The sequence below is a fragment of the Thalassolituus sp. UBA3500 genome (assembly GCF_002377545.1).
GTDB lineage: Bacteria > Pseudomonadota > Gammaproteobacteria > Pseudomonadales > Oceanobacteraceae > Thalassolituus.
The window spans coordinates 1-216,037 of record NZ_DFQB01000059.1 but is presented as its reverse complement, the minus strand read 5'-3'; the positions used below and the strand labels follow the sequence as shown (position 1 = coordinate 216,037).

Below are 216,037 nucleotides of genomic sequence, written 5' to 3'. Positions count from 1 at the left end.
TCTCACGCTGTACAGTAATCCCGGTTACGACCCTAACTCGTTTGTTACGGGTATTTCGTTTGATGACTACGAAGCGCTTACAGCTAGCCTGGATAAACCCCTGTTCGATCGTGCGACACGCGGTATCTATCCGCCTGCATCCACATTGAAGCCCTTTGTCGGTCTTGCCGCACTCGAAGCCGGCAGCACCAGCTGGAATTACAAAGTCCGCGACCCGGGTTGGTTCCAGCTCGACAATGACGAGCGCTTTTATCGAGACTGGAAGCGCGAAGGCCATGGTGTTGTGGATCTTGAAATGGCTGTTGTTGAATCCTGCGATACCTATTTTTACGACGTCGCTGTTAAAACAGGGATTGATGACCTGACGCCCTTCCTTGGCCAGTTTGGCTTTGGTCGGGATATGTCGATTGATGTTATCTCAGCGGTATCGGGCATTCTCCCCGACCGGGAATGGAAACGCTCCACCGGGCGTGGCCCCTGGTATCCGGGTGATACCGTCAACCTTGGCATCGGTCAGGGCTTCATGGCAGTCACACCGCTGCAGTTAGCCACTGCAACCGCGGTACTGGCCAATAAGGGTAAATGGGAAGTCCCGAGGCTGCTTGCCGCCGAAGACAATATCCCGACCGAGTTCCCTCATGGCGATATCCCTGACATCAAGCTCAAAGACCCTTCCGACTGGGACCGTATGTTCACCGCCATGGATCATGTGATTACTGGTCGTCATGGTACTGCACGCGCGCTGCGCGCCAACCTGGATTTCCCGATCGCAGGAAAAACCGGCACTGCACAGGTGGTTGGTATTGAACAGGATGCCGAATACGATTCTGAAGCACTTCAGGAGCGCCTGCGCGATCATGCCTGGTTCATGGCCTTCTCCCCGATAGAGAAACCACAGATTGCGATTGCGGTTATCGTTGAAAACGGCGAGTCATCCGGTCGTACAGCAGCACCCATCGCTCAAGCAATCATTAATGAATACCTGGGAGGCGCAGAAGGCTGATGGCCAGTACAGATTTCAGTCGCACGGTCTCCACGCCGTCACAGCATCATACGTTCGACCGCAGCGGCGCCTTTTTCGCACGACTGCACATCGACCTGATTCTGCTTCTACTCCTGATCGCGTTAGGCGCTACAGGGCTTGCTGTACTCTATAGCGGCAGCGGTCAGGAAATCGGCATGGTGAAACGTCAGGCCGTTCACTTTGGTATTGGCATGATTCTGTTGTTTTTTACTGCGCAGATTCCGCCACGACTCTATCAGCTGATAGCCCCCTGGGCATTGGCGGCGGGGACACTGCTCCTCGTCGGCGTGCTAGTCGCGGGCGTTGGCGCCAAAGGGGCTCAGCGTTGGCTTGATTTACCGGGGCCACTGCCCCGCTTCCAGCCGTCTGAATTAGTGAAACTGGCCTTACCACTGGCAGTCGCCTGGTTCATGGCCAAACGGCCAGTGCCACCGCGCTTTCGTGATCTGCTTCAGGCGCTGGTCATTATTTTCATTCCTACGATTCTGATCCTTAAGCAACCCGACCTGGGTACGTCGATACTCATCAGCACCTCGGGATTGTTAGTCCTGTTTTTTGCGGGCATGTCATGGCTGCTGATTTTTTCCATGATCGGCATAGTGGCGGCCATGGCGCCGATGATGTGGTTTTTCGTGATGCACGCGTATCAGAAGCAGCGCGTTCTTACGTTTCTGAATCCAGAATCAGACCCCCTCGGCTCAGGTTGGAATATCATTCAATCGAAAACAGCCATCGGCTCAGGCGGCATTCACGGCAAGGGCTATCTGCAAGGAACGCAATCGCAACTCGAGTTTCTCCCCGAAAGCCATACAGACTTCATTATTGCCGTTCTCGCGGAAGAGCATGGCTTAATTGGCGTCTGCCTCTTACTGACTCTGTACGCTCTGATTATTCTTCGCTGCCTTTACATTTCCAGCCGTTGCGAAACTCTTTTTGGTCGTCTGCTGTCTGGTAGCATGTCAGTTACGTTTTTTATCTATGTCTTCGTGAATATAGGCATGGTCAGCGGCATTCTCCCGGTCGTAGGTGTCCCCCTGCCCCTGGTGAGTTACGGCGGCACGTCCGTTGTCAGTCTGCTTCTGGGTTTTGGGCTTATTATGTCGATGTACACTCATCGGCAAAGGAAATAACAGGGTTCTTACTATGTTGAAACATGTGTTAGCAGCAATCACCTTGGCAGTTTCTGCACCTTTTGCAGCCGCAGCCTACGACCAACACGAGCGCACGGACGAATTCGTCGCCGAAGTTGAAAAAGAGTACGGCATTCCTGCCGAGGAAGTGCGCAACTGGCTTAAACAAGCAGAGAAAATGGACTCAGTACTCGAAGCTATCCAGCGCCCCGCCGAGCGCACCATGAACTGGGCTCGCTATCAGGATATTTTTCTGACGAAAAAGCGCATCAGCGCCGGTAAGAATTTTCTCGAAAGCCAGGCAGATATTCTGGCTGAGGCCGAAAAAAAATACGGTGTCCCCCCTGAAATCATCGCAGCCATCATTGGTGTCGAAACCTTTTACGGCACCCGTCAGGGTGGCTACCGGGTTCTCGACTCACTCTCGACACTCGCCTTTGACTACCCGAAGCGCCCCCTGTTCTGGCGCGAGCTGAAAGCCATGTTCGCTCTCGCGCGTGAAGAAGGTGTCGACCCGGGCACAATCAAAGGGTCTTATGCTGGCGCGATGGGTTACGGCCAATTCATCCCCTCCAGCTACCTGCACTATGCGGTTGACGGCGACGGTGATGGCAAGCGCGATCTGTGGGGCAACCCTGTCGACGCCATCCACAGTGTCGCTAACTACTTCTCAGAACACGGCTGGAAAACCGGAGAACCCGTGACTCACCGGGTGACCGTCAGTGGCGACCAATACGAACCACTAGTTAACGTCAGCCGCAAGCCACAACATACCGTTGCTGATCTGACAGCGGCGGGCGTAAAACTGCCAGTAGAGATCAAAGGCGACAAGCCTGCCAACCTGATGCGCCTTGAAGGCAAGCAGGGCGATGAATACTGGCTCGGTGAATATAACTTCTACGTTATCACTCAATACAACCACAGTAAGCTGTACGCGATGGCCGTATATCAGCTCAGCCAGGCGTTGAGTGAGGACAAACAATGATGCGCGGACTGGCCGTACTGGTCAGTCTTGCTCTGCTTCACGGTTGCGCAACATCCCGTTATCAACACGAGAGTGATTTCACGCCAGCGCCGATCGCTGATATCAAAGCGATCGCCGAGCCCGTGCCTGTCTCCGAGCCGCGCAGCAGCTTAGGTAACCCTGCCCGCTACCGTGTTCTGGGCAAGGACTATGAAGTCATGACAGACGCCGAAGGCTTTACTCAGGAAGGGATTGCGTCTTGGTATGGCATGAAATTTCACGGCCACGACACCTCAAACGGGGAAACCTTCGACGTCTACAAAATGACCGCAGCCCACAAAACGCTTCCGCTGCCGTCTTACGTTCGAGTCACACGCAAGGATACCAATCAATCAGTCATCGTCAGAGTCAATGACCGCGGCCCTTTCCATGAAGACAGAATCATAGACCTGTCATACGCGGCCGCAGTTAAGCTGGATATTCATAACGATGGCACCGCCCCCGTAACGATAGAAGTACTAAAAGCGCCACTCTCTGAGGCCGTCCTGTGGATACAGGCGGGCGCACTCAGCAACTCTGATTCGGCAGAACGCTTGCGTCAGAGATTGGCTGATATCAGTGCTAAGGTGGGTGCAGGAGACTGGACTGTAGGTATCTACCCGAAAGATAAAGGCGACATCACCTTACACCGGGTTCGGATAGGCCCCGTGCCAGAGTCCGAAGTCCCGCTTTTGATTGAAGCGCTGAACAATGAAGGCATCACCCAGCTGGTTCTGCTCTCTCAGCATCAATTGCAACGCTGAGAGACCAGACTATTACTCGCCGGTGCCGTGCTTTTTAATGTCTTTCTTTACCGCGATATAAACGCCAACAAAGAACGCACAAGTGAGCCCGACAATCGCAAGACCAGAGAATACAACCTCATCCATAAACATAATAAATACCTCGCATTGAGAAGAGACATCAGTCGTTGTTTCAATCTCAATATAGCGAGGTTGGCATAACTGGAATTGACTTGAATCAAATATGCTTACAGAGGAATAGAGCACTCACCCACAGTTTGACTCAGGTCAGTATTCTCGAAAGAAAACGGCCGTGCGACCGTTAGACAATTGACGAAAAACCGGCAGCAATTGCACTTTTTTATGTCACAAAGGCTGCCATTGCACCATCACAGATCGAAACTAAGCCTCAACGAGACGACCACGATACATTTTCTGTTTCGCTTGCCGAACCCGCGAGGAGTCGTCCATCAGAATTTCACTGCCACGATATACCTTTCGGCTTTCCTGCATCTGCGGTTCAACCGGTGGCGCCTGGCTCGGCAGGAAATCCTCAACCAGCCCGAGAAGTTCAGCGCTGACGCCGCTTCGCACCAGCACTCGTAAATCGTTTTCGAGAGTATTTGAATCGAAATGGATCTCGCAACCCACTTCGTCTTTAGCGATTTTTTTTATTTTTCGGAGTAACGCAATACTACGGCGGTTGAATTCCACCATAACTTCTTCCCCCCTACAGATATACTTATCAAGAAGTCGTCTGCAAGGGGTGTACCATTCCGCGTGATTCGCAATGACTTGCTAACAAAGCTTCAACCCGGCGTTCAAACTGACGCGCAACCATGTCCCATGAAAGCTGTTCAGCCTGACTACGGGCATCCAATCCCATCAGGGTGGCGTCAAAGCGCAATGCCACTCGCAGAGCATCAATAAAGGCCTCCTCACTGTCATCGGATGCCAGAGAACCATCAACGCCAGTACGGACAAACTCTCTGGCCGCAGCCATGTCATAAGCGACGACAGGAAGACCACTGGCCATCGCTTCAAGCGTCACAAGACCAAAGGTCTCCGTCTGGCTTGGCATCAAAAAGAGATCCGCTGATGCAAAACACTCAGACAGCGCCTGGCCGGTTTTTACGCCCGTAAATACAGCCTCAGGAAACTCTTCAGACAAGGCTTCACGCATTGGGCCATCACCAACGATCACAGGTCGTATCTGGCGACCTTCGATGCGCATTTGCCGCACAGCCTTGAGAGCGACCACCAGATTCTTTTCCGCGGCGACACGGCCTACGCACAGGGCGACCTGCTCACCCGACTCAATGCCCCACTCTTCTCTTAAGGTCGCTGAACGGTGCGCAGGATTAAAACGGCGGCAATCCACACCATGAGGTAACCACTCGACGCGTTCCATGCGCTCATCCGTTAATTCACTCACCATAGATCGAGAAGGCACCAGAGTGACGTGAGTCCGATTATGAAAACGACGCATCCAGGCCATAATCATGCGACGCATAACCCCCAGGCCGTAATAACCACTGTAGCGATGAAAATTGGTATGAAATGCACTGATCATTGGCAGGTTATATTCCCGGGCCAAGGAAACAGCAGACGCACCAAGCAACCCTTCTGTGGCCACATAAACCAGATCCGGTGGAGTGGCTTTCCAGTGCGACCTGAGAGCCGTCTTTGATGGTAAACCTAATTGCAGATCCGGGTATTGCGGAATGCTGATACCTTTTACCCAGACTTCATTGTCAGGGACGTCCATATCGACCCTGGGTGCAGGCCGCACAATAGAGACCTGATAAAGATCAGAGTTAAGATGAGTGAACAGGTGCTGCAAGGAGTTCGCAACACCATTCACTTCAGGAAGATACGTTTCTGTAACGACACATATGTGACGAATGCTCATGTCATACCCAGCAATAACTACTCATACAAGCTAGTTTGCCGGGCAATCAATGACAGTTTAATTACGCCTCAGCAGCTTCTTCGCTGAGTTTTGACAGGCGATAGCGCAGCTGGCGCGGTGTCAGCCCAAGAACCTTGGCTGCCATCGTTTTATTGCCGTTACACTTATCAATCGCAGCGTGAATATCATCCAGCTCGTTTTCCTGAACTCGCTGATATGGACGCGCATAAAGAGTCTTAAAGTTCGGTACAACCTGAGTCGCCAGAATAGTCGCGATCTGCGCACCAATGAAGCGGATTTCCGCAAGGTCAAGAGTGCCTGCATCATGACCACGCAGGTCAACCACCATCACGGCCATCACCGATTGACGGATAGTCAGTGGCACCAACAGACAACGCATTGAACCCGACAGCGATTCCAGCTGTGGATCAAAGTGCTCCGGGCGCTCGCTGTTGTCACCAATCGTCAGCCATTCGCGGCTTTCGAACTGACGACACAGTGCATGTTGTACTGCAAAGCTATATACGCCGTTACTGATCCCTGTTGAACAGAACTGGGCTTTAAAACGGCTCGGTGAGTCGGGGACGGCAATTGAAATATTGCTCAGGCCAGTCACCTGCGTGGCAAGCATCAGCAACTGCTGAATAGCTTCGTCATCGTGGTAGCGACTTTCCAATACATTGGCGACTTCATTTACCCATGCGGATGGGGATGATTTGATGCCATTGTCTTTACGGTATTCCTGGATATCTGCGATTTTGTACATAGGCTGCTCCTCCTGAATGCTTATGCTGTCGCAAAACCCGTACCAGCTTAATCGGGCCGAATAAAATTTGGTAAAAGGCGCGAAAATACACCCTCATAACCACGAGCTGCAGCATTGCGATAGCCGGTGCTGCAGCCTAACTTGTTGATGATGAAAGAATTTTTTCAGTAATGTGACAATAAGAAAAAAAACACGACAACCACCTATTCCATCAAGCGCTTGTGGCACCCGGACGATTACTGCTTCATCCAGATGCAGAGCAAGCGCTTAACGCCCTTTTTTAATGCAGAAAATTTTTTTATTCAGCCGGACACCTGTCAGGCGCACCCCGGGTCATCGGTAGGTAAATAAGTTTTCTTTAACCAGGCCGAAAAGCCTTTCGCAGCATCTTCCAGACTGAATATCCCTGCAAGACGGTCACCCTTCATGATAAGTACCGCATCAAAATCATCAGCGACCATCTGATCAAGAACGACATCGAGGCGAGTATGGAGATCGATGGCTGGGATTTCCCGGCGGCACATATCCACGGCCGTCAGTTCGCTGATATCACTGGCAGGGTGCCCAGGGCTTCGTGCGAGTTCAATATCAGCCCACGTAAGAAGCCCCGTGACTTCATGGTGATTCATGACAGGGACGTGATGACAATGATGAACTTCCATCACGCGGGCCGCTTCCGCAAGACTCGTGTTTTCATCAACATGGGCAGGAAACGCCGTCATGAGTTCGGTAATGGTCGGCATATGACGCATCAGGAGTGCTCCTCAGACGCCAATGCGTCCCAGAGTGTCGGTAAGTTGCCGAAGTATAGCCGAGATCGCAGGATGTTCATGCTCAAAGCGGATGACCTGCTCCTGCACCGCATCGCTCAATTCAGGTGAGCCTGCTTCATTGCCCTCCAGCTTTGCGATGTCATCAGCGATTTTGAGCAGCAGATCGTGGGTTTCAGAGTCAAGTTCGGGGCTTTCCTTGAGGGTACGATGAAGGGATTCGAGTTGCTCGTTGAGAACCTGTTTAACCATAACCTTCTCCTTTAACTGGAAGTGACAATGCTTTGATAATTTCCGCATGTCTCAGTTCCAGTCTACTCCGTGAAAATAGTTTTCACACTATGTAAGAAGTAAGGTATGGCTTGGTGGACGGACGCAGATCAATAAAACGCCTGAAAGCAGAACTTCATTCCGCACTTCTCAGCCAGCTGCTGCAGCACTTCCCTCAGTCCTGCATCGCCGACATAGAGAAGAGTCATGTCCCTGAGTCGGCTGTCAGACTTCGACGGTAACACCTGTTTCAGAGCACTGATCAATAAACTGGCATTCGCGGCAACAGGCATCCAGATCAGGCGTTCACCCTCGTGCTGCTGCAGAAAATGAGTCAGTTGTGCATCATCATTGGCTTTTTTATCAGCAAAATCACAATGCAGCATGAACAGAGGGCTGGATTCATATTCGGGGTAGCGACTCAGTGCGTGCAGTGCCAGAGGAAGTAAATCTGACACCTGTTCTTCTACGCACTGCACTGTTTTGGCGCCTGGGTACTGCAACACCGAGACCGGCCGACCTTTTAGTGTGCGTTCAGAAATCGCTCCGGGGGTCGCGGTTTCTGTGAGTCCGTTGTCTGCTCCCGGCAGAGTCGCGCTGTATGCGGTCATTCTCGTGGCTCCTGCAGGGAAAGTAGTTCCCTTGCATATGTAGTGATACATAAGCGTTACAAGGACTGTGCCACTTCAGGCAAGGCTGGATAATTTCAGCCACAGACGAATCAAGCCGGCGCGTCAGATCTCAAGTACGTACTGCAGAATCACCTTAATGAGGTACCCCGCCATGCCAACACCCAGCCCCAGAAGGAGGATCATGGTGCCGAACTTACCTGCCCCTGAACGCTTACCCAGGTCAAAAATGATAAAAAACATAAACGCAATCAGCCCGCCCACACCCAGGGTCATACCAATCTGTTCAAGTAACGCTGTGTCCATCCGGCAATCCCGACAAAAATGAAATTGGGCCCAATGGTACTTAAACTACGCCAGTAATGCAGCTCAGGCGCACAGGGTTGGCGGCATCAGGCCTTTTTTTTGCCCCGCAGATATGCGTATCATTGGCCGCATCAATCACACAGCTCTGCCCGGCTCACTGAACATCCGTGAAAACCGGCAGTTCGATATAACAATAAAATCATTGGGGATACTAAAATGCGCTTGATCGCAGTCGCACTGACGTTGTTCAGTTTTGCCTTCGCTGCGGAGGGAAAGGAGCTTCCACAGAAAACGTTTTGTATTTTTGATCCGGTAGGTGCCAACGGCCCTATATTTACCCGGATGCAGGACTTTCGCACTGCGGCGCTGGAATGGGGCGTCGAAGCTGAACTGAAAGCCTATACCAACGAAGCGGTCGCATTGGCAGATTTTCAGTCGGGTGTCTGCGACGGCTCACTGATTACCGGCACGCGTATCCGTCCGTTCAATGTGTTCACAGGCAGCCTTGAAGCCGTTGGTGGCCTGACCAGTTACCAGCAGCTGCGTGAGCTGATCAACATGCTGGCCCGCCCTCAGGCCGCCAAATACATGGTCGATGGCCGCTACGAAGTTTCGGGCATTATTCCGGGGGGCTCGGTTTACGTTTTCGTTCGTGACCGTGCAATCGACTCAGTTGAAGCCGCCGCTGGCCGCAAAGTCGCGACACTGGATTACGATCTCGCCTCGAAAAAAGTCGTTGAGCACATTGGAGCAACGATGGTACCGGCCACGGTAGCCACCTTCGCACCACGCTTTAATAATGGTGACGTAGATATCGCTTATGCACCGGCAGTCGCCTACGAGCCGTTCGAAATGTACAAGGGGCTCGGAGAGGCTGGCGGCATCTATCGATTCTCTTTTGCACAAATGAACTTCCAGCTGATCACTTACAAAGATCGCCTGCCTGAAGGCTTCGGTCAGTCATCACGCGAATTTTTCGCCGATAACTTCGATCTGGGCATGGAACATATCCTGACAGCAGAGCGTGGAATTCCTGAGAATTACTGGATCGACCTCCCGGACGAGCAGGAACTCGGATACCTCGATATGCTTGCCGGTATCCGCGATGAGCTGGCGGCACAGGGCGTATACGACACGCAAATGATGAAACTGATGAAGAAACTCCGCTGCCGTGCGAATCCAATGCACCACGAGTGCGCTACTGATCTTCTTTTCTGAGCCATGCCCGCCGACTTTGACGTAACCATCATTGGCGGCGGGGTGATCGGCCTGGCGTGCGCACGCGCGCTGTCTGGCACCCGTTCAGTATTACTCGTCGAACAGCATGACCTGTTTGGTAGCGAAACCAGCAGTCGAAACAGCGAAGTCATTCACGCAGGTCTCTACTACCCTCCCGGGTCTCTGAAAGAATCACTTTGTATTGAAGGGCGGGAACGCCTTTATGATTTCTGCGAACACCACGACGTACCCTATCGGAAAATCGGCAAACTGATTGTCGCCCCTTCAAGCGACCACCCTGAGCTTGATCGGCTGGAACAGAAAGCGAGGATGCTTAACATCCCGATAGAGCGTCTGACACGCCACGAGATTCAGGAGCGTGAGCCCGATGTCCGCGCTGAGGCGGCACTGTTCTCGCCCGAAACCGGTATTATTGATAGCCACATTTACATGCAGCGCCTCGCACAAGAGGCAGAGCGTCAGGGCGCCCTGCTTATGAAGCAGACCCGCTACCTGAAAGGCGAAGCTGACAACGGCCTCTGGCACATCACCTTGCAGACCAGTGACGGTGACTACAGAGTCACCACTGAGCACTTAATAAACGCTGCCGGACTTCACTCACATGACGTTGCAGCCCGCTCAGGGACGGACACATCAACTCTACCAACACTCCATTATTGCCGGGGCCATTACTTCTCATACCAGGGTAAGTCGCCGTTCCGTCACCTTATCTACCCTCTCCCCGAAAAAGACCTTGCAGGCCTCGGCATACACGCCACTCTCGATCTGGGAGGTCAGGTGCGGTTTGGTCCTGACACCGAGTATCTTGTTGGTCATAACAGGCACTACGCAGTCTCAGAGGAGCTGAAAACCAAGTTCTACCACGCTATTTCGTCCTATTTTCCAAATGTTGACGTTTCTCAGTTACATCCCGATTACGCGGGCATTCGCCCAAAACTCAGCGGCCCGGGCGAATCTGCGCAGGATTTTGTCATATTTCGTGACAATCGAATGGAAACCGCGCCATTACTGCATTTACTTGGGATAGAGAGTCCGGGTTTAACCAGTTCTCTGGCGCTGGCCGATAAAATCACCGCCAGAGTTTCAACGTCGACCTGACTTTTGTGTAACATTGTGTGGCGAGTTCTTACATTGCTACTACACTCTATTTAATCGCAGCGAAATGCCGACGGTATGGGGTTTACAATTGTTCACCATAAATGACATGGCGGACACCGGAAGCCAGGGAGTAGCTGCTAATCTGAAAGTACGTTCAGAAAACGAAATCAATAAAGGGCGAACCATGACTCAAGCGATGCGAGTGACTGCAGACAACAATAACGATATCAGCACTATCCTTTCGGAACGTGTGCTGATTCCTGTTGGTTGTGATCACTGCGACAAAGAAACGGAAGTCAGTCTGGAGACTCTGAAGAGCACCAGCACTGTGATGTGTGAACACTGCTCCCACGTACGACCATTCAGCAACGTTGAAATGAACATGCTTATGGCAGTACTCGGTCGCGCGGGGTACCGGGTACCTTAACGACTTAGGGCTCTGAAAGATCAGAGCTCCGGCTGCACCAACATTGGCAGCAGCATACTCAGATAGCGCCGGAGAATTCTCTCTGGTGCATCACTGTCCCCCTCATCGAGTAATAACTGGTACTCGACAGAATGCAGGATAGCCATCACGATGGCGGTGTCCTCTTCCACCATCTGCGACCCCATTAACATGGTAATTTCGCGGACGGCATCCGTCAGGGCCTTGCGATGCATCAGTGCAAGGCGACGCACACGATCCTCAACAAATACCTCGTAACGGAACGCCTGCTCGCTGATCAGCATGCGCGTATCTTCTGCCAGCTTGCCTCTCGAAAAACCACTCAGGCTGGTTACCAGTCGCTCAATCGCTTCCAGCTGCTGGCGTGGGTCGGTCATATCGTATCCACGAATATCGCGCGCAGTATCACGGAACTCCGATGCAAACTTCTGCACGTAAGCGAGCGCCCACTCGGTGTACAGAGTAAAGGCATCCGCGATTAACTCATGAATATCTTTGAAGTAGTAGGTGGTTGCTGCCAGTGGCACTTCAGCTTCAGCGGCCACGGCTCTGTGCCTGACCCCCCTGACACCATCGCGGACAATGATGCGCATCGTCGCTTCAAGAATCTGCCGACGTCGCTGTTCACTTTTCTCGCGACTGGTTCGTCGCCCCCGGTATTTAAGCTCGGCCTTCCCTTCTTGGTCAGGGCGGCGGTCATTATTATTATTCATTATTGTCCCTCTCTGGGGTCTATTATGGGGAAATCCCCGAAGCGAATGAAGCGCCAGAGCGGCAAGACATGCGCTAAATTTCCGTCATTAGCGGCAATCTTCGACAAACAGCTCCGACCACAGCCCCCTAAAGAAAGAAAAAACACCTTATTATCAAACACTTACATTATTGGCATAGCCCATGCTACCTCCTGATAGAAAAGGAGAATTATCATGCTGCTTAACGCGCTAACGAACTACCTTCAAAACCAGCCCACCAGCTCTGACCTGCAAAGCCAGCAGACTCAGGCGCCTTCGGCTGTCTCTGAACGCGCAGAAACAAAAACTGATGACTCCTCTCCCGCGTTATACACCGTCTCTGACCGTGCGGTGATGATGAGTGCTGTTGCCATGGAGTTTGACATCCATGCGCTGGCTCCAGAACAACTCGGACAGTTCCAGAACCGCCTGCAGGAATACGGTCTGATTGATAATCAGGGCATTCAGGCGCTGAGCCTGATTCACACTGCTCGACTGAACAGCGATGATGCTGGCGTTGTGGATGCCAAAGCCATCATAGACAAGGCCTATCAGCAAACACAGGAACCCGGCGCAACCTACAGCCAGCGTAAGCAGGTTCATCAACTGCACACCCTGTTCAGCAACCTGGATTCTGCCACACCTCAGCAAAAAGCTTCATAATTCAACAGGGATGATACACTGGCTCTCCAATTTTTAACGGAGACCCGTAACGTATGTTTCGTCCGCTTCTCGTGCTGACCCTGATCCCGCTCCAGACTTTTGCAATCACCAATATTGAAGAGAAACGCCGCGCCGCTGATGCTGATGGCTGGCAAAGCAGTGCCACTGTCGGGCTGGATGCGCAATCAGGAAACACCAAAGAACGGGAATGGAATCTCGGGCTGAACACCAGCTGGCAAAATGCAGAGCATCGTGCATTTGGCTGGTACACCAGGACGTATGAATCTGTGAACGACGAACGTACCAGTGACAACACCTTTGCTCACCTGCGTTACGTGCATAACTTCCGTGCGACGGTTGGTCAGGAGACCTTCCTACAGTATGAACGCGATCCTTTTGCTGAGCTTCAATATCGTTTTCTCGCCGGTGCTGGCGTGCGTTTTCAGAAATTCTGGAAAGAAGACCAGCTGATTCGCCAGGGCGTCGGCGCTTTTCATGAATCAATCAAAGAAGACAACGGCACTGGCAACGAAGAAGCTCAACTCACACGCCTTAATCTATACACACACGGTGAGACACCGCTTGGGTACAGCCACATACTGGGCACCGTGTACTTACAGCCATCCATTGATGACACAGATGACGTCCGCGCCCTGGCACGCTTTAAAATGCGTCTGCCGCTGGCCAGCAATACAGACCTCAGCTGGCAGTGGCAAACGCGCTGGGACAGCCGCCCTCCTGAAGGTGCCGAAGAGCTGAACCACCAGACTCAACTCTCGGTCGCGATTCGCTTCTGAGGCTAATACGCTCGTAACGCTATGGCGTTGCGAGCGCGCTCATCAGAGTGCTTTTTCCATCCACTCTTTCAGCCAGAACAGAGCATCATCGTCTGGTGTCTGAGTTTCGGTTGCATCTATTGTCACACGCGGCACAGGGGCCTGCCCCTGAAGCTCACTCAGGCGCGCTTCCATCAAAGCGCCGGCCTGACAGAAGGTCATATCGTAGGAGCTGTCGCCCAGACTGATCACACCAAACGTCCGACTATTCAGCGCCGGACGCTGCTCTTCCAGCGCCGTGTAAAAGTGCATCAGGTTACTCGGGACATCGCCCCGCCCGGTGGTTGCCGTCACTACCAGAACAGCATCCCAGTCGCCGCTGTTTAAAGCATCAACACTCGCTTCAGCATCAACGCAAGGCTCATGCCCTTCTACCCGCAACGCCACCGCGCATGCGTCTGCAACGGCTTTTGCCGTGCCGCTGACCGTGCCCACAGGAATATATACTTTTGCCATAACGTCTCCTGAAAAACGCGCAGTATACCAGCTCATGCAGACCTCACTTTCGTCTGCTTTACTTATATAAGTGGCATGCATTGAGTGAAACACTATGCAGGATACATTAATCAATCGCATCGAATCGGCAGTTAACTCTCTGCTGGTGCGCTTTGCGCCTGTCTGGTATGCAACCCAGACAGTCCAGAATATGACCTTGCCCGACTACGTGCCGCTCAACCCACTCAGCACCGATGCAAACACCTGGTTCGACCTGTCCGCTGCACTGATGCAAACCAGTATCCTGTTGGTCGATGAGGCACACGGTTGGCAAGGTTTGGGAAAAGAGCTGGAACACCTGGCGGTGCAGAAGCAGGTGCATCGACCACTTTCTATTACCCGGCTGACCGGTGCGAAAGAACTTCCAGCGGGCGACACTATGGCTCAGGCCCAGACTCTGCGCGACGCGGCTCTGAACGATCAGGAGCTTGAAGCCCCCGAAAGCGAAGAAGTCTTTGATCAGCAGATGCGCGACATACCACGCACACTCACAGCCACACACAGAGAATGGGACGGCCGTTTGCTGCTGACCTCCCACGAGCTATTACCTCAACTACTGCCTCTGATCCGCTACGCCGGAGCACGCCAGCGCGACGCTATGTTACCAGCGACCGTCGTTATTGAAGGCATTCGCCAGGAAGCTCTGGAACGTATAAGGAGCAAATACTGGTGGTTTCTGATGCACCCGCAAAGCGCCGAAGCATTGGTTGTTCTGTTCAGGCAATGTGGCTTCTCTGCCATTTCTTCTGGGCCACTCGGAAAAGAAGGCAAGCACGCATTTTTCTTCTGCAACAAGTCCTCACAGGGCCTGAACAAGGTTATCTTGCACTTAATGTCGTCGAAACGCAGCGCTCAGCTGTCTGAGTTCGGCCGCTTTCTGAGCAAGCACCGCCACCGCTTCCGCACCCCCTGATACATTTGGTTACATTGCCGTATGGCGTTAAATGCCCTCTTTATAGTAAGGTATGGCGTCATCGAACACGTTAAAATTCGGCCAGTGATTAAAAACCACCGAATCGTGTAACCTAACGCCTTGAGCGACAGGCATAACAATAAAACGGATACCCCATGATCAGAGGCACCTGGAGTCTGACAGATCCACTGGTACCGGTGAACATTCCGGCCACCATGCTGAAAGTCGGCGAAGATAAAGGCGTCAGCCGTGACGACCTTCTGAAAAACACAGGCATCAGCGCTGAAGTGCTGGATGACCCATCTGCACGTCTGACCTATCAACAGCTGTTATTTCTGGCTGAGAACCTGATCCGTAACTACCCGGACGACAGTGTCGGCCTGGACCTCGGCGCAGCCATCAATATTAACCAGTTCGGTATGCTGGGCTATGCCATTCTCAGCTGTGCCGACCTGCGCAGTGCACTGCAACTGGGGATTAAATACCACACACTGGTCGACCCAGCGTTCACCTTTGAAGTGATGAACCTGGGTGAAACCTCGGCGGTACGCCTGACCAGCCATATCCCGTTCGAACACATCTACCGCATGATCTGTGATGTGTTTGTGGCGTCTTTTTCTACGCTGGCCCGCTTCCTGACCGGACGCTACGATGCCCAGCCGATTGAAGTACACCTTAATCACCCAGAACCCGAATACGCCGCCCGCTATAAAGAATTCTTCGACTGCACTGTTAAATTTGATCAGCCTCGTACCGAGTTCATCATTGATAACACCGTACTGGACTTCAAACTGGTCATGGCCGACAAAGCGACGGCAGCTATGGCCGAGAGCCAGTGTGAAGAAATCCTCGCACGCATGGGCCCCAAAGAAGGCATCATTGCCAAGGTACGCCGCATACTGCTGAGCAATCCTGGGCACTTCCCGCCGGTCGACGACGTCGCCAGCCAGCTGGCAACCTCAACCCGGACACTCAGCCGCAGTCTGCAGGATGTGGGTACGTCGTATCAGCGTATTCTCGATGAAGTGCGCAAAGAAATGGCCATTGAATACCTGCGCAGCTCGAACCTGCCGATTGAAGAGATTGCCGCGCTGGTCGGTTACAGTGACCCATCTAACTTCCGCAAGGCATTCCGTCGTTGGACTCAAAACGCACCTTCTTACTACCGCGAAGGTAAACCCTGAGCCTTAAATGTGTGCCCTTTTAACAGGGCACACACCGCATTTTACTTAATTTAAACAACCTCTCTTTTCGTCATCATAGCTTCACCGAGCTGAAACCTTTCTGTCATATCGCAATTGCAAAGTAGTGTATATGCACGAAGAACAGGCAAATGCGATGACACCAGAGCTCTCAAGAATCACCATTGTGACCGAAACCTACGCCCCCGAAGTCAACGGCGTAGCGCACACACTGGCGACTCTGGTATCCGGCATGCGAGCACGCGGTATCGAAGTTCAGATTATTCGACCGCGCCAGAATAAGCATGATCACGGCGACGAGTATTCTCTTACTCTTCCGGGCTTACCGATTCCTGGCTACCCAGAACTTAAGTTCGGCCTGCCCTACTACCGCCGTGTTCTTTCCGCTCTGAAGAATTTCAACCCTCAAGCCATTTATGTAGCTACCGAAGGTCCGTTGGGCTGGGCTGCCTGTAAAGCGGCAGAAAAACTCGGCACCGGCGTTGTCAGCGGCTTCCATACGAATTTCCACCAGTATGGCAAACACTACCGACTCGGCCTTATCGAGAACCTGGGCTACCGCTACATGCGTTGGTTCCACAACAATACAGCCGCCACTTTGGTGCCAACACAGGCGCAGGCCGACGAATTAAACAGTCACGGTTTCGAACGCGTCAGCGTCATGGCACGCGGCGTAAACAGCGAACAATTCTCGCCTGAACATCGTAACCAGGAATTGCGGGCCAGCTGGGGTGTTAATGATGACACGCCAGTCCTTCTCTACGTGGGACGCATTGCAGCAGAAAAGAATCTGCAGCTGGTAGTGCGCACCTACGAAGAACTGAAAAATCAGGACAACAGCATTCGCCTGGTACTGGTAGGCGACGGACCTGAACTGGAAAGCATTCGTCAGCGTCATCCTGAGATTATCTGCGCGGGTATCCGCCGTGGAGAAGAACTCTCCCGCTATTACGCCAGCGGCGATATTTTTCTGTTTCCAAGCCTGACCGACACCTTTGGCAACGTCGTCACCGAAGCACTCGCCAGCCAACTGGGCGTTGTCAGTTTCGATTACGCCGCCGCCCACGAACACACTCAGGACGAAGACAGCGCGATGCTGCCACCGTTTGGCGATGAACAGGCCTTCATACGTGCCGCTCTGTCGCTCAGCGAGCGCCCGAACCTGCTCAAACATATTCGTAAAAACGCCCGCGACATTGCTCAAGGCATTTCATGGGACAGCATTATCAGTGAGTTTCTGCAGCATCTGGCTGCAGCTCAGACAGAGGTAACAAGCAATGGACATTCTGAAGCAGCGCGAAGCAAGAGCCGAGTTTCTATTCCGCAAAGCGGATCACTTTGAACTAAGCCTCTGCCAACGCCTCAACCGTATGGGGCACATGCGGGCTATCCGCCTGTTTTTTAAAGGTATCAGCCGTCTGGGCGATGGTGTTTTCTGGTATTCACTGGCGCTTGCTCTGCCTCTGCTGGCGGGCATGGAAGGTCTGGCAAAACTTGGCCATATCACAGTCGCTGGGTTGGTCTGCATTCTGATCTACAGCCAGCTGAAAAATCGCCTGGTACGTAAGCGCCCGTTTATTTCATTTCCGGACATTCACGCACACACAGCCCCGTTGGATAAATACAGCTTTCCGTCGGGTCATACCATGAATGCCGTGAATTTTGCTGTCCTCTTCACTTGGGCATACCCGCCGCTGGCGTACATCGTTGTGCCTTTCGCGTTTCTGGTTGCTCTGTCACGCGTCATCCTTGGCATGCACTACCCAACCGACGTTGCCGTCGGAGCTGCGTTAGGGATTATCCTCAGCTGGACATCACTGCTGCTGTTTCCGCTGGGAATGTTTGCAGACCTGATGGGCTAAGCTGCTCTAAGGCATGCCGCTTAATGACGGACATGCCGCTTAATGACCGGCATGCCCTGACAATAGACTCCCCTGCCACACCACCCCCACCGCAAAGCGGTCCTGCTCTTCAGGCAACGTCTGATCTGAAATATATTCAGCCCTGAACTCGATCTGAGGGCGCCACTGATACAGCCACGACAGTGAAAAACGTTCAGGGGTGTGGCCATCTTCACTGAGCAGGCCAGCGCCTTCGCCTAAGGTGGCAGCGGCGGCACCCGTCAGGGTGTTATCCGCGACCAGTCGCTCCGCACGCAACGACACCGTATGGTTGTGCAAAGTAAGATAGGGCTGCAACCAAACCGCATACTGGTCTGCGACAATATCGGCTTCGCGACTTCCTGAATCGTGCAGCACACCCTCCATGTTTAACTGAGCCCACGCCCCTTTAATTCCAAGCGTAGATTCAGCGCCAATGCGAACGCTGCTGCCCGCATGAACACCGGTGAGATCAACATCACCCGTGTAACGCACGTCAGGAAATATCGTAGCCACCTCACCCAGCGCGGCGACGGGTGTATGTTGATGCCCGCCGCCGTATCTGTGGTCCGCACGCGACGTGGCCTGAGCCCGGTAATGCCAGGCGCCGATATTGGCATCGACAGAACCAACAGAAAATGAGTAGCGCGCAAAGGCATCCCAGGCACCGCCATCACTACCATCAGTTGCAGGGAACGCTTTTCCCTGCCAGATCTCTGCTCCAGCAGACCAGCCAGCCGTTTCGTGCAGCCACACACGTAAGCCCTGATCATGAAAATGACGACCAAAAAACACATCGGCAATTAACGACGGCTCGGTAAACTCTGAAGCAGATCTGTGCGCCAACAACTCTGGCGAAAATGCGGCAGTCATACGACCAGCCTCGACCACCCATGGGCCTTTTGAATCACAACAGACAAACCCCAGGCTTGCGTGCTCAATACCTACACTCTGATGTCCATCACTGCCATCGTGCGTGCTCACTCCCAACTTAACGAAAGTATTCTGATCAAGCCGCTTAGCCGCCATCACAGATACCTCATCGAGGCTCACGCCCTGCGACACAGGCCAGGCATCGCCCCCCATAGAGGTGCCAGGAATCTGCCAGAACTCGTACTCGTCAACAGGCGACGCAGAGCGCCAGGTGGTCATCACCGTGCCGTGAACCTGCACAGGCTCACCCTCTGCGGGAATATAATGCGCAGACGCCTGAGACGGCAGAATTAACACGACAGACATCCCCGCCGCACAGGCCAGACGCTTAGAAGGAGTCAGGGTTATCTTCATATTATGGTTTTCCAGCGAATCAAAAATAGTGTCTGGCGCCTGATCAGCGCCACGGATCAGAAAACCGGGGATCAGTGAGGAAAGCGTCGTCCGTCAGAGATTCAAGAAATGCCACCAGATCATCGACCTCGGCGTCGGTAATCTGGAACGACACCAACACGCCATCCTTTAAAGGGTTCATTCGCCCGTCGCCGGCATGTTCACCTGACGCAATAACACGACCGCCTGCGGCATAATTACGAATCACGCCCTCAAGCGTCGGCACCGAACCATCGTGATTGTACGGCGCGGTTACGGCGACATTGCGCAATGATGGAGTGCGGAACTGCCCCATGTGATCGGGGTTGCCCGTCACCTCATGGCGGCCGGTATTCGGGTCTGGGTAGGCCCCCATACCGTCAATATTGTAGAGACCGGTATTGTGAAACAACGGCTCAAGAAAAGTGACACCGCGATCAATGGTCGCATCACTGAAGTTATACCCGTCGTGGCAATGGAAGCACTCCAGACGCTCGCTGTTAAATAAAGCTTCGCCACGTTTCGCAGCGTCGCTCATTTCGCCACGGTCAAAGGCGCTGTCGAACGACGTCATCCCACGCACAAACGAGGCAATGGCTTTTACCGAGTTATCCCAGGCCAGCTCGCCTAACAACGGCTCGTCCTGCTCAGGAAACGCCTCGGCGTATAAACGCAGATACGTTTCGTCTGCCTGAATCGACATCAGAATCTGTTCGAAATTATCCTCATTGATACCATGCTCGATCGGCGACTCACCAAAGAGTGGCAACATAACCTGCTGCTCGATTGTGGCCAGAGCTGGGTTGCCCCAGGTGAGGTTATTAAAATACGCGGCATTGGTCAGTGACTGACTATTGCGCGGATGGACTTCACCCGTCGCACCGCTTGGGTGCTGTTGACCATCGCTGAAAGCGCGGGCCTGTTCATGGCAGCTGGCACAACTGATTTCACCATTTACCGAGAGCCGTGCGTCATAAAATAAATGACGCCCCAACTGGAATTTTTCTTCCGTCATTGGGTTATCGTCCGGCTCATACGGCAAAGGAACCGATGCAGGAACACGCCAGTCGAACGCCGACTCACGCGCACCGGCATCGTCGACGAGCGTCTGGCTCTCTGTCTGGCAACCACTCAGAAACAGAGTGGCTGCAACAAGAGCGAATAATCCGGTAACGTTAATTCTGAACACAGCAAACACAGATCTGATCACTCAGCGGCTGCTTTCTCACGTACGGAAAATACCGATTGTTCAGACTCTGCATTTTCGCCCCAGGCTAAACCCAGATTAGCAAATACAACCCCACACTCTGGGTCGGTCGTGCCAGACATACATCCCGGAGCACCACCCTCGTCCTGTGCCACGCTGACGCCACTGACCAGCGCCGCGTAATCGATCACGATCTCAGCCTGCTCGACATCAATAGCGCCAAGCTCAATCGTGATTTCAGGGCGGTTAGGATTTTCACAGGTTTCTGGCTCGGTGCCCGACTCCAGATCGGATACCGACACTGGGCAACCCGTGCTACCCAGGTGCATATTCCAACGATTGCCGGTACGCTCGCCGTCTTGCGGGTCAGTCCAGCCACCGACTGGAGCCACATCAATGCCCGTGAACTTATAGCCGCCCTGCCAGTTCCAGCCCGCGCCCGACGCCCGGCCCGGGTTGCGCAAAGGCTCCTCGGCCGCTGCCTGATCCTTGTGGTTCAGATCAAACGGTACTCCCAAGGTAAAGCGAATGGCCGTGACCGTTACGCCTTCTTCAACCGTCGCGTTGACTTGCACACCATCGTTGAAGTTCGGGTTTGCATCGGCGTCTGCTTCGCACCCCAAAGTGTCACGAAAATCGAGCTGAGCGACGCGGCTGTTCTGGGACGGGCTGCTCTCATCTGAACCGTCGGTCAATACATCATCAAGGCTGACGTTAATTTCAGTACCAGCATCCGTGACCAGCTTAAAATCGTGAACATAGAAACGAAAATCGACAAAACTAACGGTCGTGGCATCGCTACCCACGTTCAGGTAATCCTCACCACATTCAACACTGGCATCACCAACGACGGCAGCAAACGGAATCGTGGCTGAAATTTCACGAGGCCCAACAATTTCTGTCGATGAACTGCTGTCACCACCGCACGCCGTCAGCAAAACCGCTGAAGAGAGAACAGCAGCAAGTGAAAAAGAAGGCCGAAAGAAAGAAGCCTGAAGAAAAGAAGCCTGAAGTAAAGAAGGAAGAGCAGAAGTAAATGGTCGGCGCACGATGTCATCCTGTCAGTAGGTTTCAAGTGCGACGAATTATAGTGACGTACAGCAAAGAGGAAATGCGACAGGTTGTCGCACATGCGCAGCTTCTAAAGGATATAGCGCGATACAAGCTTCAGAACAGATTCAGCTGCTTCTCACTGACCTGAGGAAAACGCCCACCGATACCTAACAGGCGTACAGGCTTATCCTCACGTTTAAGAGCCTGCAACAACAACCGCTGAAACCCTTCAGGCGTTGCCGATTCCTGAATATCCGCCATGGTGGTCTGGGTAAAATCAGCAAACTTCACTTTTACGAAAGGCGCCAGAGCCTCCGGTTTCCAGGGGGTTCGGCTCACCCTCTCCTGCCATTTTTCGTAGAGAGCCGCGACCTCAGCCACACATTCTTCGTGGCGGGTTTTATCCTGAGCATAGGTACGTTCGACACTGACTGATTTTCGCTCACGATCCATGCTCAATGGCCGGTTATCCTGCCCCCGACAACGCTGGTATAAATGCACACCCGAGCGACCAAAACGGCGAACCAACTCATTAAGATCCCAGGCTCGGGCATCGTCGCAGGTTTCTATGCCCAACACCTTCAAACGTGCCTGAAGCGCAGGGCCGATACCCGGTATGCGCCCAACGGGCAATGCCTTCACAAACTCATCCACCTCCTGCGGAGGGATCATCTTCTGACCGTCGGGCTTATTCCAGTCACTCGCGACCTTAGCCAGAAACTTATTGGGCGCACCACCCACCGACACACTGATACCCAACTCATGCCTGACGCGCTCACGAATTTCAGACGCAATCATACTCGCCTGATGATCCGGATCTAACTCAAGATAGGCCTCATCAACCGACACTTGCTCAAGCAACGGAGAATACTGCCTCAGAATATCCATCACCTGAGCAGAAACCTCACGGTACAGCTCCATACGACCACGCAGCAACACAAGATCCGGGCAAAGACGCCGTGCCGTCGCCGTCGCCATCGCTGAGCGAACCCCAAATGCCCGAGCCGGATAATTACAGGTCGCGATAACACCGCGCCGGTCAGACTCACCACCAATCGCAATCGGCACATCACGCAGATGCGGCTGCTCACGCATCTCAACCGCCGCGAAAAAGCAGTCACAGTCGATATGCAATACCTTACGGCCAGGCTCACTCATGGGTACGTCACTCCTGCCCAGACACACGGGCAAATGCTCATAAGAAAACACTGTATACATAAACAGTATAGTTCGCAACACCGTTAAATTCATTGCTCATTTGCAGGATCAGGGCAAAACGAGCATGCACACTATGAAACTTATCAATAATAAATAACCCATTGGAATCAGTGAGTTACAAAACCTGATGGGGTGATAGTGTGCCGGATGTAAAGGCGGCGAAGGGGTGTAAACGCGCATGCACACTTTCACACTGGCAAAAGGCGTCGCCTCAGGCGCTTTTCATAGTGGTGACGGGGGGTTATGCTCGGATTATCAAAAAGGAGTCAGGTGTGCAAATGAGCACGCTCACGAATAAACTGTTGTACGTACATTCAACTGTAGGAGCTAGTCATATGTCTGATTTCACGAAACGAGGTGCAGATATTCGAGTGCTGGCCAAATCGTTAGTACTTGAATTTATGAAGTCAGATCCTGACTGTGGTGTAGGTTCAGATGGTTTAAAACAGTCGGTGATATTCAGAAAATGCGGACTCGACTGGGGAGACTATCCGGTTGCAACCTCATCTAACCAGCAATATTGGTTAGTGGCTATCCTTCAAGAGTTAGCAAAAGAAAAATTAATTGAGCGGGTCTCGGAGTCTGGTCCGTGGCGAATCAAAAGCTAGATTCGTACAACAAGCGGCCGTTTAGGCCACTGAAAAGCGTGGCGGGACGCGCAAAAAGCGCGCGCCCAAAGGCCGGGCGTTATATGTCAGGTAAAGGATGAGCAAACCACCACAAGAAATTGACGGTGCTAAAGTCCTCGAATGGGCTTGGTCCGGCGAAAAGCCATTTGGAGTGATTCGCTATGAGACAGGGGAAGTCGCCACAAAAATATTTGGTTTAGCAATCTGCCAGTACGAAGACTCAGAAGCGTTTTATAGATTCAGCTGTGATTTTAATTGGGAAAAAGAGCAAGATTCCGTTTGTGGCTCTATAGCCGAGGCAAAAGATAATCTTCCCAATCAATATAAAGATATCAAAGCCCAGTGGAAAAAGTATGAGTGAGCACATAACAAACAAAGGCCTTGGACTCGCTGCGCTCGTTCGGTGCTTTGGGAGTTATACGTAACCTATTATGAGTCAGTCTGAAAATTCGGTATTTGTCATATATAGAGAAGGGAGCTTCGGCTTCGAGGAAATTTCTAAAATTCTCGAAATGATGCCAGATAATGCGTCGGTAGGTACTAAACAGGGAGAAAATACAGCATGGAAATTGTTCACTCCAGACAAAGACCTCCATATTGAGGAGCAGTTGAGAAGATGGGTTGATCTTCTCGGCGGTAAGACTGAAAAGCTAAAAGAGCTCGAAGAAGGTGGCTGGACAATAGATCTAGACTGCCTGGTTCAGCCAGAAGATGGAGCTGCCATAGCTTGCTTTGATTCGGAGTTACTTCGTCAGTTATCGAATTTACATGTAAATCTTATCATCAGGTTTTGGGGGTAAAGCAACGTATAACAGAACCTCCTGGCCGGCGTTACGTGCACGAGTAGATCATAATGCTTCAAATTGACAGCTCATACGAGCAACTTAAACGAACTGATATCAAAGAAGCTGAAAGAGAGCTTTCTGTAGAGTTTCCTCCAGAGTATATTGAATTTTTAATGAGACGTAACGGTGGACGCCCATTTCCGGACGGGGTTAGAGTCAATGGAGAGCACTTTGATTTTGTTGGCTTCCTATATGCTATACGAGAAGATTCGAATCACGATGATTTAGAAAAAAATGTTAAAGCATATAGAGGCCTGATTCTTGACTACTACCTACCCTTCGGAGAGAGCCCTGGTGGCGACGTGTACTGTTTAGCCCTCAGGTCAGAGGAATTTGGTGCAGTTTACCATTGGAATCATTACGAATATGATGACGAAGTTGAGCCTTCAGAGTTTAACATGACCAAACTGGCGGGTTCGTTTAATGAATTTATTGAAGGTCTTTATGACTGTGGAACCACGTAACAATCGGCCGCTGTTACCCCTGAAAAGCACGCCCCAAAAGGCTGGGAATTAAATGTCATGATTGAGTGCCTGCGTAAATGGAAGTTACGAAAAGCCTTCAAGAGCTATATTCATGAGCTTGGGCCAGCTTTGATAAAGCGATATGGACAGCAGGATCAATTTACTGTAATGCAGGTGCAGGCTACTGTAGAGCATCTGAAGTTAGACGCTAGATTTATCGCCTATGCTGTTGCCCTTTATCGCTATGAGGAGTCAGAAAACACAATAAATATATTGGGTGTAAATCAAAAGTTCCTTGATAAGCTTCGCGCAGAAATAGCCAACTCGATATTTGACGGCAATGTAAAGTTTAGTTCTAAGCAGGTTTTAGGCTTAAGCAAACGAATTGGCTGGCAAGGTGGTGCGCCGCCTAGCTGGATGGCAAACAAACACGGACATACAAGCCTATAAGCACTTAAAAACTAAAGGCAGAAAACGTTTAGCATATAACACAACCGGACTATAATAGAGCTAACTAATGATATTTACTAAAGACGAAAAGTTACTTATAGATGCGTACAGCAAGCTCCCAGTAAAATTATCTCAGCGTATTAATATCTGGGCGGTCGAGATAATCCCACCTTCTATATTCATTTCTCTTGGATTATATAATGATAAGAAAATCTATCTGATTGCCGCAATTTTTATGTTAGTTCTTTTCAACATCATCCGATTGATCAAACAAGAAAAGACTGTAAGGCTTCTCAGGTCAATATCTAACAAATTAAAGATGGATACTGATAAATATTAACAAGGCCAGCCAATCTGGATGATATTCACTACTGGACGAAGAGTATCAAACCAATGAAAACCCTTAAAATACATAAGCAGTTTCAGGATTTTTCTGTCATTGGTAGGTTGATAGGGTTAACTATGTTCTTCGCTGCTTCAAATCAGCTGGACATAGAATGGGGCTTGATCAACTCTGCATGGATACTTACTACTGGTATGTTGATATCTGCCATCACAGGAGACGTTCTAGGTCTTCTTTTTGGCGGACTTTACCTTTGCCGAACAGGAAAGGCGGGGGAAGTAGACAGGTGGTCAAGATTTAAAGTATACAGAATGCCGTGGCGCATCTGGGCTCAATCCTACTTACGCAGTTACTCCAGCCGACGGAGATAGTGCTTAACACTGGTGCCAAAGTAATCCAATATTCATTCAAGACGAAAATTATTAGCTGCCCCTTCTTATGAACATCGAATTATGAACATCGAAGAATTATCAGAAAATCTATATGACGATCTGAACGGACGTATTCTGACTGTAGATTACACAGATGATTTAGTCATTGATTTCCTGTGTGATGATTGGAATGATCCTGAAGTCTCCCGCCATTTCAGAATCATTTGCCACGGAGTGAAGGAAACCGAGATTCTTCCTTGTGTTTCAGGGGAGGTCGAATTCACAAGCTCTCACCAGCTACTGTGGAGCTACAATGAACAACAGGGTTACCTTTACTACACATCAAAACCAGAAAGTAGGTACGAACTACTGGGCAGAATCTGGGAGGCGCATGAGAAAGTACTTGGTGACTGGCGCTCACTTGCCGACTTCGCCAATACATACGATGTAGGGCACGCTATAGCGTTCTGCGAGGGCTCTAATGGATTACTGGCACGTGGGCCCAAACCTCTGATGGATATATATAAGGTTGCAGTGGATAACTATATTCACACCAACTTTGTTCCCTCACATACCCCAGAGGGTGGATACAAGGCTTTGGTATTTGATACATGCTATGTCATATGTAAATCAGTGGCAGTGGAAGAAGTGTATCCTAGTTAATAATGACTGACGTACGGCTAGAACGAACATGTTCGAGTATTATGAAATCGATTCTTAGAATTTCTGGTTTAGTTGGGGCTATTTCGTTTGTTTTATTCTTCGCAGTCCAATTCTATGCGGGTTGTTGTGGCGAAGTGCCCACTTCAGCTCAATGGTATGCAACCAGCTTTGAAAGCCTGCTCATGTCATTCCTGGGTTCATACTGGTTCCTAGGTTTGTTTCTGTGTGCCTGGTTCGGAATCTTAGCAAAATTAAGTTCAAACAGCGGCTGGAAGACCCTTTCTGAGAAGTACGGCATCAAAAGGCTTACAGGGGATCGCTTACAATTCCGCGCGGTTAGTGGATATGTTGGGGAGGTCCGCTGCGATGGGTCATTGAAAATCGCAGTCACTACTCAAGGCCTTTACCTTAAAGTTCTCTTCCTATTCAAATTCGGTCACAAGGATCTTTTTATACCGTGGAGTGACATTACTATAAGTGTCGAAAAGAGAGGGCTGCCACCTGCAAAAGCACCTTTATTTCTGAGTCGTTTGGTGGGGAGGCTATTACGCAGCAATTATCTGAGAGTTCACCTTCGACAGTTTCCTGACCAGAAACTCATACTAGAAGTACCAGATAGTCTCTTAACCCATATCCCTTCAGAGATCATGGAATCGACCGCAAAGCAGCTTTCGTAAGCCCACCACTGCAACACTGAGTGCCATCTTAAGCCAGTGTTTGACCTGAGGTGTAATTCAGGCATTCTTTAGGCTGAGTTTTACAGCAACGTTTTTATGCGAGGCCATCATGAGCGAACCCGTAGCAGAGCCAAAGAAAGCCGAAGAATCCACCGACTGGGATGAGCTGTCCTTCCTGGATGATATGGAGTTAGGTGAGATCGATCCTGAGTCGTACCAGGAGCAGGAAGACGATGGCTGCGAAGGCGGTGCCTGTAAGATCTGACGTAGCTTTGCACTTCTCCGTCTGCCCTGCGGTACAGGCGGTCTGCTATAGTCGGCGTTCTGTTCCGGGACGCCACTATGCTTGATACCACCCATGTTTGATAAAGCCATACAGGATGCCCTGATTCTTTGGGCAACCATTGATCCTATTGGCACGCTTGCCATATTTTCTGCCTTAACTGCGGGCATGTCAGTTACCCAGCGTCGTAAAACCGCGACCCGCGCTGTGCTGTATGCCGGCGGCGTTCTGATTGGTTCGTTGGTGATTGGTCAGGTGCTGCTGACAGCCATGGGCATCAGTTTGCTGTCGTTCCAGTTGGGGGGTGGCATTATCCTCTTCCTGTTCGGTTTGCAGATGATCTTTACTGAAAACGACCAGAGCTCGGGCAAAGAGCCTGACCACAATGTGGCCATTTTCCCGATTGCGATCCCAGCCACGGCAACCCCCGGCGCTATTCTTGCGGTGATTCTGCTAACCGATAACCAGATCTACCCGATTGCTCAGCAATTGATGACGGGGCTTATTGTCGTAGCAACGCTGGCCATTACCTGGGTGATGATGTTTTTCTCAGACCGTATTCTTGCGGTGATTGGCAGTGGTGGTGCATCTCTGCTGACGAAGATCATGGGGATGATTCTGGCGGCCTTATCCGTTCAGCTGGTGATGAACGCCATAGGTGTCGAGCAATGGGCAAATATCGGCCCCTGACGAGAATCCATACGCCTGACCGAATAGACTCATAGCGCCATTCGTTGGCGTGCAGGTCCCATCCTTTAATCGAGAGTTAATGAATGGTTATTAGGATGTCCCGACACCGTCTCGCCTCTTTTCGCAAGAAGTCTATGAAAAATTATTGAAAGACTGATAGTTTAAGAGTCCGCTTTTCAGTATTTAAACAGGAGACTTTTATGCGCCGCACCGCAACCCTTCTGGGTACCACTCTGGCACTTATGTCAGGTAGTGCTCTGGCTGACGATTTTGCTGTTTCAAGTGACACCTTTGCCGACGGCAGCACCCTGGCGAATACTCAGGTGTTTAAAGGCTTTGGTTGCGAAGGGGAAAATATCTCACCCGATCTGAGTTGGACAGCAGGCCCTGAGGGCACCAAGAGTTATGTGGTCAGAGTCTACGACCCGGATGCACCTACAGGTTCGGGTTGGTGGCACTGGATTGTTTATAACATCCCGGCGGATGTCACGACTCTGCCAACTAATGCAGGCATGACCGGGGGCGAAAATCTGCCTGATGGCGCGGTGCATGGCCGCTCAGATTTTGGCACTTACGGTTTTGGTGGCGCATGTCCGCCAGTGGGTGATGACCCTCACCGCTATATATTCACAGTGCACGCCCTGTCTGTTGAGCAGCTGGACCTACCAAAAGACGCCAGCGCTGCTCTGATCGGCTATATGGTGAATGCGAATACCATAGAGAAAACCTCAATCACTGGCATGTACGGTCGTTGATTGATGCCCGTTAAGGTCTGGAGCAGTCTGTTGTTTTTTACAGTACTGCTCTCTGGTTGCTCTGGCTTTCAGGCGCTTCCCGGTCCCGATAGCCAGAGTTCAATCCAGTTTGAAAACCCGGATGTCCGCTCCCGCCTCTACAATGAATACCAGCAATGGCAGGGCACGCCCCATCGCCTTGGTGGTTTATCAGAGCGTGGGATTGATTGCTCAGGGCTGGTATACGTGACGTTTCGTGATGAATTTAATACCCAACTGCCGCGCAGCACCCGCCAACAATCCAGTCAGGGTGTTCCGGTCTCTCGACACTCGTTGCGCTCCGGGGATCTGGTATTTTTTGATACAGGAGTGAACTCCCGGCATGTCGGCATTTACATAGAGCAGGATAAGTTTCTGCATGTGTCGAGCAGTCGCGGGGTTATGGTCTCGTATCTGACCTCCGATTACTGGAAGAAGCGCTTCACTCACGCCCGGCGAGTACCCATACACTAGCCTGTTCAGACATAGCAGCCCCGCGGCATTTCTGCTAATTTGTCGCCTCTCATAAATTCGTATTTATTCTTACTTTTATTAAGCCCATATTTTGAGGACGCTCATGACCGATTTCGCCAAAGCCAAGTCTGAATTTCTGGATTCTCTGACCACCGATGAGCATATGTTTGCATCGACACTGGCGTTTATCGAAGGCTGGTACGATTTCACGCCAACCGCGTTCAATAACGGCGGCGTGATGAATAGCGCAGACCAGAATCAGGGCAGCGCTAAGGTGTTTGCTCTGAGTCAGCTACTGGAGCTGGACAAAGAAACGACGCTGCGTCTGTTCGGCGAACATTATCGTGATGTGCTGGCGACGCCAGACGTTGATAACCACCACAACCTGCGCCGCGTTCTGCGCGAAGGCACCGATAACATCACTTTCGATCAATTTCCGCTGAAGGCGAAAGCATGAACCGTCTGGTCAACAGCCTGCAACAGTCTACCTGGGCACAGCGCCTCGGCCTGTTACTGGCCATTGCCAGCTACGTGGTACTCTGGCCCGGGGTGACTGAGCCGATCATGACGATTAAGGCCAGCGTGAATATGTTTGGCCTGAAGGCAGAACTGTTCAACGAGACCCGTTCCATCTGGGAGACGGTGACATCTCTGAATGATCAGGGTTATGCCCTGGTGGCATTTCTGATCGTGACTTTCAGTGTGGTTATCCCAGTACTTAAAGGTCTGACGATTCTCTTCACCTGGTTGTGGCCAAGCGATCTGCGCTGGCGCATTGTCGCCGCGATCAGCAAGTGGTCGATGGTCGATGTGTTTGTGGTCGGTATTCTGGTGGCATTTTTAACCGCCAAAGCGACCGCTGAAATGCAGGCGACGCTGCTCGATGGTTTCTGGTGGTTTCTGAGCTTCTGCATTCTGTCGATCATCTCAGGTCAGTTGCTCGCTCAGCACCGCCTGCCCAAATAATTCCCCCGGAAGTACCCCTGCCCTTTCTCTATTGAGATAGCGTCTATACTGGAAGCCGACGATCCAATCCTCCGGAGGCTTCCAGTGACCATCATCCCGCTGAACCATATTCTTCTGAAAAGCCCGTTGCTGGCTGACGATATTCTCAAAGAGCTGACGTTAGGCGCCCGCTTTGAAGATCTGGCGGCCGAACACTCAGCCTGCCCGTCGGGTTCAAACAAAGGATTTGCGGGAGATCACGACGTCGATGATCTGCCCGAAGAGATGATTCAGGCCATGCAGGAATACGACGGCAGCAGCCCTTGGATTGGCCCGGTAGAAACCCGTTACGGTTTTCATATTATTCGCCCGGCCGGACAAATAGGAGAGCTGCGAGAGCGGATTGATGATATTCACACCACCGATCCGGTTCCAGAATCAGAATCGGTTCCAATTTCAAATTCAGACGCAGACTCAGCCTCTAACGACGATTAATCCGGCGTCAGAGCACGCACCAACGCCTCAGAGGCCGATGCGGCGCCGTAACAGGTCTGAATAAATTCAAGTTCACCCCAGCACTCAAACCTCAGTCTGGGCAGACTGATACGCCAGTGCTGATCCGCCGCACTGATGCATTGCAGACCTTCGGTGAACTCATCCCCTAACCAGTCAAAATCGTATTCTGACCATAAGCGAAATACTGCAAAGGTACGCGGTGCAGACAAAAAATCCCGATGCACTTCATAGACCAGCCAATGCGGTGATACGTCGTCACCGCGAGCGATCAGCAAGCAGTTGTCGGCCTGATCATTAAGATCAGGCGTGGGTAGTTTACTCATAGTTTCTCACAGGCACTCTGTATCACTCTTCCGGCTGAATACCAGCAAGATCACACAGCACATCAATAAACGCTTCACAGGCTACCACAGATGCACTCTCATCCATGGTGTGATATCCCGTGGTCGGTATCTGCAGTGTCGTCCCGTCCACCAGCCCGCCTGACGCTGAAATAATCCGCCCCATCTCGGTCGAACCCAGTGACTTTGGCGATTCACCCTGCGCTTCCAGTGCTGCGTTCTGCGCCTTAATGTAGCTGTCTTTAAACTGGTAGGTGATACCCATGCGTTCACAGGTATCAGCCAGTTGTTGAGTCAGCTCTTCATTAAACTCGGCATTGGCATCACTGTGGCGCAGCGTCAGCGTATGCTCACGTGCAGTGGGCACATCCGGGAACGGGCTGGTATCCACCACTACCAGTTGGTTGGTTGATCCACCAAAACGGCGGAACCATTCCAGCAGGTAACGCCAGCTCCGGCCCGCTTCCTCCTGTGCGGTAAAGAAAGCGGTGCCTTCAAAGCCCAGTTCAAACAGGTACACCAGAATGGCCGCCGTAAGAACGTTATCCATCTGGCCGGTTACGCTGTCGTCGGTAATGCGCAGATCATCCTGAAAGGCTACTGGCGTACCCGCGACCACGTGCTCAAGACCTTCGAGTTCGAAGATCAGGTTATTGCGATGCGGACACACATACGTCTGACGAATACTGCCACGGCCACGGTACATGCCCGACCATGGCTCATAAGCGAAAACCTTCTCGTCACCCATGCGGTCAACAATCAGCTGCATCAGTTCTTCAGAAACAGAATTACCCAGCAGGTCAGAGCGACCGCCTGACACAAACGCGGCATACTGAAACTCGTTCGGGCCAGTACAGATCAGACCATGACGGTCGATGTGGGCCGACAGCATTAAAGAGTGCGGGCGGCGCCCCTGTGCCACCAGCACACCTTCGTACCACTTTACGTCGGCTCCGCGTTCTTCCAGCGCGCGCTGCAATACCCGGAAAAACGAATGTTCTGCACCGACCACAGACGGCGCACGCGCAAGGATGGTCAGAAGATCACGAAACGATTGAGATAACACGGCAGTCCGCCTCTGTAGGTACTGGTTGGTATGGTTAAGATGCGCAGATAGTTGCACCGGTGTCGCTTGAGGTAAAACGAGATTTATTTATCGTACAGATAAGAAAATGTTACTATGAGCGCTCTCTTGGGGGAGTAATCTGCCGTCACAGCCAATCAGGCTGCTGATTCTGGTGTCTGTATCAACATAATTGAGCCTCAAGCTCATGGTGCAGACGTCCCGTCATCGGGATTGATGAGACCTGAGATAACGACACAGTCGCTGGGCGATGCTGTGACGTTATCTTGTGCTCATCATCGCCCGGAATAGTTTTTATGTTTGATATTACCACCTTCAGTGCCTCACCTTTTCTGGCCTCTACCGTCGCTGTCGCTATTGCCGAAGTTGGCGACAAGACACAATTGCTATCACTCCTGCTAGTTGCACGCTTCCGTAATAAGTGGGCAATCATTGGCGGTATTCTCGTTGCCACTCTACTGAATCATGGTCTCTCGAGTTGGGGAGGTATCTGGATCGGTGAAAACATGGAAAGCTGGTTATCTGGTCGAGTCGTCGACTATGTACTGGCGGGATCATTTGCCCTGATGGCTCTTTGGGTACTGATTCCGGATAAAGAAGATGATGACGACGATAATTTCGCTAAATATGGCGCCTTTATCGCCACCACTCTGCTGTTTTTTATCGCCGAAGTCGGAGATAAAACACAGATAGCCACGGTGATTCTCGCCGCGGAATTTCAGAGTTTTTTCTGGGTTACTGCGGGCACCACGCTGGGCATGTTAATCGCCAATGCGCCTGTAGTGATCTGGGGGCAGTGGTTAATGGACCGGTTGCCTTTAGACCTTGCTCGCCGCCTCACGGCCGTCGTCTTCCTCGGTCTTGCAGCCTACACGCTTTTAAGCAGCTGAATCCCTGATCGTCACGACAAAGTTTTCTCGTTGTACGCCGTGATTTGCGGCGGGTATAACCGCGCCTCGCCTACTTGGATACCCGCCCGTGAACGCCATCAATAACAGTGCAGTGCCCGCTCGCTGCCTTCCTTTGCTGAATACCATCATGGATGCGCTTCGCAGCGATGGTTATGTAGTTGTAGACGATGCACTGCCTGCGGCACTCTCACGTGCACTGCAGCAGAGGATATTGGCAATAAAAAACACGGGCGACCTCAAAGTAGCCGGTATCGGACGTCGCGACGATCACACGATTGCGCGTAGTATCCGCCAGGACTCCATCCAGTGGATGAATCGCTCAGACGCCTCAGAATCCGGTTGGCTAACGGCCATGGAGCACCTGCGCGGTTACGCCAACCGGGAGCTGCTGTTAGGGCTGTTTGAATACGAAAGTCATTTCGCGCATTACCCACCCGGTGCGGGATACAAAAAGCACTACGATGCTTTTAAAGGACAATCCAATCGCGTACTCAGCACAGTCTATTACCTGAACGACAACTGGCAGCCCGGCGATGGCGGAGAGCTTGCCATTTATGATGCTGAAGAAGATCAGCTGATTACGCAGGTTCAGCCCGTGTTGAATCGTCTGGTGATTTTTCTGTCTGAAGAATTTCCTCACGAAGTGCTGCCCGCAAAGAATCATCGTTACAGCATTGCCGGTTGGTTCCGGGTTAATAACAGTCGCGATCTCCTCAGCTTACAGGCCTGATAACGCTCTCTCTTCTAGCACCCAGTAGCGGCCTTCAGGCCGCATATCCGGTTACACAATTCTCTGGCGACTGGCCCAACATGAACTATGCTCTATGGATAGTCCCTGTTCTGTGGAGAAACGTATGAACTGGCGCGATCTGAGCCTCACTCTGAAGCTTCGTATACCTTTGGCTGTCATTGGGGTGCTTCTCGTCATCCTCAGCATACTTCAGCTGAATACTCTGAGTGGTGTCACGACAACATCAGAGCTGATTAATGGCACCTACACCCCGGCCCTGAATAAGGTGCTTAATGCTGACCGCGACCTGTATCAAGCTCAGATCGCCGAGCGCACTCTGGCTTTTGGCGGAAGCTACGAAGGCCTCAAGGCATCTCATAAAGAGAACCTGGATCAAGTGTACGATCGCCTGAATGCCGTCATTAATATGCAAGTAAATGACAAAACACGGGTTCAGGCCGAAGCGTTTCTGGCGGCCTTCGCGAAGTGGCGCCCTAAGTCAGAAAAACTCGTTGCAGATGTGACCTCGGGGCGCATTTCTTATGAGCAAGCAGAAGCTCTCAGCACAGGGACGCTCGAAAAAGAATTTGAATCAGCGCGTGAGATTCTGGATACCGTTGGTGAGAACCTATCTGAATCAGCCGCCGCTCTGCATTCAGACGGTGTCATGCTGAATAAATCCGCGAGGAACAACCTGCTCATCCTCACAGGCTTATCGGTTGCCATCATCATCGCAGTGATTGTCCTGCTTCCACCGCTGTTAACCCGACCTATCAAACGAACCACCTGGGCGCTGGATAAACTGGCTCGTGGTGAAGGCGACCTGACCCGCCGCCTCACGGTTGAAAGTAACGACGAAATTGGTGAAATGGCGAAGACCTTCAATCAATTCCTTGAAGGCATGCAAAGCCTGGTCACCAATGTTCAGACGGTTTCGAATCAGGTACGTGGCACGACTGAGCAACTCGAACAGGGCGCCCAGAAGAGTCAGGAAACCACAGCTCAGTTCGTTGCCGAGCTTGAGCACGTGACTCATGCGAACCGTGAAATGGAACAGGCGATTGGCGAAGTCAGCCAGTCATCCACACGCGTCGCCGAAGAAGCGACCAACGCTGAAAAGCACGTCCGTGAAATTGCTGAACAATTCCGCAGTGCCGTCACCGACATTGCAGCGCTTGCCAACAGCGTCAGTGAATCAGCCGGTGTCATCCGCGAGCTGGAACAGGAAACCACAGGCATCGCCTCTTTGCTGGATGTTATTAAGGGCATCGCTGAGCAAACGAACCTGCTGGCGCTTAATGCGGCTATTGAGGCAGCGCGCGCAGGCGAACAAGGCCGGGGCTTTGCGGTTGTTGCTGATGAAGTCCGCAGCCTGGCCAGCAAAACCCAGCAGGCAACGGAAGACATTAACAGCATGATCGACAAACTACAGAGTGGCGTAAACCGCGCGGTGAACAGTATGCAGGGTGGTGAAGAAACCGCTGAGCGCTCGGTCGAAACCGCAAGAGCCTCAGAGTCGAACATAGGTGAGGTATCGGGCGCGCTGGTGCGGATCAAAGATCAGGTGCTGCAAGTCGCTTCAGCGATTGAAGAGCAGACATCTGTGATAAACAACATTAATCAGAACCTGACCGAGGCTCGCCATATGAGTCAGGAAAACCAGGCCAGTACCCGCCAGTTGGTCGACTCTGTGAATGTGCTTGAGCAGAATATTTCCGATATGCGCAAAAGCGTTTCTAACTTCACTGTCTGATGGCGTTTTTAATCAGCAAGTAGAAAAATGTGCACAAAAAAGGCAGCTAAGGCTGCCTTTTTTGATGCAAAGCTACGTGAAGATTAAGCGATCAGCATACCTACCCAAGATAACGCACTGTGCGCTTTAGCCACGCCAAACAGATATACAAATACGACGATCGCCAGAACAAAGGCCTTTACATTGACCTTCTTAATCGCAATTACACCCAGCACAACGTATGCAATCAGGCCCAACAGTTTTGCTGTTACCCACGCCGCTTCAAACGGATACTGACTCAGAGTCACACACAGAGCACCCGCAGTCGCGAGAAGCAGTGCGTTAATGCCGTGCGTTGCGATATTCAGTGCTTTATTACCGTTAAGCGCAGGCTTGTAATTTGCCAGTCCAAAGCGGACCAGAAACAGAATAAACGACAGGTAAACAAAGCCAATGTGTGAATGTTTAAGTGCCATGTACATGACGGGATTCCTTCATTATTCGGATTTTAAATGTTTACGCCGGGCTGGGTACCCTCGGACGATCGGTCAGCCGCGAAGCATATCAGAAGCGCCGGACAATGAAACTTGACCGGTATCAATAAAGCGCTCCTGAACCTGGGTCAAACCTCCAACCAGAAAGTCACCGGACCATCGTTTACCAGAGATACCCGCATATCTGCACCGAAACATCCGGTACCCGTAGTCACTTTTCCACTGGCCCGCGCACAAAAGTATTCATACAAGGCGTTGGCATCGTCCGGTGCTGCTGCGCCTGAAAAGCCCGGGCGTGTGCCCTTTCGGGTGTCTGCCGCCAGGGTAAACTGAGAAACAACCAGAAGATCGCCGTCGATATCGCTGATGCTCCGGTTCATTCGCCCTTCATCATCCGGGAAGACCCGGTAGCGCAGAATTTTATCTAACAGGCGGTCAGCCTTTTCCTGATCATCGCCTTTCTGCACGCCAAGCAACACCAGCAGACCGCGCCCGGCGCTACCAATGACCTCACCGTCGACACAAACACTTGCCTCAGACACCCTTTGTATCAAGCCAATCATTGAAAAACTCCCACTGAAATACCGCTGCGGTTTGCGGGCGCAGGATAGCGCGTTCTATACTCAGTTCAAATACGTGCCTTAGCACCCCGGAGATATGGATATGCGACACTCAACGACCACCTTTATAACGCTTCTGGCCACTGCGGCTATTTTGGTCACCAGTGCGCTCCCCGCTATTGCCCAGACCAAGGTGTATATCACACGGGATGCCGACGGTAACCCGATATTCAGCGATCGTAAAAGCGCGGGCTCAGAAACTCATGTGGTTCAAGAGCTGCCGTCCATGCCTGCGTTTAATGTTCCTGAGCCCGAACGCCCTTCTGGTGAATCGAGCGATGAGCCGGTTACGCCAACGTATACCAGCCTAAGTATTATCTCTCCGGCCGATGGTACTACACTGCCCATCGGCGTGAATGGCGATGTGCGGATTTCAGGTGTGCTTACCCCAGCACTTCAGAAAAAAGACAGCATTGTACTGTTGGACGCCGGTACTGAAATAGCTCGCGGCAGCCAGACCAGTTTTCAGCTAGACAACCTGGACCGAGGTGAACATCGCCTGCAGATGGAAGTGAGGGGGCCTGACGGCGAAGTCCGGATCACCAGCCAGCCCATCATTCTGCATGTGAAGCGTGCATCGTCTCTGGCCCGATAACAACTGCGGTGCCTCAAAGAGGGTCAAGGCACCGAAAAAGAGCACCAAAACACATCATCAGCCCCACCTAATGCACATAATTAGTGCATATTGAGGTATATTTTTCTCCACTTGAACAGTCAGGCAGCACGCTGGAAGCGACCTCGCGCCATTTATGTGCAGATTTCACTTCTGGCTCAATTATTGCTGAACTGAGTGCAAACGGAGATAGCTATGCTCGCCAGCCCACACCTCAATCAACGCCTGATGGAACACCTGAATACCGGGGTTGTTCTGCTGGATGCGGATCTGAGTATTATTTTCATGAACCCCGCGGCTGAAGCCCTGCTTGAAGTCAGTGGCCAACGTGGAAAAGGGGTAGAGTTCACCATGCTCGCCCGAGAGTCTGACGAAGCCACACAGGCCTTTCGCGATGCTCTCATCAACGGGCACTCTTACACCAAACGCGAAGCGACCATTGAGCTACACAATCAGCAGCAGGCCACGCTGGACTATAGCGTAAGCCCACTCTCACATCCTGAAACACGCCTGCCCTGCCTGCTGGTTGAACTGCAAGGGCGTGACCGCCTGATGCGCATCAGCCGCGAAGAGCAGCTGATCGCTAAGCAGGAAACGACCCGCAATCTGGTGCGCGGCCTGGCCCACGAGATCAAGAATCCACTCGGTGGCATTCGCGGTGCGGCTCAGTTGCTGGAGCGTGAGTTACCCACGGCCGACCTTGCGGAATACACCAATATTATTATTGAGGAAGCGGACCGCCTGCGCGATCTCGTTGACCGCATGCTTGGCCCTCGTACTCTGCCTCAGACGGAAGAAATTAACATTCACGAAGTGCTTGAGCGTGTGTGTCAGCTGGTCGACGTAGAATCAGAACATAAGATTGAAATCATCCGCGACTACGATCCTTCTATTCCTGAAATGGAAGCCGATCGCGGACAGATGGTACAAGCCTTATTGAATGTCTGCCGCAACGCGATGCAAGCCATGATGGAAAATCCAAATCCTGAGCGGCCCCCATCACTGACGATGAAAACCCGATCGATTCGTCAGTTCACGATTGGTCACCACCGTCATCGTCTGGTTGTTCGTGTCGACATTACCGACAACGGCCCGGGCATTCCTGAAGAGATTCAAGAGAGCCTCTTCTATCCTATGGTGACAGGCCGCCCTGAGGGTACTGGTCTTGGTCTTTCGATATCACAATCCATTATTAATCAGTGCGACGGCATCATTGAATTTGAATCCGAGCCCGGACGCACCACATTCTCTATTTATCTGCCTTTGGAATCACTATGAGCACTGTCTGGATCATTGATGACGATAAATCCATCCGCTGGGTTTTAGAAAAAGCACTGCAACAGGCAGGGATTGAAACCAAAGTGTTTGAGCAGGCCGAGCCTGCGCTGAATCAACTGAAAAAAGAGCACCCGAGCGCCATTATTACGGATATCCGTATGCCAGGCATGGATGGTCTTACTTTGCTGAAGCATGCTAACGAAGCCCATCCTGACCTGCCCGTCATCATCATGACAGCGCACTCGGATCTCGAAAGCGCGGTCAGCTCCTATCAGAGCGGTGCCTTTGAATACCTTCCCAAGCCATTCGATGTCGACGAAGCCGTTAGCCTGATTCAGCGAGCCATTGATCATTTCTCTGAAATTTCAGCACAGACACCGACCATCGAACCTGAAATGCCAACTCAGGAAATTATCGGCGAAGCCCCTGCAATGCAGGAAGTTTTCCGGGCGATTGGTCGTCTGTCGCAGTCGAATATTACGGTGTTAATCAATGGTGAATCCGGTACCGGTAAAGAACTGGTTGCCCACGCCTTACACAAGCACAGCCCACGAGCGCCAGAACCTTTCATCGCACTGAACATGGCTGCGATCCCGAAAGATCTGATTGAGTCTGAGCTTTTTGGCCATGAGAAAGGCTCATTTACAGGTGCTGGCGGCCAACGTCGCGGGCGCTTTGAGCAAGCGAATGGTGGCACTTTATTTCTCGATGAAATCGGCGATATGCCAGCAGATACCCAAACGCGACTGTTGCGGGTACTGGCAGATGGCGAATTTTATCGCGTAGGTGGTACAACACCGGTAAAAGTAAACGTGCGCATTATTGCGGCAACCCACCAGGATCTGGAGGGGCTGGTAAAAGACGGAAAATTCCGCGAGGATTTATTCCATCGCCTGAATGTCATTCGTATTCACTTGCCACGCCTGGCCGATCGTCGAGAAGATATTCCTAAACTGCTGACGCACTTCCTACAGCGTGCAGCCGAAGAGCTGGAAGTAGAAACCAAAACACTGCGCCCGGAAACTGAAGAGTTTTTATCAACGCTGGACTGGCCAGGTAACGTCCGCCAGCTTGAGAATACCTGCCGCTGGATCACAGTAATGGCATCCGGTCGTGAAGTACTGGTGAAAGACCTGCCGCCAGAGCTTCTGGAACAGAAAAGCGATATTCAGACGTCCGGTAACTGGGAACAGAACCTGCGTTTCTGGGCTGATCAGCAGCTTGCCTCAGGCATGACCGATCTGCTGGATACAGCCGTCCCGATCTTTGAACGCATTATGATTGAGACCGCGCTTAAGCACACCGCCGGTCGCCGTCGCGATGCTGCGAATCTTCTTGGTTGGGGCCGTAATACCCTCACCAGAAAAATCAAAGAACTGCAGATGGACACCGATGATCATCATGATGACGATCATGGCGATGACTGACTAATCTAGCTGATCGTTACAAAACAACCGGGAGTTTATTACTCCCGGACTTCTCTGCGGTATAAAATGCGTTCATGCCCGCGAAAGACACCGAAGCTGACGGTTGATGAGGGCGATTCAAAACTACCGTCACCATCATAATCTCCTTGTAACCAAAGCGGCGCAGTGTAGCTCAGAGTCGCATCACCTGTATCCGGTGTACCGGGTACCAGTGTTGGCGCGAGCAAGGTAATTCCCGCATTACCACTGCTCCCCCCGGTTAACTGACCTGAGGTGGCCGTAATCTGACTGATACCATCGACAGAAGCATTGGCACTGTCCCAGACGGTACAGTCATCGTCAGTATTCTGTACATACCTGCCGCCCTGGAAATATTCTGTGATCAGCCTTGCGGTCAGATCGTGGGTTTCGGCACCAAAGGTATCCTGTAAACGCATACGGCCAAAGCGCACACTCACCCCACTACCATCAGGTGTAAAGTCGACACTGGCAGACTGGGTTACCTCGCCGTCGGTAACACCGGTAAGCGTAAATTGCAGCTCCGGAGAAAAAGGATTTATTTCAGCATTTAAATCACGCACATAGGCGATGTTATCTAGTGGTGAAAAGACATACTCCATCACCCCCGGCGTACTTACCGTTAATGAGCCAGCCTGATATTCAATCGTAGGAGAACCAGCCAAAGGGAGCGCCAGGCCATCCTTGCCCATAACACCCTGGTCGACTAACGGGAATGAAACTCCATTAAATACGTCACCGGCCGATAAACGCATAAAAGCAGTATCAGTATAATTCTGAGTAATCTGAGCATCGGCCGCTGCGTTGTAAGCAGAAATAGTTAATGCTGGCGCTAACAGCCATGAAAAAGATTGCCCGGTGTAGCTGTTACCAGTAGTGCAGGCGCCAGAAAATATGCCAGAGTCTGCCACACTCACCTCAAAATATGCGGGAACAAACCGCCCCAACGGAGCACTTGAGAAGGCAGCTAAATTGGTATCTGACAAGGTGCCGAGCGCTGCGCCAAAATACAAAGGCGGCGTTGCACTTAGAGTAAATACACCGGCTTCTCCTTGCGCAAGATTAATACTCGAAACACCGCTGACGCTCGCAGTGTGAATATATTCAGCAGGTTCCAGTGTGCCATTTTGTCCGGCGGCTGGTGCGACAACGGTTGAAGACAAAGTAATTGGCGATACTGAGCTGTAATTTTGTGTCGTGATATTATCCAAACAGAAATCACTGTCGCTATCTGCTTCCCACGCGACCGCACGAATATTAACCGGGAATGCCGCACCTGCGAGCGCAAACACAGGGCAGTCTTCATAAGGCTCATTACAGACATTAGCTGGATCAATACACAGACCCGCCGGGCGCGCTACAAAGCTGGTTTGTCCGTTCAGGATCAGTCCAGCATCAGCACCACTTCCGGTATAACTGGCAAACAGTGTTTTCTGCCCTGCGTCGTCATAGTTAAAGGGCGTCAGTGAGGCGGTGCCGGAAGCATCAAAACTGAGAGATACGCTTGTTGGATTTGCAGGCGATGTAGAAATATCAACGCCTGATATTCTCACGGGTTTACTGCCAGAAGCAGGCGCGTCGTAACGGGTATATAAATCCACATCCCTCAATACGTTTGCGAAAGCCGGCACACACTCGGGCGAGTCATCGCTTTTTCTGACTGCCTGCAGAGTCGCCGAGGCAGGCCCTTTCGCTGATAGGAAGTCAGGTACACTGACTAAAAAACCGGAGTCAGCAAACGTGAGACTACAACTCACTGAAGCACTGCCTCCATCCACTGAACAAAGATTGCTTCCGCCGACTTTGGAAGGGGAAGATGATGAGATTCCGACAACCGCTGTACCTGTGACAGTCTGGCGCAGCTCAAAACTACCACTTCCGCCCGACAGAGTTCGTGTATTGCCGCCGACCCACCCCGCTGGCAACAAGGTTATATTCACATCGTCGGTGTACAGACTGGAGCAAGTGCTGTCTGCGCATGCCAGAATATCAACCGTCTGGGGCTTGCAGGTTAAAGCGTCAGACTCATAGGATAACCGGAAATGATCCGGGCCAGCCGGTGGCAGATCCGCAGTGATCTCAATATCACTGACATACCAGTTATCACCGAGAAGATCGAAGAAACTGATCCCTCCGCCGGTCATGACATAACGTAACTGAAAATTATCGTGGTAAGCATCTGCAGGCAACGAGGCGGAATAGGAATAGCTATCTCCTATCGAGAGCAACCCAAGAAAGCCATAGTCTGCAACAAAGGTCGTCAGAGTCTGCCAGCCGCCGTTACTGCGCCGGTACTGAACAACTAAGTCTTCTCCCGGATTGGGTGCTGTACCGATAAGACCAAACCCGAGACTGAAAGGTACGTATACATCGAAGTTAATATCGACGGAATCTGCTTCTGAGAAATCAAACACCCGCGACTCGACTTCGACATAACCGTTACGAAGGTTGAGTTCGCCAAGTGAATTAATCACCACCCGGGAGGTATTACTGGCAATCCAGTCCACACCGACGACGGCACTGTTAAGCAGGTTAAACAGCACCGGTAGAGCCGACACAGAGGAAGCGCACAGATAAAATAATGCCGAAATAACCCAAACCGTGAGCGGTACGCGAACTTTCCTGTTGCTGAGGCGCATTTATCTCACCTCTTTTTTGTAGATAACTCGTTCATGGCCTCGATAAATACCAAACGTTGCCGTTGCTGATGGATCATTGTTGAAGTTGCCATCCCCGTTAAAATCCCCCTCCAGCCAGGCTGGAGCATCATAAGTGACTGTGGCATCCCCAATATCTGGCGTGCCCGCAACATTCGTTGGCGCTGTTAATCGAAGACCATCACTTCCCGAACTCCCGGACGAAAGCGTATCAGAATCCGTCTGTACGCTGCTGAGGCTGTTTACGCTGGCATTGACGCTGCTCCAGCCTGTGCAGGAGTCAAACGTATTCAGGATGTACTCCCCATCCTGGTAATACTCCGTGTGCATCGGAAGCGTCAGATCACTGTTTTCGGGCCCATAACTGTCTTCGACGATCAATCGACCAAAACGTATATCGACGTCGCTACCATCCGGCGTGATATTTACCGCGTTGTTTACGCTCACCTCGCCATCCGTGACGGCGGAATCAATTTCGAAGACTAAGTTAGGGTTAAACGGATTAATTTCGGCGACGCTACTGCGCAAGTAGGCGAGAGTATCAGCCGCAGAAAACACATATTCAGTTTGTCCTGCGCCCGTAACACTGATCGTACCATCGTTAAATTGAGTGTCAGGTGCTCCAGAAAGCTGCATCCGGTTGCCATCGCTACCATCCGTCAAGTTATCCTCCGTCGGATAAGTAATGTTATCTGCGACATTTGCCGCAGTCAGGCGACGAAAATCATTGTGCGTGTAGTTTTCAGTAATCGCTTTAGGGGTCGCAGCGTTATAGGCAGTAAAGATCACCGCAGGAGCAATTAACCAATTGAATGACTGGCCAGTATAGGTATTGTCCGTTGGGCAACCTGACGAGAATTCACCCATATCACTGACCGCAACCTCAAAGTGATCGGGAATAAACCGGCCAGTTGGCTGGCTGGTGTAAGTGACAGAAGTCGTGCTTGAGGTCGACCCCAGCGCAGCCCCCAGATACAGTGGAGGGGTCGCACTGAAAGTAAATACTCCGACTTCGCTCTGTGCGAGCCCAACGGTATTCTTCCCACCGGACCCGTTTGCAGCAAGATGATTGTACCCGGTTGGCTCTACAGCGCCGGGGCTCCCCGGATTCGGCGCCAACAAGCTCGATGACAATACGACGTTACCGCCAGAGTTGTAATTCGGCGTACCGCTGTTACCTGAGCAGAAGTTGGAGTCTCCATCAGACTCCCAGGCGACAGCGGTAATATCGACATCAAAAGAAACTCCCGCTACACCAAATACTCCACAGGCCGCTGAGCCTGAAGTACAAATGCTGCCGGTATCCACACACAGCCCAGCAGGACGTGCGATATAAGAGTCACTTCCTTCCATAATCAGGCCGAGGTCAGCGCCGGTACCCACGTATCTGGCGTAAAGCGATTTCTGACCGGCGTCAAGATAATTTAAATCCGGAAGAGCTGCTTGCCCATTAGCATCAAAGTTCATGGCCAACGTCGTTGGTGTCAGACTATTTCCTGATACTGCCGCACCGCCAAGTGATGTCGCCATCGTACCTGACGCAGGAATATCGTAACTGGTCCAGAAATTCACATTTTTAGTGACATTAGCAAACGCAGGCATGCACTCCGCTGCGCTATCGCTTTTACGAACGGCCTGAATCGTTGCCGCGGATGTGGCTTTACCCGCAACAATATCAGGGACGTTTACCAAAAAACCCGAGTCTGAGAAAGTCAGAGAGCATGAGGGAGTAAAAGAACCACCATCGATTGAGCAGCGGTTGGTTGAACCAGTCATTACCGGCACTGAAGACACAACATCAAGATCAATCGTTCCGGCTGTCGTACGCGCCAACGACACAACCCGGCTCCCACCGGTAATCGTTACTGCGTTTCCACCAACCCACCCTGTCGGTGATAAAAAAATGTCTACAGGGTCTGTATACAGGCTTGAGCAGGATGCGTCCTCACACACCTGAATCGTCACGTCCTGCGGATTACAGGTCAGTGCTGCAGAATTATACGAAAACCTGAAGTGGTGAACCGCAGATGACGTGTCATCCCTCGTGCCGACATAGACGTTATCGATATGATAAAAGTCGTAACGCTTGAATATCGATGTCGTGCCATCAGCTTGATAAAACCTGAGCCTGAAGTCGCTGTGCAGGGCATCGTCAGGTACCCGAGCCTCATATCGGTATGCTTCGCCCGAATTTGATGCTGCGGGGTCATGGAAATCAATCGTACGCCAGGTGCCATCAGGCAGATAAATCTGAACATATACTTCAGCTGCGGACGGGTCTTCACTGTCGTAGTTTCCGGGCGTGATGGCATCTGTACCACTGAAGTTATCATCGCCGTAGCGAATCCAGTACTCCAATTCGACAAACGTCTCTCCGGACAAATCGATGCTACGTGTGGTCGTGGTTCGCTCACCGCAGCAGGTAAACATGCTACGGGTGCCAGTTTCAGCGGTGTGATTACTGATTTGCGATGTAAAATTACCGTCGAAAATGGTGACGTACCAATCAGGTAATGTTCCGCCGGGAGGTGGTGACAGAAGGAAATTGCGTTCAAACTGATCTTCGAAAAGTGGATAGCGAGTGGTGCCCACTTCAAAATCGGTCACCTTCAGGTCATCAATATGCCAGAAGTCCCGACGGGTAAAAGAGCTTCCTGAGCCGTCAGCCTGGTAAAAACGAAAACGGAAATTACTGTGTAAGCCTGCAACAGGAATTCTGGCATAAACGTTGTAGGTATCCCCTCCTAACGAGCCGCCACCTTCCCATAACTGCAAAGCCTGCCAGCTGCCATTATCCAGCAAAACATCCAGGCGGAGATCATCACTGCTTGAAGGCCATTCACTGTAGTTATCAGAACCGCTTCTTAACCAGAAATTAACTTCTGCGTAATTCGAAGCACTCAGGTCCATTGGATCTGAAGTAACGTAAACCTCATCGCAACAAATAAACATGCTGCGGGAACCGGAGTTTGCGATGTAAGTTCCAATGCCCGCCTCACCACGAGAACCAATAGGCGTTACTGTGTACTTCTGAGGACCGCCGTTCAGATTGCTCCGCTCGAAGTCGTCCGACCATAAATCGATGCGAGCCATGGCACTCATGGAGGTAAACAATAAAGACAGCAGCGCATATTTCAGCATAATATTCTTCCAGCTAACCTTTGGTTACGGCAAAACCTGCAGCACCTTGCTAAACCTTCCCGATATAACTAAATGATATTCTTCAGTTTGGCTTTTTCTATTCTTTCACAAAACGTCACGATGGACTGTATTAACCTCGTAATCACAGCGCTATGTAACGGCAATCTAGCTATAGGCGGGAAACACTACCGAGCCCGAACTTCTAGCGTTCGTGACGCCTGATCAAGTCCGGTGCCACAAGAACCCTGCGATATCAGGGTATAGAGATCCTCGCCATCGACGGTCATCTGAACACAACTGACGGAAACACTGCATCCGCGCAGACCAGGAGCAGTAAAAGTCGCAGTAAAAAATGGGGAAGTTGCACAGGCGCGTCCGGGAGAACCATCCGGAGGCAGCAGTACATTAAGAGCCGCTTCGGTACCTGATTCAGCAGCGTAAAAAGCGCGCTTCCCCTGAATATGAAGCACACTCGACTGACCACTGGTCGTCTGCATAGACCCCATTACCGTGACGATCACAGCAAGCACAGTAATAACAAACAGCGCCATTGGCAGACCAAAGCCGCGCTGCGGGGATAGAGCTATCCGTTTCACATCATCAGGGAACATTAACAACCCTCACCTGCTGCCCCATGGAAAGCGTCTCGCCTGTTGTCGGGTGTTGCAGCACGTACTCAAATGCCACCAGGCCACTTCGCGCCAGCGTTGGATTCTGAAAGCGAAATGTCATGGATCCTGCCTGAAGTGGAAATGCCAGAACGGTGCGACCGCCAGCCCGATTGGTAGGTAAGGCTGCCTTTAGGTTAGCGACGTCACTGATAAAGCCGTAGTTGCGGTAACGATAGAGATAGGCTCCATCCTGACAGACGGCTTCAGGCGCAGACGTTAAATAGTAGCGACGCTCCGGCGAATCTGATGGGAAGGTATGAGAGCTCGCAAGCGTGACATCAACCTCGGCTGTCCCCGCGGGCACTGAGCCGATATCCGGCGTCAGAGGTCCCGGATCATTCTGGGCGTACAGGTTAGCCGACCCGATAGGATAAACAGATACGTAACCACTCGCACCGTCGGATACAGAATATGGTGCGGCACGGAATGAGGTAACTGCCGAATTAACCGATAAATCGGTGTACATCGAAGCGGCGACTACAGGCATATATTCAACGCACAGTCCGTCAGCGGTGGTACGGATACTGCCCGGTAGAGCGTCGCGCAATCCGCGGCTGATCTGTTCGTTAACGACATAGCCAGCCGCCGCTAATTGTTCACGACCGTTGCTTGAGATAAAACCTTCACTGGTAGAGCGGATAAACTGAACCGACATGATGCCCAACACCGCAGCCACCACCAATGTCATCACCAGCTCAACCAGGGTAAATCCAGACTGACGCCGCAGATAAGTTAACGTCATCACTTTTGTTACCATCAGTAATTCCCCTTATACATAGAGAATACCGAGGTATCGCCGATCGGGTCGTCAATCGTGATTTCTATACGCTTAGCGCCACCGGTGTTCACACCAATAGAGTCATCACAGACTACGTTGATAGACACCGTGTAGCCGCTGTAATCCGTTGCAAGAGAGGCGTCCATCGTATCCGGGGATTCGTTGGTGACGGCATCGTAATCATCGACGTCATCGTAATTGTCACGGCTTTCGCCGTCATTAGTAATCCGACACGCCCCAGTGTAGGCAGGAACACCATTCGTCCCCGTGGCCTCGTCATAGCGACGCGACAGTATTTCATCAAAATAAAGCTGAGCCAGATCGACGGAGCGGGTCTGAATAAGAACGTCAGCAGATCGCCCGGTAAGAACACTGAACGCCCGCAGAGAACCAACTAAGGCGACAGAAATAATGACGATAGTAATGACCATTTCGACCAGAGACATGCCGCGCATTCTTAGCATAAGTGCGTGCCTCCTTCAGGGCTGGCAGTTGCCGATATAGGCGAAACCACTGGCAGAAATACAGAGTGAGTGAGAATTACCAGCGGAAAAAACAAACTGATTCGCAGCGCCGGTTTCTGCATTGATATCAAAATTAATCGTTGTGCTGCCACCGTTAGCCAGAGTAGCACCGTTAATGGCCAGCGCTGCCCCTGCGCGCGGAGCTTCCCGCGTGCCAAAGGTGGTTGTCCCCTGCGAAACAGTGAAAAGCCAATCAGAGCTGGTCTGAGAAACCGTGAGATTGACCGGAGTTGCCGCCACTGCATTTGCCAGTGCTCTTCTCTGAGCAAGGATTGCTACCGACACCAGTTGCTCACGAGCAGCAAGCGTAGTGTAGCGATCGGTATTCAGGAAAAGGCTGCTTGCGCCGATTGAGATAATGGCGATCAATGTGATCACCATTATCATCTCAACCAGAGTAAAGCCTCGTTGGCGGATCAAATCAGCCTCAGCAACCGTTTGGATCAACAACAACCTTTGGCGCGGCGGTGATTGGATTCACGTTTTCCACTGCGGCGGTTGCAGCGGTGTAAGTCACAGTACAGCCAGCGCCAGTTGTCAGGGTGTAAACTGCCTCTTCACCACCTGCGGCGGTTCCATGAGTAATCTGGTAGTCACCCGCCACCTGAGCAGCGTCAGTGATACCAGCCTGTACGGCCTGAGGGTAACCATTCACCATAGCGATAGAGGCACCTTCAAGAACCACTGCCTGACCGGGTGTCGAGCCATCTGCCAGCTGCTGCGCGTGAGCAATATTGGCGGCTGCACGGAGTGCTCCAGCCAGTGCATTCAGACTGGCAACCCGCGCGTCCTGACCAAAATCTGCGAAACGCGGCAGCGCAAAGGCAGAGAGCACACCGAGAATAACAATTACCATGACCAGTTCGATCAGTGTAAAACCTCTTTGTTTTTTCATGTCCCGACTCCTGTGTGTTATCGGATATTCCAGCTTACGCGGCCATCGGCCGAGCTATAGTCAATGTAAAATCTGTCGCCACTTGCTCTGTGGTAGTACCGACAATGTCCCTCTACGACTTCGACCCGGAAATCGGCGCTGGCATTATCACCAGCGGTCAGTGTCGGAACTTCTATATCCAGAAGACTATTCCACAGCGCTTCACAACTCAGTGTCGTTGTTACTCCTGATCCGGACATCCCGTCCGGTTCCTGCGGTACCGGCCAGCCATATTGATTCATAGCAAAGCCTTCAAGCAGGGTGCTGTTTTTATCGGTCATCCAGGCTTTCCGGAAAATCATCACTCCGGTCTGCAGGGAGCTACCCACCGACTTAACATGTGCACGCCAGGCATCCTCGATAATGTTGTCCATCCGGGGCACCAGAATCAGTATCCCGACCATCATTACCGCCAATGCGATCGCCGACTGGAGTAGAGAGAAGCCTCGTTTCCGGCCGACGTTCAGTAACGTCGTTGGCATACTTAAACCTTAGTCAACAATTGAATTTTTGAAGCTGGTATTAACGAAAATAAACAAATATTGAATTACAAAAACTTCTGTTACATATGTGGCGTCAGTGTCTAACGTGACACTGCACCACTGAGCTCCCACACGGGTAAGAAAACACCCAGAGCGAGCAGAAGTACCAGCGCCCCCAGAAACACGAGCAGGATGGGTTCTATCGCGTCTGACAGTTGGTTGAGCTCGTAGTCGACCTCTTCTTCATAAAAGTCAGCGACCTCATCAAGTAGCCGATCAACAGCCCCTGTTTCTTCACCAACCGACATCATTTGAAGTACTAGTGGTGTGAACAGGCCAGTTCTCTGCGCCGTATTGGTCAGCCCTTCGCCGCGCTGGACGCCATCGCCCATATCGCTGACGGCATTACCGATATATTTATTACCAACACTCGCCGCCACAATAGACAGGCTATTCAGGATTGGCACACCAGCAGTCAGCATCATGGAAAAAGAACGGGAAAAACGCGCCAGTGCGATGCGCTCGAAAATAGTACCGATAAGAGGAATATTCAGTTTGGTTCTGTCCCACCAGACAGCCCCTTCATCGGTGGCGATAAACTGCCGGAAAGCGATACCGCCAACAATCAGACCGGCCAACAAGGCATGCCACCAGTTCTGCATGAAATCGGAAACAGCAATCAGGATTAACGTGGCAAATGGCAGGTCAGCGCCTAGCTTATTAAATACCGACGAGAAGCTTGGAATCACAAACATAGTGACAACCACCATCGCGATTGCAATGGCACCGATAACCATAATGGGATAGCGCAACGCGGACTTGATACGCTTTCTGGTTTCCCGTTCCATTTCCAGGTGGCCCACCAGGCGGATCAGTGCATCATCAAGATTCCCTGTGCTCTCACCTATATGGATCATGCTGACGTAAATAGGAGAAAAGAGTTTAGGGTGCCTTCTAAATGCCGAAGCCAGATCAGAACCACCGACCAGCTGGTCGCTGATATCCTGAAGTACCGTGCGTAGCTGATCGTTGTTTGCGCTTTCGGCCAGCCCGGTCAGTGCCCGGATGATAGGAACACCCGCCTTAGTCAGTGCATACAACTGACGAGTAAACAGGACGAGCTCTTCAGATTTAATTTTTCGAGAACGCTGGACCGTTTTACCGTCCTTCGAGGGTAATACTTTCTGTTGCTGAATTTTAAGCGGGGTAATGCCGCGTTGTATCAGCTGCGACACTGCGACTTCCCGGCTACCCGCCTGTAGGGAGCCCTCTACCGCCGCCCCCGAATTATCGCGACCGCGATAGAGATAAATGGCCATCAGATCTCCTCGCCATCCAGGGTTGCTGATACACGGAAGACTTCATCAAGGGAGGTCACACCCTCTGTCGCAAAGTCCAGTGCAGACATTGCTAACGGGCGGAAATACGGAGATTTCAACGCTGCCTCAGAGAACCCTTGAGAATCCCCCTTACGCAATGCACCTATCATGTTGGCATCGAGTTCCAGTAACTCGTAAATACCGACACGCCCCTGATAGCCGGTATTGTTGCAGTGGTGGCAACCTCTTCCGTTCAAGAACTGACGTGTTGAGCTGCCAGGTTCCATAGTTTCTAACCAGGCTTTTTCCTGATCATCAGGCTCGTAATTCTGAGTGCAATGAGGGCACAGCTTTTTAATAAGACGCTGTGCCAGAACAGCTCTCAGTGACGAAGCAACCAGATAGCTATCAACGCCCATATCCATCAGGCGTGCCGCTGCTGACTGGGCATCGTTGGTGTGCAACGTCGACAGCACCATGTGACCTGTCATTGCAGCTCGTAAGCCGATCTCTGCCGTCTCGTGGTCACGCATCTCACCAATCAGAACGATATCCGGGTCCTGACGCAGAGCCGCACGAAGAACAGTCGAAAATTCGAGACCCACTTTGGTATTTACCTGGACCTGGTTAATTCGCGGAAGCCTGTACTCGATAGGATCTTCGGCGGTGATAATTTTCTTTTCGGCCTGATTCAGCTGAGTCAGTGCCGCGTACAGCGTTGTTGTTTTACCTGAACCCGTCGGGCCGGTGACAAGGATCAATCCATGAGGACGTGTGATCAGATACTCAAAACGATTCCTGATCTGATCTCTCATACCGAGGGATGCCATGCTCAGAATGCCGCCACTCTGATCCAGCAGACGCATAACCACCGACTCACCAAACTGCACCGGCATAGTCGACAGACGCACATCGATATTCTTATTACGGACACGGATATTGAAGCGGCCATCCTGTGGTAGACGCTTCTCCGAAATATCCAGACCCGACATGATTTTTAAACGCGATACCAATGCCGAGGCAACGCGTTTCTCTTTCATGATCTGCTCTTGCAGTTCACCATCGACACGCAGACGAATCCGTAACTGACTCTCTTCCGGTTCAATATGCACGTCCGATGCTTTTACCTGTACGGCGTCTTCAAAGAGGCTCTGCAACAAACGTACGACAGGAGCCTCTGACGTATCAGAGCTTGAAACAATGGCATTGATATCGAAGTCGCTGCTCTGTAACTCACCTGCGAGCTCACCCGCAATCGAGGCCATCTGTTCCTGACGACGATAGACGTTGTCGAGAATAGAAAGCAGCTCATCTTCCTGAACAAATGCGGGCAGTACTGGTTTTTTGAGGATTCGCTGCAGATCATCAATCACCATAAGGTCGGTCGGATCTGCCATACCGACCATCATTCCGCCCGGCTCTTCTGACAATAGCAGGCAGCGATATCGACGGGCCTGAGTTTCAGGCAACTGCTGTATCAGCGCATTATCGAGACGAAAACGCGACAGATCGATAAATGGATAACCAAAGTAATCAGAAAGAATAGAAAGCAATTTAACCTCTGAGACAAAACCGAGATCCGTAATCGCTTTACCCAATTTTTTTCCGGTGCGCTTCTGCTCTACCAGCGCCATCTGCAACTGTTTCTGATCGATTAACTGCTTCTCAAGTAGCAGATCGCCGACACGAACTTTACGACGTAATCTTGCTTCCATGTTTTACTCCAGCAGCCCTTGCTGATATTTCACCCAGTCTTGCTGTGGTTTACTCAGAGGGTAATTTTCGGTGAGGAACTCAAGGCTTTGTTGTGCTGCGGCGGTTGCGCCAGCGTCTATTTGTGCCTGAGTACGGGCAATAGCCCACTGTGTATTACGCGGCTCCTGTTGTATCAGGCGCGAGTAGTATTCTGCGGCCGCCTGATACTGCCCAAACATATGCAGGCCCGGTGCAATCGTACTGAGCCAGATGCGACTCTGATTCGTGGCGTATTTTTCGGACGCAGCAATAAACTCATCACGCATCCCCTGCTCCAGATAAATACGGGCCTGCAGTGCGGGATACTCAATCGCGGTTCCCAGCTTGATCGCCTCATCCAACTGAGACAGTGCCCGTTGCCAGTCTCCATTGCGATAGTAGGTCACAGCCCGGATATAGAAATTCTCAGGGTCCAGACGTCGTGTCACACTCGCACTTGCTGCGTTAGCGTCTTTTGCAATGGAGGCTTCTGTGGAGTGGGCTTCTATGGCGGAGACTTGCACGGATGCTGCTTCAGGCTCGTCGACCACCAGAGCTTCGGGAATTGAAACTGGAGCCTCTGATCTGGCTTCAGCAGGTTGGACGACCGCGGCAGGTGGCGACTGTTCCTGAGCGGCTACCTCTTCAAGAAATACTGAATTACCTGCCACTTCAGGTTCTGGTGCAATGGCCAACGTAATTGTTTCGGGTTGCTGCATTTGATGCGTCTCTCTGCCTGTGTCGCTGAAAGGCATCTCTGCTGGGCCAGACACTTCAGCAATGACGGGAACAACGGCTGGATTCGTTCCCGTTACAGGAATAACAGGTATAGAACTGCGATTAATTACAGACGGATCAGACTCAAAATACTGACTGAAATACAATACAAACACAGCAGCAAGAATAGAGATCACAAGTGCAGGCCATATCATCACACGATGGTTGTACTCGTGATCGGCATAGCCAATAATTTCTCCGGGTGTGACTTCTCGCTGACCATCGAGATCTTTCAGAACCTGATGTATAAGACTCATAGTTCGCTCCTTATAGCCCGATAACGAGTTTCAGACGTTCACGCCATGCGATCGGTTGTTGAATACTTTCAGTGTCTGCTGCCGCCTTTTCTACATGCTGAGCATGGATGGCCTTACTGCCCTGACCGAAGGCCACCAGCAAGCATTTGGCGGCCAGAACATTGACCAGCCTCGGTGTACCACCGCTGCTGATCCATAAAAATCGAACGGCCCCCCGTGTAAACAACGGCTCACCACGGTAGCCTGCGCAGACCAGTCGGTGATTCAGGTAATGACTGACACTCTCAGGCGTACGTAACGCTTCAATATGAGCGGACGTGGTGATGCGCTGGCGCAGTTGCCGGAAGCGTTGCTCACTCAGGATATCGTCTAATTCAGGCTGACCGAAGAGAACGATCTGGACCAGTTTCTGACGCTCTGTTTCGAGGTTGGAAATGAGTCTTAATGCCTCCAGCGTTTCTGCTGGCAAACACTGGGCTTCGTCAATGACCAGGACCAGGCGCCGTCCTTCCTGAGCGATATTAAGAAGATAACGCTGAATATCCGCCCTCAGCTGGCTCAGTCTAGAGTGGCCAGATAATCCGAGTTCATCTCCGATTGCCAGCCAAAGTGCTGTGGGAGATAGCGTCGGATTAGGAATATAAGCAGTATCACTGTTAACTGATTCAAGGTGATTCAGAAGACGCCGACACAACAATGTTTTTCCAGTGCCGACTTCTCCAGTGACTTTGATAAAACCTTCACCGCCAGCCAGTGCATATTGAACGGCTTCAAATGCTTCGTCATGAGACTCAAGGCCGACGTAAAATCCGGTATCCGGCGTCAAAGAGAAAGGGGTGTCACTCAGTCCATAATGTGACTCGCAAGCTTGCTTGATCTCAGTAACATCCATCTCACCACTCCGGCAATAACACGCGAGAGTAACGGCTGTTGAGCTGCTCTATACGCTCCGCAGGTAACTGTGTACCGATAATTCGGGGCTGAATAAGAATGACCAGTTCACTCTGGACTGTCTCGCGGCGCGTCTGACGGAACAATGCACCCAGCACAGGAATATCTCCCAGTACCGGTACCTTGTGCACAACATCGTTTGACTTGTTCTGCATCAGTCCGCCAATAACAACGATCTGGCCTGAGCGGGCACGAACAATAGAATCTGTCTCGCGAACGGTACTGGCTGCGACCGGCAACGAATATTCATCATCGTTCAGCTGGATACGTTTCTGTTTTTCCTCGACTTCTGTCACGCTCGGATGAACGTGCAGGGTAATGTCTTCGTCATCACCAATCTGTGGGGTCACATCGAGAGCAATACCCGAGAAAAATGGCGTCAGCTCAATTTTAGGGGTATCCGAGGTGCCTGTTACCGTTGCCGTCGTTGTGCGGGTCACGTCGGTAACAAAATATTCGTCGTTACCGACTTTGATCACTGCTTTCTGATTATTGACGGTGGCGATACGTGGACTAGAAAGTACCTCGACATCACCTTGTGTTTCCAGAAGGCTCAGGGCACCGGCAAAGTTACCTGCATCAATATTGAGACTGAAAATACCAGCCAATTCATTCGGGTCATTTAAAGCGGCTGAGGTCTGTGTTGCCCAGACGTCATTCTTACCCGTCTGCGCCGCAATCGTATTCCAGTTAATACCGCTCTGGTAACCGTCACTGAGTGTGACTTCTACTATTTTTGCTTCGATCAGAACTTGCTTCTGGACAGTCAACTCAGCCTGCTCCAGGTATTTCTGAACCTGAGTCAGTGTTCCAGGCATTGCACGAGCGATAACAAGACCGGCATGTGCGTCAACGACGACGGAGGCACCTTCCTCTGAAGCCATCATAAGAGACAGTGTCGAACGCAGGTCTTTCCAGAATTCAGAGCCGGTCAGTGTCTCTACTTCTGAGGAATTAGTCTGATTACCGTCGTACTCGCCGAACACAGAGGTCGCTGCTCCGCTGTTCTCTGCGTCAGAACTGGTCATACCACTACTGACCTTCATACCTGAACGGCCTGAACGCATGACATTTAGGTAGTTAATCGGAAATATGCGGGTTTGCGCAGCCTTAGGAAGAATCTGCACACCATATCCAGATTCATTAAAGTCGTACCCGTAAATATCACGAACAGCCATCAGGGCTTCACGGACAGTTACGTCTTTAAGGTTTAAAGAGATTTTGCCGCTGACATCCGGATGAACAATCATATTCATCCCAGTACCTTCGACCAGGCTGTTGAAGAATGCCGGTGCAGGCACCTGATTGGCAGTGACATCAAAACGCTCTTCAGCTTTTTCTGGCAAGGCGATTTCTGGCATCAGGCTTTTCGGGTCCAGGCCAGCCAGCATAGGAGCATCTGCTTCGAGTAATTTCTTTGGTGCAGCTGGTCGCTCTGCTTTCTGATCTGTCTGCTTCTGCGTATAGGTCGTCGCGCATGACGCCATAAGCAGGCTGGCAACAATCACAGCAGCTCGGTCGAACCTTGTATTTCTAAATATTCTCACAGTCTGCATCCTACTTACCAGAATGTTTCGTATTACTAAGTAAAGACAGTGTTTTAAGTTTCTGCCTGTATTTCAGAACAACTTTGCCTGATGTAATTTTCACAACCCGGGCACCGGAAACGATATCGCCCTCTTTCACTAAGTTGCCGTTAATTACCGCAGACGCTCCGTTCTGACTCATTTTTATCTGTTGTAGCGTAAAGCTTGTTCTCTTTACTGCTGATTGCTCAACCGCTGCAGGAGCGAACTGTGGCGGCTTCATCGGATCACTGGCCGCCATCGCATTCAGGAAAAGTCCGCTCAGGCAAAGCGCCATAACGACTGATCTAATCACTGAGAATCTCCTCACGGGTACTGAGGGTAAAGACTTCAAGATAAAGCTCACCGCTGGGGTAGTTTTCAACCGTGTAGTCAAGCGACTGCCAGTAGAGTTTCCATGGCATCGAATCCAGACGTTGCAGATAACTCATCAGCGACGGGTAGTCAGCGGACATGCGAATTTTCATGCCATGGCGGTAAAGGTCGACGTCACTGTATTCAGAGCCGAGCGCGATGCTCTCGCCCTCACTATTCTCGAGACTGATCAGCTTGAGTCGGGTGTCCTGAGTCATCATCGATTCCAGTACCGATGGCATATTTTCAGGGGCGACCAGGGTATCGGTAAGACTCTGAATCCGCTCATCTACGACGGCTTTCTGGCTCAAAACTTTTTCTATGTCATCGCGCACAGCATCATTCGGGTCAAGCACTGGCGTACTGCGTAAACGCTGCAAATGAGCCTCAAGACGTAATGCGTTAGACTCAAGTTCGTTAGCTTGCTTACGTTCATTCAGTGCCGTGGTCCAGATGGGGCCTGCGATAAAAAACACCAAAACAGCGGCGATCACGACATGCGCCGTAACTAGCACCAGCTTTCTTTCACGCGCACTCAGCTCACGATACTTTTCAAGACCTGAAACAATGCGTGAGTCTTGCCACCAGATTATTCTCATAATGAGCCCTCCCGTGCGCGTCGCATCACCTCTGAAGACGTCATGACCGTATTGCGGGGTTCGGCTGCGTTTTCTTTTTCGCGAGGGCGAGTATCCAGTTTGAAGGTCAGCCAACGGCTATCTTCCTGTTTGCGAACATCCACAAACCGGAAAGCCTGTTCTGAAAAACCACTGCGCTTCAGAAGATCAGAAACGTAACGGGAAATTTTTGCAGGATCATCAGTAAAACCTGAGATATTGATGTGCCGGCCTTCATCGTAAAAAGCAAAACTTTTCAGCCAGACACCACGGACATCCTGATCTCCCAATTCTTTTACCATGGTGGTGAATGACGTGCTGCTGTCGAGTTCCTGTTGAGTCAGATAGCGCAGAATTCGCTGACTGCTTTCAAGATCTTCGCGGAGTTTGGCACGCTGAGCGACAAGAGCATCATCCAATTTGAGCGGCGGACGCTCACTTTCAATATTGGCAACCTGCTGCTCAACAATGGCCTGACGCTCCTGCATGCCTTCCAGACGGTGCCCCTGCCAGTACCAGTTGATCACCAGACCGAGAAGAACAACGACCGCAATGCCAACATGCAAGCCAGCACCAATCAGAATCATCTTCAGATCACCAGGGATCTTAGGAGGCTGGAACTCGTCCAGATAGAAATTGACCCGTTGTTTAATTTCCCAACTCATAGCTAAGCGCCCCTCCGAGTGCAACAGCCAGGGACGCCGTGAGTGGACGGTCATCTTCCTGACGGTTAAAGGAGCTTTCCAGCGACATGAGACGGACGGGCGTATTCACACGCTCCTCAAGTTCACCCAAGGCATCGGTCACATCGACAAGATCAGACTTCAGCATCCACAACTGAGAAACTGCACCCAGCCCCAGCTGACTTTCGAAATAGTCCATCGAGCGTTGCAGCTCAAGGGCAAGCACATCAATGCGGCTGTTTGGCTGCATACTCAACCCACCCTCTTCGACATTAAGCGAACTGAGGCCCAGATCGTCGGTTCCCAGAGAAATCTGACGAGTGAAGTAGAGTGCTCCGTCACGGTAGAGATAAATGACACCGCTATTACCTTCGAGGCGCACGACAGCGACGCTGTCCTCGGGCTCAATACTTGCCAGAAGATTCAGAACCGCCAACTCGTTGATAATGATCTGCTCTAACTGCAGATTGCTGTCACGGCAGAATTCAACGATCTCCTGCAGATATGCCCTGTCGGTAATCGCGGCAAACGCCATGCTCATTCGCCCACGATACGCATCGCCGGGAAGAGGAAATGCCTGCAACACCTTATCGGCGGCAGGCGCTCCGACCAGCTCGTCGATACGAAAGCTCAGCGCATCTGTCAGCTCTTCCGGTGCAACTGGGGGTGCATCCACTAGCTGCAAGTCATAGCGTTCGCTATCCATGCAGACCACGGTCGGCGAACCTGCTAACCCCTGAGCTTCGATCCATTCGGACAATTCAGCAAAGCCTGACTCATCAGCCTCTGCGATATAGCTGGAGACGACCCCACGCTGAGTGCGGTGTACTGCCCAGGCACGACCATGATTGATCTCTATTCCCAGACATCCCTGCGCGGTTCGACGTTGTTTCAGCCACGGCAGCTGCATGGCAACCCTCACACAAATTCAACTTACTGAATCTGAGTGTAGACCATGGTGGGAAAAGCGATGGTCTGAGGCGACACGCCTGACTATAATGACACTACGCCGACCAGATTAATGGCCCGAATCACCAAGCTTTATTATTCCAGCTTGCCTTGCAACGCCTCTGACCACGGACTCAAATCGTGTTTCACATCGTCCTTTTCGAACCTGAAATCCCGCCTAACACCGGCAATATCATTCGTCTCTGTGCCAATACAGGCTGCTATCTGCACCTGATTGAGCCGCTGGGCTTTGATATGGAAGAAAAGGCACTGCGCCGGGCGGGCCTGGACTACAGCGAATGGGCAAGCGTGAAGATACACAAAGACTACGAAGCGTTTATTGAATGCGAACAACCGCAGCGTCTCTTCGCCCTGACGACCAAGGGCAAGACACGTCACTCTGACGTTGCTTTCACCAAGGGAGATTACCTGATGTTCGGGCCTGAAACGCGCGGCTTACCCGAAGATGTCAGACTGACCATTCCCGAGAAAGACTGGCTACGCCTACCCATGCTCTCTCACAGCCGCAGCATGAATCTGTCGAATGCCGTTGCTGTAATGGTCTATGAGGCATGGCGCCAGTTGGGGTACGACGGCGGACAGTAGGGCGCGATCTTAGTACCACAGACGTAGAACCACAGAAGCAAAAACGCCCCGATGAACGGGGCGTTTTTGTTTCTTAGAACAGAACTCAGTGGGTTGGCTGTTCGCCAGCCTGCTGAGCCTGCGCTTCTTTAACACGCTGCTGATACAGAGCATCAAAGTTGATCGGAGCCAGCATCAGCGCCGGGAAACCGCCTTTGATCACCAGGTTATCTACGTTTTCACGCAGATACGGGAACAGAATGTTAGGGCACATGGCACCCAGCATTGGGCCCATCTGCTGCTCTGGAATATTCGCAACTACGAACAGACCGCACTGAACCAGCTCAACCAGAAAGGCCGTATCGCCGTCATTTTTCGCGGTAACGGTCACTTTCACAGACACTTCGTAGTGCTGTTCATCAACCTTGCGACCATTGGTATTGAGGTCGAGCTTCACTTCTGGCTTCCATGGCTTAGTGAACGCCGCTGGAGAGTTAGGTGCTTCGAATGACACGTCTTTGGTGTAGATGCGCTGAAGAGCGAACTGCGCCTGTTCTTTATTTTCGGCCATTTGTTGGTTCCTTATCAGATTTAATTCTTAACGACTGGCAAATTCTGGCTGTTCCATTCCATCATGCCGCCTTTCATACGTACAGCGTTGAAGCCTTTCTCACGCAGCATTTTACCCGCCATACTGACGGTCTGGCCCGTTTTGCACACCAGCACGATCGGACGCTCACGCTCTTTTTCCAGCTCATTCATACGCTGGGCCAGGCTTGCATACGGAATATTAATCGCGTTCACAAGGTGCCCTGCTTTGAAGTCGGCCTTGTCGCGGATATCCAGAACCAATGCGTCCTGGCGGTTGATCATGGTGGTCGCTTCAGTGGTAGAAACGGTCTGTCCGTTGCGGCGGTTGTTATCCCAGAGCAAAGCGATCAGAAACGCTGCCCAGATACCTACCAGCCACCAATGATTTACGACAAATTCAATGTACTGATCCATTACCCTGTCTACTGTCTTTCAATATGGAGGCCGGAGTATACCGTCACTGGCGCTATGCCTCCACCGCAGACGCATTGTCATTCCTGTATATGACAATTATTCGCGGGGACTTTGTTCAGTGTCGTACAGGGGTAAGGTATACTGCCGTTTTGCTGTAATTCTGAGTGTACGGACATGACCACGCGACCAAAACCAACCGCCCTGATTATTCTCGATGGCTGGGGCTACCGCGAAGAAACCGCGAATAACGCCATTGCCAATGCCAACACACCAACGTGGGATCGTCTGCTGAACGAGTATCCGAACGCACTGATCCAGACTTCCGGTGAAGCCGTTGGCCTGCCAGATGGCCAGATGGGTAACTCTGAAGTTGGCCACATGAACCTTGGCGCGGGTCGCATCGTCTATCAGAACTACACCCGTATCAACAAAACTATCCGCGACGGTGAACTGACCAGCAATCCAGCACTGGCTGCTGCTATGGACAAAGCAGCGGCGAGCGGTAAAGCCGTGCATTTACTTGGGCTGCTCTCTCCGGGCGGCGTGCACAGCCACGAAGATCACCTGATCGCGCTGCTGGATATGGCGAAAGAGAAAGGCGTCGGCAAAGTATGTATCCATGCCATTCTGGATGGCCGCGATATGCCGCCTCGCTCAGCCGAACCTTCACTCAGCAAGATCGAAGCACACTGCGCGACACTGGGTAACGCCGCTATCTCGACTGTGATTGGACGTTTCTATTCGATGGATCGTGATAATCGCTGGGATCGCGTCGAGCAAGGCTACAACGCGATGACTCTGGGCCAGGCTGAATTCTCTGCGCCAACGGGCGTTGATGCACTAAAAGCTGCCTACGAACGCGACGAGAACGACGAATTTGTTAAAGCTACAGTGATTGGTGACCAACCCGCCAAAGTAGAAGACGGCGACGCCATCATCTGCTTCAACTTCCGCCCTGACCGTGCTCGCGAAATCACCCGTGCGTTCGTTGAAGGCGATGAGTTCAAAGGGTTTGAGCGTCAGGCACAGCCGACACTCTGTGATTACGTCATGATGACCGAGTACGCTGCGGATATTCCAGCTAACTGCGCCTTCCCACCCGAGAAACTGGTCAATGGCATTGGCGAATATGTTTCTGATAAGGGCATGAAGCAACTGCGCATTGCTGAAACAGAAAAGTACGCTCACGTGACCTTCTTCTTCTCAGGTGGTCGCGAACAGGAATACGAGGGTGAAACCCGTATTCTGGTGAAGTCACCAGACGTTGCCACCTATGACCTGCAACCAGAAATGAGTGCGCCGGAAGTCACCGATAAGCTGGTCGATGCCATTAAAAATGGTGGCTACGATCTGATCGTATGCAACTATGCGAATGGCGACATGGTTGGTCACACAGGTGTCTACGACGCTGCTGTGAAAGCGGCAGAATGCATCGATGACTGCCTGCAGAAAGTAACAGACGCGATTCTCGAAGTCGGCGGCGAGTGCCTGATTACTGCAGACCACGGCAATGCTGAGCAGATGTTGGATGAAAATGGTCAGGCCATGACTCAACACACCACTGGCCCGGTCAACCTGATTCATGTTCATAACCGCAACGAAGGCGGCCTGAACACCGGACGTCTGTGCGATGTATCACCTACTCTTCTGGATATTATGGGCGTTGAGCAACCGGCTGAAATGACCGGTGTTTCTCTGCTGACCAAGTAATCCAGACACTTACCTCATGCTGCGTTCTGTTGCTTTACTGCTTACTCTGATCATCAGTCTGAACACTCAGGCTGATGATCAGGCTCGCCTTGATCAGATCAAAGCAGAAATCAAAAAGCTGCAAAGCTGGCTCACTGATGCTCGTGAAGAGCATGATGAACTGCAACAACGCCTGCGCAAATCCGACCAGGAAATCGCCGCCCAAATCAAAGAAATTGAAGCGACCCGAGCCCGCCTGCGTGAGGAGCAGATCCGCCTAAAAAAGCTCCAGGCGGAGCAGGCTCAAGTTCGTCAGCTCCGTAACCGTCACCAGAAGTTACTGAGCGAACAGATTCGCCTGGCCCGCCAGATGGGGGATGAAGCAGCGATACGTTTCTGGCTCGCCCAGGATGACCCGGCTCAGAATCAACGCCTCACCCGCTACTTCGGGTATTTCAATCGCGCTCGTCTTGAGAACCTCAGCAATACCATCGCCGAGCTTAACCGGTTGGATAATCTGGAAGTATTAATTGCAGAGCAGGAAGCACAACTACGCGAAAGCGATGCCCGCCTGACCCGGGAAAACCAACAACTCGAAAAACGCCGCGCAGAGCAACAAACTCTGTTAGCTAAGCTTGACCGCCAGATGAGCAGCGAAAGCCAGCGCCTGAAACAACGTGAAGCCGATCGCAAACGACTCGAGTCACTCCTGGCCGAAGTAGAAACCCTGGTCAGCAACAGCCCGCGCCACAACGACGAAGTCCCCTTCCGGAAGATGCGCGGCAAACTCCCCAGGCCGCTCTCGGGCCCTGTTCTGGCGGCCTTTGGCAACCGTAATGGCCCCAATGCACGCTGGGAGGGCTGGAAAATAGGCACCCGGGAAGGCACCGATATCCGGGCTATTCATCATGGCCGGGTCGTATTTTCAGAGTGGCTCAGAGGGTTTGGTCTGCTGATAATTCTTGACCATGGCGATGGCTACCTGAGCCTTTACGCTCACAACCAGACCCTGCTCAGAGATGTTGGCAGCTGGGTGAATGGCGGCGAAATCATTGCCACAGCAGGAAAAAGCGGTGGGCAACCGAGCGCGGCTCTCTATTTCGAAATCCGCCATAAAGGTCAACCACAAGACCCGGCTGTGTGGCTGAAGCGCGGATAAAACGAACAGGTTAACAAGCAAAACGCCTCTGAAGAGGCCATTCTTAACAGCCAGACAGTTTTGTGCCATGCTTGCGGCACGTAATACAGAGCGAGTGAACATGCTACGGAAACATCTGCTCCGCCCCTTGATTGCCAGCGCAGTCATCTTTATGCCGTTATCAGGTATCGCTGAAGAAACCGCAGTAGAAATAACTGAGGATCAGTCAGCGATAGAAAGCAGCCCGCAAATACAGCAGGAACTGCCCCTTCAGGATCTCCGTACGTTCACCGAAATATTCGAACGCATCCGCAGCTCGTACGTTGAAGAAGTCGATGATAAGACGCTGTTCAACAATGCGATTAAAGGCATGCTGAATTCCCTCGATCCTCACTCCTCGTACCTTCAGGAAGAAGACTTTTCTGATCTTCAGGAAAACACATCCGGCAAGTTTGGTGGCTTGGGGATCGAAGTCGGCATGGAAAATGGCCTGGTGCGTGTCATTACGCCCATCGACGACACCCCAGCACAACGCGCAGGCATCCGCACCGGTGACCTGATCGTCAGCCTTGACGGTGAACCCGTCATGGGATTATCACTGAGTGATGCCGTTGAACTGATGCGAGGCCAGCCCGGAACACCGATTACTTTAGAAGTCCGCCGTAAAGGTGAATCCGACCTTCTCAGCTTCACGATAGAGCGCGCCGAAATTAAAGTCGCCAGTGTTCGTACCGAAATGCTCGACGGAGAAATCGGCTACGTGCGTCTGACCCAGTTCCAGGAAAACACCGGCACTGAGCTTCAGGAAGCTTTACGCGCCTGGAAAGAAGATACCAACCTTAACGGTGTCATTCTGGATATGCGTAACAATCCTGGCGGTGTATTGCAGGCCGCAGTGGTCGTCGTTGATACCTTTATTTCAGAGGGCCTGATCGTTTATACCGAGGGTCGCTCGCCAATGTCTGATGTCCGCTACGAAGCGCGCGCGGAGACACTGATGCCAGACATTCCGATTGTCGTACTGATTAACGGTGGCTCAGCATCGGCTTCAGAAATTGTCGCAGGAGCACTACAGGATCACAGCCGTGCTGTCATCGTGGGGACTCAATCCTTCGGTAAAGGTTCTGTCCAGACAGTACTTCCGGTATCAGAAACCGCCGCCGTTAAACTGACCACAGCGCGCTATTTCACACCAGACGGCCGCTCTATTCAGGCGCAGGGCATCGTGCCGGATATCGTCGTAGAACAAAGCGAAGTCACACCGAGTGAACAGCAGTACTACAAAGAATCTGATTTACCGGGGCACCTCGAAAATCCTGACGGTGAAGTGACTTTAAATAACGGGCCTAAGAGCAACGAAGAGAACAAAAGCGATGACCTTATTCGTCGTGACTTCCAACTCTATGAAGCCCATACGCTGCTGCGTGGTGTCACCATTCTTAGTCCGAAGACCTCCAAAAGCAGTGCAACTGCGGAATAAGGATGAAACGCGCGGTGAGAAATATTGTACGAAAGCCAGTTGCTGGGCTTTTTCTGACTCTCACTGCGCTGATCTCCCTGTCGCTGAAATCCCTGCCAGCAGCCTCGTCACCTCAGAGCCACTCTGCCAGCAGTAGCATCCCCACACTCATTATCATTATCGATGACGTCGGAAATAACGGTCCGTTAGGCGAGCGCGCCATCGCCCTTCCTGGCCCGGTGACGCTGGCATTTTTGCCTCACACGCCACATGCAAAACGTCTCGCCAATGAAGCCGCTAAGAACAACAAAGGAGTTATGCTTCATGCGCCCATGGCAAATGCCACAGGCGCCGCACTGGGGCCTGGTGCTCTGACACAAGATATGAGCCCCGAAGAGCTGCAGAAAACCCTGACAGAGAGTCTGGACTCTATTCCACATGTGCAGGGCGTTAACAACCATATGGGCAGTGTTCTCACGGCAGATCATATCGCCATGAAAAGTGTTATGGAGGTTGTGCAACAGCGCGGGCTGTATTTTATCGATAGCCTCACTAATCCCATGAGCGTGGCAGAAAAAGAAGCATTACAGGCGGGTATTCTTACCGACCGTCGGGATGTGTTCCTCGACAATGACCGCAGCCTCGAAGGACTTTTTAAGCAGTTTCAGCGGGCGATAGACATCGCCGAACGCAAAGGCAGTGCTATTTTAATAGGCCACCCTTACCCGGAGACGCTCGACTTTCTTGAAGTCGTATTGCCCGAGCTGATCGCCTCCAATGAGGTGATTATTACCCGTGCCGATCAACATCTTCAGGAAGAAGCATGGGTGACGCCTGTTCGCACTGGCGGAGAAACTGAACTGAAATCGAGACTGGAGTTACGGTTGCCCCTGCCTGTTAAAAACAAGACAGAGGCTGACGAAAGACCACGATCTCCCGGTAGCAACGATCAGATTACCTCTCAGAGCTATCAGAACTGATAGCCCATTCCCAGATTGAAACCACTGCCTGAATTGATATCGCCGCGACTTTCGGCATCGTCATTCTGCATCTGAACATCGGCTTTAAACACAACGTCAGGATGCGGATAATAGTTCACACCAAAATCTGTTTGAGCGGCACTGTCATCCTCTGCCTGAGACCAGTTACTCTGACGCGCAAACACGCCCCATTTCTCGCCCAAACGCTGAGAAACCTCAAGATAGGCACCGTACTGCTCAGCTTTGCCTGCGTCTTCTGCGGCGTCGCCTTCGAGGTCCCAGCGGGCATATAGAGCCGTAAAGCTTGTGTCTTTGAGGGTATAAATAACGTGACCGCCGAGCAGTAATGCCGAGTCGGCATAGGACTCTTCGGCGCTCTGATCAAGGTCTGGCTGGTACTGGGTATACCCCGCAACTTCGAGGCCGGTAATACCGCGGTAACGCAAACGCGCCGTTATCGCCGGATCAAAAACAGACGCATAAGACGATTTCTGCTTACCTGCTTTCAAATCAAAGGGGTCGGCAGCGTCATTCGTAGTCGGGTCTTCAGTTTTAAAACCTTCGGTAATGAGCACATCGTAACTGAAGCCATTATCCAATGTATCTGACAATGAAATACCTGCGCTGTACCAGGTGGATGGAATCACTGTTGTCTCAATGATCGGACGTTCGGTACCGTAAAAAGCAGGCGGTTCGTGTGTTTCATTAACAATACCGACGGGCATCAACATAACACCGGTACGGAACTGAGCGCCATTCAGTACATCCATTTCAATGTAGGCTTGCTCAATTTCTACTGCACCGTATTGACTACCACCACTGACCAGTGTGTGCTCAACCTCGAACTCAGACACGAAACGGATGGAATCTGAATAGTCGTAGCCAACAAATAACACCAGACGATGCAGATCAATCTGTCGTTTCTCTTCGTCGTCGGTACTCAGGTTGTTGTAATGAAGCTCGCCATAGCCGCCCAGATGTACCTGCTTAGTCGATTCCTGCGCCAGGTTTTCATCCATGGTATCTGCCAGCGCTCCTAACCTTTCATTGAGCATCGTTTCCAGCTCAGAAATACGCTGTTCGAGTTCGGCACGGGATACCGGATCATCTGACGCTTCTTGTGCAGATACATTTAATCCGGCCGCTGACAAAACAGCCACAGTCAGTGTCGTCAGCACGGGTGTGCATAAATTCGCTTGTTGTTTCGTGTTCGTTTTCATTTCTTATGTCCTGTATCTGGTCGTAGCGAAGGTACAATCTATTAATCGCCGTCACTGAAATTAATACCTAACTCTACGGCCAGGCCATCGGGAATTTCTCGTTTAAAATTGCCATCCAGCAATCCGGCAGCGGTATAAAAGTCCAGATTACTTGCATCATTAATCGCTTCATAAGCGCGTTCGAAATTATCGCGAACAGACAGTAAGGCAGACTCTTCCTGAGCAGCCAGCATAAGAGAAGCCAGGGTCACAACGGTGCTTTCATCACCCTCTACAATGGCTTCAGTCGCCTCGATACTTGCCTGCATAAGTGACCAGCTGATTCCGGATATCTGACCTGCCTGATCAGCCACTGTGCGCTGTTTGAGATAATTCAGGTGCTCTTGAGCACTGGTGAGCAGCAGAGTGAGTGGCGCCGAGCCATCGTCAGTTGCACCTCTGAGAAATCGTTCGCGGTAGGCTTCACCCGAATTCTGATAGTCACTGACCCAACCCTGATGAAATTTATTCGCGTAATCTGCCTGCAAGTTAGATAACCCTTTCAGGTAGTCACAGCGTCGGGGCTCTGCAATAAATCCAGCCACGATGTCTGAATCAGATGTGCTTTCAGAGGCGTCTTCAAAGAGCGCGACTTCTAAGGCCAGCAGGCCTGTTTTAGTAAAGCTAAGGCGGTCAAAATATGCATCGTTTAATGATTCACTTCCTGAAGCGGACTCATTAATTTCAGCACGTACGGTTGAGGTGTAATCGTTACCGCGCTGGCGTAGCGAATCGATAAACAGATAACCGGGGGTCAGCAGGTTATCGTCAGGCGGCCCGAACAGAAAAGGCAGAATACGATACCAGCTGGTAGTACTTTTCTCCCAGGCGCTCTGGACCTGCTCAAGCCCATCCGTATCCGGGCCAGAGCAGAAGTCTGAGGTAGCGACGACCAGCGCATCGGCATCACGGGAAAAAGCTTCCACAGAAGGTATGACAGTCTGATCGATGATACGTGTTAATGCTGTATTCAGCGTATCATCCGTCAGAATTAACGGATCATTTTTACGCTCACCTCCACAGGCGGTCAGCAGCACGGCCAGCAATATCGTCGCTGTGTTTCTTAAACGCTTTTCTCCGTGTACTGAATCGCTCCGGAAGCGGTGAAGTAGAGTCTTGGGCTTATTCAAAGTAGTCAGCCTTTTAGGGTTATCACAGGTTGAGATAAATGGTTATCGAAGCGCAGGTTGGGGTAACTCTGACGCAGCGCTGTATTTTCTTGTTGGGATACAGGGTCAATAAATCGCAATTCACCTGCTGAATTACTCAGCACAAAACAATCATGCAATGTACTGACAGACACACCGCATACATCGTGCATCTGAAAGTAACCTAGCAGGGTTTTCGAGGTCACATGCCAGAAAGCTGCGAAGTTTCCTTTCGGGGTCGTCATGCAGGCAATGCCGGTCGGAGCGTGCACCGCCACACTGCCCATATAGTCATGAGCGCCTAACCACAGGTTTTCAGGCGCCGGTAAGTAATCGAAATGCCGTTTTTCTGTCAGTACGGCGGCGAGTGGCCGTGGTGCAGAATCATTCATCGCCTGCCGCTGTACCTGCAAAGCAACTACAACACTGCCCTGTGCGCTGATGGCAAGATGACGGATACTCGCCTTCGGTTCATCAAGGGTGTAACGCTCGGTTATTGCTCCGGTCGTGCTATTAATCAATACCAGTGATGAACTCATCTCAGTGGCATCGTTACTCCGGCCATCCACTCCCGGATAACGACCACCGTTAGCGACGACAATATGTATTCCATCTGGCATAAGCAGCACTTCATGAGGTTCTGGATCACCACTTTCAAATTCACGAAGTTGATTAAAACTGTCAGCATCACGGACACTGATCATGCCCTTACCGTGGTCCGGGCTTCCGGGTGAGAATACGGTCTGCGTGACGTATATTTCAGTGCCATCCGCGCTATAGCAGGCATGGCCCTGAAACTGGCGCTCAGGTAGCGCACGAAAGCGCCCGGACTCCTGACCGGTAACCAGGTTAAAAAGAATACCTTCACTGCCGGGGCGGCGAGCCATCATCAGGGCCGAATGGCTCTCCTTACCTGCTGGATTAAGACATACGCCATGACCGCGAAATACCGTTTGCTCTGGGACGGCCGATTGATTACGGGATACGGAGGCAAACCCGGTCTGATCCTCAGATAGAACTGCTGAGCCCCAATATTCAATCTGCGTGTCTGACGATGCACCAGAAGACAATCCCATAGTCATCCCACGGAGTGGCAATAACACCGCGCTGCTTAACAAGCTTGCTTTAAGAAGCGTTCTTCTGGTTGTCATCTACTTGCCTGAATACGTAGCATGGCCATTCATAGCGCCTCAACAAAATCGATCAGTTGCTGTCGGGTATCTGCCGACATAGCCTCAAAGAGCGCACGCGCTTTAGTGGCTTCTCCGCCATGCCATAAAATCGCTTCTTCTACCGTTCGTGCGCGGCCATCATGTAAAAGCGACAATTCAGCACCCACGGTTTTCTGCAGGCCAATTCCCCATAAAGGAGCCGTTCGCCACTCAGAGCCCGACGCCTGAAAATCGGGCCTCTGATCCGCAAGCAAAGGCCCCATGTCGTGCAAAAGAAAATCGCTGTATGGCCAGATACGTTGATTCGCCAGATACGCTTCAGGCGCATTCTCTGAAGTAATAAAAGAAGGTTGATGGCACTGCTGGCAGCCAGCGAGGTTAAACGCCGCTTGGCCAGCGCTGTGTTTCTCTGTCAGACGAGCTGCCGGCGCTCCGGTATGGCGCAGAAACTCGACAACTAAATCTAATAAATCAGCGGGAATTTCGAAGCCATCCGCATTATTTCCATTTGGTTGCTGCTGGCACAGTGGCTGTTTATCTGTGCAAGGCTGCATCGGAAACAATGGATTTGAAATACCGATGTCATCTGCAAACGCTGCCGCCACGGTGATTTCCAGATCAGGACGATTGGCCTTCCAGCCAAAGCGCCCTGGAACCGTAGATTGTTCCGAGACGCTCCAAACCTGATTCACTCTGCCCGAGATACCATCGTTATTACTGTCGGCGGGATCTGCCAGAGCATCAATATCAGCCTGTTCAATTGCTGCAATGAGCCCCATACCAAACATACCCGGCGCCTGACGCAGGCTGAATAATGTTTCAGGGTGCAGTTCCCCATCGCTGAGTTGGCGTAAATCCAGTTGAGGCTCTCGCAACTCCACGACATGGCCATCGGGGTAGGTGTGCGAATGGTACTGCCAGTTAATTCTCAGGTCGGCCTCTGGCTTCAGGTCATCCGGGCCGGGGGGCAATCCAAGCTGTGCCATCAAACCCGTTGCCTGTGTCTGAACCTGTTGGCCATAGGTAGGTTCAGGCACTGAGCCCAATTGCGGTTCTTCGCCCGGAATGCTTAAACGCACAAAGGCGGTGAAAACCGCTTGGGTATTGTCGGCAGGTAATGTCCCCCGCCCGCCTTCAATATGGCAACCAAGACAACTGCGGGCATTAAACAATGGCCCCAGGCCATCACGCGCGGTTGTACTCGTCGGCGCCTTCACCCATGGCTGATGAGCCAATGCACGCCCTGCATAAAAATCGGCTTTCTGCGCATCCGTGAGCGGCGGCGCTGGCATATCAAAGCGTGTCAGGTGGGTTGCTGCGTAGGTTGCAGCACCGCCCGCCAGAACCTGCTGATTCAGCGTTTTACTGTCATCGCAGCCACACAGCAACATCAGAGAAGAAAGCCCTGAAATGCCAACCACTAACGTAAAAAGCCGGCGAAGTGCCGGCTTTTTATTTACCACGGCAGACTTACTCGTCACAGCTCGCAGTTGGGTCTTCAGTATCACAAGCTGAGGCTTCAGGGTCGACGACAACAGATCCGTCGATGCCTACTTTATCAGCGATATCAGCGATCAATGCTGATTGTGCGTTCAGGGCAATAATGGTCTGCGCCACCGCACTGCTCACTTCGGCATTTTCTTCCATGATCTGAACATCGAACGGAGAGCCCGCGCGAGCCTGAGTATCAATGGCGACATATTGAGTTTCAGTAGCCGACAGAGCAACGGCTATGTCAGCCGCCAGTTCTGCTTCGCCTGAGTCTTTCAGCCAGTCATCAATGCCGTATCCGTTCACAGCATTGGTGGTAATGTCATCAACACCATTCAGTGTGCTGTCATAGCCTGCATAGCGACCGTAGTAGCTGTTTGATACGCCTTCAGCGTTCAGCCAGATATCACGGTGTGTGTTATCAGAGAAGCATGAGTGCTCGTCTTCCTGAGAGTTTGCAGAGAAAGCGATCTGCATACGCTCACCGGCCAGCTCACCTTCAGACAGTGTACCCATACCGGTAAGAATCTCGGTCAGTTTCTGTTTAGCCTGAGCTTCGTTATTCACCGTAGTAAAGGCTGTACGGTAAGCGGCACCCGGTGCCCAACCATCGCGTACAGATTCCAGATCCGCGATCAATTTATCGACCGCAACCTCAAGGAATTTATGACGACGGTGAGATTCAACGGTTGGATCGTACGCTGCATCGACGTTCTCATTCTCAGCGGCTTCGTCAGCATCATAGCTTGGCTGGAAGTCAGTGATTGGGCGATCACCGCCGGCTGCATAGAAAGAATTGTCTTCACCCGCATCTTCCTCATCGAACACTTTTACCGCATTGTTACGGTCAGTCCCGTCGGTAGTCTTGCCGTTGTCATTCAGATCCTGACCCCAGAGCAGGAACTCAATCGCATGGTACCCCGAGATAACATCATGCTCGTCTTCAGCTGAAGCGCTTACTTCAAGAAGTGCGGTATTAATCTCAATATCAGTGCGCGCGATGATATTGTCGGAATTATCGTAATCTTCGGCAGTGATCTCGTAGAGAGTTCCATCATCAGTGACGTTCTCGTCACCGACACGACCGCTGGAACCTGATACTTCATTGTCCGTCACACCAATCTGGCTCGTACCGAAATCCGCGCTGACGTTCATTTCATCGTCGAGAACTTTCACATAATCAATCAGCGCTTCACCCAATGGCCATGCGTTGATCGCGCCTTCCGGACCGTCTTCACTGCTGTAGTCGGTTGAATCAATCGGGCTGTTACGGAAACGGTAAACCTCAGTCTGGCCATAGGGCTCACGCGCCACCAGCCAGGCACGCTTGGCCGCCTGCAGGTTTGCTTCACTCGGGTCCGCCCGGAAGTCAGCGAGTGCTGCTTTCAACGCTTGTGCGGTTGTAACTGAGTCAAAATAGGCTGCGTACGCAATCTCCGCATTGGTCTCAAGTACCTTACCTACGTTTTCGAGGTTAAGGATATCTTCCGTGCTGCTGCTGTTGCTGCCTCCACAGGCAGCCAGTGTAAATCCGGCCGCGACAACGATCGCCAGTCGAGAAAGCTTCATAGGTTACTCCATCATCTGAGAGCCACTGGGGCTAGAAAAGTTGAAGTACATTAAACTCAATGCGAATTACTTTCAATAACAAATGTAAGCTAGTGTCATGATTTAAATCATTATCATCTGCTATCATCCGCGTACTCTGACCAACTGACTCAAATGGTTGTATTTTCTTGAGGTATCAACGGTGTGGCTTATGAAACTGAGCGTGCGACCCCTGGCTTTACTACTCCCTGCAACCCTGATTGCGTGTGGCGGAGGCAGCGGAGGATCTGATGATTCAGGTTCAGTATCGATCACAGAGATTCAATTAGGTGACGCTCTGTTCCACGACACCAACCTCTCGCTGGAGCGGACGCAGGCCTGCTCGACCTGTCACGACCCGGACCATGCGTTCACAGATCCCTCGACCAACGGAAATGGTAATGTGCGCTCTGCATCGATCGGCGACGACGGCGTATCCCTTGGTGACAGAAATACGCCAACAGCGCTGTATTCAGCCAGTATTCCCGAGTTCACCTATGGGACTCACCAGCGCTTTAACAGCCCACAAGGCGACTACACAGGCTACATCGGTGGTCAGTTCTGGGATGGTCGTGCGGCAACGTTGGAAGATCAGGCAGGTGGCCCGCCTCTGAACCCTATTGAAATGAATCTGCCCGACAAAGCAACCGTCGTTGCGCGCCTGCGTGAAAACACCGACTATGAAGACGCCTTTACCGAACTGTACGGCACCAATATTTTTGATGATGTTGATGAAGCCTACAGCGCGATGACTCAGGCAATTGCTGCTTTTGAGCGCAGTCCTGACATGTCACCCTTCACCTCAAAGTACGACAAATTTATTCGCGGTGACTATGAATACAGTCCGGTTTCCAAAGCCGCACTAGGTAAGGCACGCTTTTTCTCGCAGCAGTTTACCAACTGCGCAACCTGCCACCAGCTTCGCCCCAATGGCAATGAGGGCGAGACATTCAGTAATTACGAATTCCACAATATTGGCGTACCGGTGAACACCCGATTACGCACAGCAAACGGCAGCGATGAAGGCTTCACTGATACGGGTCTTGCTGCCATTGACGCTGTTTCAGACGAGCCTGATACAAGTGAGCTGGAGGGTAAGTTCCGGGTGCCTACCTTGCGCAATGTCGGCGTTACGGCGCCCTACATGCACAATGGAGTATTTCAGTCTCTGGATACCGTCATCCGCTTTTACGATCGCCACCTGGTAAGCTCAACCAATGGCATAAACCCTGAAACCGGGATCGCCTGGGCGGCACCGGAAGTCGGCGAAAATATAAGCTTCACGGAACTACGTCAGGGCAACGCCCTGAGTGACAACGATATCGAAGGGCTGGTCTGTTTTCTTTATAGCCTGACCGACGAGCAATACGAGCATCTGCTTCCGGCAGATGCTGAAGAGTGCGGACTCTGATTGCCAGAGTCCGTTTTCATGATTAATTAAAGCCAGCGTATTTTACGGAACAACGCCAGCAAGCCGACGGCAATAGACCCCATCGCAGCGAGCAGAATAAAGTAACCATTCTCTATTTTTAACTCAGGGATGTACTCAAAGTTCATGCCGTAGAGCCCTGCCAGAAACCCGAGAGGCACAAAGATCGCAGTAATGACCGTGAGCACTTGCATAGTGCGGTTCAACTGATGCGAAGCAATCGAAATATAACCATCAATTAAATCACCGCTGATGCTGTAGAAAATTTCTGCAAGCGTATAAAGACGATCAAAACGATCATGAAGATCGGTAATGGCGTGCCCCATGGCGTCATCTTTACTGCTTAACGCGATGTAGTCGTCGCTGAGTAATTCATCGGTGATATTTTTGTGATAATTGAACAGGCGGCGCAGTTTTACCAGCCGCGTGCGATACGTAACAAGTTCACGCATCAGGTCATCGTTGCCATTGGTCATCAGCGCATCTTCGATGTCACTCAAACGCTCTTCAAACTTAAGCAAAGCGTCCAGGTACAATCCGGCCGACGTGTGCATAATTCTCAGTGCTAAAAATCCCGGCCCCTGTTTCAACAGGGCCGCCCCCTGATCACTGAAAAGTTTCTCAATACTCGCCGCCTGCTTAGGGTGGCGGGTAATCAGAAAATTATGACCGACAAAAAAGGCAATATTCTGAGAGTCATGCTCAAGCTCTGCATTGAAACTGGCGATACCGCGATACAAGACAAAGGTAAAGTCGTCGAACTCTTCCAGTTTAGGCGGATGACGATCACGCTGAGCATCCTGCACCGCTAATGTGTGCAAGCCCAATCGTTCAAGCAGCTTACGTTCGCCGGAGGTGTCTTCTTCCTGAACATCCAGCCAGAACTTACCTTCGCGGTTTCGCTGCCACTCAATCAATAATTCAGAACCACCGGTGCGGATAGAACCGTCACTGCTCTCAAGCATACATCTGATCATAATGTTTCCTGTCTTTATTCTTTCGGTCAGAACAATCGATGCTGCTGCCCGGCTTCCTGATCAAAATTATGTCCAGTGAACTGAAAGATAGAATCAGCCACTGGTTTAAGTTGTTTTTCCAGATAGTGGTGATAGTCGATCGCAGACTGCCTTACCTCTACTGGCTCTGGCCCGTTAACTGTCATGATGTAACTGATCCACCCACCTCGTTCCTGATATCTCGGTGGACGTCTCTGGGTTTGCAGCCAACGATCCATAACCGCCGCCGCTTTTGCATGCGGCGGCCTGCTTTTCTGGTAGTGCGGCAGAGGCCGTCTCAGACGCTTACGATATATCAGCAAGTCATCTGTCTGGCCATCAAAAAGTGCGCTCACCTGCCCCTTTAACCATTGCCCCCAGGGTTCTCCACAGAACACCCGGCGATACAGTTCTTTCTGAAACTCTCGTGCCAGCGGCGTCCAATCGCTGCGCACCGCCTCCAACCCCTTAAACACCAGACGGTCGTCGTTTGCGTTAATGCCGGCGTAACGTTTTTTACTGCCCGTTTCAGCACCACGGATTGCTGGCATAAAAAACTGCCGGTAATGCGTTTCGTACTCAAGTTCCAGATAGCTTTTGAGCCCGAATTCGTTGTTCAGTTCAATAGAAAGCCACTGGTTAATATCTTCTGCGAGTTGATGCCCCAGCGTGTCGGCGTCCTGGTCACTGAGCTCCTGATCTACCCAAACAAAAACAGAGTCCGTATCACCATAGATAACCTGATACCCCTGCTCGGCGATATACGCGGTTGTGCGCTGAATAATGTCATGTCCACGCTTCGTAATAGAAGCCGATAACCTCGTATCGTAAAAACGACACCCCTCTGAACCCAGCACGCCATAGCAGGACGCCATGATGATTTTGATCGCTTGCGACAAGGGTTTATTGCCCTGCTGCTTGGCGCCTTCACGCAACTCACCCAGATGGCGGATCAGATCGGGCAGGATATGTTCATGACGGTGAAATACACCCCCGAAATAGCCCGGTACGGTTTCCTCTTCAGCCGCATGTTCAGCAGAAATCAGGCCCGCAGGGTCAATGCAGAATGTACGAATAATCGAGGGATACAGACTTTTGAAATCCAGAACCAGTACATGGCGGAACAACCCCGGCTGAGAATCCATAACATACCCACCCGGACTTTTTTCGGCGCTGTAGCCATCGCCCATATTGGGCGCTACCCAGCCAGCCCGATGCAAACGCGGCAGGTACATGTATTCGAAAGCCGCAACCGATCCTCCCATCCGGTCCATAAGCAGTCCGGTCATGCGCGAGCGTTCGATCAGAAAATTAAACAGATCGGTATGTTCAAAGATACGCCAGACCAATTCGCAGTCTTTCAGGTTGTAGGCCGCCAGTGCCTGTTTATCTTCTACAAATAAACGCTCAATATCACCACCGCGCTCTTCACCATGCAGGAGTTTTCCTTCCCCCAGTAATTGATCCGCGACATCATCAAGAGCAAAACTGTCAAACTGCCAGGTCGCTGTTCTCAGACATTCGATGCCATCCAGTATCACGCGCCCCGGCGTGTGCAGAAAAATACGATCTGGATTTTGTGCAGATTGACGCCAGTCCAGTAAGCTGCCATCGCGCCCCAGGGCAAAAGGAATATCGTGCTCAGCAAACTTACGCCTGAGAAACGCCATATCAAATTGAATGAAATTCCAGCCAATCAGTACGTCAGGGTCATATGCAGCGATGACCTCCAGAAAGCGTGTTAATAGGGCCGGCTCATCTGCGACGGCTTCATAACTATCGCCTTCCTGGTCACTAATCATAAGAACGTGCGAAAACTCAGGCGCATAAAACGCGATAGAGAATAACCGGTCGGGTTCATCGGTGCGCGGGAATGAGGTTTCAATATCGACTGACAGGTAGCGCAGATCCGGGCGGTAGTCACCAGGCGTCAATTGCACATCGGTCGCTGACTGCCAGCAGGAAGCAACCGTCAGGTTGTCACCTGAGCGCCATTGTCCACCGTGGATTCTGGCCGACCCGGCGATAAAACGCTCCATCAGATAACGATCGGTTGGGCGGATATCCAGCTCATACACGTCTACTTTCTGATCCTTCAGAACATCCCGCCAGCGATAGAGATAGGATGAAGGAAGATAACAGGCCACGGCCGGCTCTTTATTAAAAAGCTTCAGTCCGACTTCTCGCAGAGTGACCGGCCAACCCAGTGCCGCAATGACTTCCTGAGCACGCACGACGTGTTGCGCCGGGATAAAGCATACGCACGGTTGTTCTATGCAGGTGCGGACAGCTCCCTCGGGAGTCGACCACCAGAATGTCAGCTGTGTTTTATCCCCCTCATCCTGCCAGCGGCTGCTGAGAAGAAACGCGGGGAGCGGTGTGGAGAGCAATGTCAGAACCAGTGCCTATACTGAGAGCATCAAAGTGTATTTCAGGAGTCACTGCATGACCACACCTCAAATCAGTCAGGACCCAATGTATCTGATGCTACGCGACGATAACGTTGCTGGTTTCAATCAGGCACGGGAGTCCGGGAAGTCCTGTGATCTTACCGGGTGTGATCTGCGTGGACTGGACCTGCGTAAACTCAACGTGTCAGGCATGGACCTGACCGATACGTATTTCCGCGGCTCAGATTTGCGCGGTATCGACTTTCGCGGTTGCCAGATGGGTGGCGCCAGCCTCGCCGATGCCAAAATCAGCGGCTGTTATTTCCCGCCCGAACTGAGCGCCGAGGAGATCCGCTTATCGGTAACAATGGGGACGCGCCTGCGTCACCCGAGCAATATGTGACTCAGTTATCACTGAGCGCTTGAGGCTGCTTACATCTCAGCCGAATCGGGTAAAGTAGTGTCATCAGCAATTGCTCACAGAAGCAAGAGAGGCACCATGTATCAGAATGGAACTGAACCCGCGACAGGATTTGAAGCGAACTCCCCCCGGCTTCAGCAACTCGCCAGAGAGATGCTGCAAGGCTTCACTTACACGCAGAATGCAGTCACTTTCGAGTCTGTGGATGACCTCTATGAGCATTTTGATGAAGACACCCTGTTCCTGGTTAAAGATGGCATCATCGACATCTGCTGTAATGAAAACACGCTGTTTTCGTGCGAAGAAGGCGACCTGATCGGTATCAGCCAATCGTTTCATTTGCCGTCTCCTACTCTGACAACCGACGGCTACGTTGAACTGCAGCCCATCAATCGCGACGATTTTCTACTGCATATCTACAACGACAAACGCCGCCAGCACTGCTGGAGCCATTACCTGGTTACTCTGAATTCATTGCTGACCGAACGTCTGGGCGCCATGTCGAAAGAGCAGCTCAAGCCCGCGGCCGGATTCCTTAACTTCTCAGCGGGCGACACCATCATTCAGCAAGGCGACGATGCTGACATGGTATACACCATCATCAGCGGTAACGCCGATGTCATTGTCGATGGCGTGTCTGTAGGAGAACTGGGAGAGGACGAAGTATTCGGCGCTATGGCCGTATTCACCGGAGAGAAACGGTCAGCCTCTATCATAGCGTCAACGGCATGTACCGTAATGGCGGTGCCACAGCAGGACTTTACCGTCTTGATTGAAGCGCAACCCCAGGCTGCGGTGAACCTGATCGAAAACCTGGCGCGACGCATTAATATGATGAACCAGCAGGTATTAGAACAGCACTGATCGCTACACCAGAATCGTAAAATTGCTCTTTGACACACCCTTTACAAAACTAAATGATAATTATTATTGACTGCATTTAGGTCCTGCCCTAGTATGAATCCTGTCGCTGGCTCATCACCAGCGATGTTCAGCATTCTGACATGGTCTGAATGATGATCTCTCTCATCACTGGCCGAGAGGCCAGGCTAATCACGGTTGCTTTGCCCCTCTATCTTTTCACGAAGAGTCGAGGGGCGTTTTTTTGCCCGCTTGTCAGAACGACTTGCTAGAATAGTCCTCCGGTTTTCATACCCCGCAAGGCAATACCTTTGCGGCATTGCTTACGATCAAGAGAAGTAACAGGACGCACCGTGCCAGCCATCTGCAAAGATTCCGACCTACAAGAAGGCCAGTCCCGTGGATTCGAACTCGACGGCCATTCTTTTTTTGTCGTCCGCCAGCAGGGCAAGGTATACGCCTACCGCAATCACTGCCCTCACCTTGGGGTAAACCTGGAATGGATGCCCGATCAGTTTCTGGATTCTGACGGCCGATTAATTCAATGTGCGATGCACGGTGCACTGTTTCTGATTGAGAGTGGCTATTGCGTATCCGGCCCCTGCACTGGCCAATCTCTCACACCGCTCGCCTGCGAAGTACGCGACGAAGGTATTTGGGTCGATCTCTGATCAGCAATGTAAAATTTATCAGAGTACGAGGGGCAATAGTCCACTGACCTCGAGGCCGGAGTCATCTTTTGCGAAGGTAACCTTCGCCGCCATCACTTCAACCCCCGACGCCATCACTTCGCGCAATGTCTGTGCGTACTTCGGGTCGATGTGTTCGGCAACGGTGACTTCACGTATGCCTTCGTGCGGCACGCAAAACAGCAATACAGCCCTATCCCCCTCTTCTTTCAGAGCCTGCAGCCGAAGCAAGTGCTTACGTCCGCGATCAGTCACTGCATCAGGAAAGCACCCAAGACCATTGTCCTCCTCCAGTAAAGTGACGCTTTTCACTTCAATCCAGCAGCGACGACCGTCGTCGAGAAGCTGACAGAAGTCGAGTCGACCATCTTCAACTTTCGGCTCCCGCTGAAGCGACTCGTAATCATCGAAGCTCTCTATTTCTCGGGCCTCAAGCGCCTCTCCGATAATTTGATTGGGCCGCGCCGTGTTTACGCACACACGGTATTTACTATCGACTTCGACCCACTCCCAGGTGTATCGGTATTTTCGCTTCGGGTTCGCGCTGTCCGATATCCAGACCTTACTCCCCGGTTCAGCGCAGCGTTTCATCGATCCTGTGTTTGGGCAGTGCACTGTTATTTCAGACCCGTCCTGCAAGCGCACATCCGCGAGAAAACGTTTGTATCGCTTGATAAGAGTTCCTTCGATCAGGGGCAATTCATACTTCATTATTTGTCCCCTCGGTTTTGTGCTGCATCAGCGACATAAGCAGGCAACCAGTCTGCCAGACGGCCCACCGCTTCTTTTAAACGCTCAATGCGTGTCGTGAACGCAAAGCGCACATGCTCGCCAGCACGATGATCACCGAAATCCACGCCCGGAGTAATCGCAACCCCTGTTTCTCGCAGAAGCTGGGCGCAGAACGACAGGCTGTCATCGGTAAAATCGCTCGCATCGGCGTACACGTAAAAAGCCCCCTCTGGCACAACGGGCACCTTAAAACCTAGTTCAGGTAACGCGCTGAGTAAGTAGTCACGACGCTCGTGCAATATCTGCCGACGTTCCTCCAGTGTCGCCATCACCTCAGGCGAAAAGGCAGCCATAGCGGCATACTGCGCTGGTGTAGACGGTGCCAGAAATAGATTCTGGGCGAGAGTATCAAGCACGGGAACGAGTGATTCAGGCACCACAGCCCAACCCAAGCGCCAGCCAGTCATGCCAAAAAACTTAGAAAAACTGTTCAGCACAACGGCGTCATCAGCGACCGACAATACGGTTTCTGCACCGCCTTTGACCTCGCCCTCCGCAAAATTCAGCCCCTGATAAATCTCATCAACCCAGAGTTCACCACCTTGCCTGCTAACGGCCTGCGAGAGTTGTAAGAGTTCATCTGTCGACAGAACCGCACCGGTAGGGTTTGCCGGGCTGGCCACCAGGGCAGCGCGTGTCGATGGTTGCCAGTGTGCTTCAATATCAGCGGCAGTCAGTTGGTATTTCTGATCCGGGCCTGCCGCAATCAATTGACCATGAGCTTCAAAGACCCGCGCAAAGTGGCGATTACAAGGGTATCCCGGGTCTGCCAGCATAAGCTGATCACCCGGATTCAGCCGCGCTGCCGTGAGCAACAACAGAGCCCCGGATGCGCCCGGCGTCAGGACGACACGTGAGGGTGAGACCTCTACATCAAAGCGCGAGCGGTAATATCCGGCGATTTTTTCGCGCAGCTCTGGCAAGCCCAATGCAGGGGTGTAGCCCGTCTTTCCGGCCCTGAGAGCGGCAATGCCCGCTTCGGTCACCTGTTCCGGTGTTGAGAAGTCCGGCTCTCCCACTTCCAGGTGGATAATATCGCGTCCTTCAGCCTGCATTGCCTGAGCCTCGGCCAGAATGGCCATGACTTGAAACGGCTTAATCTCGCCACTTCTTTTCGAAGTTAATGACATAGTTCTCAAATTCTTGAAGGTTTATGGGCTATTGTGCCAGATTAGGTGTTGGCACAGCAGGATACGAACATACAAATGAGCACATAAAAGTATTGGCGCTGGCGATGTTATCTGATAGTTTCCCGGCCTTGTATTTTTTGCGCGTCTGATGCATAGCTCAGAATGCGCTGATGCGTGACTATTATTTGAACAGGTGAGGCACAAGAGAAATGCCGCAAGAGAAAAAAGAATTTGCCCTGTCTGACTTTACTCCATACGACCTGAAAGATGGCGAGGAGTATATGAATGAAGCGCAACAGGAACACTTCCGCAATATTCTGCGTAACTGGCGCCAGGAATTGATGGAAGAAGTCGACCGCACGAAAGAGCACATGCAGACCGAACTCAACAACTACGCTGACCCGAACGACCGTGCCAGCCAGGAAGAAGAGTTCAACCTGGAGCTGCGTACACGTGATCGCGAGCGGAAGCTGCTGAAGAAAATTGAGAAGACCATTGATCTGATCGATAAAGACGACTACGGCTACTGTGAAGCCTGTGGTGTCGAAATCGGTATTCGTCGTCTCGAAGCCCGCCCGACCGCTGACCTCTGTATCGACTGCAAAACACTTGCAGAGATCAAGGAAAAGCAACTCGGCGTATAAGCTCCGGCGCTTTAATACAGTGACCGACAGGCAGGTTAACCTGCCTGTCGGAACACAAATATGACAGACTATATCGGGCGCTTTGCCCCCTCTCCAACCGGGCCTCTGCACTTTGGCTCTCTGCTGGCCGCACTTGCCAGTTATCTGGACGCACGACATTGCCGGGGGCAGTGGCTGGTCCGCATCGAAGACCTCGACCCTCCCCGCGAAGACCCGACGGCTACCGCCGAAATCCTGCGTATTCTTGATGCCTATGGCCTGCACTGGGACGGTGACGTCGTTTACCAGAGCCAGCGTGGTGAACTCTATCAGTCCGCTCTGGATAAACTTCGCGATCAGGGCGATGCTTTTCCTTGTGCCTGTTCACGTAAACAGCTCGGAGGAGAACTTCACCTGGGAGTCTGTCCTCCCCCTGCGAGCCATGATTTCGCCTGGCGCTACCTGTGCCCCGGCGGCGTCACCGCATTGCATGATGGCCTACAGGCCGACCATCGCTATGACCTCGCGGATGAAATTGGTGATTTCGTGATCCGCCGCCGCGATGGCTTCTGGTCATACCAGCTTGCCGTTGTTGTCGATGACGCCGCACAGGAAATTACCCACGTTGTACGCGGCATTGATCTCATCGATTCCACGGTTCGTCAGTATCTGCTGCAACAGGCGCTATCCCTGAAAGTCCCGCAATACAGCCATATTCCCGTAGCGGTAGAACAGAACGGGCAAAAACTGAGCAAACAGAATCTGGCCCTGCCTCTGTCAGGCGAACACATCAGTGAAACACTGTGGCAAGCGTTGCACTGGTTACGCCAGTCGCCTCCGCAGGCATTGCTTGGGGCGCCCGCGAGCGAACTTTTACACTGGGCCGTCCGCCACTGGAACACAGAGCCATTGAAGGGGCAGACATCAATGCCTGCGCCCGGGCCATTTCAACGCACATAATCGATGCCTGGTGTGCTAATCTCTGGGCAACCAAACACCCAGAGCGCTAAATGTACGATTATCGCCTCAGTCTGCTGATGCTGGTAGGCATCTACCTTATCTCTCCAGTCATGATGGACTGGTGGCTCGATGACCGTGCCGCCTGGTATCGTCCATTTGGAATCTGGGCGCTTCTGATTGCTCTCTACATCTGGTTCAACAGCAAGCAGAAGGACAACGATGACGTTTAGCCTTGGTCAGCTGGCGCTTCTCGGCGTTGGCTATCTGTTTTCTCTTTTTCTCGCGGCATACGCCGTCGAGCGTAACTGGCTACCACGCAGCTGGGTTCGCCACCCTCTTGTGTATGTTCTGTCTCTCGGGGTTTACGCCAGTGCCTGGGCTTTCTATGGCTCGGTAGGCCTCGCCAACCAGTACGGTTACGGTTTTCTCGCTTACTACATGGGGATTTCAGGGGCGTTCGTGATGTCCCCGATTCTGCTTAAGCCAATTTTACAGATTACGCGGACGTATCAGCTCAGCTCACTCGCTGATTTATTGGCGTTCCGTTACCGGTCGCGATGGGCTGGAATCTCCGTGTCGCTGATCATGCTGGCGGTAGTGATTCCTATGCTGACGCTGCAGATCACAGCCATCGGTGACACCTTGTACCTGCTTAACCGCGAGTGGCCGGTTGAGAATCTGGCGCTGGCGTACTGCCTGATCATGATTCTGTTCGCCATTCTGTTTGGCGCCAGACACGTATCTCCGCGCGAGAAGCACGAAGGCCTGGTATTTGCGATTGCCTTTGAGTCCGTTCTGAAACTGGTCGCTATTCTTGTGCTAGGTGGTGTTGTACTGTTTGGCGTATTCCCCGAAGTCGGCGGTCTGGAGCAATGGTTATCAGACAACCAGGCTCAGCTCGCCCGCGAGCAAGTGCGTTTGCAAGATGGCCCGTGGCGAACCCTTCTGCTGATGTTCTTTGCCGCCGCTGTCGCCATGCCCCACATGTTCCACATGGCGTTCACCGAGAACAACAACCCCGGCGCCCTGAAACACGCCAGCTGGGGATTCCCGCTTTTCCTGCTGATCATGAGCCTGTCGGTGCCGCCTATTCTGTGGGCCGGTTACTATCTGAATGTTGACAGCGATCCGTCCTACTTTGCTCTGGGTATCGGCCTGGCGCTGGAATCTGAATTCCTGACTGTGATGATTTTCGTCGGTGGTCTGGCCGCCGCATCAGGCATCATCATTGTGACCACCCTGTCGACGGCGGCGATGTTTCTAAACCACCTGGTGCTGCCTATTTATAAACCCGCACCACGCTACGATTTCTATCGCTGGCTGCTGTGGATGCGTCGCTCGCTGATCGGGGTCATCCTGTTACTGGCGTACGGTTTTTACCGCATCGTTGGCTCTGATCTCGACCTCAGCCAACTGGGTATTCTCGGGTTCGTTGCCTGCTCACAATTTCTGCCCGGTATCCTCGGACTACTCTACTGGCCGCAGTCCAACCGCAAAGGTTTTATCTCGGGTCTGGTGGTCGGCACCATCACCTGGATCTACGGTCTGTTATTACCGTTCTGCGAGCTGGCACTGGGCTGGGAGATTCCGTTCTTCCTGCCACCGACGGATGAAGGCAACTGGCACTTATCTGCCATAACAGCGATCGGTATCAACTTTCTGTTGTTTGTCATTATCAGTCTGAGTACCAAACGCAGCGCCGAAGAGCAGTCCGCAGCGGATGCCTGCTCTATCGATAACGTATCACGACCCTCGCGCCTGCCTCTGCAGGCGGTCAATACCAATGAAGTGATTAACGCTCTGACGCCGTCATTGGGCCGTTACGTTGCTGAACGCGAAGTCTATCAGGCGTTAGATGATCTGGAGCTGCCTTCTTACGAAGACCGGCCGTACGCGTTGCGTCGCCTGCGCGCCCGACTTGAAGCTAACCTCTCAGGTTTGATGGGCCCAACGGTTGCTCACGATCTGGTGAACCGCTATCTGCCGTTCCAGAAAGACGTTGAGCTGACCGAAGACATCTTTCAGCTTGAGCAACGCCTTGAAGGTTTCCACAGCCGACTGGGCGGCCTTGCCAGTGAGCTGGATAACCTGCGTCGCTATCACCGCGAGACGCTCGAACGACTGCCCATGGGGGTCTGCTCGCTGGCACCGGATGGTGAAGTGCTGATGTGGAATCAGGTAATGTCGCAGCTTACCGGTACCGAATCCCGCGAAGTGACTGGCTCGCACGTCAGCCGCTTGCCTGCGCCCTGGGGGCCGATGCTGACCGATTTTCTGACCAGCCACGCCATGCATAAACACAAGCACCGGGTCGATAGTGCGGGGCGCCCGCGCTGGTTCGGGATGCACAAAGCAGTATTGCAACCAAGTGGAAGCCAGCCCGGCGGCACAGTGATTCTGCTTGAGGACCAGACGGAAACTCAGCTCCTTGAAGAAGAACTGATGCACAGTGAGCGCCTTGCGTCGATCGGTCGTCTTGCTGCCGGCGTCGCCCACGAAATTGGCAACCCAATCACGGGGATCGACTGTCTGGCGCAAAGCATGCGTTACGAGACCGACAACCCGGAATTACTGGAAATGGCCGACCAGATTCAGGAACAGACCAAGCGTGTTACCCGAATCGTGCAATCACTGATGAACTTCTCTCATGCCGGTCATCACAGCACAGAACACGAGCCGGTCGACGCCACCTACTGTATTAACGAAGCCATCCAGCTTCTTAAGCTGAGTAAACGCAGTCAGGACATCAATTTTATTAACGACTGCCCGCCCGAACTGATGACTATGGGAGATGCTCAGCGTCTGGTGCAGGTGTTTGTAAACCTGCTGGGTAACGCGCGCGATGCCTCCGAAGCCGGCGGCACCATCTGGGTTCAGGGCGATATGGATGAACAGCAGGTCAGAATCCGCGTGATCGATGACGGACACGGCATTCCGGCGGAAACGCTCGATCATATATTTGAGCCATTTTTTACCACCAAAGACGTGGGTAAAGGGACGGGACTGGGACTATCACTGGTCTACAGCATCATTGAAGAGCACTACGGTCACATCGCAATCGACAGCCCATTGGCCAGCGGACGCGGAACCTGTGTTACAGTCAGTCTTCCACGTTGTGAACAACCTGAGTTAACGGATCACCATTCATGAGTCATATTCTGGTCGTAGAAGACGAAGCTATTATCCGCAACGCGGTGCGTCGCCTGTTAACTCGCCATAATCATGAAGTGACTGAAGCAGACTCTGTCGATGCCGCCAAAGCGCTCGACCTGACCAGCTATGACATGATCATCAGCGACCTGAGACTGCCTGGTGGCCATGGCACTGACCTTATTGAGCTCGCAGGTAAAGTGCCGGTTCTTATCATGACCAGCTACGCCAGCCTGCGTTCTGCCGTCGATGCCATGAAGCTCGGCGCGGTTGATTACATTGCCAAACCCTTTGATCACGACGAAATGATTCAGGCAGTTGAACGTATCCTGGCGATGCGTACAGAGACAACTGACGCAGTTGCCGACCCGCACGACGACCTGCCCGAGCCAGTACCTTCCTCTAAAACCGGAATTATAGGCAGCTGCGAGCCGATGCAGTTGTTATTCCGCAAGATTGCCAAAGTCGCCCCGACTGATGCCACTGTGCTTATCCAGGGCGAGTCCGGTACCGGTAAAGAGCTGGTTGCGAAAGCGATCCATAATCAAAGCCGACGTGCCGACAAACCACTGATTTCAGTAAACTGTGCGGCCATTCCTGAAACTCTGATCGAGTCGGAACTCTTTGGTCACGAGAAAGGTGCATTTACCGGTGCAACGGCACAGCGCCAGGGTCTGGTTGAAGCTGCCGATGGCGGCACCCTGTTTCTGGATGAAATCGGCGAACTGCCTCTGGAAGCACAGGCTCGCCTGCTACGCGTTCTACAGGAGGGCGAGATCCGTCGTGTCGGCTCCGTGCAAAGCCAGAAAGTGAATGTCCGCCTTGTTGCCGCTACACACCGCAACCTGAAAGAACTCTCCTCGCAGGGTGAATTCCGTGAAGACCTCTACTACCGTCTGAATGTTATGGAGCTGCACCTGCCGCCGTTGCGAGACCGAGGTGAAGATGTCATTGAGATTGCTGTAGCTATGCTGGCTCGCGCCTGCGAAAAGATGGCGACGGCCCCAATGCGCTTTAACGATGCCTCACTGAAAGCCATTCGTGATTACCACTGGCCCGGCAATGTACGCGAGCTTGAGAACGCAGTAGAGCGCTCCGTTATCCTTGCTGAATCCGACGAGGTCGAGCCCGATCTGCTGGGCATTGAAGTCAGCCCCGACCGTTACATCAGCGATTCCATGCGTAACAGTCTTGTCGAAGACAACCCCTACCAGCCCACAGACCAGAACGACGAGCAACAGGGGGACCTGTCGCTGGACGATTACTTTGTGCACTTCGTGCTCGAAAACGAAGCCTCAATGACCGAGACCGAACTGGCGAAAAAGCTCGGTATCTCACGTAAATCACTGTGGGAACGCCGGCAACGCCTGGGTATTCCACGCAAAAAGGGTGGCCGCTGATTCCAGCTCGGCCACTCCTGCTGTCAGCCCTTACCGTTACACACTCCTCTCGAGACAGCCTTCTTCCTTTTCTGTTACGCACATAACGAATCCAGTTACAGAGTGTTACTCAGGTATCAAATCTGTTACCGAATGGCTCACAGTTAGTAACACTTTAGTCTAACTGTCTATAATTATAGACAGGTGTAATTTCATAAATCATTGATTTTTAAGTGATTTTTATTTTTGGCACGGCTTTCGCTTTATAGACAGTACTGAGCTGGTGTCCATCAATAAAAATAACAAAGAGACACTGCCGGTAAGCGGGAGGCGCACAAATAACAATAATAAAGCGCCGGAAATTCCCAACCTCATAACAAAAACGACAATGGCCACCATTGTTAGTTTCGAATGAGCAGAGACATAACAACAATAAAAACAGAAGCTCTGCCTATTCAAAACGACGATGATACCTGTGGCAGCACAGAATAATAAGAATAACGCCCCTGAAGAGCCGCATAAGCGGCTTTTTTATTGTCTGTTCGTCAGACATCAGCCTCTGGCCCAGCAATCATTCCCGATCGGTAACGTCTTTGTTACCCCTACCTCAAGCCTTCGACTAAAGTGTTACCCCCACTCACCCAACTGTTACCAATAGACATATGTCAGCGTAATGTTACGTAACACTTTCTGTAAAAATGCGCCTACCACACATCACCAAAAAACATAACCCATTGAAAAATATAGGTTTTTAAAAATTGGCACGGTCTTGGCATTATTTTACATACAGCAGGACGACACCAATAAAAATAACAAAGTCGAACTGCGGGGCTTGCTGCTGAAACGCAAACAATAAAAATAATCAGCAAGCCCGGTGAAGAACCCCTTCACAAACAATAAGAAGTACGGAAGAACAGAGAAAAATAAGACAGTTGGGCCGCTAACAATAAAAATAACAGAGGCGTCCAAACAAAGACTGCAGAAAGAATCCAAGAAGCCGCACCTGCGGCTTTTTTATTGCCTGAAATTCGCCCTACCCGATTCGACCTCTTCATAACCTCTCGACGGTTTACTCTTCAGTGGCATCCGGCGTAAGGCTGATTGAACATTTACTCAGTGTTACGTTTCCTGAAGTTTGTTACCTGTGGGTTACACAATCCGTAATCTTTCGTAACACTTCGGCCCACAGCACAACTCAAAAACCGGGGCAATGAAACATAAGCTATTGATATATATAGGTTTTTAAAAGTTGGCACACCATTCGCTTTATATTCATCAGAGAGCAACGCAAACTATAAAAATAACAAATGCGACGCCTCAGCAAGATCTCAGAACGAAGCGCACCAATAAAAATAACAAAGTGCTTCCAACGGGATCGGGTAGAGAAGAAGGGCCAACAATAAAAATAACAAAGGCCTGGGTGACAAATGTTTTGAATGCGCATTGAGCGCCGACAACAACAATAAAAAATGAGGCAGGGGATGCCCATTCAAAACATCTGTCGACATGGTTGCTGGGCATAACAATAACAACATCCGGCACAACCGACTCAGAAAGCCGCACTGGCCCCAATCAGTGCGGCTTTTTCTTTGCCTGTTACCTACCCCTCCGGGCCAGCTTCAACTGTTTACTTTGTGTCCGCTCCGGCTTAGCTGTAAACTCGCTCGCAGATTAACCAGAGAACCACTTCTATCGTGACCCTGATCAACCGAGTCAAAAAGCTGTTCAGCCAGAAAGTCGCTGCCGATGACGTACAGCTGCGTGTGATTCCGCGCGACGAGCATTCTATTTCCCGCACAAACATCAGTGAGGCTGCGCTTAAGGTCCTCTATCGACTGCGTAAAGCAGGCTACGGTGCGTACCTTGTGGGTGGCGGTGTCCGCGATAACCTTCTGGGTTTGTCACCTAAAGATTTCGATGTGTCGACCGATGCGACACCAGAGCAGGTTAACGCTCTGTTCCGCAACTCTCGCCTGATCGGTCGCCGCTTTAAGCTGGTTCATGTCGTGTTTGGCCGCGAAGTGATTGAGGTCGCGACCTTCCGTGCTCCACCTTCTGAAGAGCACTCAGACAAAGTATCCCGTCAGGGCGACCAGGGTATGATCCTGCGCGATAACGTTTACGGAAATAAAGATGAAGACGCCATGCGCCGCGACTTCACCATTAATGCTCTGTACTACAACATTGATGATTTCAGCGTGCACTCCTACGCTGGCGGCTGGGACGACCTGAAGGCAAAACAGATCCGTCTGATCGGTGACCCGGCGACACGTTACCGCGAAGACCCGGTACGCATGCTGCGAGCTATCCGCTTTGCGGTAAAACTCGGCTTTGATATCGAAGCCAACACAGCGGCGCCAATTCGCGACATGGCGCCGCTGATGACTCAGATTCCTGCAGCACGCCTGTTTGAAGAGTCACTGAAGCTTATTCTGGCGGGTAACGCACTGGATACTGTGCGTATGCTGCGTGACTACCACCTGTTCGAACCTCTGTTCCCGTCTGCTGAGCAACGTATGCAGGAAGACGATTACGCCGTGTCTCTCATTGAGAACACCATGCGTAACACCGATGCCCGCATCCAGGCGGGTAAGTCAGTAACACCTTATTTCTTCCTCGCAGCCTTGCTCTGGCCACAACTGAATAAAGTGCGTCAGAAATACGAAGACGACGGCATGGCGCCGCATCCGGCCATTCAGAAGGCTGCCGATAAAGTGCTCCAGGAACAGGTGAAAGCAACAGCGATTCCTAAGCGTTTCTCGATCCCGATGCGTGAGATCTGGGAGATGCAGCTGCGCCTGCCAAAAACACGTAGCCGCAAGGCTGCCGAGCTGACCCAGCATCCGCGCTTCCGTGCCGCCTACGACTTCCTGCTATTACGTCATCAGTCCGGTGAAGATCTGCAGGAGCTGTGTGACTTCTGGACCGACATACAGAAAGATCATCCACCGGCAGCCAGTCGTTCGCACGACAGACGCAACGATGGTGCAGGCGAACGTAATGATGGCCAGCGTCGCCGCCGTCCACGTCGTCGCCGCAACGGCAATAACAACCGTAGCTGACCCCAATGACCACGGTTTATATCGGGCTTGGGGCCAACATTGACGGGCCCATCGAGCAGATTCATATCGCCCTGCAAACACTGAAAGCACTGCCAGAGACTCAGCTCCATCGGTGTTCTTCTCTTTATGGCAGCGCACCGCTCGGCCCTGAAGATCAGCCCGACTATGTGAATGCAGTCGCCGAACTTGAAACCGGGCTCTCCCCTATGGATCTCCTCGATGCTTTACAGGCGATCGAAAAGACCCAGGGCCGGGTAAAGCAGCGCCACTGGGGTGAGCGCTGTATTGACCTCGACATTCTTCTGTACGGTGATGAAACACTGAGTTCAGAACGCCTCAACCTCCCGCACCACGAAATGAAGAACCGGTCGTTCGTCGTTACTCCATTGCTTGAGATCGCGCCGGATCTCGTCCTTCCTGACGGGCAACCGCTCTGTCAGATTGAGCCTGAATTTGATGGCGATCTGCACAAGCTGCAATCGCCCGTTATTGACTTATAACCCACAATCCGCACCATACGCCCATAACCCGCGTATCGGGATTACCGGAGAATAAACAGCATGAGCGCTATCAGCATCCGCACGTTACAAAGCATGAAAGACAAAGGTCAGAAGTTTTCTGTACTGACCGCGTACGATGCCACCTTCGCCCAACTTGCCGCCGACGCAGGTGTTGAGGCCCTGCTGGTTGGTGATTCACTCGGTAACGTTATTCAGGGGCAGACCAGCACGATTCCTGTGACCCTCGAAGAAATGGTTTATCACACCGCGGCCGTGGCACGCGGCAACGCCCGTGCAGAACGTCAGGCACTTATTATGACTGACCTGCCATTTATGACTTATGGTGATATTGCGACAGGCGTAGCAAGCGCACGTGCTGTCATGCAGGCGGGTGCCCACATGGTGAAGGTCGAAGGTGATGACTGGCTGGTGCCTCTTGTCGAAAGCCTGGCACGTCAGGGAGTTCCTGTATGCGCACACCTAGGCCTGACACCGCAAGCTGTGAACAAAATGGGCGGTTATCGCGTTCAGGGCCGCGAAGAAGAAAAAGCCGATGCCATGGTCGCGCACTCCATTGCTCTGGCAGAAGCCGGGGCTGATATTATCCTGCTTGAATGTGTTCCAAGCCCTCTTGCGAAGCGCATTACCGAAGCAGTGAATGTTCCTGTTGTCGGCATTGGTGCGGGTTCAGACACGGATGCTCAGGTGCTGGTGTGTTACGACATGCTCGGCCTCAATACTCAGCACATTCCTAAGTTTGTTAAGAACTACATGACCGATGGCCGTACTGTGCCCGAAGCCATCAAATCCTACGCCGATGAAGTTCGCGATGGCAGCTTCCCCGCTCCAGAACACGGATTTGATGCATGATTACAGTTCATACGATTGCTGAACTGCGGGAACACGTCCGCAACGCTCGTATGAGCGGAAAACGTATTGGCTTTGTGCCGACGATGGGTAACCTGCATGCCGGCCACATCAGCCTGGTAGATCGAGCCAACGACGAGACCGACTACGTCGTCAGCAGCATCTTTGTGAATCCGCTGCAGTTCAACGACAAAACTGACCTGCAACGCTATCCGCGCACCCTGCCGCAGGATCAGGAAAAGCTTGCCGCAGCCAACTGCGACCTTCTGTTCGCACCAGACGTTGATGAAATGTACCCGAACGGCCAGGACGAACAAAGCATCGTCCATGTGCCTGTAGTTTCTGAAGGTCTGTGTGGAGGCAGCCGTCCGGGTCACTTCGATGGCGTGTCGACTGTTGTTACCAAGCTGTTTAATCAGGTACTGCCCGACGCCGCTTTCTTTGGCGAGAAAGACTTCCAACAGGTCGCCGTCATCAAGAAAATGGTTAGCGATCTATGTATTCCGGTAGAGGTTGTCACTGTGCCGACCGCCCGGGCCGAAGATGGCCTGGCACTGAGTTCGCGCAACGGCTATCTGACGGACGAAGAACGCCAGCTCGCCACCGGACTCTACAAGACGCTGAACGAAATCGCCGATGCACTGAACGCGGGTGAATCGCTTGAAAGTAGCCTGAGTGCAGCTAGTCTTCGCCTTGAAGAGCGCGGATTCCGCCCAGACTATGTTGAAGTAAGATCCGCCACAGATCTGAGCTCAGCGGTATCAGGGGTTTCAGAGGTGGTGATTCTGGGGGCCGCATTTTTAGGCAATGCGCGCCTTATTGATAATCTGGTCGTAACATTGAATCGCGGGATTGTTTGAGGCATACTTCCGCGCCTTACGCCGATAGGCTAGAAAATGAGCAGTTCAGACGCCCGCATATTTAAGCGGATTCGAGCTGCCCGAACAGAGAACTTGAAGGGTTTACCCATGCAAACCATCATGCTGAAAGCCAAGCTTCACCAGGCACGTGTGACTCACTCTGTGCTGAATTATGAAGGCTCTTGTGCCATCGACGGCAAGCTGCTCGAACTTACGGGCATGCGTGAGTTTGAACAAATCCAGATCTACAACATTGATAACGGTCAACGTTTCACCACTTACATTATTCGTGGCGAAGATGACTCTGGCATTATCTCTGTAAACGGTGCGGCTGCGCACCACGCCAGTGTTGGCGACCGCATCATTATCTGCGCTTATGGCAACTACAGCGAAGAAGAGCTTGCGACGTTCAAGCCAAAGATGGTGTATATGAACGAAGACAACACTGTCAGTCACACCAGCTTCGACATTCCGGTGCAGGTGGCCTGATCACACGATCACTGCCAAACTGACCACAAAGGCCGCCCACGGGCGGTCTTTTTTTGCCCGTTGAATACCCACACCGTATACTCAATTCATCAGTTACGGAAAAAGTGCAGGAAAACCAATGGGATACACAGGAAGCCTGACGCAGTCAGCAGCGTGGAAAGACCTTCAGGAACACTACAGCGGCATCAGTGACCACCACATGCGCGACTGGTTCAATGAAGACCCCAACCGCTTTGACACCTTCCAGCTTGAAGCTGCAGGCCTGACCCTCGACTACTCCAAAAACCGCATCACCGAAGACACCATGTCACTGCTGCTGAGCCTCGCTCGTGAGCAGGATCTGCCCGCTAAAATCGGTGCAATGTTCAACGGCGAAACCATCAACCGCAGCGAGAACCGTCCGGCTCTGCACACCGCACTGCGCAACTTCGGCGACCGCGACATCATGGTCGATGGCGAAAACATCATGCCTGAGATCCGTGAAACGGTTCACCGCATGGAAGAGTTCTGCTGGAAAATCCGCCGTAACCAATGGCGTGGCTACACCAACAAACCGTTCACTGACGTCGTATCGATCGGTATTGGTGGTTCCTTCCTCGGCCCTAAACTGGCGTCCAGCGCACTCAAGCCCTATTGGGACAGCCGCCTGAATATTCACTACCTGGCTAACATCGACGGCTCGCACATTACCGAGATCTTAAAGCGACTCGACCCGGCGACCACCCTGTTTATTATTCAATCCAAGTCATTTGGTACGCAGGAAACCCTGAAGAACGCCAATGCCTGCCGTCAGTGGTTCCTTGATAACGGCGGCACCGAAGACGATCTGTGCAAACACTTCACCGCAGTGTCTTCAAACGTAGAAAAAGCCACCGCCTTTGGTATTTCTGAAGAGAACATCTTCCCAATGTGGGACTGGGTTGGCGGCCGTTATTCGCTCTGGTCGGCCATTGGCCTGCCACTGGCGCTGGCCATCGGGATTGATAACTTCCGCGACCTGCTACGCGGCGCCTACCTGATGGATGAGCATTTCCGCACGGCCCCGCTCGAACACAACATGCCCGTCATTATGGCTTTGCTGGGTGTCTGGTACGTTAACTTCTTTGGTGTGAACTCCCACGCCATCCTGCCATACGACCACTACCTGCGCTCGCTGCCTGCTCACCTGCAACAGCTCGACATGGAAAGTAACGGCAAAAGCGTGACCATTGATGGTAGCAAAGTAAATTACAACACCGGCCCGGTGATCTGGGGCGGTGTGGGTACCAACGGCCAGCACGCGTTCCACCAGCTGCTGCACCAGGGCACGCACTTTTCTCCGTGCGACTTCATCATGCCGATGAACAGCCACAACCCGATTGATAACTTCCACGCCATGCTGGTATCTAACTGCCTGTCTCAGAGTCAGGCGCTACTGCAGGGTAAATCTGAAGACGAAGCGATTGAAGAACTGGTCGCCTCTGGCATTAGCAAGGCCGAAGCCATGGTGCTGGCGCCACACAAAGTGATTCCCGGTAACCGCCCGTCTAACACGCTCTACTTCCCGAAATCGACACCACAGGTCGTGGGCGCACTGATTGCGCTGTACGAGCATAAAGTCGCGGCACAGGGCATGCTCTGGGACGTGAACTCCTTCGACCAGTGGGGCGTAGAACTGGGTAAGAAACTCGGTAACAAAGTGCTCGATGCGCTGGAGTCGCAGAGTGCACCTGACGGATTTGACGGCTCGACCAACGGCCTGATTAACGCATTCCATCGTATGCAGAAGCTTCTGTGACCCTATATACAGATTCAGTACGTGGTTTGTAGCACGCCGTAGATACATCCCTGTAGGCTCTTTGCCAGCATCCCTGCTGGCAAAGGCTACTCACCACGTACTAAATCTGTTGTCACCTCCGCGTGTGTGGAGTGCCGTATAGCGGGCTGAGTACCTATAAGCCTTCTTAACGACAACACATTGCTAACCAGTGTAAAATGCGGCGCTTTATACCTTCAGTCTGGTGTTACCTATGACAGCGCATTCTTCATCGTTTCATGCCATCGAATGGCGCGGCCAGTCGCTACATCTGTTAGATCAACGCGTATTGCCGCACACCCACACAGTGCATGAATACACCACCGCTGCCGACGTTGCTGATGCCATCCGTGACATGGTCGTGCGAGGCGCGCCTGCCATCGGTATCACCGCCGCCTACGGGTATGCACTGGACGCCCTCAATGGTCGCGACCTTGGCGAAGCCTACAAAGTACTGGCCGAATCCCGCCCAACCGCCGTCAATCTTTTCTGGGCGCTGGAACGCATGGCGAATCTGGGTACTGAAGACCCACACGCACTCGTCGCCGAAGCGAAGAAGATTCACGAAGAAGACATCGCAGCGAATCTGGCCATGGGGCAGTTCGGTGCGTCACTGATCAAAGAAGGCAGCCGCATTTACACCCACTGCAACACAGGCGCACTCGCGACCGGCGGCCATGGTACGGCGCTGGGCATTATTCGCTCGGCCTACGCCGACGGTAAAATCACGCAGGTATACGCTGGTGAAACCCGACCATGGTTACAGGGTGCGCGTTTAACCGCCTGGGAGCTGATGCAGGACAATATTCCGGTAAAACTCGTGTGCGACGGCGCAGCGGCACAGCTGTTCCGCGCCAAGGGCGCAGACTGGGTGATTGTCGGTGCCGACCGCATTACCGCCAACGGCGATGTGGCCAACAAAATCGGTACCTACAGCCTCGCTGTATTGGCAAAGCACCACGGCATGAAAGTCATGGTGGCGGCTCCGACCACCACCTTCGACCTGTCACTCGACAGCGGTAGCGCCATCCCGATTGAACAGCGCCCGATGTCAGAGGTGACCTCTCTGAACGGCCAGCCAATCGCACCAGAAGGCTGTGAGGCAATTAATCCGTCGTTTGATGTAACGCCTGCTGAGCTGATCGACGCCATCGTGACCGAAAAAGGCTTTGTCGAACATCCAACGGTCGAAAACATCGCCGTCATGGTAAACAGCTAATGACCGCCTTTAATAAATCAGCATTTCAGAAAGCCGCTACCGACCTCTGCCGGTACGGTAAAATCCTGTACGACAACAACTGGTCACCCGCCACCAGCTCAAACTACTCAGTACGCCTGAATGAAGACGTCTGCGCACTGACCAGCTCGGGTAAACACAAGGGCGAACTGACGCCTGCGGATATTCTCGCCGTGAACATGCAAGGTGAACCGCTGTCAGAAGGTAAACCGTCGGCAGAAACCGGACTGCACACCCAACTGTATCGCCGCGACGCAAATATAGGCGCGGTACTGCATACGCACTCCCCTACCGTGGTGTTACTGTCGCAGATATGGCAAGACGACAGCCTCAGCATCACCGGCTGGGAGCTGCAAAAAGCCTTCGCCGGTGAAACCACCCACGAAGGTACCGTCACCTTCCCGATTTTTCCGAATGATCAGGATATTGACCGCCTGTCGGCACAGGTAGAAGATCATATGCAGCAACACGGACAAGGCCATGCCTACCTGATCCGTGGCCACGGGGTATACACCTGGGGCAAAGACATCGCTGAGTGTTACCGCCATCTCGAAGCGATTGAACACCTGTTAGGCTACCAACTCGAATTATTAAAAATACGCCAACCGTGAGGCCATTATGAGCGTACTCCGCGTATACACAGATCACGACATCACCAACCTGTTGTTCACCACCGACAACAAAGAAAAGATGGCCGCCCAGCTGGCAGAAGCCGGTGTGCGTTACGAACAGTGGGAAACCGACGCAGAACTTGAACCCGGCGCACCACAAGAAAACGTTATTGCAGCTTACAAAAGCGACATCGACCGCTTAATTGCAGAAAATGGCTATCAAACCGTCGACGTCATCAGCCTCAACGCCGATCATCCGCAGAAAGACGAATTCCGTCAGAAATTCCTCAGTGAGCACACCCACAGCGAAGACGAAGTACGTTTCTTCGTCGCAGGCGAAGGCCTGTTCACCCTGCACATCGGTGAAAAAGTCTACGAAGTACACTGCACCGAAGGCGACTTAATCAGCGTACCGGCGAACACCACCCACTGGTTTGATATGGGCCCGAACCCAGGCTTTATTGCCATCCGCCTGTTTAACAACCCCGATGGCTGGGTCGCCAACTTTACCGGCAGCGACATCGCCGACCGCTTTAACCGCCTCGACAACTGACCATTAAAATAAACACGAAACAAGTGACAGTAAACTGATGGACGCTTCTGTAAAAGTCATACTCACCGATATCGAAGGCACCACCTCTTCGATCAGCTTCGTTAAAGACGTACTTTTCCCGTACGCGGCAGAACACCTGCCGCAATACGTACGCGATCATATCAACGACGACGCTGTAAAACCGGCCCTGCAACAGACCGCAGAGTTAGCAGCAGAAGACGGAGAGAATCTCAGCAACGACGACATCGCCGACAACACAGATGCACTCATCGAAAAACTGCTGCAATGGATTGCAGAAGACCGCAAAGCCACCCCACTCAAAGCCCTGCAAGGCCTCATCTGGAAAACCGGCTACGAAAATGGTGACTACCAAGCGCACATGTACCCGGACGCCACCGAATACCTGAAAAAATGGCACGACAGCGGCCTGCCGCTTTACGTGTATTCATCAGGCTCGGTAAAAGCGCAGGAACTGTTTTTTGGTTATTCACAAGATGGCAATCTGCTGCCTTTATTCAAAGGCCACTTCGATACTCTTGTGGGCGGCAAACGCGAGACTCAGTCATACCTGAATATTCTTGCTGATCTGCAGAAAAACCACGCCGGATTACATGCAAACAACGTACTATTTTTATCAGACATCAAAGAAGAGTTGGATGCCGCCAAAGAAGCGGGGATGCAGACGGTATGGCTAGTTCGTGAAAATGACATTCCGGCAGATGCTGAGCATAAAGCCGTGAAGAGTTTTGCAGAGATTTGAGTACCCGACTGCCCTCCTCTCTGCAGGAGGGGATCATATCCCCGACTGTGTTTCATTTATAAAGAGATCTGATCGAATGAACCGTAGGGTGTGCATTGCACACCGGCCATCTAGCTTGGTGACGATAAGATGGAACTAGCCAAACAGCGTCAGAATCGGCAGATTTATCTAGCCTAGCAGACCAGCATCACATCTCCTACCATGACTGTCAGGCCAAACTTAACCTATACCAGACGCTGTGTTAAGGTCACGCTATATCCAGACAACATCAAGGGAAGCGATATGGAAGTCAGTATTAAAGGGAATGAAGCAACCTTTCAAGGCCAGCCATGGAAGCAAATCAGCCCGCCTGATCAAGGGATGAAAGTGTTCGTCCCAAAGAGCGAACACTCAAACTACAATCGCCTGAAAAACAAAGCCAAGACTGACTACCACGCAGGCTACCTGTTATCCCAACTCGACAGTCTCAATAACCGCCATGGACTGCTCCGCAGTAGAGTTAGCCGATTCAAACCGACCGAACACAAGCTTGAGCTTGACGGCGGCTATATCAGCTACAGCATGGCTAATGGATGTGTGTTTATTCAGGACTATGACGTCGTAAGAAGCCGCTCAAAAGACAAAGCTGGCTTGTATCAAGTCGCATTCAAAGGTTCCAGTAAAGGCGTTTGGGAAGCTAAAGAGACATCCAGAATTCATTCGGACCACATTGCTGTTAATGGTGGGTTCGCGGACATCCTGAGTGCAACCTCGCAGATGCCAGCATTTATCGAACGTGGCTACAAACCAGAGACCACTAAAGCCACCTTAGAAAATAGTGACTTCACCATTTTCTACAACGATATTGGCACAGGAATCGGATCAGATTTCCGAGAAGTATTCGACGCATCAATCGTAAATACCAAAGGTGGATCTGAAAACGCCAAGAAGCTTGCTCAGATAATCCGTATTGAAGCGAGAGCTGGTAAAGAGCTTAACTGGACACTGCATGAGAAAGGCCATGCGCTTTTCAAACGTGCACTACAGATCGCGCTGAAGGAGCTTTCACCGAAAGAGATCGAAAACCTGGGTAAACAGAAAGTATTCTATGCCAACCCAACGATGAACCTCTCTGTCATCGACCATTACCGTAAGAAAGCGGGCATGCAACTAGCCCCACAGCGCCCGCTTATGAACGAGCTGAATCTGTCACAAACCTGGGGAACAGGAAACGCCATCAGTGAGATTCATGTATCAGCACGGCAGATGAAAGAGCAAGGAGAAAACGGCCTGCGCAACCTGACACCTGGCCAACTTACTGCCACTGGTTTCAAACGTACAATGATGGCAGCCGTAGGGGCTAGCCCTTACCTGATACCGGAAGCAGCGCTATCTGTTCAAGCTGTATCGTTTGCGACCGGGTGGGCTGCACTGGTTATGTCTAACTTCGGAGCCAATTCAAAAGTAATCGAGAATGGTGGTGATATGATTGACCACACGATCCAAAAGCTTCGCCACCGAGCCTAAAGCATGTCTTACCCTATTTTTGGCAAAATCCGTTTCCCTAGTTTAAAGAGTGCCCCACAACGCTCTTTCAATCTTTCGGATATAAAAGTTTCGATAAAGTTGAACTCTGTGTTGACCAAATGGGGCGAACAAGAAAATTTTCCCGATAACATCAACATATTTGACCAGGAACAGTATCAGCACGATGGCAATTCAATTGGGTATCACAGTTATTTCAGAACAAGATGGGATATCAAGGGCACAGTTCTGAGGCAATCAGAGAAGTCACATATTTACGTAAACTTAGCTATCGTAAAAGGAAACAAAGGTCAAAACTTCTTTATTCCCGAACAGCTACAAGAAACCATAACCTTGGAGAATCACAAGCGATTCGATGATGATTCTTACTACTTAAATGTCACTGCATTGAAAGAGTGCAAGCATGTTTCTATAAACGATGCTAACTACCTGTTCTATGTTAATGACATCGAATACTGTGCGACTGCTGACTCCCAAGACTATGTTTGGATAACACCGATCACAGAAAACCACTATCTACAGTTCACCTTTGGCGTTACGAATAACACAGATGTTCGGGATCACCTCGAAACAGTAAAAGACTACTGCACCTCCATCATGCAAACCGTCCAGATCGACTTTCCTGACTGGGTTAAGAGGGAGAAGGCCATTGCCGCATCAGTATCGAAAGATATAAATCAAGGCGTAGCCATGGAGCCTCTGATATGGAAGCGAGAAGCAGAGACAGGTTCATACCTGGATTTCAAAAGAGAAGCCTCTGAGAAGGCAAAACAAACCGAAGAGCAGAACTGACCAAACACGATTGGTGCGCAGTGCGCACCCTACGACCAGTAGCTAAACCTCAAAGTGTGCTCTCAAAGACCATAATTCCACGCAGTCTCGCCTCGCCGATAAATCGCAACAGCCGCTCTTTCAGACATATATTGAAAAAGCTCCTGTTCCCAACGCGACTCATGGAATTTACCTAATGTTCTCTCTACTTCAAACTGAAAGACTTTGGGCTCGATTTCATTGGCAAACTGCCAGACATCGACGATGGCTTCTTTTCGACTACGTAAGAGCTCGGGCGTCGGTATTTTATCACGCTTCTCGTTATTCACTGTTCTTGCAGCTGGTAAGAGATTCCATAAATCATTATTGCGCCAGAGAGAGAAAGGCAATGCGTGGTCTACATCCATCGTTGCCAGAGTAATTTTCTTATCACTCCACACACAAGATAGATTTTCACGTTCTTCATACATACGCCGGGCTATACCCTGCTCGCGCTCTGGTAGCCCTTCTTTTAACAGATAAGATAACGTGGCACCCCGTTGAATTGATGGATCTTTCGACATTGAAAATTTTTCACAGAGTTCTGACCAACGCAGTATTAGCGAATCGCGAATCCAGTGGCTGGAGAGGCAAAACTCTCTCCATAGATCCACATGCAACATCACCAGCCCCGACTGATACCGGAACATTCCACCTTGAGCCGCATGCTTAACTGGACCATCCCTCAACGCCGTTTTTATTGCAGACAAAACGGCTCTTAACTGACGAGCAATATCATTGGTTAAGGTTCCCTTCTTCCACGCTAAAACAAACAGGGTGTATGCAACATCAGGGTCGGGGTCAAAATAGTCCCGACATAAGCAGTTGAGATCGCTGAGCGCCGCGCGGAAAGTGATCGCCCTTTGTGAACCTGGGTGATCAGTTGTGCTTTGCGGAATATGTTCAGAAGCTGAGATCAGTGGCCAGTAATAGGCTAGCCAACACTCTGCCAAGGCTTCAATTGGCATCCCAACATAACCATCAGGAAACCAGTTCACGGCATTCTCGTCACGCTCTGCGATGTCACAGAACGCCCGTAGTAACGCTAGCTTGTAGGTAGCCACTTTCCTGTCGTTTCTTAGAACGGATTCAATACGATCTAAAGGACGATTCGCCTCACTGGACTTCTCAAAAATCAGGGTATTCCACGAGTAGCCTGAACGCCCGAGAGCATCTTCGTCATTGCTATGACTGATAAAAGTGAAGCCGATCTGCTCAGCGATTAAGCGAATTCGTTCGGGATCAGTAGGAACAAAGAGGCGTCCATCGGGATCACGGAACTCTTCATCAAGGTCGTCTCTGGTAGCAGGAATCGAGAGTAGTAAGCGACCTCCTACTTTCAGGAGGTTTCTGATATCAAGAAATGCCTCTAGCTGCTGACCTTGAGGAATGTGCATAAGGACTGCACTGCATAGTATGCCATCGTACTTGTCATCTACTGAAAACCCGGGGAGCGCGCCAGACCGAAGACAACCGGAAAGAGATGGATAACGTTGAATTGCCGCCTGTCTCAGCTCTTCGACAGGCTCAATACCAAACGCGTTATACCCTGCAGCAAGCAGCGCACGGAGATCACGTCCGGTACCACAACCAACATCCAGAATCTGCGAAGCAGGCTTTGGAAATGCCAATGAAAAATACTTCGATATCGGGCTATCGATAGCGTCATAGCGACTAATTACATCGCTGACGTTATGGCTGTAAAACTTGCCCGTCTGGTAATCCATTACAAGCGACACTCCTTACTACATCACTGGTAACACTCTACCTGACGGGAAGCGCCATGTATAACGATAAGGCAGTTTACCACCCCGCAATAAACGTCGTGCCACGGCTCACTTGTTCATCCCCCGCCGTAATAACAAACTCAATATCATTACGATAGCCTGTCCGGTTCAGGGCCGAAGTTTCTACACACACCTGATACTGTTGTGTTGCGACGCCATTATCTGGTACCAGCAGTGTTGCAGGCCCGGTCAGTTCTGCATGTGTAAGGCCTTGTATCGCCACATCAACGCGGTGACTGCCCGCTGCGAAGTATTCCACTTCGAGCTGGTAGCTGTTGCAGGTTTGGTCATTAACGGTCTGGTAGTAGAGCTGTTGCCGGTCACGTTCGATGTCGACGACGATGCTATCACGCTGGGCGATAAAGCTACCCAGAATAGCGACAGCCACACTAATCACGACGCCGTAGGCCAGAGTGCGTGTTCGCAGGATAGGGCTTTTACCGGTGCGGATCTTTTCTACCGAGTTGTAGGTAATTAGCCCTCGTGGTTTTTTAATTTTATCCATCACGCTGTTGCAGGCGTCAATGCAGGCACCGCAGTCGATGCAGGCGGCCTGTAAGCCATCGCGAATATCAATCCCGGTTGGGCACACCTGCACACAGAGGCTGCAATCAATGCAGTCGCTGTCGCGTGTTTTGTCGTAGGTAACGGTGCGAGTGTTGTCGTCAAACATCACGCTCTGAAAACGCGAATACGGGCAGGCGTGCAAGCATATTTTTTCACGCACCAGCCCGGCGTTCAGGTAAGTTAACGCGCTCATGGTGGTCAACCAGATGCCAGTCGCTATGCTTGCCTCACCCAATACAATGTCAGGCACCAGTTCTCTTATCGGCACAAAGTAGCCAGTGAAGGTGATGGCAGTCGCGGCGGCCAGTAGCAACCAGAGCGCATGCTTACTGATCCGACGCAGGCGCTGCCCTGTGGTCAGGCCTTTTTCGTCCATGCGCTTACGCGTCCAGGCCGGGCCTTCGGTGAATTCTTCGATGCGCAGAAATAGCCAGGTCCACACACTTTGCGGACAGGCAGTACCGCACCAGATTCGCCCCACCACGGCCGACGCCGCAAACAGCGCGATGGCTGAAATAACCAGAATGCCAGCAAGTATCGGGAAGTCGTACCAACCCCACTGAGTACCAAAGAAGTACAGCCTGCGATGTTCAAAGGAAAATAGCAGTGCTTGCTGACCGTTAATATTGATCCACGCCAGGCCGAAATAGGCGAGCAACAGGGGCCAGCTGATCGTGCGACGCAATGTCTGAAAGCGCCCGGAGAACAATCGGACGTGTATTTTCTCTCCAGACTGCGCTGGGGTGATGTCCAGAGCGGGGATTCTTTGCATACCTGTTACCTCCTAAGATCACAGAGTTCTCTCTGTTTGACGACCTACTATGAGGTGAGGTTACGCTCACAATCTGTATCATATAAGGCACACTTTTTTAAACTTTAAGTGGTACAGTTGAGTCATGAAGATTCATCAATATCAGGTGCTTGAAGACGCACTGGCTGAGCAGATCGCTGAGGGCAGGCTGAGTACTGGTGATAGGTTGCCGTCGGTACGGGTGTTATGCGACAGGTATACGCTTGCCAAAGGCACAGTGCTACACGCTCTGAGCCGTCTGGAGGCCCGCGGACTGGTAATCGCCAGACCTCGTTCGGGGTATTACGTTGCTGAGCGCGAGTCTCCGGTATCCGCCACGCCCCGCCCTAATGCTCCTGTGAACGCTCGCGTCAGCCCTTTGCTGATGGATTTAATGCAGCATGGTGCGGCCTTTGATCTGATGCCCGGTGCCGGTGGCGAGAATACGCAGGGGTTGGAAATACTCAACCGTTCGATTAATCGGGTAATGCGCCGCCAGCGGGGTAAGAGTCATCTTTACTACGATGATCCGGCGGGCTCAGTCGTTCTGCGTCAGCAACTCGCACTACGGTATCTGCGTCGCGGCTGTCAGCTTGATAGTGAAGACTTTATTGTTACGGCAGGGTGTCAAAACGCGCTGTTTCTTGCACTAATGGCAACCTGTAAAACCGGAGACGTAGTCGCGGTTGAATCACCCGGCTTTTATGGCGCGCTTCAGCTGCTTGAACAGCTGCAGTTGAAGGTGATCGAGATCCCCTCCTCTTCATTAACGGGGATGTCGATAAACTCGCTCAGGCAGGCAGCTCAGAAATGGCCCATCAAAGCGTGCATCGTGTCGCCCTGTTTTTCTACTCCGGCGGGTGCTGTTATGCCAGATGCAGAGCGTCAGCAGTTGTTGCAGCTTGCAGAGCATCATGATTTTGCAGTGATTGAAGATGATATTTATGCGGATACCGCACTGTCGTATACGCCAGATCCACTAAAAAAACAGGACCGCACAGACCGCGTCATTCTTTGCAGTTCGTTTTCTAAATCATTATCCCGCGACTTGCGCATTGGCTGGATCAGTGGTGGTCGCTGGCAACAGGCGTTACTTCAGTTAAAGCTGGTGACTCAGTTGGCCAGCCCTTTAAGCATTCAGAATGGTCTTGCTGAGTTTATGGCCGATGGCGGCTACGACTCACACCTGAAACGACAACAAAAAGAATTACGTCAGCAAAGAGATATCCTCGCAGACGCCATTCGACTGTGGCCAAACATTGATGGGTTTAATGTTCCTGAAGGTGGTTTAACACTATGGGTTGAATTACAGGAAAACCAGAACACCTCATCCTTGTTTTCACAACTGAAAAAACTGGGAATTTTTATTGCGCCGGGTGCGCTGTTCTCAACTGAAAATAAGTTCCGCCATTGTTTCAGGCTGGGCTACGTTCATCCATGGACCGCTGAACGATTAAAAGCGCTGAATCAGATCAGCGCTTTCCTCGAAGTGTAGCCAATCGCTTCGGTTGATATCAGCGACGATTATGACGTTTGTTATGGCCATCACGGTGATGGTGCCCGTGCTTATGGCCTCGACCATTGTTTCGCGGATGCTCGGCGATGACGTTATAGCCAATACCTTCGAGAATCATGTCCGCTGCATTTTCCACCGTTGCCAGGTCTGGATGAATACCATCACCGATGTGAGCATATTCCGCCCAGTAATCGATAATCAGAGCGTCAGGCAGATCAGATGCAAGTGTCGTCATGACGATATTATTGAGCATCTGGTAGTCTGTCGGGGAGATAGTCCACTCCAGCAAAGAGCTCTGACGAAAGAGTTCAAGGTCGATAGTACTCACGTCCGGGTAGGGTGCAAAAACAGGCGTCATGCCTAAACCGATAACCAGCTGTCCGATTTCGACCATGCGGTCGGCAACATCCTGCATGTCTTCTTCGTCACACTGCTTCGCGTCACTCTCAGGCAGACCAAACGCATCAGAGTGCAAGCAATCGTTCGGCGCCGTAACCACAACGTACTCAGCATTGTAGGCCCCGCTAGCCAACGAATAGACACGCGAACTGGCGCGCAATACCTGCGTCTGATAACTGTCTGTTTCTGCGGTGCTGCAGCCACCAGCGTAGAGTGCAGTACGACAACTCTCACGCGCGAAGGTCGTTGCAGAGGCCTGTGCCTCATTAACCACATAGCCGCTGTGTGTGCGATTCCGGATCAAGGCATCACCCAACGAAATGTACTGACCAGTGCCAACTGAAAGGCCAAGCAAGGGTGACGACAGGTCACCATCAAATGGAGCCTTACCGTTTGCGAACGATGCACCAACAATAAGTACAGGCAGTGTCTCTGGTGATTCATCCGGGAGGGGGCTTCCGCCGTGACTGCCGTGATAATGAGGGCCAGCGAGAGCAATTTGAGTGCTACTGAGCAGTAAACCCGCGGTCAGGAGGATTTTGCGCATATCAACATTCCTTGTATTTTTTGAGCTGAATTGGAGTAAAGACGCCAGAAAGATAATCAATGGCAGCAACCGCCACAAGGACGAAGCCAGCAATAGCCTTTCGCTTGACTCACTTTGTCTCCCTTCTTAATTGTCAGAGAGAACAGAGATGAACAGTACAAAAAAAGCCCGGCAGTTGCCGGGCAAGAGAAGCTCTGAGAAAGCACTCAGAGAAGGTTCATGCGAAATCCTCAACCGAGGTATTTCGCATGAAAGCGGAGATGCTCATCGATAAAACTCGAGATAAAGAAGTAGCTATGGTCGTAGCCTTCGTGGCGGCGCAGTTTCATTGCATAACCGGATTCTGCGGCGGCGGTTTCCAGTGCTTCGGGCTTCAGCTGCTCTTCAAGGAAGTTATCGGCAAGGCCCTGATCAACCAGCAGAGGCAGCTGCGTTTCTGCCGTACGTAACAGTTCGCTGGCGTCGTGTTTCTTCCAAGCCGACTTATCTGGACCCAGGTAGTTACCCAACGCTTTTTCACCCCACGGACAATCCATCGGATGACAGATCGGGCTGAACGCCGAGATGCTGGTATAGCGATCCGGGTTATTTAACCCGATCGTGATCGCACCATGACCACCCATTGAATGACCACTGATAGCGCGTTTTTCCGTGACCGGAAATTCCGCTTCAATCAGTTCGGGCAACTCGTTCACGACGTAGTCATACATACGATAATGCTCAGACCACGGCGCTTCGGTGGCGTTCACGTAGAACCCAGCACCTAAGCCAAAATCGTAGGCCTCATTTTCATCGTCAGGCACACCCTCGCCACGTGGCGAGGTATCCGGCATTACAATGGCAATACCCAGTTCAGCGGCGACACGTTGTGCGCCCGCTTTATGGGTAAAGTTCTCGTCGGTACAGGTCAGGCCTGACAGCCAGTACAGCACAGGGACGTTTCTGACCTCGGCCTGAGGTGGCAGATAAACGCCAAAACGCATGTCGCAGTTAAGCACTTCCGAACGGTGCGTAAACTGCAGCTGACGACCATCGAAACAACGGTTTTCGCTGACTTTTTCCATGACGACTATTCCTCTGTTAATAGTGAATAACGCTACGGATGCTCTTACCTTCGTGCATCAGGTCAAAGGCTTCATTGATCTGATCCAGTGGCATGGTGTGCGTAATAAAGTCGCTCAGTTTAAATTCGCCAGCGAGATAACGTTCAACGTAATCCGGCAGTTCAGAACGGCCTTTAACACCACCAAACGCAGAGCCTTTCCAGACCCGTCCGGTCACCAGCTGGAAAGGACGGGTAGAAATTTCCTGACCCGCACCCGCCACACCAATAATGACGGACTCGCCCCAACCTTTGTGGCAGCACTCAAGCGCAGAACGCATAACGTCAACGTTACCGATACATTCGAAGGAGTAATCCACACCGCCGTCGGTCAGTTCGACGATCACTTCCTGAATTGGCTTGTCGTAATCTTTCGGGTTAATGCAGTCGGTCGCGCCCAGCTGTTTTGCCAGATCGAATTTGCTCTCGTTAATGTCGATAGCAATGATGCGTGACGCTTTTGCCATGGTCGCGCCGATCACGGCCGACAGACCAATACCGCCCAGACCAAAGATGGCGACCGTAGCACCCTCTTCGACTTTAGCGGTGTTCATTACCGCGCCCATACCGGTCGTGACACCACAGCCTAGCAGGCAGACTTCTTCCAGCGGTGCGCTCGGATTCACTTTCGCCAGTGAGATTTCTGGCAGTACGGTGTATTCAGAGAAGGTTGAGCAACCCATATAGTGGAAAATCGGTTTGCCGTTCTGGCTGAAGCGGCTGGTGCCGTCTGGCATCAGGCCCTGCCCCTGAGTCGCACGAACCGCCTGACACAGGTTGGTTTTGCCAGAAGTACAGAACTTACACTTGCCGCATTCGGCGGTGTATAGCGGAATCACATGGTCGCCCACCTGAACACTGGTGACGCCTTCACCGACAGATTCAACAATACCGCCACCTTCGTGACCCAGAATCGCCGGGAAGATACCTTCAGGATCATCACCAGACAGAGTGAACGCGTCGGTATGGCATACGCCGGTGGCGACGATCTTCACACGGACCTCACCTGCTTTCGGCGGTGCGACCTGTACTTCTTCAATGGACAGAGGCTCGCCGGCTTTCCAGGCAATGGCAGCGCGGCAGGTAATAGTCTCGGACATGAATGATCTCCTCATGTTTTTAATCAGGGTTTTAATCTGTATTCCAATTAGGAGGCCATTGTAGTTCGTTACCAAATAGAGATAATCTAACTTTCTATAAAATCACTATTACATATTGGTAACAATGAACCTTTGGCAAGGCGTTAACGAGTTTGTCGCGGTCGCAGAATCGCAGAACTTCACGAAAGCAGCTTCTGAGCTTGCGATATCCACCGCGCAGGTGAGCCGACAGGTACGTATGCTGGAAGAGCGCCTCGGTATCAAGCTGCTGTACCGGACGACACGCCGCGTACACCTGACCGAAGCCGGGCAGCTCTACTATCAGTCCTGCCGCCCTTTGATCGAAGCCTTGCAAGGCGCAGAACATGCCGTACAGCAGTTACAAAGCGTGCCGCAGGGCCTGATCCGGCTGACGGCGCCTGTGACCTATGGCGAGCGCCAGTTGGCGCCGGTGGTAAATGCGTTTCTGGAGCAGTATCCGGATATCCGTATTCATTGTGAGCTGACGAACCAGAAGGTGGACCTGATCGCCGACGACTTCGACATCGCCATCCGCCTGGGAAAAATCGATACCCCCGATCTCGTCGCGCGACGGCTGGGCAGTCGTCAATTATTTACCTGTGCGTCACAGGCGTATCTCGACGACGCCGGGGTGCCCGACACCCTCGATGCGCTGCGTCATCACAATTGCCTGGTCGGTACGCTGGATTACTGGCGTTTCCGGGATGAACAGGGGGAGCGGATTCTGCGGGTCAACGGACGGCTGCGTTGCAACAGCGGCGAGGCCTTATGCGACGCGGCGCGCCGTGGATTAGGCATCGTACAGCTGCCCAACCATTATGTCGGGGACGCGCTGGAGCAAGGTGAACTGATTGAAGTACTGACCGATTACCGGCCAGAAAAAGAGAGTATCTCAGCGCTGTATCCGCCGGGGCGGCAGTTATCGCCAAAGGTGCGCGTGTTACTCACCTACCTGACCGAACATCTGGGGCAGTGAACCCAGATAGTAAAGTAAAAAACAACAAAAAAGCCCCGAAACCGGGGCTTTCTATTGACCATTATCTATCGGTAATTAGCGGCTGATCAGCGCCAGTTCGGCGTCTTCGTTCAGCACCGTCCACCAGATATTGTCGTCGCTGTCGTAACCCAGCAGCGGCTGTTCAGCGCAGGCACCGTCACGTACTGGTGGCGTTGTGACATAGCTTTGCATCCACATGCCATCGACGATACAGCTGGCATCCGCCAGAGGCTGCCAGTCGTCACCGCTCTTCTGTGCAAGAATCACGCTGTCGCCTGACAGATCCGCAGACGCAGTAAACGCAACCGCGTAAGGGTCAGCAACGGCATCTGAGATATCCCAGCTTTGGGTAGCAGTCGCTGGCAGTGTGACCGCAGGCTTGGTGTAATCGTTACCGTCGTCGTCTTTTACGGTCAGGCCGGTATCGGTCTGCATGTTTTTCGGCTCGCCGTAATCGCCCTGATACATGCCGGTCTGGTTCTGTGTGCCAGACACAATCAGAATGTCAGAGGCAGTGTCGTCAGACGCCTGCATCCAACTCAGTGTCACGTGCTCTTTCAGGTCGACGGTCACTTCCGGAATCAGCAGCTCATTGGCTTCGCCGTCAGGAATCGCACGCAGGCCGGCGTTCAGGTTTGGCGTCCAGCTTTCGTGATACTGATACAGCCACTGGTAAGCAAGACGGGTCAGATCAGTAAGAGTTTCAGCACGGCTGAAGCCCGGCGTAAAGCCCATGTCGCGGGTGCGGCTGTCGGTGCGGTTGAAGGTGTCGTTGGTACCACCCACCAGACGCGCGGCAGAGCCGTCGTCGGCCAGACAGAAGTCCGTTTCATACATCGGCTGAAATACCATCACGGCGCGGGTACCTTCCGGAATATTATTCGGATAAACAACCGTCTCACAGCGGTTGGTGGTGCGCGAGAATTTATCCATCAGGTGCCAGTCAGCATCGAAATCCTGATCAGCATTATTATTCTGCGCCGTGTGTTCGGCGTAGAACGAGCTGTAATCCACCCGGTCGTTATCAAATGCCAGAACACTTGAGTTCACATCAAAGTGATCGGAGCCTTTGCTCATGGTGGCGTTTTTCTGCGACACAATCATCTGCACCAGTTCGCGCTCACCGTAACGGAATTCATAGCCCTTGTATGACGCGTTACCCGACAGAATCTGCGTGTAGGTGTTCATGCGGTAGTTACCGCCTTCGGGCGTGGAACCTGAAGGGAATGACGTCTGAGCGGTATCACGTGCAATCAGCGAGCGCTGATACTGGTGTTCGTGGCCCTGCATATAAATGACATCGTGCTCAGAAAAGAACGCACGAATTTCATCAGCAACGCTATAAACCCAATCGTCGTCTTTGGTGCCTTCAACAATCTGTTCGCGGGTCTGACCGTATTTTGCACCGATCAGACCGTCGTGGCTGGCCACAACAATGTGATCGACGTCGGCGCGGTTTTCTTCAACGACCTGCTCGATCCATTTAATCGCCAGCGGCAGATTGTAATAAGCCAGCCCAATCATGAGTACGTTCTCGCGGATAACGTAGTAGTTCACCCACTCATACCCCGGCATATGCACGGCGTCTTCTGGAATGAATTCACGCATCGCGTTAATCCAACCGGTGGTGTACGAGTAATTAAGTTCATGGTTACCCATGACTGGCAGGAATTCCATTCCCTGTTCTTTGTACGGGCGCGCAACACTGGTCCATTCTTCCCACTCAACCGCTGAGCCTTTATCTGTCAGGTCACCCACGGGTATCACCAGATCAACACCGGCAGCCAGCTGGTGCTTCAGCACTTCGTCCATCGGGTGCATCGCGACATGCGCCTGGCCCGTAGCATCGGAGCCACCCTGAGTGTCTGGCAAAACGCCTACTTTAAAGGCACCGAACCGCGCATCTTCAGCAACATCTTCATTTTCAGGCTGTTCTGTCTGTGGTGCTTCGGCGACTGGCGTATCGATACTGGTATCGGGTGCCTCAGTGTTGTTGCTACTGCTGTTGCTGTCGCCACCACAGGCTGTCAGTGCAACAGCGGCAGCCAACAAGCCCAGGTGAGCTATTAATTTAGAGTTATTCATGGATTGTCCCCCAAGTTTCTGGAGAACTGAGTAAGCCTGCAGGCAATGTCGTTTCTGTGACAGCGAAGCTGCCTGCAGAATCCAGACAGGCCAGCTTATTTCTGCCGCAGTGGACTGACATGCTGGTGCAATGTCATTGAAGGCTTCACTTTATTCGCAACAAATTGTTGCTGTCATTCAAGCGACATACTTCAGGAGTAACGCGCGCGTGGAGGTTCTTTCTTACATTTAATGGTCAGTACTGTCCCGACCACAGATCGCTGTTTTCAGAAAATATTGAATCCTTTTCGCCACAACAGGTCTCACTGGTTCGGATATCGACAGCATATTTTTGAATAGAACCGCATTCCTGCTAGATTAGGGGAAATTTCCTCCGTTCCTGAAAGAGAAGTAAATACATGGCATCAGAACGTCTTCATCTTGAGTTATGTAACCTGACACTGAAGCAGTATCCCGACATTAAAGTACTCATGGATGAAGCTTACCCAGAGCTTGGCGGCTCCTGGCCTAAGCATACGATTAAGCGCCTGATCGAGGAGTTCCCTGAAGGCCAGATCGGCGTTATTGATGGTGACACCCTCGTAGGGATTGCTCTCTCTGTGCAGGTGGATTACAAGCGTTTCTCCAACCCACACACGTACGAGGATATTGTCGGAGCTAATGATGTTATCCGCAGCAATCCTGACGGGGACGCGCTGTACGGCCTTGATGTTGTTATTAAAAAGTCGCACCGCGGTATGCGTATCGGGCGACGCCTGTACGACGCCCGTAAAGAACTCTGTCGCCAGTATAACTTCCAGGCAATTCTTGCCGGTGGCCGTATCCCGAGCTATCACACATATCGCAAAGAAATGTCACCGATGGAATTTATCCATAAGGTCGACACCAAAGAAATTTACGATCCGATTTTATCTTTCCAGCTGTCGAATGATTTTCAGGTAAAACGTCTGCTGAAAAAGTACCTGCCGGAAGATTCTGAGTCTGTTGGCTACGCGACGCTACTGGAATGGAATAATATTCTGTATGAGCCGACCGATACTGTTCTTGAGTTCCGCAAAACGACAGTACGCGTGGGCGCGGTTCAGTGGCAGATGCGTACCGTTCAGTCACTGGAGGAGCTGCTGAAGCAGGTCGAGTACTTTGTCGATACGGTATCGGACTATCAGTGCGACTTTATTGTGTTCCCGGAATTTTTTAACGCACCGCTGATGGGGCTTGGTCCGCAGACATCTCAGACAGAAGCCATCCGTTTTCTCGCCGATTTTACCGATCCGATCCGCGATGCCATGTCGCGCATGGCAGTAGAATACAACGCGAATATTGTTACCGGCTCGATGCCGATCATGGACGACGGAGCGATTTATAACGTCTCGTACCTGTGCCACCGCAGCGGACAGGTGGATGAGCAACGCAAAATTCATATCACGCCGCACGAGAAAAATGACTGGGTCATTAAAGGCGGCGACAAACTACAGGTATTTGAAACTGACGCAGGCCGAGTGGGTATTCAGATCTGCTATGACGTTGAGTTTCCGGAGCTGTCCCGGATCATGTCGGAGCAAGGCCTGGAAATTCTGTTTGTGCCTTTCTGGACAGACACCAAGAATAGCTATCTGCGTGTACGCCACTGCGCCCAGGCCCGAGCCATTGAAAACGAATGCTATGTCGTCATCGCAGGCAGCGTTGGTAACCTTCCTGAAGTGGAGAGTCTCGATGTGCAGTACGGTCAGTCGGCAGTACTGACACCGTCAGACTTCCCGTTCCCGCATGATGCGACCCTGTCGGAAGCCACAGCGAATACCGAAATGCTGCTGTTCTCGGATCTGGATATGGATAAGTTACGCATTCTGCATAACGAAGGCTCGGTCAGAAACTTAAAAGACCGTCGTAAAGACCTCTATGACGTTGTGATCAAAAAATAAACAAGAAGAGAAAAAGCCGGGATGCTGATAAACACAGTCATCCCGGTAGTGCGGAAATTGCCTCAGGCAGTTTCCGTACTTTTGTTAGTTTCGGCCAGGTATGGCTCTAACTTCAGAATGTTCTCGCGCAGGCCCTCAGGGATGTCGCACGGTCGGCCTTTCTTATAATCAAAGAAGACCATAGTGCTCTCGCCTTTAGCAACCAGACGGGACGTCTCGTGGCTCCACACGCCGTATTCCTGAACGATCCGGCCAGAGTCCAGCTTAACGCTTTTTATCCCAATACTGATGGTGTCTGGGTACTTAAGCGGCGCCAGGAACTTAGCACTGGTGCTGCCAAGAATCGGCCCCATGCCCGTCTTCGCCATATATTCTTCAATTTTGATCGCTTCCACGTATTTTACGCGCGCGCTTTCAAAGTAGCGGAAGTACACCGTGTTATTCACATGGTGAAAATAGTCCATTTCGCCCCATGCTACGGGTATCTCAACAACAATCGGATAATCGTATAAATCCAGCATGATAATCGCCCCATTAATACTTCATTGGTGCTCGCCATCGTGGCCAGCGATAAGAAAAGGTGTCAGTCACTGCCGACGAAAGTACTAGAGCAACGACTATGCCCGCCTAAATAAAAAGGGTGAAAAATAATCAAATATACGAATAAGGTACTAGTCAATGCTGGCAAGGGAACGAATTATGAATACTAACTAGTACTTTATTATTAGTCCCAACGGCAAGACTTATCCGGCCACAAGACGGCTCCGATTTCCTCTCTTTGAACATTCAGGAACCCGAAATAGAAAAACGTCAGAAAACAGATAAGTGATCCACCGGGCTTTGTCAGTTACCGGCAGATCGTCAGCTTTTCGTCAGGCAATAAAAAACCCGCCGAAGCGGGTCTTAAGAGACTTACGAAAAGTGATCGTAATCAGAGTTCGAAGCTGTGACGCAGAACGATGGTCTCAACGCGGTCAGGGCCCGTCGAAATAATATCGATCGGCGCACCAATCGCTTCTTCAACAAAGCGGATGTACGAGCGTGCGTTCTCTGGCAGGTCATCAATGCTCTTGGCACCGAACGTGGACTCAGTCCAGCCTGGCAGCTCTTTATACACTGGAGTCACTTTTTCGAACTGATCAGCCGACGCAGGTACTTTCAGCGTGTTGCCATTTTCATCCTGATAACCGATACAGACCTTAATGGTCTCAAGACCATCCAGCACGTCCAGCTTAGTCAGGCAGATAGTGTTGATTGAGTTAACACGAATCGCATGCTTAACCAGCATGGCATCGAACCAGCCACAACGACGGTCGCGGCCCGTGGTCGTACCTTTCTCTTTACCCACATCAGCCAGGTGCTTACCGACTTCATCAAACAGTTCCGTCGGGAAAGGACCCGCGCCAACACGAGTGGTGTAGGCCTTAGTGATACCCAGAATCTGGTCAAGGTACAGCGGACCAACGCCGGAGCCTGTCGCAACGCCACCGGCGGTGGTGTTTGACGAGGTAACAAATGGGTACGTACCGTGGTCGATATCGAGCAGAGTGCCCTGAGCACCTTCAAACATGATATCGCCACCGTCTTCACGTACGGTGTGTACCAGATCAACCGCATCAACAACGATGTCTTTGATCTGCGCAGCCCAGTCCATGCAGGCAGCCAGCGTCTCTTCGTAGCTGACCGGCTCAACGCCGTAGTAATTCACCAGCGAGAAGTTATGGTATTCCATGACTTCTTTCAGTTTGTCGGCAAATTCTGGCTGATACATGTCATCAACACGCAGTCCACGACGAGACACTTTGTCTTCGTACGCCGGGCCAATACCGCGGCCTGTCGTGCCGATTTTCGCGTTACCACGCTTAATTTCACGCGCCTGATCCAGAGCGACATGATATGGCAAAATCAGAGGGCAAGCGTGAGAGATACGCAGACGATCCATCACAGGAACACCACGATCTTCAAGCGCACGGATCTCTTTCAACAGAGCATCCGGCGCCAGAACCACACCATTACCGATCACACAACGAACGCCATCACGCAGGATGCCAGACGGGATCAGGTGCAGTGCAGTTTTCTCACCGTTAATTACCAGGGTATGACCTGCATTGTGGCCACCCTGAAAACGGACGACGGCCGCTGCTTTTTCAGTCAGCAGGTCAACAATTTTACCCTTACCTTCGTCACCCCACTGGGTGCCCAGAACAACAACGCTTTTGCCCATGGCAGAATCTTTCACTCAGTCGTTAAATTTAAAAATTCAGGCGCTGACCAGTATCCACTGGCCATCGTTTTGCTGCAGTCGCTGAGACGCCCCTGCAACATCACCATTCGCTTCGGTCACTACACGGTATCCTTTGGTCCGTAAGTCCGTGATTGCCTGCCATAACGACGGATCATCCGACGCAGGAGCGGCCACGGTTTCCTTTGCTTCAAACTGACGCTGACCGAGAGCCGCCAGTACTTTAAGGTCGGCACTGAAACCGGTTGCCGGACGTGCTCGCCCGAAATCAGCACCGGTTTCATCATAGCGACCGCCCTGAGCTACAGCATCACCGTAGCCCGGCACATAGGCCGCAAATACCAGACCTGTGTGGTAATCATAACCACGTAATTCGGTCAGATCACAGGTGATTGATACCTGAGGAAAACGCTGCATCAGCGCTTCAATCGCCTGTGTCATATCGCTCAGCTGCTGCGCCGCAACGGGCACCAGTTCAGCTAAGCGCGCAAATTTGTCGGTCAGTGCACTGGCACTGCCCTGCATTGAAGCCACCAGGCTGAATGCTTCAGTTAAACGGCTGTCACTCAGCTCACGCTCAACCCACGCCAATGTGTCCGTCTGACACTTAAGCTTGAGCAGGTCGAACAGTTCGCTCTGCTGCTCATCACTCAGACCAGCACTGTCGGCTAAGGCGCGGAATACACCGACATTACCGAGGTCCAGGTGAACACCTTCGATACCAGCTTCAGACAACAGGCTGAGCATCACGCTGATGATTTCGACATCGGCACTGGTGCCAGCTACGCCATACAGCTCCGCACCAATCTGAGTTGGCGTGCGACTGGCCAGCAGTGACGCCGGACGCGTGTGAAACACAGTACGGCAATAGCTCAGGCGGCTGGTACCTTCTGGTGCAAGGCTGTGCGCATCGATACGGGCGACCTGCGGTGTTGTATCCGCACTCAACCCCATCAGGCGGCCAGACAGCTGATCAGTCACCTTAAACGTGCGCAGATCAAGGTCTTTGCCCGTGCCGGTCAGCAGTGAATCAAGATACTCCAGCGCCGGCGGGATAACGAAGTCATAACCGCAATTATCGAGATAATCGAGCAGATGGCGACGTAACTGTTCTATACGTCGCGCCTGTGGCGGTAAGATTTCGTCAATGCCATCAGGCAGCAGCCAACGGTCAGCTCCAGTCATTGTCCAGCCTTCAATTGTTAAACAGGTAAAGCAGGATGAGCCCCAGCGACATGCTGAAGAGCCCGATCATTCTCATGGTGCGGTCATCTGTCTCGGCCATCCGGATCACCAGCTGGCGCCATCGTGCGGGGTAAAGAAAAGGGATAACGCCCTCGATAATCAGCACCAGACTGACGGCCACCGCCAGTGTATGCCAGGCTTCTGCGGACACTTTCTCTACCTTGATGTAAAACAGAATTGCACAAAAAAACCGGGCTACCAGCCCGGTTGCGGGATTCTACCAGAGCTGACCGGGCTTGAACATGCAAACATGTTCAGGCCCGACTGCCATTAGTTCCCTTTAGAGTCGTTCAGGTAACGGAAGAAGTCGCTCTTAGGATCGAGCAACAGAATATCGTTTCCTTCAAAGGTCTCGGTGTAAGCCTTCAGACTGCGGGTAAATGAGTAGAACTCAGGATCTTTGTTGAACGCCTGCGCGTAGATACGTGATGCTTCAGCGTCACCTTCACCGCGGATCTGCTCTGCTTCCCGGTAGGCTTCTGCTTCGATCACCGTTTTCTGACGATCAGCATCTGCCTGAATACCTTCAGCCAGCTCGTTACCCTCAGAGCGGATCTCACGCGACTCACGACCACGTTCAGCTGACATACGCTGATACACGTTGTTGCTCAGCTCATCTGGCAGGTCGATCGCTTTAACGCGAACATCCAACACTTCGATACCCAGCTCGTCCTGCGTCTGCTCGTTGAGCATTGCGGTCAGTTTGGTCATCAGCTGGTCACGCTCACCGGAAACCACTTCATACAGGCTGCGCGCTGCAATTTCGTCACGCAGGCCCTTGTTCACCTGGTTTTCCAGCAGGAGCGTCGCACGGGTACGGTCACCCGAGGTTGCCTGGTAGTAATTACGCACATCTTTGATGCGCCATTTCGCGAACGAATCAACGATGACGTATTTCTTACCTGAAGTCAGGAAGCGTGATGGCTGAGTATCCAGCGTCAGTACACGCGCATCGAAGCGTTTAATGACGTCTGCCATAGGTATTTTGAATCCAATACCTGGCTGTACATCATCATCGATCATTTCACCGAAGCGCAACTTAATAGCACGCTCGGTTTCTTTGATGATGTAGAAACTCTGGCTACCAATCAGGACCACCAGAGCAATAACAATCAGCGAAGTAAATGCTTTAGGTGACATTATCGACCCTCCCGACGAATAGTAGATGAACTGCCCGAAGTACGACGAGAATTCGCTTCACGGATCACTTCATCGGTCAGGCGTTTAATGTCGTCATCACTGAGATCAGACTGACGTGCGGCACCCTGAACCTGCTGGGTCAGTTTATCGAGAGGCAGATACATCATGTTATTACCACCTTCAACATCCACCAGTACTTTACTGCTCTTGTTGTACACCTGAGTTACAGCATCAATGTAGAGACGCTCACGGGTGACCGCTGGTGCTTTGTTGTACTCGCTCAGCAACTTGGTGAAACGATCCGCTTCACCTTCTGCGCGGGCGACAACACGCTCACGATAAGCGCGGGCTTCTTCAAGCTGACGTTGAGCACGACCACGAGCTTCTGGTACGACCGAGTTGGCGTACGCTTCGGCGTCGTTGATAGTGCGCTCTTTATCCTGCTTGGCACGCTGAACATCATCAAACGCTTCTTTCACCGCGGCTGGCGGCGTTGCGTCTTTGATGTTCACGTTCTGCAGAGTAATACCCGTGTTGTACTCGTCCATATAGAACTGCAGACGCTGTTTAACTGCTTCTGCCAGAACCACACGGCCTGTCGTAAGGATCGGGTCCATCTCGGTCGAACCCACTTCATGACGCAGCGCACTTTCAGCAGCATCACGTAATGTCAGTTCCGGATCTTCAACACGCAGCGCGTAAGATACTGGATCGGTCACACGGTACTGAACGTTCAGTTTCACGTCGACGATGTTTTCGTCTTCGGTCAGCATGCTTTCACGGATTTCGGTTTCACGAACACGGGTTGCGTTGACGATGATTACGTCTTCAATGACCGGAAGCTTCCAGTTCAGACCCTCACCTTCGATACGATCAAACTTACCAGTACGCAGCACAACACCACGCTCCTGAGTATCGAGGATGTATACGGAGTTCATACCAAGCAGCACTGCTACGATAATAGCGGCAACAACCAAAAAGCCGGTGATGCTGCCATCGCCACCGTTGTTGTTATTTCCACCACTCTTTTTACCACCGAACAGACCATTCAGTTTATCGGTCAGTTTGCGGATAACTTCGTCCAGATCGGGTGGCTGATTACCGCCACCGCCACCATTGCCCTTGTTGTTGTTACCCCAAGGGTCTTTGGGCTTATTGCCATTACCGCCAGGCTCATTCCAGGCCATAGATCACTCCAGTCAGTGTGGCTGTTTTGTCATAAATGAATAGTACGTCCGCCATGATAACGGATTTGAGCGCAGCGGCCAGCCCATCAGGCATTGAATCGCACAACTAACCGCCGACTTTTGCTAAAGCCAGGGATCTGCAGGCTGCGCAATAAAGCGCGACTCCGGAACCTCAGCTTTAGATAACGCTCGTTTAAAGTCTTGCAACTGCATTCGTATGTGCAGGTGAATATCACCATTATCGGCAAAATCCTCGCCCTGAACGCCACCGCTTTCGTAAAGAATTGCACGAAGGCGTGCATCCGCAGGCGCGAGAGTCAGGTGGTCTTCGAAAATCTCTTCGCCTAACAGCTCGGTCATGGCCTGACACAGCAGGTCAAATCCGAGTCGCTCCTGCGCTGAGACCCACACAGCAACCGGTACACCATCTTCGTTGCGGTCGATGCGCGGCTCGCCAAATTCTAACAGGTCAATTTTGTTGTATACCCGCAATTCAGGGAGCTCATCCGCCTCAATCTCACCAAGTACCAACTCAACCTGCTCAATGTTGCCGTCCCGCTCTTCGGATGCACAGTCAATCACATGCATCAGAAGGTCTGCCTCTGCCGCTTCCTGCAGGGTCGCGCGAAACGCCTCTACCAGTTTATGGGGCAGATGTCGGATAAATCCAACCGTGTCCGCCAGAACAATTTCACCCACGTCATCAATTTCAAGACGTCGCAGGGTTGGATCAAGCGTTGCAAACAACTGATCTGCAGCATAGACCTCAGCCTGCGTCAGTGCATTGAACAGAGTCGATTTACCCGCGTTGGTGTATCCGACGATAGCAACGGTCGGTACATCCGAGCGCTTACGCGCACGACGACTCTGGTTACGTTGCGCCCTTACTTTTTCGAGACGGGCATGAATACTTTTTACCCGTTCCCGCAGAAGACGTCGGTCAGTCTCAAGCTGCGTTTCACCCGGCCCGCGCATGCCGATACCACCTTTCTGACGTTCAAGGTGAGTCCAGCCACGGACAAGACGGGTCGACTGATGCTGTAGCTGCGCCAGTTCAACCTGCAACTTACCTTCATGGGTACGCGCACGCTGGGCAAAGATATCCAGAATCAGACCAGTACGATCGAGCACCCTGCACTTAATCTCGCGCTCTACGTTACGTTCCTGACTTGGCGTCAGTGCATGGTTAAAAATCACCAGGCTGACATCATGCATACGCACAGCCTCGGCGATTTCTTCGACCTTGCCCTTACCGACAAAGGTTTTCACGTGCGGAACATCGCGCTTGGTCGTCACCAGATCTACCGGATCCGCCCCCGCAGAAATGACGAGTTCGCGGAACTCATTCAGATCCTCCCGGTTCGCTCCTTCAGGGAAGTCGACGTGTACTAGGATGGCTTCTTCGCCACCACTGTCAGGACGCTCAAAAAACACAGATAGATGTACCTTTGTCGGCGATTAATCAGAATTTTTAAATCAGGCAGTACCGGATGTTTCCGATAAAAATAGCAGATGCAAGACGCAATAACGCCTCAGACGCTCAATAACAACACAGTGGTTGTCTCTGTCGGATGGTGGGAATATCAGCGGGCCTGCCCTCTTTACGGCAAAGCCCCTGATCAGGTCGGGCGATTATTCGTCGCCTTCAGCCTGTTCTGCTGGTGCCAGACGCACATTGCGGCTAGGCACAACAGTAGAAATTGCGTGCTTATAAACCATCTGAGAAACAGTGTTCTTGAGCAGAATAACAAACTGATCGAATGACTCGATTTGTCCCTGCAGCTTAATGCCGTTTACCAGAAAGATAGAAACCTGGATCCGCTCCTTACGAAGCTGGTTCAGATAAGGGTCTTGTAAAGAGTGCCCTTTTGACATAGTTGTTCTCCTAAATGAGAGAGTGCCTTCCAATCTGCGGTCGGCGAAGTAATAGTAGATTGCCCCATTGTTGGCCAGAACCTGCCCCAAAACTAACATGGCGGCCATGAAATAAACCGGTACACCTACACCGATTCATCTGTACAGACACATATTTGGTCGTCGGGTTCAGCCCGAGAATGCCGAATTCTGCATTGTTATGGTAATTCAATACGGTCAGCAGCCGTTCTCACGGCTAAATATGGCGTTGGTGCTGAGTATTTTCAAGGTATTTCTGACAATATCCGGATCATCGGTATCCAGCCAATGAAGATCGGGCCAGCTTCGTAGCCAGGTGATCTGACGTTTTGCCAGTTGGCGGGTCGCAATAATGCCCCGTTCGACCATCTCATCGTAGTCGTATTCACCATCAAGATAGTCCCACGCCTGACGATATCCAACGCAACGAATGGACGGCATATTCTTATCAAGGTCGCCACGGGCACGCAGCGCTTTTACCTCGTCGATAAAGCCATCGGAGACCATGATCCGGAAACGCTCGGCAATACGTTCGTGAAGCCGTTTACGCTCTGAGGGGCACACCGCCAGATTCACAACATGGTATGGCAGAGGTTCAGTCTGTTGCTCGGCCCAGTATTCTGTGAGCGTCTTACCCGAGATCAGATAGACTTCCAACGCACGCTGAATGCGCTGAGAATCCATAGGTTTCAGACGGCCTGCGGATTCAGGATCAATACCTGCCAACCGTTCATGCATCGCCGGCCAACCTTTCTCAAGGCCTTCTTCAAGTAGCTGCTGCCGGATTGCTTCATCGGCTTTCGGCAGGTCGGCTGCGCCATCACGGAGGAATTTGAAGTACATCATGGTGCCGCCCACCAGCAAAGGGACTTTGCCTGCGGCGGTAATGTCGGCCATTTCGCGTAATGCATCTTCACGGAAGTTCGCCGCGGAGTATGCCTCGGCAGGGTCAATCAGATCGATCAGACGATGTGGTGCCTGGGCTCGCATACGGGCGTCAGGCTTTGCCGTCCCTATGTCCATACCTTTGTAGACCAACGCTGAGTCGACACTGATAATTTCGCAATCGTGGTTTTTAACCAACTCAAGTGCGAGCGCCGTTTTGCCGGAAGCCGTCGGCCCCATCAAAAAAATCGCCGGTGGAAGAGAGCCTGACATCACCGCCCCCGCAGAAAGAGCTTATCCAGCTCTGACATCGTCATCTGAGTCCAGGTCGGGCGACCATGGTTGCATTGCCCTGAACGTTCAGTGGCTTCCATATCACGTAACAAAGCATTCATTTCAGGCAGGGTCAGTTTCCGGTTTGCCCGCACAGAACCGTGACAGGCCATGGTCGACAGCAGTTCGTTACGATGGGCGAGAATCCGGTCAGACGCGCCATGCTCCATCAGATCACTCAGCATATCAGTGATCAGCTGTCCGACATTTGCCTGTTGCAGCAGTACCGGAATCTGACGAATCATCAGGCTCTCTGGCGATACTCTTGCCAGCTCGACACCAAACTGACGGAATTCATCGGAGAACTGTTCTGCCGCATCGGCTTCACGCTCACTGACGTGCAGTGTTTCGGGTACGAGCAACGGCTGACTCTGAACGCCCTGTTCATCGACAGCGAGTTTTAAACGCTCGTAGGTAATACGCTCGTGTGCCGCGTGCATATCGACAACCACGAGGCCATGAGCGTTCTGCGCGAGTATATAAATGCCGTGCAGTTGAGCGACGGCAAACCCAAGTGGCGGCAGGTCTTCTGCACTGGATTCTGGGAGTGGTTGTGGCGCCCCCTGATTCAGCTGCTCGTAACTGCGTAATTGTTCGGCGACAGCCCCCTGCCCGGGACGACTGTCAGAAAAACTCTGCCCAAAAGAACCGCCCGAATAATTCTGCGCAGTTGAAGTCGCCACACCGTCAGCAGGCGCAGAAAATGGGGTCCGTTCATTAGCCGGTTGTTGCCAGTCGAGTCGATTCTGCCCCTGGAATTCTCCTGCTTCTGTACCCGTTGCAGCCGGTGCCGCACTCGGCTGCAAATTCGCCGTTGGCTGCTCGGGGCGTATATCCGCCAGAGCACGGTGCAGAGAGCGGAAAATAAAATCGTGTACCAGACGTCCATCGCGAAAGCGCACTTCGTGCTTGGTCGGGTGAACGTTAACGTCCACCAGCTTCGGGTCCAGCCAGAGGTACAGCACAAACGCAGGCTGGCGACCGTGATAGAGCACATCGCGGTAAGCCTGTTTAATGGCATGCACCACCAGCTTGTCTCTTACCGCACGACCGTTCACAAAGAAATACTGCATATCACCCTGCGAACGCGAAAACGTCGGTAAACCAACCCAACCTTCAATGGTCAGACCCGCCCCTTCGGTTTCGATATGTACTGCGTTATCCATAAACTGCGGATTCAACAGTGTCGCCACGCGCTTCTCGCGATCAATGGCTCTTGCCGCCGGGCGCAACGAATGAATAACGCGGTTGTTGTGACGCAAAGTAAAGGCGACGTCATAACGGCTGAGTGCGAGCTTTTTCAGCGTATCTTCGAGGTGTGAAAATTCTGTTTTCTCTGTACGCAGGAATTTACGCCGCGCTGGCGTATTAAAAAACAGATCGCGCGCTTCGACCGTGGTGCCGGTCGGGTGTGCGGCCGGGCTGACGTCAGCCTGCATATCGCGCCCTTCCGCTTTTACCTGCCAGGCCTCATCTGAGCCTTTCTCTCGGGAAGTCAGGGTCAGGCGTGATACCGACGAGATACTTGCCAGCGCCTCGCCACGGAAGCCCATCGTGCCAACAGCTTCGAGATCATCAAGCGTCGTGATCTTACTGGTGGCATGACGACTGAGAGACAGCGGAAGGTCATCCTTGCCAATACCGTGACCGTCATCGCGTACACGCAGCAGCTTGATGCCGCCTTGCTCGGCATCAACATCAATATGCTGAGCACCGGCATCCAGCGAGTTTTCGACCAGCTCTTTGATGATATTGGCTGGACGTTCTACAACTTCGCCAGCGGCAATCTGGTTTGCCAGACGTGGCGATAACAGGTGAATTCGGCTCATAGCTCAGACTGAATATTCAGGAGTTTGGAATACGTAGCTTCTGGCCCACTCTCAGCGAGTTACTGCTCAGGCCATTCAGTTTGCGCAGCTCAGACATTCCCATGCCACTGCGCACTGCCAGCTCAGAGAGTGTGTCGCCACTGCGAACTGTGTATTCGATGTATTGTTGTGCTGCTTTTTTCCGCGCCGCCATCAAGGTGCCAGCAGGAGGATTATTCTGGAAATAATCTTTAATTCCGTTAAAAATCGCACGCGCCATTTTCTTCTGGTAAGCACTGGTCTTAAGTTGTCTGGCTTCGCCAGGATTTGAAATAAATCCGGTTTCTACCAGGAGTGCAGGCATGTCTGGCGATTTCAGTACGACAAACGCAGCTTCTTCGACGTTCTTTTTGTGCAGCTTACTGATCTTGCCCATTTCCTGCAGAATTTCATCACCGATAGAAACGCTGGCAGTACGTTTATGGGTCATTGAAAGGTCGAGCAGAGTCATCGCCAGATGGTCTTCCCGATCGCCGATACTGACACCACCAATTAAGTCAGAGGAGTTTTCTTTGTCGGCAAGGAATCGTGCAGTTTCACTGGTTGCCCCCCGGTCAGACAGCACAAACACAGAGCTACCACTGGCACTCGGGTGTTTAAATGCATCTGCGTGAATAGACACGAAGAAATCAGCATTGGCCTTGCGGGCTTTTTCTGAGCGTTCACGCAATCCAATATAATAATCTCCGGTACGCACCATGTACGGTGCAAATCCGGTTTCCTGATTGAGTAAACGTTGCAGTTCTTTTGAGATCGCCAGAACCACGTGCTTCTCCATCACCCGACCGGGCCCAAGGGCTCCGGGGTCTTCACCGCCGTGCCCGGCATCAATGGCAATAATGATGTCGCGCTGATCGGTCTCGTAGGTTTCCGCCTTTTTGACAACATCAGGCGCACTGACAGACGCCTCTGACTGGGGGCGCTCAAGGTCAACCACAAGGCGATGATGCGATACACCTTCAGAGGGAGGCAACGGAAAACTGCGGTATTTCATGGTCGCACGGGTTTCTACCACCAGACGCAGATCGGTCTTATTACGACGACCACTACGCACCCGGATAACCTCGCTGGAGTCGTCTGCTACGTTATCTAAAGACGACATTTTCAGGTCAGCATTTTTGAGATCGACAACAATCCGGTCCGGCCCGGTGAGCTGAAAAATCTTATGCTCATGTGGCCCGCTAAGGTCCAGCACCAGACGCACTTTATCGGGCGATTGCCAGACACGAACGTCACTGACGTCTGCCCAGACCGGCAGCACACAGAGTGTCACGACGAAAAACGCGATCAGCCGTTTGATTATTCCTGCCATTCTTTTACCAGCTGCTGCAGTTGCCTGCTCCACTGTGCCCCTTTATCTGTCTCTGCCTGCCAGTTGAGGATACGTGCCTCACCTACGTCGTCAATATGAATTGTAAGATCGGCATCAGGCAATACACCACGCCCACGCTCTGGCCACTCTATCAGGCACAAAGTTCCATCGGTCAGGTATTCGCGAATCCCCATGTATTCGAGCTCTTCAGGGTCACCCAAACGATACAGGTCAAAATGACAGACCCGACCAGTCGCAAGATCATACTCTTCTACCAGGGTGTAGGTCGGTGATTTCACCGCACCGGTATGACCGAGCGTCTGAATCAACCCACGACTCAGGGTGGTTTTTCCTGCACCCAGAGTACCCTCAAGAAATACCAGCCCGCCACCCGTCAGTATTGAAGACATACGGCCTGCAAAATTAACCATTTCATCTTCGCCGGTCAGACGTATCTGGCCAGCAGTCTGTGAATTACTCTCAGTCATCAGTTCACCAGTTGTCGGATATAAGGCATCAGGTCTGTGGCAAGCAGCCCACGTGTTCCGGATTCAGACGCGGCCAGGTCGGCGGCTGCACTGTGCAGACACGTGCCTCTCAACGCGGCTTCCCATGGCGTTAAGCCCTGAGACAACAGACCTGCGATCACGCCGGTCAGTACATCCCCCATGCCGCCGGTTGCCATGCCCGGATTGCCATCCGTACAGATGGCCAGTTCCCCCTCAGGAGAGGCAATGATGCTGCCCTGCCCTTTGAGAATAACAACCGCATGGTATTTATCAGCGATTGCCTGCGCTGCACCGAGGCGATCAGACTGAATATCCGCCACGGACTTGTCCAGCAATCGGGCAGCTTCGCCCGGATGCGGAGTCATCACGACGTCACGCTCCGGGAATTCCGTTTGCCAGCCCGGCGAGGCAATAATATTCAATGCATCAGCATCCAGCACAACCGGATAATCACTCTGCAGAACCTGCTGCAACAGCAACTCCGCCCAACTGCTACGCCCGAGCCCAGGACCACACGCCAGCACTGACGCTTTTTCCATCAATGGCTGCATTTCAAGCCCGGCATTAATGGCCGCTGCCATACATTCCGGGCGCCGGGCGAGCACTACAGAAACATTGGCCGGGCGCGTTGCACAGGACGTCAGCCCTGCACCCGTGCGGCAGCAGGCGTCCACCGCCATAGCGATAGCACCGCCGAAGCCGGTTTCTCCGCCGACAAGCAATGCATGGCCATGATTTCCCTTGTTGGAATTACCGCGCCGGGAAGGTAACAAAGGGCCAACCTGAGTAAGTGAGTGGTAACTCACTCGCTGAGCCAGTACAGGAACCGCCTGACGCTGTGCATCGGTTAAGCCAAGCCCTGCGTAGTACAGTTCACCACCGTAATCCGGCCCATCACAGGTCAATAGTCCCGGCTTTATGCCGATAAAGGTGATGGTCGCATCCGCCTGAACCGCATGCCCCATCACCATACCGCTGCTGGCATTAAGCCCAGAGGGGATATCTAAAGCAAACACAGGTGCCTGATGCGCGTTCATCGCATCAATCGCTTCGGCAAACTCCCCCTGCACGACGGCATTCAGGCCAGTTCCTAATAAACCATCAATCAGAAGGTCTGCGTCTGCGGGCAGGTTGCCATCAAATTCACCAGCAACCACACCCGCGCTCTCGGCCATGTGTCTGGCATCGGTGGCCGATGGGCTTTGCCGGGTAATATCTCCAAGCGTCAGGACAGATACCGAGAGACCCTGTTCAATCGCCAGCGCAGCGATTACCCAACCGTCACCGCCGTTATTGCCGGCACCAGCAAGAATGCAAATATGGCGGGCTTCAGGCCAGCGCTCCCGCAGGCATTGAAAGGCAGCTTCGCCAGCCTGACGCATCAGTTGGTATCCGTTATCTCCCATCCGCTGAATGATGAGCCGGTCGAGCTCCCGTACGCCAGCAACACTGTCGATGTTACCGGGGAGGTGGTCATAGGCTGAGAAAGGTCGCTTCATCGCGGATGGGCCTGCGCTTGTGATACATTGCCGGGATTATATAAGTCCCAGGGCAGCCCGGCCAGAATGACATCCTCCAGGACAGTACTTACCCGAGAACAACTGCAGAAGTTGCGTGATGATATTACGCAATGGTCGGCCGAAGCTGGCTTTCAGCAGTGTGGTTTCAGTAGCGTCGATACAGGAGAGCACGGCAATCGGTTACAGCAGTGGCTGGATGCCGGTTATCACGGTGAAATGAGCTATATGGCCGATCACGTGACAGAACGGGGCCCAATGCGCGCTCTGCCTAATGAGCTGCTTCCCGGCACGCTGAGTGTGATCAGCCTGAGAATGGACTATCTGGCGCCAGGTGTAGAGGTAGCGAAGCATCTGCAGGATAAAGACAACGCGTATATTTCTCGTTATGCGCTGGGGCGCGATTATCACAAGTTAATCCGCAAACGTCTGACACAACTCGGAAAGCGCATTCAGTCTGAAATCGGCGAGCTTGGTTTTCGCGCATTTGTCGACAGCGCGCCCATTCTCGAACGCGCTCTCGCAGAACAGGCAGGAATCGGCTGGATTGGTAAGAATACGATGGTGCTTAACCGAGAAGCCGGCTCATATTTTTTCTTGGGTGAAATTCTCACCGACCTTCCGCTCGAACCCAATGAAACGCCACTGAAGAATCATTGCGGTCGCTGTACCTCGTGCCTGGATATTTGCCCGACCCAGGCCTTTGTAGGCCCCTACGTTCTCGACGCGAGAAAATGCATTTCTTACCTGACCATCGAACTTGATGGACCAATCCCCGAAGAGCTTCGCAATGGCATAGGCAACCGTATCTTTGGTTGCGACGACTGTCAGATTGGTTGCCCGTGGAATCGCTTCAGTAAAAGCAGCGAAGAACCCGACTTCACCCCGCGCCACCAGCTGGATAAAGCGACACTGCTCGAACTATTTCAGTGGGATGAAGCAACCTTCCTGAAAAAAACCGAAGGCATGCCAATCCGCAGAACAGGCTACGAAAACTGGATGCGGAATATATCGGTAGCGTTGGGAAATGCCTCGCAAAGTATTGAGGTGCAGGAAGCGTTGAAAAAGCAGAAAGGAAATATTTCAGGGTTAGTCGATGAGCACATCGACTGGGCCCTGCGACAGCAGGGCCAGTAACATCATCTGTGCAGATGGTTGTCAGTGGTGGCAGTGCACCGGATTATCGGTTACTGATTACTGACGCAGTGCACGCAGCATCCACGCCGTTTTCTCGTGCAGACTCATGCGGGCCGTAAGCAGGTCAGCCGTACCCTCATCGAATACTTCGTCAGTCATTTTGATAACGCTCCGACACGTGCGCACAACCTGCTCGTGTCCTTTGGTCAGGATATCGACCATCTCATTAGCTTCCGGCACACCGTCAACCTCTTCCACAGAGCTCAGACGCGCAAACTCTTTATAGGTACCCGGCGCCGTGAATCCCAGAGTACGGATTCGCTCGGCGATATCGTCCACGGCTTCGGCCAGTTCGGTATAGTGTTCTTCGAACATCAGGTGTAACTCACGGAACTGCGGGCCGGTGACGTTCCAGTGGAAGTTGTGGGTCTGCAGATACAGAGTGTAAGAGTCCGCCAGAACTTTACTCAGGCCCTCGGCAATCTGTTTACGGCTTTCTTCATTAATACCAATATCGATCGAAGTCATACATGTACTCCTTCTGAAAATGAATCGCTCCCTTATAGGGACAGGGGCTGTTTCACTTTGTTCCGGAGATTTGCTCCAGAATTATTTGACGCCTCACTGAGCCTCTGCCAATGTCGATGCTCTTCTTTTATGAATTCTCATCAATATTTTCTGAACAAGAGTGCAGCATATGGCGACCACGAACCTGACGTCTGTCTTCAATAACAAACTCATATGGATTACCGGAGCGTCTTCCGGGATTGGTGAGCAGCTGTGTTATGACCTGAGTAAGCTGGGTGCCCGCCTGATCCTGTCTGCCCGCCGCGAAGACGAACTTGAACGGGTGAGAAGCGCGTGCCAGAGTCCGGAAACACATATTGTGCTGCCACTCGACATGTTGAATGAAGCCGATGTAATCAACGCAGCTGACAAGGTGGCCGACGAATTCGGCGTCGTAGATTACCTGTTCAATAATGCCGGAATCACGCAACGCTCACTGATCAATGAGACCGAAGCGGATATCTACCGCAAGGTAATGGAACTGAACTACTTCTCGCAGGTGACGATTACCCGCAAAGTACTGCCCGGTATGCTGGCTCGCGGTTCAGGGCACATTGTCACTACATCAAGTATCGCAGGCCTGATTGGTATTCCGTACCGCTCGGCGTATTGCTCATCGAAACATGCCATTATTGGTTTTATGGACTCACTGCGCTCAGAGGTGCACGACAAAGGATTACGCGTGACGACACTGTGTCCGGGCTTTGTGCGCACCAGTATTATCGAAACTGCTCGTCGTGAAGGCACTGCTCTCGAAAAAGTGGACGACACCGTGATCAAAAATGGCATGGCCGTCGATGAGGCAGTAGCCGAAGTCTTAAATGCCGTAGCCAATGAAAAAGAACAGGTCGTTATCGCCAAAGGCAAAGAAGGCATGGGGCCAATCATTAAACGATTGTTCCCAAGTGTGATTTATAAAATGGTTCGGAAAATGGCATTAACCTGACTCCTGCGACAATGAACTTTTGAGCAAAAAGCAAGTCTGTTTTCACAGGAGGTGAATCATGAGTAAACAAGCCGTTATTTACCGCATGGTGATGGAGAAACACATCTGCCCATACGGTTTAAAGTCTCTCGACCTGCTTAAGCGCGAGGGTTTTCAGGTCGAAGACAACTGGTTAACGACCAGAGCCGAAACCGATGCCTTTAAAAAAGAACATGAGGTCGAAACGACTCCGCAAACATTTATCGATGGAAAGCGCATCGGTGGTTACGACGCCCTGAAAGATCACTTTGGTAAGTCAGGTAAGAAAGAGAAGACAACAAGCTACACCCCGATCATTGCGATTTTTTCTGTCACGCTTCTGATGGCGCTGGGCGCTTCTCACATGGTGAGTGGCAGCTTCTTCGGTGATCGATGGTTTGAGTTGTTTATCGCGTTCAGCATGTGTGTTCTTGCGATTCAGAAATTGCAGGACCTCGAAGCCTTCTCCTTGCAGTTCTTGGGCTATGACCTCTTAGCACAGAAATACGTCCCCTATTCAAAGATTTACCCGTTCGCCGAGGCGTTTGCCGGTATTGGTATGATTGCTATGGTGTGGACACCACTGGTTGCACTTGTTGCCTTATTCATCGGTAGTATCGGCGCCGCGTCGGTCTATAAAGCCGTTTATATTCAGAAGCGGGAACTGAAGTGTGCCTGTGTCGGAGGCAACAGCAATGTTCCCCTTGGTGCGATTTCCATGACCGAAAATCTGATGATGGTAGGAATGGCAATCTGGATGCTTCTCTTTCGCTGACTCAGCTTTTCAGCGGATAAGAAACGAAAAAAGCGCCTCGAATTATTGAGGCGCTTTTTCATAAAGCTAAGCTTGATCGATTACTTACACCGCCAAAAAGTGTTTACGATAGTGCTGCATTTCAGCAATCGACTCACGAATATCATCCAACGCCTGATGGGCCCCTTTCTTCTCGAATGAAGAGACAGCCTCCGGCTTCCAGCGACGAGCTAATTCTTTCAGCGTAGATACATCGATATTACGGTAGTGGAAGTAGCGCTCAAGCTCGGGCATGTACTTCACCAGAAAACGCCGGTCTTGATGAATGCTGTTGCCGCACAGTGGCGAAGCGCCCTCTTTGACGTGTTCTTTCAGGAAGGCGATCGTTGCCAGCTCGGCAGCACGAGCATCCTGAGTACTGTCTTTCACCCTTTGCGTCAGCCCTGAGTTACCGTGGGTGCGGGTATTCCACTCATCCATCGCATCCAGCAATACGTCTGGCTGGTGCACCGCAATAACCGGCCCTTCAGCAATAACGTTGAGGTCGCTGTCGGTCACAATGGTCGCGATTTCAATGATAACATCCTGCTCTGGCTCCAGACCTGTCATCTCCAGGTCCATCCAGACCAGATTATCTTTCTGACTCATGTCGCATTCTCGGTAACTATATTGGAGATATCAGTCTAGCAAGTTGCACCAAACCCAGCCAACCGCGACAATAGCGCCATCTTAAAAATCAGAGCGAATATGGCTAAGCGCAAACTAAATCGCCGTCAGGCCTGGCGGGTCGAAAAGATTCAGCAGGAAAAGGCTTCGCGAGCGAAACGCAAAGAGCGTGATATTTCAGACCAGCTGAGCGCCGGTGAGCTGGGCGAGGAAATGCACGGCCTGATTATCGCTCACTTCGGCTCTCAGGTTGAGGTCGAAGACGAACACCGTACCCGCTATCGCTGTTTTCTGCGCGCCAACCTGGGGTCACTGGTCACCGGCGACCACGTTGTCTTCCGACCAGGGCCTGAAAATAACGGTGTACTGACCGGGGTGGTCGAGATGGTGCAGGAACGTGAATCTGAGTTATCACGACCGAATCCGTACAACGAGATCAAACCCGTCGCTGCGAATATCGACAATATTCTGCTAACCATCGCTCCCGAACCTCATGCCCACCGCAACCTGATTGATCGCTATCTGGTTGCTGCAGAGAACTGTGGTATAGAACCCATATTCCTGCTCAACAAGGTTGACCTGATTGACGAAGAGATTCAGCCCTACTTCGATGAACTGCTCGGCGACTATGAAGTACTGGGTTATCGATCATTGCGCGTATGCAGTAAAGACGAGAGCAGCCTCGCTGACCTTAAAACCTTTCTGAATGACCGTGTCAGTGTCTTCGTTGGGCAGTCTGGCGTAGGCAAATCGTCACTGATTGCGACGCTGCTTCCGGGCGAAGATCTGCGTATCGGAGCTTTGTCGGAAAATACCCGCAAGGGCAAGCATACGACAACGACTGCAAGGCTGTATCACTTCCCTGCGGGCGGTGATCTGATCGACTCTCCGGGGATTCGTGAATTCGGGCTATGGCATATGTCACCAGAAGAGGTGATGTACGGTTTCCGCGAGTTGCGTGATATCGCCGGTCATTGTCGCTTCCGCGATTGTGCACACGAATCTGAGCCGGGTTGCGCCATCATTGAAGCACTCGAAAACGGTGAGATCAGCGACGAGCGCTTCTTCAGCTACAAACGCATTCTGAGTACGCTGACTGAACTGTAAGTCAGCGTACTACCAGAAAACTTCTTCTTTATTGGGCGGATTATCGTAAGGGTTATCGGCCCGGTTACGTCTTTGCTGCAGCTCTTCGAGCAAGGTCCCGGTGCGATTAATCGTAGGCGTTCTGGGATCGTCTTCGCTACTTTCACCATTCTCACCGTTGATAAATTCAACATCGGCATCACTGCCACTGCGCCCTTTGATGCCTGCATCGAGCGCTTTATTGAGTAGCGTAATTGAAATGCGTCGATTGACCGCCGCCGCCGGGTCATCGGGTTTCAACGGTGCCGTATCGCCCATGCCAATCACCTGAGCGATCTGTGACTTAGGCACACCAGCTTCCATCAGGGCACGACGAGCCGAATCCGCCCGCAGCGACGACAGGCCCCAGTTGATGTCGTCTTCATCGCGTTGGTTTACTACGCCAGATGAATCCGTATGGCCGGTAATCTGTAAACGATGATCCAGACCTGAGAGCATGGGCGCCAGCTCCCATAAAATATCCTCAGAGTAGTAGCGTAAATGAGCGCTGCCCTGATCAAACATGGGCCGATTCGTCTGATCCACAATCTGCAACCGCAGACCTTCGGTCGTTAGGTCGAGCAACAGCTGATTCTTGAACGGACTCAGTGTCGGGCTGGCAGTGATCATCGCCTGAATTTTGGCTTTCATTTCTTCCATGCGCCGTTGCTCAATGGCATCAGCCAGGCTTTCAATCTCATCCGCCTGAAGAATTTTCTCGGGATCAATGGTTTCTGAGACAGCGATATTGTCAGAGGTTGTTGGTGAACCGCCAAGATCAATAACGTACTTAGACGGCACCAGCTTGCCCTCTTCAAAGGCTTTCGGGTCCTGAAAGTAACCCGATATGGCCTCCCGCTCCTGTTCGTTGGAGGAGTTAATGACCCATAGCACCAGAAATAAGGCCATCATTGCCAGTGCAAAGTCCGCCATCGCGACCTTCCAGGCGCCACCATGCTCTTCGTGTTTGCCCTTCTTATAACGACGGACAACGATATTCTGATGTGGGCTTAACTTCTCCATCAGCAATCACTCATCAGCGGCTGCGCACTTTGCTTTCGACTTCATTGAAGGTCGGACGCTTATGGGTGAACAGTGACTTACGGCCAAACTCCACCGCCAGCTGCGGCGGTAGTCCGTTCAGGGAGGCGATAATGCAGGCCTTTGCAGCTTCGTAGAGTTTAATTTCTTCTTCGGCGATATGACGCATGACAGAAGAGATTGGCCCAACCAGACCATAGGCGAGTAAAACACCACTGAATGTCCCGACCAGAGCGGCCGCCACATGAGCACCGATTTCGTTGATATCACCGCCAATGGCGCCCATGGTGATCACGATACCTAATACTGCGGCAACAATACCAAAGCCCGGCAAGGCATCTGACACTTTACCAACCGCCATGCCCGGTTGTTCCAGCTCGTGCATGCGTGCCTCTATTTCCTGATCCATCAGGGATTCCAGCTCGAACGACGTGAGGTTACCTGCGGCGATAATGCGAAAGTAGTCAGCAATAAAGACGGCCAGTTCATGATTCGCCTGAATCGCGGGATAGCGCGCAAAGAGTGCACTGGTGTCCGGGTTCTCGACATCCCCCTCAATCGCCATGATGCCTTCCCGGCGCGCTTTATTGAGAATGTCATAGAGCAACCCAAGTACATCCATATACATGGTTTTTGAGACGCTCCCGCCCATAATCACCTTGGGAATCAGGCGAAATGACGACCAGACAACATGCCAGGGATTCGACAGAAGAAAGGCACCAAAGGCCGCGCCGACAATAATCAGTATCTCGAAGGGTTGCCACAATGCCAGCAGTTGGCCATGTGACATCACATAGCCATACAGGACACTGCCAAAAACAATCACGACACCTGCTACAAATAGCATCCAGCCAATTTCCTCAGCGGTACTCCGCATTTAACTCAGGATGCGAACCGAAACCCTTCCGTGACAAAAAAGACACACAGATTACACGGGACGAAATACGCATCACGACTATAGTAAGTAAAGGATACAAATGACCGTTTAACAAACCGGGAACACTCTCTCCATGCAGAATTCTGCGCTTCAGACGCCCAGCGCCGCTCAATGGGAGGCCGTCCTGGCGTTCCGTGACTTACCTATCCTGAAAGAAACACGGGATGCATTAAGGGTCGAACTCAAAAACCCGCAGGTCAGCTTTGAATCGCTGGTACCTGTGGCGGAAAGAGATCCAGCACTCTGCTGGCACTTGCTACAAAAGGCTGTCAGTCATAACCCCGGTTGCCGCGAACAGATTCACGGCGTTTATAACTGCCTGTCGCTGCTCGGTATGCAAGAGCTGATTATTCTGGTGAAGAAGCTCCCGGTGATTGAAGACCACCCGGAGGATGCTTCACAGAAAGTGTATCGGCAGGCACTGTACACTGCGCACATGGCCGGTTGCCTGGCAGCACAATGGGCGAGTGCGAAAGGCACACCCACGAGTGCGGCCTATTGGTCAGCCATGCTGGCTAACTCTATCCTCTGGCCCTGGCTATTGCTCGATCAGTCCAGTCACAACTGGTTTCACTACCTGAGCGAGGGCGATGATCTCAGTACCGCTTCTCGCAAAGTATTCGGTAACTCACCCGAGAACTGGAAACGCCTGGTGCGTCGGCACAACCTGCCCGACCCGGTTGTCGATATGTTTCAACGAGATAAATTACCAGAGAGGAAAGACTGGCGACGCCTGCGCAAACAAGACCCAAGAGATCTGGATACCGGACGCCAACTGATCCACAAAAGCCAGAGTGCTTCTATGCTTGCGCTGACCGCAGCGAATACTGCCTGGCACCTTCATATAAACCCGGAAGGTGAGCGAAGCCAGCGCTGGTTGGCAATGAGCAGTCATGCGCAAGGGCGCCGCTATCCGACACTGGTCAGCGAGAGCCGTAAAGTTCAGCTGGATGAAGCGCGTTTGAGAAAGTCTGCATTGGCCTCTGGCATTGCGTTGCTGACTACACCGAGACCAGAAGCACTGTCGTACCCTAAATGGACACCTCTTCCAGAAGTTGCGCCTGCATATGCGGCCACGACTTCGCCCAACGACACGACAGCCAAAGTCGTGCAGGCCGAACCGGATGTACGCTCAGAAGCCGAGATTGATAAAGTGTCGGCGCCCGAGACTCAATCACCAACCAAACCTGCTCGTCATGGCAGCGCGTACCTGTCTAAGTTGATGGGGCAATTGTCTGAGTCCCCCGCAAGCTTCGGTGACTGGCACTATCTGATGCAGGGGGTATTGAAAGGTATTCATCTTGGCATTGGCATCGATCACGCGATTATTATGCTGCCCGGTAAAAATCGTTCATCCCTGCGTACAGTCTACTCGGAGAACCCTGACGGGCTGACGCCTCTGTCGAGTACCAGCATCCCGTTGCAGGTCGCTCCTTTACTACGTCAGTTAATGAAGCAGTCAGCGGCCGTTCATATCACGCCGGCGACTTGTGGGCGATACTTCAAAGGCATGCCCCCGGAACTTGCCAATGCACTTCCGCAAGAATTGTTGCTGATGTCAGTCCACGCAGGTCGCGACCCCATCGGAATTGTCATTGCCGCAAACTCTGGCAATAAAGCAATATCCAAAGCGCAATACCAACGTTTCCGGCAACTCTGCACGACAACCAGTCAGGGGCTGGCCTCTCTCCGCCAACTCAGTGCCCAGAAAAACAAAAGCGCAGACAAGCCCCATAAGACCGCACGGCAAACGTCGTGACCTGACACAGGGTGGTCTCTCAGATACACTTCGTGCCAACGAAACAACTAGCTGAGTGACCCACCCATGGCTGATCTCCCTTTATTGCTTGAGCCAGAGCAACTGGCTGACCTGTTGCCGCTCGATAACGTCCTGATCATTGACCAAAGCAAGGCCGAGACCTTTATGGAAGGTCACATCCCGGGGGCCGTTCATCTCGACTTTAAACGCCTGCAGCGTCCTGGCACACCAGTGCCAGGCCTGCTCCCAGAGATGTCTGAACTTGAGACTGTATTCAGCGAGCTGGGGCTGACAGCAGAGACACACGTCATCTGCTCAGACGATGAAGGCGGCGGCTGGGCCGGACGCCTGATCTGGGTGCTAGACTGCATTGGCCATACGAAATATTCCTACGTTAACGGTGGTATCGTCGCCTGGCGTCAGGAAGGGTTACCCGAAGAATCTGGTGAAGTTACTCCACGTTCTTCAGATTATAAAATCACCGCCATCAATGAAAATGCCACGTTCACTAAAGCTCAGGTACTCGACAACCTGGGTAAGCCAGACTTTGCCATCTGGGACGCACGCTCAGCCGCTGAGTACACGGGTGAAAAAGTGATTTCAGCGCGCGGTGGACACATCCCGGGTGCGGTTAACTACGAATGGACACTGGGCATGGATAAAGATCGTGGCCTACGCATTAAAGATCTGAATGCTTTCCGCACCTTACTGTCAGACATGGGCATTGACGGTAGTAAACGAATTGCTACGCATTGCCAGACCCATCACCGCTCAGGCTATACCTATCTGGTCGGCAAAATTCTTGGATTTGATATCCGGGGTTACGCTGGTTCATGGTCCGAGTGGGGCAATGACGAGAACACCCCGGTCGTAACCGGTACTGAACCTAATTAAGAGATGACCCAATGAGTATTAAAGACAGTCTGTTTATCGCCAGTCAGTATGTTGTTCCACAACACCTGCTCTCTCGCGCAGTGGGCGCTCTGGCAGAGGCTGAAATGGAATGGGTGAAAAATCCGCTGATCAATCTGTTCATCAAAAAATTCGGCGTCAACATGAGTGAGGCTCAGCGCCAGTCAGCGTCTGAATTCTCCTGCTTTAACGACTTTTTCACACGCGAATTAATTGATGGTGCACGCCCGATCGAAGGTGACGCGTCTGTGCTGTCCTCACCTGCTGACGGCGCCGTATCACAACGGGGTGAAATCGTTGATGGTCGTATTTTTCAGGCCAAAGGTCAGGATTATTGCCTGACTGAATTACTCGGCGGAGACGCCAAACGCGCTGCACCTTTTATGGGCGGCGAGTTCGCAACCATTTATCTGTCGCCGAAAGATTACCACCGTGTGCACATGCCAATGGCGGGTAAGCTGCGTGACATGATTTATGTCCCGGGCGATCTGTTTTCAGTCAATCAGGTAACCGCAGAAAATGTGCCGCGTCTGTTTGCACGTAACGAGCGCGTGGTCTGTATTTTTGATACCGATAAAGGTCCGATGGCGATGGTGCTCGTCGGTGCCATGATTGTCGCCGCCGTTGAAACCGTCTGGGCGGGGCATATCGCTCCCCCAAGACGCGAGCTGAAGGTCAGCGAGTACGGCGCACCTGTTGATGTGTCTCTGGAAAAAGGCGCCGAAATGGGCCGCTTTAAACTCGGCTCAACCGTGATCCTGTGTCACCCGAAAGGTGTCGTCGACTGGAACGATACGTTCGAAGCGGGCGCACCGGTACGTATGGGTGAGGCCATAGCCGACCTGGCCTGACACAAAAGCCTGATCTTTCAGAGATCAGGCCTTTGACCAGTCAAAACTGAGCACATCGCTGATGCGCCCGGCCTGCAGCAGGTGCATCAATAAACGGTCTACGCCCATTGCCACACCAGAGCACTCGGGCAACCCATGTGCAATAGCCGCAAGCAGATTTTCATCGATCGGACGATCATTCGCTTCTTTTTCAAAGCGACGGCGCTGCTCTTCAGCGTCGATCAGTTCGTCATACCCATTTGCCAGCTCAGTGCCGTTAAAAAACAGCTCAAAACGCTGAGCGACAGAATATCCTTCTGCACCTGTCGTGACTTTCGCTAACGCCGCCTGACTCGCAGGAAACTCTGAAATAAACACCAGAGTGTCTTTGGGTAACGCCGGCTCAACCATGTGACTCATAATGATATCGAGCCAGCCGTCACGATTAAGATCGAGATCATTGCCCGCGGCCTGCTGGCCGACCTGAGCAATATCCGCGTCACTGGAAGCGTGCACATCGAACCCTGCGTATTGTTTTACTGCAGCAGCATAACTCAGGCGGATCTCAGGCAACTCAGACCAGCGCGATGCAAATAACGTCTGCACCAGATCGCGTACTTCATCCATAAGCTGCTGAAGATCCCAGCCTGTGCGATACCACTCCAGCATGCTGAATTCGGGATTGTGGCGTTGTCCGGCTTCACCTGCCCGGAATACCTTGCATAACTGCCAGATATCACCACTGCCCGCGCACAGCAGTCGCTTCATCGCGTATTCAGGCGAGGTATGAAGCCAACGCCCTTCGCACGTCTGCACTGGCTCAATATTAGGGTCAGATACTGGCGCAGCACACAATAGGGGCGTGTCGACTTCGAGCACATTCCGGGAATGGAAGAACTCGCGAATGGTACGATAAAACGCAGATCGGGCAGCCAGAGCTGCCCGATCGCAAGAGGGTTGCCAGCGCGTATCAGGCACGGCCGACGTATTCACCCGAGCGGGTATCGATCTTCAGCACTTCACCGATGTTGATGAACAGCGGGACTTTCACCACAGCACCCGTCGACAGGGTTGCTGGCTTGCTGCCACCGTTTGCAGTGTCGCCTTTCACGCCCGGATCGGTTTCGACAACTTCCAGCTCGACGAAGTTAGGCGGAGCAACGGTCAGAACAGCACCGTTGAACAGAATAACCGTGTATACGTCCTGCTCTTTCAGCCACTTAACGGTGTCGCCAACAGCTTCCTGAGATGCGCCGTGCTGTTCGAACGAACCGTCCGTTGCCATGAAGTGCCAGAATTCACCGTCGGTGTAGAGGTATTCCATATCCACTTCCATCACGTCGGCACCTTCCAGGCTGTCACCTGACTTGAAGGTTTTCTCAAGAACGCGACCGTTACGCAGGTTACGGAGCTTGACGCGATTGAATGCCTGGCCCTTGCCCGGCTTGACGTACTCGTTTTCCACAATGGAGCACGGCTCATTGTCGAGCATCACTTTGAGACCCGATTTAAATTCGTTGGTAGAATAGTTAGCCATTTTGACTTCCGCTTACTGTCAGGTAATAAATTAAGGTGCGTATCATAACGCGAACAGAGCCGCCTGTAGAGATGCAGGATTGGCGACAGATTCTCGCTGACTCTTTCCGTGACGGTGAGCGCCTGCTCAGCTATCTGGACATACCGGCCGGGACGGCTCTGAAGGCAGGCCACCCTGCACTGACGTTTCCTTTGTTGGTCCCACGTCCGTTTGCTGATCAGATGGCCCGCGGCGATCGGAATGACCCTTTGCTGCGGCAAGTATTGCCCACCGGCAGTGAGGCCGATGCTTCTGACTTGCCGGGCTACAGCAGTGATCCACTGGCCGAGCGTCAGACCAATATACGCCCGGGAATTATTCACAAGTATCAGGGCCGGGTGCTGATGCTCGCAGCCACAGGGTGCGCCGTAAATTGCCGCTACTGCTTCCGAAGGCACTTCGATTACGCTGATAACCGCTTAAGTCGTGATGAGCGAAACTCGGCTCTGGACTATATTCGCAGCGATTCAAGCATCACCGAAGTCATTCTCAGCGGCGGTGACCCACTCATGCTCCAGGATTCAGCGCTTGCCGATCTGATTGCGGCCATCGATGAGATAAACCACGTCCGACGGATTCGCATACACACTCGTCTGCCTGTGGTTATTCCGCAACGGCTGACTGCTGAGCTTCAGAATACTCTCAGCAACACCCGCTGCGATAACGCCATGGTACTCCATGTAAATCATCCAAATGAACTGACCAGTCTGCATAGGGACCGCCTGCGGGAACTCAGAAATAGTGGTGTCACTCTGCTCAACCAGAGCGTACTGCTGCAGGGCGTTAATGATGACATTGTTATTTTGGCCGAATTAAGCCAGAAGCTCTTTACAATGGGGGTACTACCCTATTACCTTCACCTACCAGATAAAGTTGAAGGGACGCAGCATTATTTCGTCAGCGACAAGGAAGCCACCGCTCTCTATCTGGGCATCAGAGAACAATTGCCTGGCTACCTTGTCCCACAACTTGTGAGAGAAGTGCCGGGTGACCCCTACAAGCGTCCCCATCCCGTTCTGGCCTGATCTGACCGCTATTTTGTGATAGCGTAGTCAGTTCATGTAAAAGAAATTCACATTTCTCATTTGAAACGGTTAAATGTCGTGTAGTTGCTGGAAAAAACACGCCATAGAGGCTATATAAATCGCTAACCCCGAAAGTTAACAGCAGGATCGCATGGACAGCCAGAGCACACCGATAACATTGCATATCCCGAATGCAACTCAAAGCGAGTTGTCGTTCTGTGGTGCGGGGCTTCCGGCGTTCTCACAGTGGGCCAAAAGTCTGCCCATGGCAAATACAGGAGAAGCATCCCGACGCCTGTATCAAGCGATTCGCGAGCTGAACGCCCTCAGCTGCCCTCCAGCTCAGCGCTTTGAACTGCTCGAAGTTATCCGTCCCTACATACATTCCGTGTGTAAGGTGCTGAATAAGCACTTTCTGCAGTCTTCTGTCTCTCTGAACGACAAGCAACTTAAAATCGCCAATCTGAGTCAGGCGTTGCAAGGGCATCTTGCTACGGGCTACAAAATGGTCGTTGCACATAGCGTCGATCTGCTTGGCGCCGGTGACCGCCCACCCAAGCATTTCGCACCGGCCATCCACCGCGCGATCGTCGACAGCAGTCAGATTATTCTGCGTGCGTACCAGCTGTACTTTCAGCCGCCTGACAGAACCTGGCTCGACGTTAACCAGATTTACCTGATGGCCGAAGCGCGCCGTCTTGAAAACATCACCATTGAAGATCAACAGGCGCGGTACGTTCATAAATCGACGATCCGTGACGCTTTTGTCCGTGTACATCTTCTGGGTACAGCGAAACCCAGCAACCTGCGTCAGCAGGATCTGGCTCAGCTGTATGAGGTCTGTGAACACTGGGCACCTCTCGTTGAACTTACACCGGCAGATGATGAGAGTGCGCTGTTTATCATCAACCTCCATCGTGACCGGCCGGGTCAGTATCGCCAGCACCTGCGTGATAATCAGAAAATGAATTTCCGCAGCCTGAATACTCAAAAGCTCGTTCAGGCGCTTAAGTTATATTCCTCTGCAGGCAGTGACGGCCGGATCATCGTGCCGGATAAGACCAGCGAGACGTTGATTTCCCATACCATTCAATCCTGGGGAATTCACTGGCAGCGTTCATTCCGTCGCGTGCCTACCGACGGTCAACTCAGCGTCTGCGTCGGCTTGTCTGCGTTGCACTATTACACCGCAGGAAAGCGAGATTTTGATCAGGTTTCTCTGAAGATGAAGCCTGTTGAACAAGGTCCTGCGGGTAAGTCTGTAGATACCGGAGCCACCGTGTCTGACGATGTCTGGGCAGACGCCTTTGATGCCGGTGGCTCACGTATGCCTGACAACAAAGCGATGAACCTCGATGCTATTGAGTTCATTAACCGCCATCAGGTCGAAGAAGAAGAAAACAGCGAACCCAAAACCCGCTACAGCAGCTATGGCGTTATTCTGATTAACACCAGCCCGGGTGGTTACTGCCTGCAATGGAAAGGTGAGCTACCGAGCGCTATTCAGGCGGGTGAGCTGATCGGCATTCAGGAGCGCGGTGTACGCCATTGGTCTGTCGGAGCGATTCGCTGGATTCGTCACCTGAGAGGCCAGGGCACTCAACTCGGTGTTGAGCTGCTGGCGCCACGAGCAGAAGTCGGCATCGCCCGACTGCTGCAAAAAACCGGCAGCAATGGCCCACAGATGCGAGCTTTGGTTTTGCCTGCGATTAAAGCCATCGCACAACCTGCCAGCGTCATTCTTCCGCGAGTACCGTTCCGCACCGGCAACAAGATTGAATTGATGCACGAGAAGCTTAGTGGACGCTATCAGCTGAGTAAGAGCCTGGCATCTACGAATAGCTTCGGGCAATTCCAGTTCAGAGCGTCGGGTGTATCATCAGAGCAGAAGCGTCAGGTAGCCACCAGCGTCGGTGATGCTCTGATTGAAGATGATTTTGATTCTCTCTGGAATAAACTCTGATCGGGCCAATGGGTGACAAAATTTGTCACCCATGCCGTTTTTCTTTGATACGACAGCACCTATAATTCTGGGTTTTCTCTCACCGAGGTATGTCTACTCATGTCGCTATCCCGTGACACACTGCAACTCCTGTTACTGACGCAAACTCAGAACGACGCAGAGCAACTCGTCAGCCTGATGCGGAATTCCGGTTTCAGTACGCGTGCGCGGACAGTGATCACACATGAGCAGTTTGAGGAAGCCCTGAAGTCTGCACAATGGGACGTTGTAGTTGCCGACCCGGACCTTGAGAACATTCAGTTCACTGAACTGCTCAGCCAGATTCATCGCCTGAACTATGACATCCCACTGATTCTGATCCCAGCGAACTCAAGCAACGCTCTTCTCGAAAGCGCGTTGACGAAGGGTGCCAGTGCTGTCGTTGCTTTCGATGAAAGCAATATCCTTATGCAGACGATCCGCCGCGAAGTCGAGCATTTGCGCAGCCGCCAGGAAGTTCGCCTGTTAAAGGTTAAGCTGCGTGACGCCGAGAAGCGCTCTCGTATGTTATTGGAAAGCTCTCGTGATCCGATCGCTTATATCCATGACGGTATGCATGTTCATGCCAATTCAGCCTACCTTGAGATGTTCGGTTACGAATCGGTCGACGATCTCGAAGGTATGCCCATCATGGACATGATCGCGTCTGACAGTCAGGCGAGCTTTAAAGATTTTCTGAAGCAATACCGGACTGGCATTCCTGATAGCTTTGAGCTCGAAACAACCGGTGTCCTGCCCGATGGTGAGCAGTTCCCGATGACGATGAGCTTCAGTGATGCGACATACAGTGATGAACCCTGTAATCAGATTCAGATCAGTCGACGCGATACAGAAAGTGAGTTAGCGGCGGAGCTGACCGAGCTGCGACACCGTGACGCGGTCACTCAATTGCATAACAAAGAATATTTCCTGGAAAGGCTGACCCGGGCCGTCGACCACGCGGTACTGGAAAAGCAGTTCAGCACGCTGGTATATGCAGAAATTAATGGCTTTGATGCCATCCGACGGGATGTTGGTATTGAAGCCAGCGATACCGTGATCCGGGAAATCAGTCAGTGCCTGAGCAGTATCGCGCACGAATACGATGTGACGGCGCGAATTTCAGATGACACCTTTATCTGGATGATGCCTGGCGGTGACCCAGCAAAGGCCCGCCAGCAGGCTCAGAAGCTGATCAGCACAGTCAATAACCTCCTCGTCGATCTCGAGCAGCGCACTGTTCAGCCGACCTTGAGTCTTGGTATCACACTTATCACGGATGCCAGCCCTGCACCAGCTGAGATTCTGCAACAGGCACACCTTGCCTGTGATGCCGCCGCCGAAGAGAACAAGCAGGTCAGCAGCAGTGCCCACCTGTTTATGCCAGAAGACAAGTCCGAAGAGCGCCAGACCCGCTCGATGGAAAAACAGATAACTACCGCGCTGTCGCGAAATCAGTTACGTCTTCTCTTTCAGCCTCTGATCAGCATGCGCGGTGATGAGGCAGAGCATTATGAAGTACTGCTGCGCCTGGCCGGAGCGGATGCTTCTGACCCTCAGGCTGGCGCCTTCATAAACAGTGCCGAGGTCAGCGACACCCTCAAACGTAAACTGGACCGCTGGGTCATCCTGCATGCCACCAAGCTTCTGTCAGAACGTCAGAAACAGGGCAAAGATACCAAGCTGTTCATCAATATTACGGGAGCATCTCTGCGTGATGAAAAGCTACCCGCCTGGGTTCAGGTTGCGCTGAAAGCTGCCGGGCTCAATCACAACGCCATCATTTTCCAGTTTTCAGAAGAGGACGCCGTCCGCCACGCTGCACCGGCAAAACGATTCTGTTATCTGGTGCGGGCACTTGGCATCAGTACTGCCGTCAGTCGGTTCGGCTGCGAGCTTGAACCGATGCGCCTGCTGCAACAGGTCGATATTGATTATGTAAAAGTCGATGGCTCTTACATCCGCGAAATAGGTGGCGATAACGCAAGTGGCAATAAGGCGTTAAAAGATCTGCTTGGGGATGTGCACGACGCCGGAAAAATCAGCATTGCGCCATTTATCGAAAGCTCATCCACCGTTGCCAATATCTGGCACTACAGCGTTCACTTTATTCAGGGATATTACGTGCAGCCGCCAAAGGCGGATATGACGTATGACTTCTCAGAGGAATAATGGCGAGCTTCTGCTCAGGCAGAAGCTCAATAACCAGTGACTAACCGCTGACTGAAACAGAACAGCGGTTACACTTAATGAATATCGCGGTCGTGATAACCAAGCAGATAGAGCAGCCCATCCAACCCCAGTGTTGAGATCGCATGTTTGGCGTTTTCGCGCACCAGAGGTTTAGCACGAAACGCGATGCCAAGACCGGCAACCGATAGCATCGGCAAGTCATTGGCACCGTCACCTACGGCGATGGTCTGTTCGAGACGAATGCCCTCACGTTCGGCCAGTTCACGCAGTAACTCGGCTTTGCGCTGACCATCGACAACACGCCCGGTCACACGTCCAGTCACTACATTACCTTCCATCTCCAACTCATTGGCATAGACGTAATCAATGCCCAACTGAGACTGAAGATAACGCCCGAAATAGGTAAAACCACCAGACAATATCGCCGTCTTATAACCCAACGCCTTCAAGTTGCGAATAAGGCGCTCTGCGCCTTCCGTTACTGGCAGGCGCTCAGCAATACCTTGGAGTACATCACCACTCAAGCCCTTCAACAGCGCAACTCGCTGCTCGAAGCTCTGGGTAAAATCGAGTTCACCCTGCATCGCCCGCTCGGTAATCTCGGCCACCTGCTCCCCCACGCCTGCAGCGTGAGCAAGTTCGTCGATCACCTCGGTTTCAATGAGAGTGGAGTCCATATCGAAACACACCAGACGACGCGTTCGACGATAAACATCGTCTTCCTGAAACGCGATATCGACGTTCAGATCGTTGGCTGCTTCAAGAAACTGCGCCCGCATGGCTGTCTGATCTGCTTCACCGCGCACCGAAAACTCAACACAGGCTCGTGTTGTTTCGCTTTGCTTATCAAGCGGAACGCGCCCCGAAAGACGACTGATCTGATCAATATTCAGGTTGTGCTCGGCAGCAATGGAGGTCACGCGCGCGATGGCGTCGGCCTGAATAGTACGCGCCAGCAGCGTGATAATATGACGGGGTTTTCCCTGACCGGCGACCCAGTGCTCATAACTTTCGGGCGTCACCGGAGTGAACGACACCGACAGCCCCATTTCATGAATTCTGAAGAGTACGTCTTTCAGAACCGGTGCCGCTTCCGCCGTCGACGGAATGGCAGCCAGTATCCCCAATGATAGCGAATCGTGGATTTCGGCCTGGCCAATATCCAGTACTGTCACTTCATATTGTGCAAGGATACTACTGATGGTCGCAGTAACACCGGGCTTATCAGCACCGGTGATACGGATGAGCACTAATTCCGTCACGGAGGTCTCGCTTAATCTGAAGATCAGAGTTTGTCGGTGTCTGACTTAGCTGCGGCAACAACGGCGCGCAGTTCTTCGATCAGTTCAACGGTCTCGTGTACAGACAGAGCACGCACACGGTCAACACTCATCAGAAACAGACCTTTCTCAAGTTGTGCCAGTTTGTCCTGCAGAGACTGTTTCACATCACTCATGGTCATTCCTCATCTAAACTATATCTAAACTGTAATTTACAAGCTGTCTTCCATCACAGAAGCCGTGTTCGGTGCTGGCGTTGCGACAAGCGCGGCATATAATACCATTAAAGTTATGGAAATTTAGAATTATCAGGACTGCCAATGCCTAATCTCCGCACATTCAGCGAAACTCTCAATACCAGCCAGCGCGCTGGTCTACTGGCAGCGGTCATGGTTCTGATTGCAGGCATCATATTGAGCGCGCTGGCTTACTCCGAAGTCCGCAGCTACGCTCGCCAGCAAATCGCCTCTGAGAATACGCGTCAGTTACAACACCTGGGGGCGCTTCTGACGCCAGCCCTCGTGCGCGATGACCGCATTACCCTGAATCTGACCCTCAGCGAGTGGGACGCAGGCAGCGCGATGCCGGCTATTCGGGTGCTTGATCGTGATGGTAAACCGGTCGCAAGTGCAGGCCGGATCAATGCTGAACTGACGATGATGCCCGTCGAAATCCGTCAGGACGGTACTCTTTATGGCTCATTAGAGGGCTATACAACAGACACACCTGCGCAAACCGCCGCGACACGCGTTGCCTCACAAAGTCTTCTGGTAACAGCAGCCCTCAGCCTGATTGCAGGTCTCACGGGCTGGTTGCTCAGCGAAAAATACGCCCGCTACGTGCGCCAGTTACGCACGAAACTGAGCGGCTGGCGTGACGGTGAAGAGCTGACACTACCGATGGGGCCGGGTGATCCTGACTTACTGTCACTCCACTCAGTTCTTGGCGATATTTCTAAGCGCGAACAGCAGCGCCGTGCAGTTGAAGTCGCTCTCGGCCAGTTCATGGGCAATGAAGACACGCCCTTCCCTGACCCGATGAAGTATTACGACTGTGCCATGCTCTTTATTGAGATTCAGGACCTCGAGCTACTGCAACAGCGACTCAGCGCCGAAGAGCTGACTTCGACACTCAACCAGTACCATCGCCTGCTTTCTCAAGCCGCGAAGCTCTACAACGGTAAAGTGGACCGCTACTTGGGCGACGGTGTCGTTATGCTGTTTGGCGTCCCCGGCCGCGACCGTAATGCGGCCATGCATTGTCTTTATGCGGCACGGTTGTTCACCAGTCTGGTGAATCATCTGCATGAGACAAACTCTGGCGTTCTGCCACTTGAGTTCAATGTGGCTGCACATTGGGGCCCGGTCCTTATGGCACCGTTGCAGGATGGTGTTTCAACACAATACAGTCTGATCGGCGATGCCGTGCACTGGGCCTATCACCTCGCGGCCCAAAGCGAAGAGCGCAGAATCATTGCCAGCCAGACATTAATAGAAATGTTAGAAGATGGTCACGATATCATCTGGAACGAAGGCCCTAATATTCGGGACCTGCACGGTGGGGTTCAGTCCACTTACTGGCTTAACCAGCTGCCAGAGAAGACTGAGTCGCTGATACAACGCCAGATGAAACACATCACCAGCATGACCGAGAGCGCCTGAGCCCTGTAAGCCCGGCGCCTCAACGTTTTCGCATCCTCTCCTGCAATTCTGACATGCGTTGCAGGACGCCAGTCCCTTCCAGGTATGCATTCCCTGGATACCAGAGATCCGCCAGCATCAGCACCGCTTCCAGTGTGCTGACACCACTTTCGTGCTGACTGGTGCGTAAATAAGCAGAGGGGGTTTGAGGTGACAATGACACCCGAGGTAAGTTAAGTAGCCACGGGTTCATTAATGTCAGGCGGCGTACTTTGCGCCAGGTCCCATCAAGCACCAGAACATGACTGACGCGATCGCGCCCAATCTCAGGCCCAACAACGTCCACAGAATCATCCGCCGGATACAGCAGCGCGACAGTCTCGACGGGGGCACCTGAAAAAATATCGTTATAGGCGAACTGATCCCCCACCAGCCTGCGACACCCGTCAATCGTACGCTCCAGCAAAGGCGCGGTTGACAGCGGATGGCGGGATTCATCCGGGTCCTGCCAGATGGTGAGGTTAAAAGGCAGCGTGTAATGCACCAGATGACTGCACAGGCAGACACTTTCTGGTCGCCCACATCCGTCGCACTCGGCTCTGCTCATACTAACCTCCCCTGCAAATCAGGTTTTCCGAATCAGGCACGCTCAAGTAAGGGCTGCAGGAAGTGACCTGTATGCGAATGCTCCATCGCCCCGATATCTTCGGGCGTACCTTCGCCAATGATCAGGCCACCTTTCGATCCACCTTCGGGGCCCAGATCAACGATCCAGTCAGCGGTTTTAATGACGTCCAGGTTATGCTCAATTACCACCACGGTATTGCCATGATCGCGCAGGCGATGCAGAACAACTAACAACTGTTCGATATCGTGGAAGTGCAGACCCGTTGTCGGCTCATCGAGGATATAAAGGGTTTTTCCGGTATCCCGCTTCGACAGCTCTTTCGCTAACTTAATGCGCTGCGCCTCACCACCCGATAACGTGGTAGCCGCCTGGCCAAGACGAATATAACTCAGGCCTACGTCCATCAACGTCTGTAGCTTGCGAGCGACCGCAGGAATTGCATCAAAAAATTCACGCGCATCTTCGACCGTCATATCCAGTACTTCATGGATGTTTTTGCCCTTGTAGCGAATATCCAGCGTTTCCCGGTTGTACCGCTTCCCTTTACAGACATCACAAGGAACATAAATATCCGCCAGAAAGTGCATCTCAACCTTGATAACACCGTCACCCTGACAAGCTTCGCAGCGTCCGCCTTTCACATTAAACGAGAAGCGTCCGGCTTTATAACCGCGCGAACGAGCCTCCTGTGTGCCAGCAAAAATTTCACGTACCGGAGTAAATATCCCAGTGTAAGTTGCCGGATTCGATCGCGGTGTCCGACCGATAGGAGACTGATCAATATCGACGACTTTATCGAGCTGATTCAGACCGGTAATGCTCTTATGCTCAGACGGTTTGAGTGTTGTCGCACCATTTAATGCGGTCGCCGCCAATGGGTACAGGGTACGGTTTATCAGCGTTGACTTACCTGAACCAGACACGCCGGTAATACAGGTCATTAATCCGAGAGGGATAGTCAGATCAACACTGTTCAGGTTGTTACCGTTCGCCCCTTTTAAGGTCATGACTTTTTTCTTGTCGTACGGCGTACGTTTTTCAGGCAAAGCAATTGCGCGTTTGCCGCTGAGGTATTCACCCGTCACTGAGTTTTTATTTTTCATTACCTGAGCAGGTGTACCCTGTGCAATCACCTCACCACCATGTACCCCAGCGCCGGGGCCAATATCGATCAGGTGATCAGCACTGCGGATAGCGTCTTCGTCGTGCTCTACGACGAGTACGGTGTTTCCAAGATCACGAAGGTGGAACAGGGTTTTAAGCAGGCGGTCATTGTCTCGCTGATGAAGACCAATAGAAGGTTCATCAAGAATATACATCACCCCAACAAGGCCAGCACCAATCTGCGACGCCAGACGAATCCGCTGAGCTTCACCGCCAGAAAGTGTGTCCGAACTGCGATTCAGTGTCAGGTATTCGAGACCGACATTCACCAGAAACTGCAAACGATCGCGGATTTCTTTCAGAATTTTTTCAGCAATTTCGCCTTTGTGGCCATCCATCTGAAATTCTGAAAAATAATTGTGAGCATCTTCCACTGGCATGCTGGTGCAGGCATGAATGGTTTTATCACCAACAAAGACGTTCCGGGCTTCGCGACGCAGACGCGAGCCATCACAGGCAGGGCATGGCTGAATGCTAAGATACTTGGATAGCTCCTCAAGCACCATCTGAGAGTCAGTTTCGCGGTAACGACGTTCAAGGTTTGGCAATACCCCTTCAAAAGGGTGTGATTTACTGACGCGATCGCCGCGGGAGTTCACGTAAATAAATTCGATTTTGTCATCACCAGAACCACGCAGTATTGCGTCTCTGTGCTCCGGTTTCAGATCGGCAAGAGCCGTATCAATATCAAAGCCGTAATGATCCGCCACTGAGCACAGCATCTGATAATAATAAACGCTACGACGATCCCAGCCGCGGATCGCGCCTTCACCCACACTCAGTGAGTCATCATGCACAACGCGGTCGGGATCGAAATATTGTTTAACACCAAGACCGTCGCACGTCTGGCAAGCACCCGCTGGGTTGTTAAACGAAAACAGGCGAGGTTCTAATTCAGAGAGGCTGTAGCCGCAGTGCGGGCATGAAAACTGAGAAGAGAACATCATAGGTTCTTTCTCTGGCGCGTCCATATCGGCGACCAGCACCAGTCCACCGCTCAATTCAAGACAGGTCTCTATGGATTCAGACAGACGCTGTTCAATACCTTCTTTCACCTTAAAGCGATCAACAACCACTTCAATTGTGTGCTTCTTACGTTTATCCAGGTCCGGTGTATCGTCCAGATCACACACGGTTCCATCGACGCGCACACGGATAAAGCCCTGCGCACGCAGACTTTCAAACACATGCAGATGTTCGCCTTTGCGATCCCGGATAACAGGGCCGAGAATCATGCACTTACTGTCGGTGGGCAACAGCATAATTTCGTCGACCATCTGACTGACAGTCTGAGCTTCCAGCGGTACATCATGATCCGGGCAGCGTGGCGTACCAACGCGGGCGAACAACAAACGCAGATAGTCGTATATTTCGGTCACGGTACCGACGGTAGAGCGCGGGTTGTGAGAGGTCGATTTCTGCTCAATAGAAATGGCAGGTGACAAACCTTCAATCAGATCGACGTCGGGCTTTTCCATCATCGACAGGAACTGACGGGCATAGGTTGAAAGTGACTCAACGTAGCGTCGCTGCCCTTCCGCGTACAGAGTGTCGAACGCCAGAGAGGATTTCCCCGAGCCACTGAGGCCCGTGATTACCACGAGCTTATCCCGAGGAATATCAATATCAACGTTTTTGAGGTTGTGTGTACGTGCGCCGCGAACGAGAATTTTATCCATGTGGAGCTTTCACTACCTGAGTCAAAACCCCCATTGTAAAGCAAGGCGAAGACGGGTTCAGCCGCTTTTACTGTGAATCATCCGGTTGCTTCGGCTTCTTCCTTGTCATGCAGTTCATGCATGTTTTCTTTTGCCCAGTTCACGGCCTGAATACGGTTCGTCACGCCGATTTTCCGGAACAGGTTGTAGACGTGGGTTTTAACGGTGTGCATGCTGACGTTGAGTTCTTCCGCCACCTCAGCATTCGTGGCCCCGGTCGCGGTAAGCCGTAGTATCTGCTTTTCACGGCGAGTAAGAATTCCGGCAAATCCGGTAGCATTTTTGGGGCGTTCACGGGTTCTTTCCAGAAACGCAGCCATCAGGTGGCGTGGCAGCCACATCTCACCCAGGAAAAGGCTTTCAATGCCCCGGCATAGCTGGCTGTGAGGCGTCCCGGTATAGATAATACCATTCACTTTAGGCCAGCTTATCAACTGTTCGGAGGGATGTTTCTTCGCAACGTTAAACACGGCGATAGCGACATCGGCTTGCAGGTCATGCAGACGATCCACCAGCTCACGGATACGCTCAGGAGCAGCGCTCCCCGAGTCGATCAAAGCAATCATCCGGTCTGCTTCGAATTCCCATTCTGCCCGCCAATGGCGAACATCTATCAGCTGACACTCAATACCTGTGTTCTGATGAACATTGCCGATCAGTATCGAGTTCTCAAGGTTTGTCTGACCAAAAAGAAGTATTCTTCGTTCGATGGCAGGTGATCTCTGGTCCATAAAGTCTCTCCATGTACTTTCGCCCAAGCTAGTCGCTTCCGTCTTGGTATATCCCTTATACCCTTTTTGCAGTGTACCGCAATCAGACCAAGATGGTAGTGGGATTTGGCGTCATCAAGACTACCCCTCCAACGCCGACAATCTGGTAGACTAGCCGGCCTGATTAACAGTTATCGATTGGCCGCACAGTGACCCCAGATAAAACCGAACAACGCGCCGTGATCTCTCTCGCCTCGCTATACGCTCTTCGTATGCTGGGACTGTTCATGGTTCTCCCTGTCATGATGCTCGAAGGTGAACAGCTCGAAGGCGCAACACCCCAGTTGCTGGGGCTGGCAATGGGCGTTTATGGCCTGACCCAGGCGCTACTTCAGATTCCTGCAGGCGCGCTCTCTGATCGCATTGGCCGCAAGCCAGTGATCATCGGTGGCTTACTGATCTTTGCTCTCGGCAGTGTTATCGCCGCAACCTCAGACAGTGTCTGGGGAGTGATCATAGGGCGGGCACTGCAAGGTGGTGGTGCCATTGCCAGTGCAATTATGGCGCTGGTCACTGATCTGACCCGCGAAGAGCACCGGATGAAAGCCATGGCTTCCATCGGTGCGAGCATTGGCCTGTCATTCTCTGTCGCACTGATCCTTGGTCCCTGGCTGGCTTCTTTCGGTGGCCTGCACCTGATTTTTGCCGTCACCGCAGTGCTGGCCATAGGAGGCGTACTGGTCACGCTGTGGGTCATCCCGGCACCACCTGCGAAACAACACAGGGACGCCAGTGCCGCTCTGCCTGTGATCGTCGAACAGCTCAAAAACCGCCGCATGTGGCCTCTGAATCTGGGCATTTTTCTTCTTCATGCCCTCATGGTCGCTATTTTCGTCGCCATTCCCGCACAGCTGGTAGAGGCTGGCCTCACCGCAAATCACCATAGCTGGCTGTACCTGCCAGTGCTACTCGTCGCTTTCGTATTAATGGTGCCACTGATCATCATTGCCGAAAAACGCCAACGCATGAAAAGCGTTGTCATTACCGGAGCGCTGATTATCGCTGCTGCTCTTCTGATGATGGGCGCCGCCTCAGCACTCTGGCACTGGATTATATTGCTACTATTGTACTTCTGGGGCTTCAACCTGATGGAAGCCAGCTTACCGTCATGGCTCAGCAAAATTGCGCCCGCTGGAGCCAAGGGCAGCGCTATGGGGATCTACTCCAGCATGCAGTTCCTTGGGGCATTTTTTGGCGGCTCCTTAGGGGGTTGGATTCTCAGCCAGTACGGTGCTGCAATTCTGTTTGTCGGACTGGGGGCATTGGTGGTACTTTGGGCGCTGTTAATGTCTCAGACCAATGCTCCGCGTCATCTGATCAGTGTCCGCCTGCCGGGCCATCGCCACCTCGATAATTCAGCCCTGGCATCACTTCAAGCTTTGCCTGGCGTTGCTGAAGCACTTTATCTTCCGGCAGAAGACGCGGTATATCTGAAAGTCAGTGCGGATGAATTCAGCCGCGAAGACGCACTGACCTTGATCGAATCTACAGGAGAAAAACATGGCTCGCAGTGTTAATAAAGTCACTCTCATCGGCACCCTGGGTCGCGACCCGGAAGTGCGCTACCTTCCGAATGGCAACGCCGTAGCCAACCTGTCTCTGGCAACAGATGAAAGTTACAACGACAAAGCAACGGGTCAGAAGGTCGAGCAGACTGAATGGCACCGCCTGACAGTTTATGGCCGTCTCGCTGAGATCTGCCAGCAATACCTGAAAAAAGGTTCACGCGCGTACTTCGAAGGTAAGCTGCGCACCCGTGAATGGGAAAAGGACGGCGTTAAACGTTACACCACAGAAATCATCACCAATGAAATGATGATGCTGGACTCACGTGGTGACGGCATGAACTCCGGCACAGGGCAGATGCCAGGCAACATGAGCGGTGGTATGAGCGGCGGCATGGGCGGTTACCAGCAACCACCGCAGCAAGCGCCTCAACAACCGCGCCAGGCTCCACAGCAGCCGGCACAACAGCCAGGCGGTTACCAGCAGGCACCACAGCGTCCTCCGCAACCAGCACAGCAACCTGCTCAAGGCGGTTATGGCAACCAGGGTGGATACCAGCAGCCACCACAGCAAGCGCCTCAGCAGCCGGCTCCTCAGCCGAGCAACAGCTTTGACGATTTTGACGATGACATCCCATTCTAAGGGAACTGAAAACGGGGCTTCGGCCCCGTTTTTTGTATCCGGCACCATAAAATTAAAAGACACCTGTCTGACAAAACGTCAAATTCGACGTTAGCGGTATGTCTCTGAGGCCAAGTTTAATGCTGCATTAAGACTCTATAATGCTGCGCATTCACTACAGACTAATGGGCATAATAGGCCAAACAAAGTCCGACTCAGGTATTCAATTAAGGAAGCCTCAGATGTTAACGAAAGAGATCAAGAACCCTACTCCACCAGTAATTCAGTACATTCGTATTGCCCTGAAGAACCCGGCGAAGCCGAAGCAGGAACTGGTCTGTGAAGAACGTGCACGTTTCTCCCGTAAAAACGTCAAGATCGATCCTTCCAAGCTGGAGGAGTATCGCCGCCAGTGTGGCTTCGAAAAAAGTAAGTACCTGCCGTTCACTTTTCCTTTTCTACTGACCTTCCCACTGCAAAGTGCGTTGTTTTTGTCGGATGCCTACCCTTACCCGGTCATGGGGTTGGTGCATATCCGTAATATCATCACTCAACACAAACAGATTCCTGTTGATGCAACCCTGGATACCGATTGCACCCTGATAGGCCCTGAGAAGGTTCATAACGGTGATCTCTTCACTTTCTACACTCGCATGTATATGGGTGATGAACTCGTCTGGGAGTGCCGTAGCGTGCTCCTCAAGCGCGGTAAAAAGAACCCGGATATGGAAAAAGCGCCAACACTGGATGTGCTTGAGAATCCTGAACGCATCGTCGACTGGGAAGTGCCGGCTCTGACAGGCGTTAAGTACGCGCTTCTCGGGCGTGATATCAACCCAATCCACTTACTTCCGTTCACGGCCAGAGCCTTCGGCTTCAAACGTCCGATTGCTCACGGTATGTGGGCAAAAGCACGAGCAATGGCATCTATCGAATCGCACATGAAAGGCCGCCCTGCAGAAGTAACCGTAGACTTTAAGCTGCCTATCTTTCTGCCCGGTAAAGCTACGCTCGGCTTTAATGTCCGTAACGACGGCGTAGATTTCGGCTTAACCGACCCAGAGGATGGCAAGCCATTCCTCGCGGGGCAGGTGAAATACATCTGAGCCCAGGCGCACAGAGCAGACATAAAAAAACCGGCCAGTGGCCGGTTTTTTTGTTTTCGGTGATGGGGCTTATGCCATACCGAACAGCACCTCTGCATTCAGGCCGTGCTTTTCAAATACTTCGCGCAGACGCTTCAGCGCTTCAACCTGAATCTGGCGCACGCGTTCACGGGTCAGACCGATTTCGCGCCCCACATCTTCAAGCGTGCTTGGCTCATAGCCACGAAGACCGAAGCGACGAGAGAGTACTTCGCGCTGCTTTTCTGGCAGCTCTTCAATCCAGGTAGACAGATTGCTCTGTATATCATCGTTTTGTAGCTCGGTGCCGGGATCTTCCATACGCTCATCAGCGATGGTATCGAGAATCGACTTGTCAGAATTCGGCCCCAGCGGCGTGTCCACAGAGGTGACACGTTCATTGAGCTTCAGCATGCGCTTAACGTCAGCGACAGGCTTATCGAGCAGTTCAGCAATGTCTTCTGCGGTTGGCTCGTGATCGAGCTTCTGGGCCAGCTCACGGGCCGCTCGCAGATAAACGTTCAATTCTTTGACCACATGAATCGGCAGACGAATCGTGCGGGTCTGGTTCATGATCGCACGTTCGATGGTCTGGCGAATCCACCAGGTCGCATAGGTTGAGAAGCGGAAGCCACGTTCTGGATCAAACTTCTCGACGGCGCGGATCAGACCGAGGTTACCTTCTTCGATCAGATCAAGAAGAGAAAGACCGCGATTCACGTAACGACGTGAGATCTTAACCACCAGGCGGAGGTTACTTTCGATCATGCGTCGGCGGCCCATCTCGTCGCCCTTACGAGCCAGGCGAGCGTAGTGCACTTCCTCTTCGGCAGACAACAGCGGAGAGAAACCAATCTCATTGAGATACATCTGAGTGGCATCAAGAGTTTTCCCGGATGTGTCCGCAGCAAACCTTTCCTGGCCGCTTTCTTCAGCAGAATCGTCAGCAGATGCTGTTTCTACGTCATCGAACACTTCTTCTTCACTAATATCGCGTTGTTGTACTGCCATGTTTAGTCCCACCTTTGGGTTGGTCATCCTGAACCTGAACCGAAACAGGTTTTGTGCCAGAACGACTGTTTACTTTTTATCCACCCCCTCTGCGCTTTGGCAGATACTTCAGTGGATTGACCGGCTTGCCGTTTTCCCGGATCTCAAAGTGAAGTTTCACTTTGTCGGTACCAGTAGATCCTTTTTCGGCAATTTTTCCGCCCGCTTTAATTTCTTGGCCTTCGCTGACGGTGATGCGGCTAGCGTGGGCATAAGCACTTAAGAACTTTTCATTGTGCCGGATGATGACAAGGTTGCCGTATCCCCGGAGTCCGGTGCCTGCGTAAACCACTGTCCCCGCCGCTGCTGCCAAAATAGATTCCCCCATCGACCCGGCAAGATCAATCCCCTTGTTGACGGGCTTCCTGGTCGAAAATTGACCAATTATTTTGCCATCCGAGGGCCATAACCAGTCCGAAACCGGCCCGGTCGGCACAGGTTTTGGCGATATCTGACCATTTTTAGGTTTGCTAACTTTTGCTGGTGCTACGGGTGTCGGTGAATTTGACGGGTTTCTGACACTCACACGTGGGGCACTGGCGGCTTCTGCAGCGGTATAGTCGATGTCAATTTTCTGTCCAGGGTAAATCGTATGCGGGGTAGAAATGGAGTTAGCGTTCGCCAACTCGCGATAGTCCAATCCATAGCGCCATGCAATGGAATACAAAGTCTCTCCTTCACGAACAAGATGAAAACCTGACGCTGTTTTGTCTCTGCCGAATTTTTGATCAACCGAGACGAAGCCACCGCCAGATGTACAAGCAGTAACTATCGTTAAGGTCATGACTAATATGACAAGCCGGGCAGTTTTCATAGGTTCTGACAAGTTTACGACTTTTTGACACCCGATAGTGACGACTTTCCGCCCATGTAACGGTTTGCAACCTTTGCAACTCAGGTGAATAAAAAACGTATTTTATAATTCCAAAGTATTCTAAAAAATAGAGGGATTTTTTTATCCGTAGCCACTATATACAGGATTTCAAACCTGTTTTTCAAAGAAAAGAAGTGACTTAACAGTCGTTCATTTTAATTTTCCGCAGAATTATTACTTCCGAAGCGTTCAAGCCCAATAACAAGAATGGCCCCTGCGAACATCAAAATAACCGAAGCCACTAAGGTTTCATCAAATACCGGAAGTGCCATCTGCTGCACGAAAGGAATCTCTTCACCTTTACTGTTGATCCGCGTCGACAGGGTTTCTTTCCATGGCCAGACCTTTACTAATGATCCGACCATAAAACCCGTCAGAAGTGCGAGCACTACGGACGCATAGTGGTGTAGAAGCCAACTCAACAAACGGGAAAAAAGGAGTAATCCAAGGCCAGCGCCTGCGGCAAAGGTCAGCAGCACCGGCAAATCAAACCCCTTAATAGCGGCAATAACCGGTGTATAAAGCCCCATTAGCAGCAGGATAAAGCTGCCGGATATTCCGGGGAGAATCATGGCGCAGATCGCGATACTGCCAGCGGCAAAGACAATTGGCAGCGTGACTGCAGTTTCGGTCGGCGAGGCAAGGCTGATGAAGGCTGCGACAACCGCTCCCAACAGCAGCATACCGATTTCCTTTACCCGCCACTGAGGAATGGTGCGGCCGATGTGAATGCAGGAGGCGATGATTAATCCGAAGAAAAATGACCACAACATAACCGGATGCGTCATTAACAAGTGATGTATCACCTTTGCCAGGCTAATGATGGCAGTCAGAATGCCCGTACCTAACGCCAGCAGAAAGGTTCCATCAATATGAGCCCAGGCAGACTTGAAACCCTCGGCTCTGAGTTTCTTTAAGGCCTCCAGGTTCACGCTGGAAATAGCATCCAGTAATCGGGTATAGATGCCGGTGATAAATGCGATAGTGCCTCCCGAAACGCCAGGAACAACATCCGCCGCCCCCATTGCCATACCCTTAAGAAATATTTTCAGATGCTCCATCATGTCTCCGTTGCTGCGCAGCGCCTGCGCGAGTTTCGTTAATGTAGATCAGGTTGCCGATCGTGTTACAGATAAAGAAAAGGACGCCGTAGCGCCCTCTTGTTAATTCTGAACTCCGGGAAGGAAAGGCACGAAACGCACCGTTTCCAGAGTTTTTCGTGCGAAGTGATCACCACGCCGGGTGATCAGTACCAGCTTCTGTTCTTTACCACCCACCGGAATCACCATACGTCCGCCATCTGCAAGTTGTGCGAGTAAGGACTCAGGCACTTCCTCCGGCGCAGCCGCCGCAAGAATTCCATCGTAAGGCCCGTGCTCTGGCCACCCCCATGTGCCATCAGAAAGGGTAAGTTGGACATTGTCGTAGCCAAGGCTTTGCAGGCGTTCAACGGCTCGATTATGCAGAGGCTCAATGCGTTCAACACTGTATAAAGTACGAACAAGTGGGCTGAGTACGGCTGTCTGGTAACCCGAGCCAGTGCCAATCTCCAGTACCCGTTCAAGCGGCCCGTTCGCCAACAGAGTCTCTGTCATTCGCGCTACCGTATAAGGCTGGCTGATCGTCTGACCATTGCCTATGGGCAGAGCGGTATCTTCATAAGCACGGTGTGCTAAAGCTTCGTCAACGAAAAGGTGTCTTGGGGTTGTCGCAATGACATTCAGTACTTCTTCATTGCGAATGCCCGCTTCCTGTAAACGCTGCACCAGGCGATTGCGGGTGCGTTGCGAGGTCATTCCTATGCCAGATAAGTAATGTTCGTTCACCTTGCGTCCTGCACTCTCACTTCTCAAAATGTTCCGACATCGGAACTAACATGCTATGTAGCGTCATATCGATCTGAATTGGGGTGACAGACACCCTCCCATTCTCAATCGCATGAAAATCCGTGCCCGGCCCGGCATCAGCAACATCACCAGCGGCCGAGATCCAGAACAACTCTTTACCACGCGGGTTCGTTGTCTTCACCGGATTATCCGCTTTGTTGCGGTGCCCCAGGCGAGTCACCTCAACGCCGGTAATCTCTTCGTATGGGATGTCCGGAACATTGATATTGATCACTGCATTGCGCGGTAAGGCCAGCGATTCAAGCTGAGGCAGCAGGTCTATCAGTACCCGCCCCGCTGTCTCAAAGTGCGTCTTACCACATAAGGAAACAGCAATGGGGGTGCACTTCAGGAACCGTCCTTCAGTCGCTGCAGCAACCGTACCGCTGTAAAGCACGTCATCGCCCAGATTTGCGCCACTATTAATACCTGCGATGACCCGCTCACAGCGATCAGCATGAAATTCATTCAGCGCCAGGTGAACAGCATCCGTTGGCGTTCCATCAACGCTGTGAAAACCGTTTTCGTGATGTATCACTTGCAATGGACGATCGAGAGTCAGTGAATTACTGGCACCACTGCGGTCACGGTCGGGCGCGCTGACTCGAATATCGTAGCCCGCCGACGACAGCGTCTTCGCCAGCATCTTTAAGCCGGGCGCATGAACACCATCATCATTGGAAAGCAGCAGAGTCATCAGGGTACATACCTTTCTGGTTCGGTTGTTTCTATGCATTCACGTATTAACGATGTCGCATAATAACCGGCAGGCAGTGAAAATGTGAGTAGTAAATGCGACTCTTCTGGCCAGCTCCAGGTCATATTACCGGGCATTGCTGCCAACGCGCGGCGATCCTGATTAAGACCAGAGAATTCAAGGCCTTCACAAAGCTCAGGATGTTGTTCAGCGATCTCTGATTCGAGCGCCAATGCGTCATCTGTGGTGGTCAGGCGACCACGCCCCCACATAGGTCCTGTTGCGACACCTTCATCGGTCAGAATATCGCCCTTAAGGCTTTGCCCCCATAGCCCTGAGCGGATTCTTGCCGCCAGGACTTCATTGAACAGGAAGGATCTTACGGAAGACAGATAGATACCCTTCTTCTTTTTATTGCGCACACGAATTTCACGCTTCAGCATCGCCATGCCGTTGGCCACGTTGTCCCCTGCCTGTCCAAAACGCTGAGGGCCAAAATAGTTCGGGACGCCGTGCTGCTTAACCAAAGTCAGATTTCGCTCTATCGCAGCGCGATCTCCCTTAACTTCCCTGAGCAGGATTTCAAAGCGGTTACCCAGCAAATCACCGGGGCGCAGTTTCTTTATATGTCGGGCCTGACTCAGGACGCGGAATTCAGGATGCTCAAGGGCCGTAAAATCTGGTGCTTCTGTTTTAGGCATCCACACAGTGAACCACTGACGGGTTTGCGCGTAACGGTCTTTCAGGCCAGCATAACCAACGTCCAGCTCACGAACACCGGCAAACTCAGCGATCTGCGCAGCGACGAATTGTGTATTCGCTCCGTCTTTTGCGACATCCAGCCAGACATGTTCACCTTCGCCGGACGGCAGCCCAAGAGGTATCTCAGTAACCACAAAATCACTATTCTCTTGCTTTAATACGGCTGTCGCTCCTGTCGCCTCGTAGGCCGACGCCCACTCGGGCAGCACTGAATAATCCTGCATTACTGCGACTCACTGTTGAGCAGAAGAGCCACCGCATGAACGGCAATGCCCTCTTTTCGACCAACATAACCGAGCTTTTCAGTTGTGGTGGCCTTCACATTAACGTCGTCAGTTCTCACCTGAAGATCTGCAGCGATCACTGCTCGCATATCCGCAATATGGGGAGCCATTTTGGGAGCCTGTGCGATGATGGTGATATCGACATTGCCAACGCGATACCCCTTATCGGCCACCAGCGAAACGACGTGACGCAGCAGCATACAGCTGTCTGCCCCCTTCCACTGTTCATCGGTATCCGGGAAATGTTGACCGATATCGCCCAGAGCTGCAGCCCCCAATAAAGCATCGGCCAGCGCGTGCAATGCCACATCACCATCAGAATGCGCTTTGAGACCATGCGAGTGAGGAATTTTCATTCCTCCCAGTGTAATAAAATCGCCTTCATCAAAAGCGTGTACGTCAAAACCGTGTCCGATGCGCATGACCTGTTCCTGAATTAAATACGAATTAATGTTGCGATAGAAAGAGTTCTGCCAACGCCAGATCTTCCGGTCTGGTCACTTTAATGTTGTCAGCCCGACCTGCTATCAGGCGCGGATGCCCACCCGCGTGCTCAATTGCAGATGCTTCATCCGTTACCTCAAAGCCGTCTGCCAACGCCCCTTCGAGCGCGGCCCTCAACTCGCCCAGACGAAATACTTGCGGTGTGAGTGCATGCCAGAGCTGATCACGCTCTACGGTATGATCAATGGCGACTGAACCATCTGCCTGAAGAATCCCCCGTTTCATCGTATCGCGAGTGGGCGAGGCCAGAATCGCACCGCTGTCACCCAAACCAGAGAACAATTGTTCGAGGTCACTATGGCGCAAACATGGACGAGCAATGTCATGCACGGCTACCCAGTCTGATTCTAAAGCAACGTTTTCGAGCGCGCGCAAACCATTAAGAACAGAATGACACCGTTCGCTACCGCCTTTAGCGCGAATAACATCGGGATGACTGGCGAACTGACTGTCGGGCCAATACGGGTCTTCCTCAGAAAGTACGATCACCGCCTTTGCAATGGCGGGATAAGACAGCACACATTCCAGAGTATGATCGAGAAGAAAACGGCCTTTTAATGGAAGGTACTGTTTGGGCCGGTCGGCCTGCATGCGGCTGCCTACACCAGCAGCCGGGAGCACTGCCCAGATAGAATCGCTCATGAATCGGGTTCTGCAAATAAGATAAAGGTCTCGCCATCTTTAACCAGCCCCAGTTCCTCGCGGGCAGTCTCTTCCAGCAAGGCATCGCCGGTGCGTAGATCCATCACCTGATTCAATAAGGCATGATTCTCAGCCGACTGCTTATCGTTGGATGTCTGCAACTGATCTATCTGGCGCTCAAGCGCGCGATTAGCAATCACGCCGCTATCATCGAACCACAGGCGGTACTGCAGCACGATCAGCAGAAAAATGCCTACCGCAGTCCAGAAATGTGTAGCTCGGAATGCCATGTACAAGGTGCTCCAGGTCGGAGAAGACCAGACGTTAAGAATGGCCACATAGTAAACCAGCGGGGCAGCTTGACCAAACCGAACAATAAAAAAAGCGGGCCTGAGCCCGCTCTCCATCGAAACACAGTTAACCTGTACTCAATCAAATCACTCCACGCCTGATCCGCGCTTATCATTTAGCAGCAGCGCATCCAGTCCGGAACTATCACCAATCGCGATCGCAGTTTTCACGTCACCGGCCGCAAATGGCAATGAATCAAGACCTGAAATAGCGGGGCTGGTGGTATCATCGGCGGCGATGTCTACCGTATAGGTGGCTGGTGACAGAGCGACGTACCCAGTGTCCTGACCTTGTTCAACATCCGCAAACGTTGGTGATTGCGGTTGAGTCATACCGTTTTCATAGACAAAAATATCCACAGGGTCGGCAGCGGTTGCAGAGGAGGCATGAACCAGACGAACGTAACCATTCGAGGCATCTTCCGCTGCACGGGTATCGGTAAGTACTATCAGCTGCGCATCCGTTACTGCTCCGGAGTCTCCCGATGCGATGACTGTGTAAGACTCACCGCGCTCCAGAGTCAGATCTCCGCTCAGGTTCGCCAAAGCATTACCAAGCCCCTGATCATCTGCAGCAATAGCAACACTGACCGTACCCGGATCGAGCACCGTATATCCATTTACTGATTGGTAAGTAAACCCATCAATGAATAACTCGCCATTAGCGAAAACATCAACATCAATGTCGTCAACGGCATGAACGACCCGCAGCTCTGCGCTATTGTCCAACACCGTGGTTGCACCAGAGTCAGACCAAGCAATTAAGGACACAGGTGAACGGCCTTTGATGCTGTTAACAGCTACAAGCGCGATATCCCCTGCGACATTAAGCTCTCCAGATGCGTAAACCAGCTCTTCGGATTCATCTCCACCAATGAAGACCTCGTAATCTCCTGCCGCGACGGCTTCAAGCGTTGCGTTCGCTTCGAACGGTACCCCATCCAAGGCCGGAGTATCCGCACTAGCATCCGGATCGTCTCCCGGTGCAGTCACAAAAATATCGACATCATCAGCAACCGTCGCGGCGTGGACGACGGTTACGTCAGCATCCCCGTCTGTGTATGTTGCGGTGTCATCGATAACCTTGAGATCAAGCTCGGCCACATCATTGATGGCGATTACTGAGTAGTAACCGTTATCCATGAGATCAACCTCTGTACTGAACGCTACGGTTTCAGTGCCAGCGACCAGAATTTCTACTGTTGTCAGGCCATCCTCAATCTCAAGGTAGCCGGTACCCTGCTGAAAACTGACGTCGCGCAGGACAACATCGCCATTGAGCGCAACATCCACGTCGGGAGCATCCGCCGATGCATGTAAAACCCGAAGGTAGGCCTGATCATCGTTACTGTCATCGCCACCACAGGCGGCCAGCGCGGCCGCAATTGTGGTCAGTGCCAGAGGCTTAATGTAATTCATAGTCTCTCCTGATTAGGTTAGCTTGCCATATACAAGGTATATACAATATATGTACACACAAATTAACAAAGATAGCCCCAGAGTGCCTGAACTGACAATTGATTACATTTCTGGAAAGAAATTCGACAAAGTGGTACTTATCGAGCCAGCAGCCCAGAGAAGACCTCTAGAGACAGGTATGCGACCCGAGTTAGGGGGAGGATCAGCAGAAAAACTAAAGCAGATAGCAGAGGCCATCTGCATCAGAAAACAGGATTAGTGAGAGGAGACCCTCTCTCCATTGTAGTATCGGGAGTGAGCATCCCGGGCGTCGCTTCTGACCTCACCTAAGACTTCATAAACGACTTCGAAGGTATTGAGATCGACACCTTCGACTTCTTGGATCGTACTGTCAGGGAGATAGAAAATACGAAGGTCATCACGATAGTATCCATCGTCGATTCTTCGGAAGCTTGAAGTATCTGCAGTAGTATCTATTATTTCAGTACGCTCATAAAACCGGTAGTTATCATGCGCCAACCAGCTATTCAGCGGCGTGAATGACTGAGCATCTGCGCCCTCTACAAGCTCACCTGCGTGATAAATATTATCTCCGCAACGAGCCCAATACTTTTCAATATCTTCAAAAAACTCGAGATGACTTAAACTACACCCACGTAACACCGTGTTCCCGTAGATGACCGTTTCACCGCTAGCGACATAGTCGCGACTCCAGCCAAGATCATTCAAAGCCTCAAGAGGCCCGCCTTGCAGTCCCTCAACCATACGACCTCGATAATAAACGTGTTGGTTATCCCAGGCGTGATCACGGAAGACGTAACCCAGATCGCCCTTGAACATGTCAAACGACTCAGCGTCAGCTTCAGCTATGGGTTTGGCATTGAAATAGGCCGTATTATTGGCAACTGAATATCCGCTGTTCTGAATCCCTCTGACAAGATTGTAGGCATACCGAATCATGCCAGCATTCAAAACGGTAAATATGCACAAAAATCCCAGCAGAAAATACTTGGGGTCAGTGCCCCAGTAGCTTTTATCAGAAATGCTTAGCCAAAGTAGAAGCCAAGCGGGATACGACATAAACACCAAAAGCTGAATAATCCAGCTCAGACTGTTTGAGGCACCAGGGCCGCCCATCCCCATGACAGAAGCAAACCATGTCATGGGCCAGAACATCAGCGCAAAGGTAACCAGGATATTCCCTAGCAGCCCCATAACTTACCAGCCCCACTCACTGGATGAGCTAGCGGGTGTGTCCTCGGCGACAGCATTACCTTCGCTATCGATCTCTTTTTCTTTACGCATCGAAGGGTAGAAACCAAGTGGTGGCAGTTCAGACTCAGGAACGCCCTCGGTTGGGGTGATTTGAATGCGGGAGAGATAGTCCGTAAAGAAAGGCATCAGGTGCTCTTTGAGACCTTCTGGGGGGTAGGTGTCGCTAGGCCAGCAGGATTTCGCCGAAAAGATGACAATTAACACCAGGTTATCAGACAATTCCGTAATGGCGTTCTCCCACTGCCCATAAAGACCAGAAGCAGCATAAGCCCATGAACGTCCATTTACACTTAAAACAGAGAAATCTTCTGCCTTCCGAGGAGTTAGATCATCTTCCTCCCGGTCTTCGCTCGATTTCCAGCGCTCATAAAATTTTAATGAATTACTGCGGAGATCCTTAGAACCTTCCCAATTACGGCTCTCCATAAGTAGCTCAGATTTCGGCCATATCTGAATTTTTATCGGGCATAACCAGTTGGGATGCTCTTTCATCAAATCATCATCAAGCAGAGCAAATTTTGTACGCAAAGGGATAATCTCCCCCGTATAGTCAGGATTGGAAATCAGGCCCTGATCAACCTCTTCAAAGTGAAAGACATACTTATCGGTATACCTCGCCTCATCTTCACAATGAAACATCAACCGGGCATCATTCACTTGTATACAATAAGTCGCCGTATTTTCAGTGAGGCTTACCTTGGGGAAGTTCATAAATATCGTTCCTTTATCTCAGGCAGTTAGTTGAGCGCCAAAACCCCACCAAGCCCACGCCATAACTCAGAAAAGGTAATATTTGGGGTTTTCTTTTTTAACTCACGATACTTATTAAAAGCGGTAATTGTATCTTCACTTGTCGAACCAGTATCGAACCTTTGATAAATACTGGAAGGTGCTGTTTCATAGCTGCTATTCAGGTTCGCAATCCCGCCAAGATCCTGTACTAACTTCTCTAGCTGACTATACGGGCTGTGAGGTGCAATAATTTCAAAGGTAAACTTTGAAAGCGATACATTCCCCGCTCTACCCAGCCTTTCAAGAGCACCCTGCAATAGCTTAGAAGCATCAGCGTAGCAATATACGGTATATGACTTCTGAGCAACGCTTTTACTATCCCAGCGATTTATATTGACAGTTTTTGTCAGGATATCAGTAAGATCTTCAGGACTTAAGATCTTAAATCGCTTTTCCGGAGTGTCATATTCTTTGCCGTTATTTACGATAGCTAAAGGGCAGTGATAGAGATTAAAGTCGGTCTTATATGTTGCTTGAGAACTAGCCTCTAGCAACTCGTCCGCTAATTCATCTAATTCCATCAAGCCTGAACTCGTTGCCTGCGACCCCATTCTTAAGATATTCGTAGACAACGTTCCTTGTGGCTCAGCAGCCCCCCGCCAGCTACCAGCTTCGTGGTTCATCCGGAAGAGTCCAATACCAGTACCCGCAGAGTTATTCTGAAACCGCTTGATGTCATGGATATATACTCCAGGGCCCCGGCTGTTTTCAGTACTTTCGACCTGCAGAATGCGATAAAACACCCGAACACATCGCTGGTCGATACTACCGATATCAGAATAAAACTCAGCAGCATCTCCAACTGACTGACCCGACTTCACGCCACCTGCAGTAGATGATAACTGCTGCTGAATCTGAATCGCGACATTTCGTCCGACTTCACAGGTCGGGTCGACACATTCAGTAAATGTCGCTATGAGGGAAGGGTCAATATACACAGCACGCCCAACGCCTTCTTTAGCTTCCGACGAATAAACGAGGTAATTTGAGAGGGGTACAGCGGCCATCAAGCTTCCTTAGCAATGCAGTTCCTTTATTTGGCCGACAGGATAAACGATTGGCCTATTAAATCAATCAATACAGGCCAGAGTTGAGACTCAATTCCGAGGTGGAATTGCGTAACTACCTACGGCATGTGCGACGGGTTCCTGATCACCTTCGGAGTACATAGAGACTTCCCCTACCACCAGGGCCTTACCGACTTTCATCAGGGTGCACTCTGCGATGATGTCTCTGTTGGAATCTGGCTTGCGCAAGAAGTTAAAATTAAGGCTGGTCGTTACTGCCATCGCAACCAATCCAAGCTCGGCCAGTATGGCGACATACAAAGCGGCATCGGCAACTTCCATCAGCACAGGCCCTGACACGGTACCTCCAGGCCTGAGGTGCGCCTCGGTAATACACTTTCGAATCGTGGCCGAACGGCTGCCCAACTCCTCGATCACAAAGTCTGCCTGCGGAAATTCCGTTGCAAAGAAATGCTCCAGCTCTGTTTTGCTCGCCATATTTCTACCTCTCTGAACACTATGTACCAGCCTTCTTCTATGACTGGTGCCAGTTACATCATAGCTTTAGGATAGAAGCCATTGAAACCACGGAGGCACCACCATGAGCACCCTTCTGAAAGGTAAAACGAAAGACCTTGATGGCTTCAGCGTGACTCGTATCCTGCCGCACGCAGAGAAACGTATGGTTGGCCCATTCGTTTTTCTGGATCACATGGGGCCAGCGCACTTCGCGGCTGGCGAGGGTGTCGATGTCAGGCCTCACCCGCATATCGGGCTGGCGACGCTGACCTACCTGACAGAAGGCTCGATACTGCACCGGGATAGTCTCGGCAACAACGTGGAGATCCTGCCCGGAGACGTAAACTGGATGACGGCAGGGAGAGGCATTGTTCACTCCGAACGCGAAACGCATGAAACTAAAGCCAGTAACCATGCACTTAATGGGCTGCAATGCTGGGTCGCGTTGCCCGAAAAGTTTGCTGAGATTGATCCTGCTTTCAGCCACCATAAGAAGTGCCAGCTACCGCAATTCAACAAAGAAGGTGTTTTTGCGAGACTGATCGCCGGTGATGCTTTGGGAATGACCTCTCCCATTCGCACCTTCTCACCGATGTTCTTCCTTGATGTCATTTTTAGTGCAGATAGCAGTTTTGAGCGCCCGAACCCAGATCAGGAATGCGCACTGTACGTGATCGAGGGGGAAATACTCGTGGACTCCGAATGCTATAAGACAGGAGACTTTATACTTCTGTCTGCCGAAGCCTCGGTATCCAGCAAGGCATTTGCTCGTGCTGTATTTCTGGGTGGCGAACACTGGCCTCAGCACCCACATATGTATTGGAATTTTGTGTCGTTCAGCAAAGAGCGGATTGAGCAGGCCAAACGCGACTGGCAAGAGCAGCGGTTCCCGGATATTCCCGGAGACAATCATGAATTTACGCCACTGCCCTGATGAGAGGCCAAACGGAAGCAGGAAGGTTTACGCGCCCTGCTCCCGCTCAGAGCGCAACTTATCTCTCACTCCCATGAGCACTTTTCCGAAGTTGTTCTTTCCGCGCATATCGCGACCACTGCCCCAGAAATAATCGTAACCGCTCAGTTCAGCGATTCTCAGTTCCCCTGTATCTAACAGCTGTTCGGCAATATCAGGATGAGTGCGACACTTAATATAGGTGCCGCGGGTCATAACTACCGTACTGGTCTTCTTCCAGTCTTTACGTCGCTTCGGCTTACGACTCTTACCGAGCTTTGCTGCTTCTTCTGCGCTGCTGGCCTGTCGGATCTTCTCCCGATGTACCTCGTCTTCAAACTTCATCGCCTGATAATAGTGCTCAACACTCGGCCATTCTGCGCCATCCAGCTCAAAGCTAAACAAGGCATACGACGACAGCGGCTGCTCTGCATCACTACGATTAAGCGTGAAGAGTTCTTCGTTCTTGTGTTCAAACAACATATGGGAATCCGGCTACAGGCTTTCGGTCAATTTACCAGACAATCCGTTGGCGCACATCAAAGCAGACACCGCTTTCTGTGCTTTCCAGTCTCGTTACTTGGTCAAACAGGACGCCTTGGACTAGTATTAAATCACCTGAATAACAGACACCACTATGACTACCGATTCAAACACATTGAAGGATCTCGGCCGGACTGCGATTTCGAATCCGATGGACTGGAAAGCCATTGATCGTTTTATCCTTCTCGCTTGTCTGGTGCTTCTCGCGCCACTGTCTTTTGGTGTCAGTATGTGGGCGACCAACATTCTTGCTCCTGAGTGGCTGAACCAGACACTGGTGACCATGCTCAGTGTTTTGTATGTGTTACATATTGCGGTGATGGCAAGTTTCATCCTCACTGCTATTAAACTGAGAAAGTACACGCATGACTGGCCGTTGTTTGAGAATGCAATCATAAGTAGCTTTCTGGTGACTGTGATGACCACGGGGTACCTGACGGGAACTCATCTGTCTGAGGCTCTGTTGATCATATTCCTTGGTGTCATCATCACCTGCACGCTGGCCGACGTGAATAAAATTAAATTCTGCTTCTGGATCGTTGTACCGATTCTCGTCGCGATGGCAGCACTCGATTACAGCGAGGCCATACCGTATGCCATGTTAATGGAGCGCTCGCCCTACGCCGAAGACGGTCGCCCTCTCGGAGGCTGGATGATGGTACGAATGACCGTCGCCGTGATACTTGCACCACTTCTCTACCTCTGCATACTTGCTATGAAGCGCTGGACCGAGCGTGAAAGCCTCTACCTCGAAATGTCGACGATCGACGGCCTGACCCGCCTTTCAAACCGGAACTCGCTCATCAGCAGAGGGCAGGAAGAAATCCGTCGGGCGCGAGCTTCTGATGCCATGCCGCCTCTGTCATGCATCATGATTGACCTCGACCATTTTAAACAGATTAACGATACCTGGGGACACCATGCCGGCGACGAAGTGCTGGTTGCAGCCTCAAAAGTAATGATGGACAGCGCCCGACCCAACGATGAAGTCGGCCGCTATGGCGGAGAAGAGTTTGCAGTTCTGCTGCCGGGTACCACTCTATTGCAGGCCAAACTGATCGCAGAACGTATTCGCAAACGGATAAGCAGTATGAATGTAGAGGTCGAGGGTCAGAAGATTGATGTCACCGCGAGTTTCGGTGTCGCCTGCTACCCATCGCCAGATGTTGAAGCGATGAGCGACCTTCTGAAAACGGCGGATAAGGCACTCTACGAAGCCAAAGACAGCGGAAGGAATCAGGTGGTCGCCGCGCAATCTCCCGCCGAAACCACAAGAAACTGACACCAACTATCGATAATTGCGTCACAAATTTCGTCCCCCCTAAAACATGATGTCACGAACTGAGAGGCTGGTTACGCCAGAGAGTAACCTGAAGTGCTATCAATAAGGCATTGAATGAGTACCAGGGTCGGTACCCCAAAGCGTGGGAGACCAATGCCAGATGGATAAAGTAATGAAAATGCGCTGTATGCAGAAACTGACTCTGCAATGCATTCCCAACCCGATGGACTGGAGAGCCGTAGACCGGTTTATTCTCCTTGCTGCACTGGTGCTACTCGCTCCGGTCGGTTTTGGTTCGGCCTTACTTGTGACTGATCTTTTCGCTCCCGAGCATATCAATCAGACCTACGTTCCCGGTCTGCTTTGGCTCTATGGCCTGCATATTCTGCTGCTTACCGGCATGATTCTTATTGCTACCTCAAAACGTAAACACAGCGACGACTGGCCCATTTTTGAAAATATTATTATTGCCAGCTATATCATCACGGTTCTTGTCAGTTCGTACCTTACCGGCAGTCATTTCAGTGAAGGCTTATTGCTGATTTTTCTTGGAGTAAATATTACCGGGACGCTGGCCAGCGTGAATAAAATTCGTAAGTCATACTGGATCGTGGTGCCCGTGCTTATTGCGATGGGAATCACCGACCATATGTATTCGTTGCCCCACGCGCCGTTACTGATTCAACCCATGACGACACCCGACGGCCGCCCCCTCGTTGGCTGGCTGATCGTCAGAGACATTATCGTGGCGATTCTGGGCTTCCTGGTGTACCTCTGCATTCTAGCGATGAAACGCTGGACAGAACGCGAGAGCCTCTACCTTGAAATGTCGACAACCGACGGACTGACGCGCTTGTCTAATCGCAACTTCTTTATCAACCGTGGGCAGGAAGAAATTGCCCGAACACGAGAGCAAACACTGCCAACTTCGCCATCGCTTTCCTGCATCATGATCGACCTTGATCATTTCAAGCAGATCAACGATACCTAGGGCCACCACGCCGGCGACCAGGTATTAATTGCTGCCTCTAAGGTCATGATGAGAAATGCACGCCAAACGGATGAAGTCGGACGCTACGGCGGCGAAGAGTTTGCCATGCTATTGCCAGGCACCAGCACCAGGCGCGCAGCACAAATAGCAGAGAGAATCCGCCGAAAAATCAGCGACATGAACGTCATTGTCGACGGCAACAGTATCGAAGTCACCGCCAGCTTTGGCGTGGCCTGCTTCCCATCAACGGATATAAATAACATGGAAGACCTGCTGAAAGCAGCAGATAAAGCATTGTACGAAGCGAAGGAAACCGGACGGAACAAAGTGGTTACGGCGTAACCACTTCATAGAAAATTTTTACAAACTTATTATCAAACCGAAGCTGAAGCCAATCACTCAACAAGTCAACGAGCGTAAGAAGACTCCAGTACTACCCCTGCGAATTCCTCAAAGGCTTTCTTTAACTTGCTACTATCGGATGGCTCTTCATCATCGTCATCGAAATTACCTGTTAAGTAATCCTGCATTGGAAAAATTTCATTGCAGGCTGGCTCGCATGTTAGAAGCAACATATAGCCATCGCCGTCGGGAGATGGATAGACCCTTATCAGTAGCTGTACGCGAAGAGCCCAGTCAAAAAGATCGGGAACTGGGCTGTAGCCCTGCGCGAAATCCAGTAGAGCATGAAAGAGTTTTGAGCCTCTTGCCGCACGAATAACCATTCGGGCCTCATCTACCTCTGAATCTTCAATCGTATATTTAAGCCGCTTGAGATACAGAGACAAGTACGAATGAAGTTTTCTTAAACTATCAGCTCGAACCTTAAACTTCCCACTGTTTTTACCTATCGTTAAATCCATGACACCTCCCTGTCACTTATCTTTACAACGCCCGCTTCGGCAGAACCTTTAGCGTAAGACTGCCCAAATATGCCAAGAAATAAAAGTATCTATCTGCAAGCATACACACAAAAAACGCCGCTAAAAAGCGGCGTTTTTTAAACTCAATCTACCAAAACGGTGTCGCAAGTTAGTAATCACGGCAAGAGCTCAGCAGGTAGAAAAAGCGTCAGGAGCGATGGCTGAGCCAGGCAAAAGTGCTTGAAGAAACGGAGTGTACAAGCTGTACATGAGTATTCTGAAAGCACTTTTAACAACGCTCAGCCGAGCGCACTAGCGATTTGTAAGACCGTAGTGAGCGATGATGAGACAAGGCAAAATTTTCTGGGGGAGCGGAGTGTACAAGTAGTACATGAGCACCCCGCAGAAAATTTTAACGCCGTATCATCGAGCGCAGCAGGTATTACTGGCCTTTGATTTCCGAACGGCCCTTATACGGCGCTTTCGCTCCGAGTTGCTCTTCAATACGAAGCAGACGGTTGTACTTAGCAACGCGGTCTGAACGGCAGAGTGAACCCGTCTTAATCTGGCCAGCAGCGGTACCAACTGCCAGGTCAGCGATGGTCGCGTCTTCAGTTTCACCTGAACGGTGAGAGATCACAGCGGTGTAGCCTGCGTCTTTCGCCATTTTGATCGCGTCCAGTGTTTCAGACAGAGAACCAATCTGGTTGAACTTGATCAGGATCGAGTTAGCGATGTCTTTTTCGATACCTTCTTTCAGGATCTTGGTGTTGGTTACGAACAGGTCGTCACCCACCAGCTGGACTTTAGCGCCCAGTTTTTCAGTCTGGTATTTCCAGCCAGCCCAGTCAGATTCGTCCTGACCGTCTTCGATAGAAACGATTGGGTACTGGTCGCACAGTTCTGCGAGGTAGTCAGAGAATTCTTCAGCAGAGAATACCTTGCCTTCGCCTTTCAGGTCGTACTTGCCGTCTTTGTAGAATTCAGAAGATGCGCAGTCCAGAGCCAGTGTGACGTTCTTGTCCAGCTCGTAGCCAGCGTTAGACACCGCTTCTTTGATTGCTGCCAGTGCATCCGCGTTAGATGCCAGGTTAGGTGCGAAACCACCTTCGTCACCAACGGCTGTGTTCAGGCCCTGAGAAGACAGTACTTTCTTCAGTGCGTGGAAGATTTCAGCGCCACAACGCAGTGCTTCAGCGAACGTCGGTGCGCCCACTGGCTGTACCATAAATTCCTGAATATCAACGTTGTTGTCTGCGTGCTCACCACCGTTGATGATGTTCATCATTGGAACTGGCATTGAGTAAACGCCTGGGGTGCCGTTGATGTCTGCGATGTGTTCGTACAGTTCAACGCCTTTTGCAGCCGCAGCGGCTTTGGCAGCAGCCAGCGACACAGCCAGGATGGCGTTTGCGCCCATGTTGGCTTTATTTTCAGTACCGTCGATTTCGAGCATTTTGTTGTCGAGGGCGCGCTGATCCAGTGCGTCCATACCGATCAGGGCAGGCTTGATGGTGTCGTTTACGTTGGCAACGGCTTTCAGTACGCCTTTGCCCAGATAACGGCTTTTATCGCCATCACGCAGTTCAAGTGCTTCGCGGGTACCGGTAGATGCGCCGCTTGGAGCACATGCTGTACCGAAGAAACCACCTTCCAGAGTGACGTCTGCTTCGATGGTAGGGTTGCCACGTGAATCCAGCACTTCGCGCGCTTTGATATCAATAATTTTAGCCATAAATGCTCCTGATTTTTTTGCCGATCGTAAGAGCTACCTGCGTTGCCAGAGCTGTGTCATCCATCGCCTTAAAATGCTCATTTACTCCAGTAAACTGCGCTTTTGCGGCGATGGTTTCCTTCCTCTGCCGGCCTCGCTAACGCTCTAATCTTCTGGCCTTGGCAATTAAATTTTAAGTTTTAACGTTTAAATCTGCTTATTTATTGTTCAGAGCCGCATTAATAAAGGCTGAGAACAGGCCGTGGCCGTCACGCGGTGTCGAGGTAAATTCCGGATGGAACTGACACGCCACAAACCATGGGTGATCTGGTACTTCTACTACTTCTACCAGCTCGCCATCAACAGAGCGACCAGCGATACGCAGGCCCGCCTTTTCAAGTTCAGGCACCAGTGACGAGTTCACTTCGTAGCGGTGACGGTGACGCTCGGTAATGACGCCGCTACCGTAGGCTTCAGCGGTATTGGAGCCTTCGGTCAGAACACACTCCTGACCGCCTAAGCGCATAGTGCCACCGAGGTCAGAATTTTCGTCACGGGTTTCAACGTTACCCGATGCATCCTGCCATTCAGTGATCAGACCAATCACCGGGTGCTGAGTGTCACGGCTGAATTCTGTCGACTGAGCATCTTTCCAGCCCACAACATTGCGGGCGAATTCGATCACAGCAACCTGCATACCCAGGCAGATACCCAGGTATGGAATTTTGTTTTCGCGTGCATGCTGAACTGTGCGAATTTTGCCTTCCACGCCGCGGTTACCAAAGCCACCCGGTACCAGAATCGCATCAACCCCATTCAGGACATCAACGCCTTTGCGCTCAACGTCTTCGGCATCGATGTAGCGGATGTTCACTTTAGCGCGGTGATGGATACCTGCGTGATCAATCGCTTCGATCAGAGATTTATAGGCATCCAGAAGATCCATGTACTTACCGACCATGGCGATGGTCACTTCTTTCTCTGGGTTGAGCTTGGCGTCGGCAACGTCATCCCATTCAGAAAGATCAGCTTCTTTACACGACAGATCGAACTTCTCAACGATCAGGTCGTCAAGGCCCGCTTCGTGCAGCATACGAGGAATCTTATAGATAGTATCCGCATCTTCGAGTGGCACAACTGCGCGCTCTTCAACGTTAGTGAAGAGAGCAATCTTACGCAGAGAAGAGGCATCAATTTTATGATCTGAGCGACAGATCAGAACATCAGGCTGCAGACCAATGGTTCGCATCTCTTTTACTGAGTGCTGAGTCGGCTTGGTTTTGGTCTCGCCCGCGGTGGCAATATAAGGTACCAGCGTCAGGTGCAGAGAAAGCGCGCGCTTGGAACCCAGCTCGACTTTCATCTGACGTACCGCTTCAAGGAATGGCTGAGACTCAATATCACCCACGGTGCCACCGATTTCTACCAGCGCAACATCTGAGCCCTCACCGCCTTCGAGTACACGACGCTTGATCTCGTCAGTGATGTGCGGGATGACCTGCACAGTACCGCCCAGGTAGTCACCACGACGCTCTTTTGCCAGAACGTCAGTATAGATACGACCCGTGGTGAAGTTGTTGCGACGCGACATCGTGGTACGGATGAAACGCTCATAGTGACCGAGGTCAAGGTCAGTTTCCGCGCCGTCGTCGGTGACGAACACTTCGCCATGCTGGAACGGGCTCATAGTGCCCGGGTCCACGTTGATGTACGGGTCCAGCTTGAGCATGGTGACCTTAAGGCCACGGGCTTCCAGAATGGCAGCCAGAGATGCAGAAGCGATGCCTTTCCCCAAAGAAGAAACAACACCACCCGTGACAAAGATAAAACGTGTCATAGAAGGTCCGCGAGCAGAGATGAAAAATTTGTTACGGAGCAGTCCAGCATCCAATGAATTCAATCTGTGAATTTCAATGAAATAGGCGCCTGAAGCGCACCTGGGCCACTCACTCAAGATGGGAGGGCAGTTTACCCGAAAGCACCACTGGGGTAAATCAATGGCGAGCTTTTCTTTACCTGTCAGCTTTGCTAATTTGTGGTCTGGTTATGTAAAACCTCGGGAAACGAACTCCGGTGACCAAAACGACGAAACTGCTGACGAACTCTCGTCTGTCTGCCCTGATGTGGTGGATGGCTGGTGTGTGCGCAGCGTTCCGGTTCTGAGTCATCTTTCCCGGTACTGGCTGCGAAGAGCAGCCGGAAGCATTCAACCGAACACCTCCCCTCTCTCGCAGCCAACGATTCACTTTGTTTAAGGATGCATCACTATGGCTGCCAGCCCCTCTGCTAAGGACGAGAACCTGAGCAACAAGGAACTGAAATACGGTTTAGCGCTTGCCTTTACTGCCGCGTTTCTGTTCTCGACAAAACCCATCATCATCAAGTGGCTGTATAGCCTTGGCATGTCAGCCATTCCTCTTATGGGCCTGCGTATGCTGATCGCACTGCCCATCTATCTGGTGATAGGGATCTATCTGTGGAGAAAAATGGAGACGAAGCCTGACGGCCTAACACTGTTGAGAGCGGCCGCCGTCGGTTTGCTGGGCTACTACATGGCCTCTTTACTGGATCTTTCAGGGCTGGAATACGTCAGCGCCCAGCTCGAGCGACTGATGCTCTATGCGTACCCCAGTATGGTCGTGATTCTTGGCGCCATTTTCTTCGGTGCAAAAGTCGGACGCTCTGTGATTCCGGCACTCGTACTGACTTACGCCGGTCTGGGCGTAATGTACGGCCATGACCTTGAGATAGCGCCGCCGGGTACCAGTGATGCTGACATTACGAAAGGCACCCTGCTGATTCTGGGAAGCGCCCTGTCGTTCTCTCTGTTCATTCTGTTCAGCAAGCGCGGTATCGCTGAGCTTGGCAGCTTGTTCTTCACCTGCATTTCGATGGGGTCGGCAACATTAGCTACGCTGATTCACTACGGTATTGCCGAGGGAGCTACTTTGCCAGCAATGGATGCGACACGCTGGGTAGGTACTCTGGTTCTGGCAATACTCGTCACCGTGGTGCCATCATTCATGGTCAGTGGTGCGATAAAACGCATCGGCCCGGCAAAGGCCAGCGTCAGTGGAACCATAGGCCCGGTGCTGACAACCATCATGGCGATTATCTTTCTCGGTGAACCCTTTGGCTGGGCCGCAGTTCTGGGGATGTCACTGGTCATGCTTGGTGTGTCCCGCCTGAAATAGACTTTCCCGGATCGCCCTATCTTTTCAGGACATAATGGGCGATCTCCTTTTCAACCCCTGATTTTTCTATACAAACTGCTACACTTGTATAAGTCCTGCGCCAAAAAAGCAGGAATTAATAATTATCCCATCATAAACACAGCTAGCCAGGAGCTATCCATGACGAAGTCTGTTGCCTTTAAGGTATCCGCGCTGACCGCAGCCGCGATACTTTCAACTGCCGCACACGCGAGCCCTAATCTCTCTGGTGGAGTTTGGTTTAACTACCAGTACGCTCAAAATGATAAAGCACAACAGGAATCCTGGGGGGTCATAGACAGCGAAGCCCTGATTCTTTACGCCGACGGCAATGTGCCTGATACCCCATGGACTTACTCTGCGGAGACCCGCATTGGTCCGGGCAGTTTTACAGACGCAAACAACAACAGCACCGGTAGCCAGTTTGGAATTCACAAAGCCTGGGTTGGTTACCAGTTTGAAGATGGCCCTATGATCACCATTGGTAAAAGCCAGGTGCCATTCGCCTGGAAAACCTACAACTTCTGGCCGGGCGATATGCTGCTGGCTGGATACGGCGATCAGATGGATGTCGGTGTAAAAGTATCCCAAACACTGGGCGCACTACACTATGATGCTGCCTTATACCTTGCAGATGACTGGTCCACCAGCACCGACACCATGGACGACAACGGTCATTGGGGTAGCAAAGCGACTTATCGCAAAGTTCAGACTTTCGTGGGTAATCTGAGTTACTCAATTAATGATATGGCGACCGTAGGCGTGTCAGCGCAGAGCGGCGGCCTACAAGCCTTCGAAGGCAATGAAACTGATGGATACAGCGCTACTGAAGTTTCAGGCGACCACAACGCTGCAGCCCTGTATTATACCCTCAAGGTTGGCGGTCTCTGGGCAAAAGCCTCTTACATAACCACAGAGCGTAATGTACCTGAAGAGTCTGCTGGTGATGTCTATGCGGATGGTGATGGAGCTTTGGCTGGTCTAAATGCTAAGAACGATCGCTATGCTGCGGAAGTCGGCCTGAACACTGGCAACTGGTCGTTCTATGCTGATCTTTCTTATGCCCAACCTAATACCGATGGCAGTAACGTTGATACTGTCCGCGCCTTTGCGCCGGGTATGAGCTATGACTATGGCCCGGGCTGGATATACCTCGAATACCTGACTCAGGACGGTTACGTTGACCGTAATGGACAAGTACAAGACCAATACTTCGATGAAGATCTTAACCCTACAGGTCCTGGCGACTTCGACGCTCTCTACGCAACCGTCGATTTTTACTTCTGATCGCTTGTTATAAGAAACTGTTCACGCAGTAAAAGAGGCCCACCTTTCTGGTGGGCTTTTTTATTTCTGCTTAGTGAAGGAGCACGCTATGCTAAGGCAAAATTTCAGATATATTTGAGCGGTCGATCCGAGCCTTTAATATCCGCTATAACAGTCTGATGATAGGCTTAGCATTCTGACCTCAATCGACCACAGGAAATAAAACCATGGCCGCTGGCAGCCTACTCGCGTTACTCGATGATATCGCTACCGTACTGGATGACGTTGCCGTAATGTCGAAAGTCGCGGCAAAGAAAACCAGCGGCGTACTGGGTGACGACCTCGCTCTCAATGCTCAACAGGTTACGGGTATTCGCGCCGAACGAGAGCTACCTGTCGTTTGGGCCGTCACTAAAGGGTCGTTGGTTAATAAGCTTATCCTCGTTCCCGCGGCGCTGCTGATCAGTGCGTTTTTTCCTCAAGCCATCGCCTGGCTCCTGATGCTTGGAGGGGCCTACCTGTGCTTTGAAGGCGTCGAGAAGCTGCTTCACAAGTTCTTCCATAAAGAACCGGAAGAACATCAGGCCAGAGTGGAGGCTTTGGGCAATCCCGAAACAGACATGGTTGAGTTCGAGAAAGGTAAAATTAAAGGCGCTATTCGGACAGACTTTATCCTTTCGGCAGAAATCATCGTAATTTCTCTTGGCACGATGGCCAGTGCAGCCTTATTTACACAAATAATTGCCCTGTCACTGCTGGCTCTGCTTTTCACATTTGGTGTCTATGGTTTAGTCGCGGGCATCGTAAAGCTCGATGATGTTGGGCTGTGGCTAACGGAGCAAAGACAAACCCACCTGGGGATGCTCAAGGCAGTCACCGGACGATTTTTACTGGGGCTTGCCCCCCGGTTAATGCGCTTTCTTTCTATCGCGGGCACCATCGCCATGTTCCTTGTAGGCGGCGGGATCATTGCTCACCATATTCCCTCTATTGAGCACATGACCCACGATGTGGCGAAGTCAGCGTCGTATCTGGCGATTCCTGCGGCAGAGCTGATGTCGGGTATGGCGACCAATCTGGTGACTGGTATTGCTACGGGCGTGATTCTTGTGGTGCCTGTACAACTTGTTAATCGCCTAAGCACACGTCACTAAACGACGATGCCACGATATACCCGGTATATGTTTAAACCGGGTTATCAATGTCGATAAATACAACATCCAGATCGAACTCATCGGCCAGATACTCCCCAACCGCTTTGGCGCCATAGCGTTCGGTTGCGTGGTGCCCGGCACTGAAAAAATGAGTGCCAGTTTCTCGCGCAAGGTGAACAGCAGGCTCGTTCACTTCGCCGGTAATATAAGCATCGACACCGGCATCAATCGCTTTCTGAAGATATCCTTGCGCGCCTCCTGTACACCAGGCAACCGTCTCAATGGTGTCGCCTGATTCACCAATATGCAGGGGCTCTCTATGCAAACACTGTGCGATCCAGGCACTCAATTCACCGCCCGTCATTGGCCGCGGCAGACGCCCGATATTTCCCGGCACTGATGGGTCTGACTCATCAATAGGGCCATCAACCTGAATGCCCAGGACGTCAGCCAACTGAATATTATTTCCGTATATCGGATGCATATCTAACGGCAAGTGATAGGCAATCAGATTAATATCGTTAAGCAAAAGCGCTTTAATACGCTCTTTCTTGATACCGGTAATGCACTCGTCTTCACCTTTCCAGAAATAGCCATGATGCACAAATATCGCATCCGCCTCTTCTGCGATCGCAGCTTCGATCAACGCTTGATTTGCCGTAACTCCGGTAACGATTTTCTGGATGGTTTCACTGCCAGACACCTGTAATCCGTTCGGGCAATAATCACGGATTTTGCGACTCTGCAAAATATGATCAAGATGAGAAATAAGCTCTTTACGTGTAACCGCCATAGTCGTGCCATCCAAAAGTTTGTAACATGTCTGCTCATTGATCTTAGAGAGATTGCGGAGCGCTGACAAATGTCTCCAACGCAGACATTCGCATTGCGGATATTGTTCCCAGCAGCCATCGGTGGCCTTATCGCTACTCTGATACTGCTGATCGCACCCGAGTGGGTGTTACCCCACGTCGAGACTCCAGCGCCCGAGGCGCAATTGCAACAGCAGGCAACGGTTACGGCCCACGTACAGCAGGGACCAATTAGTTATTCCGATGCCGTTAATGCTGCTGCACCCGCCGTGGTTAACATCTATACCCGTAAGATCGTAAAACGCCGGACCAACCCCCTGCTAGATGATCCTGCACTAAGGCGCTTTTTTGGTGAGTCAGAGCAACCGAGCGACCGGATGCAAAGCAGCCTGGGATCAGGCGTAATTATGTCCACCGAGGGTCACATCATTACTAACTTCCATGTGATCGAGGGAGCCGATGAAATTACGGTTGCTCTGTTCGATGGCAGAGATGAAGAGGCGACTCTTATTGGTAGCGACCCGGAATCAGACCTTGCGGTTCTGCAGATCAACCTCCCAGACGACATTGCCCCTGCAACTATAAGCAGCATCAACAATAATGACGTTGGAGACGTTGTGCTGGCCATCGGCAACCCATTTGGCGTCGGCCAGACAGTGACTATGGGTATCATTTCCGCAAAGGGCCGTAACCGTCTGGGCCTGAACACATTCGAAGACTACATTCAGACCGACGCAGCCATTAATCCAGGAAATTCTGGTGGTGCATTGATCAACGCCTACGGCGAACTCTTAGGCATTAACACCGCGATCTTTACTCAGTCAGGCGGCAGTGAAGGCATAGGCTTCGCGATACCTGCGGATATTGCCCATCGGACGATGGCCGATATCGCCCGTTACGGTACGATAATACGCGGCTGGTTAGGAATTGAAGTTCAGGAAGCGTCCCCAGAACTACTCAAATCGTTGAAATTGCCGGATGAATTAACCGGTCTGCTGGTCACTGGAGTATTTCCCGAAGGCCCGGCAGAACAAGCTGGGTTAGCCGCTGGGGATATTATTATCGGTTTAAATGGTGACAGCGCGGATAACGCAGTGGATGCCATGAATCGAATCGCCAGCCTGAGACCTGGCGATAAAATAACGGTTGAGTTTCTGCGACGTGGCGAACAACTGACAACGACCGCTTACGCCGGACTCCGGGATCAGCCAGAAAGCTGATCTCCCGGAGACCGAGATATGCTGCGGAGTCAGGCCGCCAGTACTTTCTCCAGCGCAGAGCAGAGTGCTGTATTTTCTTCTGGTGCCCCAACCGTAAAGCGCAGGGTTTTCGCCAATAATGGGTGTGCTCCATCCGTGCATTTAATCAGAATATCCTGCTGCTTTAACTTCTCAAAAATATCGCGGGCAACCTCACCCTCAGGAACTCGTGCCAGAATAAAGTTCGCCTCTGAATCAAATGCAGCAAAACCCAACTCTAAGAGTTTTTCGTGCATTTTTTCACGCTCTGTTTTCAAGACATCACACTGCTTCATCAGTACATCGTAATGTTTTAATGCAAAGGCTGCTGAAGCCTGAGTCAGCACATTTATATTGTACGGCATACGAATTTTATCCAGCTCGCTGAGCCATTCTTTGCGACCAAACAGCATCCCAAGGCGCAAGCCAGCAAGTCCGACCTTAGATAACGTACGCATAACCACTACATTCTCAAAACGATCCAGCCAGCTCAGATGATCGCGACTTGAGAATGGCAGATACGCTTCGTCCAAAACCACCAGCCCCTGATAATCAGAGGTATTGCAGGCTTCGATAATCGCCACCAGATCATCTTCCGCCCAGAGATTGCCCGTGGGATTATTCGGTTGTGCCAGAAAAGTCAGCGCAGGTTTTTTCTCAGCAATGGCCGCCAGCATGGCTTCTCGATCCAGTGAAAAATCATCTCGTAATGGCACACCGCAGTAATCAATCCCCACGAAAGTCGCGATCATTTTATACATCACAAAACCCGGCTCCGGTGCCAGAACACAGGCTCCCGGCTGCGCAACCGCCATCGCCAACAACTGAATAATTTCATCCGAGCCATTACCCAACAGCACCTCATACTGATCCGGCACCTGCATCACCTTACGCAGACCGGCAACGACTTCAGGCGCAACCGGATTGGGATAACGATTCAAAGCGCAATCAGCAAGTAATGACTGCCACTCAGACACCATATCGTCTGGCCAACGGAATGGATTCTCCATCGCGTCCAGCTTAATCATGCCCTCGGCTTTACCAACCGGGTACGCCTGTAAGGCGCGGATTTCGGGGCGGATAAGGTTTTCGACGAGTGCGTCTATCGACATGAGATGAGCCTGTGGTCTGAGGATTCGGGTTATGCATTATACAGTGGTAGCCACCTTCGGTGGGAGGGCTGCTTTGGCTGCCGCCGGGTTTTAATGCCCTTGTTGGGGGACCTTGCCGAAACGTCGGACCGCCCAGGGCGGGCGGCCCATCCCCCTGCTTTCGCGCTTTCTGGGCCGTAAATCCGATATTTACTGGCTTTTCCGGCAACCGGCTCCGGCGGGCATCCATGCCCGTATGGAGCCTCGTTCGGCGTCCTGCCTCACGTTGCCTGCAAAGCTGGCGTAAATCCCGGCGGCCCCAGAGGCGCATTTAAGTCCGCAAAACCGTGCTTCGCTCATGGGGCGCAATGCGCACCCTACCGTAGGGTGGGTACTACCCACCAAAAGTCATATTCGGTAACAATCAACCTCGCCGCGGAGCGCTGATGAAACCCGGCTTGTGATGACCCCGCAGGATCGCAGATAACGATGAGGGCTAACCGGCAGGACGCCGGTTAAGCCTGCCCGCGGCCATGGATGGCCGCTGCAGGCGTGCCCCAATCGGTATCAAGAGACAAGGATCATGACATCACGCCGGAAAGGGGGATCGGAAGGGGCCCGCCCCTTGCAAAAACTCACAAAAAAGCCCGGCATCGCCGGGCTCTTTAAATCAGAAAAAGACGTCAGTCTTTAATTCTGTATTCCGCCGAACGCGCGTGAGCGGTAAGAAACTCACCACGCGCCAGCACAGAAGCCACTTTGCCCATTTCAGAGGCACCGTCTGCTGAAAATTTCACCAGCGATGAACGTTTCTGGAAATCATAAACCCCCAGCGGTGATGAGAAACGTGCCGTGCCTGACGTCGGTAATACGTGGTTTGGTCCAGCACAGTAATCGCCGAGGGCTTCCGCCGTGTAGCGTCCCATAAAGATAGCGCCCGCGTGGCGGATACCCGGCAGCCAGCTGTCAGGGTCTTCGACTGACAGCTCAAGGTGTTCCGGCGCAATTCGATTGATCAGGTTGAGCGCATCTTCTTTGCCCGAGGCTAAAATCATCGCGCCTCGGTCACTGAGTGACTTACGGATGATCTCTTCGCGCTCCATAGTCGGCAGCAGTTTTTCGATACTGGCCTGTACCTGATCGAGGAAGTTTTCGTCCATCGAAACCAGTATGCTTTGCGCATCTTCATCGTGCTCGGCCTGCGAGAACAGGTCCATGGCGATCCAGTCTGGGTCAGTATCGCCATCGCAGACTACGAGGATTTCTGACGGGCCTGCGATCATGTCGATACCTACCTGACCAAATACCATACGCTTCGCGGTCGCGACAAAGATGTTGCCCGGGCCGACAATTTTATCGACGCCGGGAACTGTTTCAGTGCCATACGCTAACGCCGCTACAGCCTGTGCGCCACCCACAGTGAATACCCGTGACACACCCGCGGCTGCCGCAGCCGCCAGCACCAGCTGATTAAGCTGACCATCAGGCGTAGGAACCACCATAATGATTTCAGAGACGCCAGCCACATGGGCCGGAATAGCATTCATCAGTACAGATGAAGGGTAAGCCGCCTTGCCGCCCGGCACATAAATACCGACACGGTCCATTGGCGTGACCTTTTGACCCAGCACTGTGCCGTCAGCCTCGGTATAGCTCCAGGAATCCTGCTTCTGCTTTTCGTGGTAATCGCGTACACGATCGGCCGCGGTAATCAGTGCTGTGCGCTGAGCGTCATCAAGGCCATCCAGTGCTGCTTGCAGTTGCTCTTGAGTCAACTCAAGGTCCGCCATGGTACTGGCACTGGTACGGTCAAATTTGTTGGTGTATTCGATCAGAGCTTCGTCACCGCGGCTGCGAACATCGTTCACTATATTGGTGACGGCTTCCTGTACGCCGCTATCGGATACTGCTTCCCATGCCAGCAAATCATCCATCTGCTGCGCAAAGTCAGGCTGATCTGAACGGAAACGACGGATTTCAATACTCATACCGGTGCTCCTCAGGCGTTACGCTGACGCTCAACGGCGGCAGACATCTGATCAATAATGGGTTGGATCTGGTCGTATTTTACTTTCATTGAGGCACGCGATGCGACCAGTCGCGAGCTGATTGGAGCAATCAGTTCGCACGGCTCCAGACCGTTTGCCTTGAGCGTATTGCCGGTATCAACAATATCCACGATCAGATCCGCCAGGCCCATAATAGGCGCCAGCTCCATACCACCGTAGAGTTTGATGATATCGACCTGACGGCCCTGCTCAGCAAAATAACGCTTCGCCACATTGACGAATTTAGTCGCGACTTTTAAGCGGCCTGCCGGCAGTTCTGCATCTTTCAGCGCGGCAGTCATCAAGCGGCAGGTGGCGATATTCAGATCGAGAGGCTCACACAAGTTAGTGCTGTTGTATTCCATCAGTACGTCTTTGCCAGCCACACCCAGGTCGGCGGCACCGTACTCTACGTACGTCGGCACGTCGGTGGCACGGATGACCACCAGCTTAATGTGCTCATGATTGGTGTCGAAGATCAGCTTCCGACTTTTCTTAAGATCTTCAGCCGGATGAATCCCCGCTTCCGCCAGCAGGGGGAGTGTGTCATCCAGAATGCGCCCTTTTGAGAGAGCAATAGTCAGTGGCTGAGTCATGGTGTTGCTGATCCTCGTTCAGAGTGTACGTCAGGCAGGCAAGCGACGAATATTCGCGCCAAGCTGCTGAAATTTTTCTTCAATGCATTCGTAACCACGGTCAATGTGGTAAATGCGGTTTACGTCGGTGGCGCCTTCAGCGACCAGGGCTGCGATAACCAGGGATGCAGATGCGCGCAGGTCGGTCGCCATCACAGGGGCACCACCGAGCTTGTCCTTGCCGACAACCACGGCGGTATTACCTTCAACGCTGATGTCCGCCCCCATGCGTACCAGTTCCTGGACGTGCATAAAGCGGTTTTCGAAAATGGTTTCGATCACGGTGCCTGTGCCTTCGGCTACGGCATTCAGCACAACAAACTGTGCCTGCATATCCGTCGGGAACGCCGGGTGCGGTGCCGTGCGGACATTCACAGCTTTCGGACGTTTGCCGTGCATATCCAGCTCAATCCAGTCATCACCGGTTTTGATCTCGGCGCCCGCTTCCTGAAGCTTATGCAGAACCGCTTCCAGCAGAACCGGATCAGTGTCTTTGCACAGAACACGCCCGCCCGTTACAGCAGCGGCCACCAGAAAGGTGCCGGTTTCGATACGGTCTGGCAGGACATTAAATTCACAGCCGTGCAGTGTTTCGACGCCTTCAATTTCCATGGTGTCGGTGCCCGCACCGGTAATCTTAGCGCCCATAGCGTTAAGGCAGTTGGCCAGATCAACGACTTCCGGCTCACGCGCGGCGTTTTCGATGACGGTTTTACCGTCGGCCAGCACGGCAGCCATCATGATGTTCTCGGTACCGGTCACGGTCACGGTATCAAGGAAAATATTGGCACCTTTTAAGCGGCCTTCGGGTGCCCAGGCTTTAACGTAACCTTCAAGCACTTCGACCTTAGCTCCTAACGCTTCCATACCGCGCAGGTGCAGATCCACCGGACGGGAGCCAATGGCACAACCACCTGGCAGGGAGACTTCGGCTTCGCCGTAGCGAGCAAGCAGTGGGCCCAACACCAGAATAGAAGCACGCATGGTGCGGACAAGATCGTAAGGTGCAACAAGACTGTTCAGCTCTCCGCAGACGGTCTCGACCGACATATCTTCATTGATGGCAACACTGACGCCCATGCGGCCAAGCAGCTCAAGCATGGTGGTAATGTCGTGCAAATGCGGCAGGTTACCCACCTGCATCGGCCCTTCAGCCAGCAGCGTTGCCGCAAGGATCGGCAGCGCCGAGTTTTTTGCGCCGGAAATACGGACTTCGCCGTCGAGGCGGTTGCCGCCCTCGATTCTCAGTTTTTCCATTTCAGGGTCTCACGCTCAGGCTTTTTCAGCAGGCGTATAAGTCTGGATGGACACTGCATGAAGCCGACCATCAACGATATAGGGATTCAGAATTTTGTAGACGAACTGCTGACGCTTCACTGCGTTCAGGCCTTCGAAAACCTCCCCGACTCCGGTGATTTCCTTTACGTAGCCGTCAACGACAGACCAGGTAACATCCGGGGCTTCAGCCTGTAACACTTCCAGGATTTCGTTCGGGGTAATATCCGAGGACATATTGTAACTACCACTCAGTTCAGAAAGCGCACAATCATAGCGGATTTAGGCGCTGAACCGAAGTACTGACTTACTCCGGCAGGTCAGAACCTGACAGGACTGGCTCAAAAACCGCATCAAGATCACATACCTCGATGATCGCAGGCAGGTCCGCAGGTGGATTTTTGATCATGAGCGACACCTTGCGGGTCTCAGCAGCACGCAGCCAGTTCAGAATCAGGGCAACACCTGCACTACTGAAACGACTCACGGCGGCCAGATCAACAACCACCTGACCCTGTGCCTGTGCAATCGCCTCGTGACCAGGTTTGATCAGACTGGCGACGGTATGCAGAGTAAGATCTCCCGCGACCTGGATATCTCCGGCCGTGGCGACCGACAACGAGGGCGCGCTCATTCGCCCTCGGCCTTACTGAACAGGAAACGGCTGATCAACTCTTCAAGGACAATCGCTGACTGCGTATCCTGCACCCAGTCGCCATCCTGCATGTAATCAATTTCGGCACCGACACTGAGACCAATGTATTTCTCGCCAAGCAGACCGGCAGTAAGAATCGATGCACTGGTATCAATCGGCAAGGTGCTCATGGACTTATCAATTTCCATCTCAACCACAGCGGCGTACCACTCCTGATCCAAGGTAATATTAGTTACCCGACCGATAGTGACACCCGCCAGCGAGACTTTAGCACGGTCAGTCAGACCACCCAGGTTCTCGAAACGTGCCTTAATTGTGTAGGTTTCACCCGCCGCGTCCATAGATAGGCCACTGACCCGCAGTGCCATCAACACAAGAGCTATAATGCCCATTACCATAAAGCCGCCGACCATGAGTTCGACATTACGCATACGCATGTTTTACACGCCTCCTAACATGACCGCAGTCAATATAAAATCCAGCCCAAGAATCGCCAGTGATGAGATCACTACCGTCTGTGTCGTTGCCTTACCAATACCTTCTGAGGTTGGCGCGGCGTCATAGCCCTGATACACGGCAATCCAGGTCACGACCACACCGAACACCGCAGCCTTAATAAGGCCTTGAACAACGTCTTCATAAAACTCTACGGTGTTCGCCATATTGCTCCAGTAAGCACCGTCATAAAGCCCAAGCATGTCGACAGCGACAAATGCACCTCCCCAGATGCCTACCGTGCTGAATAGCAGCGCCAGGATGGGAACACTGATGACGCCCGCCCATAGTCGCGGCGTAATCACACGTTTGAGTGGGTCAACGCCCATCATCTCCATCGCCGACAACTGCTCAGTGGCTTTCATCAAACCAATTTCAGCAGTCAGAGCCGAGCCTGCGCGCCCTGCAAACAGCAGCGCCGCGAGTACCGGGCCAAGTTCACGTAGCAGGGTCAGAGAAACCATGGTCCCAAGCGCAGAAACCGAACCGAACTTCACCAGAATGTTGTAGCCCTGAAGGGCCAACACCATGCCGACAAAGAACCCCGCCACGATAATGATCGATAACGAGCGAACCCCCACAGAGTGAATCTGACGGATAAGATCAAGGAAACCGGCACTGCCGGGGCCGCCCCAGGTGACCGACTGAGTAAACAGCATTCCGGCCCGGCCAATAGACTGAATCGATTGAACACCGACCTGCCCCAGGCTTCGTACATGCTTAAGCATTACGCCTCTCCCGCAAATAAATCAGCGCGATAGTCATCGGCCGGATAATGGAAGGGTACAGGGCCATCAGGATCACCGTTAAGAAACTGCCGTACTTCAGCGTTGTCGCCATTTCGGAGTTCGTCTGGTGTACCGAAGCCAATCACTTTTCCGCCTGAAACGATGCAAAGGTAATCAGCAATCTGACAGGATTCTTCCACATCGTGAGACACCAGCAAGCTGGTCAGACCGAGCGCTTCATTTAAACCTCGGATCAGGCGCAGAATCATCCCCATAGAAATAGGATCGAGCCCGGTAAACGGCTCGTCATACATAATGAGTTCAGGGTCCATGGCGATAGAGCGCGCTAACGCAACACGGCGCACCATGCCACCGGACAGTTCCGCAGGAAACAGATCACGCGCACCGCGAAGGCCCACCGCTTCGAGTTTCATCAGCACCAGATCACGGATCATGTCGTCCGGAAGATCGGTGTGGGTACGCAGCGGGAAAGCGACATTGTCAAAGACATTGAGATCCGTAAACAAACCACTGGTCTGGAACAGCATGCCCATTTTATTTTTACGCAGCTCGAACAGATCTCCACGACTCATGGTGCCGACATTGCTGCCATCCACCAGCACCTCGCCAGAGTCCGCCTTGAGCTGGCCACCGATCATGCGCAAGAGCGTTGTCTTCCCTGTGCCGCTCGGCCCCATGATTGCGGTAATTTTACCGCGCGGGAAGGCAACATTGAGACCGTCGTAGATCTTTCTTTTACCACGATAAAAGGTGACATCCTTAACTTCGACGTGGTTGTTATTGTCAGACATCAGGTGACCTGTATTTACCCTGTACTTTAACTGACCGCTAGCATATCGGATTGTTCAGGGCATACCAACGGCAATTCCGCACGGTAGACGGAACATCCTGTTGCAATTGCGCCGATTCCCCGCTCCGGTACAATGAGCGGCTTAATTTCCTGAGCGTGATCTTTTGCTATGTATCCCGAAATAGGCGCAATCCTCGTTGGCCTGATTTTACTTGTCTGGAGTGCTGACAAATTTGTTATCGGTGCTGCGGCGACTGCACGTCATCTGGGCATGTCTCAAATGCTCGTTGGCCTGACGATTGTTTCCATCGGCACGTCCGCGCCAGAGATGTTTGTTTCGGCGATGGCCTCCATCGACGGAGCGGGTAACCTGGCCATCGGTAATGCTATTGGCTCTAACATCACCAACATTGCACTGGTACTTGGTATCACGGCCCTTGTCGCGCCTATTCCATTGCAGAAGGGCTTGCTGAAAAAAGAACTCCCTCTGCTGATGATGATCACCCTGCTCGCAGGTGTCGTACTGATCGATCTTGAGCTGAATCTGGTAGACGCCCTGATACTGATCGCTGCTTTGGTATTCGCCCTGTTCCTTATGTTCCAGCAATCGTCTGATAGCGGCGAATCGGTGATTGACGAAGACGAAGCGGCCGAAATCGAAAGCACACCTACCGGCAAAGCCGTGTTCTGGCTGGTCGTCGGTCTGATCACCCTGATGGCCAGTTCAAAAGCACTGGTCTGGGGCGCAACAGGTATCGCAACAGCCTTTGGAGTGTCTGACCTGGTGATCGGCCTGACGATTATTGCGATTGGCACCAGCCTGCCGGAGCTAGCTGCGTCCGTCGCCAGCGCTCTGAAAGGTCACCACGACATTGCCATTGGCAATGTCATTGGCTCGAATATTTTCAATCTGCTCGCAGTAATGCCTATCCCGGGAATTCTGGCGGTCACCGCCGTTGAACCAATGGCACTTTACCGTGACTACATAGTGATGGCTGGCGCCACCTTTGCCCTGCTGCTGTTTTTCGTTATCTGTTATCGCAGAGGGACACTGGGGCGCATTCCGGGCATCATTCTTACCGCCGGTTACCTCGGCTACATGTTCACCTTATTTCTGGCAAACCAAGCATGACTGAATCAACAACGTTTAATTTTATCGACTCTGCCCGCCGCACTGTAAAACTCGAACAGGAAGCGGTCGGTTTACTGAACAACCACCTGGATGACAATTTCACCCGCGCCTGCCAGATAATTATTCAGTGCCGTGGTCGCGTGGTGGTTACCGGCATGGGTAAATCAGGGCACGTCGGTAACAAAATGGCGGCAACTCTGGCCAGTACGGGCACCCCGGCTTTTTTCGTTCACCCGGGTGAGGCCAGCCACGGTGACATGGGTATGATCACGGCTGCTGATGTTGTGATTGCGTTATCGAACTCCGGTGAAACCAGCGAGGTCACCAGTCTGTTACCACTGCTGAAGCGTCAAGGCACCCAGCTGATCAGCATGACAGGGAATAAAGAATCGACACTGGCAAAAGCAGCCGACAGCCATCTTTATGCGGGTGTCGATCAGGAGGCCTGCCCTCTTGATCTGGCACCGACATCATCAACCACGTGTGCGCTGGTTATGGGTGATGCACTGGCGATCGCGCTGCTCGAAGCCAAAGGCTTTACCGCCGAAGATTTCGCGTTCTCTCATCCGGGCGGCAGCCTCGGGCGTCGCCTGCTCCTTAAAGTTGAAAACATCATGCACAGCGGCGACCAGATTCCGGTTGTGTCTCCCGAGACATCTTTGCCAGAAGCGCTGCTGATCGCTACCTCGAAAGGGTTAGGCATGACCACAGTCGCAGGCTCCGACGGTAAACTCGCCGGTATCTTTACCGACGGTGACCTTCGCCGTGCCATCGATCACGGTGTCGATATCCGCAACGCCACCATCAAAGATGTCATGACGGCTGAATGTAAGACAACCTCGCCGGGCATGCTGGCTGCGGAAGCCCTGAAAATCATGGAAGACGGCAAGATCAACGCGCTCGTCGTGCAGGACGAAGGCCGCACCGTCGGTGTTATTAACATGCACGACCTTCTGCGAGCAGGCGTTATCTGATGCGTAAGCGCTATCTACTGCTGCTAGTTACCGCATTTTTTGGCGTTGCCTTTCTGGCAGTAGATCGCTACACCCGTGATATTACCGGGCAAACGACAGAACAGGCTGTTCGTGAACCAGATTATTATGGTGAAGTTCTGTTCAGTCGCCGCTATGAAAAAGACGGCTCACTGGCCGACACTTTTTACGCCGCAAAATCAGAGCATTTTCCCGAGGGCGACCTCACCGTTTTCAGTGAACCTCGCCTTCTGGTCAGCTCAAAAGACGACTGGGTACTGACCGCCGATGAAGGAGTGATGCGTGGCAACGATCAAGCGCTGAAATTATCTGGCAACATACTGATCAGGCCCCTCGACAGTAGCGACCCGATGCGCCTTGAAACCTCGAGACTGACCTATCATATTGATAAGAAAATCGCCGAGACCGACGAGTTGGTCACGATGACGGGCGAAAATAGCCGCATGACCGGCACCGGAATGATGTTTGACGCCAGTCGTCAGCGCCTCGAACTGAAAACAGGAGTCCGCACGACTTATGAACCTGTTCAATAAACTGGCCGTGATCTCGCTGTCAGTGATTGCTAGCTACGCTGTCGCACTGCCGGATGACTGGCAGAAAGAAATGACGATTCTGTCAGACTCTGCAGAAATCGACCGACGCGCGGGTACCGTCGTCTACGAAGGAAACGTTGTCCTCACTCAGGGCACTCTGAAAATCGAAGCCGACCGTCTGATGATTCTGCGTAACGGTGACACTCTTGAAAAAGCCGTAGCAGAAGGCGATCGTGCCCGCTATCAACAGCAGATCGAAGTCGGCAAACCACTGACCACCGCACTGGGCAATCGCATCGATTATTACACCAGCGAGCGCCGCATCATTATCACTGGCGATGCCGAACTGGAACAGGAAGGCAACATCTTCAGTGGTGAACGCATCACCTATGATATGGCAACAGAGACCGTACGTGCAGATGGCAACATCGCCGAGTCGTCGACCGACAGTACCGACGAAGACTCCGGCCGGATCAAAGTCGTTATCCAGCCGCCCAAACCTGAATCTGACTCAGAACCTGACTCGACAGAATCTCCGGAAGCAGCGACAGAATGAAAACACTGAAGGCAGAACATCTGGCCAAAAGTTACGGCGGCCGTGAAGTCGTTAAAGATGTGTCTATCCGCGTAGAAAGCGGTCAGATCGTTGGTTTGCTGGGCCCCAATGGCGCAGGTAAAACAACCTGTTTTTACATGATCGTTAATCTGGTGCAGGCTGATCGTGGACGCATCATGATCGATGATGAAGACATCAGCCACCTGCCGATGCATGGCCGCGCCCGCAAGGGCATAGGCTATCTGCCACAGGAAGCCTCTATTTTCCGCAAACTCAGCGTTGCCGACAACATCATGGCAATCCTTGAGACCCGCAACGACCTGAATCGACAGCAGCGCAATGAGCAACTGGAGCAGCTGCTGAACGAGTTCCATATTCAGCACATTCGCGACAGCGCGGGTATGGCACTGTCCGGCGGTGAACGCCGCCGCGTCGAGATAGCTCGGGCACTGGCTGCCGAGCCCTCATTCATTCTGCTCGACGAGCCATTCGCCGGGGTCGACCCGATCTCAGTGTCTGACATTATGGATATCATCCGACAGCTAAAAGCCCGGGGCATCGGCGTTCTCATTACTGACCACAACGTGCGTGAAACCCTCGCAATTTGCGAGAAAGCCTTTATCGTTGGAGGCGGGCATATCATCGCCGAAGGCACCGCTGAAGATGTGCTGGCGAACGAACAGGTACGCGAAGTCTACCTCGGCGACGACTTCCGTCTTTGAAACTCAGACCGATGTCACGTACTGTAGAGTTATCTATTTACTCTGGTAAGCAAAATAGGTTCCATACACAAGGACTTTGCCTATAATGCTAAGTACATCAAACAAAAAGATGGTTCGATTTTCAGGTCGTAAATACCGAGTTATATGAAGACATCCCTTCAGATTAAGATGGGCCAGCAGCTGACGATGACGCCCCAGCTGCAACAGGCCATCCGCCTCCTCCAGTTATCCACACTGGACCTGCAACAGGAAATTCAGGAAGCGCTGGATTCTAACCCGATGCTGGAAAGCGAAGAGTTTGATGACAACAGCGACTCCGGCAACGACTCCGGCAACGAGTCCGATAACGATTCCCGCAATTCTGATTCAGACAACAACGACAGAGACAGCCGAGAAGCCTCCTCTGACAATCAGGATTACGACAACTCATACGAAGATAACTCCTACGACGACCAGAGTGGACAGGAGTCTCTCGACGAGCAATGGTCGAGCGAAAAACTGCCTGATGACCTCCCGGTAGACAGCCAGTGGGAAGATACCTATCAGGTGAGTGCTGGCGTTGCCTCCAGCTCCGGCCCCGCTGACGAAGACTTCGACTACGACTCGCGCTATGCAACCAGCGACAACCTGCAGGACCACCTGCTCTGGCAGCTCAACCTGACGCCCATGTCAGACGCTGACCGCGAAGTCGCTACCATGCTGATCGATGGCGTAGACGACGATGGGTATCTGCACACCACCGTTGAAGACGTCATTGAAGCGATGGACCCATCGCTGGAAATCGAAGAAGAAGAAGTTATGGCGGTTCTGCATCGCCTTCAGCAGTTTGATCCGGCGGGTGTTTTCTGCCGCGACCTGCGCGAATGCCTGCTTCTGCAACTGCATCAACTGCCTCAGGGCACCCCCTGGCTCACCGAAGCGCAGCTGATCATACGTGATCACATTGACCTGCTCGGTAGTCGCGACTATCAGTCACTGATGCGCCGCACAAAATTGAAGGAAGATGACCTCAAGTCAGTCATGCGACTGATCAAAGAGCTTAACCCGAAGCCGGGTGCAGGCATTGCCTCAGAAGAATCCGAGTACGTTATTCCAGACGTCATCGTCCGCCAGATCAGAGACGAGTGGCGTGTTGAGCTGAATCCAGAGATTGCGCCCAAGCTGCGGGTGAATGCCGACTACGCATCACTGATTCGCCGCTCAGACAGCAGTGCTGACAATACCTTCCTCAAAGATCACCTGCAGGAAGCACGCTGGTTTATTAAAAGTCTGCAAAGTCGCAATGACACTCTGCTCAAAGTCGCAACCAAAATTGTTGAATTCCAGATAGACTTCTTTGAAGAAGGTGATGAAGGCATGAAGCCACTTGTGCTCCATGACATCGCCGAAGCCGTAGGTATGCATGAGTCGACGATCTCTCGGGTAACCACCCAGAAATACATGCATACCCCACGTGGGATTTTTGAGCTTAAATACTTTTTCTCCAGCCACGTCAGCACCGACAGCGGCGGAGAGTGTTCATCGACGGCTATCCGGGCGATGATCAAGAAACTGATCGCGGACGAAAACACGCGTAAGCCACTCAGTGACAACAAGATAGCAACGATGCTCGGTGAAAAGGGCATCAAAGTGGCACGGCGCACGGTAGCGAAATACCGCGAGGCTATGCTGATACCACCATCGAATGAACGTAAGCAGTTGATTTAGAGTCTGTTATATCAATGTGAACAGATTCTGATTCACCTACCGCCAGCGACACAGGAGACTTGGCATGCAAATCAATATCAGTGGTCATCATGTAGAAGTAACGGAAGCGATGCAGGCGCACGTTGAAGATAAAATGTCGAAGCTTACGCGCCATAGCGACAGCATCACCACAGGTCAGATCACGTTGACCGTCGTTAAAGATCGCCAGACGGCCGAAGGGACGATACACATCACAGGTCACGACCTGCACGCGAAAGCAGAAAACGAAGACATGTACACCGCCATTGATCAGATGGTCGACAAACTGGACCGTCAGGTTCTTAAGCACAAAGAGAAGCAGGTCGCGCGCCAACACGGTCAAGGCTGAAGCATGTCTTTGAGTATTGAGGATATCCTCACACCGGAACGGTCCGTCATTGACGTGACCGTTTCCAGTAAGAAAAAACTGTTAGAACAACTTTCATCTCTGGTTGCTGAAGAAATCGGCGATGCCTCCGCAGACGATATCTACGAACGCCTGTTAGCACGCGAGCGCATGGGAAGCACAGGGATAGGAGAAGGTATTGCCATCCCGCACTGCCGGTTGTTGCAGTGCCAGAAAGCGCTGGGCGTTCTTCTGAGATTAAATACCCCGATAGACTATGATTCTATCGATGGTAATCCGGTCGACCTCGTATTTGCTTTGTTAGTCCCCGAGGAAGCAACCGACGAACACCTTCAGATACTGGCGACACTCGCCAGTAACTTTAATCAGGCGGAATATCGCGAAGCTTTGCGCAACGCGCCAGACGCCAAACGTCTTTTCCAGCGAGCGATCGCAGAGCGGTAGTAATCACGGAGTCGAATATGCGCCTGGTAGTCATCAGCGGAAGATCAGGATCGGGGAAGTCGAGTGCGCTGCACGTGCTCGAAGATCTTGGATTCTATTGCATCGACAACCTGCCCATCGGGCTACTGCCTGCCCTTGCCAGTCAGGCTGACGCCAATGACAAGCTGACCCGGGTTGCGGTCAGTATTGATGCTCGCAATCTCTCGGCCACAGAAGAGCCGATAGAGAAGCTACTGCTCGACCTGCCTAATGATCACTATCAGCTTGATGTGGTTTATCTCGACGCCTCTGAAAAAGTTCTGCTACAGCGATTCAGTGCGACACGACGCAAGCACCCGCTGACAACCCACGAGCTGTCACTGGCAGAAGCCATCGATCAGGAGAAAGACCTCCTTGATCCGCTCGCCAACATGGCGGATCTGACATTAGATACAACGCACATGTCAGTTCACGAGTTGCGCAGCATGATTCGCCTGCGGGTTGCAGACCGCCCCAACGGTGAAATGTCGATATTATTTGAATCGTTCGGATTTAAGCATGGTATCCCCACCGACGCAGACTACGTGTTCGATGTGCGCCATCTGCCCAATCCGTACTGGAGTGAAGACCTGCGCAAGCTCACAGGCCTCGACAGCGAAGTACAATTATTCCTGAACAGCTATGACGTCGTCGGTGAAATGCGAAAATCGATCAGCGATTTTCTGGGGCAATGGACTGACCGTCTGATCGAAGCTAACCGCAGCTATATGACGATCGCCATTGGTTGCACCGGCGGTCAGCACAGATCCGTTTATCTGGCTGAGCAACTCGCCACCGAATACCGAATGAAATACCCGAACGTCCAGGTGCGTCATCGTGAACTCGCACGAGCAGCGAACCTGCCTACTCCATAATCCGGACACCGTATGATCCAGAAAAACGTTCTTATAATAAATAAACTCGGCCTGCATGCCCGCGCAGCGGCCAAACTGGTATCTACTGCGTCAGCATTCTCCAGCCAGCTTAAGATTGGCCAGGACGGGCGTATGGTCGACTGCAAAAGCATTATGTCCGTCATGATGCTGGCTGCCAGCAAAGGCACTGAACTGATTCTGACGGCCGAAGGCAGCGATGAAGAAGCTGCGGTCGACGCCATCACCGACCTCATTGAGCGGCGCTTCGACGAAGAAGAATAGCCCTCCGGGAAATTTAGCGATAATCCCCGCGAAAACAGCTGATTAGGCCCAAAACTGCGAGTACTTTCGTGGTATCAATCCGGCAATCAGGCTAGAATCAGTAAACCCGTTTTACTCCGGATTCCGGCCATGGCTCAGCACACAGAAAAGGCAAAAGCAAAACTCCACAGCCTTAATGCTGCCCTGGAAAGTGGTGCCCTGAATAAAGTACAGCGCATCCTGAACTCTGGCCTGGCACCCGCCGATATTGCTCACCTGATCGAGTCATCACCGCCCAAAGCACGTAAAGTGCTCTGGGACCTGGTCGACAAAGAGCTTGAGGGCGAGGTTCTTCAGTACCTTAGCGAAGACCTGCAGGCACAATTCCTGTCGGACCTGAGCGCCGAAGAACTGGTCGACATCACCTCTGACCTCGACGCCGATGACGTCGCCGACATCCTGCAGCAGCTTCCTGAGCGCGTTACTCAAGAAGTGCTCGACGCGATGGACCATCAGGATCGAACCCGTCTTGAGCAGGTACTGGGCTACCCAGAGGACAGCGCCGGTGGTCTGATGAACACCGATACGGTGACCATCCGTCCTGATATCAGCCTTGAAGTCGTTATGCGTTACCTCCGTCGACACCCTACGCTGCCGGAAATGACGGATAACTTGCTGGTCGTAAACCGGAATAACGAATTTATTGGTATCCTGACCATCAACAAGCTTCTCGTCAGTGATCCTAACCAGACCGTGCGTGAGGTCATGACGACTGATGCGCGAGTCATTCCTGCAACGATGCAGGATACCGACGTCGCTAAACTGTTCGAGCGACATGACCTTGTATCGGCACCGGTTGTCGATGTCGACGGCAAACTCATCGGCCGTATCACCATCGATGACGTGGTAGACGTTATCCGGGAAACCGCGGATCACTCCCTGATGAGTTCGGTAGGTCTGGATGAAGAAGAAGACACTTTTGCTCCGGCGCTGAAAACCAGCCGCCGTCGAGCCGTCTGGCTGGGCATCAATCTACTTACGGCGCTGGCTGCCTCTGCCGTCATTGGCCTGTTCGATAAAACCATCGAACAGGTCGTCGCCCTCGCCGTACTGATGCCCATTGTTGCAAGTATGGGTGGCATCGCCGGTAGTCAGGTGCTGACGCTGGTCATTCGTGGACAGGCTCTGGGGCACCTCTCCAGCGCGAACTTCCGCTGGCTGTTTAACCGGGAAATAATCGTCGCCGGAATTAACGGCGTATTGTGGGCTGCCGTTATAGCAGTGATCACCCTGCTCTGGTTTAACGACCCTGGCATTGCCGCCATCATTGGTGCCGCCATCATTATTAACTTATTGGTCGCGGCCGTCACAGGGGCCGCACTGCCACTGATTCTGAAGGCTCGCGGCATCGACCCGGCACTCGCCGGAGGCGTAGTTCTGACAACCGTCACCGACGTGATTGGCTTCCTGTCTTTTCTCGGCCTGGCAACCATCTTCTACTTATAAGCTTTCTTCATTACGGCAAGCAAAGCACTGAATACTCCGGAGTTCTTATGACCCACGAAGACGACGACATCGAATACGAACTGGTCAGTAAGACTGAGATGAAGCGTGAAATGCAACGCTATCAGGATCTCGGAGAAACCCTGTGTAATCTTTCCCCTGCAAAATGGGCAGATCTTCCGGTGACCGAGGTACTTATGGCAGCACTGGAAGAGAGCCGTCGTATTAAGAAGCACGAGGCCCGCCGTCGTCACTTTCAATACATCGGCAAACTAATGCGCTCTGAAGATATCGACGCGATTCAAGAAGCAATCGATATGCTCGATCCTTCTAGCGAGGCCTTCGGTCGCCGGATAGGCCAGTTGGAGCAGTGGCGTAATCGCCTTATCAATGACGGTAAGGCAATGAATGAATTTCTGGATACCTACCCAGACACAGACCGGCAACAACTACGCAACCTTGTGCGCAATGCGCAGAAAGAAATGCAGGCTGAGCCACCAAAGCCGGGAACGGCATTCAAGAAACTCTTCCAGCTGATAAAAGAAATCGACAGCAACGCCTGAGCTCTTCATCAGGTTATCCCCCCGTCCCTCTTACCCTTATATAAAGATGCGCACTTAGTGCGCATTTTTTGTTTTGCATGCACCTGTCTATCGCACCGTCGACACCTCAGGTTCTCCCCGACACTCAATGAGCATCTAACCCCCTGTCTTAAGCCACTGTTTTTATGGGGTTTTATTGACATTTTTTAAACATGGCACGGTGGTTGCAAGTCCCTGTTGAGCCAACGGCGGCTCTTAAAAAATTCAGAAAAAATTCGATAACGGCGTCGATACCCATCGGTTAATCACTGACTGGGGCGACGCCGTTTTTCATTTTAAAGCCGATAGAACACCCCCAAATAATGAGGAAATGCTATGTCCTACTTAATGCCTTCTGAGTTCGCCACAAAAATGGTGGATAGCGGTGCAGAAAAGATATTCATGTCGACCAAAGACACGTTAATCCGTGCTTTTATGGCTGGCGCTATCCTGGCCCTGGCAGCCGTATTCGCGATCACAGTAGCCATGAAAAGTGGCTCTCCGATTCTGGGCGCGGTTCTGTTCCCTGTTGGTTTCATCATGCTCTACCTGATGAAGTTCGACTTGCTGACCGGTGTATTCACTCTGGTGCCACTGGCAATTATCGACAAACGTCCTGGCTGTACTGTTCCGCAAATGCTGCGTAACTGGGGCCTGGTATTCTGCGGCAACCTGGCGGGTGCTTTGTCTGTTGCGATCATGATTTCTTTCATCCTGACCTATGGCTACAACACAGACGGCGGTGCGATCGCTGCTAAAGTATCAACCATCGGTGAATCGCGTACGGTAGGTTATGCGTCGCATGGCGTTGACGGCTGGATCACTATTTTCATCCGCGGCATGCTGTGCAACTGGATGGTATCAATGGGTGTTGTTGGTGCCATGATTTCTACTTCAGCGATCTCTAAAATGTTCGCCATGTGGATGCCAATCATGCTGTTCTTCTTTATGGGTTTTGAGCACTCCATCGTAAACATGTTCCTGTTCCCGTTCTCTATGATCATGGGTGGTGATTTCACCGTGATGGATTACATTATCTGGAATGAACTGCCTACTGCCCTGGGTAACCTTGTCGGTGGTTTTGTGTTCGTTGCACTGCCTCTGTACTTTACTCATGTACGCCAGAGCGCTGACCGCGCCCTGTAAACGCTACCCTTTTATGGTTAGCAATCCACTCTGCCTGTGCATATTGCACAGGCAGATTTGTTTTTTCTGCGAGGCAACACCATGTCAGAGCAGCTGAAAGTCAGCACAGGTCAATGCAGCGATAAAGGCGTCAAAGCCATTAACCAGGACTTTCACGCCGTTCACACCCCAACACTGCCCCTTCTTGAAAGCAAAGGCGTTGCCATGGCATTGGCCGATGGCATCAGCAGCAGCAACGTCAGCCAGGACGCCAGCGCAACCGCAGTTCAGAGCTTTCTCAGTGACTATTTCAGTACCTCAGAGGCCTGGTCCGTAAAAACCTCGGGGCTGCGTGTACTGGAAGCGACAAACTCATGGCTGCACGCGCAGGCCAGAAGAAACCTGAGAAGCTACGACCCGAACAAAGGCTACGTCTGCACTTTTAATGGGTTAGTTATTAAATCCCGCACCGCTCATATTTTTCACGTCGGTGACAGTCGTGTATACAGAGTCACCGGTGATCAACTGGAGCAACTGACCACCGACCATCGCTTTTATACCTCCGAAGACCAAAGCTACCTGACCCGTGCTTTAGGTATGGATACCCAGTTAGAAATTGACTACCTGTCTGTGTCGGTCAATGTCGGTGATATTTTCATCAGCGCTACCGACGGCATTTATGAGTTCGTTAACGACGAGCTGGTCATCAGCACGATCCGTCAATACTCATCCGATCTGGACCGTGCTGCCCGCGAAATTCTGGAAGCAGCCCGAGAGAACGACAGCGACGACAACCTCACAATCCAGATCTTACGCATAGATCACCTGCTTGATCAGAATAAAGAAGATGTTCATCAACGACTGACCGAGCTGCCCTTCCCTCCCTCATTGAAAGCGCGCGACAACTTCGATGGCTATAACATTCTGCGTAAGATACACAGCAGCCCACGCAGTCACGTCTATCTTGCGAAAGACCGTGAAACCGAGCAAACACTGATATTAAAAACGCCATCAGGGGAATTACGCGACAACACGGCTTACCTTGAACGCTTCTTGCTGGAGGACTGGATCGCCAGAAGAATCGACAGCCCTTACGTCGTGCGCCCCGGGCCATCCCACCGGGTTCGCAACTTCATTTATGTCACAACGGAATTCATTGAAGGGCAGACTCTGGACCAATGGATGCGTGATCACCCAGAGCCAACGCTCGAACAGGTGCGAGAAATTATGGAGCAGGCCGCCCGTGGCATTCAGGCCTTTCATCGTCTCGAAATGCTGCATCAAGATCTTAAACCCGATAATTTAATGATCGGTAATGACGGTATTGTGCGGATTCTGGACTTTGGTTCAACGCGAGTGGCCGGCATCAGCGAGATAGATACACCACTGGAACGCCTGACGTTACTCGGCACCGCTCAATACTCAGCACCCGAATATTTTCTTGGGGCGCAGGGTTCAACAGAATCAGATGTATACGCACTCGGTGCAATTACGTACGAGCTACTGACCGGGCGGTTACCTTACGGCTCAGATGTCGCCCGCATCAGCAAGCGTAAGGATCTGAACAAACTGCATTACACCTCCGTGCGAAATTGCGGACGTGCCATTCCTGTATGGGTAGATGAGGCAATTAAGAAAGCAGTCCACCCTAAACGAGAGATGCGCTACAAAGAACCGTCCGAATTTATTTATGACCTGAGAAATCCAAACTCGGTTTATCTGCAAAAATCACGTCCGCCAGTAATGGAGCGAGACCCTGTCAAATTCTGGCAAGGGATTTCTTTTATCTTATTGGTATTAGTTTTGGGCTTACTCTACGAGCGACTGGTTTGACAATTTGTATCAAGACCAGTCGCTTGAAGTGCTCACTACGAACGTGTGAGTGGCATTTTCTTTCTGACGTTGGCCAGCTCCGTCAGATCAACATCAGCAACGATCACACCGGGTGATTCGTGGAGCATCCCAAGCGTGTCGCCCCAAGGCCCAACAATCATAGAGTGCCCCCAGGTGCGGCGTTTATCGTCATGCCAGCCACACTGATTCGCTGCGAGTACGTAGCATTGGGTTTCAATCGCACGTGCCTTTAACAGAATCTCCCAGTGGGCTTCTCCTGTTGTGTGCGTAAAGGCAGCAGGTATAAGAATAATGTCTGCTCCCGCGTCGCGTAACGCCTGATATTGCTCAGGGAAGCGCAGGTCAAAACAAATCGTTAATCCAATATTACCGACGGGGGTTTCGATGCTTACAATGTCGTTTCCCGGCGAAAACGTATCCGACTCGCGGTAGCTCCCTTGCGCGTCACCCACCTCAACATCAAATAAATGAATCTTGTCGTATCGTGTTACCAGCTCGCCTTGTGGATTAAATACCAGAGACGCAGAACGCACGCGAGGGTCATTACCTGGGGCGGGCTGAGGAACAGCGCCAGCCACCAGCCACAAAGAATGCGCAGCTGCCTGAGCCCCTAACCACTCCAATGTGGCGCAATCCTGAGCAAGCTCGTGATAATAATCACTGTTCATACTCAGACACATTTCGGGCAAAAGCACGAGGTCTGCCTGCTGAGATGCGGCTTCAGCAATCAACACAGACAGCGCTCGTTTGTTTTTATCCGGGTCACTGACACTGGTGTACTGTACCGCTGCAATCCGACGGCTCATCAGTCGTCCCCTCCCAATCCAAAAATACTCAGCACACGATCCATAAAGCCACGGCTTTTCTTACCTTCAACATCATTATCGAAGGCTTTATTCAGCTTCACATCCGGCTCTTCCCATGTCCCGGAAATGGTATAGCTCGCACTGGTAAAACGTTCCAATTCATCACCAATAAGCCGTTCAGTCACGTAAATCGAAGCGGCGACCGGTGGAGCAAAACCAGCAAGGACGGCAACAAGAGGCAATGTATTGGTGACAGGAAAAGTCACCGCCAGTTTCATATCCAACTCGGTGGTATTCAGGTTGGTCATGCCCGATGTCAGGAATTTACCGCCCGGGCCGTCAACCGTAATCGGTTCACTCAAAGTCAGCACACCCTGTTCGATACTCGCGGCGCCTTTCATAGTATCAAATGCTAACCCCGAACCTACCAGGTCAGAGAAGTCGAGACGAAGACGTCGGAAAATAGAATTAAAATTCAGCGCTCCGAAAGCTTTCAAGGCCGCAGCGCCTTCCGCATTTACCCGACCATCGGTAATTCGGAAATTGGCCTTTCCGTTTAATGTCTCTGTATCAAAGCCAGCGGGCGAGCCAATCCAGTCGAGACTGAATTTGCCAGTGAGCCTATCACCCTCTACAACTGGCTGCAGACGGAAAGCGCGCTGAATATCCGCCACCTTACTCGCACTGACATCAAACTCTGTCATACGAGTTGCATGCTGACCTTCACGCAGAACCCAGTCGAGTGTTCCCTGCAGCTTGATCCCCTTCATATCACTGTCGAGGACCTGCAAGCTCAAGCCAGAAGGAATTGGGCGCGTTGTCGCCTGCCAGCGACCAAAGTTACGGGTGCCGTAGTAGAGCTCCTGAATCGTAATATCCATGGCACTGACATCCGCCGGAATAAACTCCGCCATGGGGTCTGTATTTTGTGGAGCATTGGGTGAATTTTCTCCCGCGTCAGAGCTGGCCAGTGTTTCCTGCTGCTCAGGTGCTGGCTCCTGGGGCTCAGGGACGTGAACAAAATCCATCAAGAGAACGAGTGGTTCACTGTCGTCTTCACGAATAACAACGGTGCCTCGCGCAACCTCATTGGCAAGCTGAATCGTCCATTCACCGAACTCCTGGCCGCCAGAGACACGCGTCACGCCAATAGGAATATCCCAGGCATCCAGTGCATCAATCGTGAGTTCTACAGAGCTTACCGGGTTGGTATTTCCCAGTGTGTTTTCAGGCAGCTCGGTGGGCAAGCCTTGCGCTTTCGCCCGCTCATCGGCTCTGTCGACAAGCAGCATCATCCGGTCCCAGACATCCCACCAATCCGACACATTAACCGTACCGGGAATACGTCCGCTGATATCTATTCCGGGACTATCATCAATACGCGCTTCGCCACCACCAAGCACCACTTCACCTGTACTTACACCAGCATCATTGAGTCGCACCGACGTGCTCAGTAAATCGTCATAATTCACTGAAACGCCGATGGTTTCTCCCGGTGTCACAAGAGCAGTGAGACGACGTTTGTCTTCTGGTGTTTTACCCATAGGTGCAGGCAATGATATCCCGGTACCCTGAAGATCAGATTCAATCAGTAGGTTAAACGGATTGTCTTCAGCGGGGTCGATCCCCAGGCTGGCCCGGTAATTCAGCTGACCTTTAACGGGGTCGAGTAAAAACAAATCGGCCCATTGTTTAAACGACTGCCACTCAGCACTGCCAGAGGCATCACCGTCAATCCGGTAGCTGTCTCCGGTGGCGACTGAGTTAATGTCCAGAATAAACTCACCACCGAAAATACGCCCACTGAGCTTATCGGCAAATAGACCAGTATCCGTATCAAAGGTCAGGGCACCGTTCACCTCGCTGAATGCCAGATCAGCAGAGGTTAATGTAATACCGGTATTCTGAAGCACACTCCGCAATTCAACATCGGGAGTAGCGTCCTCATCACCGAGAATCATATTCAGGCTGAGATCCGTTGCCGCGGTCCCCGTTGCTAACCAATCATCAAGTGAGCGATCAATGAGATCCGCAAGTGGCGTCTCCTGCAGATACAACAGTGCTTCACTGCTGTCACCTTCAATATGACCACTGACAGATAATTCGGTACCGGCTCGGGTGTCACGCAATTTAACCCGCGCGCCCGGACTCAGTTGCCCGCCCAGCGTACGTCCTTCCTCAATCCAGGCATCCAGATCAGGGCTGTCGAGAAATACCCGCCCTTTCACGCCAGCCACCGAAGGCCAACCATCCAGATAATCAATAGTGGCGTTATCGGCTTCGAGATACAGCTGTGTGGTCAGGCCGTTCTCAGGAATGTCACCACCGATCACACCGTTCAATACGAAGCCGACTTGAGAAGCCGTTCCTCCTCGCAATGAATCATCCAGCCACGCATTAATGGATGGATCGAGCATGTCGGGGACAAGGTCTTCCTGTAAGCGGATATCCGCCTTATCAATCCCGAGTACCAAAGCGAGATGGCTTTCTACGTCAGTGTCTCGTCGCGGTAGACGAATTGCCAAGTCACCATGAACCCGGGCATCACGTAAGCCTGCATCGAGGCCGATCAGTCGCAGGTTAAAAAGCTCCGGCTGAATATCCCAATAAAAACTCGCGGAGGCGTCGGTTAACTGCCAGGTCGGGTTGTAGACACCATCAAGGTGCATGCTCATCGAAGGGTCATCAATATGAGCAACGCCACCCTGCGGTTGCAGATGCAAATGTCCATCAGCCCCGGTAAAGGCGGGAATACCAATAAACGCTTTGGTCGATACGTCACTCAGATCCGCCCGGATATCGACACCACGCTCGCCGGTGTCGGCCACTTCAGGCACAAGACTGATACGTACGCTTTCAGCCAACCCTTCAGGCTCAAGGTTGGTGATGTAACGGCTGAAGCGCTCGGGCAGCAGGTTGTAATCCAGTATGAAGTTACTGACGTCCTGAAGATCGGCACGAGGAATACCAATGTGCCAGGCACGTTCTTCATCAAGCTGCACAGAGCTGAGGCGAAGTTCGTTAAGAGGTAAGTTCTGTGTGAACTCCTGACGGATGCTCAGGTGCCAGTCTTCGTCACTGCGCTCACCTGATATTTCGAGGTGTCCATCGGTCAGTACAAGCTGCTTGGCCGGTGCATCCAACATCAGCTCGGGGACTTCACCACGCACATAAATAGAATCGAGATCCCCGTCGGCAATCGATAACCAACCTTCCATACTGCCGCGCAGTGACGGCAGAGACAGTTCGCGCGGCAGGTCCTCAGGAATCCAACGCGTCCATTGTTGTTCATCGGCACGTAAATAAATCTGCCCTTCCTGATCATCCCACGGCCATAGTGGTCCTTTGAGCTGGGCGCCGATATAAACGTCAGCAATTTCTTCACGCCCCCAAGCGACATCGCCTTCGAGAGCATGTTGCTGACCACGGTTGCGCCAGAGAACCTTACGGATCAGAAGCGTTTCTGAGCCACTACTGCGGGCATTGGTGATTTCCCAATCGCTGAGAATGACAGCCTGCTGGTAGCCCAACCATTCAAGCCAGCGCGGTGTTGCTTTTTTATCGGCCTTATCTGTTTTTGGGTCGGTAATATTTGCGGTATTAATTAAGGGCTGCTCACCCAGAAACAGCTGGCCGTCTTCTTTCTGAGACAAAGGAGCGCGAACATTTTCGACAAGAATGCGCTTAAAAACCGGGGAGAAGTAAAATGCGCTGGCGCTGATATCCAACTCAGCCTCAATACGTCCGACACTCAGGTGCTCATCATCGGTACCGACCTGAATATCTACCAGACGCACGACAGGCGACAGAAGATTCCAGTCACCCTCCAGAGTACCGACACTGACTGGCAAGCCCAACTGCTGTTGCAGCAGCGATTCAAGCTCAGATTTCTGAGTTTCAATCAGCGGAATTAGTTGTCGGCCCAGACTGGTATAAAAGGCGAGCAGCACAGTGGCCACCACCAGGGTTATCCATAACTGAGTCCAGACTGAGCGCAACATCAGTACACCTGTTACTGAAGGACGATGTCGTACTGATCCTGCGTATACTGGGCTTCTACCTGCAACTTAATTGCTTTGCCAATAAACGCTTCGAGATCAGCCATGCCATGACTGTCTTCATCTAACAGACGATCGACCACCTGTTGACTGGCCAGAACCAGATACGTCCCTGCCTCATACGCGCGCTCTTCACGCAGAATTTCACGAAATATTTCATAGCAGATTGTCTCTGCCGTTTTCACCACACCCCGACCATCGCATGCCTGACAGGTTTCCATCAGCATGTGTTCCAGGGATTCGCGTGTACGTTTGCGGGTCATTTCAACCAGACCCAGTTCAGAGACACCACTGATCTTGGTCTTGGTGTGATCTTTCTCCAGAACCTTTTCAAGCATACGTAGCACCTGACGCTGGTGCTCAGTATCTGTCATGTCGATAAAATCGAGGATAATAATACCTCCCAGATTTCGCAGGCGAACCTGTCGACCGATTGCAGTCGCGGCTTCGAGGTTGGTTTTAAAAATGGTTTCTTCGAGATTTCGACGACCGACAAACCCACCCGTATTCACATCGATGGTCGTCATGGCTTCGGTCTGATCCACCACCAGATAACCGCCTGACTTCAGAGGGACTTTGCGCTCAAGAGCACGCTGAATTTCATCTTCCACGCTGTAAAGGTCAAAGATGGGTCGCGGCCCTGGGTAGTATTCGATTTTCTCTGCGACCTCGGGCACGTACTGCTGACAGAACTGCTCTATTTTCTGAAACGTCTCACGAGAATCAATTAACAGCTTGCTGGTCTCAGGGCGGGACAGATCACGAATGGTACGCAGCGACAAAGGCAGCTCATCGTATACGAGGCTCGGCGGTTTGTTGTCCGCAATGCGCTCCTGCAGCTTTCGCCACAAACGACGCAGATAACTGGTATCAGCACCGATTTCCTCTTCGCCAACGCCTTCTGCCGCCGTACGCAGAATAAAACCCGCTTCACCAGTCAGACCTTCGACTTCCATGCTGTCTTTGACCAACTGCTTCAGTCGGTCACGCTCACCGTTCTCTTCGATTTTCTGAGAAATACCGACATGCACCGAACCCGGCATAAAGACCAGATAACGCGAAGGAATCGAGAGTTGTGTCGTCAGTCGGGCGCCCTTGGTACCGATAGGGTCTTTTGTTACCTGCACGACCAGCGACTGACCTTCATGCACCAGTTGATTGATCGGCGCATTAGCATCGCCATCACCAATCTCAGCAGCATGGATAAACGCAGCACGCTCCAGACCAATATCCACGAATGCAGCCTGCATTCCCGGAAGCACCCGCACCACCTTGCCCTTGTAGATGTTACCTACCAGGCCACGATGATTCTCACGTTCGATAAAGATTTCCTGCAGTACACCGTTCTCAACTACACCGACACGCGTCTCGGTCGGCGTCACGTTCATTAAAATCTCTGCGTTCACATTCATAATTCTTCTGTATGCCAGATGGGCACATCAAATTCATTTAACAGGGCGGCGGTTTCGGTCAGCGGCAGGCCAACCACATTGCTATAACTACCAGAAATGCCTGCCACTAAAATGGCGCCCATTCCCTGAATTCCATAACCGCCTGCCTTATCGGCAGGTTCTCCGGTCGCGACATAGCGCGTTATTTCTTCATCACTCAATGACCGGAAAGTGACTTCAGTGGCCACGCTGACCACTTTCTCTCTGTCACCCTGAACCACAGCAACTGCGCTGAGTACCTGATGGGTCTGACCGGAAAGCCGCTGCAACGTTTCTTCAGCTTCACGATTATTGACAGGTTTCCCGAGAATTTCTCCGTTGAAGATCACACTGGTGTCTGATCCAAGAATCACTTCCTGCGAATGCCCTTCTGCGACTTTTCTGGCTTTCTCCAATGCCATGCGTTCGACATAGGCCACGGCAGGCTCATCAGCAAAAGGAGTTTCATCGATATCCGCCGCCTGAATACGAAAACGTACACCGATCTGCGTCAGCAACTCCCGACGCCTTGGCGATGAAGACGCGAGAATCATGAAGACTCCATGCGTTGCAGCGAGCGATAACCAATCACGTAAACCCAGGGCCAGAGTACGGCCGTGGTCAGAGCCGGAGCGAGCAGCATGATCGGAGTCGCATCTTCGCGCATCACCGCCAGTGACCAGTAATGAATAATCTGCTCTGCCAGTACCATTAAAAAGAGCACAGCGGCCTGCTGGAGCACGTTAAACAGATACATGCGGCGATACAGCAACTGCAGCAAATACACGTGCATCGCCACCAGCAACACATGGAGCCCGAGTAGCGTACCTTTCTCAACATCCAACATCAGGCCCAGCGGTATCGCCAGCCACACGCCAAATACCGAGGGCGCCGCAAGAACAGCAGCCGTCACAACCAGCATTACCCAGGCCGGCTGGAACCAGTCGACCATGGCAGGCAGAGGCAGATGCTCAAGTACAAAAGCCACGAACAGCATGATCATAACGTACACAATACTGTGCAATTTCACTCTTCATTCCTCCACAACTGCTCAGGGGGAACGCGTCCGGCTTCGTCGGTAAACACCAAAAGCAGATGACGGCTGCGATCGAGCTTTGCCGTCGGTTCTGCCGTCACAGTCGCGAACGACTCACCCGGCGTATTACGAATGCTGCTGACGGTCGCGACCGGATACCCTTTAGGATAACGCCCGCCAAGACCCGAGCTGACCAACATATCACCAACCTTGATATCAGCCGTATTAGGGACATAAATCAGCTCCAGCTCGTTCAGGGCGCCAGTGCCCGTCGCAATCGCACGCACACCATTGCGGTTTACCTGCACGGGTACGGCGTGGTTGGAATCCGCGATCATCAACACCCGCGAAGAAAATGGCAGCACATCAATGACCTGCCCCAGCAGCCCATAAGCATCAAGTACTGGCTGCCCGACAAACACACCGTCGCTGCCGCCTTTATCAATCAGAATCTGTTGGGTGTATGGATCAGGGTCAACGGCCGTGACCGAAGTAACCAGGACTTTGTCGTCGACCTGGTCGGAAGCCGACAGAAGTTCGCGCAGAGACATGTTCTCCGCCTCAAGAGAGGCCATGCGCTGTGCTTTACGCTCAAGAACAAGGTTTCGAGCAGAAAGGACTTTGTTTTCTTTCAGAAGCTCACGCCGTAACGTCGCATTTTCGCTCATCCATTCGGCCACAGAGAGCGGAATAACCGCCGTCTGGCGCGCCGGCGCGATAAGGTAGCCGACACCATAACGCACGGAATCAAGCCAGGAATATTGGTTATCCACCCACATCAGAACAAGACAAAACACTGCGATCAGGCCGACTCGCTGTCCTTGGAATGGGGGCACCTGAAACTGAGCTTTAATGACGCTGCCTCACTCGTTGAAATATCATGCCCAACTATACCGTCTGGCCCGGATACGGAAAAGAAAAAGGGGCCTGACGGCCCCTTTCTACGGATATATACGCAAAGAACGCTGCGATTGCATTCTTAACGGCCCCTGAAACCGGATCACTCAAGTGCCGCCATGGCCAGCTGCTGCTCGGTCGCATTCTCAAGGAATTTACCGCCACCACGCGCAACACAGGTCAGAGGATCATCGGCCACGATCACCGGCAGGCCAGTCTCTTCACTCAGCAGCTTATCGAGGTCACGCAACAGAGCACCACCACCGGTGAGTACCATACCGCGCTCAGCGACGTCAGAAGACAGTTCGGGTGGAGACTGCTCAAGCGCACCTTTTACCGCCTGAACGATCTGCGCCAGAGACTCCTGCAGTGCTTCCAGAATTTCGTTTGAATTCAGCGTGAAGCTGCGTGGAATACCTTCCGCCAGATTACGACCGCGCACATCAATTTCGCGAACTTCACCGCCTGGGTAAGCTGTGCCGATTTCCTGTTTGATACGTTCAGCGGTCGCTTCACCGATCAGGCTGCCGTAATGCTTACGCACATAAGCCACAATCGCTTCGTCGAAGCGGTCACCACCGACCTTCACAGACTCAGCGTAAACCACGCCACTCAGAGAGATGATCGCGATTTCAGTCGTACCACCACCGATATCGACAACCATCGAACCGCGCGCTTCATCCACTGGCAAGCCAGCACCAATCGCCGCAGCCATTGGCTCGTATATCAGATACGCCTTACTGGCACCGGCATTGATCACTGAGTCACGAATCGCGCGGCGCTCTACTTTGGTTGCCTGGAATGGCACACACACCACAACCCGAGGGCTTGGCGGCATCAGGCTGCGCTCATGAACCTGCTTAATAAACAGTTCGAGCATTTTCTCGGTCACTTCAAAGTCGGCAATAACGCCGTCTTTCAAAGGTCGAATCGCCTGGATATTTCCCGGAGTACGACCCAGCATGCGCTTCGCGTCGGCACCAACGGCCTGTACTGATTTACCGTTGGGCTGAGTCCGGATAGCAACCACCGATGGCTCATTCAGGACAATTCCCTTATCTCTCATGTAAATCAGGGTGTTGGCGGTTCCCAGGTCGATAGACAGATCACTGGAGAACAGGCCACGAAGCTTCTTAAACATCCACCGGGTTCCCGTAAACAAATATGGCAAAAAATTGCCGTAACTCTAGCAATGGCGGGGATTTAGGGCAAGGGACATTTGTGGTAGTCTCGCCTGCTTATATATTCGTTCGTATTCATTGGAGTAAACCCATGGCTCTGGATCAGGATCAGGTTCGCAAAATTGCCAGTCTTGCCCGCCTGCAGATCGACGACGGTCAGATAGCCGAATATCAGACCAATCTGACCAACATTCTCGACCTGGTAGACCAGCTTTCTGCTGCCGACACCAATGGTGTCGACCCGATGGCTCATCCGCTGGACGCGGTACAGCGCCTGCGTGCTGACGTCGTTACCGAAAAAAATCAGCGCGAGAACTTCCAGAAAATCGCACCGGCCACCGAGCAAGGGCACTACTTAGTACCGAGAGTGGTTGAATAAGACTAGTACCAAGAGTCGTTGAATAAGCCCCTCTGCCTCCAGGACATTGAGAATGCACAACAAGACTATTGCTGAGATCTCACGCGATCTCGCCGCCGGAGAATACTCCAGCACCGAAATCACCACCGACCTGCTGGCGCGGGTTAAAGACCTCGATAAAGGCCTCAACAGCTTTATCACCGTCACCGAAGAACAAGCACTCGCGCAAGCGAAAGCCGCCGATGAACGCCGTGCTGCTGGCAACGCCACCGCATGGACAGGCGTACCGATGGCGCACAAAGATATTTTCTGCACCAAAGGCGTACTGACCACCTGCGGTTCAAAAATGCTGGGCAATTTTGAAGCACCGTACGACGCAACCGTCGTTGAAAACTTCAGCAACGCCGGAGCCGTCTCACTGGGTAAAACCAACATGGACGAATTCGCCATGGGTTCATCCAACGAGACATCTTATTTTGGCCCGGTAAAAAACCCGTGGGATAAAGACCGTGTACCGGGTGGCTCATCCGGTGGTTCCGCTGCCGCAGTAGCCGCGCGACTGGTTCCCGGTGCGACTGCCACCGATACCGGTGGTTCGATCCGTCAGCCTGCGGCCCTGTGTGGTATTACTGGCCTGAAGCCAACCTACGGACGCGTATCGCGTTGGGGCATGATCGCCTTCGCATCCAGCCTTGATCAGGCCGGCACCATGACCCGCACCGTCGAAGACTCCGCCATGATGATGAACGTCATGGCCAGCTTCGATAAAAAAGACTCCACCTGTGTTGAGCGTGACGTGCCGGATTACACCAGCACTCTGAACGACAGTATCGAAGGCATGACCATCGGCCTGCCGACTGAATATTTCCGCGACGACATCAGCGCAGAAATGCAGCAGCAGGTACGCAATGCCATCGCCGAATACGAAAAAATGGGCGCTAAAGTGAAAGAGATTTCACTGCCAAACACCCACCTGTCTGTACCAACTTATTATGTCGTAGCACCGGCCGAGTGTTCAGCCAACCTGTCTCGTATGGACGGCGTGCGTTTCGGTTATCGCTGCGAAGATCCGAAAGACATCGAAGACCTCTACTGCCGCTCACGCGGTGAAGGCTTCGGTAACGAAGTGAAGCGCCGCATTATGGTCGGTGCCTATGCTCTGTCTGCGGGCTTCTACGATGCCTATTACAAAAAAGCGCAACAGGTGCGTCGCCTGATAAAAAATGATTTTGTCGAAGCCTTTAAAGATGTCGACGTTATCATGAGCCCGACCTCGCCAACTCCTGCGTTTAAGTTTGGTGAGAAAACCGACGACCCGGTCGCCATGTACCTCGAAGATATCTTCACCATCGCCACCAACCTGGCCGGTCTGCCGGGTATGTCTGTGCCGTGTGGTCAGGTAAACAACCTGCCCGTTGGCCTGCAACTGATTGGTAACTACTTCGACGAAGCACGCATCCTTAATGCTGGCCACAAATTCCAGCAAGCGACAGATTGGCACCTGAAAGCACCACAGGGCATTGAATAAGAGAGGTTTATGATGGAATGGGAAGTCGTAATTGGCCTTGAGATTCATGCTCAGCTGGCCACCAAATCTAAGATTTTTTCTGGTGCTTCAACCGCCTACGGCGCCGAAGCCAACACCCAGGCGTGCGCTGTTGATCTCGGCCTGCCGGGCGTACTGCCAGTATTTAACGAAGAAGCCCTGCGCATGGCCGTAAAATTCGGCCTCGCCATTGATGCCGAAATCGGCCTCAAAAGCGTCTTCGACCGTAAAAACTATTTTTATCCGGATTCGCCCAAGGGCTACCAGACGACTCAGTTGCACCACCCGATCGTCGGCATGGGGCACATTGATATCGAACTGGACGACGGTGAGACACGCCGCATTAACGTCACGCGTGCACACCTTGAAGAAGACGCCGGTAAATCAGTACACGAGGGCTTTAGCGGCATGTCAGGCATCGACCTGAACCGTGCCGGTACACCACTGATTGAAATCGTCTCTGAACCAGAGCTGCGTACGGCCAAAGAAGCGGCAGCCTACTTTAAAAAGATGCACAGCATCGTGACCTACTTAGGCGTATGTGATGGCGACCTGTCGCAAGGCTCAATGCGCTGCGACTGTAACGTATCTCTACGTCCGAAAGGTCAGAAAGAATTCGGTACCCGTACCGAAATTAAAAACGTGAACAGCTTCCGTAACGTCGAGCGCGCGATTAATACTGAAATCGAACGCCAGATGGATGTACTCGAAGACGGCGGCGTTATCCTGCAGGAAACCCGCCTGTACGATGCCGACAAAAACGAAACCCGCGCCATGCGCTCGAAAGAAGTAGAGAACGACTACCGCTACTTCCCGTGCCCGGACCTGCTGCCAGTCATCATTGATCAGGAGTACGTCGACGCGATCAAAGAAACGCTGCCTGAATTGCCTGATGCGAAGAAAGCACGTTTCGAAAATGACCACGGCCTGTCAGCCACTGACGCCGCCGTACTGGCCGCTAACCGCGACCTCGCTGACTTCTTTGAAACTGCAGCGAAAATCGCGGGCGACTACAAGCTCGCTGCCAATTGGGTGCAGGGCGACGTGTCTGCCGCACTGAACCGCCTCGAAGTTGGTATCAATGAGCTCAGCATCACGGCTGAACAACTGGGCCGCATTCTGCAGCTGATTAAAGACAACACCCTCAACAACGGCGGTGCCAAAGAAGTCTTTAATGCTCTGGTTGAAGGCAAAGGTAATGATGTGGATAGCCTCGTTGATTCACTCGGCCTGAAGCAGGTTTCTGACACCGGCGCGATTGAAGAAATTGTTGCCAAGGTACTCGCCGACAACCCGAAACTGGTGGAAGGCTACCTGGCTACGCCAGAAGAAAAACGCGGTAAAGCCATGGGGCCGTTTATCGGCCTGACGCGTAAAGCCGCGAAAGGGGTGAACCCGCAAGTGGTGATGGAAGTGCTGAAGAAGAAGCTTGAAGAGCTTTAAACATGAGCTACCAAAGGGAGGAGAGAGGCATCTCTCTCCTTCTTCTAACACTCAGAAAAACAACAACTGTACGCGTTCTTTTGAGATCAGAAAGTGGCTGATCGACTCACCCTCTGGATTTTCACTACCACGAGTTAGGTAAAGCTCATCAGGTGAGTTAAAACTAGTATAGAAACGTGTTTCTTCTGTGCCTTTTTTGGTTTTCAACCTAGAGAAGAGTTCAGTTAACTCACTATTGGTAAGTAACAAAGTAACTGGTCTCCACTCAGCTTTGTCTACTCTCACGCCATGGTAGTAGTCAGGAAACAGACCGATAAATATAAAATAGTCTGCGTTGTCGGGCACTTTAAACCTGCCAAACGAGAGCGTGTACTTAAATTTATCGCTCTTTTTTCCGTCAGAATAATAGGCACGAGATCCCTTTACCTGAACCGTCTTAAAAATTCTTGGATTTTCTAGAAACTCCTCCCTCACAACTATAAAGTCGAAACCCTTTTGTTGTCTTGATACCGGAATATGACTGGAGCAGACATCCTTTAAAGATCCTACTTTCTCACCTTTTTCTTTTGCGACCCCTTTCGCAACTTTCTTTATCATCTCGTCTAGAATTTCCATCGACCTTAGCTCGGTATATGGAATAGTAAATACGGGATCCATGAATCTCTCCTTTTTTGAGCATGACCATAAGCCGAAGAATTTAATTCTACCACTCGTAACTAACACGAGACATATTGTCGTTTCTTCACTAGAGCGCAACCGGGCCATGTAGAAACGAAAACATAGTATCCTACGGCTCAACTAGCCAGAGGTTGTAAACTAGGCGAGCAGTCAGTGATCAGGTATAAAAAAAGAGCCAACAATACCGATTAACATTGCTAAATTAAAAGATATTACCAAGGCAGTGCCGATCATCTTTTCCTTTTTAAGAGCATACGGCCGGATACTCCGGGCATAGATCAGGGGTTCCCATCATGGTTCAACGGGTTGCCCATAGGTACGCCGATTGCAGTTGCGATCATCAGGACTCTCAGACCCATAATATCAGTAGGGCATGCCCTACTCTCGCCGGCGTCCACCATTCTTTTATCAATTTTGGGGATAACACCGTAAGAGAAGACAAACCATAGAATGGCAGATACAAGAAATAGCGAAAGAAAGCTTACAAAAACCAGTGCCTCAATCGTCATTTTAATCCACACTCCTCATAATCCACTTGGAATATTGATAGTTACCAAGGTGATCCATAGTTGACTAATCAGGTTTCAGGGAGAAAGAATGATCCAAAAACGCCTAAAGCAATCAAGGCATAGATGGTGATCGTTAATATAAACCCTACAAATTTGTCGTTTTTATTGGCAAAAGCCCTAACTGTGTATACATCTATGAATGGATCGTGCTCATGATTCAGTATATTGCCGACTGGCAACGATATTGCGTTTGCGATTACAAACACACGCAAGCCCATGATATCAACAGGGCAAGCCCGACCTGCCCCGGCATCCAACATTCGCTTATCTATTCTTGGAATCGTCACATAGGAAAAATAGAACCAGAAAACGGCTAGTAGTAATACAAGTCCCAAAAGGGCGGAATATAGGAAGTCTTCCATTGTTTACTCTACTTTCTAGTCATCAAATGTTCAGACAGGCCTTGTCCCAAACGATCGAACGTCGAGCCTGCAAAGTAACCAACAGCTAGACTGCCAGCAAAAATGCCTCCAAGCACTATCCAGCCAACGGGGCCCGCAAGTGTTAGCCCAGCCTGAACCGCCAGGTAGGTTCCACCAGAAAAGCTAATTCTCCCAGCTAACGCCCCAACCCCGGTACCCAGTCCAAACCCCGTCACCTCTCGCGCCCCTGCACGC

At 52.0% G+C, this 216,037-nt stretch carries 214 protein-coding genes and 1 pseudogene; 100 read left to right on the top strand and 115 right to left on the bottom strand.

The features are described 5' to 3' along the window. The 4 genes from B2R29_RS15490 to B2R29_RS15475 form a co-directional block, all read left to right on the top strand. Positions 1-1,003 (top strand): penicillin-binding transpeptidase domain-containing protein (locus B2R29_RS15490; protein ID WP_301181881.1); only part of this gene is annotated, 1,003 nt, incomplete at its 5' end. Beyond that, positions 1,003-2,154, top strand: coding sequence for a rod shape-determining protein RodA (rodA, locus tag B2R29_RS15485; RefSeq protein ID WP_301181880.1), 1,152 nt, complete (start codon positions 1,003-1,005; stop codon positions 2,152-2,154). The genes B2R29_RS15490 and rodA, both read left to right, overlap by 1 nt. Before the next feature lie 13 nt (positions 2,155-2,167). Beyond that, positions 2,168-3,139, top strand: coding sequence for a lytic murein transglycosylase B (gene mltB, locus B2R29_RS15480; RefSeq protein ID WP_301181879.1), 972 nt, complete (start codon positions 2,168-2,170; stop codon positions 3,137-3,139). Beyond that, a complete protein-coding gene (locus tag B2R29_RS15475; RefSeq protein ID WP_301181878.1) occupies positions 3,136-3,921 on the top strand; it encodes a septal ring lytic transglycosylase RlpA family protein in 786 nt (261 codons plus the stop codon). Before mltB ends, B2R29_RS15475 begins: the two co-directional genes overlap by 4 nt. Before the next feature lie 12 nt (positions 3,922-3,933). Here the strand turns inward: B2R29_RS15475 and ccoM are convergent, their stop codons facing one another. The 8 genes from ccoM to B2R29_RS15435 form a co-directional block, all read right to left on the bottom strand. After that, positions 3,934-4,053 carry a cytochrome c oxidase subunit CcoM gene (gene ccoM / locus B2R29_RS15470; RefSeq protein ID WP_281251162.1) on the bottom strand — a complete coding sequence of 40 codons (120 nt, stop codon included), beginning with the start codon at positions 4,051-4,053 and terminating at the stop codon, positions 3,934-3,936. Positions 4,054-4,302: 249 nt separating this feature from the next. Beyond that, on the bottom strand, positions 4,303-4,617 hold the full coding sequence (locus B2R29_RS15465; protein WP_301181877.1) for a hypothetical protein: 315 nt from the start codon (positions 4,615-4,617) through the stop codon (positions 4,303-4,305). 28 nt (positions 4,618-4,645) lie between these two features. After that, complete coding sequence (locus B2R29_RS15460; protein WP_301181876.1) at positions 4,646-5,812, bottom strand: glycosyltransferase family 4 protein; 1,167 nt, start codon at positions 5,810-5,812, stop codon at positions 4,646-4,648. Between the two features lie 61 nt (positions 5,813-5,873). Further along, complete coding sequence (locus tag B2R29_RS15455; protein WP_301181875.1) at positions 5,874-6,578, bottom strand: helix-turn-helix domain-containing protein; 705 nt, start codon at positions 6,576-6,578, stop codon at positions 5,874-5,876. Positions 6,579-6,895: 317 nt separating this feature from the next. Then, positions 6,896-7,330, bottom strand: a complete 435-nt coding sequence (locus tag B2R29_RS15450; protein ID WP_301181874.1) for a CBS domain-containing protein — start codon at positions 7,328-7,330, stop codon at positions 6,896-6,898. 12 nt (positions 7,331-7,342) lie between these two features. Further along, positions 7,343-7,600 (bottom strand): DUF4404 family protein, encoded by a 258-nt coding sequence (locus tag B2R29_RS15445; protein ID WP_301181873.1) that lies wholly within the window; start codon positions 7,598-7,600, stop codon positions 7,343-7,345. Positions 7,601-7,728: 128 nt separating this feature from the next. Then, positions 7,729-8,229 (bottom strand): hypothetical protein, encoded by a 501-nt coding sequence (locus B2R29_RS15440; protein WP_301181872.1) that lies wholly within the window; start codon positions 8,227-8,229, stop codon positions 7,729-7,731. Between the two features lie 123 nt (positions 8,230-8,352). Continuing rightward, the gene (locus tag B2R29_RS15435) at positions 8,353-8,553 is read right to left on the bottom strand and encodes a DUF2788 domain-containing protein (protein ID WP_301181871.1); all 201 of its coding nucleotides are present in this window, start codon (positions 8,551-8,553) and stop codon (positions 8,353-8,355) included. Positions 8,554-8,769: 216 nt separating this feature from the next. Here B2R29_RS15435 and B2R29_RS15430 point away from each other — a divergent pair, with 216 nt between their 5' ends. The 3 genes from B2R29_RS15430 to B2R29_RS15420 all read left to right on the top strand — a co-directional run bounded on the left by B2R29_RS15430 (position 8,770) and on the right by B2R29_RS15420 (position 11,317). After that, complete coding sequence (locus B2R29_RS15430; protein WP_301181870.1) at positions 8,770-9,771, top strand: putative solute-binding protein; 1,002 nt, start codon at positions 8,770-8,772, stop codon at positions 9,769-9,771. Between the two features lie 3 nt (positions 9,772-9,774). Next, positions 9,775-10,890, top strand: coding sequence for an NAD(P)/FAD-dependent oxidoreductase (locus tag B2R29_RS15425; protein ID WP_301181869.1), 1,116 nt, complete (start codon positions 9,775-9,777; stop codon positions 10,888-10,890). A gap of 88 nt (positions 10,891-10,978) precedes the next feature. After that, positions 10,979-11,317, top strand: a complete 339-nt coding sequence (locus tag B2R29_RS15420; protein WP_301181868.1) for a hypothetical protein — start codon at positions 10,979-10,981, stop codon at positions 11,315-11,317. A gap of 20 nt (positions 11,318-11,337) precedes the next feature. On the opposite strand, the gene B2R29_RS15415 is transcribed toward B2R29_RS15420, so the two are convergent. Further along, positions 11,338-12,048 (bottom strand): TetR/AcrR family transcriptional regulator, encoded by a 711-nt coding sequence (locus B2R29_RS15415; RefSeq protein WP_301181867.1) that lies wholly within the window; start codon positions 12,046-12,048, stop codon positions 11,338-11,340. 213 nt (positions 12,049-12,261) lie between these two features. On the opposite strand from B2R29_RS15415, the gene B2R29_RS15410 reads away from it, so the two are divergent. Further along, positions 12,262-12,729 carry a hypothetical protein gene (locus B2R29_RS15410; protein ID WP_301181866.1) on the top strand — a complete coding sequence of 156 codons (468 nt, stop codon included), beginning with the start codon at positions 12,262-12,264 and terminating at the stop codon, positions 12,727-12,729. A gap of 53 nt (positions 12,730-12,782) precedes the next feature. Further along, positions 12,783-13,526 carry a DUF481 domain-containing protein gene (locus B2R29_RS15405; protein ID WP_301181865.1) on the top strand — a complete coding sequence of 248 codons (744 nt, stop codon included), beginning with the start codon at positions 12,783-12,785 and terminating at the stop codon, positions 13,524-13,526. 42 nt (positions 13,527-13,568) lie between these two features. On the opposite strand, the gene B2R29_RS15400 is transcribed toward B2R29_RS15405, so the two are convergent. Next, entirely contained in the window at positions 13,569-14,021 is a 453-nt protein-coding gene (locus B2R29_RS15400) for a flavodoxin domain-containing protein (RefSeq protein WP_301181864.1), read from the bottom strand. 94 nt (positions 14,022-14,115) lie between these two features. On the opposite strand from B2R29_RS15400, the gene B2R29_RS15395 reads away from it, so the two are divergent. The 4 genes from B2R29_RS15395 to B2R29_RS15380 all read left to right on the top strand — a co-directional run bounded on the left by B2R29_RS15395 (position 14,116) and on the right by B2R29_RS15380 (position 18,037). Next, positions 14,116-14,973 (top strand): hypothetical protein, encoded by an 858-nt coding sequence (locus B2R29_RS15395; RefSeq protein WP_301181863.1) that lies wholly within the window; start codon positions 14,116-14,118, stop codon positions 14,971-14,973. A gap of 155 nt (positions 14,974-15,128) precedes the next feature. Continuing rightward, positions 15,129-16,157, top strand: a complete 1,029-nt coding sequence (locus B2R29_RS15390; protein WP_301181862.1) for an AraC family transcriptional regulator — start codon at positions 15,129-15,131, stop codon at positions 16,155-16,157. 130 nt (positions 16,158-16,287) lie between these two features. Continuing rightward, positions 16,288-17,517 (top strand): glycosyltransferase family 4 protein, encoded by a 1,230-nt coding sequence (locus tag B2R29_RS15385; protein ID WP_301181861.1) that lies wholly within the window; start codon positions 16,288-16,290, stop codon positions 17,515-17,517. Next, complete coding sequence (locus tag B2R29_RS15380) at positions 17,453-18,037, top strand: phosphatase PAP2 family protein (protein WP_301181860.1); 585 nt, start codon at positions 17,453-17,455, stop codon at positions 18,035-18,037. The genes B2R29_RS15385 and B2R29_RS15380 overlap by 65 nt, the downstream gene beginning before the upstream one ends. 39 nt (positions 18,038-18,076) lie before the next feature. On the opposite strand, the gene B2R29_RS15375 is transcribed toward B2R29_RS15380, so the two are convergent. From B2R29_RS15375 to dinB, 4 genes are all read right to left on the bottom strand, one after another. Further along, complete coding sequence (locus tag B2R29_RS15375; protein WP_301181859.1) at positions 18,077-19,342, bottom strand: hypothetical protein; 1,266 nt, start codon at positions 19,340-19,342, stop codon at positions 18,077-18,079. Between the two features lie 43 nt (positions 19,343-19,385). Then, on the bottom strand, positions 19,386-20,549 hold the full coding sequence (locus B2R29_RS15370) for a methanobactin export MATE transporter MbnM (protein ID WP_301181858.1): 1,164 nt from the start codon (positions 20,547-20,549) through the stop codon (positions 19,386-19,388). A gap of 17 nt (positions 20,550-20,566) precedes the next feature. Beyond that, positions 20,567-21,616 carry an MbnP family copper-binding protein gene (locus tag B2R29_RS15365; protein WP_301181857.1) on the bottom strand — a complete coding sequence of 350 codons (1,050 nt, stop codon included), beginning with the start codon at positions 21,614-21,616 and terminating at the stop codon, positions 20,567-20,569. Between the two features lie 118 nt (positions 21,617-21,734). Further along, positions 21,735-22,778, bottom strand: coding sequence for a DNA polymerase IV (gene dinB, locus B2R29_RS15360; protein ID WP_301181856.1), 1,044 nt, complete (start codon positions 22,776-22,778; stop codon positions 21,735-21,737). Between the two features lie 395 nt (positions 22,779-23,173). Here dinB and B2R29_RS15355 point away from each other — a divergent pair, with 395 nt between their 5' ends. The 14 genes from B2R29_RS15355 (at position 23,174) to B2R29_RS15290 (ending at position 30,940) form a co-directional block, all read left to right on the top strand. Continuing rightward, the gene (locus B2R29_RS15355; protein ID WP_301181855.1) at positions 23,174-23,446 is read left to right on the top strand and encodes a hypothetical protein; all 273 of its coding nucleotides are present in this window, start codon (positions 23,174-23,176) and stop codon (positions 23,444-23,446) included. A 97-nt stretch (positions 23,447-23,543) separates the two neighbouring features. After that, positions 23,544-23,828, top strand: coding sequence for a hypothetical protein (locus B2R29_RS15350; RefSeq protein WP_301181854.1), 285 nt, complete (start codon positions 23,544-23,546; stop codon positions 23,826-23,828). 70 nt (positions 23,829-23,898) lie between these two features. Further along, the gene (locus B2R29_RS15345; protein WP_301181853.1) at positions 23,899-24,267 is read left to right on the top strand and encodes a DUF4279 domain-containing protein; all 369 of its coding nucleotides are present in this window, start codon (positions 23,899-23,901) and stop codon (positions 24,265-24,267) included. Positions 24,268-24,320: 53 nt separating this feature from the next. After that, complete coding sequence (locus B2R29_RS15340; protein WP_301181852.1) at positions 24,321-24,776, top strand: SMI1/KNR4 family protein; 456 nt, start codon at positions 24,321-24,323, stop codon at positions 24,774-24,776. Positions 24,777-24,833: 57 nt separating this feature from the next. Continuing rightward, positions 24,834-25,226 carry a DUF6559 family protein gene (locus B2R29_RS15335; protein WP_301181851.1) on the top strand — a complete coding sequence of 131 codons (393 nt, stop codon included), beginning with the start codon at positions 24,834-24,836 and terminating at the stop codon, positions 25,224-25,226. 795 nt (positions 25,227-26,021) lie between these two features. Next, positions 26,022-26,603: a hypothetical protein gene (locus B2R29_RS15330; protein ID WP_301181850.1), complete on the top strand. Its 582-nt coding sequence runs from the start codon at positions 26,022-26,024 to the stop codon at positions 26,601-26,603. Positions 26,604-26,644: 41 nt separating this feature from the next. Next, on the top strand, positions 26,645-27,280 hold the full coding sequence (locus B2R29_RS15325; RefSeq protein WP_301181849.1) for a hypothetical protein: 636 nt from the start codon (positions 26,645-26,647) through the stop codon (positions 27,278-27,280). Between the two features lie 109 nt (positions 27,281-27,389). Continuing rightward, on the top strand, positions 27,390-27,545 hold the full coding sequence (locus tag B2R29_RS15320; RefSeq protein ID WP_297533792.1) for a hypothetical protein: 156 nt from the start codon (positions 27,390-27,392) through the stop codon (positions 27,543-27,545). Between the two features lie 93 nt (positions 27,546-27,638). Continuing rightward, complete coding sequence (locus tag B2R29_RS15315) at positions 27,639-28,253, top strand: MarC family protein (protein ID WP_297533794.1); 615 nt, start codon at positions 27,639-27,641, stop codon at positions 28,251-28,253. A 200-nt stretch (positions 28,254-28,453) separates the two neighbouring features. Further along, positions 28,454-29,008 carry a YbhB/YbcL family Raf kinase inhibitor-like protein gene (locus tag B2R29_RS15310; RefSeq protein ID WP_301181848.1) on the top strand — a complete coding sequence of 185 codons (555 nt, stop codon included), beginning with the start codon at positions 28,454-28,456 and terminating at the stop codon, positions 29,006-29,008. Positions 29,009-29,038: 30 nt separating this feature from the next. Beyond that, positions 29,039-29,500 carry an NlpC/P60 family protein gene (locus B2R29_RS15305; RefSeq protein WP_301181847.1) on the top strand — a complete coding sequence of 154 codons (462 nt, stop codon included), beginning with the start codon at positions 29,039-29,041 and terminating at the stop codon, positions 29,498-29,500. A gap of 103 nt (positions 29,501-29,603) precedes the next feature. After that, the gene (locus B2R29_RS15300) at positions 29,604-29,957 is read left to right on the top strand and encodes a HopJ type III effector protein (RefSeq protein ID WP_301181846.1); all 354 of its coding nucleotides are present in this window, start codon (positions 29,604-29,606) and stop codon (positions 29,955-29,957) included. Continuing rightward, the gene (locus tag B2R29_RS15295) at positions 29,954-30,466 is read left to right on the top strand and encodes a paraquat-inducible protein A (RefSeq protein WP_301181845.1); all 513 of its coding nucleotides are present in this window, start codon (positions 29,954-29,956) and stop codon (positions 30,464-30,466) included. Before B2R29_RS15300 ends, B2R29_RS15295 begins: the two co-directional genes overlap by 4 nt. Before the next feature lie 84 nt (positions 30,467-30,550). Next, complete coding sequence (locus B2R29_RS15290; protein WP_300428574.1) at positions 30,551-30,940, top strand: peptidylprolyl isomerase; 390 nt, start codon at positions 30,551-30,553, stop codon at positions 30,938-30,940. Here the strand turns inward: B2R29_RS15290 and B2R29_RS15285 are convergent. Together B2R29_RS15285 and B2R29_RS15280 are read right to left on the bottom strand one after the other, a co-directional pair. Beyond that, the gene (locus B2R29_RS15285) at positions 30,937-31,284 is read right to left on the bottom strand and encodes a hypothetical protein (RefSeq protein WP_300428573.1); all 348 of its coding nucleotides are present in this window, start codon (positions 31,282-31,284) and stop codon (positions 30,937-30,939) included. The two genes, B2R29_RS15290 and B2R29_RS15285, sit on opposite strands and share 4 nt — an antisense overlap. 22 nt (positions 31,285-31,306) lie before the next feature. Further along, complete coding sequence (locus B2R29_RS15280; protein ID WP_301181844.1) at positions 31,307-32,368, bottom strand: peptidase M42; 1,062 nt, start codon at positions 32,366-32,368, stop codon at positions 31,307-31,309. Between the two features lie 314 nt (positions 32,369-32,682). Between B2R29_RS15280 and B2R29_RS15275 the strand changes: the two genes are divergently transcribed. The 3 genes from B2R29_RS15275 (at position 32,683) to B2R29_RS15265 (ending at position 35,780) form a co-directional block, all read left to right on the top strand. Continuing rightward, entirely contained in the window at positions 32,683-33,276 is a 594-nt protein-coding gene (locus B2R29_RS15275; RefSeq protein ID WP_300428571.1) for a TMEM165/GDT1 family protein, read from the top strand. 88 nt (positions 33,277-33,364) lie between these two features. Continuing rightward, a complete protein-coding gene (locus B2R29_RS15270) occupies positions 33,365-34,027 on the top strand; it encodes a 2OG-Fe(II) oxygenase (protein WP_300428570.1) in 663 nt (220 codons plus the stop codon). Between the two features lie 124 nt (positions 34,028-34,151). Further along, the gene (locus tag B2R29_RS15265) at positions 34,152-35,780 is read left to right on the top strand and encodes a methyl-accepting chemotaxis protein (RefSeq protein WP_301181843.1); all 1,629 of its coding nucleotides are present in this window, start codon (positions 34,152-34,154) and stop codon (positions 35,778-35,780) included. Positions 35,781-35,863: 83 nt separating this feature from the next. Here the strand turns inward: B2R29_RS15265 and B2R29_RS15260 are convergent, their stop codons facing one another. Both B2R29_RS15260 and dtd read right to left on the bottom strand, forming a co-directional pair. Continuing rightward, a complete protein-coding gene (locus B2R29_RS15260) occupies positions 35,864-36,235 on the bottom strand; it encodes a SirB2 family protein (protein WP_301181842.1) in 372 nt (123 codons plus the stop codon). A gap of 146 nt (positions 36,236-36,381) precedes the next feature. Further along, positions 36,382-36,816 carry a D-aminoacyl-tRNA deacylase gene (dtd, locus tag B2R29_RS15255; protein WP_301181841.1) on the bottom strand — a complete coding sequence of 145 codons (435 nt, stop codon included), beginning with the start codon at positions 36,814-36,816 and terminating at the stop codon, positions 36,382-36,384. A gap of 100 nt (positions 36,817-36,916) precedes the next feature. Between dtd and B2R29_RS15250 the strand changes: the two genes are divergently transcribed. The 3 genes from B2R29_RS15250 (at position 36,917) to glnG (ending at position 40,191) form a co-directional block, all read left to right on the top strand. After that, on the top strand, positions 36,917-37,468 hold the full coding sequence (locus B2R29_RS15250) for a DUF4124 domain-containing protein (protein WP_301181840.1): 552 nt from the start codon (positions 36,917-36,919) through the stop codon (positions 37,466-37,468). Between the two features lie 213 nt (positions 37,469-37,681). Continuing rightward, entirely contained in the window at positions 37,682-38,764 is a 1,083-nt protein-coding gene (glnL, locus tag B2R29_RS15245) for a nitrogen regulation protein NR(II) (RefSeq protein ID WP_301181839.1), read from the top strand. Continuing rightward, positions 38,761-40,191 carry a nitrogen regulation protein NR(I) gene (gene glnG, locus B2R29_RS15240; RefSeq protein ID WP_301181838.1) on the top strand — a complete coding sequence of 477 codons (1,431 nt, stop codon included), beginning with the start codon at positions 38,761-38,763 and terminating at the stop codon, positions 40,189-40,191. Before glnL ends, glnG begins: the two co-directional genes overlap by 4 nt. A 38-nt stretch (positions 40,192-40,229) precedes the next feature. On the opposite strand, the gene B2R29_RS15235 is transcribed toward glnG, so the two are convergent. From B2R29_RS15235 to B2R29_RS15155, 17 genes are all read right to left on the bottom strand, one after another. After that, positions 40,230-42,848, bottom strand: a complete 2,619-nt coding sequence (locus tag B2R29_RS15235) for a DUF6701 domain-containing protein (protein ID WP_301181837.1) — start codon at positions 42,846-42,848, stop codon at positions 40,230-40,232. Further along, positions 42,849-46,007, bottom strand: coding sequence for a DUF6701 domain-containing protein (locus B2R29_RS15230; protein ID WP_301181836.1), 3,159 nt, complete (start codon positions 46,005-46,007; stop codon positions 42,849-42,851). A 185-nt stretch (positions 46,008-46,192) separates the two neighbouring features. Next, complete coding sequence (locus tag B2R29_RS15225; RefSeq protein ID WP_076516652.1) at positions 46,193-46,618, bottom strand: hypothetical protein; 426 nt, start codon at positions 46,616-46,618, stop codon at positions 46,193-46,195. Then, positions 46,608-47,435, bottom strand: a complete 828-nt coding sequence (locus tag B2R29_RS15220; protein ID WP_301181835.1) for a PulJ/GspJ family protein — start codon at positions 47,433-47,435, stop codon at positions 46,608-46,610. Before B2R29_RS15220 ends, B2R29_RS15225 begins: the two co-directional genes overlap by 11 nt. After that, on the bottom strand, positions 47,435-47,920 hold the full coding sequence (locus tag B2R29_RS15215; protein ID WP_301181834.1) for a type IV pilus modification PilV family protein: 486 nt from the start codon (positions 47,918-47,920) through the stop codon (positions 47,435-47,437). The genes B2R29_RS15220 and B2R29_RS15215 overlap by 1 nt, the downstream gene beginning before the upstream one ends. 15 nt (positions 47,921-47,935) lie before the next feature. After that, positions 47,936-48,400 (bottom strand): pilus assembly FimT family protein, encoded by a 465-nt coding sequence (locus B2R29_RS15210; RefSeq protein WP_301181833.1) that lies wholly within the window; start codon positions 48,398-48,400, stop codon positions 47,936-47,938. A 7-nt stretch (positions 48,401-48,407) separates the two neighbouring features. Continuing rightward, positions 48,408-48,875 carry a prepilin-type N-terminal cleavage/methylation domain-containing protein gene (locus tag B2R29_RS15205; protein ID WP_301181832.1) on the bottom strand — a complete coding sequence of 156 codons (468 nt, stop codon included), beginning with the start codon at positions 48,873-48,875 and terminating at the stop codon, positions 48,408-48,410. Positions 48,876-48,892: 17 nt separating this feature from the next. Then, entirely contained in the window at positions 48,893-49,396 is a 504-nt protein-coding gene (locus tag B2R29_RS15200; RefSeq protein ID WP_068439345.1) for a type II secretion system protein, read from the bottom strand. Between the two features lie 101 nt (positions 49,397-49,497). Next, a complete protein-coding gene (locus B2R29_RS15195) occupies positions 49,498-50,715 on the bottom strand; it encodes a type II secretion system F family protein (RefSeq protein ID WP_068439343.1) in 1,218 nt (405 codons plus the stop codon). Continuing rightward, complete coding sequence (locus tag B2R29_RS15190; protein ID WP_068439341.1) at positions 50,715-52,430, bottom strand: GspE/PulE family protein; 1,716 nt, start codon at positions 52,428-52,430, stop codon at positions 50,715-50,717. The genes B2R29_RS15195 and B2R29_RS15190 overlap by 1 nt, the downstream gene beginning before the upstream one ends. 3 nt (positions 52,431-52,433) lie before the next feature. Next, positions 52,434-53,483, bottom strand: coding sequence for a tetratricopeptide repeat protein (locus B2R29_RS15185; protein WP_301181831.1), 1,050 nt, complete (start codon positions 53,481-53,483; stop codon positions 52,434-52,436). Between the two features lie 10 nt (positions 53,484-53,493). Continuing rightward, the gene (locus tag B2R29_RS15180; RefSeq protein ID WP_068439336.1) at positions 53,494-54,375 is read right to left on the bottom strand and encodes an ExeA family protein; all 882 of its coding nucleotides are present in this window, start codon (positions 54,373-54,375) and stop codon (positions 53,494-53,496) included. A 1-nt stretch (position 54,376) separates the two neighbouring features. Next, positions 54,377-55,981 (bottom strand): pilus (MSHA type) biogenesis protein MshL, encoded by a 1,605-nt coding sequence (gene mshL, locus B2R29_RS15175; RefSeq protein WP_301181830.1) that lies wholly within the window; start codon positions 55,979-55,981, stop codon positions 54,377-54,379. 10 nt (positions 55,982-55,991) lie between these two features. Continuing rightward, the gene (locus tag B2R29_RS15170; protein WP_301181829.1) at positions 55,992-56,315 is read right to left on the bottom strand and encodes a hypothetical protein; all 324 of its coding nucleotides are present in this window, start codon (positions 56,313-56,315) and stop codon (positions 55,992-55,994) included. Then, entirely contained in the window at positions 56,308-56,973 is a 666-nt protein-coding gene (gspM, locus tag B2R29_RS15165; RefSeq protein ID WP_301181828.1) for a type II secretion system protein GspM, read from the bottom strand. Before gspM ends, B2R29_RS15170 begins: the two co-directional genes overlap by 8 nt. Continuing rightward, positions 56,970-57,656, bottom strand: a complete 687-nt coding sequence (locus B2R29_RS15160; RefSeq protein ID WP_301181827.1) for a PilN domain-containing protein — start codon at positions 57,654-57,656, stop codon at positions 56,970-56,972. The genes gspM and B2R29_RS15160 overlap by 4 nt, the downstream gene beginning before the upstream one ends. Then, positions 57,640-58,584, bottom strand: a complete 945-nt coding sequence (locus B2R29_RS15155) for a hypothetical protein (protein WP_068439329.1) — start codon at positions 58,582-58,584, stop codon at positions 57,640-57,642. The genes B2R29_RS15160 and B2R29_RS15155 overlap by 17 nt, the downstream gene beginning before the upstream one ends. Before the next feature lie 179 nt (positions 58,585-58,763). Here B2R29_RS15155 and trmL point away from each other — a divergent pair, with 179 nt between their 5' ends. Next, positions 58,764-59,228: a tRNA (uridine(34)/cytosine(34)/5-carboxymethylaminomethyluridine(34)-2'-O)-methyltransferase TrmL gene (gene trmL / locus B2R29_RS15150; protein ID WP_301181826.1), complete on the top strand. Its 465-nt coding sequence runs from the start codon at positions 58,764-58,766 to the stop codon at positions 59,226-59,228. An 85-nt stretch (positions 59,229-59,313) separates the two neighbouring features. Here the strand turns inward: trmL and secB are convergent, their stop codons facing one another. Both secB and B2R29_RS15140 read right to left on the bottom strand, forming a co-directional pair. Beyond that, a complete protein-coding gene (secB, locus tag B2R29_RS15145) occupies positions 59,314-59,778 on the bottom strand; it encodes a protein-export chaperone SecB (RefSeq protein ID WP_076516618.1) in 465 nt (154 codons plus the stop codon). Between the two features lie 20 nt (positions 59,779-59,798). Continuing rightward, positions 59,799-60,212, bottom strand: coding sequence for a rhodanese-like domain-containing protein (locus B2R29_RS15140; protein ID WP_301181825.1), 414 nt, complete (start codon positions 60,210-60,212; stop codon positions 59,799-59,801). Positions 60,213-60,386: 174 nt separating this feature from the next. Between B2R29_RS15140 and gpmI the strand changes: the two genes are divergently transcribed. The 4 genes from gpmI (at position 60,387) to B2R29_RS15120 (ending at position 65,478) form a co-directional block, all read left to right on the top strand. Beyond that, the gene (gene gpmI / locus B2R29_RS15135) at positions 60,387-61,922 is read left to right on the top strand and encodes a 2,3-bisphosphoglycerate-independent phosphoglycerate mutase (protein WP_301181824.1); all 1,536 of its coding nucleotides are present in this window, start codon (positions 60,387-60,389) and stop codon (positions 61,920-61,922) included. A 16-nt stretch (positions 61,923-61,938) separates the two neighbouring features. Further along, complete coding sequence (locus B2R29_RS15130) at positions 61,939-63,060, top strand: murein hydrolase activator EnvC family protein (RefSeq protein WP_301181823.1); 1,122 nt, start codon at positions 61,939-61,941, stop codon at positions 63,058-63,060. Between the two features lie 100 nt (positions 63,061-63,160). Further along, positions 63,161-64,519, top strand: a complete 1,359-nt coding sequence (locus tag B2R29_RS15125; RefSeq protein WP_301181821.1) for a S41 family peptidase — start codon at positions 63,161-63,163, stop codon at positions 64,517-64,519. 2 nt (positions 64,520-64,521) lie between these two features. After that, entirely contained in the window at positions 64,522-65,478 is a 957-nt protein-coding gene (locus B2R29_RS15120; RefSeq protein ID WP_300428436.1) for a divergent polysaccharide deacetylase family protein, read from the top strand. On the opposite strand, the gene B2R29_RS15115 is transcribed toward B2R29_RS15120, so the two are convergent. From B2R29_RS15115 to B2R29_RS15095, 5 genes are read right to left on the bottom strand one after another with little or no spacing between them, the layout of a single operon-like run. After that, positions 65,469-66,698, bottom strand: a complete 1,230-nt coding sequence (locus B2R29_RS15115; protein ID WP_301181820.1) for a hypothetical protein — start codon at positions 66,696-66,698, stop codon at positions 65,469-65,471. The genes B2R29_RS15120 and B2R29_RS15115 overlap by 10 nt on opposite strands. A 41-nt stretch (positions 66,699-66,739) precedes the next feature. Then, complete coding sequence (locus tag B2R29_RS15110) at positions 66,740-67,867, bottom strand: imelysin family protein (RefSeq protein WP_301181819.1); 1,128 nt, start codon at positions 67,865-67,867, stop codon at positions 66,740-66,742. A gap of 5 nt (positions 67,868-67,872) precedes the next feature. Further along, positions 67,873-69,036 carry a DUF1513 domain-containing protein gene (locus B2R29_RS15105; RefSeq protein ID WP_300428431.1) on the bottom strand — a complete coding sequence of 388 codons (1,164 nt, stop codon included), beginning with the start codon at positions 69,034-69,036 and terminating at the stop codon, positions 67,873-67,875. 29 nt (positions 69,037-69,065) lie between these two features. After that, complete coding sequence (locus tag B2R29_RS15100) at positions 69,066-70,520, bottom strand: di-heme oxidoredictase family protein (protein WP_301181818.1); 1,455 nt, start codon at positions 70,518-70,520, stop codon at positions 69,066-69,068. Positions 70,521-70,527: 7 nt separating this feature from the next. Then, positions 70,528-72,117, bottom strand: a complete 1,590-nt coding sequence (locus tag B2R29_RS15095; protein WP_301181817.1) for an imelysin family protein — start codon at positions 72,115-72,117, stop codon at positions 70,528-70,530. Positions 72,118-72,307: 190 nt separating this feature from the next. Between B2R29_RS15095 and B2R29_RS15090 the strand changes: the two genes are divergently transcribed. Continuing rightward, entirely contained in the window at positions 72,308-73,546 is a 1,239-nt protein-coding gene (locus B2R29_RS15090; RefSeq protein WP_301181816.1) for a cytochrome-c peroxidase, read from the top strand. Between the two features lie 26 nt (positions 73,547-73,572). Here B2R29_RS15090 and B2R29_RS15085 read toward each other — a convergent pair whose 3' ends face one another. Together B2R29_RS15085 and B2R29_RS15080 are read right to left on the bottom strand one after the other, a co-directional pair. Then, entirely contained in the window at positions 73,573-74,541 is a 969-nt protein-coding gene (locus B2R29_RS15085) for a magnesium transporter CorA family protein (protein ID WP_301181815.1), read from the bottom strand. 26 nt (positions 74,542-74,567) lie between these two features. Beyond that, positions 74,568-76,949 (bottom strand): DNA polymerase II, encoded by a 2,382-nt coding sequence (locus tag B2R29_RS15080; RefSeq protein ID WP_301181814.1) that lies wholly within the window; start codon positions 76,947-76,949, stop codon positions 74,568-74,570. Positions 76,950-77,004: 55 nt separating this feature from the next. Between B2R29_RS15080 and B2R29_RS15075 the strand changes: the two genes are divergently transcribed. The 3 genes from B2R29_RS15075 (at position 77,005) to B2R29_RS15065 (ending at position 78,902) form a co-directional block, all read left to right on the top strand. After that, a complete protein-coding gene (locus tag B2R29_RS15075; RefSeq protein WP_301181813.1) occupies positions 77,005-77,352 on the top strand; it encodes a pentapeptide repeat-containing protein in 348 nt (115 codons plus the stop codon). A gap of 96 nt (positions 77,353-77,448) precedes the next feature. Beyond that, a complete protein-coding gene (locus B2R29_RS15070; RefSeq protein ID WP_301181812.1) occupies positions 77,449-78,234 on the top strand; it encodes a Crp/Fnr family transcriptional regulator in 786 nt (261 codons plus the stop codon). Between the two features lie 350 nt (positions 78,235-78,584). Beyond that, positions 78,585-78,902 carry a Rieske (2Fe-2S) protein gene (locus B2R29_RS15065; RefSeq protein ID WP_301181811.1) on the top strand — a complete coding sequence of 106 codons (318 nt, stop codon included), beginning with the start codon at positions 78,585-78,587 and terminating at the stop codon, positions 78,900-78,902. Positions 78,903-78,920: 18 nt separating this feature from the next. Here the strand turns inward: B2R29_RS15065 and sfsA are convergent, their stop codons facing one another. Together sfsA and B2R29_RS15055 are read right to left on the bottom strand one after the other, a co-directional pair. Further along, a complete protein-coding gene (gene sfsA, locus B2R29_RS15060; RefSeq protein ID WP_301181810.1) occupies positions 78,921-79,631 on the bottom strand; it encodes a DNA/RNA nuclease SfsA in 711 nt (236 codons plus the stop codon). Beyond that, positions 79,631-80,842, bottom strand: a complete 1,212-nt coding sequence (locus tag B2R29_RS15055) for a pyridoxal phosphate-dependent aminotransferase (RefSeq protein WP_301181809.1) — start codon at positions 80,840-80,842, stop codon at positions 79,631-79,633. The genes sfsA and B2R29_RS15055 overlap by 1 nt, the downstream gene beginning before the upstream one ends. Positions 80,843-81,051: 209 nt before the next feature. On the opposite strand from B2R29_RS15055, the gene dksA reads away from it, so the two are divergent. From dksA to B2R29_RS14970, 17 genes are all read left to right on the top strand, one after another. After that, positions 81,052-81,486: an RNA polymerase-binding protein DksA gene (gene dksA, locus B2R29_RS15050; RefSeq protein ID WP_301181808.1), complete on the top strand. Its 435-nt coding sequence runs from the start codon at positions 81,052-81,054 to the stop codon at positions 81,484-81,486. A 60-nt stretch (positions 81,487-81,546) separates the two neighbouring features. After that, positions 81,547-82,425, top strand: coding sequence for a tRNA glutamyl-Q(34) synthetase GluQRS (gene gluQRS / locus B2R29_RS15045; protein WP_301181807.1), 879 nt, complete (start codon positions 81,547-81,549; stop codon positions 82,423-82,425). A gap of 50 nt (positions 82,426-82,475) precedes the next feature. Continuing rightward, positions 82,476-82,655, top strand: coding sequence for a hypothetical protein (locus tag B2R29_RS15040; RefSeq protein WP_068439288.1), 180 nt, complete (start codon positions 82,476-82,478; stop codon positions 82,653-82,655). Continuing rightward, positions 82,645-85,575 (top strand): sensor histidine kinase, encoded by a 2,931-nt coding sequence (locus B2R29_RS15035; RefSeq protein ID WP_301181806.1) that lies wholly within the window; start codon positions 82,645-82,647, stop codon positions 85,573-85,575. Before B2R29_RS15040 ends, B2R29_RS15035 begins: the two co-directional genes overlap by 11 nt. Further along, on the top strand, positions 85,572-86,975 hold the full coding sequence (locus B2R29_RS15030; protein WP_301181805.1) for a sigma-54-dependent transcriptional regulator: 1,404 nt from the start codon (positions 85,572-85,574) through the stop codon (positions 86,973-86,975). The genes B2R29_RS15035 and B2R29_RS15030 overlap by 4 nt, the downstream gene beginning before the upstream one ends. Before the next feature lie 1,673 nt (positions 86,976-88,648). Further along, positions 88,649-90,016, top strand: a complete 1,368-nt coding sequence (gene pcnB, locus B2R29_RS15025) for a polynucleotide adenylyltransferase PcnB (protein WP_301181804.1) — start codon at positions 88,649-88,651, stop codon at positions 90,014-90,016. 5 nt (positions 90,017-90,021) lie between these two features. Further along, positions 90,022-90,516 (top strand): 2-amino-4-hydroxy-6-hydroxymethyldihydropteridine diphosphokinase, encoded by a 495-nt coding sequence (folK, locus tag B2R29_RS15020; RefSeq protein ID WP_301181803.1) that lies wholly within the window; start codon positions 90,022-90,024, stop codon positions 90,514-90,516. A gap of 60 nt (positions 90,517-90,576) precedes the next feature. After that, positions 90,577-91,386: a 3-methyl-2-oxobutanoate hydroxymethyltransferase gene (gene panB / locus B2R29_RS15015; RefSeq protein ID WP_301181802.1), complete on the top strand. Its 810-nt coding sequence runs from the start codon at positions 90,577-90,579 to the stop codon at positions 91,384-91,386. Continuing rightward, positions 91,383-92,243, top strand: coding sequence for a pantoate--beta-alanine ligase (gene panC / locus B2R29_RS15010; RefSeq protein WP_301181801.1), 861 nt, complete (start codon positions 91,383-91,385; stop codon positions 92,241-92,243). Before panB ends, panC begins: the two co-directional genes overlap by 4 nt. A gap of 108 nt (positions 92,244-92,351) precedes the next feature. Beyond that, positions 92,352-92,732 (top strand): aspartate 1-decarboxylase, encoded by a 381-nt coding sequence (panD, locus tag B2R29_RS15005; RefSeq protein ID WP_076516573.1) that lies wholly within the window; start codon positions 92,352-92,354, stop codon positions 92,730-92,732. Positions 92,733-92,850: 118 nt separating this feature from the next. Beyond that, complete coding sequence (gene pgi, locus B2R29_RS15000; RefSeq protein ID WP_301181800.1) at positions 92,851-94,509, top strand: glucose-6-phosphate isomerase; 1,659 nt, start codon at positions 92,851-92,853, stop codon at positions 94,507-94,509. Between the two features lie 232 nt (positions 94,510-94,741). Continuing rightward, the gene (gene mtnA, locus B2R29_RS14995; RefSeq protein ID WP_301181799.1) at positions 94,742-95,746 is read left to right on the top strand and encodes an S-methyl-5-thioribose-1-phosphate isomerase; all 1,005 of its coding nucleotides are present in this window, start codon (positions 94,742-94,744) and stop codon (positions 95,744-95,746) included. Further along, a complete protein-coding gene (locus B2R29_RS14990) occupies positions 95,746-96,375 on the top strand; it encodes a methylthioribulose 1-phosphate dehydratase (protein ID WP_301181798.1) in 630 nt (209 codons plus the stop codon). Before mtnA ends, B2R29_RS14990 begins: the two co-directional genes overlap by 1 nt. Before the next feature lie 7 nt (positions 96,376-96,382). Continuing rightward, positions 96,383-96,928, top strand: coding sequence for a 1,2-dihydroxy-3-keto-5-methylthiopentene dioxygenase (locus B2R29_RS14985; RefSeq protein ID WP_301181797.1), 546 nt, complete (start codon positions 96,383-96,385; stop codon positions 96,926-96,928). 37 nt (positions 96,929-96,965) lie between these two features. Next, positions 96,966-97,688 carry an acireductone synthase gene (mtnC, locus tag B2R29_RS14980; protein ID WP_301181796.1) on the top strand — a complete coding sequence of 241 codons (723 nt, stop codon included), beginning with the start codon at positions 96,966-96,968 and terminating at the stop codon, positions 97,686-97,688. 282 nt (positions 97,689-97,970) lie between these two features. Beyond that, a complete protein-coding gene (locus tag B2R29_RS14975; RefSeq protein WP_301181795.1) occupies positions 97,971-99,194 on the top strand; it encodes a hypothetical protein in 1,224 nt (407 codons plus the stop codon). Positions 99,195-99,197: 3 nt separating this feature from the next. Then, on the top strand, positions 99,198-100,004 hold the full coding sequence (locus B2R29_RS14970; RefSeq protein ID WP_301181794.1) for a hypothetical protein: 807 nt from the start codon (positions 99,198-99,200) through the stop codon (positions 100,002-100,004). A 62-nt stretch (positions 100,005-100,066) separates the two neighbouring features. Here the strand turns inward: B2R29_RS14970 and B2R29_RS14965 are convergent, their stop codons facing one another. Together B2R29_RS14965 and ccoG are read right to left on the bottom strand one after the other, a co-directional pair. Next, on the bottom strand, positions 100,067-101,749 hold the full coding sequence (locus tag B2R29_RS14965; RefSeq protein ID WP_301181793.1) for a methyltransferase domain-containing protein: 1,683 nt from the start codon (positions 101,747-101,749) through the stop codon (positions 100,067-100,069). Between the two features lie 76 nt (positions 101,750-101,825). Then, positions 101,826-103,148: a cytochrome c oxidase accessory protein CcoG gene (ccoG, locus tag B2R29_RS14960; protein WP_301181792.1), complete on the bottom strand. Its 1,323-nt coding sequence runs from the start codon at positions 103,146-103,148 to the stop codon at positions 101,826-101,828. A gap of 124 nt (positions 103,149-103,272) precedes the next feature. On the opposite strand from ccoG, the gene B2R29_RS14955 reads away from it, so the two are divergent. Then, positions 103,273-104,661, top strand: coding sequence for a PLP-dependent aminotransferase family protein (locus B2R29_RS14955; protein WP_301181791.1), 1,389 nt, complete (start codon positions 103,273-103,275; stop codon positions 104,659-104,661). A gap of 19 nt (positions 104,662-104,680) precedes the next feature. Here the strand turns inward: B2R29_RS14955 and B2R29_RS14950 are convergent, their stop codons facing one another. The 3 genes from B2R29_RS14950 to B2R29_RS14940 form a co-directional block, all read right to left on the bottom strand. Then, complete coding sequence (locus tag B2R29_RS14950; protein ID WP_301181790.1) at positions 104,681-105,628, bottom strand: SGNH/GDSL hydrolase family protein; 948 nt, start codon at positions 105,626-105,628, stop codon at positions 104,681-104,683. A 230-nt stretch (positions 105,629-105,858) separates the two neighbouring features. Further along, complete coding sequence (gene fghA, locus B2R29_RS14945) at positions 105,859-106,692, bottom strand: S-formylglutathione hydrolase (RefSeq protein WP_301181789.1); 834 nt, start codon at positions 106,690-106,692, stop codon at positions 105,859-105,861. A gap of 16 nt (positions 106,693-106,708) precedes the next feature. Next, entirely contained in the window at positions 106,709-107,830 is a 1,122-nt protein-coding gene (locus B2R29_RS14940; RefSeq protein WP_301181788.1) for an S-(hydroxymethyl)glutathione dehydrogenase/class III alcohol dehydrogenase, read from the bottom strand. A gap of 124 nt (positions 107,831-107,954) precedes the next feature. Between B2R29_RS14940 and B2R29_RS14935 the strand changes: the two genes are divergently transcribed. Beyond that, positions 107,955-108,827 carry a LysR substrate-binding domain-containing protein gene (locus tag B2R29_RS14935; protein WP_301181787.1) on the top strand — a complete coding sequence of 291 codons (873 nt, stop codon included), beginning with the start codon at positions 107,955-107,957 and terminating at the stop codon, positions 108,825-108,827. A 75-nt stretch (positions 108,828-108,902) separates the two neighbouring features. On the opposite strand, the gene B2R29_RS14930 is transcribed toward B2R29_RS14935, so the two are convergent. Further along, positions 108,903-110,933 (bottom strand): metallophosphoesterase family protein, encoded by a 2,031-nt coding sequence (locus B2R29_RS14930; RefSeq protein WP_301181786.1) that lies wholly within the window; start codon positions 110,931-110,933, stop codon positions 108,903-108,905. A gap of 398 nt (positions 110,934-111,331) precedes the next feature. Between B2R29_RS14930 and B2R29_RS14925 the strand changes: the two genes are divergently transcribed. After that, a complete protein-coding gene (locus B2R29_RS14925; RefSeq protein WP_300428506.1) occupies positions 111,332-112,855 on the top strand; it encodes a carbon-nitrogen hydrolase family protein in 1,524 nt (507 codons plus the stop codon). A gap of 62 nt (positions 112,856-112,917) precedes the next feature. Here B2R29_RS14925 and B2R29_RS14920 read toward each other — a convergent pair whose 3' ends face one another. From B2R29_RS14920 to B2R29_RS14860, 13 genes are all read right to left on the bottom strand, one after another. Beyond that, positions 112,918-113,376, bottom strand: a complete 459-nt coding sequence (locus B2R29_RS14920) for an acyl-CoA thioesterase (RefSeq protein WP_301181785.1) — start codon at positions 113,374-113,376, stop codon at positions 112,918-112,920. Between the two features lie 410 nt (positions 113,377-113,786). Then, positions 113,787-115,079 carry an adenylosuccinate synthase gene (locus tag B2R29_RS14915; RefSeq protein WP_300428508.1) on the bottom strand — a complete coding sequence of 431 codons (1,293 nt, stop codon included), beginning with the start codon at positions 115,077-115,079 and terminating at the stop codon, positions 113,787-113,789. 36 nt (positions 115,080-115,115) lie between these two features. After that, a complete protein-coding gene (locus B2R29_RS14910; protein WP_300428509.1) occupies positions 115,116-116,282 on the bottom strand; it encodes an ATP phosphoribosyltransferase regulatory subunit in 1,167 nt (388 codons plus the stop codon). Positions 116,283-116,292: 10 nt separating this feature from the next. Further along, the gene (locus B2R29_RS14905) at positions 116,293-116,493 is read right to left on the bottom strand and encodes a DUF2065 domain-containing protein (RefSeq protein ID WP_068437367.1); all 201 of its coding nucleotides are present in this window, start codon (positions 116,491-116,493) and stop codon (positions 116,293-116,295) included. 119 nt (positions 116,494-116,612) lie between these two features. Then, entirely contained in the window at positions 116,613-117,482 is an 870-nt protein-coding gene (gene hflC, locus B2R29_RS14900) for a protease modulator HflC (RefSeq protein ID WP_301181784.1), read from the bottom strand. Continuing rightward, a complete protein-coding gene (gene hflK / locus B2R29_RS14895; RefSeq protein WP_301181783.1) occupies positions 117,482-118,669 on the bottom strand; it encodes an FtsH protease activity modulator HflK in 1,188 nt (395 codons plus the stop codon). Before hflK ends, hflC begins: the two co-directional genes overlap by 1 nt. A 123-nt stretch (positions 118,670-118,792) precedes the next feature. Then, on the bottom strand, positions 118,793-120,103 hold the full coding sequence (gene hflX, locus B2R29_RS14890; protein WP_301181782.1) for a ribosome rescue GTPase HflX: 1,311 nt from the start codon (positions 120,101-120,103) through the stop codon (positions 118,793-118,795). 198 nt (positions 120,104-120,301) lie between these two features. Further along, positions 120,302-120,544: an RNA chaperone Hfq gene (gene hfq, locus B2R29_RS14885; RefSeq protein WP_301181885.1), complete on the bottom strand. Its 243-nt coding sequence runs from the start codon at positions 120,542-120,544 to the stop codon at positions 120,302-120,304. A 216-nt stretch (positions 120,545-120,760) separates the two neighbouring features. After that, positions 120,761-121,720: a tRNA (adenosine(37)-N6)-dimethylallyltransferase MiaA gene (gene miaA / locus B2R29_RS14880; RefSeq protein ID WP_301181781.1), complete on the bottom strand. Its 960-nt coding sequence runs from the start codon at positions 121,718-121,720 to the stop codon at positions 120,761-120,763. Next, positions 121,720-123,609 carry a DNA mismatch repair endonuclease MutL gene (gene mutL, locus B2R29_RS14875; protein ID WP_301181780.1) on the bottom strand — a complete coding sequence of 630 codons (1,890 nt, stop codon included), beginning with the start codon at positions 123,607-123,609 and terminating at the stop codon, positions 121,720-121,722. Before mutL ends, miaA begins: the two co-directional genes overlap by 1 nt. 16 nt (positions 123,610-123,625) lie before the next feature. Continuing rightward, positions 123,626-124,960 carry an N-acetylmuramoyl-L-alanine amidase gene (locus tag B2R29_RS14870; protein WP_301181779.1) on the bottom strand — a complete coding sequence of 445 codons (1,335 nt, stop codon included), beginning with the start codon at positions 124,958-124,960 and terminating at the stop codon, positions 123,626-123,628. Beyond that, positions 124,948-125,448 (bottom strand): tRNA (adenosine(37)-N6)-threonylcarbamoyltransferase complex ATPase subunit type 1 TsaE, encoded by a 501-nt coding sequence (gene tsaE / locus B2R29_RS14865; protein ID WP_301181778.1) that lies wholly within the window; start codon positions 125,446-125,448, stop codon positions 124,948-124,950. Before tsaE ends, B2R29_RS14870 begins: the two co-directional genes overlap by 13 nt. Continuing rightward, a complete protein-coding gene (locus tag B2R29_RS14860; protein ID WP_301181777.1) occupies positions 125,448-126,968 on the bottom strand; it encodes an NAD(P)H-hydrate dehydratase in 1,521 nt (506 codons plus the stop codon). The genes tsaE and B2R29_RS14860 overlap by 1 nt, the downstream gene beginning before the upstream one ends. A gap of 66 nt (positions 126,969-127,034) precedes the next feature. On the opposite strand from B2R29_RS14860, the gene queG reads away from it, so the two are divergent. Then, positions 127,035-128,123, top strand: coding sequence for a tRNA epoxyqueuosine(34) reductase QueG (queG, locus tag B2R29_RS14855; protein WP_301181776.1), 1,089 nt, complete (start codon positions 127,035-127,037; stop codon positions 128,121-128,123). A 57-nt stretch (positions 128,124-128,180) separates the two neighbouring features. On the opposite strand, the gene B2R29_RS14850 is transcribed toward queG, so the two are convergent. Beyond that, a complete protein-coding gene (locus B2R29_RS14850) occupies positions 128,181-128,651 on the bottom strand; it encodes a Dps family protein (protein ID WP_068437323.1) in 471 nt (156 codons plus the stop codon). A 169-nt stretch (positions 128,652-128,820) separates the two neighbouring features. On the opposite strand from B2R29_RS14850, the gene B2R29_RS14845 reads away from it, so the two are divergent. Both B2R29_RS14845 and B2R29_RS14840 read left to right on the top strand, forming a co-directional pair. Next, positions 128,821-129,636 (top strand): SDR family oxidoreductase, encoded by an 816-nt coding sequence (locus B2R29_RS14845; protein ID WP_301181775.1) that lies wholly within the window; start codon positions 128,821-128,823, stop codon positions 129,634-129,636. Positions 129,637-129,694: 58 nt separating this feature from the next. Continuing rightward, positions 129,695-130,429 carry a glutaredoxin gene (locus B2R29_RS14840; protein ID WP_301181774.1) on the top strand — a complete coding sequence of 245 codons (735 nt, stop codon included), beginning with the start codon at positions 129,695-129,697 and terminating at the stop codon, positions 130,427-130,429. A gap of 84 nt (positions 130,430-130,513) precedes the next feature. Here B2R29_RS14840 and orn read toward each other — a convergent pair whose 3' ends face one another. Continuing rightward, on the bottom strand, positions 130,514-131,056 hold the full coding sequence (orn, locus tag B2R29_RS14835) for an oligoribonuclease (protein ID WP_068437311.1): 543 nt from the start codon (positions 131,054-131,056) through the stop codon (positions 130,514-130,516). 99 nt (positions 131,057-131,155) lie between these two features. Between orn and rsgA the strand changes: the two genes are divergently transcribed. Continuing rightward, the gene (rsgA, locus tag B2R29_RS14830) at positions 131,156-132,181 is read left to right on the top strand and encodes a small ribosomal subunit biogenesis GTPase RsgA (RefSeq protein ID WP_301181773.1); all 1,026 of its coding nucleotides are present in this window, start codon (positions 131,156-131,158) and stop codon (positions 132,179-132,181) included. 9 nt (positions 132,182-132,190) lie between these two features. Here the strand turns inward: rsgA and B2R29_RS14825 are convergent, their stop codons facing one another. Continuing rightward, on the bottom strand, positions 132,191-133,222 hold the full coding sequence (locus B2R29_RS14825; protein ID WP_301181771.1) for a flagellar motor protein MotB: 1,032 nt from the start codon (positions 133,220-133,222) through the stop codon (positions 132,191-132,193). 13 nt (positions 133,223-133,235) lie between these two features. Further along, positions 133,236-134,087 (bottom strand): flagellar motor stator protein MotA, encoded by an 852-nt coding sequence (gene motA, locus B2R29_RS14820; RefSeq protein ID WP_300428690.1) that lies wholly within the window; start codon positions 134,085-134,087, stop codon positions 133,236-133,238. Between the two features lie 163 nt (positions 134,088-134,250). On the opposite strand from motA, the gene B2R29_RS14815 reads away from it, so the two are divergent. From B2R29_RS14815 to asd, 3 genes are all read left to right on the top strand, one after another. Next, positions 134,251-135,936, top strand: coding sequence for an HDOD domain-containing protein (locus tag B2R29_RS14815; protein WP_301181770.1), 1,686 nt, complete (start codon positions 134,251-134,253; stop codon positions 135,934-135,936). A gap of 66 nt (positions 135,937-136,002) precedes the next feature. After that, positions 136,003-136,830, top strand: coding sequence for a sulfurtransferase (locus tag B2R29_RS14810; protein WP_301181769.1), 828 nt, complete (start codon positions 136,003-136,005; stop codon positions 136,828-136,830). 11 nt (positions 136,831-136,841) lie between these two features. Further along, the gene (gene asd / locus B2R29_RS14805; RefSeq protein WP_301181768.1) at positions 136,842-137,699 is read left to right on the top strand and encodes an archaetidylserine decarboxylase; all 858 of its coding nucleotides are present in this window, start codon (positions 136,842-136,844) and stop codon (positions 137,697-137,699) included. Positions 137,700-137,723: 24 nt separating this feature from the next. On the opposite strand, the gene epmA is transcribed toward asd, so the two are convergent. Both epmA and efp read right to left on the bottom strand, forming a co-directional pair. Beyond that, positions 137,724-138,656, bottom strand: a complete 933-nt coding sequence (gene epmA / locus B2R29_RS14800; protein WP_301181767.1) for an EF-P lysine aminoacylase EpmA — start codon at positions 138,654-138,656, stop codon at positions 137,724-137,726. Beyond that, the gene (gene efp, locus B2R29_RS14795; RefSeq protein WP_068437287.1) at positions 138,649-139,215 is read right to left on the bottom strand and encodes an elongation factor P; all 567 of its coding nucleotides are present in this window, start codon (positions 139,213-139,215) and stop codon (positions 138,649-138,651) included. The genes epmA and efp overlap by 8 nt, the downstream gene beginning before the upstream one ends. Before the next feature lie 35 nt (positions 139,216-139,250). On the opposite strand from efp, the gene epmB reads away from it, so the two are divergent. The 3 genes from epmB to B2R29_RS14780 all read left to right on the top strand — a co-directional run bounded on the left by epmB (position 139,251) and on the right by B2R29_RS14780 (position 144,432). After that, positions 139,251-140,279 (top strand): EF-P beta-lysylation protein EpmB, encoded by a 1,029-nt coding sequence (epmB, locus tag B2R29_RS14790; RefSeq protein WP_301181766.1) that lies wholly within the window; start codon positions 139,251-139,253, stop codon positions 140,277-140,279. Between the two features lie 151 nt (positions 140,280-140,430). Further along, positions 140,431-142,242: a hypothetical protein gene (locus tag B2R29_RS14785; protein WP_301181765.1), complete on the top strand. Its 1,812-nt coding sequence runs from the start codon at positions 140,431-140,433 to the stop codon at positions 142,240-142,242. Between the two features lie 99 nt (positions 142,243-142,341). Further along, on the top strand, positions 142,342-144,432 hold the full coding sequence (locus tag B2R29_RS14780; protein ID WP_301181764.1) for an EAL domain-containing response regulator: 2,091 nt from the start codon (positions 142,342-142,344) through the stop codon (positions 144,430-144,432). Between the two features lie 74 nt (positions 144,433-144,506). On the opposite strand, the gene serB is transcribed toward B2R29_RS14780, so the two are convergent. Both serB and B2R29_RS14770 read right to left on the bottom strand, forming a co-directional pair. Beyond that, positions 144,507-145,715, bottom strand: coding sequence for a phosphoserine phosphatase SerB (serB, locus tag B2R29_RS14775; protein ID WP_068437275.1), 1,209 nt, complete (start codon positions 145,713-145,715; stop codon positions 144,507-144,509). Between the two features lie 23 nt (positions 145,716-145,738). Then, entirely contained in the window at positions 145,739-145,909 is a 171-nt protein-coding gene (locus B2R29_RS14770) for a hypothetical protein (RefSeq protein WP_175607907.1), read from the bottom strand. A gap of 144 nt (positions 145,910-146,053) precedes the next feature. On the opposite strand from B2R29_RS14770, the gene B2R29_RS14765 reads away from it, so the two are divergent. After that, positions 146,054-147,394 carry an adenylate/guanylate cyclase domain-containing protein gene (locus B2R29_RS14765; protein WP_301181763.1) on the top strand — a complete coding sequence of 447 codons (1,341 nt, stop codon included), beginning with the start codon at positions 146,054-146,056 and terminating at the stop codon, positions 147,392-147,394. A gap of 19 nt (positions 147,395-147,413) precedes the next feature. On the opposite strand, the gene B2R29_RS14760 is transcribed toward B2R29_RS14765, so the two are convergent. The 3 genes from B2R29_RS14760 to B2R29_RS14750 all read right to left on the bottom strand — a co-directional run bounded on the left by B2R29_RS14760 (position 147,414) and on the right by B2R29_RS14750 (position 151,614). Then, a complete protein-coding gene (locus B2R29_RS14760) occupies positions 147,414-147,980 on the bottom strand; it encodes a tRNA-uridine aminocarboxypropyltransferase (protein ID WP_301181762.1) in 567 nt (188 codons plus the stop codon). A 32-nt stretch (positions 147,981-148,012) separates the two neighbouring features. Further along, complete coding sequence (gene uvrA, locus B2R29_RS14755; RefSeq protein ID WP_301181761.1) at positions 148,013-150,844, bottom strand: excinuclease ABC subunit UvrA; 2,832 nt, start codon at positions 150,842-150,844, stop codon at positions 148,013-148,015. 77 nt (positions 150,845-150,921) lie between these two features. Further along, positions 150,922-151,614, bottom strand: a complete 693-nt coding sequence (locus B2R29_RS14750) for a LuxR C-terminal-related transcriptional regulator (protein ID WP_301181760.1) — start codon at positions 151,612-151,614, stop codon at positions 150,922-150,924. Between the two features lie 188 nt (positions 151,615-151,802). Here B2R29_RS14750 and B2R29_RS14745 point away from each other — a divergent pair, with 188 nt between their 5' ends. From B2R29_RS14745 to B2R29_RS14735, 3 genes are all read left to right on the top strand, one after another. Continuing rightward, positions 151,803-153,170 (top strand): MFS transporter, encoded by a 1,368-nt coding sequence (locus tag B2R29_RS14745; protein WP_301181759.1) that lies wholly within the window; start codon positions 151,803-151,805, stop codon positions 153,168-153,170. Further along, complete coding sequence (gene ssb / locus B2R29_RS14740) at positions 153,154-153,801, top strand: single-stranded DNA-binding protein (protein ID WP_301181758.1); 648 nt, start codon at positions 153,154-153,156, stop codon at positions 153,799-153,801. The genes B2R29_RS14745 and ssb overlap by 17 nt, the downstream gene beginning before the upstream one ends. A 221-nt stretch (positions 153,802-154,022) precedes the next feature. Continuing rightward, positions 154,023-154,886, top strand: coding sequence for a MaoC/PaaZ C-terminal domain-containing protein (locus B2R29_RS14735; protein ID WP_301181757.1), 864 nt, complete (start codon positions 154,023-154,025; stop codon positions 154,884-154,886). A gap of 69 nt (positions 154,887-154,955) precedes the next feature. On the opposite strand, the gene rpoS is transcribed toward B2R29_RS14735, so the two are convergent. The 14 genes from rpoS to B2R29_RS14665 all read right to left on the bottom strand — a co-directional run bounded on the left by rpoS (position 154,956) and on the right by B2R29_RS14665 (position 166,944). Further along, the gene (gene rpoS / locus B2R29_RS14730; protein WP_301181756.1) at positions 154,956-155,915 is read right to left on the bottom strand and encodes an RNA polymerase sigma factor RpoS; all 960 of its coding nucleotides are present in this window, start codon (positions 155,913-155,915) and stop codon (positions 154,956-154,958) included. Between the two features lie 76 nt (positions 155,916-155,991). Next, on the bottom strand, positions 155,992-156,768 hold the full coding sequence (locus B2R29_RS14725) for a peptidoglycan DD-metalloendopeptidase family protein (protein WP_301181755.1): 777 nt from the start codon (positions 156,766-156,768) through the stop codon (positions 155,992-155,994). 215 nt (positions 156,769-156,983) lie between these two features. Next, complete coding sequence (locus B2R29_RS14720) at positions 156,984-157,892, bottom strand: DUF368 domain-containing protein (RefSeq protein WP_301181754.1); 909 nt, start codon at positions 157,890-157,892, stop codon at positions 156,984-156,986. A gap of 99 nt (positions 157,893-157,991) precedes the next feature. Next, the gene (locus B2R29_RS14715) at positions 157,992-158,624 is read right to left on the bottom strand and encodes a protein-L-isoaspartate(D-aspartate) O-methyltransferase (RefSeq protein WP_301181884.1); all 633 of its coding nucleotides are present in this window, start codon (positions 158,622-158,624) and stop codon (positions 157,992-157,994) included. 46 nt (positions 158,625-158,670) lie between these two features. Next, positions 158,671-159,414, bottom strand: coding sequence for a 5'/3'-nucleotidase SurE (surE, locus tag B2R29_RS14710; protein ID WP_301181883.1), 744 nt, complete (start codon positions 159,412-159,414; stop codon positions 158,671-158,673). Beyond that, on the bottom strand, positions 159,411-160,397 hold the full coding sequence (truD, locus tag B2R29_RS14705; protein ID WP_301181753.1) for a tRNA pseudouridine(13) synthase TruD: 987 nt from the start codon (positions 160,395-160,397) through the stop codon (positions 159,411-159,413). The genes surE and truD overlap by 4 nt, the downstream gene beginning before the upstream one ends. Beyond that, entirely contained in the window at positions 160,397-160,879 is a 483-nt protein-coding gene (ispF, locus tag B2R29_RS14700) for a 2-C-methyl-D-erythritol 2,4-cyclodiphosphate synthase (RefSeq protein ID WP_301181752.1), read from the bottom strand. Before ispF ends, truD begins: the two co-directional genes overlap by 1 nt. A 25-nt stretch (positions 160,880-160,904) precedes the next feature. Then, a complete protein-coding gene (gene ispD / locus B2R29_RS14695; RefSeq protein ID WP_301181751.1) occupies positions 160,905-161,603 on the bottom strand; it encodes a 2-C-methyl-D-erythritol 4-phosphate cytidylyltransferase in 699 nt (232 codons plus the stop codon). Continuing rightward, a complete protein-coding gene (locus tag B2R29_RS14690) occupies positions 161,600-161,893 on the bottom strand; it encodes an FtsB family cell division protein (protein ID WP_301181750.1) in 294 nt (97 codons plus the stop codon). Before B2R29_RS14690 ends, ispD begins: the two co-directional genes overlap by 4 nt. Positions 161,894-162,040: 147 nt before the next feature. Further along, positions 162,041-163,372, bottom strand: coding sequence for a DUF4397 domain-containing protein (locus tag B2R29_RS14685; RefSeq protein WP_301181749.1), 1,332 nt, complete (start codon positions 163,370-163,372; stop codon positions 162,041-162,043). A 255-nt stretch (positions 163,373-163,627) separates the two neighbouring features. Next, a complete protein-coding gene (locus B2R29_RS14680) occupies positions 163,628-164,587 on the bottom strand; it encodes a DKNYY domain-containing protein (protein ID WP_301181748.1) in 960 nt (319 codons plus the stop codon). Positions 164,588-164,590: 3 nt separating this feature from the next. Continuing rightward, positions 164,591-165,358, bottom strand: a complete 768-nt coding sequence (locus B2R29_RS14675; protein WP_301181747.1) for a hypothetical protein — start codon at positions 165,356-165,358, stop codon at positions 164,591-164,593. A gap of 26 nt (positions 165,359-165,384) precedes the next feature. Next, complete coding sequence (locus B2R29_RS14670; RefSeq protein ID WP_301181746.1) at positions 165,385-166,446, bottom strand: hypothetical protein; 1,062 nt, start codon at positions 166,444-166,446, stop codon at positions 165,385-165,387. 90 nt (positions 166,447-166,536) lie between these two features. After that, the gene (locus tag B2R29_RS14665) at positions 166,537-166,944 is read right to left on the bottom strand and encodes a PaaI family thioesterase (RefSeq protein ID WP_300427707.1); all 408 of its coding nucleotides are present in this window, start codon (positions 166,942-166,944) and stop codon (positions 166,537-166,539) included. A gap of 103 nt (positions 166,945-167,047) precedes the next feature. Here B2R29_RS14665 and B2R29_RS14660 point away from each other — a divergent pair, with 103 nt between their 5' ends. Further along, complete coding sequence (locus B2R29_RS14660; RefSeq protein WP_301181745.1) at positions 167,048-167,899, top strand: pirin family protein; 852 nt, start codon at positions 167,048-167,050, stop codon at positions 167,897-167,899. Positions 167,900-167,926: 27 nt separating this feature from the next. On the opposite strand, the gene B2R29_RS14655 is transcribed toward B2R29_RS14660, so the two are convergent. Continuing rightward, the gene (locus B2R29_RS14655) at positions 167,927-168,400 is read right to left on the bottom strand and encodes an NADAR family protein (protein WP_301181744.1); all 474 of its coding nucleotides are present in this window, start codon (positions 168,398-168,400) and stop codon (positions 167,927-167,929) included. Between the two features lie 154 nt (positions 168,401-168,554). Here B2R29_RS14655 and B2R29_RS14650 point away from each other — a divergent pair, with 154 nt between their 5' ends. Further along, on the top strand, positions 168,555-169,742 hold the full coding sequence (locus tag B2R29_RS14650; RefSeq protein WP_301181743.1) for a GGDEF domain-containing protein: 1,188 nt from the start codon (positions 168,555-168,557) through the stop codon (positions 169,740-169,742). A gap of 160 nt (positions 169,743-169,902) precedes the next feature. Beyond that, positions 169,903-171,075 (top strand): annotated as a pseudogene (locus B2R29_RS16900) (GGDEF domain-containing protein). Between the two features lie 65 nt (positions 171,076-171,140). Here the strand turns inward: B2R29_RS16900 and B2R29_RS14640 are convergent. From B2R29_RS14640 to B2R29_RS14630, 3 genes are all read right to left on the bottom strand, one after another. After that, a complete protein-coding gene (locus B2R29_RS14640) occupies positions 171,141-171,596 on the bottom strand; it encodes a hypothetical protein (RefSeq protein ID WP_301181742.1) in 456 nt (151 codons plus the stop codon). Between the two features lie 442 nt (positions 171,597-172,038). Continuing rightward, positions 172,039-173,331 (bottom strand): phosphopyruvate hydratase, encoded by a 1,293-nt coding sequence (eno, locus tag B2R29_RS14635; RefSeq protein ID WP_301181741.1) that lies wholly within the window; start codon positions 173,329-173,331, stop codon positions 172,039-172,041. A gap of 196 nt (positions 173,332-173,527) precedes the next feature. Next, complete coding sequence (locus B2R29_RS14630; RefSeq protein WP_301181740.1) at positions 173,528-175,147, bottom strand: CTP synthase; 1,620 nt, start codon at positions 175,145-175,147, stop codon at positions 173,528-173,530. 430 nt (positions 175,148-175,577) lie between these two features. Between B2R29_RS14630 and B2R29_RS14625 the strand changes: the two genes are divergently transcribed. The 3 genes from B2R29_RS14625 (at position 175,578) to B2R29_RS14615 (ending at position 178,942) form a co-directional block, all read left to right on the top strand. After that, a complete protein-coding gene (locus B2R29_RS14625) occupies positions 175,578-176,504 on the top strand; it encodes a DMT family transporter (protein ID WP_301181739.1) in 927 nt (308 codons plus the stop codon). Positions 176,505-176,663: 159 nt separating this feature from the next. Continuing rightward, entirely contained in the window at positions 176,664-177,809 is a 1,146-nt protein-coding gene (locus B2R29_RS14620) for a porin (RefSeq protein ID WP_301181738.1), read from the top strand. Positions 177,810-178,015: 206 nt separating this feature from the next. Beyond that, positions 178,016-178,942: a DUF808 domain-containing protein gene (locus tag B2R29_RS14615; RefSeq protein WP_301181737.1), complete on the top strand. Its 927-nt coding sequence runs from the start codon at positions 178,016-178,018 to the stop codon at positions 178,940-178,942. A gap of 31 nt (positions 178,943-178,973) precedes the next feature. On the opposite strand, the gene B2R29_RS14610 is transcribed toward B2R29_RS14615, so the two are convergent. Beyond that, positions 178,974-179,735 carry a Nif3-like dinuclear metal center hexameric protein gene (locus tag B2R29_RS14610; protein ID WP_301181736.1) on the bottom strand — a complete coding sequence of 254 codons (762 nt, stop codon included), beginning with the start codon at positions 179,733-179,735 and terminating at the stop codon, positions 178,974-178,976. A gap of 69 nt (positions 179,736-179,804) precedes the next feature. Between B2R29_RS14610 and B2R29_RS14605 the strand changes: the two genes are divergently transcribed. Continuing rightward, positions 179,805-180,974, top strand: a complete 1,170-nt coding sequence (locus B2R29_RS14605; RefSeq protein WP_301181735.1) for a S1C family serine protease — start codon at positions 179,805-179,807, stop codon at positions 180,972-180,974. A gap of 29 nt (positions 180,975-181,003) precedes the next feature. Here the strand turns inward: B2R29_RS14605 and hisC are convergent, their stop codons facing one another. From hisC to B2R29_RS14560, 9 genes are all read right to left on the bottom strand, one after another. After that, positions 181,004-182,104, bottom strand: a complete 1,101-nt coding sequence (gene hisC, locus B2R29_RS14600; RefSeq protein WP_301181734.1) for a histidinol-phosphate transaminase — start codon at positions 182,102-182,104, stop codon at positions 181,004-181,006. A 662-nt stretch (positions 182,105-182,766) separates the two neighbouring features. Continuing rightward, on the bottom strand, positions 182,767-184,071 hold the full coding sequence (gene hisD, locus B2R29_RS14595; RefSeq protein ID WP_301181733.1) for a histidinol dehydrogenase: 1,305 nt from the start codon (positions 184,069-184,071) through the stop codon (positions 182,767-182,769). An 11-nt stretch (positions 184,072-184,082) separates the two neighbouring features. Beyond that, positions 184,083-184,727 carry an ATP phosphoribosyltransferase gene (gene hisG, locus B2R29_RS14590; RefSeq protein ID WP_301181732.1) on the bottom strand — a complete coding sequence of 215 codons (645 nt, stop codon included), beginning with the start codon at positions 184,725-184,727 and terminating at the stop codon, positions 184,083-184,085. A gap of 30 nt (positions 184,728-184,757) precedes the next feature. Further along, a complete protein-coding gene (gene murA / locus B2R29_RS14585; RefSeq protein ID WP_301181731.1) occupies positions 184,758-186,023 on the bottom strand; it encodes a UDP-N-acetylglucosamine 1-carboxyvinyltransferase in 1,266 nt (421 codons plus the stop codon). Between the two features lie 15 nt (positions 186,024-186,038). Beyond that, the gene (locus tag B2R29_RS14580; protein ID WP_068436037.1) at positions 186,039-186,278 is read right to left on the bottom strand and encodes a BolA family protein; all 240 of its coding nucleotides are present in this window, start codon (positions 186,276-186,278) and stop codon (positions 186,039-186,041) included. Between the two features lie 70 nt (positions 186,279-186,348). After that, positions 186,349-186,675 (bottom strand): STAS domain-containing protein, encoded by a 327-nt coding sequence (locus B2R29_RS14575; RefSeq protein ID WP_273091994.1) that lies wholly within the window; start codon positions 186,673-186,675, stop codon positions 186,349-186,351. After that, positions 186,672-187,133, bottom strand: a complete 462-nt coding sequence (gene mlaD / locus B2R29_RS14570; RefSeq protein WP_076516430.1) for an outer membrane lipid asymmetry maintenance protein MlaD — start codon at positions 187,131-187,133, stop codon at positions 186,672-186,674. The genes B2R29_RS14575 and mlaD overlap by 4 nt, the downstream gene beginning before the upstream one ends. Positions 187,134-187,136: 3 nt before the next feature. Continuing rightward, complete coding sequence (mlaE, locus tag B2R29_RS14565; protein WP_068437171.1) at positions 187,137-187,919, bottom strand: lipid asymmetry maintenance ABC transporter permease subunit MlaE; 783 nt, start codon at positions 187,917-187,919, stop codon at positions 187,137-187,139. Beyond that, entirely contained in the window at positions 187,919-188,731 is an 813-nt protein-coding gene (locus B2R29_RS14560; RefSeq protein ID WP_076516426.1) for an ABC transporter ATP-binding protein, read from the bottom strand. The genes mlaE and B2R29_RS14560 overlap by 1 nt, the downstream gene beginning before the upstream one ends. Positions 188,732-188,899: 168 nt before the next feature. Here B2R29_RS14560 and B2R29_RS14555 point away from each other — a divergent pair, with 168 nt between their 5' ends. The 14 genes from B2R29_RS14555 to B2R29_RS14490 all read left to right on the top strand — a co-directional run bounded on the left by B2R29_RS14555 (position 188,900) and on the right by B2R29_RS14490 (position 201,397). Continuing rightward, positions 188,900-189,862, top strand: a complete 963-nt coding sequence (locus tag B2R29_RS14555; protein WP_301181730.1) for a calcium/sodium antiporter — start codon at positions 188,900-188,902, stop codon at positions 189,860-189,862. Then, positions 189,859-190,836 (top strand): KpsF/GutQ family sugar-phosphate isomerase, encoded by a 978-nt coding sequence (locus B2R29_RS14550; protein WP_301181729.1) that lies wholly within the window; start codon positions 189,859-189,861, stop codon positions 190,834-190,836. The genes B2R29_RS14555 and B2R29_RS14550 overlap by 4 nt, the downstream gene beginning before the upstream one ends. Next, positions 190,836-191,387 carry an LPS export ABC transporter periplasmic protein LptC gene (gene lptC / locus B2R29_RS14545; RefSeq protein WP_301181728.1) on the top strand — a complete coding sequence of 184 codons (552 nt, stop codon included), beginning with the start codon at positions 190,836-190,838 and terminating at the stop codon, positions 191,385-191,387. Before B2R29_RS14550 ends, lptC begins: the two co-directional genes overlap by 1 nt. Further along, the gene (gene lptA, locus B2R29_RS14540; protein WP_301181727.1) at positions 191,371-191,943 is read left to right on the top strand and encodes a lipopolysaccharide transport periplasmic protein LptA; all 573 of its coding nucleotides are present in this window, start codon (positions 191,371-191,373) and stop codon (positions 191,941-191,943) included. Before lptC ends, lptA begins: the two co-directional genes overlap by 17 nt. Continuing rightward, positions 191,940-192,665 (top strand): LPS export ABC transporter ATP-binding protein, encoded by a 726-nt coding sequence (lptB, locus tag B2R29_RS14535; RefSeq protein ID WP_301181726.1) that lies wholly within the window; start codon positions 191,940-191,942, stop codon positions 192,663-192,665. The genes lptA and lptB overlap by 4 nt, the downstream gene beginning before the upstream one ends. Positions 192,666-192,809: 144 nt before the next feature. Further along, entirely contained in the window at positions 192,810-194,372 is a 1,563-nt protein-coding gene (locus B2R29_RS14530) for an RNA polymerase factor sigma-54 (protein WP_301181725.1), read from the top strand. Positions 194,373-194,436: 64 nt separating this feature from the next. After that, positions 194,437-194,739 carry a ribosome hibernation-promoting factor, HPF/YfiA family gene (hpf, locus tag B2R29_RS14525; protein ID WP_301181724.1) on the top strand — a complete coding sequence of 101 codons (303 nt, stop codon included), beginning with the start codon at positions 194,437-194,439 and terminating at the stop codon, positions 194,737-194,739. 3 nt (positions 194,740-194,742) lie between these two features. Then, a complete protein-coding gene (gene ptsN, locus B2R29_RS14520) occupies positions 194,743-195,201 on the top strand; it encodes a PTS IIA-like nitrogen regulatory protein PtsN (protein WP_301181723.1) in 459 nt (152 codons plus the stop codon). A 17-nt stretch (positions 195,202-195,218) separates the two neighbouring features. Beyond that, positions 195,219-196,094 carry an RNase adapter RapZ gene (gene rapZ / locus B2R29_RS14515; RefSeq protein ID WP_297530690.1) on the top strand — a complete coding sequence of 292 codons (876 nt, stop codon included), beginning with the start codon at positions 195,219-195,221 and terminating at the stop codon, positions 196,092-196,094. A 12-nt stretch (positions 196,095-196,106) separates the two neighbouring features. Next, a complete protein-coding gene (locus B2R29_RS14510; RefSeq protein WP_297530692.1) occupies positions 196,107-196,376 on the top strand; it encodes an HPr family phosphocarrier protein in 270 nt (89 codons plus the stop codon). A gap of 129 nt (positions 196,377-196,505) precedes the next feature. After that, the gene (gene mgtE, locus B2R29_RS14505; protein ID WP_301181722.1) at positions 196,506-197,861 is read left to right on the top strand and encodes a magnesium transporter; all 1,356 of its coding nucleotides are present in this window, start codon (positions 196,506-196,508) and stop codon (positions 197,859-197,861) included. A 47-nt stretch (positions 197,862-197,908) separates the two neighbouring features. Continuing rightward, complete coding sequence (gene yjgA, locus B2R29_RS14500; RefSeq protein ID WP_301181721.1) at positions 197,909-198,421, top strand: ribosome biogenesis factor YjgA; 513 nt, start codon at positions 197,909-197,911, stop codon at positions 198,419-198,421. Positions 198,422-198,775: 354 nt separating this feature from the next. Continuing rightward, positions 198,776-199,585 (top strand): formate/nitrite transporter family protein, encoded by an 810-nt coding sequence (locus B2R29_RS14495; RefSeq protein ID WP_287027295.1) that lies wholly within the window; start codon positions 198,776-198,778, stop codon positions 199,583-199,585. A gap of 81 nt (positions 199,586-199,666) precedes the next feature. Beyond that, a complete protein-coding gene (locus tag B2R29_RS14490; RefSeq protein WP_287027297.1) occupies positions 199,667-201,397 on the top strand; it encodes a bifunctional protein-serine/threonine kinase/phosphatase in 1,731 nt (576 codons plus the stop codon). A 35-nt stretch (positions 201,398-201,432) separates the two neighbouring features. On the opposite strand, the gene B2R29_RS14485 is transcribed toward B2R29_RS14490, so the two are convergent. From B2R29_RS14485 to B2R29_RS14455, 7 genes are all read right to left on the bottom strand, one after another. After that, positions 201,433-202,224 carry a carbon-nitrogen hydrolase family protein gene (locus B2R29_RS14485; RefSeq protein ID WP_301181720.1) on the bottom strand — a complete coding sequence of 264 codons (792 nt, stop codon included), beginning with the start codon at positions 202,222-202,224 and terminating at the stop codon, positions 201,433-201,435. Continuing rightward, on the bottom strand, positions 202,224-206,225 hold the full coding sequence (locus B2R29_RS14480; protein ID WP_301181719.1) for a YhdP family protein: 4,002 nt from the start codon (positions 206,223-206,225) through the stop codon (positions 202,224-202,226). Before B2R29_RS14480 ends, B2R29_RS14485 begins: the two co-directional genes overlap by 1 nt. A gap of 11 nt (positions 206,226-206,236) precedes the next feature. After that, entirely contained in the window at positions 206,237-207,688 is a 1,452-nt protein-coding gene (gene rng, locus B2R29_RS14475; protein ID WP_287027309.1) for a ribonuclease G, read from the bottom strand. 2 nt (positions 207,689-207,690) lie between these two features. Continuing rightward, entirely contained in the window at positions 207,691-208,266 is a 576-nt protein-coding gene (locus B2R29_RS14470) for a Maf family protein (RefSeq protein WP_287027303.1), read from the bottom strand. Continuing rightward, complete coding sequence (mreD, locus tag B2R29_RS14465; RefSeq protein WP_287027305.1) at positions 208,263-208,742, bottom strand: rod shape-determining protein MreD; 480 nt, start codon at positions 208,740-208,742, stop codon at positions 208,263-208,265. Before mreD ends, B2R29_RS14470 begins: the two co-directional genes overlap by 4 nt. Then, positions 208,739-209,584, bottom strand: a complete 846-nt coding sequence (mreC, locus tag B2R29_RS14460; RefSeq protein WP_301181718.1) for a rod shape-determining protein MreC — start codon at positions 209,582-209,584, stop codon at positions 208,739-208,741. The genes mreD and mreC overlap by 4 nt, the downstream gene beginning before the upstream one ends. 164 nt (positions 209,585-209,748) lie before the next feature. Further along, positions 209,749-210,786, bottom strand: a complete 1,038-nt coding sequence (locus B2R29_RS14455) for a rod shape-determining protein (protein WP_068435621.1) — start codon at positions 210,784-210,786, stop codon at positions 209,749-209,751. 131 nt (positions 210,787-210,917) lie between these two features. Here B2R29_RS14455 and gatC point away from each other — a divergent pair, with 131 nt between their 5' ends. The 3 genes from gatC to gatB are packed head-to-tail and all read left to right on the top strand — an operon-like array spanning position 210,918 to position 214,173. Beyond that, positions 210,918-211,205, top strand: coding sequence for an Asp-tRNA(Asn)/Glu-tRNA(Gln) amidotransferase subunit GatC (gatC, locus tag B2R29_RS14450; RefSeq protein ID WP_301181717.1), 288 nt, complete (start codon positions 210,918-210,920; stop codon positions 211,203-211,205). 52 nt (positions 211,206-211,257) lie between these two features. Continuing rightward, on the top strand, positions 211,258-212,712 hold the full coding sequence (gene gatA / locus B2R29_RS14445) for an Asp-tRNA(Asn)/Glu-tRNA(Gln) amidotransferase subunit GatA (protein ID WP_301181716.1): 1,455 nt from the start codon (positions 211,258-211,260) through the stop codon (positions 212,710-212,712). A 12-nt stretch (positions 212,713-212,724) separates the two neighbouring features. Continuing rightward, positions 212,725-214,173: an Asp-tRNA(Asn)/Glu-tRNA(Gln) amidotransferase subunit GatB gene (gene gatB / locus B2R29_RS14440; RefSeq protein ID WP_301181882.1), complete on the top strand. Its 1,449-nt coding sequence runs from the start codon at positions 212,725-212,727 to the stop codon at positions 214,171-214,173. 51 nt (positions 214,174-214,224) lie between these two features. Here the strand turns inward: gatB and B2R29_RS14435 are convergent, their stop codons facing one another. The 4 genes from B2R29_RS14435 to B2R29_RS14420 all read right to left on the bottom strand — a co-directional run. Further along, positions 214,225-214,830, bottom strand: a complete 606-nt coding sequence (locus tag B2R29_RS14435; protein WP_301181715.1) for a hypothetical protein — start codon at positions 214,828-214,830, stop codon at positions 214,225-214,227. Positions 214,831-215,129: 299 nt separating this feature from the next. Then, positions 215,130-215,360 (bottom strand): hypothetical protein, encoded by a 231-nt coding sequence (locus B2R29_RS14430; RefSeq protein WP_301181714.1) that lies wholly within the window; start codon positions 215,358-215,360, stop codon positions 215,130-215,132. A gap of 68 nt (positions 215,361-215,428) precedes the next feature. Beyond that, a complete protein-coding gene (locus B2R29_RS14425; RefSeq protein ID WP_301181713.1) occupies positions 215,429-215,782 on the bottom strand; it encodes a hypothetical protein in 354 nt (117 codons plus the stop codon). A gap of 8 nt (positions 215,783-215,790) precedes the next feature. Beyond that, positions 215,791-216,037 (bottom strand): hypothetical protein (locus tag B2R29_RS14420; protein WP_301181712.1); only part of this gene is annotated, 247 nt, incomplete at its 5' end.

What these genes read in the sequence shown, in the direction of transcription:
- B2R29_RS14640 (WP_301181742.1), bottom strand. Translation starts at nt 171,596, where the DNA reads ATGGATTTAACGATAGGTAAAAACAGTGGGAAGTTTAAGGTTCGAGCT.
- B2R29_RS14510 (WP_297530692.1), top strand. Translation starts at nt 196,107, where the DNA reads ATGATCCAGAAAAACGTTCTTATAATAAATAAACTCGGCCTGCATGCC.
- B2R29_RS15155 (WP_068439329.1), bottom strand. Translation starts at nt 58,584, where the DNA reads ATGCAGCTGCCGTGGCTGAAACAACGTCGAACCGCGCAGGGATGTCTG.
- B2R29_RS14975 (WP_301181795.1), top strand. Translation starts at nt 97,971, where the DNA reads ATGGAAGTCAGTATTAAAGGGAATGAAGCAACCTTTCAAGGCCAGCCA.
- B2R29_RS15235 (WP_301181837.1), bottom strand. Translation starts at nt 42,848, where the DNA reads ATGCGCCTCAGCAACAGGAAAGTTCGCGTACCGCTCACGGTTTGGGTT.
- B2R29_RS14760 (WP_301181762.1), bottom strand. Translation starts at nt 147,980, where the DNA reads ATGAGCAGAGCCGAGTGCGACGGATGTGGGCGACCAGAAAGTGTCTGC.
- yjgA (WP_301181721.1), top strand. Translation starts at nt 197,909, where the DNA reads ATGACCCACGAAGACGACGACATCGAATACGAACTGGTCAGTAAGACT.
- glnL (WP_301181839.1), top strand. Translation starts at nt 37,682, where the DNA reads ATGCTCGCCAGCCCACACCTCAATCAACGCCTGATGGAACACCTGAAT.
- B2R29_RS15185 (WP_301181831.1), bottom strand. Translation starts at nt 53,483, where the DNA reads ATGAGTCTTATACATCAGGTTCTGAAAGATCTCGATGGTCAGCGAGAA.
- mutL (WP_301181780.1), bottom strand. Translation starts at nt 123,609, where the DNA reads ATGAGCCGAATTCACCTGTTATCGCCACGTCTGGCAAACCAGATTGCC.
- B2R29_RS15105 (WP_300428431.1), bottom strand. Translation starts at nt 69,036, where the DNA reads ATGACAACCAGAAGAACGCTTCTTAAAGCAAGCTTGTTAAGCAGCGCG.
- B2R29_RS15315 (WP_297533794.1), top strand. Translation starts at nt 27,639, where the DNA reads ATGTTTGATAAAGCCATACAGGATGCCCTGATTCTTTGGGCAACCATT.
- B2R29_RS14610 (WP_301181736.1), bottom strand. Translation starts at nt 179,735, where the DNA reads ATGGCGGTTACACGTAAAGAGCTTATTTCTCATCTTGATCATATTTTG.
- mtnC (WP_301181796.1), top strand. Translation starts at nt 96,966, where the DNA reads ATGGACGCTTCTGTAAAAGTCATACTCACCGATATCGAAGGCACCACC.
- murA (WP_301181731.1), bottom strand. Translation starts at nt 186,023, where the DNA reads ATGGAAAAACTGAGAATCGAGGGCGGCAACCGCCTCGACGGCGAAGTC.
- ispD (WP_301181751.1), bottom strand. Translation starts at nt 161,603, where the DNA reads ATGAGCGATTCTATCTGGGCAGTGCTCCCGGCTGCTGGTGTAGGCAGC.
- B2R29_RS15200 (WP_068439345.1), bottom strand. Translation starts at nt 49,396, where the DNA reads ATGCCAACGACGTTACTGAACGTCGGCCGGAAACGAGGCTTCTCTCTA.
- B2R29_RS15345 (WP_301181853.1), top strand. Translation starts at nt 23,899, where the DNA reads ATGAGTCAGTCTGAAAATTCGGTATTTGTCATATATAGAGAAGGGAGC.
- B2R29_RS14670 (WP_301181746.1), bottom strand. Translation starts at nt 166,446, where the DNA reads ATGGCCGCTGTACCCCTCTCAAATTACCTCGTTTATTCGTCGGAAGCT.
- rsgA (WP_301181773.1), top strand. Translation starts at nt 131,156, where the DNA reads ATGGCTAAGCGCAAACTAAATCGCCGTCAGGCCTGGCGGGTCGAAAAG.
- B2R29_RS14815 (WP_301181770.1), top strand. Translation starts at nt 134,251, where the DNA reads ATGCAGAATTCTGCGCTTCAGACGCCCAGCGCCGCTCAATGGGAGGCC.
- hflK (WP_301181783.1), bottom strand. Translation starts at nt 118,669, where the DNA reads ATGGCCTGGAATGAGCCTGGCGGTAATGGCAATAAGCCCAAAGACCCT.
- B2R29_RS15285 (WP_300428573.1), bottom strand. Translation starts at nt 31,284, where the DNA reads ATGAGTAAACTACCCACGCCTGATCTTAATGATCAGGCCGACAACTGC.
- B2R29_RS14920 (WP_301181785.1), bottom strand. Translation starts at nt 113,376, where the DNA reads ATGCTGGATTTATACGATTATCCGATTGTTGTTGAGATACCCGTAGCA.
- B2R29_RS15375 (WP_301181859.1), bottom strand. Translation starts at nt 19,342, where the DNA reads ATGAAGATAACCCTGACTCCTTCTAAGCGTCTGGCCTGTGCGGCGGGG.
- B2R29_RS15205 (WP_301181832.1), bottom strand. Translation starts at nt 48,875, where the DNA reads ATGAAAAAACAAAGAGGTTTTACACTGATCGAACTGGTCATGGTAATT.
- tsaE (WP_301181778.1), bottom strand. Translation starts at nt 125,448, where the DNA reads ATGACTGAGAGTAATTCACAGACTGCTGGCCAGATACGTCTGACCGGC.
- B2R29_RS15395 (WP_301181863.1), top strand. Translation starts at nt 14,116, where the DNA reads ATGCAGGATACATTAATCAATCGCATCGAATCGGCAGTTAACTCTCTG.
- hisD (WP_301181733.1), bottom strand. Translation starts at nt 184,071, where the DNA reads ATGAGTATTGAAATCCGTCGTTTCCGTTCAGATCAGCCTGACTTTGCG.
- B2R29_RS14910 (WP_300428509.1), bottom strand. Translation starts at nt 116,282, where the DNA reads ATGACTGGAGCTGACCGTTGGCTGCTGCCTGATGGCATTGACGAAATC.
- mltB (WP_301181879.1), top strand. Translation starts at nt 2,168, where the DNA reads ATGTTGAAACATGTGTTAGCAGCAATCACCTTGGCAGTTTCTGCACCT.
- B2R29_RS14725 (WP_301181755.1), bottom strand. Translation starts at nt 156,768, where the DNA reads ATGAAAACTGCCCGGCTTGTCATATTAGTCATGACCTTAACGATAGTT.
- gpmI (WP_301181824.1), top strand. Translation starts at nt 60,387, where the DNA reads ATGACCACGCGACCAAAACCAACCGCCCTGATTATTCTCGATGGCTGG.
- B2R29_RS15095 (WP_301181817.1), bottom strand. Translation starts at nt 72,117, where the DNA reads ATGAAGCTTTCTCGACTGGCGATCGTTGTCGCGGCCGGATTTACACTG.
- hflC (WP_301181784.1), bottom strand. Translation starts at nt 117,482, where the DNA reads ATGTCACCTAAAGCATTTACTTCGCTGATTGTTATTGCTCTGGTGGTC.
- B2R29_RS15055 (WP_301181809.1), bottom strand. Translation starts at nt 80,842, where the DNA reads ATGTCATTAACTTCGAAAAGAAGTGGCGAGATTAAGCCGTTTCAAGTC.
- miaA (WP_301181781.1), bottom strand. Translation starts at nt 121,720, where the DNA reads ATGTCAGGCTCTCTTCCACCGGCGATTTTTTTGATGGGGCCGACGGCT.
- B2R29_RS14845 (WP_301181775.1), top strand. Translation starts at nt 128,821, where the DNA reads ATGGCGACCACGAACCTGACGTCTGTCTTCAATAACAAACTCATATGG.
- B2R29_RS14425 (WP_301181713.1), bottom strand. Translation starts at nt 215,782, where the DNA reads ATGGAAGACTTCCTATATTCCGCCCTTTTGGGACTTGTATTACTACTA.
- B2R29_RS15230 (WP_301181836.1), bottom strand. Translation starts at nt 46,007, where the DNA reads ATGCTGAAATATGCGCTGCTGTCTTTATTGTTTACCTCCATGAGTGCC.
- lptB (WP_301181726.1), top strand. Translation starts at nt 191,940, where the DNA reads ATGAAAACACTGAAGGCAGAACATCTGGCCAAAAGTTACGGCGGCCGT.
- gatB (WP_301181882.1), top strand. Translation starts at nt 212,725, where the DNA reads ATGGAATGGGAAGTCGTAATTGGCCTTGAGATTCATGCTCAGCTGGCC.
- B2R29_RS15075 (WP_301181813.1), top strand. Translation starts at nt 77,005, where the DNA reads ATGACCACACCTCAAATCAGTCAGGACCCAATGTATCTGATGCTACGC.
- B2R29_RS15030 (WP_301181805.1), top strand. Translation starts at nt 85,572, where the DNA reads ATGAGTCATATTCTGGTCGTAGAAGACGAAGCTATTATCCGCAACGCG.
- B2R29_RS14915 (WP_300428508.1), bottom strand. Translation starts at nt 115,079, where the DNA reads ATGGGCAAAAGCGTTGTTGTTCTGGGCACCCAGTGGGGTGACGAAGGT.
- B2R29_RS15475 (WP_301181878.1), top strand. Translation starts at nt 3,136, where the DNA reads ATGATGCGCGGACTGGCCGTACTGGTCAGTCTTGCTCTGCTTCACGGT.
- gluQRS (WP_301181807.1), top strand. Translation starts at nt 81,547, where the DNA reads ATGACAGACTATATCGGGCGCTTTGCCCCCTCTCCAACCGGGCCTCTG.
- B2R29_RS15425 (WP_301181869.1), top strand. Translation starts at nt 9,775, where the DNA reads ATGCCCGCCGACTTTGACGTAACCATCATTGGCGGCGGGGTGATCGGC.
- B2R29_RS15140 (WP_301181825.1), bottom strand. Translation starts at nt 60,212, where the DNA reads ATGGATCAGTACATTGAATTTGTCGTAAATCATTGGTGGCTGGTAGGT.
- B2R29_RS15455 (WP_301181875.1), bottom strand. Translation starts at nt 6,578, where the DNA reads ATGTACAAAATCGCAGATATCCAGGAATACCGTAAAGACAATGGCATC.
- hisC (WP_301181734.1), bottom strand. Translation starts at nt 182,104, where the DNA reads ATGTCGATAGACGCACTCGTCGAAAACCTTATCCGCCCCGAAATCCGC.
- B2R29_RS14825 (WP_301181771.1), bottom strand. Translation starts at nt 133,222, where the DNA reads ATGGAGAAGTTAAGCCCACATCAGAATATCGTTGTCCGTCGTTATAAG.
- hfq (WP_301181885.1), bottom strand. Translation starts at nt 120,544, where the DNA reads ATGTCAAAAGGGCACTCTTTACAAGACCCTTATCTGAACCAGCTTCGT.
- B2R29_RS14965 (WP_301181793.1), bottom strand. Translation starts at nt 101,749, where the DNA reads ATGGATTACCAGACGGGCAAGTTTTACAGCCATAACGTCAGCGATGTA.
- B2R29_RS14970 (WP_301181794.1), top strand. Translation starts at nt 99,198, where the DNA reads ATGTCTTACCCTATTTTTGGCAAAATCCGTTTCCCTAGTTTAAAGAGT.
- B2R29_RS15465 (WP_301181877.1), bottom strand. Translation starts at nt 4,617, where the DNA reads ATGGTGGAATTCAACCGCCGTAGTATTGCGTTACTCCGAAAAATAAAA.
- B2R29_RS14435 (WP_301181715.1), bottom strand. Translation starts at nt 214,830, where the DNA reads ATGGATCCCGTATTTACTATTCCATATACCGAGCTAAGGTCGATGGAA.
- B2R29_RS15120 (WP_300428436.1), top strand. Translation starts at nt 64,522, where the DNA reads ATGAAACGCGCGGTGAGAAATATTGTACGAAAGCCAGTTGCTGGGCTT.
- B2R29_RS14850 (WP_068437323.1), bottom strand. Translation starts at nt 128,651, where the DNA reads ATGACTTCGATCGATATTGGTATTAATGAAGAAAGCCGTAAACAGATT.
- B2R29_RS14605 (WP_301181735.1), top strand. Translation starts at nt 179,805, where the DNA reads ATGTCTCCAACGCAGACATTCGCATTGCGGATATTGTTCCCAGCAGCC.
- B2R29_RS15450 (WP_301181874.1), bottom strand. Translation starts at nt 7,330, where the DNA reads ATGCGTCATATGCCGACCATTACCGAACTCATGACGGCGTTTCCTGCC.
- B2R29_RS14750 (WP_301181760.1), bottom strand. Translation starts at nt 151,614, where the DNA reads ATGGACCAGAGATCACCTGCCATCGAACGAAGAATACTTCTTTTTGGT.
- B2R29_RS14660 (WP_301181745.1), top strand. Translation starts at nt 167,048, where the DNA reads ATGAGCACCCTTCTGAAAGGTAAAACGAAAGACCTTGATGGCTTCAGC.
- B2R29_RS15265 (WP_301181843.1), top strand. Translation starts at nt 34,152, where the DNA reads ATGAACTGGCGCGATCTGAGCCTCACTCTGAAGCTTCGTATACCTTTG.
- B2R29_RS15040 (WP_068439288.1), top strand. Translation starts at nt 82,476, where the DNA reads ATGTACGATTATCGCCTCAGTCTGCTGATGCTGGTAGGCATCTACCTT.
- mlaD (WP_076516430.1), bottom strand. Translation starts at nt 187,133, where the DNA reads ATGCGTATGCGTAATGTCGAACTCATGGTCGGCGGCTTTATGGTAATG.
- B2R29_RS14655 (WP_301181744.1), bottom strand. Translation starts at nt 168,400, where the DNA reads ATGTTGTTTGAACACAAGAACGAAGAACTCTTCACGCTTAATCGTAGT.
- B2R29_RS15125 (WP_301181821.1), top strand. Translation starts at nt 63,161, where the DNA reads ATGCTACGGAAACATCTGCTCCGCCCCTTGATTGCCAGCGCAGTCATC.
- ptsN (WP_301181723.1), top strand. Translation starts at nt 194,743, where the DNA reads ATGTCTTTGAGTATTGAGGATATCCTCACACCGGAACGGTCCGTCATT.
- B2R29_RS14560 (WP_076516426.1), bottom strand. Translation starts at nt 188,731, where the DNA reads ATGTCTGACAATAACAACCACGTCGAAGTTAAGGATGTCACCTTTTAT.
- B2R29_RS15390 (WP_301181862.1), top strand. Translation starts at nt 15,129, where the DNA reads ATGATCAGAGGCACCTGGAGTCTGACAGATCCACTGGTACCGGTGAAC.
- B2R29_RS15250 (WP_301181840.1), top strand. Translation starts at nt 36,917, where the DNA reads ATGCGACACTCAACGACCACCTTTATAACGCTTCTGGCCACTGCGGCT.
- B2R29_RS14785 (WP_301181765.1), top strand. Translation starts at nt 140,431, where the DNA reads ATGGACAGCCAGAGCACACCGATAACATTGCATATCCCGAATGCAACT.
- B2R29_RS14925 (WP_300428506.1), top strand. Translation starts at nt 111,332, where the DNA reads ATGGCATCAGAACGTCTTCATCTTGAGTTATGTAACCTGACACTGAAG.
- B2R29_RS14650 (WP_301181743.1), top strand. Translation starts at nt 168,555, where the DNA reads ATGACTACCGATTCAAACACATTGAAGGATCTCGGCCGGACTGCGATT.
- B2R29_RS15320 (WP_297533792.1), top strand. Translation starts at nt 27,390, where the DNA reads ATGAGCGAACCCGTAGCAGAGCCAAAGAAAGCCGAAGAATCCACCGAC.
- B2R29_RS15195 (WP_068439343.1), bottom strand. Translation starts at nt 50,715, where the DNA reads ATGGCCATTTATCTCTATCGCGGTCGCGATAATTCGGGGGCGGCGGTA.
- lptA (WP_301181727.1), top strand. Translation starts at nt 191,371, where the DNA reads ATGAACCTGTTCAATAAACTGGCCGTGATCTCGCTGTCAGTGATTGCT.
- B2R29_RS14530 (WP_301181725.1), top strand. Translation starts at nt 192,810, where the DNA reads ATGAAGACATCCCTTCAGATTAAGATGGGCCAGCAGCTGACGATGACG.
- B2R29_RS14455 (WP_068435621.1), bottom strand. Translation starts at nt 210,786, where the DNA reads ATGTTTAAGAAGCTTCGTGGCCTGTTCTCCAGTGATCTGTCTATCGAC.
- uvrA (WP_301181761.1), bottom strand. Translation starts at nt 150,844, where the DNA reads ATGGATAAAATTCTCGTTCGCGGCGCACGTACACACAACCTCAAAAAC.
- asd (WP_301181768.1), top strand. Translation starts at nt 136,842, where the DNA reads ATGAGTATTAAAGACAGTCTGTTTATCGCCAGTCAGTATGTTGTTCCA.
- B2R29_RS15225 (WP_076516652.1), bottom strand. Translation starts at nt 46,618, where the DNA reads ATGTTCCCTGATGATGTGAAACGGATAGCTCTATCCCCGCAGCGCGGC.
- fghA (WP_301181789.1), bottom strand. Translation starts at nt 106,692, where the DNA reads ATGGAAAAAGTCAGCGAAAACCGTTGTTTCGATGGTCGTCAGCTGCAG.
- B2R29_RS14550 (WP_301181729.1), top strand. Translation starts at nt 189,859, where the DNA reads ATGACTGAATCAACAACGTTTAATTTTATCGACTCTGCCCGCCGCACT.
- B2R29_RS15410 (WP_301181866.1), top strand. Translation starts at nt 12,262, where the DNA reads ATGCTGCTTAACGCGCTAACGAACTACCTTCAAAACCAGCCCACCAGC.
- efp (WP_068437287.1), bottom strand. Translation starts at nt 139,215, where the DNA reads ATGGCTAACTATTCTACCAACGAATTTAAATCGGGTCTCAAAGTGATG.
- B2R29_RS14625 (WP_301181739.1), top strand. Translation starts at nt 175,578, where the DNA reads ATGGCTGCCAGCCCCTCTGCTAAGGACGAGAACCTGAGCAACAAGGAA.
- ssb (WP_301181758.1), top strand. Translation starts at nt 153,154, where the DNA reads ATGGCTCGCAGTGTTAATAAAGTCACTCTCATCGGCACCCTGGGTCGC.
- B2R29_RS14470 (WP_287027303.1), bottom strand. Translation starts at nt 208,266, where the DNA reads ATGATTCTCGCGTCTTCATCGCCAAGGCGTCGGGAGTTGCTGACGCAG.
- B2R29_RS14555 (WP_301181730.1), top strand. Translation starts at nt 188,900, where the DNA reads ATGTATCCCGAAATAGGCGCAATCCTCGTTGGCCTGATTTTACTTGTC.
- B2R29_RS15260 (WP_301181842.1), bottom strand. Translation starts at nt 36,235, where the DNA reads ATGGCACTTAAACATTCACACATTGGCTTTGTTTACCTGTCGTTTATT.
- B2R29_RS14860 (WP_301181777.1), bottom strand. Translation starts at nt 126,968, where the DNA reads ATGAAGCGACCTTTCTCAGCCTATGACCACCTCCCCGGTAACATCGAC.
- B2R29_RS15415 (WP_301181867.1), bottom strand. Translation starts at nt 12,048, where the DNA reads ATGAATAATAATAATGACCGCCGCCCTGACCAAGAAGGGAAGGCCGAG.
- mtnA (WP_301181799.1), top strand. Translation starts at nt 94,742, where the DNA reads ATGACAGCGCATTCTTCATCGTTTCATGCCATCGAATGGCGCGGCCAG.
- rodA (WP_301181880.1), top strand. Translation starts at nt 1,003, where the DNA reads ATGGCCAGTACAGATTTCAGTCGCACGGTCTCCACGCCGTCACAGCAT.
- B2R29_RS14870 (WP_301181779.1), bottom strand. Translation starts at nt 124,960, where the DNA reads ATGGCAGGAATAATCAAACGGCTGATCGCGTTTTTCGTCGTGACACTC.
- B2R29_RS15350 (WP_301181854.1), top strand. Translation starts at nt 23,544, where the DNA reads ATGAGCAAACCACCACAAGAAATTGACGGTGCTAAAGTCCTCGAATGG.
- B2R29_RS15180 (WP_068439336.1), bottom strand. Translation starts at nt 54,375, where the DNA reads ATGGATGTTACTGAGATCAAGCAAGCTTGCGAGTCACATTATGGACTG.
- B2R29_RS15355 (WP_301181855.1), top strand. Translation starts at nt 23,174, where the DNA reads ATGTCTGATTTCACGAAACGAGGTGCAGATATTCGAGTGCTGGCCAAA.
- panB (WP_301181802.1), top strand. Translation starts at nt 90,577, where the DNA reads ATGAGCGCTATCAGCATCCGCACGTTACAAAGCATGAAAGACAAAGGT.
- B2R29_RS15335 (WP_301181851.1), top strand. Translation starts at nt 24,834, where the DNA reads ATGATTGAGTGCCTGCGTAAATGGAAGTTACGAAAAGCCTTCAAGAGC.
- dinB (WP_301181856.1), bottom strand. Translation starts at nt 22,778, where the DNA reads ATGAGTGAGCCTGGCCGTAAGGTATTGCATATCGACTGTGACTGCTTT.
- B2R29_RS14990 (WP_301181798.1), top strand. Translation starts at nt 95,746, where the DNA reads ATGACCGCCTTTAATAAATCAGCATTTCAGAAAGCCGCTACCGACCTC.
- B2R29_RS15445 (WP_301181873.1), bottom strand. Translation starts at nt 7,600, where the DNA reads ATGGTTAAACAGGTTCTCAACGAGCAACTCGAATCCCTTCATCGTACC.
- B2R29_RS15090 (WP_301181816.1), top strand. Translation starts at nt 72,308, where the DNA reads ATGAAACTGAGCGTGCGACCCCTGGCTTTACTACTCCCTGCAACCCTG.
- B2R29_RS14685 (WP_301181749.1), bottom strand. Translation starts at nt 163,372, where the DNA reads ATGAATTACATTAAGCCTCTGGCACTGACCACAATTGCGGCCGCGCTG.
- B2R29_RS14930 (WP_301181786.1), bottom strand. Translation starts at nt 110,933, where the DNA reads ATGAATAACTCTAAATTAATAGCTCACCTGGGCTTGTTGGCTGCCGCT.
- rpoS (WP_301181756.1), bottom strand. Translation starts at nt 155,915, where the DNA reads ATGGCAGTACAACAACGCGATATTAGTGAAGAAGAAGTGTTCGATGAC.
- rapZ (WP_297530690.1), top strand. Translation starts at nt 195,219, where the DNA reads ATGCGCCTGGTAGTCATCAGCGGAAGATCAGGATCGGGGAAGTCGAGT.
- mgtE (WP_301181722.1), top strand. Translation starts at nt 196,506, where the DNA reads ATGGCTCAGCACACAGAAAAGGCAAAAGCAAAACTCCACAGCCTTAAT.
- B2R29_RS14480 (WP_301181719.1), bottom strand. Translation starts at nt 206,225, where the DNA reads ATGTTGCGCTCAGTCTGGACTCAGTTATGGATAACCCTGGTGGTGGCC.
- B2R29_RS15385 (WP_301181861.1), top strand. Translation starts at nt 16,288, where the DNA reads ATGCACGAAGAACAGGCAAATGCGATGACACCAGAGCTCTCAAGAATC.
- B2R29_RS14575 (WP_273091994.1), bottom strand. Translation starts at nt 186,675, where the DNA reads ATGAGCGCGCCCTCGTTGTCGGTCGCCACGGCCGGAGATATCCAGGTC.
- ccoG (WP_301181792.1), bottom strand. Translation starts at nt 103,148, where the DNA reads ATGCAAAGAATCCCCGCTCTGGACATCACCCCAGCGCAGTCTGGAGAG.
- B2R29_RS15330 (WP_301181850.1), top strand. Translation starts at nt 26,022, where the DNA reads ATGAACATCGAAGAATTATCAGAAAATCTATATGACGATCTGAACGGA.
- pgi (WP_301181800.1), top strand. Translation starts at nt 92,851, where the DNA reads ATGGGATACACAGGAAGCCTGACGCAGTCAGCAGCGTGGAAAGACCTT.
- B2R29_RS14765 (WP_301181763.1), top strand. Translation starts at nt 146,054, where the DNA reads ATGCCTAATCTCCGCACATTCAGCGAAACTCTCAATACCAGCCAGCGC.
- gspM (WP_301181828.1), bottom strand. Translation starts at nt 56,973, where the DNA reads ATGAGAATAATCTGGTGGCAAGACTCACGCATTGTTTCAGGTCTTGAA.
- motA (WP_300428690.1), bottom strand. Translation starts at nt 134,087, where the DNA reads ATGCTATTTGTAGCAGGTGTCGTGATTGTTTTTGGCAGTGTCCTGTAT.
- ccoM (WP_281251162.1), bottom strand. Translation starts at nt 4,053, where the DNA reads ATGTTTATGGATGAGGTTGTATTCTCTGGTCTTGCGATTGTCGGGCTC.
- B2R29_RS14985 (WP_301181797.1), top strand. Translation starts at nt 96,383, where the DNA reads ATGAGCGTACTCCGCGTATACACAGATCACGACATCACCAACCTGTTG.
- B2R29_RS14630 (WP_301181740.1), bottom strand. Translation starts at nt 175,147, where the DNA reads ATGACACGTTTTATCTTTGTCACGGGTGGTGTTGTTTCTTCTTTGGGG.
- gatA (WP_301181716.1), top strand. Translation starts at nt 211,258, where the DNA reads ATGCACAACAAGACTATTGCTGAGATCTCACGCGATCTCGCCGCCGGA.
- panD (WP_076516573.1), top strand. Translation starts at nt 92,352, where the DNA reads ATGCAAACCATCATGCTGAAAGCCAAGCTTCACCAGGCACGTGTGACT.
- B2R29_RS15405 (WP_301181865.1), top strand. Translation starts at nt 12,783, where the DNA reads ATGTTTCGTCCGCTTCTCGTGCTGACCCTGATCCCGCTCCAGACTTTT.
- B2R29_RS14485 (WP_301181720.1), bottom strand. Translation starts at nt 202,224, where the DNA reads ATGAGCCGTCGGATTGCAGCGGTACAGTACACCAGTGTCAGTGACCCG.
- lptC (WP_301181728.1), top strand. Translation starts at nt 190,836, where the DNA reads ATGCGTAAGCGCTATCTACTGCTGCTAGTTACCGCATTTTTTGGCGTT.
- B2R29_RS14770 (WP_175607907.1), bottom strand. Translation starts at nt 145,909, where the DNA reads ATGAGTGATGTGAAACAGTCTCTGCAGGACAAACTGGCACAACTTGAG.
- eno (WP_301181741.1), bottom strand. Translation starts at nt 173,331, where the DNA reads ATGGCTAAAATTATTGATATCAAAGCGCGCGAAGTGCTGGATTCACGT.
- B2R29_RS14950 (WP_301181790.1), bottom strand. Translation starts at nt 105,628, where the DNA reads ATGCGCAAAATCCTCCTGACCGCGGGTTTACTGCTCAGTAGCACTCAA.
- B2R29_RS15085 (WP_301181815.1), bottom strand. Translation starts at nt 74,541, where the DNA reads ATGATCAGATGTATGCTTGAGAGCAGTGACGGTTCTATCCGCACCGGT.
- dtd (WP_301181841.1), bottom strand. Translation starts at nt 36,816, where the DNA reads ATGATTGGCTTGATACAAAGGGTGTCTGAGGCAAGTGTTTGTGTCGAC.
- B2R29_RS14580 (WP_068436037.1), bottom strand. Translation starts at nt 186,278, where the DNA reads ATGTCCTCGGATATTACCCCGAACGAAATCCTGGAAGTGTTACAGGCT.
- sfsA (WP_301181810.1), bottom strand. Translation starts at nt 79,631, where the DNA reads ATGAAGTATGAATTGCCCCTGATCGAAGGAACTCTTATCAAGCGATAC.
- B2R29_RS15325 (WP_301181849.1), top strand. Translation starts at nt 26,645, where the DNA reads ATGAAATCGATTCTTAGAATTTCTGGTTTAGTTGGGGCTATTTCGTTT.
- B2R29_RS14680 (WP_301181748.1), bottom strand. Translation starts at nt 164,587, where the DNA reads ATGGGGCTGCTAGGGAATATCCTGGTTACCTTTGCGCTGATGTTCTGG.
- B2R29_RS14935 (WP_301181787.1), top strand. Translation starts at nt 107,955, where the DNA reads ATGAACCTTTGGCAAGGCGTTAACGAGTTTGTCGCGGTCGCAGAATCG.
- B2R29_RS15215 (WP_301181834.1), bottom strand. Translation starts at nt 47,920, where the DNA reads ATGCTAAGAATGCGCGGCATGTCTCTGGTCGAAATGGTCATTACTATC.
- B2R29_RS14490 (WP_287027297.1), top strand. Translation starts at nt 199,667, where the DNA reads ATGTCAGAGCAGCTGAAAGTCAGCACAGGTCAATGCAGCGATAAAGGC.
- B2R29_RS15460 (WP_301181876.1), bottom strand. Translation starts at nt 5,812, where the DNA reads ATGAGCATTCGTCACATATGTGTCGTTACAGAAACGTATCTTCCTGAA.
- hisG (WP_301181732.1), bottom strand. Translation starts at nt 184,727, where the DNA reads ATGACTCAGCCACTGACTATTGCTCTCTCAAAAGGGCGCATTCTGGAT.
- glnG (WP_301181838.1), top strand. Translation starts at nt 38,761, where the DNA reads ATGAGCACTGTCTGGATCATTGATGACGATAAATCCATCCGCTGGGTT.
- queG (WP_301181776.1), top strand. Translation starts at nt 127,035, where the DNA reads ATGACATCCTCCAGGACAGTACTTACCCGAGAACAACTGCAGAAGTTG.
- gatC (WP_301181717.1), top strand. Translation starts at nt 210,918, where the DNA reads ATGGCTCTGGATCAGGATCAGGTTCGCAAAATTGCCAGTCTTGCCCGC.
- B2R29_RS14715 (WP_301181884.1), bottom strand. Translation starts at nt 158,624, where the DNA reads ATGACCTCGCAACGCACCCGCAATCGCCTGGTGCAGCGTTTACAGGAA.
- B2R29_RS14675 (WP_301181747.1), bottom strand. Translation starts at nt 165,358, where the DNA reads ATGAACTTCCCCAAGGTAAGCCTCACTGAAAATACGGCGACTTATTGT.
- B2R29_RS15435 (WP_301181871.1), bottom strand. Translation starts at nt 8,553, where the DNA reads ATGGACACAGCGTTACTTGAACAGATTGGTATGACCCTGGGTGTGGGC.
- B2R29_RS15440 (WP_301181872.1), bottom strand. Translation starts at nt 8,229, where the DNA reads ATGACCGCATACAGCGCGACTCTGCCGGGAGCAGACAACGGACTCACA.
- B2R29_RS14840 (WP_301181774.1), top strand. Translation starts at nt 129,695, where the DNA reads ATGAGTAAACAAGCCGTTATTTACCGCATGGTGATGGAGAAACACATC.
- dksA (WP_301181808.1), top strand. Translation starts at nt 81,052, where the DNA reads ATGCCGCAAGAGAAAAAAGAATTTGCCCTGTCTGACTTTACTCCATAC.
- B2R29_RS15310 (WP_301181848.1), top strand. Translation starts at nt 28,454, where the DNA reads ATGCGCCGCACCGCAACCCTTCTGGGTACCACTCTGGCACTTATGTCA.
- orn (WP_068437311.1), bottom strand. Translation starts at nt 131,056, where the DNA reads ATGAGTCAGAAAGATAATCTGGTCTGGATGGACCTGGAGATGACAGGT.
- folK (WP_301181803.1), top strand. Translation starts at nt 90,022, where the DNA reads ATGACCACGGTTTATATCGGGCTTGGGGCCAACATTGACGGGCCCATC.
- B2R29_RS14720 (WP_301181754.1), bottom strand. Translation starts at nt 157,892, where the DNA reads ATGATGGAGCATCTGAAAATATTTCTTAAGGGTATGGCAATGGGGGCG.
- B2R29_RS14735 (WP_301181757.1), top strand. Translation starts at nt 154,023, where the DNA reads ATGTTAACGAAAGAGATCAAGAACCCTACTCCACCAGTAATTCAGTAC.
- B2R29_RS15070 (WP_301181812.1), top strand. Translation starts at nt 77,449, where the DNA reads ATGTATCAGAATGGAACTGAACCCGCGACAGGATTTGAAGCGAACTCC.
- B2R29_RS15430 (WP_301181870.1), top strand. Translation starts at nt 8,770, where the DNA reads ATGCGCTTGATCGCAGTCGCACTGACGTTGTTCAGTTTTGCCTTCGCT.
- B2R29_RS14955 (WP_301181791.1), top strand. Translation starts at nt 103,273, where the DNA reads ATGAAGATTCATCAATATCAGGTGCTTGAAGACGCACTGGCTGAGCAG.
- B2R29_RS15190 (WP_068439341.1), bottom strand. Translation starts at nt 52,430, where the DNA reads ATGGAAGCAAGATTACGTCGTAAAGTTCGTGTCGGCGATCTGCTACTT.
- B2R29_RS15130 (WP_301181823.1), top strand. Translation starts at nt 61,939, where the DNA reads ATGCTGCGTTCTGTTGCTTTACTGCTTACTCTGATCATCAGTCTGAAC.
- B2R29_RS15300 (WP_301181846.1), top strand. Translation starts at nt 29,604, where the DNA reads ATGACCGATTTCGCCAAAGCCAAGTCTGAATTTCTGGATTCTCTGACC.
- panC (WP_301181801.1), top strand. Translation starts at nt 91,383, where the DNA reads ATGATTACAGTTCATACGATTGCTGAACTGCGGGAACACGTCCGCAAC.
- B2R29_RS14690 (WP_301181750.1), bottom strand. Translation starts at nt 161,893, where the DNA reads ATGGCATTCCGAGCTACACATTTCTGGACTGCGGTAGGCATTTTTCTG.
- B2R29_RS14430 (WP_301181714.1), bottom strand. Translation starts at nt 215,360, where the DNA reads ATGACGATTGAGGCACTGGTTTTTGTAAGCTTTCTTTCGCTATTTCTT.
- B2R29_RS15380 (WP_301181860.1), top strand. Translation starts at nt 17,453, where the DNA reads ATGGACATTCTGAAGCAGCGCGAAGCAAGAGCCGAGTTTCTATTCCGC.
- secB (WP_076516618.1), bottom strand. Translation starts at nt 59,778, where the DNA reads ATGGCCGAAAATAAAGAACAGGCGCAGTTCGCTCTTCAGCGCATCTAC.
- ispF (WP_301181752.1), bottom strand. Translation starts at nt 160,879, where the DNA reads ATGCGCATCGGACACGGTTTTGACGTACACGCTTTTGATGAAGGCGAT.
- B2R29_RS15340 (WP_301181852.1), top strand. Translation starts at nt 24,321, where the DNA reads ATGCTTCAAATTGACAGCTCATACGAGCAACTTAAACGAACTGATATC.
- B2R29_RS15275 (WP_300428571.1), top strand. Translation starts at nt 32,683, where the DNA reads ATGTTTGATATTACCACCTTCAGTGCCTCACCTTTTCTGGCCTCTACC.
- B2R29_RS15295 (WP_301181845.1), top strand. Translation starts at nt 29,954, where the DNA reads ATGAACCGTCTGGTCAACAGCCTGCAACAGTCTACCTGGGCACAGCGC.
- B2R29_RS14620 (WP_301181738.1), top strand. Translation starts at nt 176,664, where the DNA reads ATGACGAAGTCTGTTGCCTTTAAGGTATCCGCGCTGACCGCAGCCGCG.
- B2R29_RS15220 (WP_301181835.1), bottom strand. Translation starts at nt 47,435, where the DNA reads ATGGTAACAAAAGTGATGACGTTAACTTATCTGCGGCGTCAGTCTGGA.
- B2R29_RS15035 (WP_301181806.1), top strand. Translation starts at nt 82,645, where the DNA reads ATGACGTTTAGCCTTGGTCAGCTGGCGCTTCTCGGCGTTGGCTATCTG.
- B2R29_RS14615 (WP_301181737.1), top strand. Translation starts at nt 178,016, where the DNA reads ATGGCCGCTGGCAGCCTACTCGCGTTACTCGATGATATCGCTACCGTA.
- B2R29_RS14495 (WP_287027295.1), top strand. Translation starts at nt 198,776, where the DNA reads ATGTCCTACTTAATGCCTTCTGAGTTCGCCACAAAAATGGTGGATAGC.
- B2R29_RS14940 (WP_301181788.1), bottom strand. Translation starts at nt 107,830, where the DNA reads ATGTCCGAGACTATTACCTGCCGCGCTGCCATTGCCTGGAAAGCCGGC.
- mlaE (WP_068437171.1), bottom strand. Translation starts at nt 187,919, where the DNA reads ATGCTTAAGCATGTACGAAGCCTGGGGCAGGTCGGTGTTCAATCGATT.
- hpf (WP_301181724.1), top strand. Translation starts at nt 194,437, where the DNA reads ATGCAAATCAATATCAGTGGTCATCATGTAGAAGTAACGGAAGCGATG.
- B2R29_RS14665 (WP_300427707.1), bottom strand. Translation starts at nt 166,944, where the DNA reads ATGGCGAGCAAAACAGAGCTGGAGCATTTCTTTGCAACGGAATTTCCG.
- B2R29_RS15160 (WP_301181827.1), bottom strand. Translation starts at nt 57,656, where the DNA reads ATGAGTTGGGAAATTAAACAACGGGTCAATTTCTATCTGGACGAGTTC.
- truD (WP_301181753.1), bottom strand. Translation starts at nt 160,397, where the DNA reads ATGCAGGATTATTCAGTGCTGCCCGAGTGGGCGTCGGCCTACGAGGCG.
- B2R29_RS15115 (WP_301181820.1), bottom strand. Translation starts at nt 66,698, where the DNA reads ATGAAAACGAACACGAAACAACAAGCGAATTTATGCACACCCGTGCTG.
- B2R29_RS14810 (WP_301181769.1), top strand. Translation starts at nt 136,003, where the DNA reads ATGGCTGATCTCCCTTTATTGCTTGAGCCAGAGCAACTGGCTGACCTG.
- B2R29_RS14780 (WP_301181764.1), top strand. Translation starts at nt 142,342, where the DNA reads ATGTCGCTATCCCGTGACACACTGCAACTCCTGTTACTGACGCAAACT.
- B2R29_RS15400 (WP_301181864.1), bottom strand. Translation starts at nt 14,021, where the DNA reads ATGGCAAAAGTATATATTCCTGTGGGCACGGTCAGCGGCACGGCAAAA.